Below are 230,686 nucleotides of genomic sequence, written 5' to 3'. Positions count from 1 at the left end.
GTTCGTAATGATGGTGTGATTATTCCGTTGGATAACTTCTGGTTAACCCAATGTACACTACATGATAATGCGGATCCTGTTTATGAAAATAAGTTACATGTTATCGATAAATTTGAATCTATACATAGTGCTATCTACACCGTTTATTGGGAAATCAATAAAAATAATGCGGTGAGGGTAGAGGCTATTACTCATGTTCCTGAAAAAACTATCTTTGAAAGCTTGAATTATGTAGATGTTAAATTCAATACTCCTATTAATCCTGCAACTTTTACTTACAAAGATCTTTATTTGTCTTGCCAGGGTGGTAAAAATTTAATCGACTCAAGCATTACAATAAATAAAATCGATGAAAGAAACTATCGCGTGTATATTGGATCTAAAACTATGAAGTTTGGGTATTACAGATTCCGTGTATTAACCAATAATATTGAAGATGCTAACGGAAATAAAGGGACAACAGGAAAAGAAGCCAGTTGGACTCAATCTCCCAAAATTAATGTAATTAACGTTTCAGGTATTCTTAATGACGGACAGCCTGTGGATAAAGTAACTATTCAATTTAATATGCCGGTGAATTTTACTAAGGAGGCCATTTATCTTAGAAAAGGTAATTCTGAAACAATACTTTTAGATAATGTAACTATATCCTATAGTGAAGATAAAACTATTTTTACTGTTCAAGGCTTAAAACAATATAATTATATGGATGGTAACTATTCATTAGTTATAGACCTGTCTAAAGTTACGGATACTAACGGCAACAAAGGTAAGGATAATCATTCTGAAAAATGGATGGTATATCCTGCTAATGCTAGCATTAAATTATATCCTAATCCTGTATTATATAACCTTACCCTTGAATCTAATATTCCTTTTAAGTGGTATCATATTGTCTCTCTTTTTGGTAAATCTGAATTTTACCAAACTTTACCGGATCATACTTACAAGGCTATTATTGAAACCAATAATTCTTGGAATAAAGGAATTTATTTGATTTTCATTTATGACAGTAACAATAAATTAATTGCAGTTAAAAGATTTATTAAAATTTAACTCTTTTAATTTATTTTAAGTATTTTATTTTTTTATTATATTTTAAATCACGGGGAGAATTATCGTTTTCCTCGTGATATTTATTACTCTATCTAATTTATAATATGTTTTGAATTTTTATCTATGAAGAGAAAGATATATAAAATATACAATTTGACAATTTATTAATATGCTACGTTAATTTTAAAAGCAACTATTATAGTTATTAAAAAAACAAATGCCAAAAAAAATACATTTTTGGCATTTGAAATTTATTTACTCATTGAATAAGTAAATCGTTATAGAATTTTAGTGTTAATAAACCCTGATTACGAATTTATTTACTTCAAATGTAAGAAATTTAACCTTTGGCTGTTACCGTAATTTCATAATTAAAATAATTATCATATAATAGATAAATTATTCACAATATATATCTCATATTATTTTTTATCTCTTAAAAAATAAGTAGAAAAAATATTAAGTATCAATAAGTATAAAATTTAAATTATTTATATTAAATAAAGATTATGTTAAAATTTATTATCTTAAAAATAAAGCCAACATTTTATCCTTCATTTTATTGAAAATCATTGTTTTATCCACCAATACAAGTTGAAACATGAGATTTTTAGCTTACTATTTCTTATATTTTTATGAAAATATATATTAATAAAATTTGTTAAAACTAAAATAAACTTAAATGAAAATTTGAGTTAATTTTAGTTTTTATCTTAAATTAGCTATCATGTTTATAAGTAATAATTAGTTTTCATTAAATATTAATTTTATGCTATTATAATAGAATGATAAAAGTAACAAAACAAGAAAAAGATATAGCTCTTGAAATATTACATAGTGCTTTCTTTAATGTACTTATTCCAAATTCAATTAACTTCACGATAAAAAAAGACCATAAGAGGCATGAAAGATTAATGGCTCTAATGGATTATCAATTTAAAATGTCAATGAAATATGGAGAAGTTTTTATTAGTGATGACAAAAATGGTTGTGTATTATATGTTGATAAAATATATTCCAGTTTACAAAAGATTAATTGGGAAATTAAACTTCTTTTTAAATGTATAGGCATTGAGAATACTTTTAAAACCCTGAAAAGGGAAAATCTTTTAAAAAAGTATCATCCTAAAGAACCTTTTAAGCATTTATGGTTAATGGGAGTTCGACCCAAATTTCAAGGCAAAGGGATAGGAAGTAAATTAATCAATGAAACCCTTAAAAGATATAAAGGAGATTTAATTTATGTGGAAACAACTATTCCCGAAAATATAAAATTTTATAAAAATTTAGGATTTACCGTTTTCCATGAAACACATGAGCTCAATTATCCTCTTTATTTCCTCAAATTAAGAAATGTTTAATACTGAAATTTATTTTAGTACATTCATATACATTTTAGTTTTATTAATATTGATAATACAAGTTTTATTTAATACTATAACTAGAGAAAATATTAGTTATAAGATTAGATTATTGCTTCTTCTATTATTTGGATTAATTTATAACATTATAGAAGGATTATTACCAGACAGACATTTTCCTATTGACTTATTAACTCAAAACATTATTGCATGGTCAGTAGGAATTATTGTAGCATTTTACACATTCTTTTATATTAAAATAGAATTTAATATAAATATTATCCGACCCCTTACAATAACTAGTTTAAGCTATATAATCAGCATAAGTTTTATATTTTTATTTATAGTACCTTACAATTACACCAAAAGCTTAGATACAGCTAGAAAATTATTTTTAGAAATCCCTTTACTAACATTAATTTTGTCAATATTTTCTACATGTTATAAGCAATATAAGGAATTTGAAAATTATAATAATTTATATCTTAAAATACATACAGCTTGTGGTATAGGGGGACTTTTAGGTGTAACTTCTCTTCCAATAACAATCTTACTGTTTGGTGATAATCAACTAATTGAACAGACCTTTTTTTCTTTAGGTATATTTATTATGTATATTGATTATCTTTTCCTAAATCAAAGGAATAAAGTTTATGAAAATAAAATTAATCTTGGCACTCTCACAAAAAGAGAGAAAGATGTTTTAGATTTAATTTTAAATAATCCAGATAAAAAGCATTTAGAATTAAGTAAAAAAATTTTTATTTCAGAAAAGACTTTTTCTTCTCACATGTCTAATATTTATAAAAAATTAGATGTTAAAGGAAAAAAGGAACTATTAGATAAATATTCTTAATGGATTAAATTTTTGTAAATTTACTTAAAATAAACTAAATACATAAGAACTAAATTTTTTTAAACATTTAAATTAAGTTAAAATTTATTTTTTAATAAAGTATATTTTTAACATATGTAATATAAATTAAAATAAAAAAATTATGTGTAATATTAAATGATTAATAAATACAAAATGTTTTATTTATTTTCAAAAACTTTTATTATATCTTATTTAGTAGATATTTTGCACAATTTTTTGAAGATTATATCCGTTCCGATAGAAAATCAGATTTAAGTGAAAAAGTAAAATCCAAAACGCAAATTTTGTTTATTGAAATTATAAATAAATTATAAAATTTATAATATTTTAAAACTAACTAATATAAAAATTATAATTATAAATACCTTTTTTTTTAATACTAAACTACTTAATGAGCTAATTTAAATCATCTTAATAAAAAACAATTTAGTGTTAAAAATTAATTATTTTATTATTAACTAATAAAGGAAGAGTAGACCCTACTTCAATATATTTCTGATTATAAGATAGGGCTGTGGTAGATTCAGAAACCTCCACTAATATTATTGTTTTGAGAAAGAATTGTATGATTCAAAAGAGAAGGTAAAAACCTGTTTCTGATGTGGATTATGCAGGGATAAATTCTAAATTCCAAAATTTAAAAACCTATATTCTTGATGTTTATAATAAAGATAATATTGAAGGTCAAAATGGTAAGAGATACATAGGTATCTCTATACTCATAACTTTAAAAATATTAACTTCTTTAGAATTTTACTAAATCCCAATAATAAACTTATTAATAAAAATAAAATTCAAATAAAATAAAATTTATCTTAAATTAGCCTCTTATATTATTCTTATCATTAATAAATTTGATTTATGAAAAAAGCAGTAAGTGAAAATTATACTAAAATTAACCACATACTAACAAAAGCTTTTGTAAATAATAAATCTGTAAATTTTGTTTTAAAACAAAAAAATGAAAAATATATTTCAAGTTTGATGGATTATTCTATATATATGGGTGAAAAATTCGGAGATATATTTTTAAATGAAAAAGAAACTGCCTGTGCAATACTCATAGATCACAAAAAAAAGAAAACTACATTAGGAACCCTTATACGGGATATTAAATTTGCTTGTTGTGTGAGTGGATTAAAAAATGCCTATAAAGTAGTGAAAAAAGAAAGGATTACTCATGAAACACTGCCCAAAAACATTGATTTTATTCAACTATGGTTTCTGGGAGTTGATGTTTTACAGCAGGGAAAAGGGAAAGGTACTGATTTTCTACAAGAGCTTATAGAATATTATAAAGGAAAAAAAGAAGCTATTGTATTAGAGACATCAACAGTAAAAAATATTCAATTTTATAAAAAAAATGGGTTTGAAATATATTGTGTGAATAAAGAAGATTTTGGATTTGATTTTTATTTTTTTATATATAGATATTAATAATGTTCGGAACTGAAATTCATTTTTGTACATTCATTTATATATGTATCGCTTTTATTAATTTAATTCCTGTATTACTAAAAAAAAAATATAAGAAATATCATATAAAATTTTTTATACTATCAGTATGTATCCTATTAAATAATTTATCATCTGGACTTCTGCCAGATAATAATTTGAAAATAAATATCCTTTCCCAGAATATATTGGCATATGTTATAGGATTAAGCACAACAATATATTATTTTTATTATATATACACTGAATATGATATTAAAGTCATTGAGTTTATAAATTTCTATTTTATACTAATAGTTTCAAGTCTTAGTTTAATACTTCTTTTTATACTTCCCTATACTATTACAAATAATCTTGTTTTATCCAGGAAAATATTTTTGATAATTCCACTAACTATTATTACAATAATTTTCTTCAATACCAGTCATCAGGAATTAAAAAAATGGAAAGTTACTTATGATAAAAAAAGTAGATTTAGAATTATTTCAGGAATAATAGGGTTATTCAGTATATATTCATTACCTATTGTTATGTTCATATTAGGAGACAATCAGGATGTAGAACAGAGTTTATACACTTTTGGATTTTTATTTTTAATGATTTCTTATTATTTATATGATAAAGATTTATCTTCTAATGGTAAAATTCTGAATTTAACCCCTAGAGAAAAAGAAATTTTTACAATTGTCGTTGAAAATCCTGATATAAAATATGTAGACTTAAGCGAACAATTGCATATTTCAGAAAAAACTTTTTCAGCTCATATGTCAAATATTTATAAAAAATTAAATATAAGAGGTAAAAAAGAACTATTGAAAAAATTTACAACAAGGTAATATTTTTTTTAGTTTATCTTCTTTAAATTCAGGATTTTAAAAAAACCTTAGATTAAACCCTTAGACCATTTAAAGCCTTTTTAAATGCTTATTTCTTTTTTTATTTTAGCTTATTACTAATCTTTGAACATTTTTAGGTTTAAAGATTATGGATAATTTAAAATATCAGATTTTTACTAAATATAAAAAAGTTCTATTCTTATTTCAGTCCTTTTATTATATCTCATTCAGTAGAAAGTTTTCAATATTTTTTAAAAGCTATATCCAAACTAATACAAAATTACATTTTGATAAAAGGCATATATCCAAAGAAGAGATTTTGTTTATTGAAATTATAGATAAAATTACAAAAACAAAATGAATTTTATCTTAAATTAGACTTATTGTTTCCAATATGGAATACAAAATACATACTGTAAATGGAGAAGAAAAACTTTTTTCTATTGCTGAAAATATAATGATTAATTTGGAAACTGATACTATTAAACTATTTCGGGGGATATATGGGGAATATTAATAATAAAAAAACCGCTAATATTTTGAACTTCAAAATGATTAACGGTCCTTGAGTACCCCAGACGGGACTTGAACCCGTACAGCCTAATGGCCACAGGATTTTAAGTCCTGCGTGTCTACCAATTCCACCACCGGGGCATTAGTATTTTTAGTATTTTAATTATCAAACCTGAGCGAAAAACGGGACTCGAACCCGCGACCCCGACCTTGGCAAGGTCGTGCTCTACCAGCTGAGCTATTTTCGCGCTTCAATTAACGTCTTTCTTGTAAATTGGTTTGCAAATATAGAATTGATTTTTCTTATCTGCAAACTTTTTTTTCATTTTTTAAACTATTTTTAATCTCAAATTATTTATACCATTAATACTCAATCTATTAAAAAATTACTAATTTAGTAATGCTTAGGCTAAAAAGGTTTCAAAACTTCTATTTATATCTGATTTATGCATCTTCAACTTAAAAAAAAGAATAGAATTTTTATTAATTGTTTATATTTGTCGAAAAGTTATTCAAAATTTAAAAGTGAAAGCAAGAAAGGAATTTACAGCGGGTATAATAGTAATTGTAACTTTATTAGCCTTTTGGTGGTTGTTTAAATTTTTAAAAGCGCAAAACGTTTTTACAAATCAAAACACCTATTATGTAAAATATAATAAAGTAGAAGGCTTATCTAAATCCAAAAATGTAAATATAAACGGCTTAAAAGTCGGAATGGTGGAATCTATAATTCCTGTACCTACCAAAACAAAAAATATAAGCTTTATTGTAGCAATAAATGTTGACAAAGATTATCAATTTTCTAAAAACTCAGTTGCTCAAATAGTTACCAGTTTTATGAACGGTGCAGAAATTAACTTGGTTTTGGCTGAAGATCAAGCAGAAATAGCAAAAACAGGAGATACTTTGAAAGGAAGTTTATTGCCGGGCTTAATGGATTTAGCCGAAGAAAAGATAAAACCAATTAGTGATAATGCCAATAAAGTTTTATTAAGACTGGATTCTACTCTAGCTTCAACTAATAAACTTCTTAATGAAAAAAATCGACAAAATATAGAATCTTCTTTAGCAAATTTAAATCAAGCTATAGCAGAATTCAATAAATTAGGTAAAGGGACGAACCAATTACTGGCTAATAATTCTTCAAAAATTAATTTAGCTATAGATAATGCTAATAAAATGTTAGTCACAACCAATACTACGGTTGAAAAATATGGAATGATGGCTGATAAAATCAATAAAGCAGATTTAGATGTTGCCGTTAAAAAATTAGAATCAACGTTAAATAATCTTAACGAAATATCCGGTAAAATAAATTCGGGAGAAGGCTCAATGGGCAAACTAATGAATGATCCCGGTTTATATACTAACTTAACTCAAGCTTCTAAAAATTTAAGTGTTTTATTGGATGATTTAAAAACCAATCCAAAAAGATACGTTCACTTTTCAATTTTCGGAGGTGGCGGAAAAAAGAGTAAACAAGAAGGAACAGCCAAATAATATAGTATATTATAAGGGTTGAATATCCACTAATACACAATTTATGGATTACATACAGAGCATCATATTCTTACTTCTTGCATTTGCAGGAATTGGATTGTTTGTTCGTAATATCCTTAAAATAAAAAGAAATATATTATTAGGTAAAGCAGAAAACCGTTCGGATAATCCCATCAAAAGATGGAAATTAGTTTTACGTATAGCCGTTGGGCAAGGGAAAATGTTAGCCCGTCCGGTTGCCGGAATTTTACATCTTGTTGTATATATAGGATTTGTCATCATAAATATAGAATTAATTGAAATATTTGTTGATGGTATTTGCGGAACCCATCGGTATTTCGGAAAAATTCTCCCCTCTCCTCTTTATAATTTGACAACCGGAACGGTAGATATTCTATCATTTTCTGTTTTAATTGCGGTAACCCTATTTTTTATACGTAGAAACATACTCAAAGTTCCAAGGCTTAATTCCAAAGATTTGCTGGGTTGGCCGCATATGGACGGAAATCTTATTTTGATTATTGAGTTCTTAATGATGCTTTCTTTGCTCATTATGAATGCTGCCGATTTTACTCTTCAAAAAAAAGGTATTTTATATCCATGCGGATTTTTTCCTGTAAGCAATTGCATTTTTAATAACGTATTTTCGACTTTTTCAGTTGAAAGTTTGTATATAATGCAAAAATCAGCCTGGTGGTTTCATTACATCGGGGTTCTCTTTTTTTTAAATTACTTATATTTTTCCAAACACTTACATATCCTATTTGCTTTTCCAAATACTTATTTTGCTAACCTTCACAAACAAGGTCAACTTAATGATTTGGACTCTGTAACTAAAGAAGTAAAATTATTATTAGATCCCAATGCTGATCCTTATCAAGCATCAACGGAAGAATCAGTACCTGAAAAATTCGGAGTCAGTGACGCTACTGATTTATCTTGGATTCAATTATTGAATGCATATACCTGCACTGAGTGTGGAAGGTGTACATCAAGTTGTCCGGCAAACTTAACCGGAAAAAAATTATCTCCAAGAAAAATCATGATGGATGTTCGAGATCGTATCGAGGAAATCGGTAGAAATATTGATAAGAACGGGAATTTTTTAGATGACGGAAAACAACTTTTAGGTAATTATATTACTCCTGAAGAGATTTGGGCTTGTACAACTTGTAATGCTTGTGTGGAGGCTTGTCCATTATTGATAAACCCACTTTCCATACTAATCGATTTGCGCAGATATTTAGTAATGGAGAAAACAGCTGCTCCTAGCGAATTAAATTCTATGATGAGCAATATTGAAAATAATAATGCCCCTTGGCAATTCAGTCAAAATGATAGAGCCAATTGGACTAAAGAATAATTTTAATTTATTTATATAAATAAACGTAAAATATGGATCGACCTATTAAAACTATGGCAGAATTTAAGGCAGAAGGAAAATCCCCTGAAATACTTTTTTGGGTGGGATGTGCCGGAAGTTTTGATGATCGAGCCAAAAAAATAACAAAATCATTTGCTTCTTTACTTCAAAAGGCCAATATTGAATTTGCTATTTTAGGGCAGGAAGAAGGTTGTACCGGAGATCCGGCCAAAAGAGCCGGAAATGAATTTCTATTTCAAATGCAGGCCTTGATGAATATTGAAGTTTTAAATTCATATGAAATAAAAAAAATTGTTACCGCTTGTCCTCATTGTTTTAATACTCTAAAAAATGAATATCCTCAATTAGGAGGAACATATGAAATTTTACATCATACACAGTTTTTACTTTCTCTTTTAAATGAAGGAAGAATAAAAGTTAAGGGAGGAATTTATAAAGGAAAAAAGATAACTTTCCATGATCCCTGTTATTTGGGAAGAGCTAATGATGTGTACGAAGCTCCTCGTGAATTGTTAGCCCATTTGGAAGTTAATTTGTTAGAGATGAAAAGATGTAAACAAAACGGTTTATGTTGCGGTGCGGGTGGAGCACAAATGTTTAAAGAACCGGAACCCGGTATCAAAGATATCAATGTTGAGCGAACAGAAGAGGCTTTACAACTTAATCCCGATATAATAGCAACGGGATGCCCTTTCTGCAATACGATGCTTACAGACGGTCTTCAATCAAAAAATAAAAACTCTCAAATCTATGTTAAAGATTTAGCAGAGTTGTTGAATGAAAATTTAAGCTAATCTTATGAAAATTTAAGTTAATCTTATCCACCTCTCCTACTTATTAATCTTTTTTTATTATAACTGTATCTTATTCAGTTAAATATATCATAATCTGTCTTAAATATTTATTTTTTATTTTGAAATATTATTAGTTTATTTGCTTTAAAATAAAATATTTATTCCATTTATTACTATTTATATTATATATCAAATTAGAAAAAAACTATTATATTGTATTAAAATTATAGTTCTTAAATAGTAATCTTTAGTAGATCAATTTCTTTAAATTTATCATAAATCATTTAAAAATTAATTACGTACACCAAGCCAATAAAAACCACCTCATGAGAAAAACTAACCGAAAAATATATTTTGTTATCCTATATTTATTTACAGCGATAGGTATATATGCTCAACATATTAATGAAAAGAATAACATACACGAAGATTCCCTATTATCCAAAGAAAAAAAAGATTCGCTTAAGATTCAAGAACTTAAAATGCAAGTTCAGGAATTAAAATTAAGTCAAATTGCCCTTCTAAATGAAAAGAAAAATATGGGAAAAACCGATTCCCTAAAAAAAGCATTACAAAAAAAACAAATTGATTCATTACGGGCGATCACCAAAGGGTATCCTGTTGTAATAGATAATGATACTTTATTCAATTTATATGCTCGGAGAGGCGGCGTAATGCCCGCAGACCGGGCAAGTAAGGTAAAGGAAGTGATAATAGCGGAAGGAAAAAAACTAAAGCTTAAACCCGATTCCATATACATGTATGAAACCGAATACGTTACAGATATTATGTCCGGAGACAAGGTTATAATTACTTTATCGGATCAAGATGGTTTATGGCAAAATACTACTCGTCAAGATCTTGCCAAAAAATATACAGTAATTATTTCCAAAAAAATATCTGAATTACACTCCAAATATGGTCTTCAACAAAAAATTAAGTCATTTTTAATTTTATTTTTAGTCATTATTGCTCAAATAATTGCCATATACTTTACCCAAAAATTATTTATAAAAATTAAAAGTCGCCTCAAGAAAATAATTAATGAGAAATTCAAAGCAAATAAATTTCTTACGAATGATCGACAGGAAGTTTTATTGGTTTCTATAACAAAAGTTACCAAATATTCATTTATCATTGTCCAATTAATTATATCTATTTTTATCATATTTTCGATTTTCCCTGAAACAGAAAAATATGTATATCACATGTTTACTTTTATGGGAAATCTTGCTAAAGATATGGGAAATACCATTATACATTATATTCCCAATTTAGTCAAGATAATTTTTATATACTTAATTTTCAAATACATAATAAAAATATTGAAATATTTTTCAGGAGAAATAGCTGAGGAAAGAATTAAAATCAAAGGTTTCTATCCGGATTGGGCGCATTCAACGTTCAACATACTTCGATTCTTACTTTATTCTTTTATGTTTATTATGATTTGGCCTCTACTTCCTAATTCTAATTCTCCCGCCTTTCAAGGAATTTCCGTATTTATCGGTCTTATTATATCATTAGGATCTACTACCGTAATAGGAAACTTAATGTCCGGATTGGTTATTACTTATATGCGTGCATTTAAAATCGGAGATCAAATTAAGCTAAATGATACGATTGGTAATGTCGTAGAAAAAACACCTTTTGTAACGAGAGTTAGAACTTCAAAAAATGAATTGATTACTATTCCTAATTCTTTTATTCTTTCTTCTCAAACAGTTAATTATAGCGCTTCGGCAAGAAATTACGGAATTATAATATATTCAGATATTACGGTGGGTTATGATATTCCCCGCAAACAAGTGGAAGATTTACTTATTGAAGCGGCTACTAATGCAGAAGGAGTGTTAAAAAATCCTGCTCCATTTGTATTGGTGAAAGAATTAGAAGATTTCTATTGCTGTTATCAGATTAACGCCTATACGGATCGGGATTTGGCTATGCCTAAAGTTTATTCAAATCTTCATAAAAATATTATGGATCGTTTTCATGAAGAAGGAATTGAAATTTTATCGCCTCATTTTTATGCAGAACGCGATGGTAATGAAATTGTAATGCCCTCCCAATACAAACACCAATCCAATGATTGAACTGACACAACACAATAAAAAAGGCCTTAAAAAGGCCTTTTCTTCTTTTATATTTATAGTTTAAACTGGGAATCGTCTAATTTAGGATTTATTTTATAGCTGGTTATCGTTTGAACCGCTGTTTGACCAGGTACTTTGGTTTTTATTTTGGTGGAGAACTTATATCCTTCAAAATCTTTGTAATCTGAATATTCTTTTGATACAACTTCATTTTCTTTTAAAGTTTCTTCTTTTACTTTAAATCCCGTTTCTACATCGAAATAAAGAATAGTTTTAATGGTTCCTTCTGTAACCGTGATTTTATATACTTCTTTACCGTCTAAATTTTTCTTACCGTCTAACACCGCATTATCTTTGGTAATATACAATTCTGAAAAAATCCCTTTCTTAACTTTCATTTCATTTAATTCATCTTTTTCACCGGTTGCAGGTAAATTTGAAAATAATTTTTTCCCGTCAAAACCTTTAATAATGGTTTGACCCATGATTGATATTTTAGATACAAATTTATTAGGTGCTTTATATTTAATTTCTAAGTCAGCAGGTTCCGGCAACTGAGCAAATGTTATTTTGCCCTCAGAAATCAAAGTGGTTATTTGTTGTAATTTTTCTTTACTGCCGGCCACAGCAACGTAATAATGATTTAAAACGGATTCCAACGTTGGTTCTTTTTCAATCTCTTCGGATAAAACTGTACAATGGGTACCGATTACTACATTTGCTTTCGCTATAAAAGAAATAACCAGTAATAAGGTAAGTATTTTTCTTTTCATTTTATTTAATTATTTAAAAAATTAATATGTATTATTAAAAATTGATAATTTAGAGTTACTAATAAAACAACTATTGAATTCGATCGGTATATTCAACTGTTTTCTTATTCATAATTTCTTTTCAGAATTATTATTAAATAACGATCCTATTTCCAAATATTCGGAACATTTAGAGACTTAGGCTTCTATATATTATCTTTCCCTTTGCGCTATTACTTCCTTTAAAATATTTAAAACCCCATCTTCATCATTGGAATCTGTTTTAAATTTGGATATTTCTTGTAATTTAGGATGTGCATTTTTCATTGCGTAACTAAAATAGCTTTCCTGCATCATTCCTATATCATTTAAAAAATCTCCAAAAGCCATAGTTTCTGCTTTAGATATGTTTAATATTTCTTGAACTTCTTTTAAAGCAAATCCTTTATCGGCATTTTTAACGGAAATATCCAGCCAAAATTTACCTGATACAACTACTTGGTAATTTTCGCTAAGGTGTTTCACATAAGGCAAAATATTTTCTTCCGAACCTACACTGTTGTATATCGCCATTTTGACTATCTGATCATCAATAGGCTCCTGAAAGCTCGGAATAATTTTCCTTTTAGGATAATAGGGAGCTATTTGTTTTTCAAATTCCGAAAATCCTTCTTCAATATATGCACTTTTTATACCGCATAAAAGCATCTGAGTATCGGGTAAGGGACGTATCAGTTGGGCTACTTCATGGATAACATTTTGATCCAATTCATGGATAAATAACTGCTTTCCTCTATGTACTACGTTTCCTCCATTTTCAGCAATAAAATATATTTCATTCTTAATTTTTTCAAAAACCCCTAAGAGACTTTCATACTGTCTTCCACTTGCTACTACAAATTTTATATCCAACTTTTTCAGTTTTTCATATATTGTAAAGAACTCTTGATTGAGTGTATAATCTGAATGAAGCAGTGTTCCATCCATATCTGTAACTACCAGTTTTAACTTACTATAATCCATATATTATTTTAGTTAGCTTTTAAATTATGTTTTATTGTTAATCCGTTTATAAAATCTGAAATCCCCATTCTTTTCTTTCCTTCTAATTGAACTTCAGTTAAAAAATAGAATCCATCGGCGGCTGCAATTTTAAATGTTTTTTTGCCTTCAATACATACAGTTCCAATATCTAGAATATGTTTTTCAATTTTATAATGCCCCTTATAAATTTTTAATATTTTAGAATCTCCATTTATCGACAAATGGGTAAAAGCAGCAGGATAAGGACTTAAACCTCTTATTAAATTGTGTATATTTTCTAAAGGTGCATCCCAATGTATTTGACAATCTTCTTTAAATAATTTAGGAGCGTATTTATATTCAACCCCCTCTTTTAAAATTTGTTTTTGAGGTTTTAATGTTCCTTCAGAAAGGCCTTCAAGAGTTTTTACTACTAATTGTTTTCCTAAATTTTTTAGTTTATCATGTAAAATTCCGGCGTCATCGGAATCATTAATTTCTATCTTAGCTTGCAACAAAATTTCACCGGTATCAATTTTATCATCAATAAAAAATGTGGTAACCCCCGATTCTTTATCTCCATTGATAATAGCAAAGTTAATAGGTGAAGCTCCTCTGTATTGAGGCAATAAGGATGCATGTAAATTAAAAGTTCCTAATTTTGGAATAGACCAAACTTCTTTAGGCAATAAACGAAAAGCTACAATAACGATTACATCCGGATTTAATTGTTGAAGCTGATTTATAAATTCGGGATCTTTCATTTTTGCGGGTTGGAACAAAGTCAAATCTTGACTTACTGCATATTTTTTAACGGCTGATTCAGCCATTTTTTGTCCTCTTCCTGCCGGTTTATCAGGAGTAGTTACTACTCCTACTACTTCATATCCGGATTTTATTATTTCTTCTAAAGGAGCTACAGCAAACTCCGGAGTTCCCATGTAGACTATTCTTAGAGCTTTTCTTGTCATGTAAAATACGCGTATAAATTTTGTATAATACAAAGGTAAACATTGTATTTTTTGTATTGTACATTTATCACTTTTTTATATTTATACATTTTACATTTTTGTTCTGAAAAAAATCATTATATTTGCAGTTCAAAAAAACGAAAATTTTATGTATGCAATTGTAGAGATAGCAGGGCTTCAATACAAAGTTGAGCAAGACCAAAAATTGTTCGTAAACCGTTTAAAAGCAAATATTGACGACGAAGTAACTTTTGACAAAGTATTGCTTACCGATAACGGTTCTGTAACAGTTGGCGCCCCGGTTATTAATGGAGTGACAGTAGTCGCTAAAGTTTTAGATCAAGTAAAAGGAGACAAAGTAATTGTTTTCAAAAAGAAAAGAAGAAAAGGTTACAAAGTAAAAAACGGTCACAGACAACAATTTACTCAAATTCAAATTGTTTCCATAGGTGGTGCAGAAGCTCCTAAAAAGGCTGCAAAAAAAGCAGCTCCTAAAAAAGAAAAAGAAGCGGAAGTTAAAGAAGTAAAAGCAGAAGATTAATTTAATAAAGTAATTAAAGCATGGCACACAAGAAAGGAGTTGGTAGCTCCAAAAACGGTAGAGAATCACATTCCAAAAGATTAGGAGTAAAGATTTTCGGTGGTCAAGACGCCAAAGCAGGTAACATCTTAGTGAGACAAAGAGGAACAACTCATCACCCAGGTGATAATGTTGGAATGGGAAAAGACCATACTTTGTTTGCTCTTACAGATGGTGTAGTAGTTTTTAGAAAAAAACAAAATAATCGTTCTTATGTTTCAATACAACCTAGTACTGAAGCTCAAGCATAAAATTTAATACGATTATATTAAAAATATGAAAATCCGGTAACAACTACCGGATTTTTTTTTATTTATTGATATTTAAATAAAAATCGAATTTATTGGTTTAACTTTAAATCAACAACAACCAAAAATTATGAATAAATAACCCTTAGGATTGATTTTTTAATTAGTTATCAATTTACTATGATTTTTTTAAATAATCTAATGGGGACATTATAAATTTAACAATTTTAAATGTTGCCAAATATAAACAAGTAATAACAATTATAGCTGTAACACCTAAATTTAATAGTATGTCAGGGTTAAAATTCAATAGAGGAAATAATCCAACATATAAAAAATTTAAAATAATGTGATGCATCAAGTAAATTTCCAAAGTTTTAGAACCATATTTACCCAGGGTATCCGGTATTATATTTATAATTCCAATTGAAACCGTTATTGCTAAAACATACGCTAAGATCCTATATAAGAACCCTTCATATCGGGTATTATAATTTTTTATGTAGGGATCTTCCCCAAATAAAGAAATCAAAAATTCTCTATTTACAATGAAGTAAATACTAATAAGTATTATAACCAAAAAAATTATTGTATATAATTTATTGATATTTCTTATCCTTACAATACTGACTTCCTTACAAAAGGCGCCGAGTAAAAAATAAGGAAAAAAGGTAAGTATTCTGAACATGAATATTTCGGAATCTAAGAATCCTATGCCCAAAGGGAATAAAAAAGAGATTAGTAAAAAAGAACCTTTTGAAACCTTATCTTTTCCAATTAAAAATAAAAAACGCCATACTAATAATCCAATGATATACCATCCTTTGGGTTTAATAAAAAAAATTATCCAATTTTTAAATCCTGTAAAAATTATAGGAAATGAATAAATAAATTGGAATATGGTAAAAGTAATTATTAATGATATAAAAGATTTTTTATATTTTTCCCAAGTAATATTTTTTGAAAAATAACCGGATATAAAAATAAATAATGGCATATGAAAGGTATAAATAAAACCAAAGATCGTATCCGCCATATGCCCGCTATTATATTGCAAGGTATGTCCATAAACCATTAAGAAAATTAATACGAATTTTAATGAATCAAAGAGCTTATTTCTTTTCATAAGAACTATATTTCATTTCCGAAGAATGTTATTATCTTTTAGTAACCATAGCAGTTATATTAATAGAGTTTTATTTATTGTTATAATTTAAAAATTTTTCTGGCATTTTCAGAGGTTATAGTTCCTATTTTTTCAGGCAACATCTCATAGATATCTGAAAGTTTATCGGCAATAATTTTTAAATAAGATGATTCATTCCTTTTGCCACGAAAAGGAGAAGGTGCCAAATATGGAGAATCTGTTTCCAAAACAATCTTTTCTATAGGAATTTCTTTTAAAAACTGATCTATTTTTCCGTTTTTAAAAGTAACAACTCCTCCGATTCCTAAATAAAAGCCTAAATCTACAAACTCTTTTGCCTGTTCTAAGTTACCCGTAAAACAATGAATTATCCCATACAAATTTGCATCTTTTTCTTTTCTTACGATTTCCAATACTTCATTAAAAGCTTCTCTAACATGAATAACGATCGGAAGTTTATATTGTTTAGCTAATTGAATTTGTTTTATAAAAGCATACTTTTGAATTTCCAAAGTCGAAGTATCCCAAAATAAATCCAATCCTATTTCTCCAATAGCCGCAAATTTTTCCTCGGAAAGTTTATTTTCAATAAAGGCTAACTCCTTTTCGAATGAATCTAATTTTACATCGCAAGGATGAAGCCCCATCATTAAAAACATGTTTTCAGGATATTTATTTTTAAGTTCTTCCATCTTAGGGTAATAAGATGAATTTATTGAAGGTAAGTAAAAACGTTGTACTCCATGATACAGGGCTCTTTGAATCACTTCTTCTCTATCGTGATCAAACTGTTCAGAATATAAATGGGTATGACTATCTATCAATAGCATTGTTTAATTTGGATATTTTTTAATTTATCTTAATAAGAATCATTCATTTTTTTTCTTAATTCTTGATATTCTTCTTTAAAAGCACCCGGTGGTAAAAGAGGCTCTAAATTCTGAATATTTTTTACGATGCTATATAAAAATTTTTTATAGGCTATCGTGTGAGTATTTTGAATTTTGTGTTGTAAAGAAGTGTTTACTTTTTTCACCATTTGCATGGTTGAAAATTCATCAGGTGAAATATGGGCATTTTTAAATTTCTCCCATATATATTTTATAGCTACATCATTTGGATGTATTAAATCTTCTTTATAAAAACGATAATCCCGTAAATCATCCATCATAAATTCATACGATGGGAAATATTCACAATTATCGTATGATTCGACCACTGAATGGATGGCACATAAAAGTTTGGATTTACTTATATTATTTTCAACCATACCATCTTTACTATGTCTTACCGGACTTAATGTAAAAAAAATCTTCATGTTTTTCTTTCCCATATCCGTCAACATTTCAATGATGTTTTTCAAAGAAGTTTTTATTTGATGTTCTGCCAATAATAATTTAGAAAAATGCGTATTAGGAATTTTATGACAATTAGCTACTATTATATCAAATTGATTTAATTTGTATACAAATGAAGTTCCTAAAGTAATTATAACCATATCGGTCTCTTGAAGAAACTTATTAGCTAAATTTATATTCTGATTGATATGAGATAACACCCTATCTTTTGATATATCATTAAAAGAAGAATGATGATCCCAACTTAAATATAATTCTTCATATTTGAAAAGTTCAGATGATTGATATTCTTCCTGGGAATAAATTCTCATGATTGCATTTTCAACAGCTAAAGGATGAAATATAACACCAAAAGGATTATGAAACACTGAAAACTTATACTGAGATAATTTATTGGAAATTTCGGTGGCGAAACAGGAACCTATAGTAAAAATTTTACTTTTGTAATCAAGTTTAATTGAATTAGGATTATATGGTAATTCTGTTCTAAATATCATCTTTATTAACTTTCCCTAACTAATAAATAATCGATCAGTTTATAAAAAGACTGTTTTTTGGTAGCATCTGCTTTAACTTTATCTAAATAGTTTTTTGATTGATCTGAATAGGTTTTAATTAATTCTAAACATGAATCCCCTACATTCAAATCATTAAAAATAGCTAAAACTTCATTTACTTTGTTTATATTTTCTCCTTTAATAGTATACCAACCATTTAATTTTTGTCTCAGTTCTTCATTTGCTTTTTGTCGAGCTAAGATGTATAAGATCGTTTTCTTATTTTCAACAATATCTCCTGCATGTTTTTTTCCTACGGATTCTTGATTTCCAAATACATCCAAATAATCATCCATTAATTGAAAAGCAATTCCCAACGATTTGCCAAATTCATACATATTTTTTGAGTCCTCTTCATCTGCTTCTGCTAATAATGCGCCCATTTGAAAAGCACAAGCACATAATACAGCCGTTTTTCCGGTAATCATGTTAATGTATTCTTCATATGACACATCCGATTGTTTTTCAAAATTCATATCATACTGCTGTCCTTCACAAACTTCTAAAGCAGTTTGAGAAAACAAATGAAAACATTTTTTAAATAATTGAGGCTCTAAGTCCTCTAACATTTGAAAAGACTTAACCATCAACGCATCACCCGATAGAATTGCAACATTTTCATCATATTTAACATGAACGGTTTCTTTGCCTCTGCGCAAAGTGGCTTTATCCATAATATCGTCATGCATCAAAGAGAAATTGTGAAAATACTCTATCCCTAAAGCAGGTTTTACGGCTCTTTCAATATTTCCTTTAAATAGATCACACGACATTAATAAAAATATAGGACGTAATTGTTTTCCGCCTATTGATAAAATATAATTGATGGGGTCATAAAGTTGATGGGGAGGATTTGTTAATTTATGTTTATTTATAGCATTTCTAATGATTGATCTATATTTATCTAAAAAAGGCATTTTTTCGTATTTTCCTATATATATTGTTACAAAGATAAGGTTTTGTAAAATATTCTTCCTACCCTTGTGAATAAATTTACTGTCAATATTTTACATTTGATAGGAATAATTATTTTTTTATAGATTATAAATATAAATAAAAAGGTATTTTTAAAATGAACACTATGGTAGAATTGGATAACATAATCCCACAAAAAGAATTTGCTAAATTTTCTACTCCTATAAATTGGAAAATAACACCTGCCCAACATTGGGCTGTCATTGGGCCAAATGGAGCAGGAAAATCATTATTAATTGATATTTTATTAGGTAAATATGCTTTACAAGAAGGTAAAATTAGTTATACTAAAAAATTTAATCATCTCTCTGATTTTATAAAAATAGTTGCTTTTAAGAATATTCATGCTCTATCCAAGACTCAAAACAGCTACTACCAACAAAGGTGGAACAAAGGGTTAAAAGATGAAACGTCTAAAGTTAAGGATATATTATTCAAGAATACTGATTTACAATGGATGGAATACCTCATTTCCTTAGTAGGAATTGAAGACTTAATCGAAAAAAATATTGATCTCCTCTCCAGCGGAGAACTTAGAAAATTTTTAATTATTCAATCTTTATCCACTAAACCCGAGATTCTCATATTAGACAACCCGTATATTGGCTTAGATACTAAAGCCAGACAAGTTTTAGATCAGGTTTTACTCGACCTTAAATATTTACAAAACTTACAGGTGATAGTACTCATCTCAAACATTGCAGATATTTCTCCAATTATTACTCACGTTTTACCCATTAACAACAAAACATTATTCCCAAGTAAAACCTCTCAAGAATTTTTTGAAGATAAAAAACTGCAAAATGAATTGTTTCCTCATTTTAATTATGAATTAAAAAAACTTCCATACCCCTCTAATCAACCAAAGGAAATTAGTTATAACTATGCTTTACAATTAAATAATATAAATATCCGATATGGCAACCGAACCATTTTGAAAAACATATCTTGGAAAGTTAAAAAAGGTGAAAAATGGGCTTTATCCGGTCCTAATGGCTCCGGAAAATCAACTTTATTGAGTGTAATTGCTGCCGATAATCCTCAAGCGTATGCCAATGACATTCTCCTTTTTGATAAAAAAAGAGGAACAGGAGAAAGTATTTGGGATATTAAAAAGCATATAGGATATATATCACCGGAAATGCATTTATATTATCAAAAAAATGTAACATGCTTGGAAGTAGTTGGATCAGGATTTTTTGATACTATTGGTTTATACAGAAAATGTGATCAAGAGCAAATAAAAGTATCCTTGCAATGGATGGAAATTTTGGGAATTGAAAAACTTAAAAATTCTTCTTTTCTCTCTATTTCGACAGGAGAACAACGTTTAATTTTATTAGCTCGTGTATTTGTTAAAAATCCTTCGCTTGTTATTCTTGATGAACCCCTTCATGGACTGGATATGAATAATAAATTTCGTGTTCTGCAAATTATCGGAAAATTTTGCGATTCAAGCAAAGCTTTGATCTATGTTACCCATTATAAAGATGAACTACCCTCTTTAATAAATCACGAACTCTCCCTAACTAAAATACAATAAAATTCTATTTCCAAAATCAAAAAGGTATTTTATAGGCATAGTATATATAAACTGTGTTGGGGACCAGCTGCCCCCTAAGGGCAACCCAATAAATAAGATAATATATTTATTAGCAGAATATATCCTATTCGGCAATTCAAAATTTATTCTTGTAAAAAAACTGTTAGATGATTTCACATAAATTAATGTAAATATAGTTATCATATTGGATAACCAAAACCATCTAACATAATCAATAGCAATCAAGCTTATTAAAAGAATAGCTATATATTGACATATTAAAAATGAAAATATATTATTTGATTTAAATCGAAAATTTTTTTTCAAATAAATAAACATACATAAAAAAATTAAACATGCATTTAAAAAAAAGCCTAAGAGATAAATTGGATGTTTTTTAAAAATTGGAATTTTCCACATAATTATTTCATCAGTTGATTTATATACCCAATACATATCACTTATAGTTTTCATATGTTCTGTTCCAAATTCTTTCCAACTATTAATAATAATATTTATATCCATATTACGCCCATTAAAACATATCCCTACTATTATAAATACTATAAAAGAGGGTAGAATTAATACTATTTTTTTCAAATTTTTGGCTTTCAAACTACTTATATTAAGCAAATAAAGCAAAGGGAAAAATGTAAAAACAAAGTATGCCTCATGAATAAGTATCATGAAAATACACATCAAATTACATATCAAAATTTTTAATCTAAAAGTTTTTATTTTGCTAATAACATATAATTGGAAAAGAAAATAAACAATCAACAAAACATCTAATGTAAAAAACATTCTACGAGCAATAATATTTATAAGCATAAAGCTACCAAATAAAATATAAGGTTCTAACTTATTTTTGTAAAATTCCTTTATTATAAAATATACTAAAAGAATTATTAATATAATTTCAAAAATAATTTGAAATTTAAATGGATTAATAGGTGTGTTATTAGCTAAAAAAAATAAAATACTCCCAAATAATCCTCTTCTAATAAAACCTGCTTCATAATTTATATAAAACCCTTTAATAATCAACCACTCATTTGTATAATAGCCTATAAATCTTAGTATAACTTCAATTAAAATAATTAAATATACTAATAAAAGAATTTTCTTTATCATATTCATATATTTAAATTAATTATATAAATGAACAAAAAAAACTATAAATATAATTTATTTAAAGTAAAAATACAATATATATATATTGTATTGTTCGCTAAATTTAAATAACTAATTAAAAATATTATACGATTATTAGTTTAATAATGTTTTGAATAATGGATAAAACAATAAGATATGAACTCGTTTTTTATTACATTTTGATAAATTTCAGATTTATAATTTCACAAACCCAAAGAGTAATGCCTTAAAAAATTACACAAATCAATATAAAGTAAAAATATTTTTTATTAAATTTATTTTGGCAATTAAAAAAATTATCATAATTTAGCGCCCAATTATAATTAATACAAAGAATGTCATTGTTTACTAACATAATTAGCATTGTTCTGATTCTGGGTCAAGCTCAGGGTGAGTAATGCTTGTGTTGTAAATTATACAAAATATAAAAAGCCTTTCTCACTCTAAGGAGAAAGGCTTTTTAATGTTTTTTAATCACAAAAAGAAAACGATACCAAGGATGGATAAATTATTCATTTTCGACACTACTTTAAGGGATGGAGAACAGGTCCCGGGGTGTCAATTAAATACAATTGAAAAAATTGAAATTGCTAAAGCATTAGAAGAATTAGGAGTGGATGTTATAGAAGCCGGTTTTCCCATTTCAAGTCCGGGAGATTTCACTTCTGTAGAAGCTATTTCCAAAGCTGTAACAAACCCTACCATCTGCGCTCTAACCCGTGCTGTAGAAAAAGATATAGAAGTAGCTGCCGATGCTCTCAAATATGCCAAGAAAAAAAGAATACATACAGGAATCGGAACTTCTGATTTCCACATTAAATATAAATTTAACTCTACCAGAGAAGAAATCATAAAAAGAGCCGTTGCCGCAACTGCATATGCAAAAAAATTCGTTGAAGATGTTGAGTTCTATGCTGAAGATGCGGGAAGAACTGACAATGAATACTTAGCCCAAGTGGTCCAGGCAGTTGTAAATGCAGGAGCAACAGTTATCAATATCCCTGATACCACTGGATACTGTTTACCTACAGAATATGGCGAAAAAATAAAATACTTAATTGACCATGTAGATATGAAAAATGCCATCTTATCTACTCATTGCCATCAAGATTTAGGAATGGCAACAGCCAACTCACTTATGGGAGTTATCAATGGTGCCAGACAAGTAGAGGTAACCATTAACGGAATTGGTGAGAGAGCAGGAAATACATCACTTGAAGAAGTTGTTATGGCTATAAAAAGTCATAAAGAATTATCTATTGACACAAATATTAATACAAAGAAAATATACCCGGTAAGCAAAATGGTTTCCAGCTTAATGAATATGCCTGTTCAACCTAATAAAGCAATAGTAGGTAGAAATGCTTTTGCCCATTCTTCCGGAATTCATCAAGACGGAGTATTAAAAAATCTCTCAACTTACGAAATCATTGATCCTAAAGAGGTTGGAATAGATGACAATGCTATAGTACTTACCGCCCGTAGTGGTCGTCATGCCCTTAAAAGCAGACTGAACTTACTAGGAATTAAAGTAGAAGCGAACGAATTAGCCAATATCTACGAACGATTTTTAGAACTCGCTGATAAAAAGAAAGATATTAATGATGATGATCTTTTAATATTAGTAGGAAAAGAACCTAATGAAAGTAACCGTATAAGGCTCGATTACTTACAAGTTACTTCCGGAAAAGGTATTAAAAATGTTGCAATTGTTACCCTAAATATAGCCGGTGAAAAATTCACTTCGACTTCTTTCGGAAACGGACCTGTAGATGCAGCAATTAACACCGTAAGAGACATTCTTAAAAAACAAATGACTATTCATGAGTTTTTAATTCAAGCAATTAACAAAGGAAGTGACGACTTAGGAAAAGTTCACATGCAAGTTGAATATAAGGGTAAAAATTATTACGGATTTTCAGCAAATACCGATATTGTGACTGCTTCCGTTGAAGCTTATCTTGATGCAATAAATAAATTTACCGTTTAACACTATATACAAAACCAATTAAAAAAGAGAATATACCATGAAAACACTTTTTGACAAAATTTGGGATGCTCATACGGTTACGTCTATACAAGATGGGCCCACCCAATTATATATAGATAGGCATTTTTGCCATGAAGTTACCAGTCCCCAAGCCTTTAACGGACTAAGAGAAAGAGGATTAAAAGTTTTTAGACCCTCTCAAACAACGTTAACTGCCGACCACAATACACCCACTTGTAATCAAGATCAACCGGTAAAAGATCCTGTATCCAAAAAACAATTAGATACTCTTTCTAAAAATGCGGAAGAATTTGGTCTTACCCTTTATGCTCTTGGAAATGAGAGAAACGGAGTAGTTCACATTATTGGTCCTGAAAACGGCTATACCCAACCGGGGATGACCATCGTTTGTGGAGATAGTCACACTTCTACACACGGTGCCTTCGGAGCTATTGCATTTGGAATCGGAACCAGTGAGGTTGAAATGGTTTTGGCTACTCAATGTATTCTTCAAAGCAGACCCAAAACAATGAGAATAAATTTTAACGGAGCCCTAAGTGAAGGAGTAACGGCTAAAGATTTAGCATTATATATGATATCAACCCTTACCACAGGAGGAGCTACCGGTTATTTTGTTGAATATGCAGGAGAAGCTATTCGAAATCTAAATATGGAACAACGTATGACTCTTTGTAATTTAAGTATTGAAATGGGTGCACGAGGCGGATTAATTGCACCGGATGAAACTACATTTGAATATCTTAAAGGTAAAGACTTTGCTCCTAAAGGAGATAAATGGAAGGAAGCAGTTGAATACTGGAAAACGTTGAAAACCGACGAAGGAGCCCAATTCGATAAAGAATATACTTTTGACGCTACTAAGATTGAACCTATGGTTACCTACGGTACTAACCCGGGTATGGGAGTATCTATAACCGGATCCATACCTACTTTAGACGGATTGGATGAAACCGGTAAAATATCTTTCAAAAAATCATTGGATTATATGGGCTTTAATCCGGGAGAAAAAATGGAAGGAAAACCCATTGACTATGTATTTATTGGAAGTTGTACCAACGGAAGAATTGAAGATTTTAGAACTTTTGCAAATTTTGTAAAAGGCAAGAAAAAAGCAGAAAATGTAACCGCTTGGTTAGTTCCCGGAAGTCATCGTGTAGCTCAACAACTTATCGACGAAGGATTATATAAAATATTAGAAGAAGCAGGATTCGAAATTCGTCAACCCGGTTGTTCTGCTTGTCTTGCTATGAACGATGATAAAGTTCCGGCCGGAAAATATGCCGTTTCCACCACTAACCGAAACTTTGAAGGAAGACAAGGTCCCGGAGCCAGAACAATTTTGGCCAGCCCTTTGGTAGCTGCTGCTGCTGCTGTAACCGGAAAAATAACCGATCCTAGAAAACTAAACTAATCCTCTAAAAAAACAAAATGGAAAAATTTAAAACAATAACATCAACCTATGTTCCACTACCAATTGAAAATGTGGATACAGACCAAATCATACCTGCACGTTTCTTAAAAGCTACTAATAAAGAAGGTTTCGGAGATAATTTATTCGCTGATTGGAGATATGATAAAACCGGAAATCCAAAACCGGATTTTGTATTAAATAATCCAACATACGGCGGGAACATATTAGTTGCAGGAAAGAATTTCGGAAGCGGTTCCAGTAGAGAACATGCTGCTTGGGCAGTTTCCGGATATGGCTTCCGCGCAGTGGTTTCCAGCTATTTTGCTGATATTTTTAAAAATAATTCCCTTAACAATGGTTTACTTCCGGTAGTAGTAAGTCCTGAATTTTTATCGGATCTTTTCGAAAATGTCCATTCAGATCCTAACAATACTATTACAATTGATCTGGAAAAGCAAACAATTACCAATAACAAGACGGGAAAAACGGAAATTTTTGACATTAACTCTTATAAAAAAGAGTGCCTTCTTCAAGGGCTTGATGATATAGATTACTTATTATCTAAAAAAGATAAAATTGAAGAATATGAAAAAAACCGTGTTTTTCAATATTAAATTAGATACGATTTTATCATCTCATTTTTCTAAGTAAAGGTCCCATTGGGTCTATCACGTATCATTAATAAAAACAACAGTATGATAGAAATTATGGATACCACTCTCCGCGATGGGGAGCAAACTTCCGGGGTTTCATTTTCCATGCAGGAAAAGCTAAGCGTTGCCCGTCTACTCATAGATATGGGATTAAATAGATTGGAAATTGCTTCTGCTAAAGTTTCTGAAGGAGAATTTTTAACTGTTAAGAAAATAGCCTCCTGGACAGAGAACGCCGGACACTTAGATAAGTTAGAAATATTGGGATTTGTTGACAAGGGGGTGTCCTTAGATTGGATAAAAAGAGCCGGGTGCAAAACAATCAATTTATTAACCAAAGGCTCTCTTAAACATGTAACAGAACAATTACGTAAAACACCCGAACAACATGTAAAAGATATTAAGCATGATATTTCACTTGCTGAATCCATGGGGATTTCGGTGAATATATATTTGGAAGATTGGTCTAATGGTATGATTCATTCAAAAGACTATGTTTTTTTTATGATAGATCAATTGAAAGAACTTCCTATCCAACGTTTTATGCTTCCTGATACTTTAGGAATTCTTAACCCCCTTAACACAAAACTTTTTTGTACGGAAATAGTTCATCGTTACCCAAATATTCACTTTGATTTTCATGCGCACAATGATTATGATTTGGCTGTTGCCAATGTAATGGCCGCAGTAGATTCCGGTATTCAAGGAATTCATGTTACCATGAACGGATTAGGAGAAAGAGCCGGAAATGCTCCATTACCCAGTGTAATTGCTGTTCTCCATGATCAGATGAAGATAAAGACTTCCGTAAAAGAATACATGTTAAATAAAGTAAGTCGTGTGGTAGAAACCTACTCAGGACTAAATATTTCATCCAATCAACCGGTAATCGGAGAAAATGTTTTTACCCAAACAGCCGGAATACATGCCGACGGGGACAACAAAAACAATTTGTATTACAATGATTTACACCCGGATCGATTCGGTAGAGTTCGAGAATATGCCCTGGGTAAATTATCCGGAAAAGCTAATATTAAAAAAAATATTGAAGCTTTAGGAATCGAATTGGATGAAAAAGATATGGTTAAAGTAACCAACCGAGTTATTGAATTAGGAGATAGAAAAGAAATTATTACACAAGAAGACCTCCCATTCATCATTTCGGATGTTTTAAATACTAATGAAAATGAAAAGAAAGTAAAAATTCTTTCTTATGCTTTAGTTTTAAGTAAAGGTTTGCATCCAACAGCATCCATCCGTATGGAAATTGACGGAAAAATGTATGAACAAACAGCTTCAGGTGATGGACAATACGATGCATTCTCTGAAGCTATCAGTCTCATTTATGAAAAATTGAACAAGGCTAAACCTATCCTTACTAACTATAAAGTAATTATTCCACCCGGGGGACAAACAGATGCGCTTGTACAAACGGTTATATCTTGGAAGTTAAATGATTACGAATTTAAAACCAGAGGACTGGATGCTGACCAAACAGAAGCTGCTATAAAAGCGACTGAAAAAATGCTGAATATAATTGAAAACCTACATTAAAATTGGTAATTATTTAAGGAAATTAGGTTTTTAACTTATATAATTTAAAAATTTTAATCGTTTATATAATTTTGATGCGGAAATTATTTCCAAACTAAAATGTACTAACGCTTTAAATTTAGGTATGATGAAAATTTTTTAAACCTAAACCGGTATAAGGTTTAAAAATGCATAACAAATAAAGAATATAAATATAAAGAATATATAAAATGAAATTAAATATAGCCGTATTACCCGGAGACGGGATAGGCCCTGAAATCATAGCTCAAGCCTTAGAAGTAACTAAAGCTATATGCGCAAAATTTAATCATGAGCTTACTTATAAAGAAGCTTTAGTTGGAGCAATAGCTATAGACAAAACCGGAAATCCATATCCGCAGGAAACCCATGATTTATGTATGGATTCAGATGCCGTCTTATTTGGAGCTATTGGAGACCCTAAATATGATAACAATCCATCTGCTAAAGTTCGTCCGGAACAAGGTCTATTAAAAATGAGAAAAGAACTTGGGTTATACGCAAACCTTCGTCCTATTAATACCTTTCCATCCTTAGTACATAAATCTCCGCTTCGTCCTGATCTTGTAGATGGTGCAGATTTTATGTGCGTAAGAGAATTAACCGGAGGTTTATATTTTGGTCGTCCTCAAGGAAGAAGTGAAGATGGTAATACCGCTTACGACACTTGTGTATATACCAGAGAAGAAATTGAAAGAATTGTTAGGCTAGCTTATAAACTTGCAGGACAAAGAAATAAAAAACTGACTATAGTTGATAAAGCAAATGTACTTTGCTCTTCTCGTTTATGGAGACAGGTATCTCAAGAGATTGAAAAAGAATTTCCCGATATCGAAACAGAATATATGTTTGTTGATAATGCTGCGATGCAAATTATTCAATGGCCTAAGCGTTTTGATGTTTTAGTTACAGAAAATCTTTTCGGAGATATCCTCACCGATGAAGCTTCCGTTATAACCGGATCTTTAGGAATGTTACCTTCTGCCTCAATCGGTATTCATACTTCCGTTTTTGAACCCATACATGGTTCCTACCCGCAAGCTGCCGGAAAAAATATAGCAAATCCACTAGCTACCATACTTTCTGCGGCATTAATGTTTGAATATGCTTTTGATTTAAAAGATGAAGGAGCTCTAATCAGAAAAGCGGTGGATGCTTCAATGGAACAAAAAATAGTTACCGAGGATATCGCATTCGATGGTAAAGCTTATTCAACTTCTGAAGTTGGTAATTGGATTGTAGAATATATTAAAAATTCATAGTTTAGTTAATAAAAGGGCTTTCATATAATGAAGTCCTTTTATTTCTTATTTGATTTATAAAACTTTAAAATCTAATTATAAGCAAAAGAAATTCTACTTTAAAGAATAACTGTCTTTTTCAATTAATAAATTAACTGTTTACCTTACTAATTAGATAAATAATATTATTTAGGTTACTTGTTTTTTAATTAATTATTATAAAAAGATTCATAAATTTCAGAGTATATCCAAAATACAAAAAAAATCACCATTGAATAAATCAATACAATATAAATAGCAAACTTTAATTTATGTTTTTAACATTAAATTATAATTTAATTTCATCAAATATTATTTTATTTACAAATAATATTTGGACATAACAAAAAACAATCTTAATTTTGTCCCATTATTATAAAATTTATACTTAAAACCAATGTATCAACATAACTACATACTATTACTTCTTCTCGTTCTGGTCAATATATATTAATCAGAGAAAGGGATATACGTAAAATCAATTGTAGTTATTAAAAATATTCATAAGCCCTTTCTCTTATTAAGGAAAGGGCTTAAATTTTATAAAAAATAAAATAAACTAAAAAAATGAAATACCAGTTAAGAAGTCACACCAGTACACATGGTCGAAGAATGGCTGGAGCCCGAGCTCTATGGAGAGCTAACGGTATGCGCGAGGAACAAATGGGGAAGCCTTTAATCGCAATTGTCAATTCATTTACTCAATTTGTACCCGGACACGTGCACTTGCATCAAATAGGTCAATTTGTAAAATCAGAAATAGAAGCTTTAGGCTGTTTTGCTGCCGAATTCAATACCATTGCTATAGACGACGGTATAGCCATGGGACACGATGGAATGCTATATTCTCTTCCTTCCAGGGATTTAATTGCCGATAGTGTTGAATATATGGTAAATGCGCATAAAGCAGATGCCATGATTTGCATAAGTAATTGTGATAAAATTACTCCGGGTATGCTTATGGCCTCCATGCGCCTCAACATACCGACTATATTTGTTTCCGGCGGTCCTATGGAAGCCGGAGAATTAAATAATCAACATTTAGATTTAATCGATGCCATGATTAAATCTGCAGACTCAACGGTTTCAGATAAAGAAGTGAATGCCATTGAACGATCTGCCTGTCCAACTTGCGGTTCATGTTCCGGTATGTTTACGGCTAATTCCATGAATTGTTTAAACGAAGCAATTGGATTAGCACTTCCCGGAAACGGAACTATAGTAGCCACTCACGCAAACAGAAAAAAATTATTTAAGGATGCAGCTGCCCTAATTGTTAAAAACGCTTATAGATATTATCAAGAGGGAGACGAATCGGTTTTACCCAGAAATATTGCAACGAAACAAGCTTTTTTAAATTCAATGGCGCTAGATATAGCAATGGGAGGTTCTACAAACACTATCCTTCATTTATTAGCTATTGCCAATGAAGCTGAAGTAGATTTCACAATGGATGATATCGATGCATTATCAAGAAAAACGCCATGTCTTTGTAAAGTTGCTCCTAATACAACAAAATATCATATACAAGACGTAAATAGAGCGGGAGGAATTATGGGTATTTTAGGAGAATTGGCTAAAGCTGATTTAATAGATACATCTACCCACCGTATCGATGGTTATACTTTAAAAGAAGCAATAGATATATACGATATTACTAAACCAAACCCTACTCAAGAAGCATTGGATTTATACCGATCGGCACCGGGGAATAAATTTAACTTAGTAATGGGATCACAAAAATCAACCTATTCTACTCTGGATACCGATCGTTCTGAAGGATGTATTCGAGATTGGAATCATGCCTATACTAAGGATGGTGGTTTAGCAATATTAAAAGGAAATATTGCCCTAAACGGCTGTGTAGTTAAAACCGCAGGTGTAGACGAAAGTATATTTAAGTTTACAGGAACTGCTAAAGTATTTCAATCTCAAGATGCCGCTTGTGAGGGTATTTTATCGGGAAAAGTTCAATCGGGTGATGTAGTAATTATTACTTATGAAGGACCTAAAGGAGGACCCGGCATGCAAGAAATGCTCTATCCTACTTCATACATAAAATCTAAGCACTTAGGAAAAGAATGCGCCTTAATTACAGATGGTAGATTTTCGGGAGGAACTTCCGGTTTATCTATAGGGCACGTTTCTCCCGAAGCTGCAGCCGGAGGAGCCATTGGTTTGGTTGAAGATGGAGACATCATTGAAATCGATATTCCTAATCGAACCATTAATGTTAAAATATCCGATGAAGAATTGAAATTTCGAAGAGAACAAGAAATTTCCAAAGGATCAAATGCATTTAAACCGCAAAGAGATCGAAAAATTTCGAAAGCTTTAAAAGCTTATGCTAGTATGGTTAGCTCTGCTGATTTAGGGGCAGTAAGAATAATATAATAAATGACTAAACAATAAGAATAAAGACTATGAATACTAATATTTCAGGAAGTGAGGCTTTAATACAATCCTTACTTAAAGAAGGGGTAGATACCATATTCGGATATCCGGGAGGCGCTATTATGCCGGTATTCGATGCTTTATACGATTATAAAGATAAAATCAATCATATTCTTGTACGTCATGAACAGGCTGCGGCGCATGCTGCGCAAGGCTATGCCCGTGCAAAAGGCAAACCCGGAATCGTTTTGGTAACTTCCGGTCCGGGTGCCACTAACACAGTAACCGGGATAGCAGATGCCATGATTGACAGTACTCCCCTGGTAGTAATTTCGGGACAAGTGTTTTCCGGTTTACTGGGAAGTGATGCTTTTCAAGAAGCTGATGTGGTAGGAATAACCAAGCCGATCAGCAAATGGACGTATCAGATACGAAACGCAGAAGATATTCCTTGGGCTGTAGCCAGAGCTTTTTATATAGCCGGTAATGGTCGTAAAGGTCCGGTAGTTTTAGACATAACCAAAGATGCTTTGCAAGGACAAATCGAATATGCCCCTGCAAAAATCAATTTTATAAGAAGTTATCAACCCATTCCGGATTTAAAACCGGAAGAAATCCGTGAAGCAGCCAAACTTATCAATGAAGCTAAAAAACCGTTGGCGTTAATCGGTCAAGGAGTTATCTTAAGCGGAGCGGAAGAAGAACTTAAAAAGTTTTTGGAAAAAGCTGATATTCCCGCCGCATCCACGATGTTAGGTTTATCAGCCATTCCTACTGACCACCCTTTAAATGTGGGACTTTTAGGTATGCATGGTAATGTAGCCCCAAATGTGAAAACTAATGAATGTGATGTTTTAATAGCTATAGGTATGCGATTTGATGATCGGGTAACCGGTGATTTAAAAACGTATGCTAAACAGGCAAAAATTATTCATTTTGATATTGATCCTTCCGAAATTGATAAAAACGTAAAAACTCATGTAAAAGTTTTAGGTGATGCTAAAGCAACTTTAGCTGAGGTAACCCAATTAGTAAATGAAAATAAACACACCGAATGGTTAGACAGTTTTAAAGAATATTACGAGAAAGAATACGATGCTGTAATTGAAAAAGAATTGTATCCTGAATCCGGGAGCTTAAAAATGGGAGAAGTCGTAAGAAAAGTATCTGAAGCTACCCATCATGAAGGTATTTTAGTTACCGATGTTGGACAAAACCAAATGATGGGCGTTCGGTATTTTAAATATAAACAAAGCCGAAGTGTTATTACTTCCGGAGGACTTGGTACTATGGGATTTGGTTTGCCGGCTGCCATTGGTGCAAAAATTGGTGCTCCTGATCGAACCGTTTGTTTATTTGTGGGCGATGGCGGAATTCAAATGACGATTCAAGAATTGGGAACGATCATGCAATATGACATTGATGTAAAAATTATCATATTAAACAACCATTTTCTAGGTATGGTGCGTCAATGGCAAGAATTGTTTTTTGATAAAAGATATTCTGAAACTCTTATGAAAAACCCGAATTTTGAAGCTATTGCAAAGGCCTACAATATTAAATCTAAAACCATAAGCAAAAGAGAAGAGTTGGATCAGGCAATTGAAGAAATGATTAATCATAAGGGATCTTACTTGTTAGATGTTCAGGTTGAAATTCAGGGTATGGTATATCCGATGATTCCGGCCGGTTCGTGTGTTACTAACATTTTATTAGGAGAAACTAACCAAATATAAATCTATGTTATGGAAACTATTGAAACTCAATTTAACTCTGTCGCCCAACAATACGATAAACAGCGAAGAAAATTAATTCCCTGTTTTCAAGATTTTTATAAAATAGCGGTTGAAAATATAAACCTTTCATCATCTTCTCCTAAAATTTTAGATTTAGGGGCCGGTACCGGATTATTATCCGAATTTGTTCTTCAAAAATATCCAAATGCTCAAATTACTTTGGTTGATCTGTCAGAAAAAATGTTAGAAGTTGCTAAAAATAGGTTTGAAACTAATACTTCTATCCATATAATTCGACAAGATTTTACCACTTATACATCGACACAACCATTTGATGCCATCGTGTCCTCATTGGCTATTCATCACTTGGAAGACTCGGATAAAATTAAACTATATAATTCCATTTATTCTTATCTTAAAGAAGAGGGAACATTTATAAATGCAGAGCAAGTTTGCGGTGAAGATGATTATTTTTCAAAATTTTATGATACTCGTTGGAGATATCAAATTGAAAACAGCGGACTTACCGCTGATGAAATTAATGCTTCGTATGAAAGAATTAAATTAGACAAAAGAAGTCCCATACTTGCCCAATTAAAATGGCTGAAAGAGGCGGGCTTTAAACATGTTGATTGTCTTTATAAATATTATGACTTTGCTGTTTTATATGCTAAAAAGTAGAAATAACCATGAAAAATAAAACGTTATATACTGTAACTATATTTTCTGAAAACACTGTAGGGCTTTTAGGTCAAGTCACCAGTGTTTTTACCAGAAGATTTTTAAATATTGAAACTTTATCGGTATCGCCGTCAGCTATTGAAGGCATACATAAATTTACCATTACGGTACTTTGTGATAAAGAAATGATTGAAAAAGTAGTAAAACAAATCGACAAATGCGTGGATGTGTTGAAATCTTACTATAATACCGACGATGAATTAATTCATCAGGAAATTGCTTTGTATAAATTACCCACTCCTGAATTTTTAAAAATTGGTTCGGTGGAAAATTTAATTAGAAAATATAATGCTCAGATACTTGAAATTAACGAGATTTGTGTTGTCATTCAAAAAACAGGGCATTACACCGATACGCAAGCTTTGTTTCAAGAATTGAGTGAAAATATTAAAGTATTGCAATTTATTCGTTCTGGAAGAATAGCGGTAAATACTTCAAAAATAGAACGCTTAAGTGATATGTTAAGTGAATTAAAAATAAAAGAATCTTTAATAAAAAATTAAAAATACTAACAAGATGGCACAAATGAATTTTGGTGGAGTAATTGAAAATGTAATTACTCGTGATGAGTTTCCTTTAGAAAAAGCTAGGGAAACATTAAAAGATGAAACCATTGCTGTTATTGGATATGGAGTACAAGGTCCCGGACAAGCATTAAATTTAAGAGATAACGGCTTCAATGTAATCGTTGGACAACGTAAAGGAGGTAAAACTTGGGATAAGGCTATTGCAGACGGTTGGGTTCCGGGTGAAACTTTATTTGATATAGAAGAAGCAGCATCAAAAGGAACTATTATTCAATATTTATTGTCAGATGCCGCACAAATTGAGGTTTGGCCTAAATTAAAACCTCACTTAACTGCCGGTAAAGCTTTATATTTTTCTCATGGTTTCGGTATTACTTTTAACGACCGCACCGGAATTATACCTCCTAAAGATATTGATGTAATTTTAGTTGCACCTAAAGGATCAGGAACCAGCCTTAGACGTATGTTCTTAGAAGGAAGAGGGTTAAACTCCAGTTATGCAATTTTCCAGGATGCTACCGGTAAAGCTAAAGACAGAACTATCGCTTTAGGTATTGGTGTTGGCTCCGGATATTTATTTGAAACTGACTTTAAACGTGAAGTTTATTCTGATCTAACAGGGGAAAGAGGTACTTTAATGGGTGCTATTCAAGGAATTTTATTAGCTCAATATGAAGTGTTACGTGAAAACGGACATACTCCATCTGAAGCTTTCAATGAAACAGTAGAAGAACTTACACAATCTTTAATGCCTCTTTTTGCTGAAAAAGGTATGGACTGGATGTATGCAAACTGTTCTACTACTGCACAAAGAGGTGCATTAGACTGGATGACCCCTTTTCATGATGCCACTAAACCTGTATTTGCTAAGTTATATGCAGAAGTAGCTTCAGGAAATGAAGCACAAAGATCAATCGATACCAACTCTAAGCCTGACTATCGCGAAAAATTAGAAGAAGAACTTAAGGCTCTTCGTGAAAGCGAAATGTGGAAGGCTGGAGCTGTTGTTAGAGAATTACGACCGGAAAATAACTAATTAGTATTATATAAAAAAAGGAATATGCAAAATACATATTCCTTTTTTTATATTTACAAATTAAAATTACATTTAAATGTTTATAATTACTAAAAAATCTACTCTTCTAAATTCATCCGCATTAATTTTTCTTTTACTATCTCCCCTTTTCATAACATTATTTTTATCAAATCTATTATTTATATGTAAAATCAGCCTCTCTGGATCTACAATACTTTTTTCGTTTATATTATCTTATTTCATCCTTTTTTTCTTAACAAGAAAAACTCATCGGTACGAATGGTTTTTAACTCTTTTATTTTACCTTATATCATATTCACTTAGTATATTTTTCTATGATCTATCTGCCGATGGTCAATGGTATCATTTAGAAAGTATTATAAATCTAAAGAATGGATGGAATCCAATCTATGAAATATCAAAAACTAATGTTGCACAAATATATGTTCAATCCTATCCAAAAGGATATGAAATTATAGCCGCTTCTATTTACTCTTTTACTCAAAAAGTAGAATCAGGAAAGCTTATCAATATAATTGTTCTGATAGCTTCTCTAATATATGTTTTTAAATTGCTTAAACAAACTCAGTTAAGCAAGTTGAAGAGATATCTATATACTTTTCTTATCTGTATAAATCCAATAGTAGTTACTGAACTATTTACCCATTATTTAGACGGTTTCATGTATTCTTGCTTAATCATACTAATTTGTTCTTTTTGTTGCCTATTGAAAAGATATAACAAAATTGATTTAGCGACTTTTATATTTACATTATCAATTTTCTCATCACTGAAATTTACTTCTATTTTATCAGTTTTTATATTTGTATTATTTTCTTTTATATATTTATGGAAAGATCATAAATTTAAATTTAAGTACCTATTTCCATTTTTAATATCCGGAATAATCATCTTTCCATTAACCAATATAAATCCCTATTTCACCAATTTAAAAAATAATCATCACGTTTTTCATCCCGCATTTGGTAAAGAAAAAATAGAAAACTTACTATCCTCTCATGTAAATTATGATTTTTACAAGAAAAACAGAATTGAAAAAGCCTTTATATCATATTTTTCTTATACCGGTGGCAGCAAAAAAACAACAAATTTAAAAATGCCTTTTTCATTAAAACTATCCGAAATTAAAGTTCTTAGTGATGTAACCATTACTTATGGGGGATTTGGACCTTTCTTTGGAGGAATTGTTATCCTATCGACCCTTCTTTTCATTATTTCATTTTTTATTCCTTCCAAAGCTCCTTCTGGATTGTACTATCTAATCTTAGGAGTTATTGCAAGTATTTTATCATTTCCGGATTTTTGGTTCGCTAGAATGGTTCCGCAACTTTATTTATGCCCTGTTTTAATTCTTTTACTAATGGAATATAAATCAATAAATTCTAAATATCTTAAATTCGGAACTCTTATAACTCTATCATTTATTAGCATTAATACGTTAATGTTCATCATAATTTCGCTTACCTTAAATTTTTATCTTAGTCTAAATACCCATTATCAAATTTCTCAAATGAAAAAGCTTGGGAACAAATCACCTATTCTTATCGATTATTTTTTTAAATCAAACGTAACTAGATTGGAAGAAAATAATATTACTTATAAAGTGACCGAGATTCCTTATTCTGAAGATGATAAAAATCTTCAATTTTTTGGTGCTAAAGGAAAAAATACAACCCGATTTATAGCCGAATTTAATGAAAAAGATAAAAGTAATTTATTACGATATTTAGATAATCAATATAATAAGATTTTCAATTACTATCAATCTTATAAAAAAATTAAGTGAAATTTAAGTTTCAATTCTCTATAATATATATTTTTTCTTTGTTACTTTTGCGTAGAAAAATATAGAAAATGTCAGAAATCAGAGTTCGATTTGCACCCAGTCCTACCGGATATTTACATATTGGAGGAGTAAGAACTGCTTTATATAATTATCTCTTTGCCAAAAAAAATAAGGGAAAATTTATCTTGCGCATTGAAGATACCGATCAAAACCGCTATGTTGAAGATGCCGAAAAATACATAAGAGAATCGCTGAAATGGTGTGGCTTAGAATTGGATGAAAGTCCAGAAAAAGGAGGACCCTATGCTCCATATAAACAATCTGAAAGAAAAGACATCTATAAAAAATACATCGAAGAAATACTTAAAACAGATTTCGCTTACCTGGCTTTTGACACGCCAGAAGAATTAGAAAAGTTACGAAAAGAATATGAGGAACAAGGCAAAGTATTTTCTTACAACCATGAAGTCAGAAATCAACTCAATAATAGTCTCTCTCTAACGCCCGATGAAGTTCAAAAAAAATTAAACGAGGGAGTTCCTTATGTGATCCGATTTAAAATACCACCACATAGAACTTTGGTTTTAAAAGATATTATTCGAGGCAACTTTTCCATCGATACATCTATTTTAGATGATAAAGTTTTAGTTAAGACTGACGGAATGCCTACCTATCATTTTGCCAATATAGTAGATGACCATACCATGGAAATTACCCATGTGATAAGAGGAGAGGAATGGCTTCCTTCTCTGGCTTTACATGTATTGCTCTACGAAGCACTGGGATGGAAATCACCGGAATTTGCCCATTTGCCTTTAATATTAAAACCGGAAGGTAAGGGTAAATTGAGCAAACGAGATGGAGATAAATACGGATTTCCTGTATTTCCTCTTGCTTGGAAAAATGAAAAAGAAGGTACTTCTTCCATAGGATACAGAGAAGAGGGTTATCTACCTGAAGCTTTTATAAATATGTTGGCATTATTAGGATGGTCACCTTCCGATGACAAGGAAATACTATCTCTAAACGAAATGATTCAAGAGTTTGAATTGGAGAAAGTCCACAAAGCAGGAGCTCGTTTCAATCCTGATAAAGCAAAATGGTTTAATCATGAATATATTATTAAATCCAAAGCCTCTGACTTACTCCCTGAATTTCAAAAAATTTTGAAAGAAAAAGGTATTAAGACTGAAGAGACTAAGGATATTAGAATTATCGAACTATTAAAAGAAAGAGTTAATTTTGTAAAAGAAATATGGGAAGTAGGTTCTTTTTTCTGGATTGCGCCTTCATCTTACCAAGAAAAAAGTTATAAAAAGGTTGTCAAAGACGATACAAAAGCAATACTTACTCAATTAATTTCTAATTTGGAGTCAGTTTCTTTCACCGAAAAAGAATTACATGACAAGATTCATGAATTTGTGGAAAACTCAGGATTGGGATTTGGAAAAGTAATGCAACCCTTACGTTTAGCTCTAGTTGGTGATCTTAAAGGACCGGATATTCCGGTTATTATGGAAATAATAGGAAAAACAGAAAGCTTACAACGTTTAAAAAATTTAGAATCAAAAATTTAAAAATAAGAGGTTATGAAAATCGCATTAGCTTCAGATCATGCAGGATTTGAATATAAAAATTTTATATTTAAATATCTCACTGAAAAAGGAAACCAGGTACATGATTTTGGAACCTATTCGGGAGAAAGTGTAGACTATCCGGATTTTGTACATCCTTTAGCTATTGCTGTTGAGAAAAATGAATTTGATTTCGGCATACTTTTCTGTGGCAGCGGCGAAGGGGTATCCATAACCGCAAATAAACATTCCGGAATACGTTGTGCCCTTTGTTGGCAAACAGATATTGCCCGTTTAGCCAGACAACATAATAATGCGAATGTGCTTTCCATTCCTGCGCGTTTTATTGCAAAAGAATTAGCTCAGGATATAATTGATACTTTTTTATCCACTCAATTTGAAGGGGGAAGACATCAAATGCGTGTAGATAAGATATCCGAATGGTAAAGCGAATTTTATAAATATGACAAAATTTCATAAATAATTTTTGGAATAGATATTGACTTTTTATGTAATACAAAATATTGTATATTTGAAATAATAAATAACTAAGCAAATGGATTATAAAGATTACGGAAACACACTTGAACCATCGTTTCAAAAAAATGCCATAGCTAAACAGCAAGCTACATTTATATCTAAAGTATATATGTGGATGAGCTTGGCTCTATTTATAAGTGGTTTTACTGCTTATTTCACTGCAAATTCTCCAGGATTATTAAGCTTAATGTTTGGTACTACCGGCCCTACTTTCTTATATTATGCTTTAATTTTAGGCGAATTAGGATTAGTATTTGCTTTAAGTGGAGCAATCCATAAAATGACTTTAGGATTAGCATCGGCAGTCTTTTTGTTTTATTCTTTTTTAAACGGAATGACTTTGGCTATGATTTTCTTGGCTTATACCTTTTCATCTATAGCTACCACATTTTTTATTACTGCCGGTACATTTGCTATAATGAGTTTATATGGTTATTTTACCAAAACAGATCTTACAAAATTTGGAAGAATTCTATCCATGGCTTTATTAGGTGTACTATTAGCCATAGTTGTCAATATTTTCTTAAATAACTCCATGTTGGATTTAATTATTTCAGTGGTTGGAGTTTTAATATTTGTGGGATTAATTGCTTATGATACTCAAACTCTGAAAAATATAGGATCACAAATAAACTCTGAAGATGGAGAAAGTTATTCTAAAATTGCGATTCAAGGTGCCTTGTCTCTCTATTTAGATTTTATTAACCTTTTCTTATTTTTACTTAGATTTCTTGGTTCAAGAAGATAAATTTACTTTTTGAAAACGTTAAAATAGTTTATAGGTGAATAAAGTTTTTATTCACCTATTTATATATAATAAAATACCATTATTAAAACAAAATATAAATCTAACAGAAACTATAAAATTTGTAATTTTAAATTTATTTATAAATAAATATGGAGAACAATCCACAAGATAATAAAAATAATAAAAAAAAGCCCTTATTAAAAACAATCCTTGGTTTAGTTTTATTTAGCTTTTCCATCATCTTATTTATTTCATTCCTCTCATTTTACTTTAATTGGAAAGAAGATCAAAGCCAATTAACTTCTTATCTAAATAAAAATGTTACAGCGCAAAATATAATCGGTAAAACGGGCGCTTACTTAGGGGAAATATTTATTTTTGATGGTGTAGGGGTTATCGCATTTTTTATTCCGTTCTTCTTATTTATTTTATCTTTTAAAGTATTATTTAATAAAGAAATTCTAAAAATATGGAAACTCCTCTCTCATGGAATTTTCTTTATTATTTGGACTCCTATATTTCTAGCTATGATTTTCGGATCTAAATGGTTGCTTTCCGGTTTGATAGGCTATGAAGTATATGACTATTTAAAATCATTATTGGGCAGTGTAGGTACAGGTATTATATTATTGCTGACCCTGTCGATATATTTTATCCTTGAATTTAATTTGAGCGTGGATCATGTAAAATCTAAGTTGCATTCAACACCCCCTTTCAACCCGTCTAAAAAAGAAAAAGAAGAGGATGTTTTAAAAGAACGTTTTGAAGAAGATCAAATTTATGAGAAAATAAAAGACCCTAAAACCGTTCAATCTGAGACTGTTATCGCAAAAGTTCCAACAAAAAATGAAATTCAAGAAGAAAATTTAACAGGTATACAACAAGTCGAGTCACTAATAGAAGAGGAAAGTAATCCTATAAATTTATCCAATACCAATATTCTGATAGAAGAATCTTCCCATCCTGACACAACCACTCATTCTACAGAATTAGAAATTGATATTCCTACTACAGAAGAAACGGTTGAAGATGATATTTCTCTGACTATAGAAGAAACTAAAAAAGAAGAAATTTTATCTGAAAATGAGCCTAATAAAAATATTTATGACCAATTTGGACCTTATGATCCTAAATTAGATTTACCTAAATATAAATATCCTACTCTTGATCTTTTAACTAATTATAATACGAACAATAATATTACGATAAACAGTGAAGAGTTAGAAGAAAATAAAAATAAAATTGTAACAACACTTGCAAATTATGGCATTGGAATTTCAAGTATCAAAGCAACGGTCGGTCCAACAGTAACTTTATATGAAATTATTCCTGAAGCAGGTATCCGTATTTCCAAAATTAAAAATTTGGAAGATGATATAGCCCTTAGTCTTGCAGCTTTAGGAATTCGTATTATTGCTCCGATACCCGGAAAAGGAACTATTGGTATTGAAGTACCCAATAGTACCGCAACGATGGTTTCCATGCGTTCGGTTATCGCTTCACAAAAATTTCAAAAAATCGATATGGAACTACCTATTGTTTTTGGAAAAACCATATCTAATGAAACTTTCGTTACAGATTTAGCTAAAATGCCTCATATGCTCATGGCCGGGGCTACAGGACAGGGGAAATCGGTGGGATTAAACGCCATTATAACTTCTCTGTTATACAAAAAACACCCTAGTGAATTAAAATTCGTGTTTGTAGACCCTAAAAAGGTGGAACTTACCTTATACAACAAAATTGAACGTCATTTTCTTGCAAAATTACCGGATACGGATGAAGCCATTATTACCGATACGACTAAAGTGATTAATACTTTGAATTCACTTTGTGTGGAAATGGATAATCGTTACAAGCTTCTCCAATCAGCTTATGTAAGAACCATCAAAGAATATAACCAAAAATTTAAGGAACGTAAATTAAATCCTGAAAAAGGTCATCGATTCTTACCGTATATTGTTTTGGTTATTGATGAATTTGCTGATTTAATTATGACCGCCGGAAAAGAAGTAGAGCTCCCTATTGCCAGATTAGCTCAGTTGGCCAGAGCCATAGGAATTCATCTAATTATAGCTACACAAAGGCCTTCCGTAAATGTTATTACCGGAATGATTAAAGCCAACTTCCCCGCTCGTGTTGCATTCCGCGTAACTTCAAAAATAGATTCAAGAACTATTTTAGACGGAAATGGTGCCGATCAATTAATCGGGAAAGGAGATATGTTGTTTACCACCGGTAATGAACTGATACGTATGCAATGTGCCTTTGTTGATACACCCGAAGTTGATAAAATAACAGAATATATTGGTTCTCAACAAGGATATCCGGATGCATATTTATTGCCGGAATTTTATGAAGAAAATTCAAGTGTAAGCTCAAACGATGCGGTTGAAGCAAAAAGAGATGAGCTTTTTAATGATGCTGCTCGAGTAATTGTAACCGCTCAACAAGGATCCACCTCTTTGATTCAACGTAAATTATCATTGGGTTATAATAGAGCCGGAAGAATTATGGACCAACTTGAAGCGTTCGGCATTGTTGGGGCTTTCGAAGGAAGTAAGGCACGTAAAGTTCTGGTTTCTGACCTGGTTAGTTTGGAACAATTATTGGAAAATTTAAACCCCTAAAAAAACATTACCTAATAATATGAAAAAGATATTTGCATTCTTATTTATTTGTTCTTCATTTTTAATATGGGCTCAAAAAATTGATCCGGAAGCAAAAAGACTTTTAGATACAGCTAGTGCGAAACTCAGCCAAAATTCAACATTTTACGTAAAATTCAATTATTTATATTCTATACCCGGACATAAAAGTATATCTGAAATTGGACAGGTTTATGCCGCTAAAGAAAAGTATCATTTAATTCTGCCCAGTATTACCCAAATTTATGACGGAAATAAGATTTACTCTATTTCCAAGGAAGATAAAGAAATCACTTCTTCTGACAAAGAAGACGGTGAAAGCCTATCTCCTACCAATATTTTAAGTCTTTATAAAAGCGGTTTTAATATTACTTTTGAAGGAAATACAACTATTAATAATGTTAAATGTTCCGTTATTAAATTGGTTCCTATTGATACCAAAAAATCCAAATCTATACTTCTTGCTCTTTCTAATAATAAGATATTAAGAGTATCTGAAAATTATAATGACGGAAGTTCTTTAATTTTAATGATTATTGATTTTAAAGAAAATTTAATTGTAAATAAATCTTTACTTACATTTGATAAAAATAACTATAAAGATTACACACTAACAGAGTTATAAAAGATGATTAAAAAGTTAGACTGGTATATTATCCGCACTTTTTTTGGTCCTTTTTTATTTATATTTAGCGTTTTAATGTTCATCTTTGTAGTTCAGTTTGCCTTTAACCAAATGGATAAATTTTTAGGTAAAGGACTGAACTTATGGGATATATCTAAATTATTGTATTATCTGGGCTTGGATGTGATTCGTCTCGTTTTACCTTTAACTATCTTGTTGTCATCAATTATGACATTTGGTGGTTTCGGAGAGCGTTATGAACTAGCTGCAATGAAATCAGCTGGAATTTCATTAGCCCGAATAATGTATCCTCTTTTTAGTCTTGTAGTATTACTGGCCATCTGGTTATTTTATTTCTGTAACACCACACTTCCCGAAAACCAACGAAGAGCGCGTAATATGCTCATCAATATTGCACAAACAAGACCTGCGCTGAATTTTGAAGAAGGACGATTTATTAAAGAAATGAATCCTTTAAGCATTAAAATTGGCAGGAAAAGTGGTGAAAATGATAGTGAATGGGATCAAGTATTTATTCATAAAAATGCTTCCCCTTTTGAAGATCAACAAACCATAATAGCCGATAAAGGAAATATAATTTCCAAAGATAACCATTACTTAAAAATTGAATTATATAATGGATATATATATCAAGATAATATTAAAGGTAAGAATTTAAATGAACTAAAAAAACAACCGGGTAATTCCATTAAGTTTGATACCTTAACTCAATATTACGATATTTCAGATATAATTAAAAAGTCACTAGATAAACAATCCGAAGGGGATAATTTCAGATATAAATCAGTATCGGAATTAAGCACTTATATAGATTCCATCAAGACTTCCAATACTGTGTACTTTAAAGGGCTTGGAGAAAATGGCATGAAACTTTTATTAGGAGAAACAAATTCGTTGGATTCCCTAGATTATAGTCATTATAATGAAGATTTTCCGTTTGAATGGTCCAACTTAGATGATAACACTAAATATAATTTAGTTAAAGCCGCCATAAATCAGGTTACTCTGTCTAAGTATGAATTAGGTTCAAAAGCCACCGAAATGAAAGCGGTAGAAAAATTTATAGCTAAAATGATTTTATGGCAGCAAAAAAATATCATTTCATATTCCGTTACCTGTATAGTATTTTTCTTGATAGGAGCTCCGCTAGGATCTATCATTAGAAAAGGGGGAGTCGGTTTACCTGTAGTTGTTGCCATAATAATATTTATCATTTTTTATATTTTAGGGCTTTATATGGAAAATTTAGCAAAAAATCAGGTAATCAATGCCTATTGGGCTTCTTGGATTCCTAATGCAATATTTCTACCTGTTGGAATTTTTCTAACTATAAAATCCATGAGAGATTCTGAACTATTTGACGTGGATAATTATTTAAAACCTTTTAAAAGATTTATTAGTAAATTTATCAAACAAAAAAAATTAGAACACAGTAGATACCAATGATTATTACAGACTTAAAAATGAATACCATATCAGAAGCTCTTGAAGAATTAAGACAGGGAAAGGTAATTATAGTTGTTGATGATGAAGATCGTGAAAACGAGGGTGATTTTGTTGCTGCAGCTTCAACTATGACACCTGAAACTATAAATTTTATGACTAAGTACGGAAGGGGGTTGATTTGCACGCCTTTAACTCAAAAAAGAGCTGAAGAACTGGACTTGGAATACATGGTCGGAAAAAATACTGATCCTAAGCAAACGGCTTTCACTGTTTCAGTAGATTTACTTGGACATGGGATTACTACAGGTATTTCCGCTTCTGATCGATCCAAAACCGTTAAGGCTCTTGTCGATGAAAATATCAAGCCAAGTGATTTTGCACGTCCGGGTCATATTTTTCCTTTAGTTGCAAAAAAAGGAGGAGTACTTAAAAGAGACGGACATACTGAAGCTACAGTCGATTTATTACAATTAGCGGGACTTCCTTCTACCGGAGTTTTAGTTGAAATCATGAATGAGGATGGAACAATGGCTCGTTTACCTCAATTAATGGAAGTTGCTAAGAAATTAGATTTAAAAATTATAACTATTAAAGACTTAATTTCATATCGACTTAAAAATGATTCTTTGATTGAAAAAATCGACGATGAAATAATTAAAACCTATTATGGAGAATTACGATTTGTAACGTATAAAGATAAAACCAACGATCAAATTCATTTTGCCTTAGTGAAGGGAGAAATTAATGAAGATGAAATCATACCTGTAAAAGTTTGTGCTAATAATATATATTTGGATCTTTTCAAAACCCTTGCTCAAGGAGAAGAAACCATTGTAAATAAAGCTATTAATTTTATTAATGAAAATGGCAAAGGAGTAATTATTTTTATAAACAATCCTTCCAATACAGAAGTAATTGAAAATCATCTGAGCGAACTCAAAAAATATATATCGGGAGAAATAGCTGATTTTGGCATACAATCAGACGAAAGAGATTTAGGAATCGGTGCACAAATAATTAAAAATTTAGGAATTAAAAATATCAATGTCTTAACAACCAATCCTAACAAAAATTTCCCTTTAAGTAGTGGATATGGAATTAAGATTGTAAATGAAATTAAAATTTAAATTTCATTCTCATAAATTATAAATAAAGAAGCTATATAGTAGCTTCTTTATTTAACCAAGTATTGAATTATAAAATGATATTTTGGATCTGATTCGGTAATGACACGTAAAGGATCTTTCTTCTTATTTCTTGCTTCTATAATTTTATTTTTATACTTCCTTAAATAAATATGTTTGTGTAAATCTTCTTCTGAGGCTGTTTGTAAATTTATTTTAAGAACTTGGTATGGATTTAAGACGAAAGAATCAAAAATTCTTGAGACCATTTCAGAAGTTATATCATAAACATCTTTAATTTGTTCCATCGACACAAAACCACCTAATCCTTTTCTAAAACTCAATATTCTTTTAGTTATGATTTCATTTTCAATTACGGAATTTATATCGTTAAAAGATGCTGTATTAATATCCTTTTTTTCATTGGAAATTTGAAGTACTTTTATATTTGATGTATTTTCAATATTTTGAGAAGGAAGCTTAATGTACGATTCCAATTCATGATATTTTACAGTTGATATAATATAACATTTTTTTAAATCCTCTTTGGATTTGAATTTTCCACCGATAGAATTTTTATATCTTATAATGCTTTCCGCTTGTTTTTCTGAAAAACCTATACGCATCCAATCGTTTACATTATATGTATTCGGGTCAAATGTTAATAACCGATTCTTCTTTACTTTACTAGAATTAGTAGTTGTTTCATTAAAGCCGTTCTCCGGTAATAACAGAAATGGAGATATTTTAGCATACATTTCTTCGGAGATTACATAGCAAGATTTAAGCTGTTCTTTAGAAGTAAATTTACCTCCAAGCATAGCCTTATAGTTAATAATTACCTGTGCTTGTTTTTTAGAGAAACCTAAACTCTGCCATTCTTCTGTATTATAATCAGTTGGATTAAAAGGTTCTATAAATTTATCTTTTTTATCCTTTACCTTAAAATTCTGTTCATTAATTTCTTCAACAAATTGAAAAGGAGTAGCATTATTATTCTCAAATATCGAAGAAATTAAAGCATTCCTATGAATTAATAATTCTAAAATACATATAATTATGAGCAACAAAAGAACACCTATACGTTGCTCTTTTATCATTTTAAGGCGTAAATTCATAAAAATTAATATAAATATATAATTACAAGAGCTTAATTTTTAAAATGTTACCATTTATTATGGTAACGTAAAAAAATTATATTTTTATATTAAAAAAATGAAATACTATTTCTTTTAAATCGCTGTAAAATAATAACCTAAGATTCAAAATAGCTTAGAGGAAGTTAGCAATCCCTTTAAAATTGCGAACTCAATGGATACTTTACAAAACTATTATGTGAAAATTTAATTCAAAAATATTTAGCTATTTTTTCCTTTTTCTGCATAGCTCATATCATTAACCGATTCGATGATATATTTTCCATCTTCAAATACAACTTTACATACTGAAGCGTTTTCCAAATCCTTAACAAATAACCTTTTACCTCCCAGATTATGAAGCATTAGAGTTATACTTAATCCGTGAGATACGATCAGAACGTTTTTATTTTCCTTATTCTTACTTTCGATCTGTACAATATCCGATAAAGCTTTATGCGTTCTTTTTTCAACTGTATTAAAATCTTCTGCCATTTTCATAGGATCTAAAACACTTATGGTATTTACCGCTTCTTTATAAGTAATTTCTTTATTCTTGTCAAAGATATCATTGAATAAATCCTGAGCATTAGTGTAATGAAGATATAAAGCAACATCCTTAAACATTTCGGTAGCTAAGGCAGTTTCATACGCTCCAAAACAGATTTCTCTTAATTCAGGTTTTTCTGTAACCGGAAGTTCTTTTTGATCTGAATTTTTTAAAATTATATTGATAGTCTCTCTGGTTCTCCTTAAATCACTGCAAAAAGCTGAAGAAAATTTAACATCTTTCAATCCTTTACCCAAATTTTCTGCCACCTCAATCCCTTCTTTTGTTAACGGTGTATCACTCCAACCTTGAACTTTGTTTAATGTATTTAAAATTGTCTTACCATGACGTACTATGTAAAATGTAATCTTAGATCCCATATAAAAAATATTAGCATTTTAAATACAAAATTAGAAAATTTTGTTTGTTATAAGTATAGAATAATCATTATAGTTCACTAGTATTTCATACTGTTGATTTAATTAAACTTAAAATTAAAAAACAAAATATATCTGAAAAATAATTATTTTTAATCGTATAATTTTTAAAAAATTTTATTCGTATAAAAAAATAATTATTATTTTTGTTATGTTAATTTAGATTTTAAAAGTTAAAAATCTTAGTTATGTTATTACGCAATTTAACATTGCCGGTTAATAAAATTACCCTTTTATCTTACCCTATCTACTTCAGTAGGCAGGTTAGGCTTTGATTTTCAATTTTTCCAAAGCCGACACTTCCGTTTTTTATACAGTAATTTATCTACTACTGTTTTTTCAATTTATCCATTTACTATATTATTTATACATAAGATGAATATTAATATTGTTGTTGCAACAGAAGAACATTATCAATACGCTGAAGAAATATGCGAAACTATTTACCAATCGGCTATTATAAGGGGTACAGGTATTGCTAAAAGAACACCTGAATACATCCAAAAAAAAATGGATCAAAGACAAGCGATTTTAGCTCTTGATAACACAAAATTTGCAGGTTTTTGTTATATCGAAAAATGGCAGAACGGAGAATTCGTCGTCCATTCAGGATTAATTGTTCATCCTGACTACAGAGGAATAGGTTTAGCCAAAAAAATAAAACATTTTATTTTTGATTATACCCGCAAAAAATTTCCGGAAGCTAAAATTTTCGGTATAACTACCGGTTTGGCTGTAATGAAAATTAATTCGGAATTAGGATATAAGCCGGTACCCTTTTCTGAACTAACTGAAGATCCTGACTTTTGGAATGGCTGTAAAACGTGTACGAATTTTAATATTCTACAAAGTAAACAAAATAAAATGTGCTTATGTACCGGAATGTTATTCGATCCTAAAGATCAAAAAAAAGATAAGAATATCTCCCATAAAAATAGTTTCGATAAAAAGGTCATTACTCATCTCAATAAAATAAAAGAAGTATTTCACTTAAAATCTAAAAAGGATTGTAATAATTCCCAAATTAAAACCATCTAAAAAAATCTTGATTATGAAAAAAGCAGTTTTAGCATATAGTGGAGGACTAGATACTTCCTATTCTTTGGTTAAACTAACTAAAGAACACGATATGGAAGTACATACCGTTATAGTAAACAGCGGAGGATTTTCTGAAGAAGAATTAAAACAAATTGAAAAACGAGCATATGAGTTGGGTTCCAATCATCATATAACCATTGATATTACTGAAAAATTTTATAGAAATTGTTTACGCTTTCTCATTTATGGAAACATTTTAAAAAACAATATTTATCCCTTATCAGTTAGTGCAGAAAGAATATTTCAGTCACTGGCTATAGCGGAATACGCAAAAAAAATAAATGCGGAATATATAGTTCATGGAAGCACGGGAGCCGGTAATGATCAAATCCGATTTGATGTAGCCTTTGAAGTCATCTCCCCTAAATCAAAAATAATTACACCTATTCGTGATGAAAATATTTCTCGTCAAGAAGAAGTTGACTACTTACAAAAAAACGGAATAAACATGAATTGGGAAAAAGCAAAATATTCCATCAATAAAGGAATATGGGGAACTTCTGTAGGAGGTGTTGAAACACTTTCCTCTGATCTCCCTTTACCGGACGAGGCCTTCCCTACTCCCCTCTCTGAAACCACTCCTTCCATAATTGAACTTGAATTTTCTAAAGGAGAACCTATCGGATTAAATGGAGAAAAAATGAATCCGGTGGCATTAATTCAAAAACTGAATGAAATAGGAGGGAAATATGCCATTGGACGAGATATACATGTAGGAGATACCATTTTAGGAATTAAAGGAAGAGTAGGTTTTGAAGCTCCTGCTCCTATGTTACTAATTAAAGCGCATCATCTGCTGGAAAAACATACCCTATCCCGTTGGCAACTCTTACATAAAGATTCATTGGCCAATTGGTACGGTACTTTATTGCATGAAGCTCAGTATTTAGACCCTGTAATGCGCGACATTGAAGCATTTCTTACGTCCTCTCAAAAACGGGTTAGTGGAACCGTAAAGATTCAGTTGTATCCCTATTATTTCCGCATGATCGGTATAAAATCTCCTTACGATATGATGCAATCAAAAGTTGCTACTTACGGTGAAGAAAATGAAGCTTGGGACAGTAGAGATGCCCGAGGTTTCATTAAAATTTTTGGAAATCAATTAAAAATTCATCATAGTTTCAATGATTTAGAATAATTTACGAACTTTATCTTGAATTAAAGTAAATAAAAATTGAAAGTATAGTTTAGTTTAAAAAACCAATGAACAAAATAAAAGCCAGTATTGTGGGAGGGGCAGGATATACTGCGGGCGAATTGCTGCGAATCCTCATTAATCATCCAAAAATAGAACTCACATCCGTTTACAGCACTTCCAATGCAGGAAATCCTGTCACAACGGTTCATGAAGACCTTATAGGTGAAACCGATTTAATTTTTTCTGAACGCATTGATAAAGAGGCAGATGTTGTTTTTTTGTGTTTGGGACATGGTAAATCCAGGGATTTTTTGACAGAAAATGTGTATTCTAAAAACACAAAAATTATAGATTTAAGTAATGATTTCAGGGTTAAACCTCATCATGTATTTCAAGACAGAACATATATTTACGGTCTTCCCGAATTACAAAAAGAAGAAATAAAAAAGGCAAAAAATATTGCCAATCCCGGATGTTTCGCCACCGCCATACAATTAGCTTTACTACCCTTAGCAAAGAAAAGTTTATTGTCCCAAGATATTCATATCCACGCAGTAACCGGCTCTACCGGTGCAGGGCAATCACTTTCAGCAACTGCTCATTTCAGTTGGAGAAATAATAATGTTTCCTTTTATAAAGAATTTAGTCATCAGCATGAGGCAGAAATTTCACAAAGTATTGATCAGTTAGGAACCAACCGACATCAACTCTATTTTTTACCTATGCGGGGAAATTTTACTCGAGGGATTCTTGCCGGCATATATTTAAAATGTGAAATTACAAAGGAGGATGCTTTTTCTTTATATCGTGAATACTATCAGGATCATCCATTTACCTTTGTTTCGAACACTCCTTTATCTGTAAAGCAAGTAGTCAACACAAATAAATGTATATTAGAAATACAAAAACATAAAGACACCTTATTAATTACTTCGGTGATTGATAATTTAAGTAAAGGTGCTTCGGGTCAAGCCGTACAAAACATGAACCTTATTTTCGGATTTGAGGAATCGGAAGGTTTACATTTAAAACCGGTGGCATTTTGATAAAATTAGAGTTATGAATTCACTATTTCCTCTTAAAATGATTAACCAGAAAAACTCAAAATACAATATCAGTTTCCTTAGTTTATTTAGAAAGTTCTTATGATTCTTTTAGAGATGTTAACTAAAAAAAGGATAAATTACTGATTTTAATGAATAATAAAATTATTTAATTAGTACAAAATTATAATATGAAAATAGCAATTATTGGAGCCGGAAATTTAGGACTGGCAATCGCAAAAGGAATTATTAACAGCAATTTTGCTGAATCATTATACATTACTAAGCGAAATATTAAAACCTTACATGAACTGGAAAATAAACAAAATATAGTTCTTACCTCAGACAATAAAGAGGCAATTAAAAATTCAGAGATTATATTGTTTGCGGTACAGCCTAATGTTTTAACCAATGTTTTACAAGAATGCCGGCATTTATTTACGGAACATCATACTTTACTATCAGTAGTTGCCGGATTTGATTTAAGTAAACTAGAAGAAATCATAGGCAATCATTTTCCAATTATTAAGGCCATGCCTAATACTGCTATATCGGTGAAAAAATCCATGACCTGTCTTTGTTCCAATAAAAAAGGAAAGGATCGAATCAATATCGCGTTGGAAATCTTTAATCAATTGGGACATGCTGTAGAAATTCCTGAAGAGCAAATGCAAGCGGCAACAATTATTTGTTCCAGCGGTATAGCTTTTTGGCTGAGGATCATTCGTGCACATATGTTGGGAGCTATAGAGATGGGACTGGAGCCGCAAGAAGCCCTATCCATGATTACTCAAACTTGTATGGGAGCGGCACAATTAATTGAGTCTAAAAAAAGTCATCCCGAGCAAGAAATTGATAAGGTCACAACTCCGGGCGGGTGCACCATAGCCGGAATTAATGAAATGGATCATCAAGGAGTTAACTCTGCCATTATTAAAGGGCTTTTAGCTTCCTATACTAAAATCAATCAGCTGACTAAGAAATAAATAGTAAAGTATCACATGAATACCACAAAAAAACAATAATAAAAATTTATAAAGGATACTAATATGAGTCTATTCAATGTATATCCTATTTACTCTGTAACCCCTGTTAAAGCATCAGGTTGTACCGTATGGGATGAAAAAGGAGATGCCTACCTTGACTTTTATGGTGGGCATGGGGTTATTTCCATCGGTCATTCGCATCCGACGTATATCAAACATGTAACTGAACAAATCAATTCCATCGGATTTTATTCCAATTCAATTATCAATCCTGTTCAGGAAAAACTGGGTAATTTATTACCTCAAATTTGCGGATATCCCGACTATTCGTTATTCCTCTGCAATTCAGGAGCTGAAGCTAATGAAAATGCTTTAAAATTAGCCTCCTTTCATACCGGAAAATCAAAAGTTTTAGCCTTTAAAAACAGTTTCCACGGGCGTACTTCCGCAGCGGTTGCCGTGACCGATAATCCAAAAATTATTGCTCCTATCAACGCGCAACAGGAAGTGGTATTTTGCGAATTAAACGACATTAAAAGTGTTAAAAAAGAGATTGCTAAAGGGGAGGTATCTTCCGTAATTATCGAAGCTATTCAAGGAGTGGGTGGATTGGATGAAGGAAGTACTGAATTTTTTCGGGAATTGGAAAAGGTTTGTAAAAATAATAAGGTAGTTCTAATTCTGGATGAAATTCAATGTGGATATGGACGATCCGGTAAATTTTTTGCCCATCAACATCACGGAATCAAAGCAGATATTATATCGGTAGCGAAAGGGATGGGAAACGGATTTCCTATCGGGGGGATCTTAATTTCTCCTGAATTTACTTCTTCTTTTGGATTATTAGGAACTACTTTTGGCGGAAACCATCTCGCTTGTGCCGCAGCATTAGCAGTTTTAGAAGTAATGGAGGATGAAGAAATTTTAAACAATGTTCAAAAACAATATGAATATTTCATTAAAAAATTTTCTTCTCTATCGCAAATTAAGAAAATTAAGGGTAAAGGATTAATGCTGGGATTAGAATTTGATTTCGAAGTCGCAGATCTCCGTAAAAAATTAATCTATGAAAAAAAGATTTTTACGGGTAATTCCAATAATAAAAATCTACTGCGTGTGCTTCCGCCGTTAACTATTTCCAAAAATGAAATTGATATGCTTTATGACAGTTTACAGTCTTGTCTTTAACAACCTTATAAAATAAGAAATAATGAAAAAGTATACTTCTGTCGATGATATTACAGACCTAAACGAGATGTTAAATTTGGCTAAGAAGATTAAAGCTGCTCCTTTAGCCAACCAAGTTTTGGGAAAAAATAAAATTTTAGGGCTTTTATTTTTTAATCCGAGCTTAAGAACGCGATTAAGCACACAAAAAGCAGCTCGCAATCTGGGTATGGATTGTATGGTTATGAATTTAAACACAGAAGGCTGGACATTAGAATTTGAAGATGGAACGGTAATGGATGGTTCTGCTTCCGAGCATATAAAAGAAGCTGCTAAAGTTATATCAGTTTATTGTGATATAATAGCCATTCGAAGCTTTCCTACTTTAAAAGATAAGGAAAAAGACGAAGCGGAAACAGTCATTTCTTCTTTCGTTAAATACGCCACCGTTCCGATCATCAGTTTAGAAGGGGCTACAGAACATCCTCTACAAGCTTTGGCTGATGCGTTGACCATTGAAGAATACAAAAAAACGGAACGTCCTAAAGTGGTATTGAGTTGGGCTCCACACCCAAAAGCCCTTCCTCAATCTGTTTCCAATTCATTCGTGAAAATGATGAAAAAAATGGAGGTGGATTTTGTTATTACTCATCCGGAAGGATACGAGTTGAACCCTGAAATTACTAAAGGTGTTCCCATTGAATATAATCAAGAAAAAGCATTTATAAATGCTGATTTTATATATGCTAAAAATTGGAGTAATTACAACGATTATGGTAAAATATTAAATGAGGACCCTCATTGGACCATCGGAAAAAGACAAATGGAATTGACAAATCACGCTAAATTCATGCATTGTTTACCGGTACGAAGAAATATGATTGTAACTGATGACATATTGGACAGCGATGCCTCGATAGTTATACCTGAAGCAAATAATCGAACGTATTCTGCTCAAACCATTCTTACTCGAATTCTGGAAGGGCTCACATAAATATTAATTATTTGATTTTTGGTAAAAAAACAGGTATTTAACTAATTACTAACAAACAACCCAATAAGTTGAATATGGAAAAGAAAAAATTAACCGTTATAAAAATAGGAGGAAATGTAATTGATAATCAAAAAGTCCTTACTCAATTTTTACAAGATTTTTCTAAGTTGGAAACTCCGAAAATTTTAGTCCATGGAGGGGGAAAAGCAGCTACAAGATTAGCGGGTAAATTGGGGGTTGAATCGATCATGATTGAAGGACGAAGAGTAACTAACGAAGAAATGCTAGATGTGGCAATAATGACGTATGCAGGACTTTGCAATAAAAAAATTGTAGCTCAACTTCAAAGTTTACAAACCTCTGCTATCGGGCTAACCGGTGCTGATGGAAATTCTATTGTTTCGAAAAGGAGAGAAAATAGCACCTATGATTATGGATATGTTGGGGATATCATTGAAATTAACTCTGAATGGATTAAATGTTTACTCGATACCGATACGATTCCTGTATTCTGTGCAATTACCCACGATAAAAAAGGACAGCTGCTTAACACGAATGCTGATTCCATTGCTCAATTTTTGGCTGTGGGCCTATCCTCTTTTTATGAAACCACTTTATTGTATTGTTTTGAAAAAAAGGGTGTTTTACAAGATATTGAAGACGAAAATAGTATTATTGAAACGATAAATTACAGTTCCTATCAACAATTAAAAAAGGATAATATTATTCACTCGGGTATGATCCCAAAACTTGATAATTGTTTTGAAGCGCTGAAACAGGGAGTTAAAAATATTATTATTTCTAACCCTGAAATAATTAACAACTTTAATCATTCTCATACTTGTATTACCTTATAATTAAGTCTTATGAAAACCATTGAACAACTAACTTATGAAGCAATTGACTTGTTAAAAAAATTAATTGCAACTCCCTCTTTTTCCGGAGAAGAACATCATACCGCTTTATTGATTGAAGCTTGGTTCAGACATCATTCAATTCCTTATGAAAGAGAGAATAATAATATATGGGCATATAATAAATATGTGGATGAAAACAAACCTTATTTATTGCTGAATTCTCATCAAGATACTGTTTTTCCTAACAAAGACTATACTCATAATCCTTTTGATGCCATTGAAAAAGAGGGTAAAATATTCGGTTTAGGTTCCAATGATGCCGGAGGATGTTTGGTGTCTCTTCTAGCCACATTTACTTATTTTTATTTACATAAGAATATGAAATATAATTTAATTATGGTGGCTTCCGCTGAAGAAGAAAACAGTGGAAAAAAAGGTCTAAACAGTGTGTTGGCTCACTTGCCACCATTGGAATGTGCTATTATAGGAGAACCTACTCAAATGCAACTTGCCATTGCTGAAAAAGGCTTGCTTGTTTTAGACGTTCTCGTAAAAGGAACTGCCAGTCATGCAGCTCATAATAATCCTGATAATTCCATTTATAATGCTTTTGAGGTAATTGAATGGTTTAAAAATTTCTCATTTGAAAAAATATCAGAAGTTTTAGGACCTATGAAAATGACAGTTTCTCAAATTGAAGCAGGTAAACAACACAATCTTGTACCTGAAGAATGTCGCTTGGTGGTAGATATCCGTGTGAATGATTGTTATACAAACGAAGAAATACTATCAATAGTAAAGAAAAATTTATCATCTGAAAGGGTGATAATTACTCCCCGATCATTGAAACTTAAATCTTCTTCCATTCCCAAAACTCATCCGTTAGTTATATCCGGAATTGCTCTGGGGAGAGAAACTTATGGGTCTCCTACTCTTTCAGATCAAGCCGTCTTACAATGTCCTTCTTTAAAAATGGGGCCGGGAAATTCTTTACGATCTCACACTGCCGATGAATATATTTTTAGGGAGGAAATTGTAGAAGCAATTCCTCTGTATATAGAATTATTAAATCAAACGATCTTATAAAAGATAATTGAAACTATTAAATTTTAAAAAATGAAGCTTTGGGAAAAAGGTATACCGACTGATCAGAGAATTGATTTATTTACCGTAGGTAATGATCGGGAATTAGATATTGTTTTAGCTAAATATGACGTGTTAGGTTCATTAGCTCAAACTAAGATGTTGTATCAAGTAGGGCTTATTACGGAAAATGAAAAAAAAGATTTACTTCAAGCATTAAATGAAATTCTCACAGATATAGAAAATCATACGTTTAAAATTGAAGAAAATTTTGAAGATGTACATTCTAAAATAGAATTTTTACTAACTGAAAAAGTGGGCGATGCCGGTAAAAAGATTCATACGGCTCGTTCCCGCAATGATCAGGTTTTAGTTGATATGAACTTATATCTGAAAGATGAATTAAAAGTGATTAAAGATCAAAGTCGTAAACTTTTTGATCTTCTACTGATTCTTGCAGAAAAAAATAAAAACATTTTATTGCCCGGATATACGCATTTTCAAATAGCTATGCCCTCTTCCTTCGGAATGTGGTTTTCTGCATATGCTGAAAGTTTGATTGATGATGTAATTTTACTTAATGCAGCTTTAAAAATAGTCGATCAAAATCCTTTAGGATCAGCAGCGGGATATGGTAGTTCTTTTCCTATAGATCGAACGTTTACTACTCGAGAATTGGATTTTAAAACATTAAAATTTAATTCCGTTGCCGCACAAATGAGTCGAGGTAAATCGGAAAAAAGCACGGCATATGCTCTTAGCAGCTTGGCCGGTACTTTATCCAAGTTAGCAATGGATGTAACTTTATATTTAAGTCAAAATTTTAACTTTCTTTCACTTCCCATTCATTTGACAACGGGTTCCAGCATTATGCCTCATAAAAAAAATCCCGATGTTTTTGAATTGATACGAGGAAAATGCAATAAAATACAAGCTTTGCCTTATGAGTTGACTTTGATAACCAATAATCTTCCTAGTGGATATCATAGAGATTTACAGTTATTAAAAGAAGGAATTATTCCGGGAATACAAAATTGTAAGGCATGTTTAGAAATGGCTCATTATTCTCTTCAAGATATACAAGTTAATAAAAATATCCTCGATGATCCTAAATACGATTATTTATTTACCGTAGATGCTCTCAATGAATTGGTAGCTGAGGGAATTCCGTTTCGTGACGCTTATAAAATAATCGGTCAAAAGGTGGAACAGGGAACGTTTCAATCTCCTAAAAAAACTACTCATACGCATGAAGGAAGCATAAACAATTTGTGTTTAGAGGAAATTAAAAAGAAAATGGATGATTATTGGATGGATTAATTCATCCTATATACGAGTAAAATCAAAGTTAAAAAAGATACACTTGTCCATAAGATAACGCCCAAAAGTAAAGGTTTTATACCGATTTTTTTTAAGGTTTGCAAACTTAATCCTGCTCCTATTAAAAATAAGGTTACGGTTAGTTCTCGTTTAGCTGCCATAACCAACCCATGGTCAATAATCTTAAATACAGGAAAGTATTGGGGTAAATAGGTATTACTTATCATGGCCGCAATAAATAAAAATATAAAGTAAGGTAGTTTTATTTTCTTATGTATATTTTCCTTATCTTCTTTAAAAGTCAATATAATCAGAAAAGATAAGGGAATGATCCATAAGGCTCTTTCCAGCTTAACCGTCGTCGCAATTTCTAAGGCTCTTGAACCATAGTGCTGTGCAGCACCAACAACAGAACTTGTATCATGTATAGCCAATGCAGACCAATATCCGAATTGTTCTTGTGAAAAATGTATTAGATGTCCTATTGCCGGAAATATAAATAAAGCAATGGAATTTAAAATAAAAATAGTCGCTAAAGACAGGCTGGTTTCTTCTTCATCTGCATGGATAAGCGGGGCAATGGCAGCTATAGCACTTCCACCACATATAGCAGTTCCTGATGATATCAACAAAGTTATTTTCCTGTCAATTTTAAAAAATTTTCCTATCAATATTCCCAAGAATAAGGTCAGAAAAATTGATCCAACCGTTAATAACAATCCTTCTTTACCAACTTGAATTGCTGTATTTAAATTCATCCCAAATCCCAATCCTATAACAGAAAGTTGAAGAAGATAGCGCGTTATTTTTTTAGTAAAGGCGGGATAAGGATTACCGAAACTAAAGGAAAATAACATTCCCAACAATAACGCTAGAGGGGTGTCTATAGATACAACCAGGCAAAGTAAACCTAAAAGAATAAAAATTATTTTTTTTACCCGATCATTGGAGACTAATTTTTTCTTGGTTGTTGCTTGATTCATAAGACAAATATCCTTTAATGAATACAAATCTGCCAATGAAAAAATGTTATTCCTTATAAGGATGGGTTATAATGTGAAGTAGCAAATTTTATAAAAAGATCTGAATTTCCTTCGGGAACTCCTTGCTTATAAACAAAATAAAACCAGCGTTTTATATCTATTCCTTCTATATCAATTACTTGAAATTCTCCTTTTTTTATATCTTTAGTTACTGCTGCAATGGATATAAAACCTATACTGTTGGTATGGGTAAGGTAGGACTTGATGCCTTCTGTACTTCCTAAATGCATAGCAATGTTCAGATCTTTAAGCTGTATATTGACAGCTTGGAAAGCATCTCGTATAATATCCAAACTTCCTGAGCCTAATTCTCTCAAAACTAGAGGTACTTTTTTCAATTCATCTAAAGTCAAAATTTCTTTTTTTGAAATTTCCTGTGAGGTGTGTGCAATGGCAACAATTTCATCTTTTAAAAAAGGAAGGTATTTAAGTTGCTTATTTTTGGGTTTGCCTTCAACCATTCCTAACTCAATTTTTTTCTCAATCAGATATTTTTCAATTTCTTCTGTATTTGCGGTTATAAGAGACATTTTAATTTTCGGATGCTTGGAATGAAATTGAGACATTAAAGCAGGAAGTAAATATTGGCCTAAAGTAGTGCTTGCTCCTAGTTGAAAAGTTCCTGAAAAATTTTCTTTCAGTAAATCAAAATCATATTGTATTTGTTTATAGATATTCATGATTTTTTCTGAATGGATCAATAATATTTTACCGGCATCGGTAAGCTCTATTTTATTTCCTTTTCGAAGAAAAAGGGTTAAATCATATTCGGATTCCAACTCCTTTATATTTTTAGTCACAGCAGGTTGTGAAATATATAATTCCTCGGCAGCTTTGGTAAAACTTAAATTTTTAGCTACAGCATAAAATATTTTCAATCGGAAATCAGACATTATAATTTTTATTATTTCTTGCTAAGTAAATTACTATAAATATTTTATTAAATCATACAATTATTGATTTATGAAAAAAATTGAACCTATTCAAATTAACTTTTATCCTTCGATCCTTTTTTCAACACAAGTGTAAATGTATATATATGGAATAATTTTTGTTTTGGATGGGTATTAAACAATGTTAATTTTAAATAGACCTAAAAAACCAAATTATGAAACAATTAAAAAAAATTTTATGGGCTTTTGCATTAATGGGTACGCTGAGCTTTTCTTTGACATCATGTAAAAATGAGCCTAAAGATTCAGATTTAGTTACCAAGGCAAAATCCGTTATTCCTGAAGGAGTTACTATTGATGTTAAAAAAGGGGTGGCTACACTTACCGGAGAGTATAACGATAATGACGCTAAACAATCAACTGAAAATGCTGTTAAAGCAATACCGGGTATAAAATCTGTTGAAGATAATGCAACGGTTAAATCAGAATCAGGTGATGTAGTGGTTTCTGTGGATTCCGTATTAAAATCTAAAGTAAATGATATTTTAAAAGGGTATACCGGTGTTACAGCGGATATAAATGATGGTGTGGTAACTCTTAATGGTGAATTAAATAGGAGCGAATTGCCTCGACTTATGCAAGCAATTAATACGCTGCAACCAAAAAAAATTGAACAAAAATTATTACTAAAATAGAAGTATGGCTTTACAAGATAAATACGCAGATTTAATAAATAAGGCGAAAAGTCTGGGAACAACAAATCTTTCTGTTAAAGAACAAAATAATGTTCTTTATATTGATGGAGAGGTTCCGAATGGAGAGTCTAAAGATCAGTTGTGGGCCACATATAATAAAATTGATCCTGATTTTAGATCCGCTGATTTAATTTTAAATATTAATGTATCACCCAATGCTCCTTCTTCTAAATATAAAGTAACCACTCAAAGTTCTAATTTAAACATTAGAAAAGGACCGGGTACGGATCAACCTATTTTAGGAAAAGCCGCACATCAATCTACGGTAACTTTTCTGAGCAAATATAACGATGATTGGTATTTAATACGATCTGAAGATGGAACCGAAGGATATTGTAATACTGAATATTTAACGGCTATATAAAATTATTATACTTAAATATTTTTTGAGAGGGCTGGAATTAATTTTCTTGCCCTTTTTTTATCCAATTAAATATACCGGAATTATATTTATATCTTTTTAAGATTGCTTTACCTGTTGATACTATGACTTTTAAAAAACATTTAAATATTCTGTTTGTTGGTGCATCTATTAAAATTAAGATTGAATTATAGATTCTTAGGATTGATTTTTGCTAGTATTTTATCTAAAATTTTTATTTAGACGGTTTTTATTTATTTTGTGCTTAATTATATTTTAAATTTACAATTATCTAAAAATTTTTATCAATAGAGAACTAGTATTATTTTAATACCAATATTTAAATGAATTTATTCGAAAAGCAATTCCAAGATATTGTACAATTTTTACAGTTTGATGATTACTCTTTAGTTTTAAAAAGAATTATTGATTTAACGCTAGATACGGAAGAAGTTTCTTTTTATAAGAAAACGAGTGATTTACTTCAATGGGTTGATTATAATGAATCCAATGAAAAAGGAAAAAAGGAAAAATATTCTGTCATCTTAAATGAACTTTATCAATTTCTTTCTAAAAAAGAAATTCATGAACCGAAAAGACTTCTTGAAGCCGAAAAAGTTAAAAAATCATACAGTAAATCTGCTTTTTCTTTAGGCCCTATAAGCTTAAAAATTTCCGAAGGAGAAATTATTGGTTTAGTGGGAGAAAATGGAAACGGTAAAACTTCTTTGCTTAGACTTTTATGTGGAGAATTGGAAGCGACTGAGGGAAGTATATCTTATACACTGGATTTTAAAGATCGATATGAATTAAGAACTAAGTTGATTTATATTCCTCAAAGGCCGAATATATGGTACGGTTCTATATTAGATAATCTTCAATTTACTGCATCTTCTTATAATATTAAGGGAGAAGAAAACGAATTAATGGTTGATTTGATTACCTCCAGAATGGGATTGCGAAATTATCGAAAAATGAATTGGGCTAATCTTTCTTCAGGATATAAAATGAGGTTTGAATTAGCCCGAATGTTACTTAGAAAACCTAAACTTTTACTGATTGATGAGCCTTTAGCTAATTTAGATATTCTTTCTCAACAAACGGTATTGGAAGATTTTAAAGCAATAGCAAAATCTCCATTCAGACCTTTGGGTATCGTTGTCAGCTCCCAACAATTGTATGAAGTGGAAAAAAATTCCGATCAAGTGCTATTCTTAAAACATGGGGAACAAAAAAATATAATAAGTAAGAGTTCTGATAAAAAGGAATTGCCTGAATTGATTATTGAGTTTGAATCGGAATGGCCTCAGGAAAAACTTTATGCTTCTTTATCTAAAATCTCTTTACTAAAATTACAATATAATGGAGGTTCTTATATTGCGCATTTTCCTGATACTACGTCGGTGAATAATTTTTTAACTCTTTGTATTGAGGATCAGATGCCTATTAAGTATTTTAGAAATATATCTGATTCAACTCGTAGATTTTTTATTTAATTCTTTTAAAAATCCGTGATCATGTTTACAAAAACACAAAAACGTTTGCTAGAAAATTACCCTATTTTATGGAACACAAAATTTGTTCCGATGGGTATAACAGTTCTATTTATTAATATTTTTTTCTTTATTGCGGGTTATTTTTCCGGAGCTATTAATTTTTATGAAACGGATTATGATTTAAATAGTACCACTGTCATCTATCTTATTTCAATTTTAGCTAGTTTATTAATTCTCATTATATGGCTATTATTTTATATAAAGAACAACGGCTTTAAATCCTTTTACCCTAAAAAATCCAATGCTTTATATTTGGAATGGTTGCTAACTTTTATCTTACTCGCAGGCAATCTATCATATCCTTTCAGTTACTCCCAGGGTATCAAATATAAAGTGAGAACTTATGCTTCAAAACAGGAAATTTATGAAGCTAAAAAAATAGTGGATCAAATTCAAATATTAATACCTGATTCGTATAATTATTATCAATTCAGTCCTATCGAGAATACTATTGATTCTTTAGAAAAAGATCCTGATTCAACTTCCATGCATTTATCTCTTCTGAATTTTTATCCATATAATAAGGAAATTGAAAAAGTTAAAGATTGGTTAATTAACGAACAAAAAGATAGCATACGAAATTTAATTCGGGAATATTTATATCTTCAAAAAAAACATAATCTTTCTACCAATCTTACTGTAGATAGCTGGATGAAATTAGTTTATAATCCTCCCAAATATATTGTGACTCAATCAAATTATATTAGCAATTCGAAAATTCAAAATGATGATAACATAAAAAATTACGTAGAATTTAAAAAACTCGATTTTGCTTATCAAAAAATGTATGATGCATATAATAATGGGAATTTTTACAATGAATTTATTTTAATCATTTTATATATTGCTTTAAGTTTATCTATTGCAATAGTATCCTTTCGTACAACAAGTGGAAAAGCCTGGCTAATCGCATTTATAACATTTGGATTACTTATTTTTATTAACGGAATTATTTCTGTTATATTCCTTCTATTTCCCTTTAACGTTGAGGAGTCTAATATCATTTATTTAATAGATATTTATTGGACATTTATATTTTTATATATGTGCATATACGTCATATTTAAACTTTATAAAAAAAGCGCAAAGAATAAATCAACTATACTGATAAATTTGATTTTATGGATTTTACCCTATATGCCTATACTTTATTATACAACTTTTATGACGTCAATAAGTGAATCCGTATATAGTAAATATTTGAACCATTATATTAGTACTATATACCTTTACTTTTATAATCATTCAACCGCCTTTTTCTGGATTAATCTTATATTTGTAATTATCATTTTATTCTTTATAGCTAAAATAATAAAAAACTGGAAAGCTTTGCCTGAAGAATAGATGAAATTAACCCTATTTTTTATTTTAAATGTACAAAAGATTCCCATTATCCTTGCGAATTTTTTTAGTGATGATCCTCGTTGTGGTCAGCACTATATTTGCCATGGGATTGATAACTTTTTATCAATATATAAGAATTGCGGAGGAATATAACAATAAAAGGCTAGAAAGAAAGGAACAATTAATTATAGAAACTTTCGATTATCTCATTTCTAATCGAAATACAAAACCGGAGGAGGTTAAAAATAAAATTGGCAATAAAATTTATGAAATTTCAGATATAAATAATATCGATATAAATTTTTATTCCCTGGATGGAAAATATATTTTAGGAAATAAATTACCTAATCCAAAGACTGAATTTGTCCCTAAAGAAATCTTAAAAAACCTGAATGTAAATAACGACCGTATAGAGGTTATAAACAAGCTTCCCAATTCAGAAGAAAGTTTTACGTCCGTATACAGATATATTTACAACAATGATTATCAACCTATTACAATTATAAATTTTCCATTTTTACACGATGAAGCATTTCTAAAAAAAGATTTTTATTCCTTATTATATAGATATCTTGTTATCATGCTTATCGTATTAATTGTAAGTGGCATTTTTTCTTGGTTCTTTTCACTTACTTTAACCAGAAAAATTAAAGATATTGCTTATCGGCTTAGGGATACCGGCGCACTTACTCATAATAGACCCCTTTTATATAATTATATTGATGAAGTGAGTCCATTGGTTAAAGCTTACAATATTATGCTGAATAAATTTAGAGAGCAAACTGATGCACTGGTTAAAAAGGAAAAAGATAATGCTTGGCAGGAAATGGCGAGACAGGTGGCTCACGAAATCAAAAATCCGCTTACCCCTATGCGGCTCGAAATTCAAAGTTTTCAATTAAGATTTAATCCTGAAGATCCACAAATTCATGAAAAGTTAGATTCATTAACCCGTTCATTAATACAACAAATAGATACTATTGCCTCGATTGCCGGTGCATTTTCAGACTTTGCAAAAATGCCTGTAAAAAAGGATGAAAAATTAAACGTAATTGAAGTTGCTAAAATTTCGTTAGAAATATTTCCATCTCAACAAATTTCACTGGATACAATTGATGAATTGGTCATTTTAAATATCGATCCTAATTTATTGAACCGCATATTAACCAATTTAATAAAAAACGCTTTTCAATCGATACCGGAAGGAAGAACTCCCCATATTATTGTAAAAATCAGACAAGACATACGAATGGTTTATTTTTCTGTTATTGATAACGGAAATGGAATTCCGGAAGAAATAAAAAGCAAAATTTTTACTCCTCAATTTTCAACTAAAACCAGTGGAAGTGGTTTAGGTTTAGCTATCATAAAAAAGCTTATCGAAGAATATAATGGGTCTATAACCTTTATGTCTGAAGAAGGGAAAGGAACAATTTTCAAATTTGAAATTCCTAAAGGTGAATAATATTTTTAAGTTTAAAAAATTTAATATACTTCAAAATAATTCCGTATTTAAAGTAGGCACGGATAGTGTATTATTGGGTTGTTTTGCTGATATACATAATGCCTCCCGTATTCTTGATATCGGTACCGGTACAGGGATTCTTTCGTTAATGTGCGCGCAAAGAAATCCCACTTCTTATATTACAGCCATTGATTCTGAAATCAATGCGTATTCTTTGGCCTTGGAAAATTTTAAAAATTCTCCTTTTTCTCAAAAGATCACAAGTATCCATTGCGATTTAGACCTTTTCTTTAGTGATATATTATTTGAATATATTATTTGTAATCCTCCTTATTTTAAAATTTCCGAAATATTACATCGCAAACATCCTGTCGCCAGGCATCAAATAAAACTGAATTATCATCTTCTTATTAAAAAATCAGCATCATTACTATCTCAAAATGGAAAAATCGGATACATTTTTCCCATAGAAAATGAGCAAGAAATACTTGAACTATCAAATAGATATAATTTATTTCCCAATCGCATTATATATATATCAGGAATAAGAAATGGAAAAATTAAAAGAATTTTCCTTGAACTTAGCAGAGAAGATAAAAATCCTATAATTGAAAACTTTGTTATCGAAGAAAAAAGTCGTATTTGGTCTGAAGAATATAAAAAATTAACATCAGAGTTCTATTTATAATATCATAGAAAAAGCGTCTTTTATATGTTCAATTTTCCATATGTAATCTTTTTTTATGATGGAAATAATATCGAACCTTACATTGACATCCATTTCTTTACAAAGCACATATTCATTTGCTGCTTTAATCAATAATTTTCTTTTTGATCTGGTTACCGCCTCTATGGGATCGATGATAGTTGTATAGTTTCTAGCCTTAACTTCTACTATTACCAACTCGGAACCATTTTTAGCAATAATATCAATTTCCGCCTTATCATATTTCCAATTTCTATCTAATATTTCATATCCTATATCTAAAAGATAATGAAATGCTTTCATTTCCGCTTCTTTTCCAAATTCATTATGATAAGCCACACTATATTTTTTAGTTTATTAATTAAAATTATATTTATATGAAATACAAATATATTATATTTGAAAAAAAATCCTGTATGAGGTATACGAACCTATTAATATTTAGTTTTTTTAGTTTCTTCATTTTTTTCTCCTGTGGAGATGAAAATTTTGAACCCTATCCTAATCATGAATTTGATAATCATAAAGGATTATTACCTTCAGAATATATAAAAACTGAAATAGATAAAAATACGGGGAATAAAGTAACTGTAACTACTTCGATGCAATACGATAATTTGAATAGATTAATAAATATTAAATCGTCTATCTCAGATTCGATAACTAATATCCATATGATCTCTTATAATGAAAGTAATGGAAAAGTTTATACCGTTACTACCGAAAACGCCCAAGGGACTTATTTTTATTCTTATGAATATACCAAACCCGGTATTATACTAGAGCATAGAAGTTTTAAAACAAATCCTCCTCCCGGATATCCTGAAATTGAACCTTATACAAGAACGTTAACTGTTTCAGGCGATAAACTATTAAAAATAGAAGATCCAAAAGATGTACAAACCCATCTTTTCAAATACGATAAATACGGAAATTTAATTCAATTTGACACTACTATTTATACTTATGATATCTTAAAAGGCTTGATGAACAATGTAAAAACTCCTCATTGGTTATTTGCAGCATTTGAAGGAAATTTTCCATTCACTTACAATCTAGTTAATAATATTACCGGTGATAATAAGGGAACTGTTTATAATTATGAATATAATAAAGAGTTACATCCTGATTATCCTTCAAAAATTATTCTTAATAATACAGATGAAATAATTATTAATTACATAATTGCTAAATAAATCAAGATTTACCCTTTTAAATATATATCCTCTTAAATCTTAATTTTATGAAATTTATTATTGAAAGTAATAAAAATAAAATATTATTCTCAAATTTATTGCATTAACTAACACTAAAAATGATTATATAATTACTTATGAGCTACATTTATAATGTAGCTTTTTGCTTTATATATCTACCTTTTCAAGTTATCTTATTTAAAAATCTAGAGCCATTACGATATTTAATTTTAATAGTTTTTACAAGCATATTCAAAGCTGGATATAATAGTTAATATTTTTTGTTATAAGTTAAACATAAAGATTAATAAATAAGTTAAAATAAGTAATCGATGAGATCGTAATATTATTACAAAATCCCCCCTTGATTTAACCATTAAAGCTAGAAGATTCTTTTTGAACATGACCACTGTACCCTTTATTAATCAAATATCTACAAAATAAGTCTCAGAATTTTTTATTACAATTTAAACAAACTTTTTCTACTTTTCCATTTTTAGTAAAACCTAAAAATATTAATGGCCAAAAGATAATAGCTAGAAGACAACCTCTTCCCCATCCAAATTGTTTTTTAGTATGAACGTAAATATTACTACTCCCACAATTAGGGCATTTAATGTTTAGATCAGATTTTATATTCTCCATAAAAATATAAATTTTAAATTTCTACCCAATATAATAATATAACATAAAAAAACTAATATATACTAATAAATATTTGTTCAATACTAATAAAAATCATGTTAAAAATATAAAAAAACTTTTTTATTTTACTGACTCTATAAATCCTTTCTATATGTATTCTACTTTATACGGTCTACCCAATGACAATTTAATTTATCTGAGTGCTTTGACAAATTATTATTGTAATATTCTTACTACGGCATTCGATGAAATATGTGATAGTTACTTAATAAGTATTTCATAGTTGATTTCATAAAAAAGTTGAATTAGTTTTTAAAAAAATTATTTCAATTAATGTAATATGAAATAAACTTTTGTTAAAGATCAAACATATATCACTTCCACATCATCTGAAGAAATATAAACCAATAATTTACTTGCAACTTTTTTATTCATTCCAACTAAGGCTTTTTCATATAACGAAATTTGTTTTTTATGACCGGTTAATTTTTCACCCGTTTTGAAATCAATAAGTGTTAATGAATCTTGCTTTTCTATGATTCGATCGGGGCGGTAAATTTTTCCTTCATATATTATTTCCCGTTCTTGATATACAGTGATCCCTTTTGAAAAATAATCTTTTATTTGAGGATTGGATATAACTTTTTGTATTATATTTTCAATTTCTGCTTCCTGACCGATTGGAATCAATCCCGTCAAAGTTAATTTTTTAATTACCAATGGCAGATCTTTCGGCGTATTAATTTCTGCTAAAATAGCATGTATACTATTACCGTATTGAATGTCTTCGTTCTCCTCACTATAAAATTTATGAGCCTCGGAACTTACTTTTATTTTAGAATTCCATCTTTCAGAAGTCCATTGTATTTTTTCTTCTTGAACAATATTTTTTGCGCTTTTTTCATTATTTTTCTTAAAATCGGGAGCAGGATAAAGTTCAACTATTCCTTCTGAAGATTTCCCTTGCTGAATTAAAAATTCACCCAACGAACTTAATTTATCTTTTCTTTCTTCCAATAAAAATAATTGTTGTGACGCCCGTGTGGTTGCAACATATTGTATACATAATTCATCTATCTTATTTTCAAATTCTCGGATAGTTACCACCTCCTTTATACTATCAGCGGTATCATCTAAGCCTGATTTTGAAGATGTGTAAAACTTATCAAACCCATTATATAAGTCTTTATCAAGTGGAAACCAATATTCCTCTTTTCTAGAATTGCTATCGATCATAGGATATATTACAATTGGAAATTCCAATCCTTTAGATTTATGTATAGTCATGATCTGGATGGCATTTCGATTATCGGGAAATCGTATGGATAATCCCGGGCTTTTTAATTCCCAATATTCTAAAAATTCTTGTAAACTTATAACTCCGTTCTTTTCCAACTGAACTATCATATCCAATAAGGCAGAAATATATAAATCTTCTTTCTCTCCAAACCCTAAAGAATTAGTAAATTCTTCTACATAATCATAAAAGCTCAAATTATATATTTGTTGATAAGGCAAAGAAATATTCAATTTTTCTTTAAACCAATTAATAATATCGTCAAAATCCAAATCTTTTATTTTACGAATTTCTTCTGTAAAATCTTCAAATTCCGCTCTACCTATGGTAAAAAGAAGATGAAGCATTCTCACCAAATTTTCTTTGTCTTCAGGATTGGAAATCCATTGTAAAGCATAAATAAGAGCTTGGATTTCAGGGGACGATACAACTAATAACGCTTCTTCTGTTAAAATAGGATAACTTTTTTCTGCAATTTTATCTACAATGGAAACACTATGCTTTTTATTTCTGACTAAAATAGTTATATCTTTAAAATCAAAACCATTCTGTAATGACTCTTCAATTATTTCAACAATTCTTTCTTCTAAGAGATTTTCTTCTTTTGGAGATATAAATGATACCTGTACCCTTCCCCCTTTGGGTAAGTGGGAGATTTGCTGTGCATGGACTCCAAACAATGAAGAATATTCGGGATTATTTACTAAATAAGTAGATAAAAATTGATAATAGGTATTATTAAAATCAACAATATTGGGCAAACTTCTGAAATTATTCTGCAAAGTTTTTACATGAATACCCTTGTCTTCTGCATTAGCTATAAGATCAATTAATATTTCAGGATTTCCCGAACGAAATCTGTAAATGGCTTGCTTGGGATCACCAACCAAAGTAATTGTATTTCCATCTGAGACTTTTGCATTATCTAACAAAGGAATTATATTATTCCATTGAAGTTGTGAGGTGTCTTGAAATTCATCTATAAAGTAGTGATTATATCTCCCCCCTAATTTTTCATATATAAAGGCTACCGGTTCCTCTTTTAAATGAGTTCCTATAATAGGATTTACATCTGATAGAAATACTACATCATTTTCTGTTTTTCGTCTGTGTAAAAATCGATTAATTTCAGATTGTAATTCAATCGTAATTAGATTTTTACGAACAGATTCATCTACTTTAATTCTAATGATTGCTTGTTTTATTTTATAAAATGCCTCAATAATTTGCGGTGCAATACCCTTTATATCTTCTTCATGAATCGATTTTGATTTTGCATATTTTTCTTTTTCACAAAAAGCTTTATAATACGAAGAAGATAAGTTTATACTAAGTATTTTGCTCGAATCCTGCATTTTATAAAAAAATCCGGCCATACCTCTCGCTCCTTGATAAAAATCTCCTACTTCTAAACCGTTGGATTCAAATAACGCTATAATTTCATCGGCTGTTTTTTGTATTAAGGTATAATTTTCCTGTACTCGCCTACTTATCAACTGATTCAATTTTCTAAAATCTTCAATCTCTTTAGAAGTCAAAGAATTAATCTGTTCCAGATTCTTTTCTTTTAAAAAATTTTGTGAGGAAGTCAATAATTCCTTTCTAATATCTGTAGATGATTCGTTCTCGAATTTCCAAAATATATAATTTAAAATGACCTCAGCAAAAGGATTATCTGTTCCTAATTCATCTACTAATTCATCAATTGACTGTTTGAGATATTCCGAAGAATCCAGTTCCACCGCAAACGAATACGACAACCCCAATTCTTTGGTAAATGCCTTCATCAATCGTAAATTAAATTTGTCAATGGTGCTGATGGAAAATAAAGAATAATGGTGTAATATGTAGGATAAGGCCTTTTTCGATCGCTGATGTAAAAGAGATATATCTATATTCAGTTCTTGAGATATCTGCTGTAAAACTATATTCGTTTGATAATTTTTTTCATCTGAAAAATCTTTTAACCATGAAAGTATGCGCGTTTTCATTTCATTAGCTGCTTTATTGGTAAAAGTTACTGCTACTATGGAACGCACAGACTCTACGGAATCATTTTGCAATAGGATACAAAGGAAATTTTTCACTAAAGTAAACGTTTTCCCTGCACCTGCAGATGCATTGTATATCGTATAGCTTGAACTCATTCAGATGAAAATTAAAAAAGGATTTAACAAAATTAGTTAAATCCTTAATAGTATGGAATTTTATAACTTAATAAAGCTTTTCTCTATCTTCTTTTTTGAAATGAATAAATCAAATGGAATACTCCCGGAAGTATAAAAATACTTCCTAACATTAGTGCCCATGCTAGCATTGCAATAGTTTTATGTATATATTGGTCTTCAATCAAAGATAGACTCCCCTGTTTTAATATAACTAAATTAGGATAATGTTGGTAGGTTACCGCAAACAATATAGTCAATACCTGAAACCCTGCTAATACTCTTATCCAAGAATATTTCTTTTCTTTCAATGCATATAAAGTTACAAAAACAGATACGGTTGCTAAAATTACCGCAATCCATCCGACTGTTTCTCCAAATATCCATCGAATTAAAGGAACATGTGAAAAATAAGCACATACAAATACCAAACCTCCGGTAACTATCACTACAAATAAAAATATAGTAAGTTTTTTAGATAAATATTCACGATCATCAAAATTTTTAACTTGAGACAATGAATAGGAAACAGCCAAATATCCACAAATACTGCAAGTAAAAACACCTAGCGCACATCCAAACGGAGTAAGCCAACTCCAAATATAAGCATTCATAAAATCGGTAGGTTCTACATCAATAGTTCCGGAAACCGTTGCTGCTGCTATTATACCTAAGAAAAAAGGTGTGATTACACTGGAATATCTAAATATTTTATTATAAACAAATTGCCAATGATCTTTAACCGCATCGTAATTTCGAAAAGAAAAGGCAGTTCCCCTAGCAATTATACCTATAAGCATTAATAGTAAAGGTATATGTAAATAGGTTGATAGTACCGAATAAATATCAGGAAACCCTACAAAAAGAATTACAATTACAATGATCAACCACATATGGTTAGCTTCCCATACGGGACCCATTTCTTCATACATGATTTTTTCAATCCTTTTTTCATTTTTGTGTTTGCTGAATAATTCTAAAATTCCAACTCCAAAATCTGCACCTCCTAATAGTAAATACAAAGCGATCGCTGTCCAGAGGAAAAAGATTACTACATATAAATAAAACATACTCTACTTCTTATTAGGTTTATAATTCTTATCCGTTGCGTCATATAATATAGGAACCATTTTCATTTGCCTATATAAAAGGAAAATTACAATGGCTGATAATGAAATAAAAATAGCTGTGAATAAATAGAATGAATATGCTATTCCGGGCATAGGTGTTACGGCATCAGCTGTCCTCATTACTTTATAAATAATCCACGGTTGACGTCCAACTTCAGTTACGGTCCATCCTGCCTCCAGCGCTATATATCCCAAGGGGGTAGCTATTACAAATAATTTATAAATCCATTTTTTTGTAAGCCACTTTTTAGTTTTGAATCGTGCCAATAAATATATAACCGCCAATATCATTAATGCCACACCTAATATAATCATGATTTGAAAGGAATAATGCGTAATTGCCATGGGCGGTCTATCGTCTTTGGGAAAATCAGTGATTCCTTTAACCGGATCTTTTACATTTCCATAAGCTAAAAAACTTAATAAACCGGGTATTTTTATAGCGTAATCAACTCTTTCTTCCTTCTCATTAACAATACCTCCTAAAATAAATGAGGCCGGGGCTTCTGTATGGAAGTGCGCTTCCATGGCTGCCAACTTTTCCGGCTGTCTTCTACTTACATCTTTCGCAGAGATATCTCCACTTAAAGGTTGAATCAAAGCTGCAATACATGCACAAGTGGCAGCAATTTTAAATGCTTTACTATGAAATTCGATATTCTTTTTCTTTAAGATCATGAATGCATGCATACCGGCTACGGCAAATCCGGTAGCCACAAATGCAGCTATTATCATATGTAATGCCTGTGAAAACCAAGCGTCATTAAACATTGCCTTTACAGGGTCTATGTTTATATAGTTTCCGTTAACATAGTCGAACCCTGCAGGACTATTCATCCATGCATTAGCTGCTAAAACCAGTATACCTGATGACAATCCGCTAATTCCAACTAATAATCCTGTTAACCAGTGAAACCAAGGGTTGAATTTATTCCAACCGTAAAGAAAGAATCCTATAGCTATAGCTTCTACGAAAAAGGCAGTACCTTCTAAAGAAAAAGGCATTCCAAAAATTGGACCTGCATGTTTCATGAATTCAGGCCAAAGCAATCCTAATTCAAATGAAAGCATGGTACCTGAAACCGCTCCGGTTGCAAATAATATTGCGATTCCTTTACTCCAAGCCTTTGTTAGACCTTTGTATACTTCATCTCCGGTCTTTAAATATTTATAATGTGAAATTGCCATAAAGAAAGGCATAACCATACCTATACATGAAAATATGATATGGAATCCTAATGAAACTGCCATCTGCGATCGAGCAGCAATAAAATCATTCATCGAAAAAACAAATTAAAGGGTGCAAATTTATAATAATTCTTAACTTTTAAAATCATTTAATAAAAAGTTTTACTATAAGTCATGATTTATTTTATCATTATATAACAATAATTTAATTAAGATAGTTATATAATTATGTTTTTTTAGCATAATTATTATAGTTGCTTTCACTTATTATAAAAAACAACACATATTCATTATTGTTAAACAAATTATTATTTTTTATTAAAAAATTATGCCGAAAATTTAGAATTATTAATTAAAATCTTATTTTTTGAGGTCAAACTTCAAAAAATAGAATTTTTAACATCAATATTTAGTTGTAACTAGATTTTAATTATTGAGGTTCAATTAATTTAAAATTTACCTTAAGTACGCATGGTTTTAATTCATTAAATTAAATGAGCTAAGCGCTAAAAAGAAGGAGGAGTTTACTTATTATTTAATTTATATTTACAATGAGCTAAAATTAAGAGCTTTTAAAAGAATTAAACCCATTCAGTTATGAAACTTTATTTAGATTAATAAAGTTTCCAATTATATGTTACTAACATTATTATTTTTCGAATGTCAAAATAATTTACTCATTTTTAGATAAATATTTTTCCGGATTTTTTTTGAATTCTTCCTTACAATGTGAACTGCAAAAACCATATAATTTACCTTGATAATTTAAGGTATCTTTTAAATTTTCATGGGTAGACATACTACATACAGGATCTACTTCATTCACAACTTTTACGTTGGGGAGTATTTCTTCCTTGCTAGTATCCTTATTATTCTTAAACTCACAAGATGCCATCAACATCATTACAATTATATTGAGTGCGATAAATTTTATATTTTTTTTCATTAGTTATGAATTTTAATTTTAAAATATGAAGTTTTAATTTGAACTCCATAATCGAGCTAAATGCATGAAATCTTCTACAGATAATTGTTCGGCGCGTAGATTTAAAAATTCATGGGATTCAAGATGTTGAGGAATGTTTAAAACTTTTAATGCATTTTTCAGTGTTTTTCGTCTTTGATTAAATCCTGCCTTTACTATTTTAAAAAAGAATTCATCATCTATTCCCTCTATTTTATCTCTATATCGTTTTAAGCGTATAACTGCCGATTTAACTTTGGGAGGTGGTGTAAATACATTTTCATGAACAGTAAATAGGTAGTCTACGTTATAATATGCTTGGGTTAAAACGGACAATATACCATAAATTTTATTTCCTTTTTGAGCGGCAATTCTTTCTGCTACTTCTTTTTGAAACATTCCAACCATTTCAGGTATTTTATGTTTATTTTCTAAAATCTTAAAAACAATTTGTGAAGAAATGTTGTAGGGAAAATTACCAATTACAGCAAAATTATCTGAAAATAATTCCTCAAATTCTAACTTTAGAAAATCACCTACGATATTGTTTTCCAGTTGAGGATAATTTATTTTTAAATAATCTACAGATTCCTTATCAATTTCAGCAACATATACTTTCACCTGTTTTTGAAGTAAAAACTGAGTCAGAACTCCCATACCCGGACCAACTTCCAACACTAAGTCATACGGATGATAGCTTAATGAATCTACTATTTTTGAGGCGATGTTCTGATCATTTAGAAAATGTTGCCCTAAATGCTTTTTAGGTTTAACTTTCAATTGTATCTTTATTTTAACAATAATTTATATCCAAAATTACACTAAAATAAATGAAGTTTTTATATTTTAGCGAATATTTTATAAAAATATGGCCAATAAAACAGACAAGCTAAATAAGGGAAGATTGCGTTCTTCTAACATTACTGTAGTCATCAGTATTTCTTTAGTCTTATTTTTAATTGGAATCATTGGCATGATTGTAATTAATGCCAATTCTTATATTGATTATTTGAAAGAACAAATGGTGATTGAAGTTTTCTTTAAAAACGACAGAAACAAAAATAATCTAATAAAAAATGAAAAAGCCCAACTAAATTATCTTGACAGTATACAAGTAAATCCTTACGTAAAAAAGGCTAAGTATATATCTAAAGAACAAGCAACTTACACCGCAAAAAAAGATTTAGGAGTTGACTCTCAATCTCTTTTCGAAGAAGATATATTTCCGGCTTCCATTACTATCGCTTTAAAACCGGAATATACTGATTCTGTACATATTGAAACTATAAAAAAGCAAATTCAAAAAAATGTTTTAGTTGATGAGGTTAAATCCGACAGTAATTTATTAACTCAGATGAATAAAGGAGTTCGAAAAATTACGTTAGGTATTTCCATACTTGCCGGTATTATCTTATTAATTGCCATTTCATTAATTAATAATTCCATTCGATTGAAAATTTACGCTAAAAGATTTATAATCAAAACCATGCAATTAGTGGGTGCAAAGCGTTTATTCATTATGAAACCTTTTTTAATTCAATCGGTAATTTTAGGAGCCATAGGATCTGCAATAGCCTTAGTTCTTTTATTCGCCGTAAATTATATGCTTATCCGTTATAATATTCTTCCGCCAATTGTAGATTATTCTAACCATATTATCTTGTCTTTATTTATTTTGCTTATTGGAATTTTGATTACAACGGTTAGTACATGGTTTGCAACTTGGAGATATTTAAAACTTAAAATTGATGATCTATATTATTCATAATTCTTAAATTGGCTGAAAATTTAATTTTATGAAAGATCAACCATCAAAAAATATATATTCTGAATCTGATAAACCTTTTTTATTTGGAAAAAGAAATTATACATTTATGTTTATCGGTTTGGGGTTAATTGCTCTAGGTCTTATTTTGATGACAGGACCGGATGCGAATACTGTAAATGGAGTTTATGATAAGAATAACTGGAACGAAGATATTTTTAGTTTCAGAAGAATTCGACTGGCCCCAATTCTTATTGTTCTTGGGTTTTTAGTCGAAATTTATTCAATCATGACTTATTCTAATCCAAAAAAGAACTCTAAATGAATACGTTAGAAGCGATCATTATTGCTATTGTTGAAGGTCTTACAGAATATTTACCTGTTTCCTCAACTGCCCATATGATTTTTACCAGTTCCATTTTAGGAATACAAGAAAATAACTTTGTAAAAATGTTTGAATATTGTATTCAACTGGGCGCAATCTTAGCTGTTGTTGTTTTATACTGGAAAAAATTTTTCGATTTTAAAAGATTAAATTTTTATTTGAAATTAATATGTGCTGTAATTCCTGCTTTAATTTTAGGCAAATTATTTAATGAAAAAATTGATGCTATTTTAGAAAAACCCATTCCTATTGCCATCGTTTTAGTTGTTGGCGGATTTATACTTCTGTTTGTAGATCGTTTTTTTAAAAATCCTACTATACTTAAAGAAGAGGATATTTCAATTAAACAAGCTGTAATTATAGGTTTTTGGCAATGTTTAGCAATGATGCCGGGTACCAGCCGATCTGCAGCCTCAATTATTGGCGGAATGCAACAAAAATTAAGCCGGGAGGTTGCCGCTGAATTTTCTTTTTTTCTGGCAGTTCCAACTATGCTGGCGGTTACTGTATATTCTCTTACATTAAAAACATGGGAAGAAAATGGAATCAGCATGAAAGGGTATGAACTATTGGCTTCAAATAGTAATCAAATGTGGCTTTTTATTTTAGGAAACCTTGTTGCCTTTGTAGTAGCAATTTTTGCTATTAAATTTTTTGTTGGAGTGATTAAAAAATACGGATTTAAAATTTGGGGCTGGTACAGAATTATTATAGGTTCTTTATTATTGATATATTTTATTTACTTCCAAAAAGCTTAAAATTTTGAGTTTTATTTATTAAATATTTTCTTACAATTTAAAAAAGTTGAATTTAAGATTTTATGTTTATTTAAATACTATATAGTTCTACTACTTCGCATTAATATTTAACTGTTTTTATTTTTCTATATTTTAATAGTAAATTAAATATTTTGTATGGGATAAACACAATTGCTTATTTTAGTTTAAATTTATACCTTATTAAAAACCAAATTATATAATCTTCAAAAATTACCTGACGTTCGATATTCTCAATATTCACACTTTATTATTATTTATTTTTCAGTTAAGGAATGTAATTTGCATTCATAAATTTAACAGATGTTATATATTTTTAGAGTTTATAAATATCTTATAATATAATAAACTATATACAAGATAAAGCTTAAAAAATACTTTTTAATTAATATTATCATAAATTTACCAAAAACTAATAATAATGTCAATACACTTGGAATTTAAAAAGATAACTACTGAAACTTTCAAAAAAATGAAAGTTTCGGGAGAAAAAATATCTATGTTAACTGCTTATGATTACACTATGGCAAGTCTTGCAGATGAAGCCGGAATAGATGCTATTTTAGTTGGCGATTCTGCAGCCAATGTAATGGCTGGATATGAAACTACATTACCTATAACGTTGGATCAAATGATTTATCATGCCCAATGTGTATCAAGAGGAATTAAAAGAGCTTTATTAGTTGTAGATTTACCTTTCGGTACCTACCAATCCGATCCTTTACAAGCTTATCATTCTGCCGTTCGAATTATGAAAGAAACCGGTGCTTCCGCAATAAAAATGGAGGGTGGAATTGAAATAAAAGATTCTATAGAAGCCATTGTTAAAGCCGGAATTCCTGTTATGGGACATTTAGGTTTAACTCCTCAATCCATTCATCAATTTGGATCTTTCAAGTTAAGAGCGAAAGAAGATGCCGAAGCGAATAAACTAATTTCCGATGCTAAATTATTAGAGGAAATAGGATGTTTTTCACTAGTATTAGAAAAAATACCGGCTCAATTAGCAGAAAAGGTAACCAATGAATTAGATATTATTACCATTGGTATCGGTGCAGGAAATGTTACTGATGGTCAAGTTTTAGTTATTCATGATTTACTAGGCTTAAATAAAAATTTCAAACCTAAATTCGCCAGAAAATATTTACATCTTCATGAACAAATTGTTGAAGCCGTTTCAAATTATGTTCAAGATATAAAAAGCAAAGAATTTCCCAGTAAAGAAGAAAGCTTTTAAATTTTTCACCTATTAAGGATATAAAATTTTAGTGTCTTAAATTATTGGAATTATTTTTTTAAAAATATGCTTACTGAAAATCAAATACTTTTTGAAGATAATCATATCATCATTATAAACAAAAAAGCCGGTCAGCTCGTTCAAGGAGACAAGACCGGTGATATTTCATTATTAGATGAGGTAAAATCTTATATTAAGCAAAAGTATTCCAAACCCGGAAATGTTTTTGCCGGACTTGTTCATCGCATTGATCGTCCTACTTCCGGCATTGTTATATTTGCTAAAACGAGTAAAGCCCTTACTCGATTGACGGAAATGATCAAGAAAAGAGAAATTAAAAAAACATATTGGGCGGTAGTAAAAAAAAATGAAATTCCTGAAACACAAAGGTTAGTTCACTATTTAAAGAAGAATGAAAAAAATAATAAGGCAATTATTTTTAATTCATCGAGTGCTCAAAGCGGTTCCAAAGAGGCCATTCTAACTTATAAAATAATAAAAAAATCTGACCATTACCTATTATTGGAAATCGATTTGGAAACAGGAAGACATCATCAAATACGAGCACAACTCAGTGCAATTAAATGTCCAATCAAAGGAGATCTAAAATACGGTGCTGATCGTTCCAACTCTGATGGCAGCATTCATCTATTAGCCAGAAAAATTGAATTTATTCATCCCATTAAGAAGGAAAAAATTGTACTGGAAGCTCCGGTTCCGGAAAATGATAATTTATGGAAAAGCTTTGAAAATTAGAGTTTTTTGAAATATAAATATACAGTACTCATATTGTAAAATCCTGAAAATATATACGCTAAACCGGTTGCCATAGCTGCTCCTGTTATTCCATAGTGAGGAATCAATAATAATCCTACAATTAGCTGAATAATAATAGCTCCTACGGAAGCAAAAATATTGTTTTTTAGTAACCCTAATGCTGCTGAAATATTTCCAAAAGGAATCAATACGAGTAAAGAAAAAACCGAAGCAATCATAAGTATATAAAAGGCCGTATTTACCTGATAATTACTTCCAAATAATAATTTAATTATAAAATCTCCAAATAAAAAAAATATCGATATAAGAACACTTCCCAAACTAAAAAAAATTATAAAATAATTTTTCATATAGGTTTGAAAATACTTTTTGTTGTTAAAGTTCTTTACAAATTTAGGATAATCTGTTACTATAAACATTTGAGCAATAAAGAATAAATTAAAAGGAATGATAGATGAAATTCTATATTCTGCAATACTAACTGCCGAAAGAAAATATCCTACCATAAAAGTATCTATCGATGAAATAGAAGAATGTAAAAAATTAGCTACGGAACTACCTATTGAATACTTCCAAAATTCTTTTTTAGATACGGGAAGTTTTGCATTTTCTTTAAACCTATTATATTTCTTAAGGAAGCAATAAAAAAAAATAAATGAAATGGATAATGAAACAACATATCCATAAACTCCAAATATTAAGCTGAACAATAAAGAAACTACTAATGTGCTAACATTAAAGACCATATCCGTAATTGCATATCCATAATTATTATCTCGTATTTGAAAATCTATGCGTATTTGATAAAAAAAGGAAAGACTGACGAAACGTAAGCTCAATAGTAATGAAATTATTGTTAGATAATTATATTTTGTAGCAAACAACAAGCAAATAATTAGAAATAAAAATATGGTGATACTATTGAGCTTATTACCTACTTTAAAATTATAAATACTTAATATATCCTTTTCCTTATTATCGGAGACTAATGAGCCATAGCGAAGTAATGCATTTTGACTTCCCATATTTATAAAGGGCATAAGAAATGATAAAATGGACAAGGCTAATGTAACCGATCCAAATTCCTCTTTGGTAAGAATTCTAACTATAAAAAACGAATTACTTACCATAGCCAATTTACTTACTACTTGAGATATAGCAATATATCCTCCCTTATTTTTTTGGAATTCAAGTAAAAAAGATGATAAACTTTTTATCATTGGTAGTATCTATTTAGTGTATTTGAACATAACATTCATATATATTTGATCCATTTTTTTGGCTATACTTTTTATACTAAAATGCTTATCAGAAAATTGATGCATAACATCAGCTTCAGCAAATTCTACTTTACCCGTAATACATTTTTCCATTGCTTTATACAATTGATCCTCATTACCTTTTTCTATAAGAATCCCAAAATTTTCAGGAAACAACTCAGAAATTCCTCCTACATTAGTCGAAATTACCGGTAAACCGCACGAAAAAGCTTCATTAATTACACACGGTTGACTTTCAGTATTACTAAACATAACTAATAGATCCGCATTCTTCATTTTATCCGAAACCTCAACTTCAGATAAAGAGTCAAAAGTAAAAATGTATTCTTCCAGCTTATTATTTTTTATAAATTCTTTTATATGAGTATTATCTCCATCCCCTCCTATTTGAAGTGTAAATCTATATCCCGAATCAGCTAATCTTTTAGTTACATTCAAAATACCTGTAATATTCTTGTATTCATTGTTTAAATTCGAAATATGAAGAAATTCATTTTTTTTCTTTTTTTTCTCTAATGGTTTAAAAATCTCCGTATTTACCACATTTGGAACAATACTAAATTTCCCCTTAATTCCTTTATTTTTCATGTTTAACTCCAAATCTTTAGTTACAGGTATCAAACAACTTGCTTTAGAACAAATTAGTTTCATTAGTAGATAATAAAGTTTGAGAGACAGACTAGAATTGTTTGTGAGCCAACGCGACCAGTGTTCTGTAACTACAAAATTTATGTTCTTCCTCATCTTAAAATAATAAGCAAGAATAGCATAATAATGTAAGACATGAATATGAAGTAAATCTACTTTTTCTATTATCCGTAAACCTTTTATATAGGCTTGACATTTTTTTACGTAGTTAATAAGTTTATAAGAACTTCCTTTATAATAAATTTTTAAAATAAATAAATTTTGTTCTTTATCCGTAATAAATTTAAATTCATTTTTTAACCGTTCATCTCTTTCAACATAAAGAATACTTACCTTATGTATTGTTGCAACCGCTTGAGCATGTCGTAAGATAAAATTACCATTTTTAGGATTTTTTTTGGAAGGAAACCAATAAGGTAAAAAAAGAATATGTAATTTTTGTCGCATCAGTAAAAGAGAACAAACTACAAATATATTATTTTTATCCAGATAATTAATTTATTATTTTTGTTAGTTAAAATGACTCAACGAAAAAAAGTATTAGTTTCTGTAATTAATAATATAGCTACGGATCAAAGAGTAGAAAAGGTTTGCAATTCCTTATATAAAAATGGTTACGAAATTTCAATTATCGGTACTAATTTATATGGAAAGCCCCCATTAAATAGACCCTATTCTTTTCACCGTTTCCATCTTGCCTTTCAAAGAAAATTTTTATTATTTGCGGAATTTAATTTTAAATTATTTTGGAAACTATTATTTCAATCCGATAAACACACCATATTATTAGCTAACGATCTGGATTCTCTTTTACCTAATTATTTAGTTTCAAAATTTAAAAAAATTCCTTTAGTCTTTGATAGTCATGAAATATACTCTGAGCTGCCGTCCATACAGGGAAGATATGCACAAAAATTTTGGAGAAAACTGGAAAAATATCTTATACCCAAAATTGAATATTTTTATACCGTTAGTGAAGGATATGCAGATTTTTTTGAAGAAAGATACAGCAACCGCCCTATTATAATTAAAAATGTTCCAATCATCGCCACTGTATCCGACAAGAATAAAAATATTCATACTAAATTACCTGAAACCCCATGTAATAAGAAAATTATAGTATATCAAGGAGCCATTAATTTCAGCAGAGGGATTGATAAAATGATAGAAGCCATGAAATACATTGAAAATGCACAATTATGGATTATTGGTAATGGCCCATTAAAAAACACATTCGAAAATTTATGTAAGGAACTACGTTTAGATCAAAAAATTTATTTCTTAGGAGAAATTTCACCTGAACAACTAAAATTAATTACTCCTAAAGCAGAGTTAGGTATAAGTCTGGAAGAAGACGCGGGCCTAAGTTATCGTTATGCTCTCCCCAATAAAATATTTGATTATGTGCATGCTAAAATACCCGTTCTAGGAACCTATCTTCCGGAAATAAAAAACATGATAAATGAAAATCAAATTGGCGAAGTTATTACCAATCATTCAGCAAATGAAATTTCAGAAAAAATAAAATTATTACTTTCTAAAGGAAAAAAACATTATGAAAATAACTTGGAAAAAACTTCAATAATATACAATTGGGAAGCGCAGGAATCTACTTTATTAAATATTTTCAATCAGGCGAGTAAATAACACAAATACCCTATTTTGTATAACTGAAAAATTTTTAAATCAGCATTTTCGGACAATAAATTCTTTTTCATTAAACCACGATTTTTTTTAAATAAGTAGGAAATGAATTTAACGCCGTTCACCTTTTTTATTTGAAAATATACTTTGGCAAGTCTGATTTTTTTACATAGTATTTCATTATGTTGTATTAAACTTGATAAATTTTTAATTGCTTCTTCTGTTTTGTTTAAAAATATATGGTTTGGTTCAATCCCCTCATGATAAACAGGGTTTTCCATTAAATCAAGTTTAATAGTATTTGCTTCTAAGGTTAATCCAAACATTGTATCTTCATATCCATAATTGCTTTCTAAAACAGGAAAAGGAATGGAATAAAAAATACTTTTTCTAACTAACAGATTAGCTGTTTTTAAACAGAGATAATTTGAGTTACCAGAATTTTTTTTTAGAGAAGTTTCTTCATAAGTTACTCCGTATTTCCAACGTAAACACTTCTGATTAGTTTCATTCAAATTCCTCCTATATATTATAGTTCCGCTTAAAACCTGACTTTCAGAATGAATAGATGAAACAAAAGTTTTAAGATACGATGAAGTAGCTGGCATAACATCGGAATCCATGAATAGTAACCATTCATAATTAGCTTTTTTAGCTAATAAATTCCGAGCTTTAGCTCTTCCTACATTTTCTTGAGAAATGATATAGGTAAGATTGTTTTTTGCACAAAATAATTGATTACTTTTAGTGATTTCATGATTGATAGAGGCATCATCAAGAAAAAGTACCTCATAGGGTACATTTAATTCTGCCCCTTGTTTTACCAATTCTTTACCTAAATTTATAATGGAATAATTATAAACCGGAACAAGAATTGAAATCATAGGAGGTTAAACATTACAATTTCAATTAAAATTAATATAATTTAAATAAAAAGATCATTGGAATCACCATGATAAATCTTTCCATTTTCACATTTAATAGTTTTTGCAGGAAAGTTCTTAATCATCGAATAATCATGTGTAGCCATTAATATGGTACAATGATTTTGTTGTGCAATACCTTTAAGCAAGAGCATAATCTCGTTAGAAGTTTCAGGATCCAAGTTTCCGGTCGGTTCATCTGCCAAAATTAAGGACGGATGATTTAATAAGGCTCTTGCGATAGCTACCCGTTGCTGTTCACCTCCGGAAAGTTCATGGGGCATTTTATGTTTTTTTGTTGCCATCCCAACACTTTGTAAAACCTCCTCGATTCTTTCATTGATTGCAAACGAATCTTTCCATCCGGTCGCTTTTAAAACAAACAATAAATTCTTTTCTACACTCCTATCCGTTAATAATTGAAAATCTTGAAATACAATACCTAACTTCCTTCTTAATGTAGGAATTTCACTATCTTTCAAGGAAACCAAATCAATATCAACTACTTTCCCCTGTCCCTCAAGCAAAGGAATATCTCCATATAAAATTTTTAATAATGAGCTTTTCCCACTACCTGTTTTACCAATAAGATAATAAAATTCACCCTTTTCTAAGCTCATGTTAACATGACTTAGAACTAAAAAGTTTTTTTGATAAATATTAGCATTTCTTAAGTACAAAATAGGCTCACTCATTAGTAAAAGTTATAAGTATTTATAAAAGAGAATTAATTTTCACAAAAATAACAATTTAAAATATATTGCTTATTTTACTTCATTTTAAAGTTTTGTTAAAAATAGCTTATATGACTATTTTTAACTATTTTTGATTGAGAATTAATTTTTAATAATGAAAAATTTAATATTATTTATTGCAACTGCGCTGCTGCCTTTTACCGGAGTATTTGCTCAAAAACATGCAATTAATGAAGAGTACATGGATAAGAAAGTAAGACCGCAAGACGATTTTTATAACTATGTTAACGGAAATTGGATGAAAACTACTCAAATTCCTCCTGACCGTTCCAGATGGGGAAGCTTCGACCAATTACGTGAATTTACCGATTCCGTATCACTTACGATTTTAAAAAAATCAAATAATAAAAATTATCCTAAAGGTTCTGAAGGACAAAAAATTAAAGATTTGTTTAGTTCATTCATGGATATGGATGCTAGAAACAAACAAGGCATAGCTCCTATTCAACCTTATTTATCAAAAGTTGACCGGGTTAAAAACCTCACGGACTTACAAAATTTACTTATCGAGTTCACTCCGTTAGAAATGAATCCTTTTTATGAATACGGTGTTCAATCCGATTTAAATAACAGCAACAAAAATGCGGTATATTTAGGAGATGTAAGTTTAGGTTTGGGAAGAGATTATTATCAAAAAAATGATGAAAAATCCTTAAAAACATTGCAGGATTATACAATCTATTTATCAAAATTATTAAAGGTAATCGGACACAAACAACCGGATAAAACCGCTTCTGCTATTGTTGCTTTCGAGAAACAATTAGCTTCTAATCTCTTAACAGTAGAGCAAATTAGAAACGCACAACTTCAAAATAATCCTTATGCATTTACAAGTTTATCCGAATTATCCAAAAATATAAATTTAACGGATTATTTGACAAAACTGGGAGTACGTGTAGATACAGTTATTATTCCCGAAAAAAAATATTTTGAAAACCTAGATAATAATATTACTCCACAAAACCTTTCATTAGTAAAAGATTATATAAAAATAAATATTGTAAGATCTGCTGCCAATAGCTTAACCAAAGAATTGGATGATATAAACTTTGATTTTTACAATAAAACATTGGGAGGGCAATCAGAGCAAAGATCAATGGAAAAACGCGCTCTTACAAGTATTAATTCTTTAGTTGGTGAAGCATTTGGTAAACTTTACGTAGCTGAAGTATTTCCGGAAGAAGCTAAGAGAAACGCTAATGAATTGATTGAATATTTAAAAAAATCGTTTGCCATCCATATTAATAATTTAACTTGGATGTCACATCCTACCAAACAAAAAGCCTTAGATAAGCTAAGCAAGTTTACGGTTAAGATTGGATATCCGGATAAATGGAAAGACTATTCTAAGTTAGAAATAAAATCTGTAAAAGATGGTGGATCTTATTTTCAAAATAAATTAAATGCTATTGTATTTAATTATGAGAGAGATAAAGACAAAATAGGTAAACCGGTAGATAAAACCGAATGGCTGATGTCTCCTCAAACAGTAAATGCCTATTATAATCCTTCTTATAATGAAATTGTATTTCCGGCAGCTATTTTACAGCCTCCATTTTATAATTATAAAGCAGATGCAGCAATAAATTTTGGTGGAATCGGAGCCGTAATAGGTCATGAAATATCTCACGGATTTGATGATAGTGGTTCTCAATTTGATGGAGATGGAAATTTAAAAGATTGGTGGACACCCGAAGATAAAGAAAAATTTGAGAAAGCTACTCAAGCACTTGAAAAACAATATAACTCTTATGAACCCATTCCGGGTCTACATATAAACGGAAAATTAACATTAGGTGAAAATATAGCAGATTTAGGCGGAGTTGCCATTGCATATGATGCCTTAGAAATTTATTTAAAAGAAAAAGGTAATCCCGGTAAAATTGATAATTTTACACCGCAACAAAGATATTTTATATCTTGGGCAACAATATGGAGAACCAAATCCAAGGAAGAAGCTTTAGTTAACCAAATTAAAACTGATCCACATGCTCCGGGTTATTATAGAGCGATTGCGCCTCTAGAAAATGTTGAAGGCTTTTATAAAGCATTTAATGTACAAAAAGGAGATAAAATGTTTAAACCTAAAAAAGAAAGAATTATTATTTGGTAATTATGGATCTAAAAGAACTTTTGAAAAAAAGCTCGGCAACCCTTCTGGATGTAAGAGAAAAAGAAGAATTAATTAAAGAAGGAGAAGTAGAGGGAGCTATTTTAATCCCCATGAATGAGATACCATCTAAAATAGAAGAAATTCGCAACTTTTCTACCCCACTTATAGTTTTTTGCAGATCAGGAATACGATCCGAAAAAATAGTTAACTACCTCAAAAAAGAAGGATTTAATGATATATATAATGGTGGTGGATTTAAAGAAATTAATCAATTGTTAAATTCCTAATTTATCCTGAATTTATACTTTGGCAAAATATTTGAGATAACGCTTTAAAAGTTAAAAAAGGCTTATAAAAGCTTAAAAATTTAATTTAATATAATATATGAAAAATTTAATTAAAATTAGTATTACCAGTTTATTCTTATTATTTTTAGGTACTACATTTCAAAGTTGTAATTCTACCAAAAATGTTGCACAAAAAGTGGATGATAAAGAATTACAAATTAAACTAAGAGGTACATGGTATCTAACTTCTATAGACGGTACGTTGGCAACAAATTCATTTAAAGGAGAAATTCCTACTTTAAATTTTGACTTTGATAAAAACAGAACCAATGGTAATGCAGGATGCAATCAATATAACGGTTCATTTGCTCTAATTGGTAATGTCTATAATCCTAGTCCAATGGTTTCAACTCTTATGGCTTGTCCTGAATACAACCAAGAGCCTAGATTTTTAGAATTAATGGGTAAAAGAAGTACGTTAGTATTTACCAATTACACTTTACAATTTGTTCAAGATGGTAAAGTAGTACTTGAATTTGCTCCGTTAACAAAATAAGTAAATACTAGTAAGATACAGCAAACTATATAAATAAGAGTGTATTTTTCACAAAAGCACTCTTATTTTCTTTACATCTAAAAAAAAGTTATATATTTGCTGCTCAATACATAATAATCATTAAAATAATATTGGCATGTATCTAACATCAGATGTAAAAAAAGAAATTTTCGCTAAACACGGTAAAGATGAAAAAAATACCGGTAGCGCTGAAGGACAGGTAGCTTTGTTTACCTTTAGAATTAACCATTTAACACAGCATCTTAAAAGAAATCATAAAGATTTCAATACTGAAAGAGCTTTAGTGGCATTAGTGGGAAAAAGAAAAAAATTACTTGATTATCTAAAGAAAAAAGATATCAACAGATATAGAGCAATTATTGCAGAATTAGGTATTCGTAAGTAAAAGAAATTATAAAGAGGCAATTTATCAATTGCCTCTTTTATTATCTTTTGAAAAAAGCACGAAAAGAAAAAAGTTTAATTTAATAAGTTATTCATTTTATATATTTTAACACACTGAGCACTGAATTCCATTAATCTTCATTATTTTAATGGACTTGAGTGTTCTCTGGTGTTTTCCTATTTAAGATAAGTAGCTAAATATTTTATCAACACTACCTTTTCTTTTTGCTTTATTATATATTTATTAACAAATTTTTTATTTTTTATGGAGATTCCAAAAGCAATTACAGAAAAAATTGTCTTGGATGATGGAAGAGAAATCATCTTAGAAACCGGAAAACTTGCTAAACAAGCAGATGGCTCTGTGGTAGTTACATGTGGTGGAACCATGTTATTAGCAACAGTAGTGGCTGCAAAAGAGGCTAATCCCGGAGTAGATTTTCTACCTCTTACAGTGGATTACAGGGATAAATTCTCAGCCGGAGGACGTATTCCGGGTGGATTTATGAAAAGAGAGGGAAGACCAACGGATGAGGAAATACTAACCATGCGATTGGTAGACCGTGTTCTACGCCCTTTATTTCCCGACGACTTTCATGCCGAAATACAGGTAATGATTCAACTTATTTCGTACGATGGCTCCATACTTCCCGATTCATTAGCAGGACTAGCTGCTTCAGCAGCTATAAGCATCACTGATATTCCTTTTAACGGACCAATTTCTGAAGTTCGAATTATTCGCCATAATGGAAAGTACATCATTAATCCGAACCTTGATCAAATGGATGAAGGATTTGATCTTGATATAATGGTGGGTGCTTCCAAAGATTCAATTGTTATGATTGAAGGAGAAATGAGCGAAATTTCTGAAAAAGATATGATCGATGCAATTTCAGTAGCTCATGAAGCCATTAAAAAACAAATTGATGCTGAAGAAAGATTAGCCGCTAAGGTTGGAAAATCTCAGCCTAAAAGGGAATATTGCCATGAAACTCATGATGAAGAATTAAGAAGTGCTATTACAGAATTTTCCTATCAAAAAATTTATGATATAGCCAAAACACCTTCTGAAAAACATGAGAGAAGCGAAAAATTTGATGCTGTTTTAGAAGAATTTTTATCAAGATACACTGAAGAAGAATTAGAAGAAAAAAAATCTTTAGCCGCTACTTATTTTCATGATGTACAAAAAGACGCTGTTAGACAACTTATATTAAATGAAGGAATTCGTTTAGATGGTAGAGACACAAAAACTATCCGACCTATTTGGTGTGAAGTTAATTACCTTCCGGGATCTCACGGATCAGCCATTTTTACACGCGGTGAAACTCAATCATTGACTACTGTTACCCTAGGTTCTTCATTGGATGCTAATCGAGTGGACAATGTAATATCTCAACACGAAGAAAAATTCTATTTACATTATAATTTCCCGCCGTTTTCAACCGGTGAAGTTAGACCGGTAAGAGGGGTTTCTCGTAGAGAAATAGGTCATGGAAATTTAGCTCAAAGAGCCTTAAAATATGTTATTCCAAAAGATTCTCCTTATACTATACGTGTTGTTTCCGACATTTTAGAATCTAACGGTTCTTCTTCAATGGCAACTGTTTGCGCCGGAACATTAGCATTAATGGATGCGGGTATTAAAATAAAGAAACCTGTATCCGGTATAGCCATGGGGTTAATCACTGATAAAGAATCAGGCAAATGGAGCGTTCTCTCTGATATACTTGGAGATGAAGACCATTTAGGAGATATGGACTTTAAAGTAACCGGTACTGCCGACGGTATTACCGCTTGCCAAATGGATATTAAAATTCAAGGGTTATCTTTTGAAATTATGGAAAAAGCTTTGAATCAAGCGAAGGAAGGACGTTTACATATTTTAGGTAAAATATTGGAAACTATCTCCGCTCCTAATGATCATTTGAAACCCAATGCACCTAAATTGGTATCTTTGGAAATTCCTAAAGACTTTATTGGCGCTGTTATCGGACCCGGAGGAAAAATCATTCAACAACTTCAAAAAGATACAGACACTGTAATTACGATTGAAGAGAGTAATGATGTAGGAAAAGTTGAAATATCGGGAGTTGATCAAGCCAAAATTGATGAAGCAATTGAAAAAATTAAACAAATAGCTTTCGTTCCTGAAGTTGGAGCTACTTACAAAGCTAAAGTGGTTTCAATAAAACCTTTTGGAGCATTTGTTGAGATTTCTAAAGGTGTTGAAGGATTGGTTCATATTTCCGAGTTAGAATGGAGACGTTTGGAAAAAGTTGAAGATTCCGTTAAGCTTGGAGATATCATCGAAGTGAAATATTTAGGTGTAGACGATAAGAAAAAGATTAAACTTTCAAGAAAAGTCTTATTACCTAAACCTGAAAAAAAGGATTCTGAAAGTAAAAAATAATACTTTATAATAAAAAAAGGTTGAAATGATTTTCAACCTTTTTTTATTTAGTTCATTGAATGAAATATATTTTATAAAAATCAGATTTTACATACTTTTTTACGCATATTGGTAAAGTCCTTATTTTCAACTACTTATTATTTCAATAAAATATTTAAAACTATAATATTACCAAAAAATTGAAATAATCCGACTAATTCTCATCTTAATTCTATATCTTGAAACTTATAATTAAAGTATAAGATATTTAGTAATTGCACTACTTATAATTATAATAATTTATATTTTTATATTTTAGTTTCTTTTTCATGAAAGAATATAGGCCCATATTTATAAGTTTACTTAAATTTTTCTCTGTTTATTTAATTTTAACAGCACTCTATTATTGGTATCTTACTTATTATCAAAATGAGCTGGCGACCTGTGATATTTATACTTTTGATGTTGCTAAACAATCGTCTTGTTTACTTCAATGGATTGGCATTACTAGCCGGGCGATTCATGTAGATCATGAAAATTACATGCGTTTTTATATCAATAATAAATTTGTCAGCATTGTAAATGAAGGTTGCAATGCTTTGTCGGTAATTATTCTTTACCTATCGTTTATAATAGCTTTTGCTAATTCTTTCAAAAAAAGCTGTATTTATCTGGTTATCACTATCTTATTTATATACTTAATAAACATTGTAAGAATAAGTTTTATTAATTATATATTTTATTATTATCCGCAATATGGAAAATTCAGCCATGACTATTTATTTCCATCAATTATATACGGATTGATAATTATTTTATGGATTGTATGGATTAAATATTTCATATTTAAAAAGAAATAAAAATATGAAAAAAACAGGTAAAATTATTGGAATTCTACTAAGCATACTTGCTTTAATTATGGTACGAAAATTTGAAACCTCTTTGTTTTATGATCCTCTACTCTCATTTTTTAAACAAAAAGATTTTAATCATCAAATTCCCCCTGAATTTAATCTCATAAAACTTACGACGTCTCTTATCTTTCGATACGGATTAAATTCTATTATAACGCTTGTGATTATATATTTATGGTACAATGATAAAAAAATAACGAAAGTATGCTCCTATATTTTAGGTATTGGATTCCTTATTTTTATATCCCTTTATTTATTTTCCTTACTAACAAATTTTAGTTTGGGTTACATGCCAACATTTTATATAAGAAGAGTTTTAATTCAGCCTATATTTTTACTGTTGCTTATACCCGCAATATATTATTATAAGAATTTACCCACTAATTCCCGCTAGGAGTATCGTTATTGGTTGTTGTTTCTTGATTTTGTAGCTTGTTTCTCATAACTTCTCTTTCGGCTTCTCTAGCTTTTCTCTTTATACTTTGCGTTTTACTGCTATAACCGCCAATAGCACCTAATATGAGACCTAATCCGGAACCGGCCAATAAACCAATAACTAATGTAATTGTTAAAAAGGGTTCTTTTGATCCATTACATTGGATGTACCCTAAGGCTATTCCCAGGATTAAAAATAGAATACCAATAATTATTGAACTTTTCATTATTATAATATATTTTAGATAATAAATTTATGAAAATTTATTTATTTGAGTTTAAATTCTGCCTTACCACTTCGTATAAAAAGGCGCCACAAGCTACAGATACATTTAAAGAATCCGTTTTACCGTAAATAGGCAGCTTTAATTTTGCATCAGAATTTTTAAGCAGATCCCTTGAAATTCCTTTTTCTTCATTTCCTACAATAACAGCTAACGGAAGTTCCAACACTTCATCATATAAATAGGTATCTGTTTTCTCAGTAGCACTAACAACTTTTATACCACTTAGCTTTAAAAACTCCAATACTTTTAATAAATTCTTCTCCTTGCAAATTTTTAAATTGTAAATAGCTCCTGCAGATGTTTTAATAGAATCAGAATTGATTGGAGCCGAACCTTCATCAGGAATAACTATGACGTCAACACCAACAATTTCTGCAGTTCTGCAAATTGCTCCAAAATTTCTAACGTCTGTTAAATGATCTAAAATAAGGACCAATGGCATTTTCCCGTCTTCAAACAATTGAGGTATAACTTCCTCAATTGAAAATAATTGTACCGGTGAAAGAAAAGCACATACACCTTGATGATTTTTACGGGTCAATCGATTCAATTTTTCAATCGGAACATACTTAACACGAATTCCCGCTTGTGAAAATTTCATCTTCAAGACTTTAATATTATCTCCTAATAAACCATTTTGAATAAATACCTTATCAAAAGTTTTTCCTGCCTCCAAAGCCTCCATAACAGGCCGTATTCCGAATATAAAATCTTTTTCCATATTTTTTAATTGAGGGTAATTTATAAATATTTAGTCAAGCTTCTACTAATTATTTGGTTAGATTATTAATCCCCAAAATAAACTTTATTTCTTGCCAAATATTTATTGGTATCTTCAATAAAAGAAAGTATCTCTTCTTTTCCAATCTTCTTTTCTGATGAAGATTTAAACATTTCAGGAAGATCATCCCAAGTTTTACGTAATTCTTGAGAATACTTTTTAAAATTAAAAGAAAACTCTTTTTGAGTGACTTTATCCAACTTGGTAAAAATTAATGAAAAAGGGATACCTGATTCTCCCAGCCAGTTGATAAAATCTATATCAATTTTAAGAGGTAAATGACGAGCGTCTATTAATACAAAAAGGTTTACTAAATTTTTTCTAGACAACACATATTTTTCAATCATCTTAGAAAATGCAGCCCTATTCGTTTTAGAAGCTTTCGCATATCCATATCCCGGCAAATCTGTTAAATACCAGTTGTCATTAATTAAAAAATGATTAATCAATTGAGTCTTTCCTGGAGTGGATGAAGTTTTAGCTAACCCCTTTTTATTGGTAAGCATATTAATTAAAGATGATTTACCTACGTTAGATCTGCCTATGAAAGCATATTCAGGCTTATTGCCTTCCGGACAATCTTCAATTAATTTACTGCTTTTTATAAATTCTGCTGAATATATATTCATGGTTTGATTTTCTACAATTTCATCTCTTTCAGCCAATTAAAAAGAATTTCATTAAACTCAATCGGTTTTTCCATCATTGGCGAATGGCCGCATTGATCTACCCAAAATAATTGAGAATTAGGAATTCCTTCATGAAATTCTTCCGCTACTTCCGGTGGAGTTACATTGTCTTGTTTTCCCCAAATCAGACATGTCGGTTGATGAATATTTTTTAACTCTTTAGATAAATTATGCTTGATGGCACTTCTTGCAATGTGAATTGTTTTTAAAACTTTGCTCCTGTCAGACAATGTTTCGTATACTTCTTCAACTAATTCTTTAGTGGCAATCTTAGGATCATAAAAAACCTCTTCCGATTTCTTTTTTATATAATCATAGCTGCCTCTTTTAGGATAGGATTCTCCAAAACTTCTCTCATACAATCCTGAACTACCGGTTAAAACCAAAGAATCAACATATTGAGGTTTTTTCAAAGAAATCATTAATCCTAAATGTCCGCCTAAAGAATTCCCCAAAATAATGGATGGCTCATCAACAACCTTTTGTAGAAAGCTAATCACATAATTAGTTAATCCCATTACGTTAGTCCTCAAAGTAGGAAGAGAATATAAAGGAAGTTCAATAGAATACACCTTGTAGCCATTTTTGGAAAAAAAATTAACCTGATCCGAAAAATTGCTTAAACTACCCATTAAACCATGCAATAAAACTATTGGTTTGCCTTCTCCCTCTACCGTATATGCAAATTTTTTTTCTTTACGAAGATTAAAAATCATTAGTCAATCTTATTGCTGTGCAGATGCAAAAATACATCATTTATTACTAAATAAAAACATTATTTACTAATAACTTTCCTTCTTTATGTATTTAAATATCCTTTTTTTACCGAATTATTTAGCCCACAAAAGTTATCAACAAAAGTGGGTAAAAGTGGAGCAAAGTGGAAAATAATTTCTAATTTTGAAGACTAATATGGTAAATCTTATTGGAACATATGAATGTACCCTTGATTCAAAAGGAAGAATGTTGCTCCCTTCAGGTTTGAAGAAGCAAATGGACACCCTTTTGCAAGAAGGTTTTGTCCTAAAAAGATCCGTATTTCAACCCTGTTTAGAGCTTCACCCCATGTCTGAATGGAATCAGGTAATGGGCAAAATAAATAAATTAAACCGTTTTGTGAAAAAAAATAATGATTTTATCCGCCAATTTACAGCCGGTTTAAAAAATGTGGAAATAGATACCAGCGGACGTTTACAGATAAATAAAGATTTGATACAATTTGCTAAGCTTGAAAAAAATATTGTAGTAGCAGCAGCTATTAATGTTATAGAAATATGGGATAAGAACCTTTATGAAGATTCTGTTAATGTAAATGATTTAGACTTTGCCAATTTAGCAGAGGAAGTAATGGGTAATATATCTGAAGATGAATTATCATAAGCCTGTATTATTACATCCAAGCGTAGATGCTTTAATTACAAACCCCAAAGGTATTTATGTAGACTGCACTTTTGGCGGCGGAGGGCACTCTCGTTTAATTTTGGAAAAATTATCTCCTGAAGGAAAGCTGTTTGCTTTTGATCAAGATTATGATGCAATTGCCAACCTTATTCAAGATAGTCGCTTTACATTCATTCAACAGAATTTTCGTTATTTGAAAAATTCGTTGCGATTTTATAAAGTAGACGCTGTTGATGGTATACTTGCCGATTTAGGGGTTTCATCCCATCAATTTGATATGCCGTTAAGAGGTTTTTCCACCCGTTTTGACGGTCCACTAGACATGAGGATGAATAATAAACAATCCCTTAGTGCAAAAGATATTATTAACAACTATACAGAAGATCAATTAGCTGAAATTTTTTATTTATACGGAGAATTAAAACAATCCAGAAAAATTTCGAGAGAAATTATAGAAGCAAGAAAAGAAAAACATATAGAAACAACCTCAGATCTTAAAGTAATATTTGAAAAGAGTATTCCCTCTTTTAAACAAAATAAATTTTTCGCTCAATTATTTCAAGCACTTAGAATTGAAGTAAATGACGAATTAAATGCTTTGAAAGAACTATTAACTCAAAGCTATGAAATGCTTAAACCGGGGGGAACATTGGTGTTTATCTCCTACCATTCGCTTGAAGATCGATTGGTTAAAAAATTTTTAAAAACAGGATTATTTAAAGGAGAGCCGGAAAGAGATATTTACGGGAACTGGGACAAACCTTATGATATTCCTTATTCAAAAGCTATAATCCCGAATCAGGAAGAAATTTTAGATAATACAAGAGCACGTAGTGCAAAAATGCGAATAGCAACAAAACGGTAAAATGGCTAAAAGAAGAGCTAAAAATAAAAAAGGTAGAACTATTTTAGATATACTAAAAGGAAAATTTTTAGTAGAGGGAGATGCTTTTTCCGTTTGGAAGTTTATTTTATTTATGATGATTTTGTCTTTAATTTCAATTTCTTCTTCTCATATAGTTGACGAAAAAGTAGTTGAAATTTCAGAATTAAAAGAAAAATCAGAAGAATATAAAGCCCGATATGCTTTAATACATAATAAACTAATGAAATTGAAAGTAGAATCGGAATTAGAAGACATGGTTATCTCTGATTCACTTCATGCATTAGATAAACAACCTTATAAAATTTTGGTACCTAAAGTTAAAGATGAATAATGAGCGAAAAAAAATATTAGCACGTACCTACTTGGTTGCCGCACTTATTTTATTATTTGCGGTATCCGTGTTTGCTCGCCTTATTTATATTCAAACTCATGATACCGAAAAATATAAAAATCTTGCTCAAACCACCAATTTCCGAAATGTAGAGGTTGTAGCCGCAAGAGGTAATTTATATGCTTCGGACGGTATCTTACTTGCCACCACGATTACTAAATATGATATATATATGGATATGAAAACTATCCGTAACGAATTGTATCAAAATAATATTGGAGCATTATGCGATTCTTTGCAAAAAATGTTTAAAAAGCCAAGCTTTTATTTTTATTCAAAATTAAACGAAGCAAGAAAAAAAGAAAATCAATACTTAAAACTAGCCAAAGGCCTTGATTACGAACAATTTGCCAGACTTAAAAATTTCCCAATCTTAAACAAAGGAAAAAACAAAGGAGGCTTTATAGTTGAAAGAAGAACCGAGAGAATAAAAACCATTTCAGGATTTGGAATCAGAACCCTAGGATTTGATGATGAAAGAGGAAAATCAGGGTTAGAAGGTGCATTTTCTTGTTATTTAAAAGGTAAAAACGGGAGAGAAATCCAACAAAGAATTAATCAAAAACAGTGGAAACCCATTAATATAGAGTTAGAACCTCAAGATGGTAATGATGTTTATACAACTATAGACATGAGGATTCAAGACATTGCTTATTCTGCTTTGCAAGAACAACTTGAAAAATCTGAAGCGGATCATGGTTGTGCTATAGTTATGGAAGTTGCCACCGGTAAAATTGTTGCCCTTACCAATCTTCAACGAACTAAAGACGGCGGATATGACGATTTACGGAATTTTGCAGTGTGGGAGGCAGCAGAACCTGGATCAACATTTAAATCAATATCTATGTTGGCTCTTCTGGATGATGGATATGTAGAACCAAATACCACGGTTGATATTGGTCCCGGGTATTGGAAATACTATAAACATACCATACGAGATGATCACGGTAGCGGTATTATCACTTTATCACAGGTTCTTTCTCAATCGAGCAATGTGGGAATTTCTAAAACGGTAGATAAATATTTTTCTAAAAATCCGCAAGATTTTTTAAATAAAATAAATTCATGGGGCATTAATAAAAAAACAGACATTGATATACCCGGAGAAAGCGCTCCTTACATACCTAAATACGGTAAAAAATGGAGTCCGGTTACCCTTGCTTGGATGTCATTCGGTTATGGCGTAAAACTTACTCCGCTGCAAATTCTTACTTTTTACAATGGAGTAGCTAACAACGGCAAATTAATGAAACCTCAACTTCTGTATAAAATTGAATCAAAAGGTATCGTTACCGAAAAATTTACGCCTATAGTAATAAATCAAAAAATGGCTTCCCAAAAAGCAATTAACGATTTAAAGAAAATGTTAACCTATGCCGTGGAAACAGGAACGTCAAAAAGTATTTATACACCTAATTTATCAATGGCCGGTAAAACAGGAACTGCTCAGGTGGAATACTGGAATAAAGGAAAAGGCAGATTATATCAAGCTTCTTTCTGCGGATTTTTTCCCGCAGATCATCCTGAATATTCGTGTATAGTAGTTATTAACAAACCAAAAAAAGGATTTTATGGATCTCAGGTTGCGGCTCCTGTTTTTAAAGAAATAGCAGGTAAAGTATATCTTAAAAAACCATTAAATCTTCCCAAAGAAGATAAATCTAAAGAGTCACAAAATATAAATGTATTATTAACTAAAAACCAAAAGCTAACTATTAGCCCATCTACTGCCTTGGTTCCAAACGTAATTGGCTATTATGGAAAAGATGCTATTCCCGCTTTGGAAAATCTGGGATTAAAAGTAGTTTATTCAGGAAATGGAAAAGTCATTGAACAATCCATAATTGGCTATCCTATAAAAAAAGGTATGACTGTATATTTAAAATTAAGCGCATGAAAAAGCTTTCAGACCTATTATATAAAGTATCCATTGAAAAACTAATTGGTAATGTTGGTTCTTCAATTAAAAATATTTCTTTTGATTCAAGAAAAATTGAATCGGGATATATTTTCTTTGCTATAAAAGGATACGATTTAGACGGTCATAAATATATACCTCAAGCAATAACCCAAGGGGCAACTGTTGTCGTATGCGAAGAACTTCCTGAAGAGTTATTAGATTACGTAACTTATGTTCAGGTTAAAAATTCAAGCATAGCTTTAGGTATAGTCGCTTCAAACTTTTATGACAATCCTTCCGAGAAATTGACACTTGCAGGGATTACAGGAACTAATGGTAAGACCACCACAACAACTTTACTCTATAATTTATTTACACAATTAGGTTTTCGTTGTGCTTTACTTTCAACAATTGAAAACAGAATTTCAGATAAAGTTTTAAATTCAAATCATACGACTCCTGATCCTATTACCATAAACCAATTACTAGCTCAAGCAGTAGACGAAGGTTGTCAATATGCATTCATGGAAGTCAGTTCCCACGGAATTCATCAAAATAGGTTAGCAGGGTTAACTTTTAAAATTGGAGCTTTTACAAATATCACGCATGACCATTTGGATTATCACCAAACGTTTTCCAATTATATTGCTGCTAAAAAGAAATTTTTTGATGAATTACCAAAGACCGCGATTGCGATCACTAATATGGATGATAAAAATGGTCTTATAATGCTTCAAAATACGAACGCTAAAAAAGTAACCTACTCCTTAAAATCAAATTCAGAGTATAAGGGAAAAATTATTGAGAATAGATTAGACGGAATGTTGTTACAATTTAATAATCAAGAATTTTGGACAGTTTTAGCAGGAAAATTCAATGCATACAATGAACTTTTAGCTTATACTATTGCTTCTGAATTAGGCTTTGATTCTTTAGGTATTGTAACGGCATTAAGTAAATTACAACGAGTGAAAGGACGATTTGAAACCTACGTGAGCGATGACAAAAAATACATTATTGTGGATTATGCCCATACTCCCGATGCGTTACAAAATATTTTGGAAGCCATCAATCAATCTCGTACCAGAAATGAAAAATTAATTACTGTTTTTGGTTGTGGAGGACATAGAGATAAAGAGAAAAGACCCAAAATGGGAAATATTGCCACTCGATTATCTGATTTAGCAATTATTACATCCGATAATCCCAGAGATGAAAATCCGGATGAAATAATACAGGAAATTGAAACAGGAATTGAACCTCAAAATACCAATAAATATTTATCCATAAATGATAGAAAACAAGCCATACGAATAGCCATTAAAATGGCAGCACCTAAAGATATAATCCTGATTGCAGGAAAAGGACATGAAAATTATCAAGAAATTAATGGAAAGCATTTTCCATTTGATGATATGAAAATAGCTAAAGAATTATTAAAAAACACATAAAAAAGGATGCTTTACCACTTATTTGATTATTTAAATGTAAATTATTATATACCCGGAAGCGGTTTATATAGATATATTACATTCCGAGCCTTAGCAGCGGTATTTACATCTCTATTTATCTCTTTAATTATTGGTAAAAAAATTATCAATTTCCTTCGTAAAAAACAATTAGGTGAAACAGTAAGAGAACTGGGACTTAGCGGACAAAAAGAAAAAGAAGGTACTCCGACTATGGGAGGAATTATTATCATCTTAGCAACGTTGATTCCGGTACTTTTATTTTGTAAATTAAACAACATCTATATTATTATATTGGTAATATCAACCATTTGGATGGGAATTATAGGCTTTTTAGACGACTTTTTAAAAATTCATAAAAAAAATAAAGTCGGATTAAAAGGTAAATTCAAAGTTTTAGGTCAGATAAGTCTCGGTATTTTTGTGGGAGTAGTTTTATATACAAATAAAGATATAGTAATCAAAGAAAAAATTGAAGGCTCTCATAATATAGAATTCGCAAAAGATTTCTATCCCAGAGAAAAAACATTTAAAACTACTATTCCATTTTTTAAAAACAATCAATTTGATTACGGAAAGGTTCTCAAATGGATAGGAATGGATGAGAAAGAATCAGAAGATTTAGTATGGATCATTTTAATTCCGGTAGTTATAACTATTGTTACTGCAGTTTCTAACGGAGCCAACCTCACCGACGGGATTGACGGACTAGCAGCAGGAAGCTCAGCAATTATTGTTACCACACTAGCTTTATTTGCCTATGTATCCGGTAATATAATGATGGCAGATTACTTAAATCTGATGTATATCCCTAATTCGGGCGAAATAGTAATATTTTCGGCAGCCTTTGCCGGTGCTTTGATCGGCTTTTTATGGTATAACACGTATCCGGCTCAAATATTTATGGGAGATACGGGAAGTCTTACGATCGGAGGCGTTATCGCAGTTTTAGCTATAGTTTTAAGAAAAGAACTACTAATTCCTGTATTATGCGGAATATTTTTAATTGAAAATCTTTCTGTAATACTCCAGGTAATTTATTTTAAATATACTAAGAAAAAATACGGAGAAGGAAAAAGAATATTTTTAATGTCTCCCCTTCATCACCATTTTCAAAAATTAGGATATCACGAAAGTAAAATAGTAACCCGTTTTTGGATTATTGGAATTATGTTGGCCATATTCTGTATCATAACCCTAAAAGTAAGATAAAAAGAAATGAAAAGGCTAGTTATATTAGGAGGTGGAGAAAGTGGCGTAGGTGCAGCCATATTAGGAAAAAAAGTTGGATTTGACGTTTTTCTTTCCGATATGGGTTCTATAAAAGAAGAATATAAAGCAATTTTATCTGAAAAGGGAATCCCATTTGAAGAAAAACAACATACAGAGGCATTAATACTCAATGCTGATTGGATCATAAAAAGCCCGGGGATCCCTAAAAAATCATCCATAATTCAAAAAATTTGTGAAAGACAAATTCTTATTTCATCAGAAATTGAATTTGCCTCGCAATATACCGATGCAACACTTATTGCTATTACCGGTTCAAATGGTAAAACAACCACTACCTCATTAACCTACCATATGTTTAAAAAAGCAGGTTATTCTGTTGGATTGGCAGGAAATATCGGTAAAAGTTTTGCTTGGCAGGTAGCCGAAGAAAATTTTGATTATTATATACTTGAAATTAGCAGTTTTCAGTTAGATGACATTCAAAACTTCAAACCTCATATAGCTATGGTCTTGAATTTAAGTCCTGACCATCTCGATCGATATGAATACACCTATCAAAAGTATATCGATGCAAAATTTACAATAACTAAAAATCAAGATACTAAGGATTATTTTATATATAATGAGGATGATCCAATGACTACTAATTGGTTTCAAAATCACAATACCAAAGCGCAAAAGCTTCCTTTTTCTTTACATAAGAAAATAGAAAACGGAGCTTTTAGCGATCATGAAAATATAAACTTCCACATTAACTCAGACACTTTTAAAATGAAAATCAACGAATTAGCACTTACAGGAAAACACAATATTGCCAATTCCATGGCAGCAGGAATTGCCGGAAAACTATCTAAAATTAAAAATGATTTCATAAAACAAAGTTTAATGGATTTTGAAGCGGTAGAACACCGTTTGGAATTTGTTTTAAAAATTAATGGAATTAATTTTATCAACGACAGTAAGGCGACCAATGTAAATTCTGTTTATTATGCTTTAGAAAGTATGAAAACACCGGTGATATGGATTGTGGGAGGAACTGACAAAGGAAATGACTACAGTGAACTGATTCCATTTGTTCAAAGAAAAGTCAAAGCCATAGTTTGTTTAGGTGTTGATAATAAAAAAATAATTGATACTTTTCAGGAAATAGTTTCAAACATTGTTGAAACTAAATGTATGAAAGATGCCGTAAATGCAGCCTATAGTTTAGGCTCAAAAGGAGATTCTGTTCTTCTTTCACCTGCATGTGCAAGTTTCGATCTATTTAAAAATTATGAAGATCGAGGAAATCAGTTTAAGGAGGAAGTTAGAAAACTTTAATAAATGAGAAAATTAAAACAATACTTTAAGGGAGATATAACTCTTTGGGCAGCGATATTACTGATTTCGTTAGCTTCCTTCTTACCCGTATATTCTGCCAGTTCGAATTTGCAGTATGTAGTCGGACAAGGATCTGTTTTGGGACATTTTGCCAAACATGCCGGGTTTATCATAGTCGGAATAGGTATTGTTTTTATTTTTCAAAAAATTGATTATAAATATTTTGGCGGATTTTCCAAATTATTATTACCGGTAGTTATTTTTTTATTGATACTTACTTTAATGCAAGGAAAAAGTATTGATGGAGCGAATGCTTCTCGTTGGTTGAAACTTCCGGGGGTTCCATTTGCCTTTCAAACCTCTGTTTTTGCAGCATTAGTATTAAATATATATGTTGCCCGATATCTTGATAGAATTAAAGATAAAGAAATAACTTTCAATAATAGTTTTGTACCTATTTTACTACCTATTTTTATGGTAGTCGGACTTATATTTCCTGCAAACGGATCAACGGGAATTTTAATTTTTTTGATGGTTTTAGCTTTATTGTTTATCGGGGGATATCCTATCAAAATATTACTTTCAATTATCGGGGTTGGTATAATTGTGGCTATTCTTTTTATAACAATCGTTTTGGAATATCCGGATATGTTTCCCGGCCACAGGGTTCATACTTGGAAGAGCAGAATTGAAAACTTTGCAGGAGAAGATGGAGAAGAAAGTTACCAGGTACAGCAAGCTAAAGCAGCTATAGTTCAGGGCGGTATTATACCCAGAGGACCGGGAAAAAGCGCTTTTAAGCAATCTTTACCTCAATCTTCTTCGGATTTTATATTTGCTATTATAGTAGAGGAATACGGTTATGCAGGAGTGTTTTTATGTTTTTTCCTTTATTTACTTATACTCTGGAGAATCATTGTTATAGCCACTAAGGTAGAAAATATATTCGGTACTTTATTAGTGGTGGGTATTGGTCTACCGGTTATATTTCAGGCATTTTCCAATATGGCTGTAGCCGTAAATTTAATTCCGGTTACCGGACAGCCTCTACCCATATTAAGTTACGGAGGAACTTCCATGTGGGTAACTTATATGGCTTTAGGGATTATTATTAGTGTAAGTCGTGATATTGTTTCAAATGAAAACACAGTTAAAGAAAATAATAAAGGAGATATAAATTATGAGATCGCCTAGATTTATAATAAGCGGAGGTGGAACCGGTGGACATATATTTCCTGCAATTGCCATTGCAGATGAAATAAAACATCGTATTCCTAATGCAGAATTTCTGTTTATTGGTTCGGAAAATAAAATGGAAATGGAAAAAGTACCTCAAGCCGGTTATGCTATTGAAGGATTATGGATCTCAGGAATTTCACGATCGTCCATGCTATCTAATTTTAAATTTCCTTTTAAAATTATTTCGAGCCTGGTAAAATCACGGAAAATTATTAAATCTTTCCAACCAAATGCAGCGATAGGTACCGGCGGATATGCATCCGGGCCTGCTTTATATGTTGCGGCTCAAGCAAACATTCCCACTTTTATACAGGAACAAAATTCGTTTCCCGGTATTACCAATAGAAAACTTGGAAATAAAGCCAAAGGAATTTTTGTTGCTTATGAAGGCATGGAAAACTATTTCCCAAAAGATAACTTATATGTTACGGGAAATCCTGTAAGGAAATCTTTATTTGGAACTATAACTCAAGAACAAGCCAAAAAAGAATTAGGACTCGATCCATCGAAATTGGCAATTTTATCTATAGGAGGGTCTTTAGGCTCGAGAACTATCAATAATTTTTGGAAAGAAAATTCCAAGATAATTGCTGATACCAATATTCAAATCATATGGCAAACCGGAAAATTGGATTATTCAGACATTAAAGCCAATAACAACTTAAAACACAACAATATATTTATTTTTGAGTTTATAAAAGATATGTCCGTTGCTTACGCTGCCGCTGATATCATTATATCTAGAGCCGGAGCAATAGCCATATCGGAATTAACCTTAGCCGGAAAGCCAACAATACTTATACCTTTCCCCTATGCCGCAGAAGATCATCAAACTAAAAATGCCCAGCAATTAGTTAACGCAAACGCTGCAAAAATGGTAAAGGATTCAGAGGTTTCTCAAAAATTATTAAGCGAGATACAAAATCTTTGTAACGATAAAAAAGAAAGAGAACTATTGTCTGAAAATATTGTTAAATTGGCTAAGCCTAATGCAACTGAAGAAATTGTAACTCATATATTAAATGAATTGAAAATTTACTAGTCTATGAAAGATATTCATACATATAAAAATTATTACTTTATAGGAATTGGAGGAATAGGAATGAGTGCTTTGGCTCGTTATTTCAAATTTTCCAATGCAACTGTGTATGGATATGATAAGACTCCCACTAAACTGACTCATAACCTGGAAAAGGAAAATATATCCATTATTTATGAGGATACGATATCATTACTTCCGAAAAATATTTCCAAAGAGGATACGGTAGTGATTTATACACCAGCTATACCTGAAAATTTAAAAATTAAACACTATTTTATTGAAAAAGGATTTACACTTTTCAAACGATCCCAAGTTTTAGGTGAAATCACTAAAAGTACTCTGTGTTTAGCTATTGCAGGAACTCATGGAAAGACGACAACTTCGACCTTATTAGGTCATATTTGTAAGTATGCAAATTTACCTGCTACTGCTTTTTTAGGCGGTATTTCTGCCAATTATAATTCTAACTTCATTTACAATGGGTCTAAGATTTCCATTGTTGAAGCTGATGAATTTGATCGGTCCTTCTTGTCTCTTTCTCCAAACATGGCAGCTATAACATCTACAGATTCAGATCACTTGGATATTTATGGAAATCAAGAAAATATTATTGAATCTTTTAATCAATTTGCGGACTTAATTCCCGAAAACGGATTTTTAATTGTTAAAAAAGGGTTACCCATCAATGCAAAACACCTTACTTATTCAGCTTATGAAAAGGCAGATTATTATGCTGAAAATATACAGATAATCAATGGGCAATTCCATTTTGATTTAGTAACGCCTCATCAAATTATAAAAGATTTTATTGTACCCATACCCGGAAAACACAATGTAGAAAATGCAATAGCCGCTTTAGCAATCAGCTTACAACTAGGTATTGAAGCCGATATACTACGTAAGGCTTTAATTGATTTTAAAGGGGTTTTACGAAGATTTAATAAACATGTATTTGAAAATAATAAAATTTACATCGATGATTATGCCCATCATCCAACTGAAATCAATGCTGTAATCGATACAATTAGAAATTTGTATCCTACCAAAAAATTACTGACAGTATTTCAGCCTCACTTATATTCAAGGACCGCTGACTTTGCAGAGGATTTTGCTAAAAGTCTCAGCAAAACAGATACGCTTATTTTATTGGACATCTACCCGGCCAGAGAAACTCCTATCGAAGGAATAACTTCGGAATGGTTGGCGGATAAAATACAACTTGACGACAAGGAAGTATGCTCGATTGATAATGTTTTAAAAAGTATTAAGACAAAAGATTTTGATGTGCTCTTAACCATAGGAGCCGGTAATATTGATACCTTATATGATCCCATTATAAATTGGCTTAATGAAATTAAAATATAGATTAATTAAAATTTTTTTATTACTAATAGTACTAGGATTTTTGATGAACTTTGCAGTTCGAAGACATAATGATAAAAGTATAGATAACGTCAGTATTCTAATTGATAATTCTGATTATATACATTTTATTACCAATGCCATGGTTTATGACATTGTCAACCGATCTTCAAAAAATGAAAAGAAAGCAAGTAAAATAAAAGATATAGATATTTCAAAAACAGAAGAAAATTTGGATACCATACCGTTTATTTCAAACAGTAATGTTTATATAGACTTAAATGGTTCCCTAAATATACATGTGTGTCAAAAAATTCCAATTGTTCGAATTAAGACTCCTAATGATGAATTTTATTTGGATCAATACGGTACGAAATTTCCTTTGTCCCAAAACTTTTCATTGCCATGTTTACTTGTAAGTGGTGATATTAAAGCAGAGGAATATAAAAAATTAGTGAAATTATCTCAATTAATAAGTGAAGATAAGATATTAAAAAATCACATTATAAGCATTGATAAAGACAAAAAAAATAGTTATAATTTACTTTTAAATGTAGCCGGAGTATATATAGAATATGGTGATCTTAAAAACAATCATCAGAAACTTACAAATCTAAAAGAATTTTACAAACAATATCTAGATTATGTAGGTTTTGGCGTTTATAAGAAAATAAGTTTAAAATATGACAATCAAATAGTTGCAACAAAGAGATAAATATGGACAACAACAACAATATTGCAGTAGGTTTGGATATAGGCACAACAAAGATTGTTGCTATAGTTGGGCAAAGGAATGAACATGGAAAATTGGTTATTCTGGGAATGGGAAGAGCTAAAAGTTTAGGCGTTCATCGGGGTGTAGTAAATAATATTACTCAGACTATTGATTCAATAAAAAAAGCAATTTCTGAGGCTGAAAAAGCAGCAAATTACAAAATTACCGATGTTACTGTTGGAATTGCAGGACAACATATTAGAAGTCTTCAACACAGCGATTATATTTCCAGACCTAATTTTGAAGATGTTATTGACGATACGGATATTGAAAAGTTAAAAGAACAAGTACATAAACTAGTCATGCTTCCGGGAGAAGAAATTATACATGTTCTTCCTCAAGAATACAAGGTTGATTCTCAATCTGAAATTATTGAACCGAGAGGTTTCCACGGTAGCAGATTGGAAGCTAATTTTCATGTAGTAGTTGGTCAAATTTCTTTAATTAGAAATATTGCCAGATGTGTTAAAGAAGCAGGGTTAAATTTAGTAGGTATAACATTGGAACCCCTTGCCTCTTCGGATGCGGTTTTGAGTCAGGAAGAAAAAGAAGCCGGAGTTGCTTTGATCGATGTAGGAGGAGGTACAACGGATATTGCCGTTTTTAAAGATAATATTATCCGTCATACAGCGGTAATACCTTTCGGTGGAAATGTGATTACTGATGATATCAAATCAGGTTGTTCAATTATTGAAAGACAAGCAGAGATTTTAAAAGTTAAATATGGTTCTGCCTGGCCTTCTGAAAATAAAGAGATTGAAGTCATCAGTATACCCGGATTGCACGGAAGAGAACCCAAAGAAATTACCGTTAAGAAATTATCTCAAATTATACATGCAAGGGTTGAAGAAATTATTTCCTTAGCTTACTTAGAATTAAAAAATTACGGATGTGAGGAGCAAAAGAAAAAGTTGATTGCAGGAATCGTAATGACGGGAGGAGGCTCTAAGTTAAAACATTTAAGGCAATTAACTGAATACACCACAGGTATGGATGTTCGCATTGGTTATTGTAATGAACATTTAGCCGGAGGACAGCCCGAAGAATTAGCCAGTCCTGAATATGCTACTGCCATAGGATTATTAATGACAGGGCTCAATAATCTTGAACTAAAGAAAAATAAAATTCAACAGGAAACTAAAAATATAAAGAAACCTGAAGTTTCTTCAGATATTCCGACTGAAAATTCTAATACAACTACCCTAAATATTGAGCAAAAAACTTTGAAAGAAGAAAAGAAGAAAAGTAAAGAAAAGAAAAAATCTATATTCGCTTCTTTTCAAGAAAAATTTATTAAATATATTAACGATACAGAATAAACAGATAGAATACAATGGATAATACAGAGAACAATAAGCTATTTTTTGAGCTGCCCAAAAATAAAACTTCAGCCATCAAGGTAATTGGTGTCGGAGGTGGAGGAAATAATGCTGTTGGTTATATGTATGATCAAGGCATTACCGGTGTAGATTTTATAATTTGCAATACGGATGCACAGGCATTAATCAATAATCCTATCCCGAATAAAATTCAGTTGGGAAATACCATTACGGAAGGTTTAGGAGCCGGAGCCAATCCTGAAATCGGAGAACAGGCTGCTCTTGAGAGTATAGATGACATTAAAAATGCTTTAGGTGATCAAACTAAAATGGTTTTCATTACCGCAGGAATGGGAGGAGGAACCGGTACAGGAGCGGCGCCTATTATTTCGGGTATTGCAAAAGAAATGGGTATTCTAACTGTTGGTATTGTCACTATTCCTTTTTCTTTTGAAGGTAAATCGCGATTGGAACAAGCAGAAAAAGGTCTTGAAAAAATCAGGAAAAACGTTGACTCTTTAATTGTCGTAAAAAACGATAAGTTGAGAGAATTGTATGGAAACTTGGGTTATAAATCCGGATTCTCAAAATCCAATGAGGTGCTAAGCACAGCTGCTAAAGGAATTGCTGAAGTTATTACCAAAAATTACTCCATCAATATAGATTTACGTGATGCTAAAACCGTTCTGGCAGATAGCGGAACTGCCATCATGGGATCTGCTGTTTCTTCCGGACCTAACAAAGCCCAGGATGCTATCATGGCTGCCTTGGATTCTCCTTTGCTTAATGATAATAAAATTACCGGAGCTAAGAATGTATTATTGTTAATCGTATCCGGCGATGATGAGATAACAGTAGACGAAATAGGTATTATTAACGATTACATTCAATCTGAGGCCGGTAACAGTACAAATATTATTATGGGTATCGGCGAAGATGAAAGTTTAGGAGATAGTATCAGAGTAACTGTCATTGCAACCGGTTTTCCTGTAGACGATGAAAGAAACAGCGGTAAAGAAAAAGAGAAGATTGTACATACGTTAACTGATGATTTTCCAACTTCCAATCCCTTGAATTTAGGAAATGCAAAAGCTGCAAATTTCAATAGTCAAAAAGATAATAGATCTGATGAACCACAAATAATTTCTTCAATTAATAAAGGAAATTATGTTCAGGAAAAAAACGAAGAAAAAACGATTCAAAAAATAATAACTCTAGAAGATGAAGAAGAGGTAACCACTTTCGGAATATCTAACAGAAAAGATCCGATTGTTCCTTCTTTTCCCATTGATGAGGAAATAAATATTATTAAAAAGGATGTATATCCTCCCCAAAATAATGAAACAACTTTATTTTCTAATACAGAAAATACATTTAAGGAAATCAAAGAAGATAGACTTCCCGACAACCCTGTAAACCAATCGACTATATTCACTTTAGATGAAGCTGAGGATTTTACTCAAAAAGTAAATTTTCAAACAGAAACCGAAGAATTGAGTTCTTATCATAACAAGTTTCAGCTTCCTGAAGAAAAAAAGGAAATTTTCACAGAAGATCAAACCGTTTCTGAAGATAAAAATTATTCTTCAGAATCTTTAAATGAGCTTATGGAGAAAAAAATCCAAGAAAGAAGAGAACGATTGAAAAAAATGAACAGCAAATTTCAAGGATTATCTAAACAAAATGTTGATGAAGTGGAAAAAGTTCCGGCTTATAAAAGACAAGGCATTAATTTAGATGAAAATATAGATTCTAATAAAAGTTCGGATATGTACTTTAACAAAAATTCTAATGAAGTTCAAATCCGACCGAATAATTTTTTCCATGATAATGTTGATTAGTCCCTAACTAAAACAAATAATTATGAGCTTAGAAACTAAAATAATGGATGCGATGAAAGTCGCCATGAAAGATAAAGATAAAGTAGCATTGGAATCATTACGAGCTATTAAATCTCAATTGTTATTACTTAAAACGGATGGTAAGACGGAAGATATTTCTCCGGACCAGGAAATTGCTTTATTACAAAGATTGGTTAAGCAAAGAAAAGAGGCTTATGAACAATTTTTAGCCAACAACAGGAATGAATTGGCTGAAAATGAATTAGCACAAGCAAAAGTCATTGAGCAATTCCTTCCGACACAACTTACTCCTGAAGAATTAGAAAAAGAACTTCGAGAGATTATAGCCGAAACCGGTGCTCAAGATATCAAAGATATGGGAAAGGTTATGGGCATAGCTTCAAAAAAATTACAAGGAAAATCCGAAGGAAAAACAATATCAGAAACTGTTAGGAAGTTGTTGTCCTAATTTATCTTTTGTATGTAAGCCGATGATCAATCGGCTTTTTTTAATTAAAAAAAAGACATTCGTAAATGAATGTCTTTTCTATTTTGTATTGTTTATAAGCAAACTGTTTATCGATCTGATTCATTGTAATTCCTTAACATAATCCAACCGGTAAATTCTCTTCCGTCGGCAATAGTAATTATGTACCAATAGGAAGATGTCGGCAGATTTCTGCCTAAGTGTTTTCCGTCCCATACAAAACATGTATTAGAGGTTTCTTCAAAAACTTGTTTACCGTATCGGTCAAAGATTTTAACTTGAGAATATTCGCCTTTAAACAAATCTAATCCGCATACTCTCCATGCATCGTTATAATTATCACCGTTGGGAGTTATCACATTATTAATTCCGAAAATTATTCCTTTGGAAGTTATAGCATCACATGAATTGGCAACGGAACGTACATAGAATGTATAAATTCCTTGTTTTAAATTAGTAAATGTGTTACTTCTTTGCCAATTTATCTTATCGATGGAATATTCCAACGGAGCCGGTCCATTTGCTATTACGGTTATATAATCCTTTCCTTGCTGTAATTCAACAATAATCGGTTCTTCCAATAATTTAACTTCTATTTGATGCGTAGTAGTACAGCTGATATTATAATTTAAAATTTTAGTATGTTCAACCGTATAAATACCTATGTCTCTAACATTTTCCAGATATTGACCGGTTCCAACTAATTTTCCTTTGAAATACCATCGGATTTGATCGTATCCATCATCTCCTGCGTCTAGTGTTGCAGCATATCTTGGACAGATATAAACTATTTCATTAGGAGGCGTTGGAGAAACATAAGGAATCAATTCTACTTTTGCTACCGATGGACAAAAATCATCATCTATATTATCCACACGAACATATACATATCCTTTTTTACTTTTATAGTTAGATAATTCGGGTTCTTGTATTTGTTTGGAAGGTTTACCCATTGCTTCATCTTTCAAGGCATTATTTGCATCCTTTTCGGTTCTATAAAAACGAATTGTTGAATTGGGTTGATTTTTAAATAAATGTTCAACTAACGGAAGTTGAAAATAGGCATATCCGTCTTGATCTTCATCACAAGCATATAGGGTAGCATCATTAAGTTCTACAGGATCATTGGTTTCAAATTCTATTTTTGTAATGCCGATACATTCGGTTTGAATATTTTTAATTCTACAATAAATTGAATCGGAGAAATTAAAATATTTGTTTTTATCTAATACCCCTGTTCCGTTCAATGCTTTTTTATATCCTTCATGATAAGTTATTTCATATACGCGTTGATCTAAATAATTATGTCCTGATTTATCTTTAATTTTAGGATCAAGGTCTTTGAGTAACAGGTCATCATATTTTCCATTATTGTCTCCATCACACACAAATTGAGGTATCAGTTGTGGACGTGGAGTTTCTTTTTGGGTGATTATTATTGTTCCTTCATTTCCACATCCGTTCTCTTTGTTTTCGAATTTGACTTTTATTTCTACTTTGTTTTCTCCTACAGGGGGTTCGTAATTGGTTAAAGTATTAGGTATTTGCCCTGTTGTGTCTTCTACTCTGCCAATCTCTACTCCTTTGCTGTCTTGGAAAATTACTCGCATATCTTGTAAGAAGCTTTTTATTCTTGCTTCTTCTCCATTGGATGACAACATTGGATAAATCGAACTCCATAAATCTATTCGGGTTTTACTGCCTTGCGGTTCGTATTCACAGATAATCGGTTCGTCTTTTGCTACTTTTAAATATGGATATACGTAGAGTTTCACTTTCGATACTTCATCACAATAGTTACCTTCTTCGTCTTGTACTCTTACATAGATTTCATCTACTAGGTATAATCCTTCTTTATATAATTCTCTATTGGTATAGTTACTTATTTCCGGTTCGGTCAGGTGTGTATAAATCCCTTTTGCTTCATTTTTAAAGGCTTCTTTGGCATCTGATTCATTTCTGTAATAACGATAATTGCTTGTCGGATAATTGCCCAGTAATTGCTCTGATTCATGTAGATTAAATATTTCTTTTGAATCGTCTTGGGAATCATCGCATTTTATTGATAAGCGTATTTCTTTTGGGATCGGTACATGGTTGGGATTTTTCTTAAACCATACTTCATTTATGCCTATACAACCACTCTCTTGATTCTGTACTCGTACGTATAAAGGGTTTAGGAAGTCCACAGTAAAGTACGTTTGTTTGTCTATCGGAATAATGGTCGGGTCATTTACTGCTAAGGCTTCGGACTGAGTGCGGTAATAGGTAATTTCTTGTTTCGCTGACGGGGTAATTACCAGGTTATCTAAATCTTTTAGTAATACGTCATTATACTCTCCGTCTAAGTCTTCATCACATAGGGTATAGGTCACTTTATTAGGGCGTGGCGTTTCTTTTTGGGTAATTGTTATTATTCCTTCATTTCCACATCCGTTCTCTTTGTTTTCGAATAGGACTTTTATTTCTACTTTGTTTTCTCCTACAGGGGGTTCGTAATCGGTTAAAGCATTAGGTATTGGTCCTGATGTGTCTTCTACTTTGCCAATCTCTACTCCTTTGCTGTCTAGGTAGATAATTCGTAAAGAATTGATCATTCTATTTAAACGTGTTGGATCAGGAATGCCATTTGATTCAAGCATTGACCGGGATAATTCCCAAAGATTAATTTTTGATTTTGTAGCATCCGGTTCGTATTCGCAAATTTCAACGGATTGATTTTCTACTTTTATATAAGGATATACTTTTATTTTAATTTTTGCTATACTATCGCACTGAATTCCTTTGCTATCCTTTACTCTGACAAATACTTCATCATATGTATAAAATCCATCTGTAGTTATCACTTCGGTTTGGTAAGCATTTGGATTTGCAACAGCATTACTGATCTCTCCTTTTCGTGCTTGATTTTCATCTTTATAATATTCAAAATGAACATAGGAAGAACTACTAATAAGGTTGGAAACAGAAGTAAGATCAACGAAGGATTTATCCTGACCGTCCATACATCCTATTATTTCAACTACCTGTTTATCCAACGATAGGCGTGGATTTACATTTACCGAAATAGCGGTAATGGTCGGACAAGTTTTATCTTTCTTATCTATTCTGACATAGATTGTATAAAACGGATTGTCAGGAGGAACACTGGTAAATTCATTATGTTTAATGGTAAAATTTACAGGCAATACCTCATTTTTATGTTCTTCTGCATCTTGTTTTGTTCTAAAGTAGGTAAAATCATACTCCGAATTGATAAAAGATAGAGATTCTCCGGTAATAATATTAGTTTTGTAATCATCTAAATTCCTGATTACATACTTGCCGTCTATGGTTCCATCGGTTTCATCACAAATATCTATAAAGTGGACATTGGCTTTAGGAACTAAAGAAATTAAAAATTCTACTTTACGGATTATATAGCACCCCGTTTTTTTGTAAATAAACTTAACCCAAACTTCATCTCCACCAAAAACTTCATATTCTTCTAAATTTGCCTCAGGTATAACGATACCATTAATTGCATTGTATCTACTAGCATAATAGGAAACAGTAAAATCACTTGTTTTATAAGAACTTCCTATCATTTGGGGTGGATAATCCTTTAAGTTAACTTTTACCTTTTTTTCTTCATTACATAATAAGGTAGCAAAATGATTTACCTCTAATTCAGGATATGCTTCAACTACTATAGGTGCAATTGAAAAACAGTTACTTTTTATATTTCTTACTCTAACCCAAAAAGTGGTTGGAAATCGGGTAACCGCAGCACTTCCATATATACGATTTTGATTTTTAAGTGCATCATCCTCTCTAGTAAAATAAATAAATTCAAAATCCTTATTATCTATGTTGGAATCAAGAAAAAGGCTATTATAATATCCCAAATTAATAGTTTCATAAATGCTGTCTTGATCATTTTTCGTGTTATTATTGCATATGGTAACAGTTACATTTTGCTTTAAAATGGGAGATTCAATTAATGAAAAATTTAACATATAATAATCCGAACAATCTTTGGTTTTAATCTTCACCCAAATTTTTGAGGAGTTGGTTACATCAAATTCACTTACCGGATTAGTTCCATTTTTTGCATCATTTTCTGTTACATAATATTCATAACCCATTTGATTCGTCAACTTTGAATTATTTGATATAAGTGGGGCCGTTACCAGTTGATATAAATTTGATGAATTGATTTTTTCTGTTCCGTTATTTCCAAAATCACATATATAGATGTTTGGATTACTAACTGTCGGTACAGGAATTAAGTTTATTGTAACTCGAACAATCTTAAAACACTTAGTTACCGGATCCTCCACTCTCATGCATATCTCATTATTGGTAATATTTGTTGTCGTATTTACCAGATACTTTATTGGAGTATTGCTGTCCGTATACGTTCCTAACAATTCACCGGGAGCATCTATTTCATATTCTGCATCGTATATCAAACGATAAAATTGAATGGTTGTCCCTTTTGAATCAAGTATGATTTTAGACAAATCTACTTCTTCTTTATAGTCATCCCCAATGTCACAGACCTCTAAGTCTGTATATTCCGGCAATTGTACGGATGGAACTAAATTAAATTTAATCTCAACAATAATGGGACATTGGTTTTTAAATTCTAATTTGACAAATGCCGAAAAAATACCATGTCCAATTTGAAATTTAGCAGGATTTGTAATCGTTGCTTTACCCCCTTCGTGTGCTTCATTTTTGGTTTTATAATACCTTAAATTTTTTATATCTTTTATAGGAGTTTTTAAACTTGATAACTGATCTTGAGTAAGAAGTTCTTCCAGTTTGTTTGGATCAGTCTTTTTAGAACCTTTTATAAATTCTAATATATTAACAACCTCGATTCCATCATCATTAAAATCACAAATAGTATGGGGACCCAATACTTTTTCTTCAATTGTTATCAAATTGAATTTCAAATCATAAGCATAGCTGCATCGGTTATATCGGACTGCAGGATATATTATTTTTGGATTTTCAGCCGAAGTTAAATCAAAACTCTTTTTAATCATTCCTTTTTCATGTTTAGGATCTGCCAAATACATATCCCGATCGTGCTGATTGTCAAAAAATACAATTTTATCATCTGAATCATTTCCAAAGGATGGATGTGAATATGAATAAGTATAAAGATCTTTAAGTAAATCTTCGTAATCTTTTAAGTATATTTTCTCGATACCATCATTGTATGTGTCGCATATATCAAATTCCCTCTTATATAATGTTTGATTTTTAGATACGAAGATAGTTATAGAGCTTACTGCTATAATTCCGCTTTTTTTAATCTTATATTTTAAATAAATAGTAGATTTAGCCGGTGCCTCTACACTATAGATATAACCGGGTGATGATTCCTTTAATTTAAGTTTATCCGTACATGCCAAATCTTTATAAAAACCTTCAATCTCAATATCTTGTGGAGTTAATGAAGTACCGGACAAAAAGTTAGGAAGATATGATTCCAAATTTACTTCTTCTGTATCATTGGCATCACATATAGTTGGATATGGCAATCCATCTCCGATGCCGCCACCACCGCCTCCGCCACCATCGCTACAATCTCCGATGGCTTTTAAAATCAATTTTGTTTTTACTTCTCCACAAAAATCCGGATGAGTCGCTTTGATGTAAATAGTGTTATTTAATCTCAACATACAATTATCCGGATTTAAAATTTCGTTGCTGTAATAGGAATCTTTATAGTATTTCCATTTTACTGTAGTATGGGAAGGATTGATCGGAGAATTTGATAATAAATTGGAGGTATATTTGGTTAAATCCATCATCACGGATTGCCCTTCTCTAACATCACAGATTTCAGCTAAATACTCTTCTAACTCTAATTTTTTAACCAATTTTACAGTGAATGCGATTAAGGTATAACACGACTTATCCCTTATGGATTTATTCCATGCTTTAAGGTAAAACTTTACGTTATCATCGCTAGTTCCTGATAAATCAATCGGATAATTACGTATAACAACATCGGGCAATTCTCTCATTTGATCATCCAGTATAATATACTCTGTAGTCCGTTTATTTATTCCGTAATTAAAATTATTCAGGTTCACATTCTCTATGTCGTCATTGCCTTCATCGCAAACAATGAATTGCTGATTATTTTTTAAATCAGGCCTCTTATTTAATTTAAGATTTATCTCTGTAGAAACAAAGCAAACTCCGCTTTTCAATACTTTTACATAGACCGTCATATCATCAGAAAAAGTAAAGGATTTTGCTTCTTCATCTGAAATCTGATTGGTTAAATTCTTATACCTGTAATAGGTAAATTTTAAATTTGGATCCGGGTTTATCAGTTGTTGATATGAGGTTAAATCAACTGTATAACTATCTCCATTATTGATACAAAAAGGTGCAGGTGATTGTTTTACTGCCGTTGGAAATTCTTTGCTGAACTTCACCTGTAAGGTATCAGTAAGTGAAAAACCATTACATCCATTATAAGTAACCTTTGCTCTAAAATAAGTGTTAGAAGTGGGAGTAACTACCCAAGTATCACCCCAATTATTTGGATTTGAAGAATTTCCTTCATACCAAGTAACGGAAATATCCGTAATTCCATTCGGTGTAAATCTCCATGCTTCTTTTTTTGCTTCCCAATCTCCCCTATTTCTTCCCGGGGGAGAAATTCCTATGTATCCATTGGAATTGATGATCCCTATTAAAGCGTTTTTATCTTTAGTGGTGTTGGGGTTTTTACTTTTATTTCCAACATATATATCTATGATATTAAAAGTTTCATACAAAACAATTTGTGAAGATGAATAAATCCGATCCGGTCCGTACTGTTTTAAATTATCAAAATTAATAATGAATTTCCTATAGGGAGCTTTCCCTTCATAAGCAACTTTAACCTTGCTCGGCGTGGTATTATTCATGTCATGATAAACACCAAATATTGAATTTTTAGGTAATCCGGAATTTGGATTATTACCTGAAATAATATACGGGCATTCTTTATTTTTTTGTGACAGGTCAAAGCTGACTACTCCATTATCACTGACAATGATTTGATTATAACTTTTTCCATAAAAACAAAATTTAAAACCTATATCGATGATATCGTTACCAAAAACATCATCGTTTTTACCATTGGAGTTACCGGTTGATACCGGAGTACCTTTGGTAAAATCTACGTTTGAAGGATATTGAATGGAAGAAACTTCATATTTATCTGTTTGTTTGATTATAGGATAATCTACACTTAGTTTAATATTTTTATTTCTAAAAAACTTATAATCACAGTCAACAAACACAGTATCTGAATTTCCATTATGATCTTTGATCAAGATCTTGGGTTCTTTAAAATCCTGTGAAAAAATTTTACCAATAAAAAGTATTAAAATAACGAACGAATAAAAGTTTTTCATTTTTTAATTTTATTTATATTATTTAACTAAATAATACCCTATTAAATCAGATTTTATGATAAATACGGATAATGAATGGATAAAGATATTAATTCTTATTTTTTTTTACTACTATTAGAGGAATAATTATATAATTTAAAAGTTTTTAGGTCTTTTATATTTTTATATATTTTTTATTTTATGAAATAAAAAATAAAGTATTTGTATTCTAAATATTTAAAATAATTATACATTCTGTAATAGAACACTTATTTTTTTAAATATTATTTTATTATTTTTTTAATCAATCATAGATAATTGAATTCTCTTTCGTTCCTTATCTATATCGATTATTTTTACTTCAACATGCTGATGAAGATGCACGACTGTGCTAATGTCTGTTATGAATTCATTACATACTTTAGAAAGATGTACTAATCCATTCTCTTTAATTCCTATATCTACAAAACAACCGAAATTGGTGATGTTATTGATTATTCCGGGAACTTTCATTCCTGGTTTTAAATCATCTATGGTTTTTAAAGAAGGATCGAAAGTAAACATTTTTACCTGTGTTCTTGGATCTAATCCGGGTTTTTCCAATTCTTTACAAATATCTTCCAAAGTTAAAATCCCTACATCCTCGTTTACGTAATTGTTTAAATTTATTTTTTGAATTAATTCTTTATTTCGGATTAAATCTCCCATTTTTACTCCTAAATCTTTCGCCATTTTCTTAACTAGAGAATAGCTTTCGGGATGAACAGCGGAATTGTCTAAAGGATTTACAGACGTTGGAATTCTTAAGAATCCGGATGCTTGTTGGAATACTTTTTCACCAAGTCTGGGAACTTTTTTCAGGTCTTGCCTGGTTGAAAACGCTCCCATTTCCGAACGGTACTGAACAATATTTTCAGCCATCTTTTCTCCTATACCCGAAACATAAGACAATAAGGATTTACTGGCTGTATTAAGGTTTACTCCTACACTGTTTACGCAAGATATAACAACTGCATCCAGTTCTTTTTTCAATAATGTTTGATCTACATCGTGTTGATATTGTCCCACTCCTATGGCTTTAGGTTCTATTTTTACCAATTCGGCAAGTGGATCTGACAACCTTCTTCCTATGGAAACTGCTCCTCTTACCGTAACATCATAGGATGGAAATTCTTCCCGAGCCAATTTAGATGCAGAATATACGGACGCCCCGGCTTCATTTACAACAAAAACTTTTAGAGGACGATTAAAAGCTATGGATTGTATTAATCGTTCTGTTTCTCGGGAGGCTGTACCATTACCTATGGATATGGCTTCAATTTTATAGGCATTAATTAAAGATTTAATTTTTTTAATTGATTCTTTAGTTTCTTTTTGGGGAGGATGAGGATATAGGGTATCATTATGTAATAAATTACCATTTTCATTTAAACAAACCAACTTACAACCTGATTTATATCCGGGATCAATTGCCAGAATTCTTTTTTCCCCCAAAGGAGATTGCAGTAACAATTGTTTTAAATTGGATGAAAACACTTGAATGGCTATTTGGTCGGCTGACTCTTTGGCTTTCTGGAAAACTTCATTACTTAGCGCCGGTTCTAATAAGCGTGAAAAAGAATCTTTTATTGCTAAAAGTAGTTGATCTTTAATTATTTTTTCATCGGTTTTAATTATATGTTTGCTTATTATATGTAAGGCTTCCTCTGAGTCAACTTTAACTTTAACGCGTAGAATTCCTTCTTTTTCCCCTCGTAATATTGCTAAAAACCGATGAGATGGCGAACGTTTTAAATTTTCAGAAAATTCGAAATAATTTGAAAATTTTTGTGCTTCTTTTTCCTCCTCTTTTCCTTTAATCAGCTTAGATTCCAATACGGCAGTTTGTTGAAAAAAACGTCTTAAATTTGAACGTACATAATTATTTTCGTTAATCCATTCCGCAATAATATATCTGGCACCTTGAAGAGCATCATCTACTGACAATACCTCATCTTTGGTGTATTTTGAAGCTAATAGAGTTAAATCTGAAATCGGTTTTTGCGCCATTAAGATTTTTGCTAAAGGTTCTAAACCGTTTTCAATTGCAACAGACGCCTTTGTTTTTCTTTTCTTTTTATAGGGTAAGTAATAATCTTCTAAAAGAGTAAGTTCGAAACAATTTTCTATTCTTTGCTTAAATTCTTCGGTTAATGCTCCTTGCTCGTCAATGCTTTTTATAATAAACTCCTTACGTTTTTGAATTTCTTCAAAATCTGTTTTTAACTTAGATATATTGAATAATTGAACTTCATCCAGATTTCCGGTCATCTCCTTTCTATAACGGGCAATAAAGGGTATGGTATGATCTTCGTTTAATAATTTTACCGTATTTTCTATGCTTTTTTGAGAGATATCAATTCGTTTCTGAATGAAGGAAATCATATTTATAGTAATTATTTTATATTTAAGTAGTGTAGGCTCGTTTTTTATTTTATAAAAATAGGTAATATAAATTAATTGTCGAATCAAAAATAACTTGCTTTCAAAATAAATTATAATTTATATTAATAGCATTCCAATTAAATTTTATCTTTACCATCTGATCTTTATAAATTTTGTTAAATGACTTTAAAAAGTCTTCTACATACTCTTAAACCCTTATTTTTGTTGTAATAAAAACAAATGTCTATTATAAAATAGAGTCTTATATTATTAAAACTTATATTTTTGTATATCTATTAATACCCATGACAAACTTAATACAAAAGTATTTTCCGGAGATAACTGAAAAACAATTGCATAGTTTCGAAAAACTCCCTGATTTGTATTCAAATTGGAATGAAAAAATCAATGTTATATCAAGGAAAGATATAGATTCTTTACTTGAAAAACATGTGCTTCATTCTTTGGGAATAGCAAAAGTAATGCAGTTCGCTCCTTCTACCAAAGTTTTGGATATTGGTACAGGTGGCGGATTTCCGGGTATACCATTAGCTATACTTTTTCCGGAATCTCAATTTACTTTGGCCGACTCCATTGGAAAAAAAATTAGGGTTGTTAATGAAATTGCACAAGAATTACAGTTAGATAATGTCATTGGTATTCATACTCGCGCCGAAAAAATTAAAGAGAAGTTTGACTTCGTAGTAAGCCGGGCGGTAACCCAAATGCCTGTTTTTATGTCTTGGGTTAAAGAAAAATTTACATCTAAGAATATCAATAGTTTACAAAATGGCGTTTTATATTTAAAAGGAGGAGATCTAACTGAAGAATTGAAAAATTTTCCCGAGGCTACACTCTATGAGTTAAAAGATTATTTTGACGAGGAATTTTTTAAAACTAAAAAAGTCGTTTATATTAAAAATATGCACTAAAGTTATGCGAAAAAAAATCCAATGGCTTATCCCATTATTAGGAGCTAATTTATTTGTGAATGCTCAACTATCTGAAATTTATTATAACAATTACCAGATAAGCAACGCAAAGGAATTATATGAAAATGAAGCCTATAGAGGAACTCAATATATAATTAATGATTTAATTAACTTTTCTAATCTGAGATCTTATCAATTGGAAATTGCCAATTTTTACGATGCTCTGATAAGCCTTATCTTACAAGATGAAGAAGCAGAAAAGAAATTTGATGCTTTTACCAATAAATATCCGCAAAGCGTATTAACTGAAAGAGCACACCTCCAATTGGGAAATTACTATTTAATACATCAGGATTATTTTCGTGCAGCAGAAGAACTCTCTAAAGTAGCTATAGATAAACTTCCTCCTAATAAAAGAGCCAATCAATACATCAAACTCGGGTATGCTCAATTTATGAATCAGGATTTTGAAAATGCTGAAAAAAACTTAGAAAAAGGATCCTATAGCAACCAATACAAAAATCAAATAGACTTTTTGTTAGGTCATATAGCTTATGCTAACGGTGAGCATATTGAAGCTAAGAAAAAATTTACTTCCTTATTAAATCAACCGGAATTTACCGAAAAAATCAAGCCTTATATGGTTCAGATTTATTTTAATGATGGTGAATATGATTTTGCCATATCTACCGGTAAAACTTTATTAGCCTCTAATCAATATCCTGAGTTAAAAAATGAGATAATAAAAATTATAGGAGAAAGCTATTTCAAATTAAAAAAGTATGCCGAAGCCGAACCCTATCTTTCATCTTATATAAAAAATAGTGCTTCTCCAACTTTGAGCGATTATTATCAAATGGGATATGTTTTGTATCAAGCCAAGAAATATGAAGAAGCAGTTACTTATTTTAATAAAATAACTGTTGGAGATATTTCTCCCATTTCACAAAATGCATATTACCAATTGGGGAATTCCTACCTGAAAACAAATAAAAAGAAAGAAGCTTTAACTGCTTTCAAAGCTGCTTCTGAAATGGATTTTGACAAAAAAATTCAAGAAAATGCCTATTTAAATTATGCGAAATTGAGTTATGAAGTAGGTAATCCTTATGAGCCTGTTTCCAAAGTTTTAAATACCTATTTAAAAAGATATCCCGCTTCCAAGCATCAATCGGAAATCAATGAATTGCTGGTTAAATCATATATTAATTCCGGAAATTTCTCAGAAGCCTCTCAACTTCTATCTTCCATACCCAATAAATCTTCGGAGTTGAAACTTAAAGAGCAAGAAGTTGCTTATGCCTACGGAGTACAATTATACAATCAGGGCAAAATAGAATCGGCTTCTCAAGAATTTGAAAAAGCCATACTTTTTAAAAATAATTCCCAATTTTATGCTCGTTCACTCTATTGGTATAGCGACTGTCAATACCAATTAGGAAATTATCAAAATGCTATTGATAAATTACAACTTCTGCAAAATTCCGGAATTACCATACCGGAAAGTTCGCAAGTGATGTATCAAAAAGGATATTCTTATTTAAAATTGAAGAATTTCGATTTGGCAGCAGTTTCATTTCAAGAATATCTTAAAAATCCAAAGCAAGAATTTAAAGCAGATGCAGAGTTACGTCTTGCCGATGCATTATTAGGCAGCAATCAGCTTAACCAAGCAATTCAAATGTATGATCAAGCGTATACCTCTTCTATCGAAGACAGGGAATATTCTCAATATCAAAAAGCTATTGTATATGGTCTGCAAAAAGATTATAAAAATAAAATTGTTGAACTTGAAAAGTTAATTAAAGCATATCCAAAATCGGAAAAAATTAGCGATGCATATTTTGAATTAGGTACAGCGTACGCTGAAACTGAAAATTATCAGAATTCAAATAACTATTTTCAGAAAGTTATCAGTTCTTCCAAAAATAATGACTTAGTGGTTATGTCATATCTTGGTATTGCTGATAATTTGACCAGTTTAAAAGAATATCAAAAAGCTATTGTAAATTATGGAACTATTGCCGATAATTATCCTAAAACCGATTATGCCTTACAAGCTATAACCGGAGCTAAAACTGCATTTATTGAAAGCGGTAAAGAAAATGAATATATTGACTGGGCAAATAGAAAAGGCTATAATATGGACCGTGCGGAAGCTGAGGAATTGTCTTTTATGTCTGCTCAAAAGAAATTTTTATCTAAAGATTACTCTGAGGCCTCTCAAGAATTTGCGACTTTTTTAACTAAGTTTCCAACTACAAGTCGTAAAATAACCTCTCTCTATTATTTAGGAGAAAGTTATTTTCAGCTGGCTAATTATAATCAAGCGTTAGAGGCATTAAAAGAAGTTTCAGAATCATCCAATGAATTTCAGGAAGATGCTTTGGTTAGACTTTCTCAAATTTATATAAAACAAGAAAAAGACGAAGCTGCTCAAAATTCGCTAGAATCTTTGTATAAAATTACTTCCAATCAGAATTATAAATCTTTCGCCGAATTAGAATTGATGTATATCTATTCCGATCATAAAGAATATACTAAGGCTAATGAAATGGCTGTTAAAGTACTTAATAATTCAAAAAATCCTTCTACTGTAAAAGAACAAGCCACTTTGATAAAAGCGCGCAGTTTATACAATTCGGGAAAAACCAATGAAGCAAAATCAGTATTTACAACTCTTGAACAATCTAAAAACAATGCAGTAAAAGCTGAGGCTTTATACTATAATGCATTATTAAAAAATAAAGATAAAAAATACGATGCCAGTAATTCCGTAATATTTAATTTAACATCTAAATATTCTGATCAGCAGTATTGGGGAGCTAAAGCTCTTCTTATAATGAGCAACAATTATCTAAACCTTAAAGATAATTATCAGGCTACTTATATATTGGAGCAAATTATAGAAAATTATAAAGAGTTTCCGGATGTTGTTCAAGATGCCCAAACTCAACTTAACCATATTAAATAATTATATCTCGTTTTGAAGTTTATGAATACTCAATATAAAATACTGATTTTAATTTTAATAGCAACTATTTCAACCACATCAGGATATTCTCAAATTAAAGAAGAAATATTAACCATTGGAAAAAAGAAAAATCCGAATGTTAATGTAAAAAATATTGAGAAAAAGAAAACAGACCCGGATAAATATCCACCGTCTAACGAAAGTAACTCAGTAAAAAAAGATTCACTGAATTATACGATTATTGATGTTCCTGCTGTTTCTGAATTTCAAACGTCTCAACTGCCTCCTCAATCCTTAAACACTGATTTTACTAATTCATATTATGATAATCATGCTAAGTTAGGTTATGGAACCAGAAATACGGTACTGGGGGATTTATATTTTAATTATCCGATAAATAATAATTTGACCGGTATCAAACTATCTGCACTTTCTACCGATGGTCCTAAAAACAAATACGATTGGAAAACTTCTTCTTCAACAATTGATGCAGAAGCTTTTTACATTTTTAAATTAAAAACGGGCAAATTACATTTTGCGGGAAATTATACCTATAACGGAACTAATTATTACGGTCTCAACACACCGGAAATACATGCAACTCCCCACATGAATTTAAGGCAAAATACCAATCAACTTACTTTTAAATCCGATTATGACATGTATAGTAATAATTATTTGGACAAAGCTTCTTTAAAAGCCGGATATATGTGGGACAAATTTGATTCAAATGAAACTTTTGTAGACTTAAAAGCAAAGCTGGCTAAGAGTTCCGAAAATGCAAATCTTATGCTTCCCGGTTTAAATTTTGGCGTGGAAGCAGATGTTTTGTTTAATTATACTTATACGCATTTTGGATTGGACACAAAAGATAAATATTCATTTTTAACAGCCGGATTTTCTCCTGTGTTACGAATTTCAAGTCAAGGTTCTTATTTGAAAGTGGGTGCTAATATTGCCTATAATGGCGAATTGGAAGGTAATAATACAAAAATTTTCTTCCATCCTAAGGCTGAATTTTTATTCAATGCTGCCAGAGAAATTAATGTATATGCCGGTATTGATGGCGGTTTAAAACTTAATAATATGTCCGACTTATTTTCGGAAAATCCGTATTTATACTCCAATCAATTGTTAAGACCTACCAATATATTATATAAAGTTTATGGAGGGGTTAAAGGGGATATAGATGAAAGCATTAAGTACGAAGCGGAAGGGTCATTCAGTAAAGCCGAAAACCTTTATTTTTTCATGAGAAATCCTTATGACCTTACCTTGCCTTCTGTATTAAATGCCTATAACCGATTAAATACCTTTAATGCTGTGTACGATGATGGTAATATTATTACTTTTAAAGGTGCTTTACAATATTTTTGGACCGGAGACTTGTCTATTGGATTGGAAGGAGAATATCATAATTACAATCTGGATGAGCTTAAACATGCTTATAATTTACCAAATTTTAAAGTAGGTTTAGATAGTAATTATAAAACTTTAGAAGATAAATTAAAATTAGAAGCAAAATTATTTTTTACCGGTGAGCGTAAGAGTAATTATTTTTATTACGATCCTGCCTCTTCATCTGTTAGGGAGGGAATAACTACTTTAGACAGTTATGTAGACCTTAATCTTTCGGCTTCATATAAATTATATAAGAATTTTTCACTATTTGTTAATGGAACCAATTTATTCAGTAAAAATTACGAACGCTTTCAAGGTTATAAAGTCTTAGGAGCTCAAGTATTGGGAGGTATTTTGGTTCAATTTTAGCGAATTGATGTTTGTAAATAAAAAATTGTAATTTTTTACCTTATATGTATTAACTTAAAATATACTTTTTTATGATAGAAAAATTACGCACCCTATTTGAAGCAAACGGATTTGAAGTAATTTCACGTGTATCGGAAAAATTCGGAGTACGGGCGTCTAAATTAAGACTTTTATTTATCTACTTGTCATTTATTACTTTAGGTGGAATTTTTGCTTTATATCTTACCGGAGCATTTTTTCTATGGATTAAAGACAGCATTATCACTAAACGACCTTCCGTTTTTGACCTATAGATTCTCTTGATTTTTCAATGAATCTTTTTCATCTTAGTAATGAACATTGTCAGTTTTATTTATCTCCGTAGTCCAATCAAATTTCGAAGGATCTTCTTCATGAAAATATTCAGGATATTCCAATTGTTGTTTTTCCCAAAGTTTTTCATCATCAGAATGATCATATTCATCCATATCCCATTGATGTTCCTCTCTTTTTTCCCCTACTTTTTTTCCTCAACATATAAGCTAATATAAACCCGGTTACTGCTCCCGACAAATGACTTTCCCAGGAAACTGGGTGATTATCGTATATGCCTAAAAGTTCTCTGGGAAATATTCCCCAAACCAAACTTCCATATAAAAAAACAACAATAAAAGATACCGCTATTGAAGCAATTTCACGTCTGAAAATTCCACTAAAAAAAAGAAATGAAGCCAAAACATAGATAATTCCGCTGGCACCTATATGGCAAGATAAAACGTAGGAATTTAGTAAAGAGAAATTGGGTAATAACCAAACCACAAAACCTGATATAATCCAACCATTTAGTAAAATGAAACATGCCAATTTTTCATAAAACTGAAAAGTAAAAAATGTTAAAACAAATAAAGGAATAGAATTACTGAGTATGTGGGTAAGGTTTCCATGAAATAGCGGAGCGAGCAGGATTCCTCTTAAACCTTTTTGGTTAAGAGGTATAATTCCATAACATTCTTTGAAAACCAATAAATTTTGCAAGAGAAATACCAACCATATGAACCCAACAAATACAATTGGAACAATAATAGCTTTTTTATGAATCGGAACTTTATACATTTACCTTATTTATAAATACAAATTTGAATAGATAATAAAATCCAAAAAATTTATCTACTGTTAACTACAAATACTACTGAAAACGGTAAGAAATCTCTTACCGTTCTGTTTTTTTATTTTTAAATCAATAATTTATAATATTTTTTTCCATTCTTTAATAGATTCGGTGTTTAATCTAATATAATCTTTATTACCTTCTTTTTGGGCTCCATATAAAGATTTCTCAGCTGAATCTATTGCCCCTTTTATATCTCCTAACTTAGATTGAATTTGCGATTTAACTCTGTAATACCAATAAGGGGATTCTCCTTGCTTTAAATCAATGGCTCTATTGATCCAATTTAAAGCTTTCTTCATATCTCCATTAGACTGTAAATAATAATTGGCTGAAGCATAATAGGCGTTAGCATCTGCTCTTGGGTTAGATAATATACCGTCAATACTTGCATTTGCTATTTTTTGTGTCGGTACATGGAAAGTTACATCTACCAAAACCTGATCCCACATAAATTGTAAATGTGCGGAATTATCTGAAAGATTATTTATTCCTATAGTAAATGATTCCACTGATTCTGCCAATTTTTTAACCGGTGCCGTTGTTTTTAAAACCACTTTTTTATCGTCCCATTTTTCAGGTGTCCCCCAATTTTCTGAATCGGAATAAAAAATTACATCCCAGGTATCTTCATGGGGAATTGTATAAATTGCATATTTACCTTTAGGAATAGTTTTTCCATCAATCTCAACATCATCCCCAAACTTAATGGTTGTATTTTCATTAGCCCCTGTTCTCCAAACTTGGCCGTAAGGTACCAATCCGCCAAAAATTACCCTTCCTTTTTTATTAGGTCGAGAATATTCATATTCAACATCTGTTAAACCTACCATTTGTTCAACCTCTGCTTTTAAACTTGCTGCCGGAGTTTTTACTTGTTGAGCTTCACTGAAAAGTGAAAAAGAAGAAAGAGCAATTAGAAAGATTATTTTTTTCATAATTTAAAACTTTATTTATTAGCGATTTTCGCCCAGGTATCTTTTAATGTTACAGTTCTGTTAAAAATTAGATGATTTTCTGTTGAATCGTCATCGACTGCAAAATACCCAAGTCTTTGGAATTGATATTTTGTTCCAATTTTTGTACCATTTAAGCCGGGTTCTGCAAAACCATGAATAGTTTTTAAAGAATCCGGATTTAAAAAATTTAAAAAGTCACCTTCTTGCGTATCCGGAGATTCTTCTTTAAATAATCGATCATAAATTCTCACTTCTATAGGTAATGCGTGTTTAACGGATACCCAATGCAAAGTACCTTTCACTTTTCGCATGCTTTCTTCTGTTCCGCTTCCGCTTTTACTTTTATCGTCATACGTGCAATAAATGGTTTGAATTACACCGTTTTCGTCTTTTTCAACAGATTCTGCTTTAATTATATAAGCTCCTTTTAATCGGACTTCTCCTCCTAAGGTCAATCGGAAAAATTTCTTAGGAGCTTCTTCCATAAAATCTTCTCTTTCTATATATATTTCTCTTGAAAAAGGAACTTCTCTTTCTCCTGCCTCACTATTTTCCGGATTGTTTTCAATGCAAACATTTTCTTCTGAATTTTCCGGATAATTAGTGATTACAACTTTCACCGGATTGACCACAGCCATGACCCTTGGCGCAATCTTATTAAGGTGATCTCTTACCGTGAATTCTAATAAAGCAAAATCAATAATGTTATCTCTTTTAGCCACTCCTACTCGTTCCATAAAATCTTTGATAGCTTCAGGAGTATATCCTCTTCTTCTCATACCCGATACGGTAGGCATTCGCGGGTCATCCCAACCGGATACGTAATTTCCTTCTACTAAACGCAATAATTTTCGTTTGCTGGTAATCGTATAACTTAAATTTAATCTAGCAAATTCACGTTGCTTACTTTTAACTTTTGATGGATCGTATACTTGATCCAAAAACCATTCATATAAAGGTCGGTGATTTTCAAATTCCAGAGAACATAAAGAATGAGAAACTTGCTCTATGTAATCTGATTCTCCATGTGTCCAATCGTATAAAGGATATATACACCATTCGTTACCGGTTCTTTGATGATGTTTTTTTAAAATACGATACATTACCGGGTCCCTCATATTCATATTCGGAGATTTCATGTCTATTTTTGCGCGAAGTACACAACTTCCTTCCTCAAATTCTCCTTCTTTCATTCTTTGGAAAAGATCAAGGTTTTCCTCTATGCTCCTGTTTCTATAAGGACTTTCGACACCTTCTTCAAAAGGATTTTTTTTCTGCTCATTCATCTCTTCTGAAGTCTGATTATCAACATATGCTTTTCCTTCTCTAATTAATTTTATAGCCCACTCATATAACTGTTGAAAATAATCAGAAGCATAACATTCCTTATCCCAAGTATATCCCAGCCATTCTACATCCTTTCTAATCGCATCAACATATTCTTGATCTTCTTTAACCGGATTAGTGTCATCAAATCGTAAATTAACGGGTACATTATATTTCTGCCCCAATCCGAAATTTATCCATATGGCTTTAATATGGCCTACATGAAGATAGCCGTTAGGCTCAGGTGGAAATCTAAATCTTAATTTCTCTTTAGGAAAACCGTTTTCTAAATCTTCTTCAATTATCTGCTCTAAAAAATTTAAAGATTTTTTTTCTTCTTGGTGCATAATATAATATAGTTATAGACGTACAAATTTAAATCATTTTTAAAATTATTCTCCATATAATATTTTAAACGTAATAAATATTTCTTTAGCTTTATTTTTAATCAGATAAGATTTTAAAAATATTGAAAATTTTCGATATGTCGTAAATTTCATCGTTTAAAATGATTAATTTTGTACTATGAAGGAACGTTTCATCCCTATTTTATCGGGATTAATGACCATTTCCCTTATAGTTTTTGTGGGATTGCAGATTTTTTGGCTGAAACAAGCTATAGATGCAGGAGAACAGGATTTTTCATCTCGTGTATACAAAGCACTAAATAATTCTTCCAAAAAAATTAATACTATAGAGATTAATAAGTTTTACAAACCGTTTACTAATTTCTATCAAGACATCAATAATCAAAAAGATTCCAGCACTATCCAAACAGCTATGAGTGTTATTGACTCTCAGTCTGTTAAATACATCATTTATAAAAAAACAATCGTCAATAAAAAACCTCTTGTCATTCCTTTTTCAAAAAAAGATACTTTAAAAATCACCAATTTACTAACGGATGAAGGCGTATTAAAAATTAAAAAAGATTCCCTCCAAACCAATATTAAACCGATTGAAAAAAATATTGAAAATAGTTTTGTAAGCCCTAAATTTACCTTGGACGAATTTGCAAGATTGAGTGTAAACCAGATGAGCTTGGAATCCAGGATTAACATGCAGCTAATAGATTCAGTGGTTAGCTTAGAACTTAAAAAGCACAATATTAATACTGAATTTAAATGCGGAGTACTCAACAATAAACTTAAATTAACTAAAATCCATAGTGATGATTTTATCTTAAGTAATAAGTTTACTCAAAATTACAATGTAGTTTTATTTTCTGACGGAAAAGATAACACCCAATATTATTTATCCGTTTATTTCCCTTCTAAACAATATTCCGTACTAAATCCTATTTTGGGAGCTATTGGAGTAACCATAGCCTCTACTTTGGTTATTATTGCTATATATATTGCTTCCATATATTATATGTCCCAGCAAAAAAAGATTTCTGAAATAAAAACTGATTTCATAAACAATATGTCTCATGAATTTAAAACTCCTATAGCAACCATTAATATTGCCACGGATGCGCTAAATTCGGAGAAAGTTCAATCAGAACCGGAAAAGATGAGATTCTATACTTCTTTAATTAAGCAGGAAAATGATAGAATGAAAAAACAAGTGGAGATGGTTTTGAGAATGTCTAAACTTGAACGAAATGCACTTCAACTGATCCGAAAAGAAACAGATATTCGTCAAATCCTGAAAAACAGCATTAAAACTGTTCGGGTACAAGTGGAACAACGGGGGGGAACAATCAAAGAAGAGTATTTAGCAGATAAATATGTTGGAAATGTAGATGGATTTCATCTCACCAATGCTTTTGTTAACATATTAGACAACGCGAACAAATATTCATTAGAAAAACCTGAAATCTCGGTAAAAACTTACAACGATAAAAATGATTACGTAGTTGAAATTTCAGATAAAGGAAAAGGTATGTCTGAAAACGTTATAAAAAAAATATTTGAAAAATTTTATCGGGAAGAAACCGGAAACATACATAATGTAAAAGGTCACGGATTAGGCTTGACCTACGTAAAAAATATTATTAAGTTACATAATGGTGGTATTAAAGTTGTTAGTAAATTACATAAAGGAACCACTTTTATTGTACGTATTCCTCTAAATTAAAAATATCATGGATAAAAAAGTAAAGCTATTATTGGTAGAAGATGATCCAAGTTTTGGTGCTGTTTTAAAAGATTACCTCTCTATTCACGATTACGATGTAACCCTATCTGTTGATGGTGAGGATGGGTTAGAAAAATTTAAAGCAGACAATTTTGATATTTGTCTCTCCGATGTAATGATGCCGAAAAAAGACGGCTTTACATTAGCTAAAGAAATTATTGACATTAATCCGGATGTTCCGATTATCTTTTTAACAGCTAAAAATATGCGTGAGGATATTCTTACCGGATATAAACTTGGCGCTAATGATTATATAACTAAACCGTTTGATTCTGAAGTTTTATTGTATAAAATTAATGCCGTTCTTCAAAGGAATTCCAATTCTTCCGTTAATTCTGAAAATGAAGACAAAGAAATTTATGAAATTTCCAATTTTAAATTTAATACCAAATTACGACAATTAGAGGTTAACGGTAAAATGCATAAATTATCTCCTAAAGAGAATGAGCTGTTAAAACTTCTTTGCAAGTATAAAAATGATCTTATGCCAAGAGAAGAAGCCCTAACTAAAATTTGGCATAATGACAATTATTTCACTTCTCGAAGTATGGATGTGTACATTGCTAAAATCAGAAAATTACTTAAAGATGACGACAATGTAGAAATCGTAAATATCCATGGAGAAGGTTTTCGCTTATTAGTAAAAGATTAACCTTTCTCAAAAACTATATGGAATAGATTATTAATCTTCATAAAAAGATTAATAACCTATTCTTGTCCTTTACTTAACTAACTATTTATTAAAAAAAATAGACGATCTTATTATTACGAATGGAAGCTATAGATAAATCTCAAAACATTTCAGAGCTGGAGAATGAAAAACCCGGCAAACTTATTTGGAAATATGCCGTTCCGGCTATTATAGGAACTATAGTAATTGCTTTATACAATATCATTGACAGTATTTATATAGGTCATGGAGAAAATTTGGGAGACCATGCTATAGGAGGACTGGGAGTTCTTCTTCCCATAATGAACCTTATCTCAGGAATAGGTATGCTGGTTGGAGCCGGAGCGTCTACACGTACCTCAATTTTTCTAGGCCAAAAAGATATGAAATCTGCCAATATTGTATTGGGAAATTCCATCTTATTAGCTACCGTATTAACTTTCTTGTTAATCATAGGCATGTATACCTACATGGATTCGATACTTATTGGTATTGGAGCTACTCCTCAAACATTCCCATTTGCAAAAGAATTTTTACTCTATTATCTACCGGGAAATATATTTTTAACCGTTAATTATGCTCTCAACAGTATCATGCGAGCATCAGGATATCCTAAAAAAGCCATGTATATGATGCTTATAGGAGTTGTCGCCAATATTATTTTAGCTCCCATCTTTATATTTGTATTGAAATGGGGAATGAAAGGTGCTGCCATAGCAACCAATATTTCTATGGCGATAGGCTTGTGCGTTTTATTGAAACATTTTTTTAATTCTAATTCCATTGTATATTTTCACTGGAAAAGTTTAAAACCCAATTACAAGATCATATGGTCCATAATTAATGTGGGGTTTGCTCCTTTTTTCATGTTACTTGCTGCATCTGTTGTCGTTTTTTTCATAAATAACAGGCTGAATGTTTACGGAGGCAGCACGGCCATAGAAGCTTATACCATAGCCAATCGCCTGATCATGATATTTATAATGGTAATAGTAGGTTTAACCCAAGGAATGCAGCCTATTATAGGGTATAATTTTGGAGCTAAAAATATGAATAGGGTTAAGGACACATTAACTTACAGCCTTAAAACCGGATTTTTTATTGGATGTCTAGGTTTTTTATTCGGTTTTTTATTCCCTGAACTTGTTGTTAAACCTTTTAATCCTTCCCCAAAATTAGCTAAAGAAGCATCTTTAGCTTTACAAATAATGACCATTACTTTACCATTAAGCGGTATACAAATGGTTATTTCCAATTTTTTTCAATGTATTGGAAAAGCTGTTATTGCTTTTATATTAAGTATGAGCAGACAATTCTTACTACTTGTACCCTCATTATTTATTCTACCTAACTACTTAAAATTAAACGGGGTGTGGTACTCTATCCCTTTATCCGATACAATCTCTACTATTTTAGCTATAATTATCTTTATTTGGCAGGTTCGCAAGATCAAAAACTTAATATAAATTAATATTAACAAAATGTTAAAATTATTTTTTTTTGATTATATTTGCGATTCGATTTCTCCTTTTAATAATATGGGGAATATGTTTAGTTAATACTATATGATCCTAGATTATCTTAAGTAGTAAAAAACATTGATAAGTTAAATATTTACTAAATACAATTTTTTTAAGCCATGCAAGAAAAAAAAGAGTTATTTGTTCTTTCTCCTTTTGAATTACCTGACGTTGATCTAGCCTTAAAAACTATTAAAACCGGGGCTTTTCCAATCCTACATTTAGGAAGAGATAAAAACAAAGCTATTCAAAGTTTAAATGAACTTTCTGAAAAAACAAGAGAATCATTTGGTGTATGTTTTGTGTCGGAATCAATGGCTGACCTTACACTTCCTGAAAATGTAACAAAAATATTTATTCCTTTTAATTTTAAAATTTCTGTTAAAAAAAATATAGAAATTTTTCATCAAGTTCACTCCCTGGATGAAGCAGAAGAAGCCATCAAAAAAGGGGTAGAATCTATTATATTAAAAGGAAATGAAGGAGCAGGGAAAGTGGCTTATGAATCCTCATACGTTCTTTTTCAAGGAATTAAAAACAAGCACAAAAAATTAAAAGCTAAAATTTACATACAAGGTGGAATGGGTATTCATACCTCTGCTGCTGCCTTAGCAATGGGGGCACAAGGTATTATACTTGATAGTCAAATCGCTCTTTTTCCAGAATGTAGTATATCTAAAGATTTAAAAAATATTTTTAACAAGCTGAGTGGAAGCGAAACTGTTATTATCGACAATTTCAGAATCTTACTTAGAAAAAATTCACCGGAATTACCAATACAAGCAAAATATGAAGATATTTTACCTTTTCTAGGCGGACTGGATCTTTCTCAAAATATAATTCCTATGGGGCAAGATATTTGCTTATCCGTGGATTTTGTAGAACGATACAAAAAGCTTGAAAATTTAATTATAGCTTTCCAAGAAGCCGCCTATGGGCATTTATTGCAAGCTAAAAATTTAAATATAATCGGAGAGAATAGCCCTCTTGCGAAAGAATTAGGAACCAGATTTCCAATCGCTCAAGGTCCTATGGCCCGAGTTAGTGACGTACCTGAATTTGCTGAAAAAATTGCCAATGAAGGTGGGGTTCCATTTATAGCAATGAGCTTGATGATTGGACAAGCAGCTAAAGATGCTGTTGAAAAAACACATGCTCTATTAAAAGATAAAGCTTGGGGAGTAGGTATCTTAGGTTTTGCTCCGGCACCATTGCGCGAAGAGCAAATGAAATACATCCTCGAAAATAAACCTCCTTTTATTATCATTGCAGGTGGAAGACCTTCATTAGCTAAACCCTATGAAAAAGAAGGTATCAAAGCATTTTTACATGTACCATCTGTATCATTACTGGACATGTTCTTAAAAGAAGGTGCCAGAAATTTCATTTTTGAAGGAAGAGAAAGCGGTGGACATGTTGGTCCTTTACCAAGTATGGTTCTTTGGGAAAAACAAATCTATCGTTTATTAAAAGACGACCAACCAAGTACATTAAATATATTCTTTGCAGGAGGAATTCATGATGCATTTTCTTCCGCATTTATCTCTATTATGTCTGCATCCCTAGCAGCTAAAGGAGCTAAAATTGGTATATTAATGGGAACTTCTTACTTATTTACAAAAGAAGCTGTGGAAACGGGTGCTATTTCAGATGAATATCAAAAACAATCCGTAGCACATGATAAAACTGTTTTACTAGAAGCGGCTCCAGGTCAAGAAACCAGAGCTCTACCAACCCCTTTTACCAAATTATTCGATCAAGAAAAACAACGATTATTTGCGGAAGGTTTAGATTCTAAAGAAGTTTGGTTGAAACTTGAAGAAATGAACTTGGGACGTCAAAGAATTGCTGCAAAAGGAATTGAAAGACAGGGTAAAGAACTTATCAAACTATCCAATGAGGATCAGTTAAATAAAGGGGTATTTATGATTGGACAGGTTGGTGCTTTAAGAGGCAATTCAACTACCATAAAAGAACTCCACAAAGACGTAGCAATAGAAAATAATAAAGTTCTTTCAAAATTAGAAAACCTTACAGAACCAACTAAAGAACCTAGTGGTTCTAAATTGGCAATTGTAGGTATGGCAGGTATTTTTCCTCAAGCCCAAACGTTAGAGGAATACTGGAAAAATATTTTATCCGGCAAAGATTGTGTTACCGAAGTTCCTGATGACCGATGGAATAAAGAACTTTTCTATAATCCTGACACCAGAGACACTGATTTCGTTTCCTCTAAGTGGGGTGGTTTTATACCAACCATAGATTTTGATCCGTTAGAATTTGGTATCCCTCCTCAATCATTAGCTTCTATAGAACCGGTGCAGTTATTAAGCCTTTTAGTAGCTAAAAGAGCATTGGAAGATGCCGGTTATGACATGAAAACTTTCGATGGAGAAAATACATCTGTTATTATCGGTGCAGAAGGAGCAACCGAATTAGCTTCAAGTTATGGATTTAGAGGATATGCTAAACAAGTTTTCGGAGATCTTCCTGAGGAACTTAAAAATATGCTTCCTAAACTTAATGAAGATTCCTTCCCGGGGGTTTTATCCAATGTGGTGGCCGGTAGAATTACCAACAGGTTAAATTTAGGAGGTACCAACTATACTGTTGATGCTGCCTGTGGTGCATCTCTTGCAGCAGTAGATATAGGATGCCAAGAATTACAAAATTATAGAACAGACATTGCCATCATAGGGGGAGCAGATTTACATAATGGTTTAAATGACTTTTTAATGTTCTCTGCAACACATGCCTTATCAAGAAAAGGAAAATGTGCTTCCTTCGATGCTAATTCTGATGGAATTGCTTTAGGAGAAGGAATTGGAATGATTGTGGTTAAAAGATTGGAAGATGCAGAACGCGATGGAGACAGAATCTATGCCGTAATAAGAGGAACAGGTGCCAGCAGTGACGGTAAAAGCTTAGGTATGACCGCTCCAAATAAAAGAGGTCAGATGAAAGCTCTACAAAGAGCCTATAAACATGCAGGTGTTTTACCTTCAGAAGTTGAATTAATTGAAGCTCATGGAACAGGAACTGTTGTAGGTGATAAAACAGAATTAAGCGCATTGACTGAAATGTTTTTAGAGTCCGGAGCCTTAGTGGGACAAACTCATTTAGGGTCTGTAAAAACTCAAATCGGACATACTAAATGTGCTGCCGGTATGGCCGGATTGATTAAAACGGCTTTAGCAACCTATTACGGTATTCAACCGCCGACTATCAATTTAACTAATCCGAATTCTTTTTATAACAAAGAAAGTAGTCCGTTTAAATTCAATACTAAAGCGGGAATCTGGAGCAGTGAAAGAAGAATTTCCGGAGTTAGTGCGTTTGGTTTTGGTGGAACCAATTTCCATGTTGTTATGGAAAATTATAAATCAGAAATTCCTACGACAAGCAGCTTAACTTCTTGGCCTTCCGAATTATTTGTTTTCAAAGGGGATAACTTACAAGAAGCCAAACAAATTGCTCAAAAAGTTAAAAATTTAATTGAAATAAACAGTTCTCTAAACTTAAAAGATATAGCTTATAGTTTAGCAACTGATAACAATAAAGATATTCAAGCTTCTATAGTAGCTTCCAATACTATTGAATTAAAAGATAAAATTGAATCTCTTCTTTCTAATAAAGAAGAATCGGGAATTTATCTAAGGGATCCTAAGGAAGGTAAAGTTGTCTTTTTGTTTTCAGGACAAGGAAGTCAAAGAATTAATATGGCTCGTGATCTTTTTGTGGCATTTCCTGCTATGAGATCCTTATTAATTCAAAATAAAGAGGTTGAAAAAATATTATTCCCTCATGCAGTTTTTGATGATGAAAGTAAGAAATTACAGCAAACTACGATTACAAAAACTCAAAATGCCCAGCCATCATTAGGTATTGTTGATTATGCGATCGCTAGTTTTTTACGATCTTTAGAAATTGAACCGGATATGGTTGCGGGACACAGCTATGGAGAACTTCCTGCGCTTTGTTTTGCAGGAGTATTCAAACCTGAAGAATTAGTTTCTTTAAGTAGAAAAAGAGCCCTTGCAATTTTAGATGCTGTTGGACAAGATAAGGGTAAAATGATTGCATTAAATCTACCGGAAGTAGAAATAAAATCATTACTTGAAGGAGAAAAAGAAGTTTGGGCCGTGAACTTCAATTCTAACAAACAAACCATTCTTGCCGGTTCTACTGCTGCAATGACTGAGTTTATGAAGAAACTTACGGATAAGAAAATCACTTACAGAGAATTGGCCGTAGATTGTGCTTTTCACAGTCCACTATTGAATAAATCTAAAGATTTATATTTGAAAGAGCTTTCTTCTGTTGATTTTACTTCTCCAACGTTGTCCATATGGTCTAATACAACTGCAGAATTATACCCTTCCAAACCTGAAGAAATTAAAAATCGTTTAGCTGAGCATTTAATTAATCCAGTATACTTTACCAAAGAGGTTACGAATATGTATGCAGAAGGTGCGCGAGTATTCATTGAAACCGGTCCGGGCAAAGTTCTTATAAATCTTGTTCAATCTACTTTAGGTGCTCAAGAAATTACTACAATTCAAACCGAAGAAAAAGAAAAAGAAGGGATTACCTTTTTACTTAATGCATTAGCTAAATATATAGCTACCGGAAGAAATATAAATCTTGAGAAATTATTTGAAGGTAGAAAAGTTACTACAATAAATTTTGATGATCCGGAAAAATATAAAAAGAGAGCTACAAACTGGCTTATCAATGGCCATTATGCTATTCCTTCCGTAGGAAGTCTTCCTCCCAACGGAGCACTTCCAATTAGCAAACCGATAAATTTAAATTTTGGAGCTATTTCCGATACTTATACCATGAATAACAATCTTACTCAAGCGGATCATGTTATCCTTGAATATTTAGGAAACATGAGATCTATGATACAAAACCAAAGAGACGTCATGTTAGGATACTTTGGTCAAAATCCAACAACTATTGCTGCTCCTCAAGCAACAACAACTATTCAAGTGCCTACTCAAAGCAATCAAATTGCTACTCCTCAACCAACGGTAGTTGTTCCGGCTCAAGTCGCCGTACCGGTACATACGGTTGCTCAAAGTTCAGCTCCTGCTTTATCAATTCAAGTAATCAAAGACACTTTGCTTGATACAGTAAGTGAAAAAACAGGATATCCTATTGATATGCTAGGTTTAGACATGGATCTGGAAGCTGACTTAAGTATAGATTCCATTAAAAGAATGGAAATAATTGGAGCTTTAAAAGAAAAATTAAAAATCAATGCTGATTTTGAAGAATCTGAAGATGCTATCGAAAAAATGGCTTCTATTAAGACACTTAGCGGGGTTATCGGATGGGTTGAAGAATTAGTAAAATCAGATCAACCCGTATCTCAAGAAGTTACTGTAGCTACAAATATATTACCTGCAGCAACTCCAAGTGCTAAGAAAGAATCCCTTTCTTTGGAAGTGATTAAAGATGCTCTCCTTAATACCGTAAGTGAAAAAACCGGATATCCAATTGATATGTTAGGTTTGGATTTAGATTTAGAAGCTGATTTAAGTATCGATTCCATTAAAAGAATGGAAATAATTGGAGCATTACGAGAAAGATTAAATATTACTTCTGATTTTGAGGAATCTGAAGATGCTATCGAAAAAATGGCCTCTATAAAAACATTAAACGGGGTTATCGGATGGATTGAAGATTTAGCAAATGGGGATTCTTCAGAAAAAACAGACAAGCAAATTGCAGCTTCACCGGCTGTAAATGAAATATCTTTTGATGCAGAATCAATTTCAGAATTAGAAAAAAACCTTGATTCAGCTAAAGACGAACCTCTTTTAAGAACTCGTTTTGAACTTGAAAAATATCCAATTAATGGATCAGATAAAATAGAAATAGAAGGCAAAAAATTTGCAATTACTGATGATGGAAAATCTATGGCTAAAGATATTAAAAAAGCTTTAGAAGCAAAAGGAGCTACAGTAGATATCATTTCAGACAGTAACACAAATCTTTCAAACTACGACGGTCTTCTTATTCTAGAGGTTTCAGAATCATCTAAGCATTATACTATTAAAGATGCTTTTACTCTTATAAAAAGTGCTGATATGGATCGTATTCAATGGATCTATAGCTTCAGTGACCTGATGGGTGATTTAGAAGGTAAAAAAGATATCAAAGAATTAAAGAAAATTCAAGGTTTTCCGGGATTAATCAAAAGTTTAGCTCGTGAATATTCTAAAATAAATTGTAGAGCCATTATATCTAATACTGTATTTACTTCTAAAAATTTAACGGAAATTGTTTTAAATGAAATACAAGCAAAAGACATTTCTGCTGAAGTCATTTATAAAGATACCGAACGTTTTCGTCTTAATTTAGTACCTGAAGCTCTTGCTGTAAATGGAAGCTCTAAATTAGACCTGGATAAAGAATCTGTAGTACTTGTTTTAGGAGGTGCTCAAGGAATTACCGCTGAATTAACTAATCAACTTTCAGCTGAATATCCTTGTCATTATATTTTGGTAGGACGTTCCGCTAAACCTACGGAGGAAGATAAAAAATACATTTCATTAAAAGATAAAAATGAAATCCGTAAATATCTTATCAATGAAGAGCAAATGAAAACTCCTACTGATATAGAGAAGAAAGCTCAAAAAATTGATAAAACCAATCAAATTATACAAACCATAGCCCAAATTGAAAAATCAGGCTCTAAAGTGACGTATGTTTCTTTAGATGTAACAGATGAAAAAGGACTAAGGAAATTTATAAAAGATACGTACAAACAATACGGTAGAATTGACGGATGCATTCATGCAGCAGGTCTTTTAGTTGATAAATTATTTACACATAAAACCCTTGAAGCATTCGAACAAGTTTATTCTACTAAAATAAATCCTTTACACGTACTGTTAGACGAACTTCATAGTGATATTAAATTCATTATTTTCTTCAGCAGCATCGCTTCTGTATACGGTAACAGAGGACAAACTGATTATGCCGCAGCCAACAGCGTATTTGACATGACTTCGTGGGCTATCCAGGGAAAAACCAACGCCAGAGTTTTAGCTATTAATTGGGGGCCTTGGAAAGGAGCAGGAATGGTCTCCAGCTCTTTGGAAAATGAATTTAATAAAAGAGGTGTTGCTATGATTCCTTTAAAACAAGGAGCTCGTGAATTCGTTAACGAATTAAAATATGGTCATGATAACCAAGTTTTAATTATGGGAGGAAGTGATCAAGGAGTTAAACAATTTTTCGGAATCTGAGTATAACTATGAAAGATACAGATATTGCAATTGTAGGAATGTCTTGTTTCCTTCCAGGAGCAAATAATATCAATGATTTTTGGAACAATTTATTGAAAGGAACTTCTTCCATAACCGATGTTCCTGAAGAAAAAATTGATTCAATCTACTTTAAAAATAATTTAAATAAATTAGATCATATTTATTGTAATAAAGGAGGATTTATTCCTCCTATTACAATTGATCCATCTAAAATAGGAATAACATCGGAACAGGTACAGCATTTAGACCCTACTCAGCTTTTAGTAATAAAATTAGTCTATCAAGCATTAGAGGATGCTTCTGTATTTGAAAAAAATATTTCATTAAAGAAATCTTCGATTATAATCGGAAAAGAAAATTACATTAGTTCCAATGACTTAAAATGGATCGATATTGTTCGTACGAGTGAGCAACTTGCTTTAGCCGTTAAAAATATACTTCCGTCCATTTCCGATCAAGACATTGAAAAAGTAAAAGAGGCTTTTCAAAAGGATAAAGGGGCTCAAGAAAACAAATTGCAACTTGAACATACGACAAAGTCAATTGCGGGAATAGTTTCCTCTCATTTTAATACTGAAGGTACTGCCTATACCATCGATGCATCTGAAGTAAGCTCATTACTTGCTGTTGAACAATCAATACAGCAATTACTTGCTAATAAGGTCGAAATTGCAATCGCAGGAGGTATGCAATTTAGCCAAAACTCTCCTTATTGGAGTATGTTTTCAAAATCGGGTTTATTATCTCATAAACAAGAGATTAAACCTTTTAATGAAGATGCTGACGGTATTTTATTAAGTGAAGGAGCCGGATTTATTGTACTAAAAAAATTAAGTAAAGCTCTTTCCGATAATGATCGTATCTATGCTGTAATTAAAGGGGTGGGAATTGCTTCCAATAGAAATAATTTTACAAACGGACAAAAAACTGCTATTCAGGAGGCTTGGAAAAATGCAAAAGTTAAATCTGAAAATATCGGATATATAGAGGCTAACGGCACAGCTATTAAAAGCAATGATAAAATTGAGATTGATGTGCTTTCTGAACTATTCAAAGATGGAAAAGTTTTAATCGGATCAGTAAAATCCAATATCGGACATACTCTTTCTGCGTCAGGTATGGCCGGTTTAATTAAAACTGCACTTTCTTTATATAATAAGAAAATTCCTGTAACTCTGAATTGTGAAAATCCTAATAATTCACTAAAAAATACACAAATTACACCCGTTACTGAAATAATCGATTGGAATGAAAAAGAAATTCCGTTGCATGCAGGGGTTAGCGCATTTGGTATTGACGGTATGAGTGCACACGTTGTTTTACAGGCACATAGTCATGCCGAGGAAAACAACTCTTCAATTCCGGTTTTTGACAACGAAGCGATTGCTATTTCCGCTTCATCTAAAGAGGCGTTAATTGAAGCTTTAGATAAAAGAGATTTTTCCTTATCTGATCCAAACGGTACTTATCGATTAGTTCTTTTTAATCCGACATCGGATCGTATTGAAAAAGCTAAAAAATTAATTTCAAAAGATAAGCCCTGGAAAGGAAGACAAGATATTTGGTTCTCAAACAAACCTCTTTTAAGAAAAAATGAAAAAATAGCTTTCTTATTTCCGGGATTCGATCCTTCATCTAATCCGGAAGTAGAAAGTATTGCAAAATATTTTGGGTATAAAATACCTAAAGAAAGAATTACAGGTAATTTATTACTTGACCAGTCTTTTAAACAATTTCACGGAGGTGAAATTATAGACGGAGCGTTAAAAAAAATGGGTATAATACCCGATTTAAATGCAGGGCATAGTTTAGGAGAATGGTTCGCTGCAAAATCAGGTGGTCTGGTTTCTGATGAATCTGTTGAAAATTTATTAAATTCAATGGATCCGGAAAAATACAATATGGACGATGTGTATTTTATCGCCGTAGGCGCCGGTACAGAAACAGTAAATCCCATTTTAGATGGAATCCAGGATCTTTACCTGTCTAATGATAATTGTCCCAACCAAGTTCTTTTGTGTGGAACAGAAACAGCAAAAGATCAATTAATACAAATCTTAAAATCTAAAAGTATATTTTATCAAGTTTTAGATTTTAAATCCGGCTTTCATTCACCATTCCTAAAAAAGAAGCTTTATTTACTGGACGATCTTAATTATATTAAGATTGAAAAAAATGACATTCCGGTTTGGTCGGCCACTACCCTAGATGTTTACCCGCATGATTTTGAATCTTTCAAAGAATTAACCATGCAACATCTAACTCAAGCCGTTCTTTTTCGTGAATTAATTGAAAAATTATATGAAAAAGAAAATGTTAGATTTTTTATACAAATAGGAAGTGGAAGTTTAATTGGTTTTGTGGATGATATTCTTAAAAATAAAGAATATGCTGCAATATCAGCTACAGTTCCTAAACTTTCAACTCTGGAACAATTGAGAAGGGTACTTTCTTTATTATTCATTGAAGGTAAAGAAATTAATACTTCTTTCATAGGTCTTAAAAATAAGGAAACTTCTTCTATCAAAGAAATTCAAGTTACTGAAAACCAATCTTTAGTAAAAAAATTTCCTTTATTACAGGAATTATCCAATAAATATAAAATTCATACTACCGAATCAGATTCTATAAATTCTCTTTTCATTAAATCCAATCATCCGGTTATTCAAGCGATGAATGAATACACCCAAGAACTTATTCTCATGCAGAAGGAATTTACTGAAATGGTTGAAACAAGAAAAGCATTTGCATCAAATTCTGATTATCTAGTTACTGATTTTGTACCCTTAAAAGAATATGCTCCTCAACCAATTATTCCTAATACGGTTACTCAAGAGATAAAAGTTGGAAGTTCTTTTGAAGAAAAATTAGATATCGACTTAAAGAATTATCCTTATATAATAGATCATTCTTTATTCAGACAACCTAAAAATTGGAAAGTTGTTGAAGATATGTGTCCGGTTATACCTATGACCATGACTTTTGAGTTGTTAATTGAAGCGGCCCATAAACAAAACTTAAATAAAAAAGTTCTTCGTTTGGGACCTGTAAGTGTTTTCCAATGGATGAAAGTATATAAACCTTTCCAACATACCATTGAAGGAACTTGGAAAACTGAAAATGTAGTTTCTTTGAAAATCAAAAATTTCGCAAATGGAGATGTAACTTTAGGCGATGCATATCCAAGTGTAGACCCTGCTTATCTTGAAAATATTGATTTTGGAGAAAATGCGGTAGCTCTCCCTACTCCGGAAATTATTTATAAAGATCATATGTTCCATGGTCCGGGATATCAAGGCATTTTAGAAGTTACAAACATTTCTAAAAAAGGATTAAGAGCCATTGTTAAGAAATCCTTTGGTAAAGGTTCTTTAATGGATACTATTGGTCAACTTTATGGCTTATATCTTCAATTGATGTTAGAGGGAGAATCTAAAGTTAGTTTTCCGGTAAAAATTGAAGAAATTAATTTCTATCAAGATGTAGAAGATCAAGAAGGAATTTTTGAATGTATTTGTCTTCCTACCTCCTATGTAGATAAATTGGCAACTGCCGATATTATCATGAAACGCGACGGAAAAATTTGGTGTATAATTAAAAATTGGAAAAATCAAATATTTGAAGGTTTTGACACCAGGCTATGGAATACGAATATGAGTCCGGCGGATCATATTTTGGCAAATGAAATAGCACCGAATGTTTATTTCTTCGATGACCGATATAAAAAAGCTGTTAATCAAGATTTCTTGATGCATATATATTTAAACACTGAAGAAAAACGTCGATATGATTCTTTAATGTTAAATAAGAAAAAAGATTTCTTAATCAGTCGTGTATGTGTAAAGGATAGTGTTAGAGATTACATCAATAAACAAAATGGTATAAAATATTTCCCTATTGAATTTTCTATTCAGCACGACGAAAAAAATAAGCCATCCATACACGGCGTTCCGGAAACTGAGTCATTAGAAATTTCAATTGCTCATAAAGGAAGCAATACGGTAAGTATGGTATCTAATAAGCCGGTAGGGATTGATATAGAAACCATCGAGAAACGTGACAAAGGCTTTTTAGATATTGCATTCACAGATAAAGAACTTACTCTTATTAAATCAAAAGAAAATATTGCAGAATGGAGCACTCGTTTTTGGGTGGCTAAAGAAGCCTATGGAAAAATGCTTGGTGTTGGATTAAACGGAAATCCTAAGCAATATGAAGTAACATCTATTGATGGTGAAAATTTAACTATCAATGAAACTATAATAAAAACAATTAAACATAATAATAAATTCATAATCGGATGGACTCTATAGAAAAACAAAAAGAAACTATTTTTGAATCACTTAAAAAATTTATTACTGAAGTAATTGGCGAAGACGTAGCGGAAGAATTAACTATTGAACCGGAAAGTGTTTTTACCAGAGATTTGGAAATGGACAGTATTGAAATTGTTTCATTTGCGGAGAAAGTAAAAGCTACCTATGGTGACAATATAGATTTTAATGGATGGTTATCAGGTATGGATATGGATCAATTAATCAATTTATCAATCAACGATGTTGTTAATTATATTGTAGATGCCAATAATTCAGATAAATAATAGAAAAACTCACATCTTAGAACTCAATCCGGAAGCTTCCGAAACGATTGTAATGGTTCATGGTATGTTTACCAATTTATCCATATTTTATTTTAATATAGCTCCGGAACTTGCTAAAAAAAATCACGTGGTTATGTATGATTTACGTAGCCACGGCCTTAGCGGCAAAATTGATAATGGATATGATTTAGAAACTCTTTCTAATGATTTGTTGGATCTTTTGAATCATTTAAATTTATCGAAAGTTGATCTTGTAGGCTATAGTTTTGGTGGTTTAATAGCTTTATATACTGCAATTCACCATCAGGATAAAATAAAAAAACTTGCTATTATCGATTCTCCTATTACAGATAAAAATGGAGATACAGAGCAAATTCTTGAAAAATATGGTAATGAGTATATCGAACACTATATGAAAAATTATAGTATTTCAACAAATATTACTCCTAATAACAAACAGCTTGAAAAAAGTAAAAAATTATTTGATTTTCTACTTCATGAAACTTCGATGCCTCAAGATTTAATAAAGGATAAGAATTTTTCAACAGAAAAAAATATGAGTCTCATAAAAAATAAAACGTTATTACTTTATGGGAATGAATCGGATTGTTTACCGGATGGGAAGTTATTAAATACCTATATTCCTGATTCAACCTTATTTTCTGGAACAGGAGATCATAACATTCCAATTCAAAACCCTGAATGGATTAACGAAAAACTGAGTGAATTTTTTACTTAATAAATTAATTACTAGATGGCAAAATTTACTTTCATAGTTCCTCCCCTTACTGGTCATATTAATCCAACATTAAGCCTTGGCAATGAACTTTTAAAAAGAAACCATGAAGTTACCTGGTATAGTTTAGATGCTAATTTAAAAGCTCAATTGCCTGAAAAAGGCCAATTAGTTGTTCTTCCTTTAGAAATGAATGAAATAGCAAAAAAAAAGCTTTTTGAACATGCTCAAGAGCTTCAAAAAAAGAAAGTATACGGAATAGACAGTCTTAAATTTTTATATGAAGAAGTTCTCACTCCCATGAATTCATTAATGATGAATGGGATTGAAAATGCATTAGATGAATATAAACCGGATGTGGTGATTTCCGATCATCAAATTTTTGCCGGGGCTGTTGCTTCATTCAAAAAAAATATTCCTTATGCTACTTCCGTTACTGCTCCGGCATCAATTAAAGTTAATCCTTCGTTTCCAAAAATTCATGAATGGGAAGGTGAACAAGTTATAGCTTTTCAAAATAAATACGGTGTTTCCGGATATAATCGCCTTGATTGTTCTCAATTATTAACTTTGGTATACACCTCAAGAGAATTTTTCGGTAAAACCGATTTGCCATCCAATTACAAATTTATAGGACCTGTACTATCACCACGCGCTCAAAAAATTGATTTTGATTGGGAAAAGCTGGAAAAAATGGGTCAAGATCGTCCCAAGATTTTAGTAAGTATAGGAACCACATTTGATCATACACAAAAGAAACAATTTTTCAGTAAAGTTGTTGAGGCTTTTGGGGGAGAAAATATTACTGTTATTGTGGTATCCGATCCTGATTTATTTGAAAATATTCCAGATAATTTTATTATTCAAAAGAACATACCCCAACTTGAAATAATTCAACAGATGCAAGCAGTGGTATGTCATGGTGGAAATAATACGGTCTGTGAATCTCTGTCTTACGGTATTCCTTTAGTTGTTATTCCCATTGCTTATGACCAATCTTTTGTATCCAGTTGCGTTACAGATAGTGGTTCAGGTATACGTTTAAATTTTAATCGTTTTAAAACTTCTCATCTAAAAGAAGCTGTTGAATCATTATTAAATCAGAAATCATTTAGTGAAAATGCAAAAATGATTCAAAGTTCATTTGAAAAAGCAGGAGGAGTGAGTAAAGGAGCAGACTATTTACAAACATTAGTAAAAAATTAAACATTATGTCAAAATTCTTATTTGTTGTCCCTCCTTTTTTTGGACATATCAATCCCAGTCTAAGTATAGGCAGAACTTTATTAGAAAACGGTCATGAAGTCGCATGGGCCGGATTAACCGAAATAAAACCAGAAACTATACCGGCAGGCGGTACTTTTTTTATATTAAAAGAATCATATCAAGAAAATAAAGAAGAAATACAAGATATTATTAAACTACAAGACAGAGGGGCTAAATTACCTGCTTTGGAAGCTTTAAAATTGGGTCTTCAGGGCACTTATATTCCTTTTGCCAGAATAATGTATGCCGAGCTTTCTAAGTTAGTAGATACTTATAAACCGAATGTTATTATCAATGACTGTATTACATTTGCGGGAGCATTTGTAGCTCATGTTAAAAAAATTCCATTGGCTACGATCACTCCTGTTACTCCAAATACACTTCATGATCCGGGAACAGCACCAAAAGTAACTCAATGGGTGCATGATTCTATCATAAATTTGCAAAAATCTTTAGGTATATCGGGTGATGAAGAATTAATTTCTTCTAAAGAAGTTAATATGTTTTATACCTCTCAAAAATTTGCAGGATATAATGATGGAGAATATCCTTCTTATATGAAATTTATCGGAGCTTTAACCGGTCGCCCGGATAATACTCCTTTTGATTGGGACAGATTAAATAAAGATAATAATCCTAAAATATATATATCTTTAGGTACTGTCTTAGTAGATATCAGAAAAGAGTTTTTCACTAAAATGATTGAGGCTCTTAAAGATAAAAACGTAACTGTTGTTGCGGCAACAGACCCTTCTATTATAGAAAAATGGCCGGATAATTTTATTGTACAAAGTTATGTGCCACAGCTTGAGCTTTTAAAGCATATTGATGTAGTAATTGGTCATGGAGGATTGAATACCGTTTGTGATACTTATATGAATGGTATTCCAATGCTCATAATACCTATAGCTTTTGACCAATCTCATACCGCCACTTTAATTGAACAATACGGATGCGGTATACGGTTAAAATACAAACGCATGAGAATTATGGATATAGATCATGCGGTTGACGAATTATTATATAATGATAAATATAAAAAAGCAGCAAAAGAAATTCAAGAATCTTTCATTGAAGCCGGAGGAAATAAAAAAGCTGCAGAGCTCATTGAAAATCTAGTTATTAAGAATAAGGTTTAAATAAAATATTTAATTTTTATAAAATGGAAAAAACTTCTGAAAGAAATATTTACTTTTTACTATTTATATATGTATTAAGTGTTTTATTCATTTGCTCAAAGATGTCCCCTCTTTATATTACTAATGAATGGGCAGATCCTAACATATATTTTAATGTTGCAAAGGGAATGGTAAATGGTAGGGCATTATATACAGAAATTTTTGATCATAAGGGACCTTTTATATTTTTTATTTATGCAGCCGGATATATAATTTCCAATGAAAATTTCTTCGGAATGTTTTTAATTGAATTAGTCTCCTGGTTTATTTTAGCATTATCTTTATATTCAAGTGCTAGATTATTTTTAGGTAAATTCATTTCTTTTGTTATTACCACCGCATTCTTTATTTTTTTAATTAAGATTATGAAAGCGGGAGGATCTGCTGAAGAATTTATTTTATGTATGGAAGGGGTTACCTTATATTTATTTTTAAAATATTTTAAATCAGGCAATCCTATTCACAAACCCTTATATATGTTTATTAATGGTCTGTTAATAACAGCTGTTTTATTTACAAAATTAAATCTTATAGCATTTTGGATTTTTCCTCTTTCAGCGATATTTATTAATATTTTATATCATAAGGAATACAAAAACCTTTTACATAATATTTTAGCTTTTATTTTAGGGTCTTTATTCATTAGTATACCAATTATAGGATATCTTTATACACATAATTGCTTAGAAGAAGCATATAAAATATACATTGAGTTAAATGGTGCTTATGCAAAATTAGGAACTCCAAAGGATATTGTTTTAAGGTTATTGGCAAGAATACTTTATTTATTTTTAGAACCCACGTGTTTATTTTTACTTGCTTTTATGGGAATATTTTTATTTCCATTTAAATATCTTAAAAATATATTTGCTAAAGTAGGTATAGTATTTTCCGGAATTATTTTATATACAGCTATATTTATGGGAAAATTTCAATATTATTATCCTATACCTTTTTTAATTTTCGGATTTATAGGATTTATATATGTTGGAACTATATTCCAAAGATATTTTGGCTCATTTTATTTAAATTCAAGTAAAACATTATTTTTTACTATGTTGATATTCGTATTTACCTGTGCGGGGATTTCAGGACTTGATAATACGCGCGTAGAAGAATGGATATTAACGGATCAAAATTATGACCGAAAAGCTTTAATGACCATGAGGTTAAAAAAGGAAATTATGAAAGAAAATAATCCTACTTTATTAAACTTAGGATTTGGTCTGGCTAATAATCTTTTTACTACGTGTAATATAGTGCCTAATATTAAGTATTTTGTTACTCCTAATCTTTCTCATAAATTTTATCCTCAATTAAGAGACGAACAATTACAATATTTAAAAGATAAAAAAACGGATTTTGTTATCATACAGCAATACATACCTAGTAATGGGTATTATGATAAAATGGATCCTATTGATACGCCGTATAGTTTAAAAAGAAATCCTTTTTTATTGGAAAATTATAAATTAATTCTTACTGATACGATCATTAATACAATTGATGAAAGATCAGTTGATATTTATTTTCTATATAAGAAAAAACCATAAATATTTATTTAGGGTACCATAAAAAAAGAGTTCAGTTTATAACTGAACTCTTTTTTTATGGTAAAAATTTAAATATATTAAATTTGGGTAAGGCGTAATGTGTTTGTTAAACTATTCGCAAAAGAAGGCATTGCATTTAGATTGATTACAAAATCACCTGATTTTATATACCCTTTTTGCTTAATATTATTGTTAACCTCAACAACTGTTTCATCAGTACTGTTCGCTCCTTCATACAAGTATGCTTTAACGCCCCATAGTAAGCTTAGCATATTGATTATTCGTTTATTGGATGTATAAACAATAATATTAGCTAGTGGACGATGGGATGATATTTGAAATGCTGTATATCCTGATTGAGTTAAAGTAATAATAGCTTTCGCTCCTACTTGTCCAACCATAACAGCAGCATTGTAGCAAATCATATCAGTTATATAACGCTCACTGCCTTTTTTTGGATAGTGTAAAGGTATTTGAATACGGTGATCATCTTCTACGCTTAAAATAATTTTAGACATGTTCTCAATTACTTCAACCGGATGCTTACCTACTGAGGTTTCTCCACTTAACATAACCGCGTCAGCGCCGTCTAATACAGAATTAGCCACGTCATTAACTTCCGCTCTGGTAGGGGTTAACCCGTCAATCATGCTTTCCATCATTTGAGTTGCTATGATCACAGGTTTACAGTGAGTTTTACATATGCTAACCAAATTCTTTTGAATTAAAGGAACTTTTTCCATTGGAATTTCAATTCCTAAATCTCCTCTGGCCACCATAATTCCATCTACAACATGAACGATTTCTTCAATGTTAGTTATTGCTTCCGGTTTTTCAATTTTTGCTATAATTGGGATTTTAAGATCACAGTGTTTCTTAATTAAATTTTGTAAATCTATAACATCCTCTTTATGTCTAACAAAAGAAAGCGCAATCCAATCAAATTCGTATTTTATTGCAGTTATCGCATCTTTAATATCTTTTTCCGTTAAAGCTGGTAAAGAAATTTGAGTATTTGGTAAGTTAACTCCTTTTTTAGATTTTAACGGGCCTCCTTGAATAACTTTTGCTACTACTTTATCTGTTAAATTAGTTTCTAAAACTTCAAAAATTAATTTTCCGTCATCCAATAATATTCTTTCTCCCACTTTGACATCTTTAGCAAATTGGGGGTAACTCATATAAACCTGTTTTGCGTCTCCTTCTATATTTTCATTGGTAAACGTAATTGTATCTCCAGCATTAACAATTGTTCCTTCTTTAACAATACCTACTCTAAGTTTAGGCCCTTGTAAATCGGCTAATAAGGCTACGCTAAAGCCATGTTCTTCATTAAGGTCCCTAACTGTACGTACCCATTTTTCAACAACTTCTTCTTCTGCATGAGAGAAATTCACTCTAATTACATTTACACCTGCTTGGAACATCTTTAATAATGTATTCTTATCTTCAGATGCAGGACCAATAGTAGCTACTATCTTCGTTTTTTTTCTAAATCCACTCATTATGTAGGTAATATCAAATTTTCTAAATTTTTTATTTTAATTTTATCTATATTTATTTCACTAAATTTATAAATATTTTTAAGATTTCCCAAATTTATATAGAATTCTTCATCTAATATGACATCTGATTTTAAGAAATAATTGTAATATTTATATTCGGGGATTAAAATTTTAACTTTTTCGATCTGGTCAAAAAAACTATCATTTTCATGTATGGTTTGAGGAAAAGAGAAGTTACTTATTAATTCTAATTTTTGTTTAGTTTTTTCATGGAAAAACCTATAAATTGAGAAAATATAAGTAATCCCATCTTCTATTATTTGTTGGTCATTGACTCGCTTAAAATTAAGGTTGCAATTCTTATTTAAATAGAATACAAAATCATAATCTTTATTAATACAGGTTTTAAATCCTAATAAATTAAAATCAAATATTGGATCATTTACTTCCCAATCTAAAGAATATGTTTTTAATATACTCATTTATTTTGCAGAGAATTATAATACTTGCTAAGACTGTGATAGGCTCTCCTGGAAGCGCTCTCTTCGGCTTTTTTCTTAGAAGTAGCTCTTCCTTTAGCAATAATCTTATTATCCAGTTGAATTATAGAATTGAAGATTAATGATTCTTCTGCATTTTCTTCTTGAAATGTATTAAAAATAATTTCGAGTTTATTTTTTTGAGCCCATTCAATAATCAGACTTTTGTAACTTGCAATTCTTTTTTCAAGCTGTTCAAAGTTTTCTTGCTTAATGAGTGTTTCTTTTATAAAATTTCGACAAAATTCAAATCCACTATCTATATAAATTGCACCAACCAACGCTTCATATAAATTTCCATTTATATTTTCGCCCAAACTTGTATTTTGCCTCTTTTGAAGAAAAGAGGTTAATTTTAAATCTGCTCCTAAAACATTTAAGGATTTTCGACTTACCAGTTTGGATCGCATCTGAGTAAGATAACCTTCTTTTTTATCAGGTGCTTGATGGTATAAATAGTCAGATACTATACTTGATAATATGGAATCTCCTAGAAATTCTAATCTTTCGAAATTCTTATTATCATTTGTATTAATTGAGGAATGAGTAAAGCACTCATAGAAAATCGACAGGTTGGATGGTTTATATCCAATAAGATTTTCAATTTTCTTATTAAAAGTTGTTTCCTCTTTTTTTTTAGAATTTTGTTTAAATAAATATGAACATAAAAGTATTTTTTTCCAAATACTCATTTGTTAGTAATCTCTTATTTTAAAATTTCTTTAAAATAACACATGCATTATGACCTCCAAAACCAAAAGTATTACTCATTGCATAATTTACTTGTTTTTCTTTTGCTACATTAAAAGTAAAATCTAATCTTTTATCAAACTCTTCATCGTCAGTAAAGTGATTGATTGTAGGCGGAACTTTATTTTCTCTGATAGCCACAATACAAGCCAAGGCTTCAATAGCACCTGCAGCACCCAATAAATGTCCGGTCATTGATTTGGTTGAATTGATCTGGATGTTGTATGCATGTTCACCAAATAATTTTAGGATAGCTTTTGATTCAGCTAAATCTCCTAATGGTGTAGAAGTCCCATGGACATTAATATGGTTGATATCTGTTAATTCTATTCCGGCATCCTCAATAGCATTTTTCATAACATTATATGCTCCTAATCCTTCAGGATGCGGGGCTGTCATATGATAGGCGTCGGAACTTAATCCTCCCCCAACTACTTCGGCATAAATAGTAGCTCCTCTTTTTACTGCATGTTCATATTCTTCTAGAATAAGGGTTCCTGCTCCTTCTCCAAGAACAAATCCATCTCTATCCTTATCAAAAGGTCTAGAGGCAGTTTTAGGATCATCATTACGAGTAGACATAGCGTGTAAAGCGTTAAAACCACCAACACCACTCGCTACTATCCCGGCTTCAGAACCTCCTGTTATAATTACATCTGCTTTACCTAATCTTAATAGCATTAAAGCATCAATTATAGAATTGGAAGAAGAAGCACAAGCTGAAACAGTTGCATAATTTGGCCCTCTAAATCCATATTCGATTGAAATAAGACCTGCGGTCATATCTGCAATCATTTTTGGAATGAAGAATGGATTAAATCTAGGGGTTCCATTTCCTAAAGCATAAGCGGTAATTTCTTGCTCAAATGTGTTTAAACCTCCTATTCCGGATCCCCATACAACTCCTACTCTATCTTTATTTAAATCAGAATATTCTAATATTTTACTGTCGATTACCGCTTCTTTGGTAGAAATTAATCCAAATTGAGCACATCGATCATATTTGCGAATATCTTTTTTTTCAAAATAATCCTCTGGATTATAATTCTTTACTTCGCAAGCGAATTTTGTTTTAAAATTTGTTGCGTCAAATAGAGTAATTGGACTAGCCCCACTAACTCCGCTTAATAAAGCTTTACAGTATTCTTTAAAATTATTCCCGATTGGAGTTATTGCACCCAGTCCAGTTACTACTACTCGTTTTAAAGCCATACTTGAATGTGTCTTTGTGTAAATTATTGTTTGTTTACTTCTTCAATATAAGAAATGGCTTGACCAACTGTTGAAATCTTTTCTGCTTGATCATCAGGTATTTGAATATCAAATTCCTTTTCAAACTCCATGATTAATTCTACTGTGTCTAATGAATCTGCCCCCAAGTCATTTGTAAAACTTGCTTCTGGTGTAACTTCGCTTTCATCTACTCCTAGTTTATCTACGATGATAGCTTTTACTCTTGATGTAATGTCAGACATAACCTTTTATTTTTTTTATTATAGTTCAGTCGGCAAATATAAAAATTTTTTTACTATAATAATATTTTTTAATACTTTTTGATTGAAATGCTCATTCTTCAAAGAATTTATTGCAATTTTATTAACCTTAAAATCAACGCATTAAAATGCATTTAAATAGGACTATAAATTATTAATAATTTTTATGTTTTTCTGTCATATTTTATTAAATTATAGTTAACAATTACAATAAAGTATCATTTAAAAAATTTTCTTTCAATGTAATTTAGCGAATCATAAACTCCTTTTCCATACTTATATGAAGAAATATAATTTGCTTTTTCTTGTAAAGATTTTACCGCATTGTTTACTGCACATCCAAAAAAAGAATTTGTAATCATTTCCAAATCATTATAGGAATCGCCAAATGAAAAAATTCTACTTTCCGTATTTTTTACTACCTCTTCTACTGCTAAATATTTATTTATATTTGAAGAAAATATTTCTATGTAAGAATTTGATGAAGCAGTTATGTGAACTCCTTTAAGATTGTTTTTTAAATCTTCGGTTACTTCTTTTAATTTTTTTTCTTCAACAATTACTATTTTTAACACTTCTTGAAAATTATAATCTTTCAAAGGCAATGCCTGATGATTAACTCCTTTTACTTCTTTGCAGTAAGCTTCTGTTTCTAAAGATGAAGCATACCAAGCTTCTTCTGTGTAAAACCATAAGTTTAAATATTTCTGCTTGACTTGCAAAAAATATTTTATGATATCAAGAGATATGGGATAGGTTTTAAATGTCTTGTTTTTATATAAAATATGTGCTCCGTTTAATGCAATTATATAATCAACGATTAGATCTTCCGGTGAATACATACTTATAATTCCTTGAAAAGGGCGGCCGGATGCTAATATAACTTCACCTAATTTTAAAGCTTTTTGTAAAGCTTTAATTCCATAAGCATCTAAGCTAGGTTTGCATGGATCAGTTAATGTTCCGTCAATATCTGTAACAAATATATTTTTCATAATATTTTACTATTTCTTAAATTTAATCAATATTATCTGAATTATAAGTTTTGATTACCTTTGAGATATTAAATATTTAGTATGTTATCTTCTATACCCTTAAAACAAATTTTATTTCTTGATTTGGAAACTGTTCCTCAACATGAAAATTGGAACGAATTATCTGAAAGAACTAAAGTTTTATGGGAGAAAAAAACTCAATTTCAAAGGAAAGAAAATGTTTCCCCGGAAGAGTATTATTATGAAAGAGCAGGAATACTTTCTGAATTTGGTAAAATTATATGTTTATCTTGTGGATTAATTATCGAGGATAAAAAAATTCGTATTAAAAGTTTTTATGGTGATCACGAAGAAAAAATATTAATAGAATTTAATGAATTATTAAAATCAAATTATTTTAAATCCAATTTGATTTTATGTGCTCATAACGGTAAAGAATTTGATTTTCCTTATCTCGCCCGGCGAATGATGATTCATCAAATAGAGCTGCCTAAAATTTTAAGATTTCACGGTAAAAAACCATGGGAAATTCAACATCTTGATACTATGGATTTGTGGAAATTCGGAGATTATAAACACTATACATCCCTGGATTTATTATCTCATGTTTTTGGATTGCCTTCTCCTAAAGATGACATGAATGGCAGTGAGGTATCTGATGTATATTATAAAGATAAAAATTTAGAACGTATAAAAACATACTGTGAAAATGATGTGATAACGCTTATAAATGTATTTCGTAAAATGAGATATGAATCCGTTCTTAAAAGAGAATAAATTTGTTTATTTATTTTCAACCCGCAATTTATTGTTTTCCAAAAAATAGAAACATGTCTGATAATTCGCTATTGCTTCATCAGCTATAGAAGTATCAATGGATTTTGATTTTTTCATTTGAGTTCCTTCTATCACATTATATTGTTCAATTTTTTGGTTGGGTGATAAAACAATTAATTTATTATCTTTTAAATATCCTAATTTCTGATAGGTTGCAATTAATGCCCGTGGTTGATAAGAAGAGTCAAATACATCTTGCCCATAAAAACGTGATGAATAGGAAAAATGTAATTTACCAAAAAGTGTAGGCATAAGATCAATTTGGGATACCAGTTTAGAAAACTTTTCCGGTTTTATAAATCCCGGAGAATATATAATTGCAGGTATTTTGTATTTATCCAAAGGAATATCTTCTTTACCGGCACTTGAGGCACAGTGATCTGCTACAAACACGAATACTGTATTAGGGAACCAAGGACGTTTTTTTGCTTCTTCGATAAATCTACCAATAGCATAATCCGTATATTTTACTCCTCCTTCTCTGGATTTACTGGTATTAGATATATCTATTTTCCCTGAGGGATAGGTAAATGGCCTATGATTACTTACTGTCATAATATGTCCGAAAAAGGGAGACTTATGTTTACTATTTTCATCAAACACATGGATGGCTTTCATAAACATATCTTCGTCACAAACTCCCCATATATTAGCAAAAGTTATTTCATCTTTTTTAAAAGAACTTCTATCTATAATATTATACCCATTTCCTTCAAAAAAAGTATTCATATTATCAAAATATCCATATCCACCATAAAAATATTGAACGGTATATCCTCTACGTTTGAATAAATACCCCGTAGAAAACATATGATCATTGTTATTTCTTTTTATTAAACTTTCACCGGGTGATGGCGGGATACATAGGGTGACAGATTCTAAACCTCTAACGGTTCTATTACCGGTAGCATACATATCAGTAAAAAAAAGTCCTTCTTTTGCCAACTTATCTAAGTTAGGTGTCAAATTTTGAGTATTTCCAAATTCCTTTAGAAAAGCGGCACTCATACTTTCTATGGTTACAAGAATAACATTTTTATGAAGTTCCGGAAGAGTATCCTTTATGATTTTGGTATTTTTATTTGCAGACCATTGATTATCATAAATTTTATTAATTAGTGAAAATGCTTTTTGTAAGGGCAATTTTGCATAAAATTTATCATAATTTAAGGAACTGTCGCTATATGCATTACAAAATCGAACTAATCCATTTGCTTGTAATTCATTTACAAAGGCATTATCTGAATTTTCATACTTTTCATTTACTTTTAAAAGAAAAATCGCACCGATAAATAGTACTATATAAACTATACTGTTTATTAATTTTGTTTTAAAATTAGGTAAATCTTCAAAATAATTTTTGGATTTTTTGAGATAAAATATGGTAATCAATACTGAGATTACTATTAATGCAGAAAACATGGGAATAATAGGATAGGATTCTAAAATATTCCCGATTACCTCATTGGTATATATTAAATAGTCAACAGCTATAAAATTATATCTTACCCCGAATTCATTCCAGAATAAAAATTCACTGATTACATTGAAATTAATTAAAAAAATGTATAAAAAGAAAATAAAAAAGTATATGCAATAACGCCATGTTTGCCTTATTTTAGGGATCAACAGCAATATTATATATGATGAAGCTTTTATTAGTACAAATGTTTTTATTATTTTAGGAACAGCACTTCCATAATCATCAAAAACCGTTTTGAAAAGAAACAAATAACCAATTAAAATCAAAAAAAGACATAATATAATGTATTTAAAAGGTGATTTAAATTTTGAATCGGTAATGAAGATTAGATGGATCCAAAAAAAAACAAAAATTAAAATTGATACACAAAAATCATTAAGTAAACCAACAGAAAATATTTTTAAATAATCAATAAATGAAAAATTTGAATCAGTAACAGGTGAAAAGAGAAGAACAATTCTTAAGATTAAACCAACTATTATGTAAAAACTTGAAATCTTTATAAATGGCGCTAATAATTTTCTCATTAATTATTTATTATATTTTCTATTAATTTTTTGTTATTTATAAAATGAAAAATATTATTTTTTTTTATACTAATTAAAACAAATAATTTAATTTAACAATATTATAATCATTATTTCTACTAATATAATTCTTTTCAGTTATAATATATGATCAAACATAAAAAATATTTTAATTCACATTTTGTATAAATAAATTTAGCAATATTTTCATTTTTTATTCCTGTTACGTAAATAAATATTAACTTAAATTAATATTTACATTTATAAATTCTTAATTTGAAAAAATTTAAATTATTTACAATTTAACATCTTGTTGAATTAATTAATATTTTTAGCATTATATAATAAAAGTTACAATTTTTTATCAATTATATGATATAAAAAAGGGTAAATTAATTTACCCTTTTTTATCTATTGAATTTATCCATTATAAGGATTAGTAAAAGATTTATTCATCTATTCAAATAAGAAATCTAGAGAATGAAAAAAATTTAATTCTAATCATATTTAAATTTATTTAGCATATATCCACTAAAATTTTCTTTTACTTCCAATAATTCCATTGTAAACCATCAAAAATCGCTATACATTGACTTGCTGTATCATAACAAATCATTCCCGGATGTGGACTTTTTACATTTAAATGAGGATCGGAAATTTTTGGTAAAATTAAAGCTTTATCGGCCGCCTCTAAGACTAATACTCCTTCGGGTGTTGAACTCGTATAATCTCCAATAACAACCCCATTTCCTTTTTCAACAGAATTATTAAACTCTACATTGGAAACACTGCCCGTTCCGGATAAATCCATCCAACTTTCATTTACTTTCACTTTAACTACCGCATCTTCTTTATCCATTAGAAAAGTTCCATCAACCGCATTCTCCGGTAACATTTCAACGATTGGCAATAGTATACCTTTAGTAGTCCCTTGACTAAAATCTAAAATCCCACCTTTATCCACTTTCTTTTTACCAATAGCAACTTGCGCATTTGAAGTTACTGTTAGGAGCAATATAAATAAGATCAATATTTTATTTTTCATATCATTTTTCATTTTTTGAGTTATTTTCAATTTTGCTCGTCAAAAAATTATTGAGGACAAGTTCTTTCTATACAATGCCATTCCTCACCGTTATACAATTTAATACATTTATCTGTAGTATCATATATAACCATTCCTTCAACTAGTTTTTCCTGAGGAATTAAATCAGAACTTGTTCTTGTAATTACAAAACCTTTATTTTTTGATTCCAAAACTATAAATCCATTGTATGTATTAAAAGGCCACCCTTTCAACTCTTTTTCAAGAGTGGTAATTCCTATTTTAGAAACTTCAGTTGAAGGTTCCAGGTTAGGATCTAATGTACAAAATGGAACAGGTGTACAGAATGAAACCAAAACAAAGTTATTACCGTCTATATCAATAGAAGCACAATCAATTTCGGAAGATGTCGTCATATCTATATTTATTTCCATTTCCGTAAAATTATTAGGCAAAATTTCAGGCGCTTTAATTTTAAAGCTTAACGTATGATTTCCATTCGGTAAACTAAAGTCTTCTATTTCGAACTCATTATCTTCAATATCTTCTGTGTTAATTGTACCGTCCGTCATTTTAAAAGAAGTTTTTAAACTTCCTTTTACATATTTAAATCCTTCACTAAATGATGCATTTAAGGTTACATTATCCAATAAAGAATTAGGATTATTTATATCCATTGTAACTAAAATGGCATCATCTTCTGCAATACAAGTTTTATCCACTCTAAGATCGCTTATTATAACCGGACTTGGTAAACCTGCTGCAACAGCATTTACAGTGGTATTACCACAACCATCTATAACATCACAACTTTCATAAGTTACATTTTCATCATTACGATTTAAATATTGTATAGAAGCCCTTGTAAAATAGGATGCTGTTTTATCTTCTGTAAATTTTGCTCTAGCCGTAATAATAGTTGTAGTTCCACCGGGAACTTTTATTCCTTTTATAGAAAGCAAATCACTGTCTCCATATTCTTTAGTTTCAGTAGTAAAATCTCCGTCTTCAACATTTAAAGATTCTTTCACCCATTGCATACCTTGCGGTAGTTGGTCTGTCAAATCTATTAATTTGGATTCGCAATTGGTATTCATGATTTTAAATATAAAAGGCACTTCTTCACAGGTAAGGGTGGATTCAGCAACTTTAAGTGTAAAAGCAAGACCATCCTCATTAACTTCCACCGGTTTTGGACAATATAGCTTTATAGCCCCAATACCTATCATTTGTGATCCCGTCGCAGGACGTCTATTATAATGAACTTTATATTCAATAACTATCTTCTCGACAGCTACGGAAAAATCTACTAAAACTTTTCCTCTGGCAGCGGTATATCCTGAAGATCTATAACCACCCGTAGCTTTTGCTGTTGCTATATTCTTATCAATAGTATAAGAACTTTTCTTTTTAGGTGCTACGTGTATAAGCTTTGGTTTAACAATTCCTCCTCCGCAAATTCCGTAAACATTAATTTCATCTGATCTGTACGCCTGGGTATCAATATCAAATATTTCAAACATTGCAGCAGCAGCTCCTCCAGTAAATGAAATGGTAGTAGTGATAGGTTCTTTATCTTTATCAAAATTTCCATATCGGTAAAATTGCAAGGTTTTACCACTTCTTCTCGGGTATTTATATCGTAGAACTTTGCCCGGATCTGAAATATTAATATTGGCAGAGAAATCATCTCCTAAATCAACCGTTTTATCTAGCTGACCATTATTTGCCGCTCCCTTCCAAATTTGAGGTAGATCAATGGTTTTATATCCGCTGAAACTGCAATTTGTACAAACTCCATCTGACTTAACAGCCCCAAAGGTAAAATAGGTAGTATCTTCTGTAAATTTATAATTAAATTGAACTTTGTTATCTACCCATTCGCCGGGTATAGTATAAGCCCAATTTTCATTTTTAATATCATCATCTGAATTGGCTATTAATAAATAAACTCTATAATTCTGATTAAAAACGAATTCATCTGCAGATTCATCAGCTGAAATAATAACCGATTGTTCATCTAAATTGGTTTTATTTACTAACCATATTCGATTCATTCTTCTGTCTAATCCTCCACAAATAGATTGTGAAAGCTCACTTAAATCTGTAGTTCCCGTATCTCCGTTATTTCCCCAAAATAATCCACTTAGATCATTTTTTAAAACAGACTTTTTACCTTGTCCACATTCGGTACTTTCACCGGCTTGAATAGTCACAATTGATTGTACGTCAGTAGATCGAGCTTTATTAACAAATATATTTGAATTATCATCACGTACTAACCCGGCAATATTTCTATGATAGTCAGAATAAGGCTGTGTTGATCCTTTCCAAACTTTAGTTTTAATGTCTGATAATATGTAATCAGTCGGTTGTTTTTGTAATTTTACTATTTCCGTACCCGTATTTATATACTTAGTTGTATACAAAGTAATAGCATATTTCATTGCTAAATAGGTTTGTATACGAACTTTTTCATTCTTACTTAACTTTCTTTCATAAAAAAACAATTCGGAAATTAATCCATCAAAAAGCCCGGAATTTAAACTCGCTGCACCTATAGTTCCTCCACTAGCCATTAAGAAATCCGAACCAAAGTTAGTTTCCGGCCTGGATAATGTATCAACAATACCTCCAAAATCATGTTCGATTAAAGGAAATTTCGGATCTATACCTTTATAAGCTTTACTAAGCCTGGTCATATGCAAGGCTGTAGCTCCAAATTCAAATCCTTTTACTGTACCTTGAGTTATAGCTATGGAAGTTGCTATTCTTCCTGTTCCATAATTAGGATTGAAACCTACCGCCGGGTGTCTGGTTTTCACCGTAACTGGATCCACTCCACCAAAGCCGTGGGTATAGGTTCTAACTGTTGATGGAGACGCGAAGCTATTATAAATGATGAAAGAAGTGGTATGTTCCGGCGCATTAGTACTCATAGGCCCCTTCTTTATAGCAAGTGCGGAATTTTGACTAAAATATATGCTTGGAAAGAAATTCATTTTACTATTACATGAATCATACACCGGCTCCATTTTAAAGTTATTATCCACTAATGAAAAATGATAATCGTTTTCATTAACGGTTTGGTCTTTCCAAATCAATAATTTAGAGCTTTCACCATCAAAGACTAAACTCTTCTTGTCATCTGCTTTTAACCACAATCTTAATCCATTCAATACTCCCCCCGGAGCAAATCCGTATAAAGCATAACTTATATAATCTCCATCATTAATTTCAACATTTCTGGCAACTTTATTTTCTACTAGATAAAATCTGGTGTTTTTGGGCTCAAATTTTCCATCAGGTGAAACTAACAAAATCTTTGCCGTCAAACTTGGTTGTATATTTACTACATAGGAATCGGATCCTGATGTCTGTGCTTTTAAAGTCACCTGATTTCTGTAATCGATTCTAAATGGCAATTTACCGTTCGCATAAGCAGTGCCTTCAAGATAATTATAATCTAGTAAATAATCTTCTAATCCATTAGAACCTAACATCAAATAATCTTTGTTTTTCAAGGTTCCGTTACCTAACTTATTCATATCTGCGATCTCATTACCAACAAAAATGGTCATAAGGTCTCTATCGTAACTTACAGATTGCTTTTGATATAAATCAGAACTATCATCTCTGGCTATACCAAAAATATCATGATTAAATCCTGCATTTATTTTACCATCCCAAACTTTGTTCCCATAAGAGTCATAATAATCCGGTTCAGATTCACTATGTAATGTAATTCCATATTTAATCGCTAAATAAGAATTAATTCTATTAAAGTCTTTGGAATCTATGGGTGTTCCTTTATTTCCAGAAAGAACAATTATTTCCTGAACATTACCTACAAAAGGATTGAAATTATTTAAAGTTTTAGTATAGAGTTGTCGAGCTCCGATAAGACTTATCGCCGGAATTTTATTTTCCATAGCATATCCGTAAAATAAATTGGAAATACCATTGAATATGATTCTTTGTTCAACATATTTATCATTGGTTCGCTCCACTGCTACCACTCCATACGTTTTATTTATACTATTGGAATGCATTTGAACAGTATTAGACGGATTATACCCATTGGTTAATGCGGGATTTCCAAAATACCATCCTTGGTTATTATCATTATTGGTATTACTATAATTACTGTTTAAAGCATATAATACCGATAATCCGCTTGTATTTATTTCAGATACATAGAATATGTAGTAAGATTTATCTGAACTAAAAAAACTTGGTGCAGTTAATACCGGAATTGTAGAATTTGACTGACCGGTATTAGTAAATTGCAAATGTGAATGATAATTCATTAATCCATTTTGATTACGAATAATTGGTCCTTTAAACTCTTTAGCATCAGCAATGACCGAGTGGTCCCGTTTGTATACTGAAATATCTTGCCAAGTACTAATTTCAGTACTATCTCTTTCAGTGCTTGGTATATCATCAGCTCGTAACCAAAGTTCTGTTAGTAAATTTACACCTCCCGGGTTAGGTCGTTCACTGGTAAATGAAACGTAATCATCATTCTCTATTTCAACTCCTTTAACGATTCCTTCATTAACAGGATAAATACGAGTTTTTGACGGATCAAACGTTTCTACAGAACTAACTATAACATATTTAGCATCAACATTTAATTTCATGTTGACAGTTAGACTTTTAGTTCCTGTTACCTTCGTTTTTAAGGTTCTTTTTAATTTAAAAAATATATCTTCACTCAATGTGCTGTTAGCATATTTTTCTCCTTGCAAATGTTCATACCGTTCTACACCAATCTCATCATTAGATCCAAACATTAAAAAAGTGTTATTGTCTAGAATTCCATTATTGTTATCATTTAATTCTATTAATTCATCTCCGACATAAGCGGTTAAAGTTGATAAATCATAGTTAGTAGATTGTTTTTGATATAAACCGTATTGATCATCTCTTCCTAAACCAAACACATGATTTTGATAAGACATAAAATTTTCTCCGTCCCAAATTTTTTCACCTTTTGAATTAACATAATTTGGAAATGATATCTCATCAGCTGACTCTAAAGAAATACCATATTTAACGGATAAGTAAGAATGAACTTTTTGTAAATCCATATCTGTTAAATAGGTATTTTGAGGGGCAGATAATACAATTATCTCTTGTATATCACCTTCAAACGAATTTGCAGGTGCTGTAGTTGAAGCTCCAACCAAACTCTGTCCGTCTCCCAGCCTTATAGAATAAGATCTTAAAGTGTTTTCGGGAATAGAGTTGAAATAAAGCATCTGGGTTAAAGTTGTACTGTTTGGACGAATTATTCCGACTATACCATAATTTTTGCCTTGACTGATTTTACTTCTATAAGTTCCGGCCGCTGTAGTAAAATATGGGATTCCCGAATACCATCCCGAATAATTATATTTTCCGGCATTTAATGTATAAACGTAAGATATCCCTGTTGTTTTTTCTAATTTTGATACATAAAATACATAATACGCTTTATTTGCAGATATTTTCAAATCCGGCCCTGCTAGAAAGGCTCTTGATCTTGGCGCAAAATAAATAGACGGTTGAAAATTCATTAAATCCCCTGTTTTTTTATAGACCGGCAATAAATTATTAAATTTCTTATGATCTCTTCCATTACCGGATACATCCTTCCATAAATCCACCGTTTGATTATCCTCCAATGAGCCGACTCCCCCTTCTTGAGGCCGGTCTGCTTTTAACCATAACTCTACATTGCTATCAAACCCACCGGGACTTTGTCCCATCAAAAGCACGGGTATTACAAAATAAAATAAAAATGAATAATAAGTAATTGATCCATAATTAGCTTTTCTTTTCATATAATTTAGTTTTTTATACAGTTACAATTCTATTGAATTAAATAGATGAATTAAATAGAATTTTAGCCATACATCAATTCATCATAGTAATATATTTTAAAAAATTATTTAGGGCTTAATTTATCTTCTATAATAAACAATGATCTATTATTTATCTGCAAAGAATAAAAATGATGTTAACAATATATTATCTAATCAATTATAATGTATGTTTTTTAACCTGCAAATGTAACAAAGTATTAACAAAGAAAGTAAGCATTATACACATTAAATGTACATTATATCTCATTTAAAATTATAAGTAGTTAATTTTAAATATCTTAGTTTTTAACGCTTATTTAATATTTTTTTTAACTAATTTTAAAACATGAGGTATATAAATTTTTATTCTGCTTTAGAAACATATTTATTTTAAATAAATAAAAATTTAAATTGCACAATCAAAAAAAACAACTTATCTTTGTAGGATTTTAAAAAATCGATTTAATAAAAAAGTTTGTATAATCACACTAATTAAATCTTTTGAATAACTCTGAATCATTACCTAAAACAATAAACAAAAAAGGAAGAATTACTTTTAACAAAAAGTTTATCCCTCTACTATTCCAGATTCAGGGCAAGAAATCATCTTTAGAAGATACCGGAAATATTTTTTTTAAATATTCATTTAAAACATCTTATTATTTAAGATGTTTTTTTTTATTTTTAAAAAGCAATAATAAAAATTACACTATTATAAAACCAATTAAACTAATATATAAATAATGAATCATTTTATCACTTTAGAAAATCTTGATCTAAGTTTGATTGAGGAATTAGTGGATGATGCGATAAGCTTTAAAAAGAAAAAAGCTTTTCCAAATCTGTCTAATCATTATATATCCAACCTTTTTTTCGAGAACAGTACTCGAACCAAACTCAGCTTTGAAATGGCTGAGAAAAAAACAGGAATGGAAATTATATATTTTGATGCAGAAAGTTCAAGTGTTAAAAAAGGTGAAACTCTTTATGATACAGTTAAAACTTTAAATTCCATAGGGGTTGAATGTTTTGTTATAAGACATATGCAAGATAGATTTTATGATGATTTAATTACAAAAATAGAGGTGCCTATCATTAATGCCGGTGATGGTTGCGGAGACCACCCTACCCAATCTTTATTGGATTTAGTAACCATATATGAGGAATTCGGCACTTTTAGATATCTGAATATAGTAATTGTTGGCGATGTGATACATAGCAGAGTAGCTCATTCAGATGCTAAAATTTTAAAAAGACTGGGATCTTCTATAACATTTGCGACTCCGGAATTTTGGAGAGATTCCAGCATGACTATGGGAACCTATGCTTCTCTTGATTCAGTAATACAAGATGCAGACGTTGTGATGTTATTAAGGAATCAAAACGAAAGACATGCGAAACAATATGACGAAAAAAATTTTTTAGAATTATATGGATTAACAAAACAGAGAGCCGATAAAATGAAATCCTCGGCAATCATTATGCATCCGGCACCTATTAACCGTAATGTTGAGATTGATGAGGATCTTATCGAATCTTCAAAATCAAGAATATTTACGCAGATGACGAATGGAGTTTTTGCCAGAATTGCTGTGCTTAACTATGTTTTTAATTCATAACCATATTCAAACCACTATAATAAATTAACAACCCTTGAAAAGAAAATTAGTATTAGAAAACGGATTAGTATTTAATGGCGAAGGCTTTGGGAGTGACCAATTCACAATCGGTGAAGTTGTTTTTACCACAGGAATGACGGGTTACCAAGAAACCTTATCAGATCCTTCCTTCCACAAACAAATTATTGTTTTCACCTATCCATTAATTGGGAATTATGGAATTAATTCCAGCGATTTTGAATCCCTTAATTCTTTTGTAGGTGGAATTATCGTTCATGAATACGCTGAAACAGAATCTCACTGGAAAAGCCAAATGAACATCGATTCTTTTTTGAAAAAACAAAATATTCCCGGTTTAAGCGGTATTGATACCCGCGCCTTGGTAAAAACCATACGAACCAAAGGCAGCATGAAAGGTAAATTCTGTGATGAAAATGAAAACATTGATGAAGTAATTAAATCTCTACAAGAGACCAAGTTAGGACATCATGTTCCCGAAGTTTCTACACCAAGAGCCTATAGTGCTCCAGCAGAAGGACACAGAATTGTATTGATAGATTATGGAATGAAAAAAAGCATTTTAAAAGAATTATGCTTACGAAATTGTGATGTAGTGGTAGTACCTTATAATACAGATTCAAGCTCTATATTAGAATTAAACCCCGATGGAATTATGCTCTCCAATGGTCCCGGTAATCCGGAAGAATTAACCGAATCTATAAACACTATAAAAGAATTGAGCGGAAAAGCCCCGATATTCGGAATTTGCTTAGGTCACCAATTATATGCCCTTGCACATGGAGCTAAAACTTTTAAGATGTTATTCGGACACAGAGGTGCAAATCATCCGGTAAAAGAACTTGCCACTAACAGAGTGTATATCACTTCTCAAAATCACGGATATGTAGTTGATGAAGAATCTTTACAAAACACAACTTTAGAAGTAACGCATCGAGCTTTAAATGACGGAACTATAGAAGGATTACAGGATAAAAAGAATTGGGCATTTACTGTCCAATACCATCCCGAATCCAGTCCGGGGCCTCATGATAACGAATATTTATTTAACCGCTTTATGTCTATGGTAGAAGAATTTAAAAATAAATAATAAAATTCTTTATATCCGAATAGTTAAGCACTATCGAATTATTACTAGGTTAAAAAGGATTAATGTAAAAGAATTAGTAAAAATTCATATAAACTGAAGTCATTACTTCAAACTAAAAATTAAAAAACAACATGCCAAAACGCACAGATATAAATAAAATTCTTGTAATAGGTTCAGGACCTATCATTATCGGACAAGCTGCCGAATTCGATTATGCGGGAACCCAGGCTTGTCTGGCTCTTAAGGAAGAAGGATACAAAGTTGTTCTTGTTAACTCGAATCCTGCAACGATCATGACCGATAAAGAAATTGCCGATAAGGTATACATGGAACCGTTAACATTAGATTTTCTTCAACAAATTATTGCATTAGAGCGTCCCGATGCGTTGTTACCTTCTTTGGGAGGACAGACCGGACTCAATCTTGCCGTAGAATTAGCTAAAGCAGGTACTTTAGCCCAATATGATGTTGAAATCATCGGAACCAAATTATCCTCCATTGAGCAGGCCGAAGATAGAGATTTGTTCAAACAATTAATGGAAAACATTAATGAGCCTATTGCAGAAAGTATAATTGTTAATGACGTGGAGTCATCGGTGGAATTCGCTAATCAAATTGGTTATCCGATAATTGTTAGACCTGCTTTTACTCTGGGAGGCACCGGAGGTGGAATAGCGGAAAATGAAACCGAACTAAGGGAAATTACTGATTCTGGATTAAAATACAGTCCGGTTCATCAATGTCTTATAGAGAAAAGTATTGCCGGATATAAGGAAATTGAGTATGAAGTAATGAGGGATGCCAATGACAATGCCATAGTAGTTTGTAATATGGAAAATTTTGATCCGGTTGGAATACATACCGGAGATTCCATTGTTTTCGCTCCAAGTCAAACTTTAGCAGATCAAGAATATCAATTACTTAGAAATTCTGCATTAAAAATAATCCGCGCTTTAAAAATTGAAGGAGGGTGTAATGTTCAATTTGCTTTAGATCCTTCTAGTAGAGATTATATAGTCATCGAAGTAAACCCAAGAGTTAGCCGTTCATCAGCATTGGCCTCTAAAGCTACTGGATATCCGATTGCAAAATTAGCGGCTAAAATTGCGGTAGGATTAACTCTGGACGAAATGAAAAATCCGGTAACTAATACTACTTATGCTTGTTTTGAACCTTCGCTGGATTATGTTGTTGCCAAAATCCCCCGATGGCCTTTTGATAAATTTCAAAGTGCCAACAGGCATTTAGGAACCCAGATGAAAGCTACCGGTGAAGTTATGGCTATAGGAACTTCAATTGAAGAATCTTTGTTAAAGGCTGTACAATCTTTGGAAATAGGTTGTTTGCATTTAACTAAAAATGATATGACGCCGTATGATCCTTCGACTTTGGAAAAGAGACTTAAAAATGCCGATGATGAACGTCTGTTTTTAATTGCCGAAGCTTTACGTAACGGTGTAAGTATTCAAAAAATACATGAAATAACCAAGATAGACCTATTCTTCCTGGCTAAAATATTACATATTATCAATATTGAAAAAGAAGTTAAAGAAAAACCAAAAGATATTGAGGTTTTAGCAAAAGCCAAAAAATACGGATTTTCTGATTGGGAAATTGCCCAATTATGGAACATGGAAGAAAAGCAAGTGTATTCTTTGAGAAAGGAAAATTCTATTATTCCGGTGTATAAAATGGTCGATACGTGTGCTGCTGAATTTATATCCACAACCCCATATTTTTACAGTACTTACGGTATTGAAAATGAATCGGTACGTTCTGATAAGAAAAAAGTGATTGTATTAGGTTCCGGACCTATACGAATCGGACAAGGGGTGGAATTTGATTATGCTACCGTACACAGTGTTTTAGCCCTTAAAGAATCAGGATATGAAGCTATTATCATCAACAGCAATCCGGAAACCGTTTCTACAGATTTCAGCATTTCTGATAAACTTTATTTTGAACCTCTAACCAGAGAATCCATCACTTCTATTATAGATTTAGAAAAACCGGACGGTGTTTTAGTTCAATTTGGTGGTCAAACAGCCATTAACTTGGCTCAAGCTGCCATAGATGCCGGAGCAAAAATATTGGGTACTACGCTGGAAGATATAGATAGAGCTGAAGATCGTAAAAAATTCGAAGAACAATTAAACGAATTAAATATCGCTCGTCCTAAAGGCGATACGGTGTTTACATTAAAAGAGGCCTTACATGTAGCTAATTCCATTGGATATCCGGTTGTTATTCGTCCTTCTTATGTTTTAGGAGGAAGAGCCATGCAAATTGTTTATCAAGATTCTGAATTGGAAAGATATATGAAAGAAGCGATCAATGTTCATGAGAAACAACCTATTCTAATTGATAAATATTTAATTGGAAAAGAAATTGAAGTGGATGCAATTTCCGATGGCGAAAATGTTTTTGTTCCCGGAATTATGGAACACATTGAAAAAGCCGGAGTTCATTCCGGAGATTCCATTGCTGTATATCCTTCCCAAACTTTAACAAAAGAAGAAAAAGAAGAAATTATTAGACAAACTCAAGCATTAGCCAGAGGATTTAAAATCATTGGATTAATGAATATACAGTTTGTATTAATGAGCGGAAAAATATACGTTCTGGAAGTTAATCCGCGTTCCAGCCGAACCATTCCATTCATGAGCAAAGTAACCGGTATTCCTTTAGCAAAAATAGCAACAAAAGCTGTTTTAGGCCAATCTTTGAAAGAGCAAGGGTATGCTATGGATTGTTATTCGGAACCTCGTAATATATACATTAAAGCCCCTGTTTTTTCATTTGCTAAATTACGTTCTGTAGACATTACGTTAGGCCCTGAAATGAAATCGACCGGTGAGGTTATTGGAAAAGATACCACTTATGAAAGAGCTCTTTATAAAGCTTTAAGAGCGGGTCAAATCAATATACCTATTTTAGGTAATGCCATATTCACAGTAGCAGACAAGGATAAAGCCGAGGCTCTCCCATTAGCGAAGAGATTCTATGATATAGGTTATACAATTATGGCCACCGAAGGAACTGCCAAGTATTTCCGCGACTATAACATTCCTGTTGTTGAAATTAACAAAATTGAAAGTGAAGACAACAATATTGTTAAAATTATGCAACAAGGAAAAGCTCAATTTGTTATTAATACACTTTCTAATGACGGTACGGCTCAAGAAGACGGCTTTTTAATTCGACGAAATGCAGTTGAAAACAGTGTAGCTTGTTTTACTTCTTTGGATACTACCGCAGCCGTAATTCAAGTATTAGAATCAATAGTATTTGATATTAAACCTTTTTAAATTTAAATTTTATAAAATATATTTACAAAAAAGCCCTGTTTTTACAGGGCTTTTTTGTATTTATAGTTTTTCAATGTTTGTTTTTATTTCTATAATATTATCTTTTCATATCTGATTACGACTAATATAAATACACAATATGGTAAAAGTATCGCTTATTCAAGCTTTATTTTTTTCTAGTAAAATACATTTTATACCACTTAATTACGTTTATCGTAAAACTTATTGTAATACATTTTTAACTATAATAAATTTGATTTTATTTACAAAAGATACAGAATTTATGAAATAAAAAATTTATTTTTGATCAAATTTACATTATAATTATGGCTAAAGAATTGAATTCTGATCTTGGAAAACTCCTATTACGTGTTTCAATAGGCGGATTAATGGTCTTCCATGGAATATCAAAATTATATCATGGACACGATTTTATAAAAGGAATGCTTACTTCAAAAAATTTGCCTGAATATCTCTGGCTTGGTGTTCCTTTAGGGGAAGTATTTGCTCCTATTTGTATCTTATTAGGGGTTTTTACAAGGATTTCATCCCTTTTAGTAGCATTTACTATGCTTATGACTTTTTATTTGGTGCATGGGATGGAAGGTTTTTCACTATCGCAAACCGGAGGTTTAAAAGTTGAGCTTAACCTATTTTATTTATTAACCTCATTAGCGCTTTTCTTCTTAGGTTCTGGAAAATATAGCGTATATAAAGGAAACAAAGGAATTATGATATAAATGATTTCTTTCTAATTTTTGTTCATTATTTTTTTACTACTATATTAATCCATACATGAATTTTGAAAAAATATTTGCCCATAATGAAACATGGATAGCAGAAAAGTTATCTATCGATAAGGAGTATTTCCATAAGCTATCAGAAGGACAGAATCCTGAAGTTCTTTATATTGGCTGTTCTGATAGTAGGGTAGCAACAGAAGAATTACTTGGAGCTAAGCCCGGAGAAGTCTTTGTCCATAGAAATTTAGCCAATATGGTTATTAGCACAGATTTTAATGTTCAATCTGTAATAACTTATGCTATCGATCATTTAAAAGTTAAACAAATTATTGTTTGTGGACATTATTATTGTGGCGGAGTTAAAGAGGCTATGGAGGCTAAAGACCTGGGACTTTTAAATCCGTGGTTGCGAAATATCAGGGACGTTTATAGAATTCATAAAGATGAATTAAATTTAATTAGCGATTCAGAGGAAAAATACAATCGGCTTATTGAATTGAATGTGGAAGAACAATGCATTAATTTAATTAAAACCGCTGCTGTACAAAAAGCTATTATAGAAAGTAATCTAAAGGTTCATGGCTGGATTTTCGACATACGATCCGGAAAATTAATTGACATGAAAATTAATTTCAAAAAGATTCTAAAAGAGATTATGGAAATATATAATCTTTATGAAGGGAAAAGTTTATTTTAATATATGAAAAACCAACGGGTCAATTACCTTTCTCTACTAAATTAAAATGTAATTTTATTTCCAATAAAAACATTTATAAAAATAATGGGAGAGTTAACTATTTGCTAATCTCTCCCAAAATAAAAATAATAAAGTAATTGTTTTATATTTTAGTCCATTCGATACCAAAAACTAAATAAGCGATAATTAAGGTAAATACAACATTAAAAGTTTGTGCACCTAAAAATACTAAAGTAGCTTTTCTGTTTTCTTTATTAATTAACGTTTTAAAATTAGTTTCTAAACCTATGGAGGTAAACCCTAAGGCAAACCATAATCCTTGAAATTTCTTCAATACAGCAAGAACCGGTTTGTAGTGCTCAGTTGGAATAACAAATGAGAATAACAAAGAAGCTAAGATAAATCCTATAACAAATTTAGGAAATCGATCCCAAATTACTTTTAGATTAGGTTTATCAGCAAACTCATTCCCTTCTTTTTTAGTATAACTCCAATAAACAGCGATTAAAAAGGCAGCAATGCCTAACAAAACATTTTGTGAAAATTTAACTATTGTACTAATTTTAAGTGCTTCTTCACCATAAACGGCTCCGGTTGCAGCTACTGCTCCGGTAGTATCAATTGTTCCACCAATCCATGCACCGGCCATTACTTCTCCTAATCCTAATAGTTTAGCTAATGCCGGCATAATGATAATCATAGGAACAGCAACTACTAAAACTAGTGAAACTACATAAGATAATTTTTTGGAATCTCCTTTTATTGCTCCTGCCGTTGCTATAGCAGCTGAAACTCCACAAATGGATACCGCACTGGAAAGCATCATAGACATTTCCTTATCTATATTGAATTTTTTGCACAGCCAAAAAGAAAAATACCATACAGAGAAAACTACTACTACTGATTGTATTAATCCCAAAGCACCCGCCTGCATAATATCTTGAAAAATAATGGTTGAGCCTAGAAAGATCAATCCTATTTTCACATACATTTCAGAAGATAAACATCCTTTCATCCACTGAGGAGTACCTATAAAGTTATTGATAACTAATCCTATAAGCAAACAAAATATTACGGTTTCAAATCCCCAATAATTCATTACCGAGTTTCCGCCAATCACCATGGCAACTATAGTAAGAATGAACAGTAAGGGAAACCCTTTTGCTGAACTCATAGGTTTTCCTTGTAATAGATCTGCCAATAGTAATAAAACATAAGAAACAATAAAAATGATAAAAATGTTTATAAAATTTTTACCTGTTAAAACATTGGACAATAAATCGTCACCAGTGCTCCATTTAAATGTAGGCCAACTTAGTGTATACCCGAATGAAGAATATAAAATAATACCTAATACTATGACTAATCCACCAATTATTGTGGCTGTCCAATCCTCTGTTAAACTCAGTTTTTTCATTTCTTATTTTTGATGTTCTTTAAAAAAGTTTTTTAGTTTTATTTTAGATCAAAACTCCGCAAATGTAATAATTCCTATCGAAATAATAGGAATTCAACTAAAATTTTTTACCCAGATTCGCAGTTTGTAGCAAATACACCCTTATATTGTTTATAAAAAATGTATTTTTGCACTATTGTAGAAAATATGAAGAATATAAGAAATTTTTGCATTATTGCCCATATAGATCATGGCAAAAGCACTTTAGCAGACAGACTTTTACAACAAACCAAAACTATTTCTGATCGCGAGCTGCAAGAACAGACCTTAGATGATATGGACTTAGAACGCGAACGGGGTATTACTATAAAGAGTCATGCTATTCAAATGGAGTATGAATATAAAGGGGAAAAATATGTTTTGAATTTGATCGATACTCCCGGGCATGTTGATTTTTCTTATGAAGTTTCTCGTTCTATTGCTGCCTGTGAAGGTGCCTTATTAATTGTTGATGCAGCACAAAGTATTCAGGCACAAACCATATCCAATCTATATTTAGCGTTAGAACACGACTTGGAAATTATTCCAGTTTTAAATAAAATTGACCTACCTTCTGCAAATCCTGAAGAAGTTACCGATGAAATTGTAAATCTTCTCGGTTGCAAACCTGAAGACGTTTTACGCGCAAGTGGCAAGACCGGAGCGGGTGTTGAAGAATTGTTGGAGCAAATTGTGGAAAGAATCCCGGCACCATCCGGAGATCCTAATGCTCCATTACAAGCCTTGATTTTTGATTCTGTTTTTAATCCTTTTCGAGGAATAGAGGCCTTTTTCAAGGTTGTAAACGGCAGCATAACTAAAGGTCAAAAAGTGAAATTTATGGCTACCGGTAAGAGCTATGATGCCGATGAAATAGGAACTTTAAAACTAAATCAAGTCCCAAAAGATGTTATACATTGCGGTGATGTGGGATATATTATAAGTGGTATTAAAGAAGCTCGTGAAGTTAAGGTAGGTGACACCATCACATCGGTTGAACGCCCTGCATCTGAAGCTATTGCCGGATTTGAAGAAGTAAAACCAATGGTGTTTGCCGGAATATATCCGGTGGACACGGAAGAATATGAATTGTTGCGTTCTGCATTGGAAAAGCTTCAACTTAATGATGCTTCTCTTGTTTTTGAACCCGAATCATCCGCTGCTTTAGGATTTGGTTTCCGTTGCGGATTTTTAGGTATGCTTCATATGGAAATCATTCAAGAGCGTTTGGAACGAGAATTTAAAATGACTGTAGTTACTACCGTTCCCAATGTATCTTATAATGCCTATTTAAATAAGGATCCTGAAAAAGCGATTGTAGTACATAATCCTTCGGAACTTCCCGAACCTACGTCATTAAATCGTGTGGAAGAACCTTATATTAAAGCTTCAATAATCACCAAATCAGATTTTATTGGTTCTGTAATGAACCTTTGTATTGATAAAAGGGGTGAACTGACTAACCAATCGTATTTAACTACAGACCGAGTAGAGCTATTTTTTGAAATGCCTTTAGCTGAGGTGGTTTTTGACTTTTATGACAGACTCAAAACTATTTCCAAAGGATACGCTTCTTTTGATTATTCGCCTTGCGGAATGAGAACTTCCAAGCTGGTAAAAGTTGACATCCTTATAAATGGTGAACCTGTGGATGCTTTATCTGCTTTAATTCATCAAGATAATGCCTATACTATAGGTAAAAAAATGTGTGAAAAGTTAAAAGAATTAATTCCAAGACAACAATTTGACATTCCTATTCAAGCAGCACTTGGTGCTAAGATTATCGCTAGAGAAACTATTAAAGCTTTACGAAAAGACGTTACTGCCAAATGTTACGGAGGGGATATATCTCGTAAAAGAAAATTACTGGAAAAACAAAAAGAAGGTAAGAAACGAATGCGACAAATTGGTCGAGTGGAAGTCCCGCAATCTGCATTTTTAGCGGTATTGAAACTGGATTAAGCGTTTGTTACTTATTTATAGATTATAGGCTATAATTTGCAATTATTGTATTATAGGAGTATCATGTTATGATAATTGATTAATTTACCTTCTATAATTATTTTGTACCTTAATAAGTTATAGGATATATACTTGCATATATCTTTTCTAAAAGGTAAATACATTTATTTTATAGCTATTATCTTTTTTATATAAAAAAACTTCTAATTATTGTTATTTTATAAACATTATTTATTATTTTTATCTATAAAATTTATTTGAATATTATTTTTTATGTTTTTATATTTAATAAAAATTTTTTAAATTAATATTTCAATATTTTTTTAAATAATTAAATAAGTATAGTAATCTAAATATGTTTAGTTTTTATGTAAGATTCAAAATCCATTTAATTTTAAATAGATAAACAAATTGTTTATTATTTTTGTGAAAATTTTTTTTATAGATTAATTTTCGTAACCAATCCTAATAATATACTACAAATAGTAAAAAGGGATTCCGTGTTCTTTACCATTTAACTCAGTTAAGACAATGTATTTATAAAATTTTAACAACGGTTATATTATTGTTTTCTATCTCTATTAAAAAAATAGTTAAGAGAATTCTAACCAAGTAGGACAATTTTACAAATAGCATTCTTACAATTATAAATGGATATAGTATTACATATTTAAAAAATTTTACATGGCGATTTAAAAACTCTTATATACTATGATTTTTGAAAAAATATTGGAAGAAATAAACAATGTAGTGCCTATTTCCAGAGAGGAAAAAGAGTATCTAAAGTCTATTTTAAAATTTAAAAAGCTAAACAAAAGAGATTCTCTTTTGCATCAAGAGGAGGTTGAAGATAATTATTATTACGTTCTTTCCGGTTGTTTACGAAGTTATATTAACGACAAAAAAGGATTGGAGCAGGTTCTTCAATTTTCATCTAAAGGTTGGTGGATTGCAGATAATGAAAGTATTATATACAATCAACCTGCTAAATTCAATATTGTTGCAGATTTAGATACTGAAATATTTATTTTATCTAAAAAAGCAAAAGAAGAATCCGTTAAAAGGTTTCCAAAATTAGAACTTTATTATAATGAAAGTTTAATCCGCTCTGTAATTTTCTTACGTAATCGTTTATATGAAATATTAAGTTTATCTGCAGAAGAACGATATAGAAATTTTTGTATTATGTTTCCTGAATTAAAAAATTCAATATCTCAAAAACATATTGCCTCATACATTGGTATTACTCCTGAATTTTTTAGTGCTATGAAAAAAAAATTAAAAGACAGGCAAACATGCGTTGAGGAATTTTAATAATATATTCTTAAGTTATTTAAATTTGTTAAAATATATTTCAGCTTTAAAAAAGGAGATAAAGATAGTTGATAAATAATGTATTTATTTTAAATTTACTTTATGGACCTAATAAAATATTGCATACTATTATTACAAGAAACCAATCAAGTTACTTTACCTTCTTTTGGAAAATTTGAATTAAAATTTAATTCGGTGAGAGAGGATCAGGAAACTAATCAACTACTACCCCCCTCCTATTCCCTATCTTTTACTCAGCAACATAACCTCAATGATATCGCTTTAGCTAGCATAATTGCAGAATTGAATTCAATAGATGTTGAGAGAGCTAAAGATTTTGTTTATCAGACAATTAAGGAGTGGAAAAAAATTCTAAAATCGAAACCATATCTAACCATTGAAAATTTAGGAACATTTAGAGCTGAAAAAGAAAAAATTATTTTCAGTTTGAGTGAAAAGAGTTTTGTTACTTACAAAAATTTTGGTTTACTTCCTTTATAATTGAATTGAAATTCATGAAAGCTAAAACTCCCTCTGATTCAAGAACCATAATGACCACCATTGTGCTAACGAATGAAACCAATGCTTATAATAATATGTTTGGCGGGGATTTACTTTCTTTAATGGATCGAGCATGTGCCATAGCCGCTCAAAGACATGCGGAAGCTAAAGTTGTGACTGCTTCTGTTAATCATGTTTCCTTTTCAACACCTATTCCATTAGGAAGTACTGTTGAGGCCATAGCTAAGGTTTCTAGAGCTTTTGGATCTTCTATGGAAGTATTTGTCGATATATGGATGGATGATGCAATAAATCATACAAAAACCAAAACCAATGAAGGGATATATACTTTTGTAGCTTTAGATGAATTTATGAAACCTAAAAAAATACCTGACTTAGTACCTGAAACTGAAGAAGAAATAGTTAGATATAACTCAGCCCTTCACAGAAGGGAATTATCTTTGCTGCTATCCGGAAGAATTACACCGTCAGAAGCTGTTGAATTAAGAAAAATATTTACGATGGATAAATAAAATTAAACTGTTTCTGTAAAAGTCTGTAAATGCAAATGATCTCCATCGAAAACGGCATAGGTATAATACGAAATCCAATCCCCTAAATTTACATAGTGGCTGTTTTTATCTTCACCAATTAATAAATCCATAGGTAAATGACGATGCCCGTAAATAAAGTAATCATAATGTTTTTCATTCAATTTTTCTTTAGAAAAGACAATCAGCCATTCATTATCTTCTCCTAAGAATTTAATATCTTCCTCCCCACTAATTAATTTATTTTTTCTTGACAAATAAGTACCTAAGGCTACTCCTACATCCGGATGCAACCATCTGAAAAACCATCGAGCAACAGGATTCGTAAAAAGTTTTTTCATTCTTTTATACCCGCGATCTCCCGGTCCCAATCCATCTCCATGAGCAATAAAAAAACTTTTGTTGTTGATAATAAATGTTTGTTCTTCGTTAAAAACTGTTATTGCTAATTCTTTTTGAAGATAATCTCTCATCCATAAATCATGATTTCCGGTAAAAAAATATATTTTAACCCCCGAATCTGAAAGTTCAGCTAATTTTCCTAATATTCGAACAAATCCTTTGGGTACAACGGTTTTATATTCATGCCAAAAATCAAATAAATCCCCTAATAGGAATAATACTTGAACATCATGTTTAATTTGTTCTAAAAATTTTAAGAAAATCTTTTCTCTTTTTCTGGATGAAACTTCATCAGGTGCTCCTAAATGCTGATCTGAGGCAAAATAAACTTTTTTGCCTGCCGTAAGGTTAATTTCTATAGGTCTTCCCTTATCCATTCACCATATGACGTTTCGGTTTCATATAATTTAAGCTTCGCTAATAAAATATTTTCAGGAAGCTCTGATTGTATTTTTTCGGCAAAATCTATCAACATATTCTCACATGTGGGCTGATAATTCATAAAAATAACTTTATGTCCTTGATTTTGCAATTGCTCTCCTAATTGTTTATGTTCTGTTTGAGCGTTTAAAATAATGGCATGATCTAAAGGATTTATAATTAATTTTTTTACAATAGATTTCAACTCTCCAAAATCCATAACCATTCCATTTTTAACATGGTGTATATCATTACACGGCTCTCCTTTAACAGTAACATACAATTTATAAGAATGCCCATGAATGTTTTTACATTTACCATCATATCCCCACAGAGCATGAGCTGTTTCAAATGTAAATATTTTAGTCAGCCTTATCACAATAAATAAATTTGTTTATATTACGCAAAGATAATTGAAAAATACTCATGTGGCAAGAAATACTCTCTACTCTGTTTCCTAATAGATGTGTTGGTTGTGAAACAATTATTTCTTTAGCACAACACTATATATGCGAAAGGTGTAAATCTCATTTACCTTTTACTTATATTCCTTTTAACAACACAAATTCAATTCACAGCCAACTTAACAATTCTGCGAAAATAGAATTTGCATCTTCCTTATTATTTTTCTCAAAAGAAAATATTACACAACAATTAATTCATCATTTAAAATATAAAAATAAACCGGAAATCGGTTCATGGTTAGCTGAGATTTGGTTTATGCAAAATGAGAACAATCCTTGTTTAAAAGAAGTAAAAACAATTGTTCCGGTCCCTATTCATTCGAAAAGATATAAAAAAAGAAACTATAATCAAATTTTGCTCTGTTGCAAAAAATTAGCAACTCTAATGAATTGCAATTTCGACGAGCATGTTCTCCGACGAGTTTCTCATATGAAATCTCAAACCCAGTCCAACAGAGAAGAACGTATAAAAAAAATGGAAAACGCTTTTATAAGAAATTCAAATTGTTCGAGTCATTATTTATTGGTTGATGATGTCTTAACAACGGGTGCAACCTTAATTGCATGTACTCAAGAACTGTTAAAAACCGATGATTCTCAAGTAAGTATATTTACTTTAGCAACAACAATATAAATATAAAATATAGAATAATTCAGAAAAAAGCCCTTAAGACAAAACTATTGAAGATAAGATAATTGAATATTATCTTTATTCCCAAATAAAAATAAAAATAATTTAATAAAAAGTTGTAAAGAATATTTTTTTTTTATAATTTTATACATTAATTTTAAGTACATAAAACTATCATTTTATCAAGGAAATTTTCATAATTTTTAGATATAAATTGCTTATGAAGAAATTTTTATTTTTTATTACGTTGCTTTTTTCAATTAACCTGGTTACTGCAAAAGATTTTCCGGCCAATATTTTAATGAACTTTTATTTACAAGAGCAACCTTATACTAAATCAAAATTATATCCTAATCCGGCAGTAAATTTTATACTTGTTAAGAATTCTAGTTCTTATAAAATTGATAATATTTCTGTTTTATCCATGGTTGGTACCAATTTAATCGATAAAGATATAATTGATTCCAATCTTAATCAGGAAATTAATATTTCAAAACTTCCTACAGGAAGATATTTTGTTAAAGTTACTTATTCCGATGGAAGCAGAGAAATTCTAACCCTTATCAAGTTATAATTCTAAGCTTTAATAGCAATTATAGTAAGTTTTTATTTGGCATATTAATTGACCTTAGTACACGTACAAACTTTGGAGGTTACAACATTTCTTATTAATAATCAATACTATACCCATTTAAGATTTAAAAAAAGTAGTTCTCTTTTTTTAGATATCTGAAAGTTTGTCATTAAATCTTTAATACGAAACATTATGAAGTTCGACATATTGTCATTAGATCAAGTTATGCAAAATGATAGTGAATTTATTCCTTTACTAAGCCAGGATGAAGAAGATAAAATGATGAATGAAACTTTTCCTACAGTTTTACCCTTACTTCCGGTAAAAAATGTAGTTTTATTTCCCGGGGTTGTTATACCAATTACTGCCGGAAGAAATAAATCCATCAATTTATTACAAGATGCTCAGCAAAACGATAAGATTATAGCAGTCATTACACAAAAAGATGTAAATGCAGATAATCCGACTATAAATGATATGTATTCGGTAGGTACTATAGGTAAAATATTAAAATTACTTAAAATGCCTGACGGAAGTACCATGGTAATTATTCAAGGGATACGTAAATTTTCTATTAATAATATACTTGAAGAGGAGCCTTATTTAAAAGCAGAAATTACTTTATTGGAAGACAAAAGAAAGGTTTCCAATAAAAATAAAGAACATTTTAATGTTTTATTGGAAAGCCTTCGTGAAACAGCCATTAAAATTATTAATGAAAATCCGGCTATCCCTTCAGACGCTTCTTTTGCTATTAAAAATATTGAAGGCAGCTCCTTGTTGGTAAATTTTGTTGCTTCTAATCTTGATTTGCCGTTAGTCAAAAAGCAGGAATTATTGGAAGTTAACAGTTTGTTAGATCGTGCTTCCAAAACGTTAAAGTACCTGAACGTTGAGCTTCAAAAAATATCTTTAAAAAATTCTATTCAGGATAAGGTTAACTCCGACCTCAGCAAACAACAACGTGAATATTTCCTACACCAGCAAATGAAAACCATTCAGGAGGAGTTGGGAGGCGTTTCTTATGAAGCTGAAGTTCAAGAAATGAAAGAAAAAGCTTCGAAAAAAAAATGGAGCAAGTCTATAAATGAACATTTTGAAAAAGAACTTAATCGCTTAGTTCGCATGAACCCGCAAACACCTGATTATGGTGTTCAAAGGAATTATTTAGAATTAATGTTGGATTTGCCTTGGGAAAAATATTCTAAGGACAATTTTGATATTAATCATGCTGAAAAAGTTTTAAATAAAGACCATTTTGGTTTAGAAGATGTTAAAGAACGAATCTTAGAGTATCTCGCAGTCCTAAAACTTAAAGGAGATATGAAATCTCCCATCATTTGTTTATATGGTCCTCCCGGTGTCGGTAAAACTTCATTGGGTAAATCCATTGCTTCTGCTTTAGGAAGAAAATACGTTCGTATATCATTGGGAGGGTTGCATGATGAATCGGAAATTAGAGGACATCGTAAAACTTATATTGGAGCTATGCCGGGGAGAATTATTCAATCCATAAAAAAGGTTGGAACATCTAATCCCGTTATTGTTTTAGACGAAATAGACAAAATTAGCACCAGTGGACACGGTGACCCGTCTTCTGCTTTACTTGAAGTATTAGACCCCGAACAAAACAGTACTTTCCATGATAATTTCCTGGATGTAGATTACGACTTATCTAAAGTATTGTTTATTGCTACCGCCAACAATTTAGCTACCATACAACCGGCGTTGTTGGACAGAATGGAAATTATTGATATTTCCGGATATACTATTGAGGAAAAAGTAGAAATAGCTAATAAATATCTTTTACCAAAGCAAATCCTCGAACATGGACTTACCAAAAAAGATATTTCTATAAGTAAGAAAGAATTGGAATTTATTATCCAAGCATATACTCGAGAATCCGGTGTTAGAGGCTTAGAAAGAAAAATATCGAAAATTGTAAGGAATATTGCCTTACAAATTGCTCGCAATACAGAATATAATAAAAAATTGAGTCAAAATAAAATTATCGAAATCCTAGGTCCGCCTATGATGCCTGAAATGTCTGAAACTAATAAAGTTCCCGGAGTTGTTACAGGATTAGCTTGGACTCAAGTAGGAGGAGATATTCTTTTTATTGAAAGTATTCTTTCTAAAGGCAAAGGAAACTTAACCATGACCGGAAATTTAGGTAACGTAATGAAAGAATCGGCTACCATTGCTTTGGAATACATAAAATCTAATTATAAAGAGTTCGGTATCGATCCGCAAAAAATTGAAGAAAGTAATATACACATTCACGTTCCTGAAGGTGCAACTCCTAAAGACGGACCATCTGCAGGTATAGCAATGCTTACTTCTCTCGTTTCCTCTTTTACCGGTAAAAAGGTTAAGTCTAAATGGGCTATGACCGGTGAAATTACTTTACGAGGAAAAGTTCTTCCGGTAGGCGGTATTAAAGAAAAAATATTAGCTGCGAAACGGGCCGGTATTACCGATGTCATATTATGTGAAGAGAATAGAAAAGATATTGAAAAAATCAATCCTGATTATATTAAAGGCTTAAAAATACATTATGTAACTCAAATGTCTGAAGTGATTGATTTAGCTATATAATAAAATTATAAAAACTATAAGCCTGATTTTCATCAGGCTTTTTTATTTATACTTATAATAAATTTAAATCGCAACATTTATCAAATAATAAAATTTAATTTTTTTTATTCCTCTTAAAGTTTGAAAGTAAAATACTAGATATATAGACTTTAAATTAGCTATTTTATTTTGTTTACCTTTGATATCATGAAAATAAAAGATATTGAACATTCATACCGTTCTCTTATTAATAAAGAGATTTCAACGGTACAATCACTTAAAAAAAAGATATTTATTATTGCTGCTTTGAGATTATCAGTAGTTCTTGTTGCTGCTTTACTTTGTATTTTTACTTGGAAAAACAGCTACCTTACCGGCGGTATCATCTTTGTATCTTTTTCGATATTTATCTTGTTATTAAAGTTACATCAAAAACTGTTTTATAAAAAAAATTATTCAGAAGCATTAATAACTTTAGCAGAAAATGAATGTAAAGCTCTTAATTACGATTTTTCATCTTTTGATGGAGGCCCTGAATATATCTCGACTGAACACAGCTTCAGCTACGATTTAGATTTATTTGGCGATCGATCGCTTTTTCAGTCTATTAATCGAACATGCACCTATCAAGGTAAAAATTTTCTTGCCTATCTGTTCCTTACTCCCTATTTAGACAAAAAAACAATTTTGGAAAATCAGGAAAGCATCCAAGAATTAGCTTCAAAACAAGGTTGGGTAAACCATTTCCGAGTTTTAGGGTCTTTAAACGGAAAATTAGAAAATAAAGAAAATTTTGATTCAAATATATTTCCGGAAACATTTTTATTGCATAAAAATAAATTCTGGGAAATAATGATATATATTATTCCCTGCTTGTATTTAATCTTACTTGTATTTACAGCTTTTAATAGGGTATCTGCATTATATTTTATTCCTTTATGGATCATAACTTATGCAATTAATGCCTTTGCGAGTAAGCATGTAAATAATATAGTTAATAACATAGAAAAAAAAACAGATGTTTTATCCACCTATACCTCACTTTTTAGTGCCATAGAAGAGCAAAATTTTGATAGTTATTTGTTAGAAAAATATCGTAAAATCCTTATCAAGAAAACTTCTGCATCAAAAGCTATCTATAAATTGAATAGATATTGTTCTCAATTAAATATGGCTATGGCTTATCCGATGATTTTATTTTTCAATCCGGTTTTATGTTGGAGTGTACGTTATGCTATTAAGATAGAAAAATGGTTGGATACCTATAAAAATTATTTACCGAATTGGTTTGATTCTCTTTCTCATTTTGATGCTTGGTGCTCCCTGTCAATATATGCATATACTCACCCCGGATATTCCTATCCTAAAATAAATACTGAACATTTTATATTTGATGGGAAAGAATTGGGCCACCCTCTACTTAATCGTTCCTCTTGTGTAACCAATGATGTTAAAATTTCAAAAGAAAATTATTTTTTAGTAATAACGGGAGCTAATATGGCAGGTAAAAGTACGTATTTAAGAACTATAGGGGTTAACCACGTGTTAGCCTGTATTGGTGCCCCGGTATACGCTAAGTCATTAGAGATATTCCCGGGAAATTTGGTAACTAATTTAAGAACTACAGATTCCTTAGTTGATCATGAATCTTATTTTTTCTCTGAATTAAAACGATTGAAAATGATTATAGACAGACTTTATTCCGGAGAACATTTATTTATCATTTTAGACGAGATTTTAAAAGGTACCAACTCTGAAGATAAGCAAAAAGGATCTTTAGCGCTTATGAAACAACTTATTTCGTTAAGAGGTAATGGCATTATAGCTACACATGATTTAGTACTAGGCACCTTGGAAGCAAACTATCCCGAAAATATAAAGAACTACCGTTTTGAAGCAGAAATTGCTCAGGATGAATTAGTGTTTGATTATAAATTAAAAGAAGGTGTAGCTCAAAATATGAATGCCACTTTTTTAATGAAGAAAATGGGAATTACTGGTATTGAATAAAAATACCTGCCTATTCGGCAGGTATTATATAAATACTAAGTATATAACTTAATTTTTAAAATTTATAGAGATGATTCATCTATATCTAAACGAATAGCAAAGAAATAAACACCAACCGGGAGATCTCCACCATTATCACCCGCTCCAGGTATTGAAGATCTGGTTTCCAATACTTGTTGACGTTTTAAACTGGTACTAAAAGTTAAAGCAATTTCATGCTCATATCCTTCATCACCCGGATTTTTATCTGGAGATTGTATTACTGCAATATAATTTACATATGGAGTAGTATACCCTTGGCTTTTAGCTTCCGGATAGGTTCCAACCATAGTCATTGCATGCTCAGATGGATTTCCATTTACAAAACTATTTTGACTTGCTAAATACCAATTTCTATTATATTTCCCGTTATCGCAAAGATTACCCCCTTGATCAAAAGGTAGAGGTGAGCTAGCAGGATTCATACAAGGAGATCGTTTATTTTTAATGTGAAATTCATCGACTTTTAATTTGCTTAAATCATCTAAATCATGAAGATATGTCCAGAATAAAAATCCCCCATCGTCTCCATTATTATAAATCATATATTTAGCCATTATCATCCAAACACCCGGAGGTAATTTTAATCCTTTACCAGGTTGTGAAATTTCTACATGATCCCCCTCATCTCTATTATTCATTACAAAGTCTGTTCTAAGATCTTTTGTTTCAACTTGTCTTATACTAAATGGTTTGGGCACCCAATTAACTACACCCGTATTATCTTGAAACATTAACATGCTTCCTGCAGCTTCTGATTGATCACTGATACGAATTCCTGGTACGGTCCCATCCGTATAGATATGGACTTTAGCTTGAGGTGTTAGGGTACCAATACCCAGATTACCATTACTATCAACTATCACATCATCGGAAGTATTAGAATTTCCTTGAGTATTACCTTTTGCATCAACATGAAAAACCCCTTTAGGCTCTGTTGTATTTATACCTACTTGTGCAAAAGCAGAGGAAATTCCTACACTTCCTCCTAACATATATAATAAAAATAATTTTCTCATATAATAAATTTAAAATTCGTATAATTTATTAATCAATAAGATCCGCATCTAATCGAACAGCATAAAAGAAAGAACCTTGAAATTTTGTATTTGATGTTACATATCCGAATTTAACATTACTTGTGCTTCCAAATATTCTAAATTCATGATTTTCCCCTTTAGGAATATTAACCAAAGCTGCTAATTGCGGAGTTCCTGTAAGCCCATCTAGACCTCCATCTTGTTCTAAAGGAACACCTAAAATAGTATTATAAACCTTTTTATTTATATCAGGATATTTAGTAACATTTTTTAAATAAATCCACACATTATTTCTTGGCTTTTCATTAGGAGGAGATACTGTAGGTTTAATTACGAATTTAGAAAGAATCAGCCATCTTCCCTGAGATAGTATTACGGGCTGCTCTGTTAAATCTGCGGCACTTTCATCTAATGGTAAAGGTATATTATCCCCTATTTTACCAGTTTTAATTAAAGGTCTCGATGGCACTACCCATTTGGAATTTCCTAAAGAGTCTATGCTGACCAATATGTTTGCATTAGTTTCATGACCATCTTCCAAACGAATATTTCCGTTTATATCCAGACTAACATCAGGATTAATTTTACCTACCCCTACCTTTCCATAATAAGGAATATTATCTTCTGTTGTAAATACCACATCATCAGAAGTATTTACCGGATTTGGTATATCACCATTATCCTTTTTTGCATCAATATGAAATATCGCTTGAGGATGATCGGTATTGATTCCTACTCCTATTGCCTTCTTTTGCGAAATACCTATACCTGTTGCTAACAACAAAATGCATATAGTTAAATATATTTTATTCATGATTTTTTTATATAAAAATTATTATTATAATTAATAATTATCTTATTTAAATTGATCTATTCGTACAGCTCTAAAATAAGGTTTACCTGTTGAAAATCCAGTATAATCTCCATCTACATATACGATTGTATTATGATCTATACTGGTACTGGCATAAGCGCTAACCTTCATAGTTTGCCCATTGTTTATTTTAACCACATGAGTTAGCTGAGGCGTACAGGCACAAGCTCCACCCCGTTCTGTTGCAAAACCAACAGTTGTTAATACTCCTTTATCGGGTGACTGATTTTCGTCATAAAGTAGGGTCCAGATATATTGATCAAAACCATACATTTTTCCACAACCTCCACCAAATCCTGTTGAACTATTTGAAGTTCGTGTAGTGTATTTGAGTTGAATTAGCCATGTACCTTCTGTTAGCTCTAATGGCTTATCTGAAATTTTTACGGCAGGCTTATAACCACTAGGCATATTGGGATCACCGGGTATATATGGAGATGTATTTACAAAATTAGGTGCTGATGTTGATGTTGCATCAAGTCTTGTTTTAATTTGAATAATAGAACCTTCCTTGATCTCCGGCATAGGCCTCGTTTCAGCTACAAAATTACCTTCTGCATCAGAAGCAATAATTTCACCTTTAGACTGTACACCGGCCGGTTTTACTCGTAATGCTTGCCCTTTTGTCCCTATAATTTCGAGCTTTGCTTTCGGAGTTCTGGTACCAATACCTACATTTCCTTCTGAATCTACTATAAATTCATCAAATTCTTGATTTAAATTGCCTTCTTTTCCACTTACAATGTGGAAAACTCCTTGAGGATCTTCTGTGTTTATTCCCACATTTTTGGTTTGAGAGAAAGAACAAACGGAAATCACTCCGAGTAATGAACATAATAAAACTCTCTTTTTCATAATGAATTATTAATTAACATATTACTTATTAATTGATTTTCTACTTTTTAATTTAAAAAATCTATCCTATTTTTAATGATCATCTTTCTTTTTTCATTATAAAAATATAGTACCTACAAGGGCATTAAAAATAGATGAACGCTTAATTTTTTAAACTTTATAACACTTTAACACTAACTTTATGGCGGTAAAGATAAACAAAAAAAATATACAATCACAAAGTTTATATAACATATATATTTTTTATATATTTAAATCAAATAAAGTGATTTTAATTTATTTTTTAAGTATACAGCTAACTCATATTAATAATTTTTAAAATATAAATCTTTTAAATTATATTGATTAAATATTTACTTTATATAAATTTAAATTTTAAAAGTATGCATATAATAGCATTTATATCTTAAAAGATCCATTCTTTTTATATCAATTCATGTCATTATTAAAAGGCGTAAAGATATTTTAACACTCCTAAAAATTTATAAATCGATTATTTAAGTAAATGTTTATACATATACAGAATTGATAGATTATTTAATATAAATTTTAACAAATATTAAGTAGCATAATTCATAAGTTTATTTCATTCCATTCGTGCCGATAAAGTAGTTATTTACATTGATTATTGCTTTCTTATATTAGAAGTAACTGCATTTAATCCTAAATTAATTTGAAATTTTCTTATGATAATTTTTAATAAACTTTTCTCTATTACTAATAATTGCTTCTAAAGCCTCTAATACATCATTTTTTTCACGGGAAAAACGAGCTCTTACGTTTTCAGGAGTTATATTCAATAATTTAGATGCCAAAATATAATCTCCCACTTCAATTTTTCTTTTTATTTGTTCTACTGTCATAACAATAATATATTTTTTGATATCTTTGTTTTATCTCAACACAAATATATATACATTTTGTTTATCTTAAAATTTTTTTACACGAAATGTATATTTTTATACATGCTATGGATAAAGTTATTATTTTAAATGAAATTAAAAAACACTATGGATACACTAAAGATTCTCAGTTAGTAAAACATTTGGGAATAACTTCTCAAATTTTGTATAACTGGAAAAAACGTAATTCATATAACATTAAATTAATTTATACAAAATGTGAAATTTTCAACTATGAATGGCTATTAACAGGAAAACCTCCTATGTTGAAAAAAGATAATACCATTACAAATAATAATAATTCTATAGCTGAAGAATCAAAAAATATTTTTCTTAAAGGCCAAAAAAATTATATTCCTTTATATAATTTGGACCGTAATGGGGGTTTAAAAAATATTTTTGTAAAAAAATTTGATCAAAATTTAATTATAGAATTTATCAAAATACCGGATTTAGCTGATTGTGATGGGGCAACATATGTTAAAGGCAATTCCATGCTACCAACAATCCAAAACGGTGACATTGTTATTTTTAAGACTATTTCCCTTAATGATTTATTTTGGGGAGAACTTTATTTAGTCGAAATATGCATGGATGACGATTCATTTTATTTATTAATTAAGTATATACAAAAATCTGAAAAAGGAGATAAATTTATTAAACTTACAGGGCAAGATAATAAAAGTAGTTACCATGATATTCCTATTTCTAAAATCAATGCAATAGCCCTTATCCGTGGAAGCTTACGAATATTCTAAATGCGCCTCCCTACATTATTTATCTCAATATAATTTATATATAATTTTTTTATACTAATTGTGTTAGATTATTGTAATGTTGTTGTGACAATTTAATAATTTTTAGTATATTTGTCTAGCAACCAAACACTTATATAAACATTCTGTTTATTTTGATCATTTATTTATTTAAATTAATAAGCTATGAAAAAATCTGTCCTATTAAGTAAAATAAAATTATTTTATGGATTTAAAAAAGATTCTGAATTGGCTAAATATCTTAATATTTCACCTCAAACTTTTTCAAATTGGAAAAAACGAAATAGCTTTAATCCTTTATTAATCCACGCTAAATGCCCTGAAATTAACCTTGAATGGATATTAACCGGAGAAGGTCCTATGTTAAAATCACCAATTTTAGATAATGATTTTTCTTTACCATTATTAGAAGAACCATTAGTTAGATTTGAAGATAAAAGTAATTTTAATATACCACTATATAACTTAGACACCAATGGTGGATTAAAAAATATTGTTCATAAAAAATCTGAAAATACATTCATTTCAGAATTTATAAAAATACCTAGTTTATCTGACTGTGACGGAGCTATTCATATAAAAGGAGAATCTATGCTTCCACTTTTAAAAAATGGTGACATTGTTATTTTCAAAAATGCTTCCATAGATAATATATTTTGGGGAGAATTATATATAATTGAAATCGCCTTATCGGAAGATTCCAATCTTACCTTCGTTAAACATATTCAGAAATCCAGTTTAGGTAACAATTACATAAAATTAGTCAGTACCAATCCTATGTTTGAACCTAAAGATGTTTCCTTAGATACCATAAATGCTATCGGCATGATACGTGCAAGTATTCGATATCATTAAATATTATATAAAGTCTATAATTTATTTATAACAATTATATATCTGTAATTTTTAAATTATATATGAATTTCATGTAATTTATTTTTGAAGATGTAGTAATCAAAAAAACAATCCAATCTTTAAGACCTCAAAAAAATGTCATTGTGTCATTAATTTTAGTTTTAAAAACACAAATTATGCCATGTTGTCTCGTTTTATTCATTTATTCTCTTACATATTGATTATAAAAACCTATCCATGATTTTGGTTTATATTTTGCTTAGAAAAAATGTAAGAGATTAAATAAAATGGATTTTAATAAATTAACCATCAAATCACAAGAAGCCTTGCAACAATCCCAAGTGCTTGCACAAGGTTTAGAAAATCAGGCCATTGAACCTGCGCATTTGCTTAAAGCTTTATTGGAAAGCGAAGCCAGTGTGATTACTTTCATATTAAAAAAACAAAACTCAAATTTAGCATATATTAACTCCGAACTTGAATCTATACTAAATTCTTTACCTAAAGTTAGAGGCGGACAAATTTATTTGTCCCAAAATTCTAATAAAGCTTTAAATGAAGCCCAATTAGAATCAACTAAGATGAAAGATGAATTTATAAGTTTAGAGCATATTTTCTTAGGACTGCTTTCCGTAAACGACAAAACCTCCCAATTATTAAAAAATCAAGGAGTCACCAAAGAAGGCGTACTTAAAGCAATCGAAGAAATTAGAAAGGGAGAACGAGTAACCTCTCAATCAGCAGAAGATACCTATAATTCATTAAACAAATATGCCAAAAACCTTAATGAATTAGCTCAAAACGGTAAACTAGACCCTGTAATAGGAAGAGATGACGAAATCAGAAGAGTTTTGCAAATTCTTTCTCGAAGAACAAAAAACAATCCCATATTAATTGGAGAGCCCGGTGTCGGAAAAACTGCAATTGCCGAAGGAATAGCTCATCGAATCATTAACGGGGATGTTCCTGAAAATTTAAAGGATAAAACTATTTTTTCTTTAGATATGGGAGCTTTGATTGCAGGAGCAAAATATAAGGGTGAATTTGAAGAACGTCTAAAAGCAGTTGTTAAAGAAGTTACCGCTTCCAACGGAAATATTATTTTGTTTATTGATGAAATTCACACATTAGTTGGTGCCGGAGGAGGAGAAGGAGCCATGGATGCAGCGAACATTTTAAAACCGGCATTGGCACGAGGTGAACTTCGTTCCATTGGAGCAACAACATTAAATGAATATCAAAAATATTTTGAAAAGGATAAAGCGTTGGAAAGACGTTTTCAAAAGGTGATGGTTGAAGAACCCGATGTGGATGATGCCATAGCTATATTACGTGGAATTAGAGAGAAATATGAAGCCCATCACAAAGTACGTATTAAAGATGAAGCCGTGATTGCATCTGTGGAACTTTCCAATCGATATATTTCCGACCGATTTTTACCAGACAAAGCCATAGACTTAATGGATGAAGCATCGGCAAAACTTCGTATGGAAATGAATTCCAAACCTGAAGAATTGGATGCCTTAGACCGTAAAAAAATGCAGCTTGAAATTGAATTAGAAGCGGTTAAACGAGAAGCGGAAAGTCCTACTTCCAATGAAAGCATTAAACAAGCTAATGAGAAAAGGTTAGAAAATGTTAAAGAAGAATTAGCACAACTTAATGAAAAAAGAAATGAGCTAAGCGCTTCCTGGAAAGCAGAAAAAGAAAGGGCGGATAAAGTTCAAGAAATCCGTAAAAATATTGAAGAATTTAAAATTGAAGCTGAAAAAGCAGAAAGATCCGGTGATTATGGTAAAGTTGCTGAATTACGTTACGGAAAAATAAAAGAACAAGAGGCTGAACTTGCTAAAGCTGAAGCTGAACTTTCTGATGATCGACCTAAATTAATCAAGGAAGAAGTTGATTCTGAAGACATTGCTGATGTAGTAGCCAAATGGACCGGTATTCCGGTTACTAAACTGGTACAAAGTGAACGTGAAAAATTATTAAATCTGGAATCTGTTCTTCACAAAAGGGTTGTCGGACAAGAAGAAGCAATTGAGGCAGTAGCTGATGCTATACGCAGAAACCGCGCGGGATTAAACGATGAAAGAAAACCTATCGGATCATTTTTATTCTTAGGAACAACCGGTGTCGGTAAAACCGAATTGGCAAAGGCCTTAGCCGAATTTTTATTTGATGATGAAAATTCAATGACCCGAATTGACATGAGTGAATATCAAGAAAAACATTCTGTTAGCAGACTGGTTGGTGCGCCTCCGGGATATGTGGGTTACGAGGAGGGTGGTCAGTTAACCGAAGCCGTTAGAAGAAGACCTTATTCTGTTATCTTATTGGATGAAATCGAAAAAGCTCATCCGGATGTTTTTAATATTTTATTACAAGTATTGGATGATGGTAGGCTAACAGATAATAAAGGAAGAACCGTTAATTTTAAAAATGCGATTATAGTTATGACTTCCAATTTGGGATCTCATTTAATTCAAGAAAATTTTGAAAAACTGGAAGGAAATAATTACAAAGAAATTTTAGAATTGACCAAAGAGCAGGTTATGGAACTGTTAAGGAAAACCCTTCGCCCTGAGTTTTTAAACCGCATCGATGAAACTATTGTATTTAAACCTTTAAATAAGAATGAAATAAGAAGTATAATAGATATCCAATTAGATTCTCTTAATAAAATATTAGATAAAAAAGGAATTCGCATGAGCATGACCGATGAGGCTAAAGATTATATAATGAGCAAAGGCTATGATCCTACTTTTGGCGCCAGACCTTTAAAAAGATTGATTCAACATGAAATTTTAAATCAATTATCTAAGGAAATTTTAGGTGGAAAAATTAATGATAATGATACCATCGTTGCAGATTATTTTCCTGAAACCGGTCTAGTTTTTAGAAAAGAAAATTAATAAGAATACATAAATCATAATACATTATTAAATTAAAAAAAGGGTATATTATTTATACCCTTTTTTGGTTTCAATTAATAAAAGTACTTCATATTATTTTTATTTTATATTTACTCCTTATATTTAGTATTCAACACTTACTATCTTAATTTATAATACATATATTTAAAGATGATGATATCATTTAAAATTAATTAGTTTATTATCATATTAGACGATAGATCTATAAATAAAACCTGATAAAAAATGTTTTTAGATAAGTTTGTAACAAAATAAATAATTATTCTACTTATAATACTGAAAATTCATTTACATAAGAATGAAACTAAACAACAGTATAATCGCTTTTTTCATAGTCGGATTTATTTCAGCGCAAAAAGTATGGTCTTTCAATGATTGTTTATCTTACGCCAGAGAAAACAATTTGCAAGTACTTGCTTCTAAACTAAATGAACAAGTTCAAGAAAGTAATTTAAAAATTGCTAAAAAAGAAAAACTACCCGATCTGAAAGGTACTATAACTAACGGTATAACTTTTGGTCCATTGGCTACACAAAAGGTTACCCAAGATGGTGTAACAGATTTTACCATAGACTCCTATTATAAATATACAGAAGGATATCAAAACAATCTTGCTCTTGAATCCTCCATGATACTTTATAACAACAGACGTTTACGATTAACAGAGGAAAAAAACGCTTTCTTGGTTCAACAAAATCAATATACCACTGAAAAAATCAAAAATGATATCTCACTACAATTAGTAGGAAATTATTTAACCGTTCTATTGAATAAAGAGCTTTTAGGAGTTCAATTAAATTCCATGGATACTCAAGCAAAAGATAAAGACAGGAATGAAAAATTATATAATGCCGGTAGTATACCTCTCAGCACTTTATATGAATCAAAATCCAATCTTGCGAACGCTAAACAAACGTATGAAAATGCTAAAATTGAAGTAGATCGTTCACTAATGGTTTTAGCCATGTTACTTCAAAAAGATTATCGAGATTTTCAGATAGAGGATGTTAAAGTTTCCGATGATATAGGAATGCCTCTTATCAATTTGGATGATATCATCAATTATGCTTTTAATAATCAACCGGTTATTAAATCTGCCGAATTAGGGGTTGAATCAGCAAAGAAAGATATTGATATTGCTAAAACCGCTTTTTATCCTTCAATTACCGGCGGATATAAAGTAAGTACTTTTTATCAGGATTATTTCGATCGTTCCAGTAAATCTATAGACGACCAATGGTATGACAATCACTCTCAAATGGTATCAGTAGGGGTTAACATTCCCATATTTAGTAAAGGAACAAATAAAATAAAAGTTCAGCAATCCCGAATTAATCAATTGATCCAAGAAAATCAGCTGGACCAAGAAAAATTAAATTTAAAGCAAAATATACAAACTTCTTATTTTGACGTAAATTCAGCTTATCAAACATTTACTTCAGCAAAAGAATTGGTAGCATCCACCGAATTATCCTATGAATTTGCACAAAAGAGTTTCACTGCAGGAAAAATTAATATTTACGATTTAAATACTGCAAGAAATAATTATTTCAATGCATTATCTCAAATGCTTCAAGCTAAATATTCATTTTTATTCAGATTAAAAATTCTTGATTTCTATATTGGTAAACCGTTAGAAATTTCATCTGATGAAAATACTAATTATAATAATTTAACTCCTGGTAAAGAAACGGTACAGGCAATAAATGATTTAACTTCAACTGATGTGGAAATTAAAAAACCGGAAGTTATAAAATCAAATAATATTATTCAGGAAAGAAAAAATGCAAATCTTTCAACCCCAAAAACAACCGTTATAAAACCTGAAAATATTAGCAATGCTAAACCTAAGCCTTCTGTAAAATCTAAAGATGAAGTAAAAACTAGTTCCGTTCCTGTTACGGCTCCTGTTAAAAATAATAATTCATCTCAACCCATAAAAACAGAAACGGTGATTAGTAAAAATATTCCGGTTAAATCATCAAATGAAAATTCGACAGTAAAACCATCAACTAAAAATGATGCAGATGCTAAACGGGAAGCATTAATTAAAGAAAGAAGATTAAAATATAGTCAAGGCGCCAAACCTAAATTCCAGAATGATGCTCAAAGAGAAGCCTTAATTAAGGAAAGACGAGCTAAGCTGAGTAAAGGAATATATGACTAACTACTATGAAATAAAAAGGCCTTTACCAATTGGTAAAGGCCTTTTATTTTGAATTAAGTTTATTATTTACTTATATAAACCATACAACTTCTGTATATACTTACCTATAATATCAAATTCTAAATTTACTTTATCTCCAATTTTCAGATATTTAAAATTTGTATGATCCCATGTATACGGAATAATTGCAACTGAAAACTCATTGTCCTTACTATCTACCACTGTTAAGCTTACTCCATTTACAGTGATTGAACCTTTTTCCACGGTGATTTGTTTACCTGTATAGGTAAAAGTCAATAAAAAACTTCCTTCTTGATTTTCTATCGATTTCAATTCCCCTACTTGATCTACATGCCCCTGTACAATATGCCCGTCTAGTCTATCTGATACTTTAACACATCTTTCCAGATTAATATGATCACCAATGGCAAGAGTTGAAAAATGCGTTTTTTTTAATGTTTCAGCAATAGCTGTTACCGTATAAAATTCCGGATTTATATCTACAACTGTTAGACATGTTCCATTATGAGCTATACTTTGATCTATTTTTAATTCATCAATAAATGAAGCGGATATTGATATGGAAAGATTTTCATCTATTTTTTCCATATTTACTATCTTTCCCGTTTCTTCTACAATACCTGTAAACATATTCAATTTTTATTCAAAAATACTATTTTATAATTTTTTTTAAATAATCAATTGACAATTGACAATATTTAAACTCTCTAATATTTTGTTTTTAATTTATAATTATTGTTGATTTATAAATTAAAAAGCTTTATTTAATATAGCAATATTTCTATTTTATTAAATTATTATAAATTAAGTATATATTTTTTTCTACTTTTGTTATAATAAATTTCACAGTTCATATATGAGCGTTAAAAATAATAAGCTAAAAATAGGAATTAGTATAGGAGACCCTAACGGTATAGGAATTGAAGTAATATTGAAAACCCTTCAAAATAAAGAAATCTTGGATTTCTTTACACCGGTAATTTTTGCTTCTACTAAATTATTATCCTATCAAAAAAATATTTTCGGATTAAATTCTATCTATTTTCAAGGAATATTCAAAGCTGAAGAAGCTATTTCCGGAAAAATAAACGTTGTGAATTTATGGAAAGAAAATGTTTCTATTAGTTTTGGCAATTCAACCGAAGAAGGTGCCAAAATAGCTAAAACTTCTTTATTAGCTGCTGTTGACGCTTTAAAACAAGGTTCGGTGGATGTTTTGGTTACAGCTCCTCTAAATTGGGAAAGCATGCAAACCCAAGTATTAAATTTTTTAAATCATACAGAATATCTTGAAAATACTCTTAAGGAGAAAGCCCATTTACTTTTAGAAAACAACGATTTAAGGATTGCGTTTGCCACGTTTAATACTCCAATATCCAAAGTCTCTGAACTATTAAGTAAAGAGTTAATTAAAAAACAAATTAAAGCTTTACATACTACTTTAATTCAAGACTTCTGTATTGAAAAACCTAAAATTGCGGTTTTAGGATTAAATCCACATGCAGGAGAAAATGGTCTATTGGGAAAGGAAGAAATTAATTGTATTGAGCCGGCGGTTAAAGAATCTTTTGATCGAGGCATTCTCTCCTTTGGTCCTTACTCTGCTGATAGTTTTTTCTCGCCTAGTATTTATACTTCGTTTGATGGAATATTAGCAATGTATCACGATCAAGGGCTTATTCCTTTTAAAACTCTAGCTTATGAATACGGTGTAAATTTTACCGGTGGATTATCTGTTGTTCATACTGAGCCCAATCATGGAACAGCTTATTCGATAGCCGGACAAGGAATTGCGGATGCAAAATCATTTGAACAGGCAATTTTTGATGCGATAAAAATTTATAAAACTAGAAGAGAATATGTGAAATTAAAATCAAATGCCCTTCAAAAAACAAAAATTGAGGGTATTGATATTACTGTTGATGAAGATCTTCCCGAAGAAGGAGAAGTATAATCGGATTGAAGTATAAATTTGAATATTGTTATAAACTAAAATAAAAAAACTTTAAAATTAATTTTAAAGTTTTTTTTATTTTTATGTATTAAGTAAACTGTCTACCTGGCAATATTAACAGCTCTCGTTTCTCGAATAACAGTTACTTTAACCTGTCCCGGATACGTTAATTCATTTTGAATTTTTTCACTTATTTCAAAAGACAATTGTGACGCTTTCTGATCATCTATTTTTTCACTTTGAACCATTACGCGTAATTCTCTACCGGCTTGAATTGCATAAGCTGTATTAACGCCATCAAAACTTAATGCTACATTTTCTAGGTCTCTCAGTCTTTGAATATATGATTCTACTACTTGTCTCCTTGCTCCCGGTCTTGCGCCGCTAATTGCATCAGCTACTTGAATAATAGGCGCAATCAAACTTTTCATTTCAATTTCATCATGGTGGGCACCGATGGCATTAATAACGGTTTGATTTTCTCCATATTTTTCCGCCCATTGCATCCCTAATATTGCATGAGGATATTCGGATTCTTCTTCAGGAACTTTTCCAATATCGTGCAATAATCCGGCACGTTTTGCGATTTTTGGATTAAGCCCTAGTTCGGAAGCTAAAATTCCTGCTATATTAGCAACCTCTCTTGAGTGCTGCAAAAGGTTTTGTCCGTAGGAAGAACGATATTTCATTCTACCGACCATTTTTACTAATTCAGGATGTAATCCATGAATTCCTAAGTCGATAATGGTCTTTTTACCGATCTCTATAATTTCTTCTTCTATCTGTTGCTGGGTTTTAGCTACAATTTCTTCAATTCTTGCCGGATGGATTCTTCCATCGGTTACCAGTCTATGTAAAGATAATCTGGCTACTTCTCTCCTAACCGGATCAAAACAAGAAAGTAATATTGCTTCGGGAGTATCATCAACAATAATTTCAACCCCTGTAACTGCTTCTAAAGCCCGAATATTACGCCCTTCTCTTCCTATAATCCTACCTTTTATTTCATCTGATTCTATATTAAAAACAGATACCGAGTTTTCAATTGCTTGTTCAGTACCTACCCTCTGAATGGTTTGTACTATAATTTTTTTGGCTTCTGCCTTTGCATTCAGCTGCGCTTCTTCAACAATGGCTTGAATTTGAGCTTGAGCTCTGGATCTTGCTTCCTGCTTTAGCGCTTCCACCAATTCAGCTTTTGCATCTTCAGCAGAATATCCTGAAATTTTTTCTAATATTTCTACCTGCTGTTCATGCATTTGATTTAATTCAGCTTGTTTTTTAGTTAGCGTTTCCGCTTTAATCTGATTATCATTTATGGCTTGATCTAATTGCTTTTTTTGAATATTATTCTGATGCAATTCGTCATTCAGCTTCGTTTCTTTGTCTTTAATTCTTTTTTCCACTTCAAGCATTTTCTTTTCTCTTTGATTAATTTGCTCTTCGTGTTGTAATTTTAATTCTAAGAATTTTTCTTTTGCTTGAAGCATTTTTTCCTGCTTAATGTTTTCGGCCTTAAGCTCTCCTTCCTTTAAGATCGCAGCAGCTTTGTCTTCTGCTTCTTTTAATTTATTTTCTCTATATTTATTTAGAGAACTTTTCGATAAGAAGTATCCTATAAATCCCCCAATAAAAAGGGTGGCGATTAACTCAAATATTATCGTTACATTCATACAATTAATTTATATAAAAAAACCTACATCAATCCTATTAAACTTTGATTTAAGTAAACTCCAATAAACAGGATTCAAGCTATGCTTTTTTCTCTGTAATCTGCTGTTGATATTTCTATCAAATCATCTGAAAAGATGAGAGGCAGCCCGCCATTAAAAAAAACAATCACTCAGTCAGTCAATTCGTGTTGAGTTTACTAAATTGAGTTAGAATCAATGTAGGTTATATCTTTGTTCTACATTTAATTTTAAATTCTATGATCTATTTGGAAATGCGTTACTTTATCTATAACAATTTTTTTATTTTTTTTATTTTAAGCAAAATTTCATTTTGTTCTTGAGATTTTTCCCTTAAAATGTTTTCTAATTCTGAAGCTAGTTGTAAAGCCGCCATAGCTAAAGCATCTTGTTTTTCAGAAATGTTATAGTTTTTTTCAAAAGTACTAATGTATTTTTCTATTTTTTTTGCAGCAATTCGTAATATCTCTTCTTCCTCACTTTGTACTACTAGGGGGTAATTTCTTCCCGCTACTCGTATATTTACTTTTTGAGACATTTTTATTTATGAATTCTGCAATTCTGAAATACATGCATCTATTTCTTTAATCATTCTATTCATCTGCAATTTCATCAACTTCTTATATTCTCCACTTCCCGAAATTGCATTAATAACTTTCAATCTTTTATTAAGCTCTTCAAGTTCTTTATATTGTTTTTCTTTCTGAATAAATTTATCTTCATTTTTTAAAAGAGAATTTTCTAGATATTCATTTTTTCTTTTCAATTCTTCATTTTCCTTCTTTAATTCGAGAATCTTATTTTCCAAATCATTAATTCCCTGAATAATCTCTTCCATATTAGAACGAAAAATTTACTATTCTAACTCTCTTGCAAATATATGAAATTCTTTTTTAAAAAAGTTAATATCCTAATATAATAGTTTATCCAACAAAATTTCACCTACATTGTTTTAAATAACAAATCCCTGCAGTAAAATTTAAAATTTTATATGATGTTTTTAAGTTAATTATACTGAATTATTTCAACAAGTTGTTAATAAATTGAAATAACTCCATTTTAACTTTTAGTTTATTATATGCCGATAAATTAGCAGAAAAAAAAGATTTAGCAGACCAAAAATAACTAAAAATTTAAATTATTTACTATAATAAAAAGTAGTAATAAAAAGATTTAAAAATGATTATTCGAATTTAATTGAAAAGACGACAGCTCTGGTATGTATCGACTTTAATGCACCTGCCCAGTACGGAGGAGTTCCCGGATTATCTGCTACTAATTCATTATTGAAAAAGAATATCCCCCTTACTGACGGAGTCATTTTAAATCGCTTAAAGTAAAGCTCTATACCGGCTTCTAATTGATAAGAAAAGTTATTAGTTTTCATTCGGAAGATTTGATCGGTATTATCCTTTTCTTTTTTCTCATTACTTTGTAAGTTTATTAACCAACTTAAACCGGCCTGTACATAAGGTCTGGAATTATACCATCGGTCCCCGTGAAAATTTAAAAATAACGGAAAATCTAAATATGTAGATTTTACATTTCGTTTAACATCTTGTTCTGTGTAAGTAGTTTCCAGACCATTGGCAATTTCTTCATCGATGATCTTTTGAACGTTGTTAAAAATTAAATCGCGTTGTGTGAAGTGCATTGCCGGTTCCAACCTCAAATCAACGTAGTCATGAACTTTCATTTTACCAATTAAGCCTACAGTAAATCCTCCTTTAGAATCCACATCAACTAAATATCTGCCGGTATGTTCTAAACCTTCTTTGTTGGGATGAATTTTTAAATCAAAATAATTCATTGCTAAATAATACCCCCAGGAAAATTCCTGATCATCAAAATCAGTATACCTTTCCATAACGTCTCTTGAACGGAACTGCGCATTAACTCCACAATGTATTACTATTAATAATAAAACTATGACTAATTTCTTCATAGTAGAGAAAACGTTTTTTTTATTTATTTATTTTATTCCCTCATAGACAGTGGCTACTCCAAATGTCAATCTTCTAAAGCTTGCCTCCTTAAATCCATTTTTAAGGATCAAGTTTTTCATATTTTCCCCATAGGGCATAGCATCAACGGAATTGGGTAAATATGTATACGCTCGTGAATCTCCTGAAATTATTTTTCCTATGCCGGGTAATATATTTTTAAAATAGAACATAAAGAAAGGAGCAAACAAACCACCGGGTTTTGAAAATTCTAAGATTAACAATTTTCCTCCCTTTTTAAGCACTCTTCCCATTTCAGAAATACCTTTTTCTAAATTTTCGAAATTACGAACTCCGAAGGAAACTGTTACAATATCAAATTCTCCTTCTTGAAAAGGTAAATTTTCAGCATCTCCTTTAACTAATTTTATTCTGTCTTTCAGCCCTTTTTTATTTATTTTAGCTTGACCGTAATCCAACATTTTTTGGGACAAGTCTAAACCGGTAATTGAAGCTTTTGTTTTTTTAGCATGTTCAATTGCCAAATCAGCCGTTCCTGTAGCAACATCTAATATTTTTTCGGGGTTATATGCCACCACTTTTTTTTCTAATTGATTCCGCCAATAAATATCAATGTTAAAAGATAACAATCTGTTTAAGAAGTCATAATTTTCAGATATATTATCAAACATCTGTTCAACCTGTTTCTTTTTACTTTCTGTTTCGTTATATGGCTTTACAATATTTGGCATATTATTAATTTGCTGTTCTCAACTTACAAAAGTAACTGTTTTATTCAAATGTAGACCGATAAAACTCTAAAAATTGGTTTTTTCTGAATAATTTAATCCTTGATTCTATGGAATCTACTTTATTAATTATTTTAGGAAAATTTTGATTAATATTATAATAGAAATCTTGTATTACTAATTGGTTGTATTCGCCAATTTCACCTATAAACTCTTTTCCATTGATATTTTTACGATGGGCTCGATATATGGAGTCCCTGTTTTTTATATGACCGTAATATCTTTTAAAAGTGAAATAGGTTGCTAAAGAAGGATTAATAAGACCTCTTTTATTTTTAGTTATTACAAAAAAAGTATCTTTTAAAATAATATTCCCCTGTTTATTTTGACATGAAATTGTATTCTTACCCGAATTAACAGGAATTGACAGAGATTTTCCTCCCGCGAGTGAATAACTTTTTCCATTTACAAGTACTTTAATTTCTTCCTTGTTGGGATTATCCAACAAAAATTCATCATTCTTTTCAATATAAAACTTGTATATAAAAAATGAAATTAATCCTATAAATAACGCTATCAATAATCCTTGTAAGGAATTTTTATTCAGCATATAACCTTACTTTGATGCACAAAGGTAACAATATAATAGATTTTTTAGTAATTATTACATAAATTTGTCAAATTATTATCAAGAATAATATCACAAATTTAATATGTTGCAAAGTATTATAACTGGCTCTGGATCGTACTTACCTAAGAAAGTCGTTCCAAATAGCAATTTTGAAGGAATTACTTTTTATGATGAAAATAGGGAACCCATAACGAAACCGACTCCAGAAATTATTAAAAAATTTGCAGATATCACTGAAATAACTGAAAGACGTTACGTTGACGACAACAATGTGATGAATTCTGATCTGGCAGCAGAAGTAGGTAGATTAGCAATTGAAAATGCAGGAATAGATAAGGAAGAACTCGATTATGTTATCGTAGCTCACAATTTTGGAGATATCGATGCTAATGAAAGACAAGTAAGAATTATGCCTTCCATAGCTGCTTTAACCAAGAATAAAATTGGTATCAAAAATATTTTGTGTAAGCCCTATGATATGAACTTTGGATGTCCGGGATGGAATGAAGGGATGATTTTAGCCGACCAATTATTAAAAGCTAAAGTGGCTAAGAAAATATTGGTTATAGGTTCTGAAACTCTTTCCAGAACTGTTGATCCTTATGACAGAAATTGTATGATTTTTTCTGATGGTGCAGCAGGTGTAATACTTGAATCCAGAGAAACCGATAAACCGGTAGGTATTCTTCATCATTATACCAGAAGCGATAATGGAGAAGAAGTATCTTATATTGCCACAGACTCCTCTTTAAATCCTAATTATGTCGGATCGAAAGCTAACATCCGAATGAAAGGAAGAAAAGTATATGAATATGCCCTAACTTACGTTCCTCAAGTCGTAAAAAAAGTGATCGATGATGCCGGATACACCATATCCGATATAAATAAGGTTCTTATCCATCAAGCGAATGCAAAAATGGATCATGCTATATTAGAAAGAGTTTTTAAATTATATAAATTAAAGGTAACCGATATTCCGGAAGGAATAGCACCCATGACTATTCAAAAATTCGGTAATTCTTCTGTAGCAACCATACCCACGATGTACGACATGATGGTTAAAGGTAATTTTTTAAACCAAACTTTAAAATCCAATGATTTGGTCATATTTGCCTCGGTAGGTGCAGGGATGAATATCAATGCAATTTTGTATAGAATGCCATAAAATTTAATTACTGAAAATTCAAAAATACATTGGGCTCTATAATAGGAATATTATTTATTGTATCATTAATTGTTGAATATTATTGCTATCAAGCTATTAAAGTATTGACAACTAATAAACTTTTTAGAAAATACTGGTTAGGTTTTTCAATTAGTGCTTTATTGATTATTCTTATTTGGTCCATTTTTATTGATAGAAATAACAAAGGGCAAGTTCATTTTTTATTAGGTTTTTTTATGATTGTTTTCGTTCCGAAATTTGTTTTGGCAATAACGATCATTTTTGAGGACCTCATAAGAATGCTGACCTTTTTAGTTAGAAAAGTTACATCAAAACCTTCTGCAAATGACGCATATTTACCTGAAAGAAGAAAGGCTATAAGTGCTATTGGTTTAGGACTTGCAAGTATTCCTTTTTTATCCATTATTGAAGGTATTGTTTGGGGTAAATTCGATTTTAGATTAAGGAAAGTTACTATAAAATTTCCTGATCTACCCGATAATTTTGACGGGTATAGAATTGCTCAACTTTCAGACATTCATTTGGGAAGTTTTAACACTAAGGATTATGATAAGGTTGCCAGAGGAATAAAACTTCTAAATGACCAAAATGCAGATTTGTTTGTCTTTACCGGGGATTCTGTTAATAATCTGGCGGATGAAATGGAACCGTGGCTTCCTTTGTTAAAAACCATAAAAGCAAAAGACGGCAAATACTCTATTTTGGGTAATCATGATTATGGAGTTTATGTTTTTGGAAAGAATGAAATTGCTCAACAAAAAAATATTGATCAATTAAACGAATATCATAAATCCATTGATTGGAAATTATTAAGAAATGAATCTATAAGACTTTATAAAGATAACCAATTCATCAACATTGTGGGAGTTAAAAATTGGGGAGCAGGACATTTTCCTAAAGATGGAGATATAGAAATTGCTTCTCAAAACATTAAAGATGGTGAATTCAATATTTTATTATCACATGATCCCTCCCATTTTGATGCTATTGTAAAAAATTTCTCAAAGAAAATGCATCTTACCTTATCAGGCCATACTCACGGAATGCAGTTTGGAATAGAAATTCCCGGTGTTATAAAATGGTCTCCTATCAAATATAGATACCCTAAATGGGCGGATTTATATCAAGAAAAGGATAAATACCTTTATGTAAACCGTGGATTTGGTTTTATAGGATTTCCGGGAAGAGTAGGAATTTGGCCGGAAATAACTATAATTGAATTAAAAAAAGGTTAATTTTGCAGTTCTTTTAATTGCAAACTACATTTAAATTAACTACGCTTAGTTATAACCATATTTTTATTAACTATGTTACAATCAATGACTGGCTATGGTAAGTCAGAAGTCAATACAGAAAATTTAAAAATTTCAATTGAAATTAAAACCCTTAACAGTAAATCTCTTGATTTATTTGTAAGGATATCGCCTAGATATAGAAATAAAGAGCTGGAATTAAGAAAAATTATCGGAAATAAATTAGTAAGAGGAAAAATAGATTTTTCTATAGTTATTGAAAATTTAGGTGCAGAAAATAATTCTCGAATCAATGTAAATGCTGTTAAAAATTATATTTCCAATTTGGAAGAATTACAAATAGAAGGCACACCCTTGGATTTCCTTAAGATGGCTATAAGAATGCCTGAAGTATTTACTAATCAAGAAATTGAAATTAGTGATGATGAATGGATTTTGGTTTTAGAATGTCTAAACGCTTCTATTGAAAAAGTAAACGATTTTAGAGCTGAAGAAGGAAAGTCTTTAGAAAACGTTTTAAAAAAATACACTCAAAATATTCTCATTTCATTATCTGAAATTGAAAAATACGAACAAGAAAGAGTGGAATCCGTAAGGCAGAAATTAGAAAAACAATTATCTGAATTGAAAGTCCAATTTGATGAACAGCGTTTTCACCAAGAACTTGTATATTATATTGAGAAATTAGATATTAATGAAGAAAAAGTACGCTTAAAACAACATTGTGAATATTTTTTTAAAGTAATTGAAGAAGAAGATCAAGCCGGAAAAAAATTAGGTTTTATTGCCCAAGAAATGGGAAGAGAGATCAATACCATTGGTTCTAAAGCCAATCATTCTGAAATTCAAAAATTAGTCGTACTAATGAAAGACGAACTTGAAAAAATAAAAGAACAAACTAATAACGTTTTATAATTAATTCATGGGGTTAATCTATCAAAAACCGGGAAATGATACGTTTCAACTTAAAGAATTGCTTCCGGGAAAGCCTATGGAAGGCAAATTAATTATTTTTTCAGCTCCTTCCGGTGCCGGAAAAACAACCATTGTTCAATATCTTTTATCCATATTTCCTGAAATTTCATTTTCTATTTCTTGTACTACACGTCCTAAAAGAGAAAATGAAGTTGATGGAAAAGATTATTATTTTCTTACTGAAGAACAATTTCAGGAAAAAATAAAAAATAATGAATTTATTGAATATGAAGAGGTTTATAAAGGACGATATTACGGAACTCTTCATTCAGAGATAGAAAGATTATGGAACCAAGGGAAGCATGTTATTTTCGATATTGATGTAAGGGGTGGACTTAATCTTAAAAAACAATTTAAAGATAGAGCATTGGCAATTTTTATAGCGCCTCCTTCTTTAAAAGATCTTGAAGAACGTTTGAAAAATAGAAATACTGAAAATTTAGAATCGCTATTAACCAGAATTCAAAAAGCGGATGAAGAGCTTTCTTTTGCCAAAGATTTTGACGCTGTTATTATTAATGATAATTTGGAAAAAGCTCAAAATAAAGCTAAAGCCTTAGTAAAGAATTTTCTCGATATAAAAGAATAAACTAATTACTTTCTTCTACCTCGAAAAATAATGCCTTTATCATTCCGCTAAAATATACATATTGTTTAAAAAATAGTATCATAAAAACTATAGGATTTAAAAATATGAATTTTTAAGAGCTTAATTTGCTTAAAAAATCATTCGGGAAAGCACAATTTACCTAAACATTTTTTAAATTCATGTAGCATTACATTATTCAATGGCTTAAATAATAACTAAGTCTTCATTGGTATTTATAGTTTTTTTAAATTTGAATAATCTTATTTGAAATGAACTAAATTATTCATAATTAACCAACTACTATTTTTTTATATTTTCATGAAAGGAAGGATAAACAAGAAAAACAGTAAAAAGGAAATTCCTTATAAGCTCTATTATTGGCTAACGGGTATTATTATTTTTTTATCTGTGCTTTTCTTTTTTAGAACTTCACTCATTATGTATTATTACATTATAAAAGAAAAATTAGCTATTGGTGAGTTCGGAAATGCAAATTTTCAAAAGAGAATTAAAACTTCAGAAGCCGAAAAGATTCAGGCTGTTTTTAAAAAATATAAAAATTATGCTTTCGGGTTGGATATAAGTCAACATCAAGGTAAAATACTTTGGGATAGCGTTCAAGACATTCATAAAGATATTCCTGTTTCCTTTGTTTTTGTTAGAGCAACCCGAGGGGCTTTTACTCAGGATGCTTTTTTCAAAAAAAATTGGAAAAATCTTACGAAAAAAAAAATACTCAAAGGCGCATATCATTATTATGATGTGAACAGAAATTCAACCCTACAAGCAGAAAACTTTATTAAAACCGTAACTTTGGATAAAGGTGATTTGCCTCCCGTACTTGACGTGGAAGATCTGCCCAAAAATCAATCGTTGGAATTATTGAAATCGGGACTTATCAATTGGTTGAACATAGTAGAAAAAAACTATAATGTAAAGCCCATTATTTATTCCAATGACTCATATTTTATCTATCATATTTCGGATCTTGATTTAAGTGAATACATTATATGGACGGCAAACTATAACCCTATAGAAAGTCCTTTGCACCAAAAATGGATTTTTTGGCAATTTACGGAAAAGGGGATTGTCAAAGGATTTACACAAAATTTTGTAGACATCAATGTATTTAATGGAAGCATAGAAGAGTTACAAAGACTTACTCTTTAAAAAAATAAGGGTAGAAATATTTCCACCCTTATTGCTCTAACTAAGTATAAATTTATTTGAAAGAAATTTACTTTAAAAAAAATTAATTTACTTTTAAATTATATGCTACCAATAAAAATCTAGAAATATTATTTGATCATGACTAAATAATTAACATTTACTATTTTATCAATAAAACTTATAATTTAAGTTAATATTTTCAAAAAACTTGCCAAAAAGTCCTTTAGATAAAGAGCATACATTAATAAATACTTGACTTTAGGGGTATGCTTATTGTATATTTGTAATCTAAACATAATTTTAATAATGAAAACTTCAGATTTTGATTTTAAATTACCTCCTGAACTTCTTGCGGATAGACCTTCCAAAAACAGAGATGAGGCAAGACTAATGGTGGTACATAAAAATACAGGAGAAATAGAACATAAATTATTTAAAGATGTCATTGATTATTTTGATGAAGGAGATGTATTTATTTTAAATAATACAAAAGTATTTCCGGCTCGTTTATATGGTAACAAAGAAAAAACAGGAGCTCAAATAGAAGTTTTTTTATTAAGAGAGCTGGATGCTGAGTCAAGAATTTGGGATGTATTGGTAGATCCTGCACGAAAAATAAGAATTGGAAATAAATTATTTTTTACGGAAGATGACAGTCTAGTGGCTGAAGTTGTAGATAATACTACTTCCCGAGGCAGAACCTTACGTTTTTTATTTGACGGATCTTATGAAGAATTCAGAAGAAAATTAAAAGAATTAGGAGAAACTCCTCTTCCAAAATATATTAAAAGAAAACCTGATTCAGAAGATGCTGAAAGATATCAAACCATCTATGCAAAAGAAGAAGGTGCAGTTGCAGCTCCAACGGCAGGACTACATTTTTCAAAACATCTGTTAAAAAGATTGGAAATTAAAGGTATTGAATTTGCTGAAATTACTTTACATGTAGGATTAGGTACTTTTGCTTCAGTAGAAGTTGAAGATCTTTCCAAACATAAAATGGAAAGTGAACAAATTTCCATTTCAGAAAAAACTTGTAAAATAGTAAATCATGCCATTGAGACCAAACACCGTGTATGTGCTGTGGGTACAACTTCCATGAGGGCTATTGAAACCTCAGTTTCTGCTAATAAACGATTAAATCCATACGAAGGATGGACCAATAAATTTATTTTCCCTTCTTACGATTTTGGTATTGCCGATTCCATGATTACCAACTTTCACACTCCTAAATCAACTTTAATGATGATGGTTTCTGCTTTTGCCGGATATGATTTAATTATGAAAGCTTACAAAGAAGCTATTAAAGAAAATTATAAATTTTACTCCTATGGAGATGCCATGTTAATCATTTAATAATAGCATTATAGTAACTTTGAATCAAAATAAGAAAGATATAAGAGCCTTAAGTTTACAAGAACTTGAGGCTTATTTTTCCTCGATAGGAGAAAAACCTTTTCGAGCCAAACAGGTTTATGAATGGCTATGGAATAAAAATGCTCATTCTCTTTCAGAGATGACCAATCTTTCCAAATCTTTACGTGAAAATTTAGAAAATCATTTCTCGATTAAGCCGGCAGAAATCCACGTCATGCAAAGATCTATCGACGGGACAATTAAAAATGCCGTAAAATTACACGACGGAAATGTCGTGGAATCGGTTCTGATTCCTACCGCTAAACGGACTACAGCTTGTGTTTCTTCGCAAGTTGGATGCAGTTTGGATTGCACTTTTTGCGCTACGGCACAATTAACACGAATGAGAAATTTAACTGCCGCAGAAATCGTAGATCAAGTAACTTTAATTGATAAACAAAGCAGAGAATATTATCAAAAGCCTCTTTCCAATATAGTGTTTATGGGAATGGGGGAACCTTTACTCAATTATTCTTCCGTAACGGATGCTATCCGAAAGATCACGGAGGACAAAGGATTAGGCATATCTCCCAGAAGGATTACCGTTTCTACTTCCGGAATTCCTAAACTGATTGAAAAATTAGCAGATGAAAATTTGAAAGTTAAATTAGCCTTATCCTTACATTCAGCCATTGAGGAAAAACGCAATCAATTAATGCCATTTAGTGTTAAATTTCCTCTTACAAGTATAATGGAATCTCTATCCTATTGGTATCGGAAAACTAAAAGTAGAATAACACTGGAATACATTATTTGGAAAGGAATTAATGACGGCAATGAAGATATAAAAGCATTAATAAAATTCTGTAAATCAATACCGTCAAAAGTTAATTTAATACAATACAATTCCATAGAAGGAGGAAAATACACTCAAGCCAATTCAAACATAATTCAAAACTATGTTAACGCTTTGGAACAAGAAAATATCATTGTTAAAATAAGAAAAAGCAGAGGGGATGATATTGATGCAGCCTGTGGACAACTCGCTAATAAGCATTAATATATAATTAAGGTTTGAAGAAAGTTTAACTTAAATTCTAAGTTTACTTACCTAAATAATTATTTTTTTAATCTGTTGGCTTAGTTATCAGAATCGGTATACCATTTATATATGCCTACGAGCGCATTTATTTCATATAATATGGATTGAACAGCAAAAATATAATTATGTGATATCAGATTCAATGATAACCAAACTAAATTACTAACACTCCACAAAACCCAGGAAAATGGTTGTCTCATGATCATAGTAAATTGAGCGGACACTCCTATCATAAAAGCAATACAATTAAGTAAAAGTATGTAAGGAGAAGAATCTTTTTTAAAAAAATAATCCCCAAAGAAAAACATAAGAATTATTCCTATTATACAGAATAAGATCGTATATAGTAAGGCTTTTTGATCCATTTTTGATACTTTGATTTTTCCTTCTTGATCTTGATTTTTTTTCTTAGTCCATAGAATCAGCCCGAAAACATGAGTTATAAAATAATATAGATTACTACACGCCATACCTACATTTCCAAATAACAGATGGGTATATATTTCGCCAATATTTGCTGACATTCCCAATAAATTGGATACTATCGGCGATCTATATACCAACACGTTAACACAAACATAACCAAGCAAAGCGGTTACGGTAAAAATTAGTATATGGGAAAGTGTTTCGGCATTGTCTTTCCACATAGCATATCCCAAGTATATGGTTAAAAAAAACGCAACAATAAACCAGGTAATTCTAAGTATTTTTTCAAATTTCTTTGTAAACATTTTACTTAATTATTATATTTTAATTTTGTTTTCTTTTAATTGTTACTCCGTTCTCTGATACATACACCCCCGATAAAATACATATGGTACCTAGAAAAGTAATCATTGTTATACTTTCCTTTAAAATAATTGATGCCGAAATGATTGCTATCAACGGTACTAAGTAGATATAATTGGTTGTTTTTATAATTCCTATTTTCTTTATTGATAAATTCCAGGTAAAAAAACATACCATAGATGCTATAATGCCTAAAAATAAAAGATTAAAAATTACCGTAGGTGTTAGCAATACATCTTTATGAAATTTGAAAGGTGCTATTAAAATAAAAGGTATTATAGTTACTATTCCATAAAAAAATAATTTACGGGTTATAAAAAGTATGGAATAGGTATTACTGAGTTTATTTAAAATTAAGGTATAGATTGTCCAAGAAAGTACTGCCGTTAAAGCCAATAGATCACCCCAAAAGTTTATCTCGAGTATGAAATTACCATTAAATATTACTAAAAAAACTCCTAATAAAGCTAATAAAGAACCATACACTAAATTTTTAGTTACTTTTTCTTTTTTATTTATTACTATAGTAAAAAAAGCGGTTACTATAGGATTAGTAGACAATATTAACGATACATTAGAAGTTAAAGATAACTTCAAAGCTATATTTTCTGTTATAAAGTATATTGTTCCTCCAAATAACCCGATTAACAAGAACAGAAATTCATCTTTATAATTTTTTGAAAAAATTACCTTAGGTGAAAAAAACCATATACATATATAAGCTAATAAAAAACGGTATAAAAAGATCTCTACCGGACTTAATCCGTCATTCATTAATACTTTGGTTGAAATAAAGGTAGTACCCCATATACAAATCGTTATTATAGCTAAAATATGATATTTTAAATTTTTGTTTTTCATACATTTAGTTAGTATTACAATAAAAAAGAACTGATAGTTTTATAAAACTATCAGCTTATTCCAAGATTAAAAAATATACTAGTTCCTTAGGAATTCATCTATATGCCTAGCCGTTTTTCTTCCGGAAGCGATGCTTGTTACCACCAAAGATTGACCGCTCACACAATCACCTGCTGCAAAAATTTTATCCACATTGGTTTTTCTAGTTTCATCGGTATGAATATTTTTTCTTTCATTCATGATGATCTCCATTTCTTCTAAAAAGCCTTCTTGAATGGGATTGACAAATCCAAGGGCCAAAAAAGCCAAGTCAATTTTTAATATTTCGGGTTCTCCCACTTCTTTCAAAGTAAATTTTCCTGATGAATCTTTTTCCCATTCAACTTCTACTAATTCCACTCCGGTTAATTTCCCCTCTTCTCCGATAAATCTTTTGGTATGTAACGACCATCTTCGCTCACATCCTTCTAAATGTGAAGAAGAAGTTTTTAAATAGACCGGAAAAGGAACGGGCCATCGGTTTTCAACTTCTTTTAACTCTTTAGGCTTAGATAGTATTTCAATTTGTATAATATTAGCAGCTCCTTGACGATTAGCCGTTCCTATACAATCGGAACCGGTGTCTCCTCCTCCGATTACCAAAACATTTTTTCCTTTTGCGTTAATAAATTCTTCTTCTGAAATGGTTTCTTTAGCAACAATCTTATTTTGCATTTTTAAATATTCCATTGCGTAATGAACTCCTTTGAGCTCCCTTCCCTCAACTTTCAAATCTCTGGGCATCTGAGACCCGATGGCGATACAAACGGCATCGTAATTTTTTAAAATCTCTCTTCCTTTTATATCTTTGCCCACTTCTGTGTTGACTATAAATTCAATGCCCTCCTCTTTCATCAAATCAACACGTCTTTGAACTACATTTTTGTTTAATTTAAAATCGGGAATACCATAACGAAGCAATCCGCCTATGCTCGTATCTTTTTCATAAACTGTTACAGTATGTCCTTTTTTATTGAGTTGATTGGCTACTGCCATTCCTGCAGGACCGGATCCAATAACTGCTACTTTTTTTCCTGTTCGTGCAGTTGGAAATTGTGGCTTCATGAATCCCTCGGAATAGGCGTGTTCCATTACGGCCGCCTCATTTTCTCTAATGGTAACAGGCGAATCTTCAATCGCCAATACACAAGTTTTTTCGCAAGGGGCCGGACATACTCTGCCTGTAAATTCAGGAAAATCGTTGGTAGATTGTAAACTTCGAGCAGCTCTTTTCCAATTTCTTTTATAAATTAGATCTTGCCATTCGGGCATTTTATTTCCTAATGGACAACCGTATTGACAAAATGGAACTCCGCAGTCCATACATCTAGATGCTTGTAAGAATCTATCTTCTGTATTTAATGTCTGCTCTACTTCTCCATAATCCGAAATTCTTTCATGTCTAGGGCGATACCCTGCCTCTTTTCTGTTTATTGTTAAAAATGCTTTAGGATTTCCCATTTTATACTTTATAATATCTTAATAATCGTATTCTAGTTTTGAAATTTTCTCATTTATTGCGCGAATTTTTTCTTCTTGCAAGACTCTTTTATATTCTATTGGAGTAACTTTAATAAAAGAATTTACTTCGTTTATCCAATTATCCAATAACCTTTTAGCTAATGGGCTTGAAGTGTGTTTGTAATGATTGCTAATAAGATCATTTAATTCACGTATATCGCTAATATCTTCAATTAAGGAAAGTTCAACCATTTCCATATTGCAATAGTAATCGAAATCGCCATCCGGATTGTATACATATGCTATACCGCCACTCATGCCGGCAGCAAAATTTCTTCCTGTTTTACCCAGCACTACCGTTCTTCCTCCGGTCATATATTCACAACAATGATCTCCTGCTCCTTCAACTACCGCAAGAGCTCCACTATTTCTTACACAAAAACGCTCTCCTACCTGACCGTTAATATATACTTCGCCTGAGGTCGCACCATATAAAAGTGTATTTCCCGCTATAATGTTGTTTTCAGGCATAAAGTTAGATGAATCGGGAGGCAACAAAACAATCTTACCGCCTGACAATCCTTTTCCCAAATAGTCATTTGCATCCCCTTTTAATGTAAAAGTGATTCCTTTGGATAAAAAAGCTGCGAAACTTTGACCTGCCGATCCTTTAAATGTGCAATGAATGGTATTATCCGGTAATCCGTCGTTACCGTATTTTTTTGCCACTTCTCCTGACAGCATCGCTCCCACTGCTCTATCCGTATTTTGAATCGTACGTTTCAATGATACGGGCATGGATTGATCTATGGCATTGCGACAAGTGTTTATTAATTCTCTATCTAAAACTTTATCTATTTTATGATCTTGAAGTTTATTGTGTTTTAAAGAATTTTTATTTTTTTCGGGATAATATAATATTCTGTTTAAATCTAATTTTTCAAATCTAGGATTTTGAAGAGAGGATTTGGACTTTAACAAATCTGTTCTTCCCACAATATCGTCTAATTTGGTAAATCCCAGTGAGGCTAAATGTTCTCGAACTTCCTCTGCTAAGAAGGTAAAGAAATTTATTAGATAATCACTTTTGCCGCTAAATTTTCCCCTTAATTGCTCATTTTGGGTTGCTACTCCTACCGGACAAGTATTTAAATGACATTTTCTCATCATAACGCAACCCAAAATAATCAAAGCACTGGTTGCAAAACCAAATTCTTCGGCTCCCAGCATTGCGGCTATGACAATATCCCTGCCTGTTTTTAATTGTCCGTCTGTTTGAAGGCGGATGTTACCTCTAAGATTATTTAACACCAATGTTTGTTGGGTTTCAGCTAAACCGATTTCCAGTGGTAATCCGGCATGTTTAATTGAACTTAACGGACTGGCACCCGTTCCTCCGTCGCACCCGCTGATTAAAATTAAATCTGCCTTTGCTTTTGCCACTCCGGCAGCTATAGTTCCTACACCACTTTCTGATACCAATTTTACGCTAATTATAGCTTTCGGATTTACATTTTTTAAATCATAGATTAATTGTGCCAAATCTTCAATAGAATATATATCGTGATGAGGAGGCGGTGAAATCAATGAGATACCGGGTATGGAATGTCTTGTTTTGGCTATAATCGTGTCAACTTTAAATCCGGGCAATTGTCCTCCTTCGCCCGGCTTCGCTCCTTGAGCTACTTTAATTTGAATTTCATCTGCATTCACTAAATATTCAGTTGTAACTCCAAATCTTCCTGATGCTACTTGTTTGATTGCTGATCTCGCATTAGTTGAAAAACGTTCTTTTAGTTCTCCTCCTTCTCCTGTATTACTTTTTCCCCCGATCGTATTCATAGCAACCGCTATGGCTTCATGTGCTTCTTTACTTATGGATCCGAACGACATAGCTCCTGTAACAAAACGTTTCATTATTTCAGATGCAGGCTCGACTAAATCTATATCAATGGGTTGAGATGTATAATCGATAAAATCTCTTATAAATATTTTATCCTCTTTGTTGTCTACTTCTTGTGTAAATTCTTTAAATTTATTGTAATCTCCGGTTCGTGTGGCAATTTGAAGTTTTGCTATGGTTTCCGGATTCCAAGCATGGGCTTCTCTTCCTTTTCTCCATGCATACATTCCTAAATTGTCGTATATGGTTGAATCATGTACCCCTTCGAATGCTTCTTTAAACGATTGGATGGTATCGTATGCTATGTCTTCTAAGTCTATACCTTCAATTTTTGAAATGGTGTGACCAAAATAATCGGACAATACTTTTGAGCTTATTCCGATCGCCTCAAATACTTGAGCTCCTATATAACTTTTAAGGGTTGATATTCCCATTTTTGAAAGAACTTTCAATAATCCTTTATGTATGGATTTCATGTAATTTCTTTCTGCTGTTGAAAATACCATTTGTATTTCTCCTTTTTCAACCAAATCATTCAACATGGCAAATGACAGGTATGGATTTACCGCATTGGCTCCGTATCCAAATAATAAGGCAAAATGCATAACCTCTCTCGGTTCTGCTGATTCTACCACCAAATCAATTTGCATACGTTTTCTCTTTTTAATCAAATAATGATGGACAGAAGAAACTGCTAATAATGAGGGAATGGCGATATGGTCCAGATCAGCTTTTCTATCACTTAAAATAATATAATTGCTTCCTTTGTCCACTGCTTCTTCCGCTGTTTTACAAAGTTCTTCAATACCTTTTTTCAACCCGTAAGCATATTCATCCGGTTGATACGTAAAGGTTATAGGAATTACTGTCGATTTAAATCCCTTATAGTCTAAATTTTCAAGCAAATCCAATTCTTTATTAGTTATAATGGGATAGGCCAGTCCGACCATTTTACAATGTTCGGGCATGGGCTCTAATATATTTTTATGTAAAGAGCCTATATATCCCGCTAGGGACATTACTAATTCTTCTCTTATAGGATCAATGGGTGGATTGGTTACCTGCGCAAAATGTTGCCTGAAATAGGAAAATAAACGATTGGGTTCTTTGGATAATATGGCCAAAGGGGTATCGTTTCCCATAGAGCCCACCGGTTCTTTACCGTCTATAACCATCGGAATTAAGAGTTTCTCTATATCTTCACGATAATATCCATATGCTGATAACATGACATCCAAATTCGGAACTTCATATTTCACGCTTCTTCCCGAAGATATATCATCTAAAGAAATTCTGTTTTTATCTAACCATTGTTTATACGGATAAGCATTTGCCAATTCTTCTTTCAATTCTTTGTCATACTGAACAGTACCATTCATAGTATCAATTAATACCATTTTTCCTGGTTTTAATCTTCCTTTTTCCCTGATTTCTGAGGGATCAAAGGTAACTACTCCTGTTTCTGAAGCTACTACCATCATATCATGATGGGTAATGAGATATCGTGCGGGACGTAATCCATTTCTATCCAACAATCCCCCGGCATATCGTCCGTCACTGAATAAAATGGTCGCCGGTCCGTCCCACGGTTCCATAAGAATGCTGTGGTATTCATAGAAAGCTTTCAGTTCGGATGAGATCGGGTTTTTATCATTCCATGATTCCGGAACCATCATGGCCAATGCATGGGGCAAGGACTTGCCCGACATTACTAAAAATTCTAATACATTATCAAAAGATGAACTGTCGCTCATTCCCTGCTGCACAATCGGCCATATATCTTCTATATTTCCTATTTTTTCTGATTTTAAAACGCTTTCACGTGCTTCCATCCACAACCTGTTTCCTTTGATGGTGTTGATTTCACCGTTATGCCCGACTAAACGAAAAGGCTGAGCTAAATCCCAGGTTGGAAAAGTATTGGTGCTGAACCTTGAATGAACTAAAGCAATGGCACTGGTAAAATTAGGATGTAATAAATCAGGAAAATAATGTCTTAGTTGTAAAGATGTCAACATTCCTTTATATACAATGGTTTTGGTTGACAAACTTACTATGTAGCACCCGCACTTATTTTTTATATCTGATTCTAATAGTGCTTTTTCAAATTTTTTTCTAAGTAAATACAGTTTTAATTCTAATACTTCTTGTGAATATTCTTCTCCTTTTATGAATATCTGCTTTATAATCGGCTCATTTGCCATTGATATTTCTCCAAGTATATCACTATTAACAGGTACATCCCTCAAGGCTAGAAAACTTAATCCTTCTTTTTTGATTAATTCGGACAGTAATTCAAAGGCCTTTTTTTCTTCTTCTTTTTCCTTAGGGAAAAATAACAACCCGCTCCCATATCTGCCCCTTTCCGGAACTGCTATTCCTTGAAGAAGAACAAATTCATGAGGTATTTGCACCATAATTCCGGCTCCATCTCCGGTTTTATTATCGGCGCTTTCAGCTCCTCTGTGGGTCATATTTTCTAAAACTTGAAGTCCGTTTTCAACAATTGAATGGGATCTGACACCTTTGGTGTGGACTATCATACCTACTCCACACGCGTCATGCTCAAATTCCGGATCATATAATCCTTTTTTACAGTATTCACTTTTCCACATAATTTTTACTCAGAATTTTTTAAGTTATAAAAGTAATAATTATAAATATAAATTATTGCATAAATTGCATTATAATTTGTTATTAATAAATTATAAACATAAATTATCTAGTATTTTATACCTTAAAACGCATAGGAAGATTCGATATTATCAATTGATTTTTGAAAAATTAATATCTATCGGAGATTTAACTGAAAATAAGATATATTAATATTTTTATATTTTACAATTAATTTAACATTAATTTAAAAATAAGACAACTTTCATGTACTATATTTGCGTTATAAATTCAATTAACACAATTTTATTAAGATAATCGTAAAACAATCACTATGTCATTTAAAGCGAAATTAGAAGTAGAAGGGAAATCATATAATGTTTTGAATATTAATTACTCTTTAGCTCAAGAAACAGATCCGACCGGTCGCCCGTCTTCCCAAACCAGAGGGGGAAGGATTGAAGTTTCAATTGAATCTACCGGTGAAACTGATATTTTTGAGTGGATGACAAATAGCTTTGAAAGAAAAGATGGTAAAATAGTATTCATTAAAAGAGACAACAATTCTACTTTAAAAGAATTATATTTTTTTGATGGATATGTTGTGAAATATAAAGAAAATTTTGATTCTTACGGTAAATCTCCTCTAACGGAAACTTTTACTATTTCTGCTAAGAGTATTAAAATGGGAACCGGAGAGCATATTAATGAATGGATTTAAGATTAAAAATCTTTTAATCGGAATTAATAACTGAATTATCGGTTTAAATTAAATTTACACATATTGTATGGTATTTTTATTTAATTAAGAAATTCTATTATCCGTTTTGGTAAGATTTATAAAGTGGTTTCGGATATTAAGTTTCTAATTTTTAAAAATATTTATTTCTTATAAAAAAATAAAACGATGAATTTCAAGAAATTCATCGTTTTTTTATGAGTGTTATAATTAATAACTATTTTACATATTATTGTTCCGCCAATTTTTCTTTAATGCGGGTTTCAATTTCCTCTAATAGTTCCGGATTATCTTTTAATAACTGCTTAACAGAATCTCTTCCTTGTCCAAGTTTCGTATCTTGATAGCTGAACCAGGATCCGGATTTTCCGACAATTCCCATTTCAACTCCTAAATCCAGGACTTCTCCAACTTTGGAAATTCCTTCTCCGTACATAATATCGAATTCTGTTTGACGGAATGGTGGGGCTACTTTATTCTTAACTACTTTTACTTTCACTCTGCTTCCTATTGCATTATCACCATCCTTGATCGGTGAGCCTGATTTACGTATATCAATTCGGACTGAAGCATAGAATTTTAATGCATTTCCTCCGGTAGTTGTTTCCGGGTTTCCAAACATTACTCCAATTTTTTCTCTAAGCTGATTGATAAATATTACGGTACATTTAGTTTTACTAATGGTAGCGGTTAGTTTTCTAAGAGCCTGAGACATTAGTCGTGCATGAAGACCCATTTTAGAATCTCCCATTTCTCCTTCTATTTCTGCTCGAGGAGTTAATGCTGCTACTGAATCGATAACTACAATGTCAATAGCACCTGATCGAATCAGATTATCGGCGATTTCCAATGCTTGTTCTCCATCGTCCGGCTGAGAAATAATCAGATCGTCCAAATTGATGCCCAGACGTTGAGCATAGGTTGGATCGAATGCGTGTTCTGCATCAATGAATGCTGCTATTCCTCCTTTTTTCTGAGCTTCTGCTATTGCGTGTAACGTAAGTGTTGTTTTACCCGATGATTCAGGACCAAATATTTCAATAATTCTTCCTCGTGGATAACCTCCGACCCCTAAAGCCAAATCCAAACCGAAAGATCCGGTAGGAATGGTGTCTACTTCTTCAACAGGCTTATCTCCCATTCGCATGACTGATCCTTTACCATAGGTCTTGTCTAATTTGTCTAAAATTAGATTCAACGCCTTCTTCTTTGCTTCTGAATTGTTTGCGTCTTTGCTTTCTTTTTCTGCCATTATTTGTTTTACTTTTTATATATATTTAATTTTTCAATTGTTTTTAATCCTTTAAAATATTCGTCGTTTAAGAATATCTAAGTTAACTAATGTTTATCTTACAGATTCATAGTTTTAAGGATTTGTTCTGCATGATTCTTTGTTTTTACTTTGGTAATAATATTTTTAATTATTCCATTTTCATCAATTATATAGGTATATCGTAAGATGCCTTCGTATTCTTTTCCCAAAAATTTTTTCTTACCCCATGCTCCAAATGATTCTATTATTTTTTTATCAACGTCTGCTATAAGCGGAAAAGGAAATGAATATTTATCATGAAATGATTTTTGTTTATCTACTGAATCTTTACTTATTCCTATGATTTGATAGCCTTCTTTTTGAAGAGTTGCATAATTATCTCTAAGATTACATCCTTCAGCTGAACAACCCGGAGTATTTGCTTTGGGATAAAAATATATGATAAGTTTTTTTCCTTTAAAATCTGAATATTTAATTATTTTTCCTTCTTGGTCAAGTCCTTCAAAATCAGGAATCTTATCCCCTATTTTTAACATTGTTTTGGGTTTAAACTTTTGGTTATGTAAAGATATTCATAAAAAATATAAGTATCAATTTTTTCAAAACTCTAAATTATATATCCTTACCAACTACCAACCTAAGCAATTATATATCAAACCATTAAGCACCCAAATAATTCTCAGCTATAAATTTTCCATTTCTTTCAATTAAGTGTAAGTAAATATCATGAAATACTGAAATTTTAAATGCTATAGTATAAGATCCTTGTAATTTTTGATTACTTCATATCCTTTGTTTTTGAAATAGGTTTCCGAACATTCTAATTTTTCAGCCATAATAAAATCTCCTCCCCAAGCTCCCAGACTCTTAACAAATCCCGGATAATCACTGAATAAAACTTTTTTTACTGTATCTATATTGATAAATTCTGAAATCAATTGTTCATGTTCTGAAATAAGAATCCTAAATTGATTAAAGGTAATTTTTGGGTCAATAATTTCTCGGGTTATATTTGAAATGGCATCTATGAGATGTTCCGACTTCGATTTTTGTTTATAATGTTGTATTCCTTCTCTTGAATTTTGTTTTTGATTCAAATAAATAAATAAAAGATTTTCCGTTATTGCGGAAGATATTTCTACCTTTTCAATTTTCTTTACTTCATTTTCTTTTAGTTGATAGGTAATAGGCGTATGGGCTTCGGCACAGGCTATATCATAACCGCTTCCTCCAAAAGTTTTTTCTAATAATTTATAGGAATTTACTTTTGTCCATTGCGCTATATTATTGATTAAGGTTGAACTAGTTCCCAAGCCCCAATTTTCGGGAAAGTCCAACCGAGTTACACATTCGTATCCAACTTTATTTTCAAATTTCGTGCTTCCTAATTTTTGTACTTCTTGGAAAATATGGAGTAATTGTTTTGAAAAATTTAAATTCGTCGTTTCATCGATTTTATTGCTGTTAATATCTAAAACGGTTTTAAACCATAATTTTCCATCACTTTTATAGGCAGTCCATACCAATTTATTAGAAAATTCTTGAGTTTGGTGTATTTGAAGAGATTGTCCTAATCGAGTGGGTATGGCTAAACTTACGGCACCATCCAGTACCGTATATTCTCCGGTTAAAAGTAATTTACCGTTACTTTTAAATTTTTGTAAAATACTCAAATTATGAGAGTTAATTCTGTTTATTTTTGAAGGTATTTAGCAAATGATTCATCTAATAGTGCCGGCATACTTACACGTCCATTGACTACACTTACTACTTCTGCTTTTGCTTCAGAACATACTTTGTTGTCGGACTTGCGTATAATTTTTTGATTAAATATATAACGGATTCCTTCTTTTTCCAATGAATCTATGGTACATAAAAATTTTTCTCCTCCTTTTAGTGAACTCATATAGCGTACATGAATGCTTATTAATACTAAATCGATTCCTTTTTGGTGCAAATCATAGAAATCTAGCCCATTATGTTCTAGAAATTCATGACGGCCTACTTCATAATAGTGTTGATAATTTGCATTGTTTACGATGCCTTGTGCATCACATTCATAATCTCGTACTTTTAAATCGATTTCAAAAAGAGGAGTATTCATAATTTAATTTTTTATACGTAATAGTAAACTCTAATTTATGAAAAATTTCGCTTATAAAAAAGGAATTGTAAGATTTTTATTCATGGTTTTTAGGTGAATATATACCAGAGTATTCCTATATTTAAACGAAAATCTGTATATGGATTGAGTGGTGAACTGTAGAATTTGTAACCACTAAAACTGGAGTTGAAATGTTGTCCTTCTAGTATAATCAACATTCTTTTGACTTTAAAATGCAGAAATAAATCTAATACGGGATATTCTCCGATATTATAATTTTCTGTTTTTGATTGTAATCTAAACTCGTTGGTTACCGGTAAAAAGAGTCTGGATTGAAATTTATTAAAGTAATAAGCATTTAATCCTAATTGGAATTCTGCATTATTTTTAAATGCTTTTGACTGGTAATAAATAGTTGCTCTACCAATGAAATCCGGTAAGGGTAAGAGTTGTTTATTACTGGTAACATTTTGATATGCTAAATTAGTTTCCAAATGGAATTTTTTATATTGAAAACTGTTTTTCAAACCTACTTGTACTATATCAACCGAAGAACCGGCTTGTTTAGGAAGATAATCACTATCTAAATAGGTATAATTTTTTATATTATAAAATTGTGTAAAAACTCTTGTATTATAAGGTTTTATATGTAGTTCTCCTCCCGCTTGAACTGTTCTTTCTTTTTTCGGGTCATCCATAAAATAATTCATGGATTTATAAAAACTTTGATTATACAGCAAGTTTAATGACGGTATCTGGGATTTAACTCCTACATTAGCTTCTAAATAATAATCTTTTAAAGGACTGACTATTAAATGATTGTCTAAGTAATACGAATTTTTAAATTCATCTCCCGTCATTGCCTCTCCTTGTGATTTTAAAACAATTTCTTTCTTCCAGTTAAATGTAAGTTTTCCGGCTATTCCCACTCGATTGTCTTTGAGATTTTTAGGAAAGGAAATACTTGGATCTACTATTCGGTCAAAATTAAATTCTAAATGTTCATATTTAAGTCCTGTTTCCAAATGTAATTTATCGCTCCAATCAAAAACTGCCATGGATTGATTGGTAATCTTTCTAAGTTTTTTGGTGTTGTAATGACTTTTCAAATTGTCTACTTCAAAAATACCTTGTTTATCTGAAAAATAGGAATTTAGATTTTTAAATTCTTCATAGGTAAAGTGGGAAGATTCTGCCGAAAAAATATTTTTTATAGATAAAGGATAGGTGTTATGTCCCGAATTAAGTATTCCTAATTGTTGACCGACATAAAATCTTCTTCTTCCATATTTTGATTGAGCTCCTGTAAGGTTTACTTCCATTCGGTCCCGATCTTTAAATCGGCTGTCTCCATCTTCGAAATTTTTTGGAAATTGAATTCCTCCGTTTTCTTCATCGTCTACATTAGCTGTTATATAGTGAGTCCACAAATTATATTTTTGATTTTTGGTATGATAGGCAAGTGTGAATAAAAGTGAATTATTGGAAGCTAATTGTTCTAAATATTTTCCTTCTGAACGTAATCCTCTGTATTGTATGGAATAATTTAGCCTTGAATTGATATTATGTGTAAATAAACTTGATAATGAATGGCCTTGTTTATATCCATTGTTGTATTGAAATTCGGTCATCGGGGTCTGAACATCGAAATATCTTACTTCATCAGCTTCTATTAGGTTAAAAGATTTTCCCGTAGGAATTAAATCTATTCCCGAGTTAATTTTAGTTGAAAATAATAAAGGATTAAAAGTATGTCCTATATTCGAAAACGGCATGGCGCCAAAACTATCTTTGTGATTGTACATTCTATTGCTATAGTATTTATCTATAGTTAAAATGGTATCAAAGATTTTTTTCGCATGATCTTCCGTCCAATATTTATAGGATTGAATGGTTGGGTTATAAATTTTAATTGAATCAGAAGAGATAGGTTTACTGTTTGTTACAGGCATTTCGTTTGTGTTCCCTTCTGAAACCTGAGCAAAAGAAAATATTGAAACTATGCTTGAAAATAAACAGATAAAATATATTCTAATTCTACTCATGTACGTAAACAATATGCAAATATAAAAATAAAAAAACGGCAAAAAAACCGACTGTTTACTCTATATGTTATATTATTCTTAATATCTGTTAAAATAATGCCGAATATCATTATTTACATTCTGTATTTAAAATTATTTTAGTGTTTAATAAAAAGCTATCTATAAAAAAACCACCTTAAATAAGGTGGTTTTTTGTGTATATAATCTCTTAATACCCTTTATTTTGTTGATCTTTATTCATTCCGGCATTATTATCTATTTCGGATTGCGGTATCGGAAAAGCTAATCTGAAGTCTCCAACTGGGAAAGTAATATCTTGTTCTCCTGTTAAGTCTATTCTTGTTAAGGTTTTATTCCATCTTAACAAATCCCAAACCCTGAATCCTTCTCCTACTAATTCTTTTCTTCTCTCTTCTTTTACATCATTCATGGTTATTGTTGTTAATGGAGTAATTCCTCTTTGAGCTCTAATGCCGTTTACTAATTCTAAGGCTTCAGCAGTAGAACCTCCTCCTCCCATTAATATGGCTTCTGCCTGATTTAAGGCTATTTCTTCATATCTAACTAACTTTTGATTTGATTCTCCTGTTAATAACGGATATTTACCTTCAATATAGGTTGCATTTTTGGATGAATTTTGACGCAACATTCCGGTTTTGTCTTTACTATCTTTTTTGATTTTAGCTCTGATATCTTCAGGGTCGTATGCTGCAACTAAACTTGGATTTAAGCGGGTATTGGCGTATCCTTCTGATGAAAAAATATAACCTACACTTGAAGTACCAATAGCCCCTGCAACGCCATAAGCTAATTCAAATATTGAGTTAAGCCCTTCTATTCTCCAACTGGTTATATATAAACCTTTGTCAATTGGTGCATATTGAGCCGTAACTTCACCGGCATATTTATAGACATTGTTATACTCTTCTTTGTATAAATAGTATCTCGACATTAATCCGGCTATCGCTCCTTTAGTTAATTTTTGTTTAACATCAATGTTATAAACTGATTTTTCATAGGCTTGTTGAAAATCAGATTCGATTTGAGCATAACATTCATCTAAGGTTGCTCTTGATACAGCGAATGTTGCCGGATTGGTTGTATTGTCTAAAATTAAGGGAACACCTAAATTTTTATCTTGTGTATATTTTTGTCCAAACAATTTTATGAGATCGAAATATGCCCAAGCTCGGATTGCATAGGCTTGTGATTTAATTTCGTCAATTTTTTCTTCCGAAGTTCCATCTGTTATAGTTGCGTTTATGACAATATTTGCATTGGATATTACTCGATAGATTCTTTTCCATGTATCACTTGCATAACTGTCGGTTGCATTCATGGTAAATTGAGAAACTGTCTGATATCTTCCGGAAGAACCTGTTGAGAACATTTCATCACTTCCTCTAACTTCTCCGAAAACTACATAATTACATCCGTAATAATATTGGGATCTCATTAAGGCATAAGTTCCGTTCATAAATGTTTCCAGCTGACCCAAAGTAGTAATGGGCGTTTCATCTATTACATCGGTTTGTTGCAATTGCGGGTCTGTAAAATCATCTGAGCATGATACGGTTGAAATTAATGATGATAAAACAGTTGCTAATAATATTATCTTTTTCATGGTTATCTTCTTAATTTTTAAAATCCAACATTAACTCCAACAGTAAATGTTTTTAATATAGGTTGTTCAAAGTTACTTCCTCCTCCATTGACATTTTGTTCAGGTTCTATTTTCAGATGCCTTACTTTACTGTCAAAACAATAGGTCCAAATATTGGTTCCTCGTAGATATATTTTAAGGTTAGTTAATCCTATATCATCTAATACTGATTTTGAAAAAGTATATCCGATGGTTAAGTCTCTTAATCTGATGAAATCGCCATCATATAAAAATCTGGTTGATGAATAGTTGGATTTTGAAGAATTGGTAAGTATTGGTTTTGGATTTGAAGCATGAGGATTATCCGGCGTCCAGAAATCGCCTTGTTCTTCATATCCTCCATATATATGTATATATTGTCCGTCACTGGTAGTGTAATTTCTCCATCCATCATATATTTTATGTCCGAAATTACCACTGAAGGTTGCAGATAAAGATATTCTTTTATAAGATAGATCTGTTGAAATCCCTGCCATGTATTTTGGAAGTGTAGTTCCTTGAACGGCTCTTTCTGCTTTATTATAATCGGTAGTTACTTCTCCTCCTTTTCCATTTACATACCATTGTCCTTCTCCTGTAGTAGGGTTAACTCCCGCCCATTTCCTCATATACCAACTTTTTACGGCTTCTCCTTTTCTAACAATATTTACCCCTGTAATAGATTCACCTAACGGAAGATTTGTTACTTCATTTTTTACGTAAGTGAAATTACCGGATAGATACCAGTTGAACCCGTCAGGAGTATCTGATTTGATTATTGTTCCTCCTAAATCTAATTCAATCCCTTTGTTTACCATATCTCCGGCATTAACTAATACGGTAGAGAAACCTGTGGTTAATGATATACCTTTAGGGAATATTAAATCTTTTGTCTTTTTGTGAAAGTATGAAGCTGAAAAATTCAATCTGTGATTAAAAAATTCAGTTTCGAAACCTGCATCAAACTGTCTGATTTTTTCCCAAGTGAAATCTTTATATCCTAATTGATAGATATATCCTCCCGCAGCATCATTATAGTTTAAATCATATCCATATTGTGCAAATGAATTTAAATCGTCATATAGTAATTGATTTCCTAATTCTCCATATGATGCTTTGATTTTTAATAAATCAATGGATGATCCGATTAAAAATCTTTCATTGGAAATATCATAAGCTGCTCCTACAGACCAGAATGTCCCCCATTTATTACCTGAACCAAAGTTATTTAATGCTTCTCTTCTTATCGTTCCGTCCAGAAAATACTTTTTGCTGTAATCGTAACTTACATTCGCTGCATATGCATTTCTTGTAGCGATATATCCATTTCCGGTGGTTTCTTCATTTTTAACAAAATTATCTGTAGAATATAACCCCAGTCTTCCTAATGTAGTATTTGAAGTGCTTAAGTATTTATAGTCTTTTTTATAAGCTTCTTGTATAATTCGTGTATCAAAGTGATGGTTTTCTCCTACTGTGAAAAAGTAATTTAAAATATTCTGAACATTCCAGTTAAAATATCGTACTCTTTCATTAGTCATTCTTCCGTTTGTATTTGCTCCGTCTCCATGAATTGGATTATCATATTTATCTCTTTCCATGTTTATATACTCCGGTGCAAAATTTATCACATATCTTAAATTATTAATAATCTTGTATTCACCTTGTATATTAGCAAAAACTCTGGCTGTTTTAGTGGTTATGTAGTTATTTTCCAATAAATACGCGGCATTAAACATACCGTTAAACATTCTTCCGCCTTCTCCTAAATTATAACTTCCATCCGGATTTTTAGCAGGGTCAGTTGGCAGCATAAAGTATTTAGTTAATAACGGATTTGAAAAATATCCTCCATTTAAAACACTATTTTGTTTGGTATAAGCCGCATTGATATCTGTACGGATGGTTAATTGATCTGTAGCTTTATAATCAGTTGCTAATCTCCCACTTACTCTATCAAAGTCTGTACTTCTTACAGTACCTTCTTGTGAGAAATAATTAAGAGACGAAGCATATTTTAATTTATCTGAACCTCCGGTTACTCCAATATTTAGACTGTTTTGAGAGGTATAATCTCTTTCCACAAGTTTAGTCCAATCAGGAACCTCAGTTTTACCATCCCATAACGGCAAAGTGGTTTCTTTTGGAGCCAATTCATTATTTATATAATCGATGGCTTCTTGTTCTGTTAAATTTCTTTTATTTTTAACCGCTTCTGTTAAAACTCTGTTCCATGTTCCCGGAGTGATTGATTTTGGGCCTTTTACCGCTTTTTTTCCAAAACCTCTTTCCAAGTCAACTGAAAATTTAGCTTTCCCGTTTTTTCCTTTTTTGGTAGTTATCACAATAACCCCCGCTCCTGCATCAGCACCATACAGAGAGGTAGCTGCTGCATCTTTTAAGACCGTATAGGATTCAATATCATTGGGATTTATGGTTGCTAAAACATTTGTTGAGGGGTCTGTTTCGGATTTGTTACGATTATTGGTTAAATTACCTGAAGAAAATCTTACCCCGTCAATAATGTAAATCGGATTGTTATTTCCGTTTACAGAGGTAACTCCTCTCAATCTTATTTGTGCAAGTCCTCCCGGCTGACCTGTGGAGGAGTTTACTGACAAACCTGAAACTCTTCCTGCTAAGGCTTTATCAAATGATGCAATCGGGGCATTTGATATATCTGATCCTTTTACCACAGATGCTGTTCCTACCACATCTTTAGCATCTCTTATTCTACCGAATCCTAAAACAACTACTTCTTCAATTTCCTTTTCGTCTTTTTTCTCGATTTTTTTAGAAAATTTAAATGCTAAATCATCTTTTGCTATTACTTCTTCAGATTCTTCTTCTAAATTCGTAATTACTAAAACATCCCCAACTTTTCCTGCTGATAATTCAAAATTACCGTCATCATCGGTTCTTGTAAAAGTATTCGTTCCCTTAATTTCGACCTTTGCTCCTATGGCAGGTTCACCATCAGCCTCTTGTACATTTCCTTTAATTTGCCCAAAAACAAATTGACCGGATAAGCACAATCCTAGCACACTTAAAATTTTAAGTTCTTTCCTCATACAATAATATATACTTAGTTAAACAACAAAATTCTAACATTTTTTTAATATATCCAAAAATAATATTAAATTATCTTAAAATAATAGCTATTTGTTATAAATATAGTTAAATTATTATGTAAATATTAAATAATAAAAAAATTAGACGTAATTCATTGAAAGAACACTATAATATAAGATGGTTGGAAATAAAAAAAGCTGTATGAAATTTCATACAGCTTTTATATTAGTTATGTATAATTTTAAAATTTAAATCTTCAATTTTTTCTTAACTTCTACTTCTTCGTATACTTCCAATAAATCTCCTATCTGAATATCATTATAATTCTTAATATTCAATCCACATTCGTATCCTTTGCTTACTTCTTTTACATCATCTTTAAATCTTTTTAAGCTTTCAAGCTCACCGGTATATACTACTATACCTTCTCTAATGATACGTATTTTAGAATTTCTGTTAATAGTTCCATCTAAAACCATACATCCTGCAATAGTACCCACTTTGGAAATTTTAAAGGTTTCTCTGATTTCAACATTTCCAATAATTTGTTCTCTGATTTCAGGAGAAAGCATACCTTCCATAGCTTCTTTAACATCGTTAATTACGTCATAGATAATGGAATAGGTTCTAATTTCGATTTCTTCTCTTTCTGCTAATTCTCTGGCACTTTGGTTTGGACGAATGTTAAATCCAATTAATATGGCATCTGAAGCTGCTGCTAATAAAATATCAGACTCTGTAATCTGTCCAACTCCTTTATGGATGATATTGATTTGAATCTGATCATTAGATAATTTTTGTAAAGAATCTGTTAGTGCTTCTACTGAACCATCTACATCTCCTTTTAGGATAATGTTTAATTCTTTAAAATCACCTAAGGCAATTCTTCTTCCAATTTCATCTAAGGTGATATGTTTTTGAGTTCTTATGGATTGTTCTCTGATTAATTGCTCTCGTTTGTTAGCTATTTGTTTGGCTTCTTTCTCATCCTCAAATACCCTAAATTTATCCCCTGCAGTTGGCGCTCCATCTAAACCTAAAACCGTAACGGGAACTGATGGACCGGCCTCTTTCATCGGTTTTCCTCTTTCATCCATCATGGCTCTTACTTTACCGTGATTTTTCCCCGCCAAAATGTAGTCTCCAACTCGTAAAGTCCCATTTTGTACTAATATGGTTGATACATAACCTCTTCCTTTATCTAAGGCTGCTTCAATAACCACTCCATTAGATAATCGGTTAGGATTGGCTTTTAAATCCAATATTTCAGCTTCTAATAATACTTTTTCAAGCAGAATATCAACATTGGTTCCAAACTTAGCGGAAATTTCTTGGGATTGAATATTACCTCCCCAATCTTCTACTAATAAGTTCATTTGGGATAATTCTTCCTTGATTTTATCAGGGTTGGAATTAGGCTTATCAATTTTATTAATTGCAAATATCATAGGAACACCCGCTGCTTGAGCGTGACTGATCGCTTCTTTGGTTTGAGGCATCACATTATCATCTGCTGCAACTACGATAATTGCTAAATCGGTTACTTGAGCACCCCT

General features: G+C 31.0%; 180 protein-coding genes and 2 tRNA genes (2 of these 182 only partly in view). 114 read left to right on the top strand and 68 right to left on the bottom strand.

Translation table 11 applies throughout. The annotated features are described in order from the left end of the window. The 5 genes from GFV00_RS07320 to GFV00_RS07300 all read left to right on the top strand — a co-directional run. Positions 1-1,056 carry part of the coding region annotated (locus GFV00_RS07320) for a leucine-rich repeat protein (RefSeq protein ID WP_160562697.1) on the top strand (this coding region is incomplete at its 5' end). 4,592 nt of the annotated region lie to the left of the window's left edge, so 1,056 of the 5,648 annotated nt are shown. Positions 1,057-1,841: 785 nt separating this feature from the next. Further along, on the top strand, positions 1,842-2,417 hold the full coding sequence (locus GFV00_RS07315; protein WP_160557463.1) for a GNAT family N-acetyltransferase: 576 nt from the start codon (positions 1,842-1,844) through the stop codon (positions 2,415-2,417). 112 nt (positions 2,418-2,529) lie between these two features. Then, a complete protein-coding gene (locus GFV00_RS07310) occupies positions 2,530-3,273 on the top strand; it encodes a LuxR C-terminal-related transcriptional regulator (protein ID WP_160557464.1) in 744 nt (247 codons plus the stop codon). A gap of 882 nt (positions 3,274-4,155) precedes the next feature. Continuing rightward, positions 4,156-4,731 carry a GNAT family N-acetyltransferase gene (locus GFV00_RS07305; protein WP_160557465.1) on the top strand — a complete coding sequence of 192 codons (576 nt, stop codon included), beginning with the start codon at positions 4,156-4,158 and terminating at the stop codon, positions 4,729-4,731. A gap of 395 nt (positions 4,732-5,126) precedes the next feature. After that, a complete protein-coding gene (locus GFV00_RS07300; protein WP_160557466.1) occupies positions 5,127-5,585 on the top strand; it encodes a helix-turn-helix transcriptional regulator in 459 nt (152 codons plus the stop codon). 570 nt (positions 5,586-6,155) lie between these two features. On the opposite strand, the gene GFV00_RS07295 is transcribed toward GFV00_RS07300, so the two are convergent. Both GFV00_RS07295 and GFV00_RS07290 read right to left on the bottom strand, forming a co-directional pair. Next, positions 6,156-6,239 (bottom strand) — tRNA-Leu (locus tag GFV00_RS07295). A 34-nt stretch (positions 6,240-6,273) separates the two neighbouring features. Beyond that, positions 6,274-6,346, bottom strand: a tRNA-Gly gene (locus GFV00_RS07290). 277 nt (positions 6,347-6,623) lie between these two features. Between GFV00_RS07290 and GFV00_RS07285 the strand changes: the two genes are divergently transcribed. From GFV00_RS07285 to GFV00_RS07270, 4 genes are all read left to right on the top strand, one after another. Beyond that, complete coding sequence (locus tag GFV00_RS07285) at positions 6,624-7,598, top strand: MlaD family protein (protein ID WP_160557467.1); 975 nt, start codon at positions 6,624-6,626, stop codon at positions 7,596-7,598. A gap of 43 nt (positions 7,599-7,641) precedes the next feature. Beyond that, complete coding sequence (locus GFV00_RS07280; RefSeq protein WP_160557468.1) at positions 7,642-8,961, top strand: (Fe-S)-binding protein; 1,320 nt, start codon at positions 7,642-7,644, stop codon at positions 8,959-8,961. Positions 8,962-8,993: 32 nt separating this feature from the next. Beyond that, a complete protein-coding gene (locus GFV00_RS07275; RefSeq protein ID WP_160557469.1) occupies positions 8,994-9,776 on the top strand; it encodes a (Fe-S)-binding protein in 783 nt (260 codons plus the stop codon). 326 nt (positions 9,777-10,102) lie between these two features. Beyond that, the gene (locus tag GFV00_RS07270; RefSeq protein WP_160557470.1) at positions 10,103-11,872 is read left to right on the top strand and encodes a mechanosensitive ion channel family protein; all 1,770 of its coding nucleotides are present in this window, start codon (positions 10,103-10,105) and stop codon (positions 11,870-11,872) included. Positions 11,873-11,925: 53 nt separating this feature from the next. On the opposite strand, the gene GFV00_RS07265 is transcribed toward GFV00_RS07270, so the two are convergent. The 3 genes from GFV00_RS07265 to fmt all read right to left on the bottom strand — a co-directional run bounded on the left by GFV00_RS07265 (position 11,926) and on the right by fmt (position 14,618). After that, positions 11,926-12,645 carry a hypothetical protein gene (locus GFV00_RS07265; RefSeq protein WP_160557471.1) on the bottom strand — a complete coding sequence of 240 codons (720 nt, stop codon included), beginning with the start codon at positions 12,643-12,645 and terminating at the stop codon, positions 11,926-11,928. 192 nt (positions 12,646-12,837) lie between these two features. Then, positions 12,838-13,647 (bottom strand): HAD family hydrolase, encoded by an 810-nt coding sequence (locus GFV00_RS07260; protein ID WP_160557472.1) that lies wholly within the window; start codon positions 13,645-13,647, stop codon positions 12,838-12,840. A gap of 8 nt (positions 13,648-13,655) precedes the next feature. After that, positions 13,656-14,618, bottom strand: a complete 963-nt coding sequence (fmt, locus tag GFV00_RS07255) for a methionyl-tRNA formyltransferase (RefSeq protein ID WP_160557473.1) — start codon at positions 14,616-14,618, stop codon at positions 13,656-13,658. 148 nt (positions 14,619-14,766) lie between these two features. On the opposite strand from fmt, the gene rplU reads away from it, so the two are divergent. Both rplU and rpmA read left to right on the top strand, forming a co-directional pair. Continuing rightward, positions 14,767-15,159 carry a 50S ribosomal protein L21 gene (gene rplU / locus GFV00_RS07250; protein ID WP_105297179.1) on the top strand — a complete coding sequence of 131 codons (393 nt, stop codon included), beginning with the start codon at positions 14,767-14,769 and terminating at the stop codon, positions 15,157-15,159. 20 nt (positions 15,160-15,179) lie between these two features. Then, positions 15,180-15,449 carry a 50S ribosomal protein L27 gene (gene rpmA, locus GFV00_RS07245; RefSeq protein WP_160542760.1) on the top strand — a complete coding sequence of 90 codons (270 nt, stop codon included), beginning with the start codon at positions 15,180-15,182 and terminating at the stop codon, positions 15,447-15,449. 175 nt (positions 15,450-15,624) lie between these two features. Here rpmA and GFV00_RS07240 read toward each other — a convergent pair whose 3' ends face one another. The 4 genes from GFV00_RS07240 to GFV00_RS07225 form a co-directional block, all read right to left on the bottom strand. After that, positions 15,625-16,572: an acyltransferase family protein gene (locus tag GFV00_RS07240; protein ID WP_160557474.1), complete on the bottom strand. Its 948-nt coding sequence runs from the start codon at positions 16,570-16,572 to the stop codon at positions 15,625-15,627. Between the two features lie 80 nt (positions 16,573-16,652). Beyond that, positions 16,653-17,423: a TatD family hydrolase gene (locus tag GFV00_RS07235; RefSeq protein ID WP_160557475.1), complete on the bottom strand. Its 771-nt coding sequence runs from the start codon at positions 17,421-17,423 to the stop codon at positions 16,653-16,655. A gap of 29 nt (positions 17,424-17,452) precedes the next feature. Then, positions 17,453-18,448 carry a GSCFA domain-containing protein gene (locus GFV00_RS07230; protein ID WP_160557476.1) on the bottom strand — a complete coding sequence of 332 codons (996 nt, stop codon included), beginning with the start codon at positions 18,446-18,448 and terminating at the stop codon, positions 17,453-17,455. Between the two features lie 5 nt (positions 18,449-18,453). Continuing rightward, positions 18,454-19,425: a polyprenyl synthetase family protein gene (locus tag GFV00_RS07225; RefSeq protein ID WP_160557477.1), complete on the bottom strand. Its 972-nt coding sequence runs from the start codon at positions 19,423-19,425 to the stop codon at positions 18,454-18,456. Positions 19,426-19,580: 155 nt separating this feature from the next. Between GFV00_RS07225 and GFV00_RS07220 the strand changes: the two genes are divergently transcribed. From GFV00_RS07220 to ribB, 19 genes are all read left to right on the top strand, one after another. Further along, entirely contained in the window at positions 19,581-21,026 is a 1,446-nt protein-coding gene (locus GFV00_RS07220) for an ATP-binding cassette domain-containing protein (protein ID WP_160557478.1), read from the top strand. Positions 21,027-22,680: 1,654 nt separating this feature from the next. Then, the gene (locus GFV00_RS07215) at positions 22,681-24,171 is read left to right on the top strand and encodes a 2-isopropylmalate synthase (protein WP_160557479.1); all 1,491 of its coding nucleotides are present in this window, start codon (positions 22,681-22,683) and stop codon (positions 24,169-24,171) included. 37 nt (positions 24,172-24,208) lie between these two features. Next, positions 24,209-25,603, top strand: coding sequence for a 3-isopropylmalate dehydratase large subunit (gene leuC, locus GFV00_RS07210; protein WP_105297170.1), 1,395 nt, complete (start codon positions 24,209-24,211; stop codon positions 25,601-25,603). A gap of 17 nt (positions 25,604-25,620) precedes the next feature. Next, positions 25,621-26,217 carry a 3-isopropylmalate dehydratase small subunit gene (leuD, locus tag GFV00_RS07205; RefSeq protein ID WP_160557480.1) on the top strand — a complete coding sequence of 199 codons (597 nt, stop codon included), beginning with the start codon at positions 25,621-25,623 and terminating at the stop codon, positions 26,215-26,217. An 81-nt stretch (positions 26,218-26,298) separates the two neighbouring features. Continuing rightward, positions 26,299-27,810 carry an alpha-isopropylmalate synthase regulatory domain-containing protein gene (locus GFV00_RS07200; RefSeq protein ID WP_160557481.1) on the top strand — a complete coding sequence of 504 codons (1,512 nt, stop codon included), beginning with the start codon at positions 26,299-26,301 and terminating at the stop codon, positions 27,808-27,810. Positions 27,811-28,019: 209 nt separating this feature from the next. Next, positions 28,020-29,090: a 3-isopropylmalate dehydrogenase gene (leuB, locus tag GFV00_RS07195; protein WP_160557482.1), complete on the top strand. Its 1,071-nt coding sequence runs from the start codon at positions 28,020-28,022 to the stop codon at positions 29,088-29,090. A gap of 585 nt (positions 29,091-29,675) precedes the next feature. Beyond that, positions 29,676-31,502 carry a dihydroxy-acid dehydratase gene (gene ilvD, locus GFV00_RS07190; protein WP_160557483.1) on the top strand — a complete coding sequence of 609 codons (1,827 nt, stop codon included), beginning with the start codon at positions 29,676-29,678 and terminating at the stop codon, positions 31,500-31,502. 29 nt (positions 31,503-31,531) lie between these two features. After that, positions 31,532-33,238 carry a biosynthetic-type acetolactate synthase large subunit gene (ilvB, locus tag GFV00_RS07185; RefSeq protein WP_160557484.1) on the top strand — a complete coding sequence of 569 codons (1,707 nt, stop codon included), beginning with the start codon at positions 31,532-31,534 and terminating at the stop codon, positions 33,236-33,238. Between the two features lie 9 nt (positions 33,239-33,247). Next, positions 33,248-33,919: a class I SAM-dependent methyltransferase gene (locus tag GFV00_RS07180; protein WP_160557485.1), complete on the top strand. Its 672-nt coding sequence runs from the start codon at positions 33,248-33,250 to the stop codon at positions 33,917-33,919. 8 nt (positions 33,920-33,927) lie between these two features. Further along, positions 33,928-34,482 carry an acetolactate synthase small subunit gene (ilvN, locus tag GFV00_RS07175; RefSeq protein ID WP_105297163.1) on the top strand — a complete coding sequence of 185 codons (555 nt, stop codon included), beginning with the start codon at positions 33,928-33,930 and terminating at the stop codon, positions 34,480-34,482. A gap of 13 nt (positions 34,483-34,495) precedes the next feature. After that, positions 34,496-35,542, top strand: a complete 1,047-nt coding sequence (gene ilvC, locus GFV00_RS07170; protein WP_105297162.1) for a ketol-acid reductoisomerase — start codon at positions 34,496-34,498, stop codon at positions 35,540-35,542. A gap of 76 nt (positions 35,543-35,618) precedes the next feature. Further along, the gene (locus GFV00_RS07165; protein ID WP_160557486.1) at positions 35,619-37,349 is read left to right on the top strand and encodes a hypothetical protein; all 1,731 of its coding nucleotides are present in this window, start codon (positions 35,619-35,621) and stop codon (positions 37,347-37,349) included. Positions 37,350-37,417: 68 nt separating this feature from the next. Next, on the top strand, positions 37,418-38,926 hold the full coding sequence (gene gltX / locus GFV00_RS07160; RefSeq protein ID WP_160557487.1) for a glutamate--tRNA ligase: 1,509 nt from the start codon (positions 37,418-37,420) through the stop codon (positions 38,924-38,926). A gap of 12 nt (positions 38,927-38,938) precedes the next feature. Then, the gene (gene rpiB / locus GFV00_RS07155) at positions 38,939-39,370 is read left to right on the top strand and encodes a ribose 5-phosphate isomerase B (RefSeq protein WP_160557488.1); all 432 of its coding nucleotides are present in this window, start codon (positions 38,939-38,941) and stop codon (positions 39,368-39,370) included. A gap of 109 nt (positions 39,371-39,479) precedes the next feature. Beyond that, positions 39,480-40,211, top strand: a complete 732-nt coding sequence (locus tag GFV00_RS07150) for a Bax inhibitor-1/YccA family protein (RefSeq protein ID WP_105297158.1) — start codon at positions 39,480-39,482, stop codon at positions 40,209-40,211. 149 nt (positions 40,212-40,360) lie between these two features. Next, positions 40,361-42,841, top strand: a complete 2,481-nt coding sequence (locus GFV00_RS07145; protein WP_160557489.1) for a DNA translocase FtsK — start codon at positions 40,361-40,363, stop codon at positions 42,839-42,841. Between the two features lie 19 nt (positions 42,842-42,860). Beyond that, on the top strand, positions 42,861-43,484 hold the full coding sequence (locus GFV00_RS07140; RefSeq protein WP_160557490.1) for an outer membrane lipoprotein carrier protein LolA: 624 nt from the start codon (positions 42,861-42,863) through the stop codon (positions 43,482-43,484). 3 nt (positions 43,485-43,487) lie between these two features. Further along, positions 43,488-44,951: an LptF/LptG family permease gene (locus tag GFV00_RS07135; RefSeq protein WP_160557491.1), complete on the top strand. Its 1,464-nt coding sequence runs from the start codon at positions 43,488-43,490 to the stop codon at positions 44,949-44,951. A gap of 2 nt (positions 44,952-44,953) precedes the next feature. Further along, a complete protein-coding gene (gene ribB / locus GFV00_RS07130; RefSeq protein WP_160557667.1) occupies positions 44,954-46,078 on the top strand; it encodes a 3,4-dihydroxy-2-butanone-4-phosphate synthase in 1,125 nt (374 codons plus the stop codon). Positions 46,079-46,125: 47 nt separating this feature from the next. Here ribB and GFV00_RS07125 read toward each other — a convergent pair whose 3' ends face one another. Continuing rightward, positions 46,126-47,193 (bottom strand): helix-hairpin-helix domain-containing protein, encoded by a 1,068-nt coding sequence (locus GFV00_RS07125; protein WP_160557492.1) that lies wholly within the window; start codon positions 47,191-47,193, stop codon positions 46,126-46,128. Between the two features lie 240 nt (positions 47,194-47,433). Then, entirely contained in the window at positions 47,434-48,141 is a 708-nt protein-coding gene (locus GFV00_RS07120) for a histidine phosphatase family protein (protein WP_160557493.1), read from the bottom strand. 432 nt (positions 48,142-48,573) lie between these two features. Here GFV00_RS07120 and GFV00_RS07115 point away from each other — a divergent pair, with 432 nt between their 5' ends. The 9 genes from GFV00_RS07115 to argH all read left to right on the top strand — a co-directional run bounded on the left by GFV00_RS07115 (position 48,574) and on the right by argH (position 57,887). Next, positions 48,574-49,236, top strand: a complete 663-nt coding sequence (locus GFV00_RS07115) for a GNAT family N-acetyltransferase (protein WP_160557494.1) — start codon at positions 48,574-48,576, stop codon at positions 49,234-49,236. Positions 49,237-49,249: 13 nt separating this feature from the next. Next, positions 49,250-50,437, top strand: a complete 1,188-nt coding sequence (gene argG / locus GFV00_RS07110; RefSeq protein ID WP_185150000.1) for an argininosuccinate synthase — start codon at positions 49,250-49,252, stop codon at positions 50,435-50,437. A gap of 65 nt (positions 50,438-50,502) precedes the next feature. After that, on the top strand, positions 50,503-51,483 hold the full coding sequence (argC, locus tag GFV00_RS07105; protein ID WP_160557495.1) for an N-acetyl-gamma-glutamyl-phosphate reductase: 981 nt from the start codon (positions 50,503-50,505) through the stop codon (positions 51,481-51,483). A gap of 188 nt (positions 51,484-51,671) precedes the next feature. After that, positions 51,672-52,466 carry a pyrroline-5-carboxylate reductase gene (gene proC, locus GFV00_RS07100; protein ID WP_160557496.1) on the top strand — a complete coding sequence of 265 codons (795 nt, stop codon included), beginning with the start codon at positions 51,672-51,674 and terminating at the stop codon, positions 52,464-52,466. A 63-nt stretch (positions 52,467-52,529) separates the two neighbouring features. Next, on the top strand, positions 52,530-53,654 hold the full coding sequence (locus tag GFV00_RS07095; RefSeq protein WP_160557497.1) for an aspartate aminotransferase family protein: 1,125 nt from the start codon (positions 52,530-52,532) through the stop codon (positions 53,652-53,654). Positions 53,655-53,676: 22 nt separating this feature from the next. Then, a complete protein-coding gene (locus tag GFV00_RS07090; protein ID WP_160557498.1) occupies positions 53,677-54,627 on the top strand; it encodes an N-acetylornithine carbamoyltransferase in 951 nt (316 codons plus the stop codon). 74 nt (positions 54,628-54,701) lie between these two features. After that, entirely contained in the window at positions 54,702-55,484 is a 783-nt protein-coding gene (gene argB, locus GFV00_RS07085; protein ID WP_160557499.1) for an acetylglutamate kinase, read from the top strand. A gap of 9 nt (positions 55,485-55,493) precedes the next feature. Then, positions 55,494-56,570 carry a M20 family metallo-hydrolase gene (locus GFV00_RS07080; protein ID WP_160542805.1) on the top strand — a complete coding sequence of 359 codons (1,077 nt, stop codon included), beginning with the start codon at positions 55,494-55,496 and terminating at the stop codon, positions 56,568-56,570. Positions 56,571-56,600: 30 nt separating this feature from the next. Beyond that, complete coding sequence (gene argH / locus GFV00_RS07075) at positions 56,601-57,887, top strand: argininosuccinate lyase (RefSeq protein WP_160557500.1); 1,287 nt, start codon at positions 56,601-56,603, stop codon at positions 57,885-57,887. Here the strand turns inward: argH and GFV00_RS07070 are convergent. Together GFV00_RS07070 and GFV00_RS07065 are read right to left on the bottom strand one after the other, a co-directional pair. After that, entirely contained in the window at positions 57,884-58,870 is a 987-nt protein-coding gene (locus GFV00_RS07070; protein WP_160557501.1) for a YeiH family protein, read from the bottom strand. The two genes, argH and GFV00_RS07070, sit on opposite strands and share 4 nt — an antisense overlap. A gap of 53 nt (positions 58,871-58,923) precedes the next feature. Then, the gene (locus tag GFV00_RS07065; RefSeq protein ID WP_160557502.1) at positions 58,924-59,823 is read right to left on the bottom strand and encodes a LysR family transcriptional regulator; all 900 of its coding nucleotides are present in this window, start codon (positions 59,821-59,823) and stop codon (positions 58,924-58,926) included. Between the two features lie 215 nt (positions 59,824-60,038). Here GFV00_RS07065 and GFV00_RS07060 point away from each other — a divergent pair, with 215 nt between their 5' ends. The 6 genes from GFV00_RS07060 (at position 60,039) to GFV00_RS07035 (ending at position 65,992) form a co-directional block, all read left to right on the top strand. Then, entirely contained in the window at positions 60,039-60,518 is a 480-nt protein-coding gene (locus tag GFV00_RS07060) for a BON domain-containing protein (RefSeq protein ID WP_105297142.1), read from the top strand. 4 nt (positions 60,519-60,522) lie between these two features. Continuing rightward, positions 60,523-60,942: an SH3 domain-containing protein gene (locus tag GFV00_RS07055; RefSeq protein ID WP_160557503.1), complete on the top strand. Its 420-nt coding sequence runs from the start codon at positions 60,523-60,525 to the stop codon at positions 60,940-60,942. Between the two features lie 341 nt (positions 60,943-61,283). Continuing rightward, entirely contained in the window at positions 61,284-62,435 is a 1,152-nt protein-coding gene (locus GFV00_RS07050) for an ATP-binding cassette domain-containing protein (protein WP_160557504.1), read from the top strand. Positions 62,436-62,456: 21 nt separating this feature from the next. Continuing rightward, on the top strand, positions 62,457-63,839 hold the full coding sequence (locus GFV00_RS07045; protein WP_160557505.1) for a hypothetical protein: 1,383 nt from the start codon (positions 62,457-62,459) through the stop codon (positions 63,837-63,839). Between the two features lie 70 nt (positions 63,840-63,909). Then, on the top strand, positions 63,910-65,304 hold the full coding sequence (locus GFV00_RS07040) for a HAMP domain-containing sensor histidine kinase (protein ID WP_160557506.1): 1,395 nt from the start codon (positions 63,910-63,912) through the stop codon (positions 65,302-65,304). Further along, complete coding sequence (locus GFV00_RS07035; RefSeq protein ID WP_160557507.1) at positions 65,297-65,992, top strand: methyltransferase; 696 nt, start codon at positions 65,297-65,299, stop codon at positions 65,990-65,992. Before GFV00_RS07040 ends, GFV00_RS07035 begins: the two co-directional genes overlap by 8 nt. Here the strand turns inward: GFV00_RS07035 and GFV00_RS07030 are convergent. Beyond that, on the bottom strand, positions 65,987-66,349 hold the full coding sequence (locus GFV00_RS07030) for a YraN family protein (RefSeq protein ID WP_160557508.1): 363 nt from the start codon (positions 66,347-66,349) through the stop codon (positions 65,987-65,989). The two genes, GFV00_RS07035 and GFV00_RS07030, sit on opposite strands and share 6 nt — an antisense overlap. 38 nt (positions 66,350-66,387) lie before the next feature. Here GFV00_RS07030 and GFV00_RS07025 point away from each other — a divergent pair, with 38 nt between their 5' ends. Beyond that, positions 66,388-67,206, top strand: a complete 819-nt coding sequence (locus tag GFV00_RS07025; RefSeq protein WP_160557509.1) for a hypothetical protein — start codon at positions 66,388-66,390, stop codon at positions 67,204-67,206. 1,008 nt (positions 67,207-68,214) lie between these two features. Here GFV00_RS07025 and GFV00_RS07020 read toward each other — a convergent pair. The 5 genes from GFV00_RS07020 to rsmA all read right to left on the bottom strand — a co-directional run bounded on the left by GFV00_RS07020 (position 68,215) and on the right by rsmA (position 75,375). Beyond that, complete coding sequence (locus GFV00_RS07020; protein ID WP_160557510.1) at positions 68,215-71,295, bottom strand: exodeoxyribonuclease V subunit beta; 3,081 nt, start codon at positions 71,293-71,295, stop codon at positions 68,215-68,217. An 83-nt stretch (positions 71,296-71,378) separates the two neighbouring features. Then, entirely contained in the window at positions 71,379-72,383 is a 1,005-nt protein-coding gene (locus GFV00_RS07015; RefSeq protein WP_160557511.1) for a cytochrome d ubiquinol oxidase subunit II, read from the bottom strand. A gap of 3 nt (positions 72,384-72,386) precedes the next feature. Then, positions 72,387-73,724, bottom strand: a complete 1,338-nt coding sequence (locus GFV00_RS07010) for a cytochrome ubiquinol oxidase subunit I (protein WP_160557512.1) — start codon at positions 73,722-73,724, stop codon at positions 72,387-72,389. A 580-nt stretch (positions 73,725-74,304) separates the two neighbouring features. Then, the gene (locus GFV00_RS07005) at positions 74,305-74,526 is read right to left on the bottom strand and encodes a YHS domain-containing protein (protein WP_255449742.1); all 222 of its coding nucleotides are present in this window, start codon (positions 74,524-74,526) and stop codon (positions 74,305-74,307) included. Between the two features lie 84 nt (positions 74,527-74,610). Then, a complete protein-coding gene (rsmA, locus tag GFV00_RS07000) occupies positions 74,611-75,375 on the bottom strand; it encodes a 16S rRNA (adenine(1518)-N(6)/adenine(1519)-N(6))-dimethyltransferase RsmA (RefSeq protein ID WP_160557514.1) in 765 nt (254 codons plus the stop codon). Between the two features lie 88 nt (positions 75,376-75,463). Here rsmA and GFV00_RS06995 point away from each other — a divergent pair, with 88 nt between their 5' ends. The 5 genes from GFV00_RS06995 (at position 75,464) to GFV00_RS06975 (ending at position 79,514) form a co-directional block, all read left to right on the top strand. Then, positions 75,464-76,363: an ABC transporter permease gene (locus GFV00_RS06995; protein ID WP_105297125.1), complete on the top strand. Its 900-nt coding sequence runs from the start codon at positions 75,464-75,466 to the stop codon at positions 76,361-76,363. Between the two features lie 28 nt (positions 76,364-76,391). Next, positions 76,392-76,685: a DUF3098 domain-containing protein gene (locus GFV00_RS06990; RefSeq protein WP_105297124.1), complete on the top strand. Its 294-nt coding sequence runs from the start codon at positions 76,392-76,394 to the stop codon at positions 76,683-76,685. Continuing rightward, entirely contained in the window at positions 76,682-77,503 is an 822-nt protein-coding gene (locus GFV00_RS06985; protein ID WP_160542423.1) for an undecaprenyl-diphosphate phosphatase, read from the top strand. The genes GFV00_RS06990 and GFV00_RS06985 overlap by 4 nt, the downstream gene beginning before the upstream one ends. 439 nt (positions 77,504-77,942) lie before the next feature. Continuing rightward, on the top strand, positions 77,943-78,758 hold the full coding sequence (gene panB, locus GFV00_RS06980) for a 3-methyl-2-oxobutanoate hydroxymethyltransferase (protein ID WP_160557515.1): 816 nt from the start codon (positions 77,943-77,945) through the stop codon (positions 78,756-78,758). A 66-nt stretch (positions 78,759-78,824) separates the two neighbouring features. Beyond that, positions 78,825-79,514, top strand: a complete 690-nt coding sequence (locus GFV00_RS06975) for an RluA family pseudouridine synthase (protein WP_105297121.1) — start codon at positions 78,825-78,827, stop codon at positions 79,512-79,514. On the opposite strand, the gene GFV00_RS06970 is transcribed toward GFV00_RS06975, so the two are convergent. Beyond that, positions 79,511-80,755 carry an oligosaccharide flippase family protein gene (locus tag GFV00_RS06970; RefSeq protein WP_160557516.1) on the bottom strand — a complete coding sequence of 415 codons (1,245 nt, stop codon included), beginning with the start codon at positions 80,753-80,755 and terminating at the stop codon, positions 79,511-79,513. The genes GFV00_RS06975 and GFV00_RS06970 overlap by 4 nt on opposite strands. Positions 80,756-80,764: 9 nt before the next feature. Continuing rightward, entirely contained in the window at positions 80,765-81,910 is a 1,146-nt protein-coding gene (locus tag GFV00_RS06965; protein ID WP_160557517.1) for a glycosyltransferase, read from the bottom strand. Between the two features lie 72 nt (positions 81,911-81,982). On the opposite strand from GFV00_RS06965, the gene GFV00_RS06960 reads away from it, so the two are divergent. After that, a complete protein-coding gene (locus tag GFV00_RS06960; protein ID WP_160557518.1) occupies positions 81,983-83,110 on the top strand; it encodes a glycosyltransferase in 1,128 nt (375 codons plus the stop codon). Here the strand turns inward: GFV00_RS06960 and GFV00_RS06955 are convergent. Both GFV00_RS06955 and GFV00_RS06950 read right to left on the bottom strand, forming a co-directional pair. Continuing rightward, positions 83,095-83,991 (bottom strand): glycosyltransferase family 2 protein, encoded by an 897-nt coding sequence (locus GFV00_RS06955; RefSeq protein ID WP_160557519.1) that lies wholly within the window; start codon positions 83,989-83,991, stop codon positions 83,095-83,097. The two genes, GFV00_RS06960 and GFV00_RS06955, sit on opposite strands and share 16 nt — an antisense overlap. A 41-nt stretch (positions 83,992-84,032) precedes the next feature. After that, positions 84,033-84,725, bottom strand: coding sequence for a cell division ATP-binding protein FtsE (locus GFV00_RS06950; RefSeq protein WP_160557520.1), 693 nt, complete (start codon positions 84,723-84,725; stop codon positions 84,033-84,035). 154 nt (positions 84,726-84,879) lie between these two features. Here GFV00_RS06950 and GFV00_RS06945 point away from each other — a divergent pair, with 154 nt between their 5' ends. The 7 genes from GFV00_RS06945 to GFV00_RS09890 all read left to right on the top strand — a co-directional run bounded on the left by GFV00_RS06945 (position 84,880) and on the right by GFV00_RS09890 (position 91,846). After that, complete coding sequence (locus tag GFV00_RS06945) at positions 84,880-86,898, top strand: M13 family metallopeptidase (RefSeq protein WP_160557521.1); 2,019 nt, start codon at positions 84,880-84,882, stop codon at positions 86,896-86,898. Between the two features lie 2 nt (positions 86,899-86,900). Continuing rightward, positions 86,901-87,185 (top strand): rhodanese-like domain-containing protein, encoded by a 285-nt coding sequence (locus GFV00_RS06940; protein ID WP_160557522.1) that lies wholly within the window; start codon positions 86,901-86,903, stop codon positions 87,183-87,185. A 97-nt stretch (positions 87,186-87,282) separates the two neighbouring features. Continuing rightward, positions 87,283-87,741: an META domain-containing protein gene (locus GFV00_RS06935; RefSeq protein ID WP_105297113.1), complete on the top strand. Its 459-nt coding sequence runs from the start codon at positions 87,283-87,285 to the stop codon at positions 87,739-87,741. A gap of 136 nt (positions 87,742-87,877) precedes the next feature. Then, positions 87,878-88,147, top strand: coding sequence for a 30S ribosomal protein S15 (gene rpsO, locus GFV00_RS06930; RefSeq protein WP_105297112.1), 270 nt, complete (start codon positions 87,878-87,880; stop codon positions 88,145-88,147). A gap of 264 nt (positions 88,148-88,411) precedes the next feature. Next, positions 88,412-90,559 (top strand): polyribonucleotide nucleotidyltransferase, encoded by a 2,148-nt coding sequence (pnp, locus tag GFV00_RS06925; protein WP_160557523.1) that lies wholly within the window; start codon positions 88,412-88,414, stop codon positions 90,557-90,559. Positions 90,560-90,867: 308 nt separating this feature from the next. Then, complete coding sequence (gene xrtF / locus GFV00_RS06920; RefSeq protein WP_160557524.1) at positions 90,868-91,398, top strand: exosortase family protein XrtF; 531 nt, start codon at positions 90,868-90,870, stop codon at positions 91,396-91,398. A gap of 4 nt (positions 91,399-91,402) precedes the next feature. Then, the gene (locus GFV00_RS09890; protein WP_160557525.1) at positions 91,403-91,846 is read left to right on the top strand and encodes an exosortase F system-associated protein; all 444 of its coding nucleotides are present in this window, start codon (positions 91,403-91,405) and stop codon (positions 91,844-91,846) included. Here GFV00_RS09890 and GFV00_RS06910 read toward each other — a convergent pair. From GFV00_RS06910 to GFV00_RS06895, 4 genes are all read right to left on the bottom strand, one after another. Then, a complete protein-coding gene (locus GFV00_RS06910; RefSeq protein ID WP_160557526.1) occupies positions 91,833-92,114 on the bottom strand; it encodes a hypothetical protein in 282 nt (93 codons plus the stop codon). The two genes, GFV00_RS09890 and GFV00_RS06910, sit on opposite strands and share 14 nt — an antisense overlap. 37 nt (positions 92,115-92,151) lie before the next feature. After that, positions 92,152-92,895, bottom strand: coding sequence for a 23S rRNA (guanosine(2251)-2'-O)-methyltransferase RlmB (gene rlmB / locus GFV00_RS06905; protein ID WP_160557527.1), 744 nt, complete (start codon positions 92,893-92,895; stop codon positions 92,152-92,154). A 65-nt stretch (positions 92,896-92,960) separates the two neighbouring features. Continuing rightward, the gene (yihA, locus tag GFV00_RS06900) at positions 92,961-93,584 is read right to left on the bottom strand and encodes a ribosome biogenesis GTP-binding protein YihA/YsxC (protein ID WP_160557669.1); all 624 of its coding nucleotides are present in this window, start codon (positions 93,582-93,584) and stop codon (positions 92,961-92,963) included. A gap of 11 nt (positions 93,585-93,595) precedes the next feature. Beyond that, on the bottom strand, positions 93,596-94,360 hold the full coding sequence (locus tag GFV00_RS06895; protein ID WP_105297106.1) for an alpha/beta fold hydrolase: 765 nt from the start codon (positions 94,358-94,360) through the stop codon (positions 93,596-93,598). Between the two features lie 196 nt (positions 94,361-94,556). Here GFV00_RS06895 and mraZ point away from each other — a divergent pair, with 196 nt between their 5' ends. From mraZ to GFV00_RS06825, 14 genes are read left to right on the top strand one after another with little or no spacing between them, the layout of a single operon-like run. Next, entirely contained in the window at positions 94,557-95,024 is a 468-nt protein-coding gene (gene mraZ, locus GFV00_RS06890; protein WP_160557670.1) for a division/cell wall cluster transcriptional repressor MraZ, read from the top strand. Then, positions 95,011-95,910, top strand: a complete 900-nt coding sequence (gene rsmH, locus GFV00_RS06885) for a 16S rRNA (cytosine(1402)-N(4))-methyltransferase RsmH (RefSeq protein ID WP_160557528.1) — start codon at positions 95,011-95,013, stop codon at positions 95,908-95,910. Before mraZ ends, rsmH begins: the two co-directional genes overlap by 14 nt. A 1-nt stretch (position 95,911) precedes the next feature. Next, positions 95,912-96,262 carry an FtsL-like putative cell division protein gene (locus GFV00_RS06880; RefSeq protein ID WP_160557529.1) on the top strand — a complete coding sequence of 117 codons (351 nt, stop codon included), beginning with the start codon at positions 95,912-95,914 and terminating at the stop codon, positions 96,260-96,262. Next, positions 96,255-98,219, top strand: coding sequence for a penicillin-binding protein (locus tag GFV00_RS06875; RefSeq protein WP_160542439.1), 1,965 nt, complete (start codon positions 96,255-96,257; stop codon positions 98,217-98,219). The genes GFV00_RS06880 and GFV00_RS06875 overlap by 8 nt, the downstream gene beginning before the upstream one ends. After that, complete coding sequence (locus tag GFV00_RS06870; protein ID WP_160557530.1) at positions 98,216-99,673, top strand: UDP-N-acetylmuramoyl-L-alanyl-D-glutamate--2,6-diaminopimelate ligase; 1,458 nt, start codon at positions 98,216-98,218, stop codon at positions 99,671-99,673. The genes GFV00_RS06875 and GFV00_RS06870 overlap by 4 nt, the downstream gene beginning before the upstream one ends. Before the next feature lie 6 nt (positions 99,674-99,679). Then, positions 99,680-100,903, top strand: a complete 1,224-nt coding sequence (gene mraY / locus GFV00_RS06865; RefSeq protein ID WP_160557531.1) for a phospho-N-acetylmuramoyl-pentapeptide-transferase — start codon at positions 99,680-99,682, stop codon at positions 100,901-100,903. A 6-nt stretch (positions 100,904-100,909) separates the two neighbouring features. Further along, entirely contained in the window at positions 100,910-102,244 is a 1,335-nt protein-coding gene (murD, locus tag GFV00_RS06860) for a UDP-N-acetylmuramoyl-L-alanine--D-glutamate ligase (RefSeq protein ID WP_160557532.1), read from the top strand. 3 nt (positions 102,245-102,247) lie between these two features. Next, positions 102,248-103,438, top strand: a complete 1,191-nt coding sequence (locus GFV00_RS06855) for an FtsW/RodA/SpoVE family cell cycle protein (protein WP_160542442.1) — start codon at positions 102,248-102,250, stop codon at positions 103,436-103,438. Continuing rightward, positions 103,425-104,525: an undecaprenyldiphospho-muramoylpentapeptide beta-N-acetylglucosaminyltransferase gene (gene murG / locus GFV00_RS06850; RefSeq protein WP_160557533.1), complete on the top strand. Its 1,101-nt coding sequence runs from the start codon at positions 103,425-103,427 to the stop codon at positions 104,523-104,525. The genes GFV00_RS06855 and murG overlap by 14 nt, the downstream gene beginning before the upstream one ends. A gap of 3 nt (positions 104,526-104,528) precedes the next feature. Further along, positions 104,529-105,890, top strand: coding sequence for a UDP-N-acetylmuramate--L-alanine ligase (gene murC, locus GFV00_RS06845; RefSeq protein WP_160557534.1), 1,362 nt, complete (start codon positions 104,529-104,531; stop codon positions 105,888-105,890). A gap of 43 nt (positions 105,891-105,933) precedes the next feature. Then, entirely contained in the window at positions 105,934-106,602 is a 669-nt protein-coding gene (locus tag GFV00_RS06840) for a cell division protein FtsQ/DivIB (RefSeq protein WP_160587944.1), read from the top strand. A 2-nt stretch (positions 106,603-106,604) separates the two neighbouring features. Next, positions 106,605-107,981, top strand: coding sequence for a cell division protein FtsA (gene ftsA / locus GFV00_RS06835; protein ID WP_160557536.1), 1,377 nt, complete (start codon positions 106,605-106,607; stop codon positions 107,979-107,981). Between the two features lie 14 nt (positions 107,982-107,995). Further along, entirely contained in the window at positions 107,996-109,822 is a 1,827-nt protein-coding gene (gene ftsZ, locus GFV00_RS06830; protein ID WP_160557537.1) for a cell division protein FtsZ, read from the top strand. A 22-nt stretch (positions 109,823-109,844) separates the two neighbouring features. Then, entirely contained in the window at positions 109,845-110,291 is a 447-nt protein-coding gene (locus GFV00_RS06825; protein WP_160557538.1) for a GatB/YqeY domain-containing protein, read from the top strand. Positions 110,292-110,398: 107 nt separating this feature from the next. On the opposite strand, the gene GFV00_RS06820 is transcribed toward GFV00_RS06825, so the two are convergent. Continuing rightward, entirely contained in the window at positions 110,399-117,724 is a 7,326-nt protein-coding gene (locus GFV00_RS06820; RefSeq protein ID WP_160557539.1) for a T9SS type B sorting domain-containing protein, read from the bottom strand. Positions 117,725-118,003: 279 nt separating this feature from the next. Next, positions 118,004-120,127: a Tex family protein gene (locus tag GFV00_RS06815; protein ID WP_160557540.1), complete on the bottom strand. Its 2,124-nt coding sequence runs from the start codon at positions 120,125-120,127 to the stop codon at positions 118,004-118,006. A gap of 305 nt (positions 120,128-120,432) precedes the next feature. Between GFV00_RS06815 and rsmG the strand changes: the two genes are divergently transcribed. The 4 genes from rsmG (at position 120,433) to GFV00_RS06795 (ending at position 126,096) form a co-directional block, all read left to right on the top strand. Beyond that, positions 120,433-121,059 (top strand): 16S rRNA (guanine(527)-N(7))-methyltransferase RsmG, encoded by a 627-nt coding sequence (gene rsmG, locus GFV00_RS06810; protein WP_160557541.1) that lies wholly within the window; start codon positions 120,433-120,435, stop codon positions 121,057-121,059. A 4-nt stretch (positions 121,060-121,063) separates the two neighbouring features. After that, positions 121,064-124,033 (top strand): tetratricopeptide repeat protein, encoded by a 2,970-nt coding sequence (locus GFV00_RS06805; RefSeq protein WP_160557542.1) that lies wholly within the window; start codon positions 121,064-121,066, stop codon positions 124,031-124,033. 21 nt (positions 124,034-124,054) lie between these two features. After that, the gene (locus GFV00_RS06800; RefSeq protein ID WP_160557543.1) at positions 124,055-125,803 is read left to right on the top strand and encodes a hypothetical protein; all 1,749 of its coding nucleotides are present in this window, start codon (positions 124,055-124,057) and stop codon (positions 125,801-125,803) included. Between the two features lie 71 nt (positions 125,804-125,874). Beyond that, positions 125,875-126,096 (top strand): PspC family transcriptional regulator, encoded by a 222-nt coding sequence (locus tag GFV00_RS06795; RefSeq protein WP_105296274.1) that lies wholly within the window; start codon positions 125,875-125,877, stop codon positions 126,094-126,096. Between the two features lie 33 nt (positions 126,097-126,129). Here GFV00_RS06795 and GFV00_RS06790 read toward each other — a convergent pair whose 3' ends face one another. The 4 genes from GFV00_RS06790 to GFV00_RS06775 form a co-directional block, all read right to left on the bottom strand. Next, positions 126,130-126,270, bottom strand: a complete 141-nt coding sequence (locus GFV00_RS06790; protein WP_160557544.1) for a hypothetical protein — start codon at positions 126,268-126,270, stop codon at positions 126,130-126,132. Further along, positions 126,263-126,895: a rhomboid family intramembrane serine protease gene (locus GFV00_RS06785; RefSeq protein ID WP_160557545.1), complete on the bottom strand. Its 633-nt coding sequence runs from the start codon at positions 126,893-126,895 to the stop codon at positions 126,263-126,265. Before GFV00_RS06785 ends, GFV00_RS06790 begins: the two co-directional genes overlap by 8 nt. 132 nt (positions 126,896-127,027) lie before the next feature. Then, on the bottom strand, positions 127,028-127,888 hold the full coding sequence (locus GFV00_RS06780) for a DUF2911 domain-containing protein (RefSeq protein WP_160557546.1): 861 nt from the start codon (positions 127,886-127,888) through the stop codon (positions 127,028-127,030). Positions 127,889-127,899: 11 nt separating this feature from the next. Further along, positions 127,900-129,582 carry a glutamine--tRNA ligase/YqeY domain fusion protein gene (locus tag GFV00_RS06775; RefSeq protein WP_160557547.1) on the bottom strand — a complete coding sequence of 561 codons (1,683 nt, stop codon included), beginning with the start codon at positions 129,580-129,582 and terminating at the stop codon, positions 127,900-127,902. Positions 129,583-129,760: 178 nt separating this feature from the next. Between GFV00_RS06775 and GFV00_RS06770 the strand changes: the two genes are divergently transcribed. The 10 genes from GFV00_RS06770 (at position 129,761) to GFV00_RS06725 (ending at position 150,183) form a co-directional block, all read left to right on the top strand. Next, complete coding sequence (locus GFV00_RS06770) at positions 129,761-131,317, top strand: sensor histidine kinase KdpD (protein WP_160557548.1); 1,557 nt, start codon at positions 129,761-129,763, stop codon at positions 131,315-131,317. Positions 131,318-131,324: 7 nt separating this feature from the next. Continuing rightward, complete coding sequence (locus GFV00_RS06765) at positions 131,325-132,029, top strand: response regulator transcription factor (RefSeq protein WP_105296279.1); 705 nt, start codon at positions 131,325-131,327, stop codon at positions 132,027-132,029. Positions 132,030-132,148: 119 nt separating this feature from the next. Further along, positions 132,149-133,513 carry an MATE family efflux transporter gene (locus GFV00_RS06760; RefSeq protein ID WP_185149999.1) on the top strand — a complete coding sequence of 455 codons (1,365 nt, stop codon included), beginning with the start codon at positions 132,149-132,151 and terminating at the stop codon, positions 133,511-133,513. A 173-nt stretch (positions 133,514-133,686) separates the two neighbouring features. Next, entirely contained in the window at positions 133,687-140,829 is a 7,143-nt protein-coding gene (locus GFV00_RS06755) for a type I polyketide synthase (RefSeq protein ID WP_160557549.1), read from the top strand. A gap of 8 nt (positions 140,830-140,837) precedes the next feature. Continuing rightward, positions 140,838-145,163 (top strand): type I polyketide synthase, encoded by a 4,326-nt coding sequence (locus GFV00_RS06750; RefSeq protein WP_160557550.1) that lies wholly within the window; start codon positions 140,838-140,840, stop codon positions 145,161-145,163. Next, positions 145,151-145,450, top strand: a complete 300-nt coding sequence (locus tag GFV00_RS06745; RefSeq protein ID WP_105296282.1) for an acyl carrier protein — start codon at positions 145,151-145,153, stop codon at positions 145,448-145,450. The genes GFV00_RS06750 and GFV00_RS06745 overlap by 13 nt, the downstream gene beginning before the upstream one ends. Then, a complete protein-coding gene (locus GFV00_RS06740) occupies positions 145,428-146,189 on the top strand; it encodes an alpha/beta fold hydrolase (protein WP_160557551.1) in 762 nt (253 codons plus the stop codon). The genes GFV00_RS06745 and GFV00_RS06740 overlap by 23 nt, the downstream gene beginning before the upstream one ends. A gap of 15 nt (positions 146,190-146,204) precedes the next feature. Continuing rightward, positions 146,205-147,392 (top strand): glycosyltransferase, encoded by a 1,188-nt coding sequence (locus tag GFV00_RS09810; RefSeq protein ID WP_160557552.1) that lies wholly within the window; start codon positions 146,205-146,207, stop codon positions 147,390-147,392. Between the two features lie 5 nt (positions 147,393-147,397). Further along, on the top strand, positions 147,398-148,591 hold the full coding sequence (locus GFV00_RS09805) for a glycosyltransferase (RefSeq protein ID WP_160557553.1): 1,194 nt from the start codon (positions 147,398-147,400) through the stop codon (positions 148,589-148,591). Between the two features lie 23 nt (positions 148,592-148,614). After that, positions 148,615-150,183 (top strand): hypothetical protein, encoded by a 1,569-nt coding sequence (locus GFV00_RS06725; protein ID WP_160557554.1) that lies wholly within the window; start codon positions 148,615-148,617, stop codon positions 150,181-150,183. A 77-nt stretch (positions 150,184-150,260) separates the two neighbouring features. On the opposite strand, the gene pyk is transcribed toward GFV00_RS06725, so the two are convergent. The 6 genes from pyk to GFV00_RS06695 form a co-directional block, all read right to left on the bottom strand. Next, positions 150,261-151,688 carry a pyruvate kinase gene (gene pyk, locus GFV00_RS06720; protein WP_160557555.1) on the bottom strand — a complete coding sequence of 476 codons (1,428 nt, stop codon included), beginning with the start codon at positions 151,686-151,688 and terminating at the stop codon, positions 150,261-150,263. After that, positions 151,688-152,170: an IPExxxVDY family protein gene (locus GFV00_RS06715; RefSeq protein ID WP_160542464.1), complete on the bottom strand. Its 483-nt coding sequence runs from the start codon at positions 152,168-152,170 to the stop codon at positions 151,688-151,690. The genes pyk and GFV00_RS06715 overlap by 1 nt, the downstream gene beginning before the upstream one ends. After that, on the bottom strand, positions 152,167-152,919 hold the full coding sequence (gene rnc / locus GFV00_RS06710; protein ID WP_160542465.1) for a ribonuclease III: 753 nt from the start codon (positions 152,917-152,919) through the stop codon (positions 152,167-152,169). The genes GFV00_RS06715 and rnc overlap by 4 nt, the downstream gene beginning before the upstream one ends. A gap of 19 nt (positions 152,920-152,938) precedes the next feature. Continuing rightward, entirely contained in the window at positions 152,939-154,189 is a 1,251-nt protein-coding gene (fabF, locus tag GFV00_RS06705) for a beta-ketoacyl-ACP synthase II (protein ID WP_105296290.1), read from the bottom strand. A gap of 23 nt (positions 154,190-154,212) precedes the next feature. After that, positions 154,213-154,452: an acyl carrier protein gene (locus tag GFV00_RS06700; protein WP_055424989.1), complete on the bottom strand. Its 240-nt coding sequence runs from the start codon at positions 154,450-154,452 to the stop codon at positions 154,213-154,215. Positions 154,453-154,688: 236 nt separating this feature from the next. Next, the gene (locus GFV00_RS06695; protein ID WP_160557556.1) at positions 154,689-155,465 is read right to left on the bottom strand and encodes an HAD-IIB family hydrolase; all 777 of its coding nucleotides are present in this window, start codon (positions 155,463-155,465) and stop codon (positions 154,689-154,691) included. Between the two features lie 81 nt (positions 155,466-155,546). Here GFV00_RS06695 and GFV00_RS06690 point away from each other — a divergent pair, with 81 nt between their 5' ends. Beyond that, on the top strand, positions 155,547-156,242 hold the full coding sequence (locus GFV00_RS06690; protein ID WP_160557557.1) for a 3'-5' exonuclease: 696 nt from the start codon (positions 155,547-155,549) through the stop codon (positions 156,240-156,242). A 6-nt stretch (positions 156,243-156,248) separates the two neighbouring features. On the opposite strand, the gene GFV00_RS06685 is transcribed toward GFV00_RS06690, so the two are convergent. From GFV00_RS06685 to GFV00_RS06675, 3 genes are all read right to left on the bottom strand, one after another. Further along, entirely contained in the window at positions 156,249-158,033 is a 1,785-nt protein-coding gene (locus GFV00_RS06685) for an LTA synthase family protein (RefSeq protein ID WP_255448827.1), read from the bottom strand. An 823-nt stretch (positions 158,034-158,856) separates the two neighbouring features. Then, entirely contained in the window at positions 158,857-159,357 is a 501-nt protein-coding gene (locus tag GFV00_RS06680) for a hypothetical protein (RefSeq protein ID WP_160557559.1), read from the bottom strand. 47 nt (positions 159,358-159,404) lie between these two features. Further along, positions 159,405-165,188 (bottom strand): hypothetical protein, encoded by a 5,784-nt coding sequence (locus tag GFV00_RS06675; protein WP_160557560.1) that lies wholly within the window; start codon positions 165,186-165,188, stop codon positions 159,405-159,407. A gap of 764 nt (positions 165,189-165,952) precedes the next feature. On the opposite strand from GFV00_RS06675, the gene GFV00_RS06670 reads away from it, so the two are divergent. The 5 genes from GFV00_RS06670 to GFV00_RS06650 all read left to right on the top strand — a co-directional run bounded on the left by GFV00_RS06670 (position 165,953) and on the right by GFV00_RS06650 (position 172,684). Continuing rightward, complete coding sequence (locus tag GFV00_RS06670; protein WP_160557561.1) at positions 165,953-166,828, top strand: aspartate carbamoyltransferase catalytic subunit; 876 nt, start codon at positions 165,953-165,955, stop codon at positions 166,826-166,828. A 34-nt stretch (positions 166,829-166,862) separates the two neighbouring features. Next, positions 166,863-167,936 (top strand): carbamoyl phosphate synthase small subunit, encoded by a 1,074-nt coding sequence (locus GFV00_RS06665; RefSeq protein ID WP_160557562.1) that lies wholly within the window; start codon positions 166,863-166,865, stop codon positions 167,934-167,936. Positions 167,937-168,067: 131 nt separating this feature from the next. Next, entirely contained in the window at positions 168,068-171,244 is a 3,177-nt protein-coding gene (gene carB, locus GFV00_RS06660; protein ID WP_160557563.1) for a carbamoyl-phosphate synthase large subunit, read from the top strand. Between the two features lie 326 nt (positions 171,245-171,570). Then, entirely contained in the window at positions 171,571-171,984 is a 414-nt protein-coding gene (locus tag GFV00_RS06655; protein WP_185116728.1) for a DoxX family protein, read from the top strand. A 55-nt stretch (positions 171,985-172,039) separates the two neighbouring features. Next, a complete protein-coding gene (locus GFV00_RS06650; RefSeq protein ID WP_160557564.1) occupies positions 172,040-172,684 on the top strand; it encodes a carbonic anhydrase in 645 nt (214 codons plus the stop codon). Positions 172,685-172,826: 142 nt separating this feature from the next. Here the strand turns inward: GFV00_RS06650 and GFV00_RS06645 are convergent, their stop codons facing one another. Continuing rightward, the gene (locus tag GFV00_RS06645; RefSeq protein WP_160542476.1) at positions 172,827-174,101 is read right to left on the bottom strand and encodes a YeiH family protein; all 1,275 of its coding nucleotides are present in this window, start codon (positions 174,099-174,101) and stop codon (positions 172,827-172,829) included. Positions 174,102-174,287: 186 nt separating this feature from the next. On the opposite strand from GFV00_RS06645, the gene lepA reads away from it, so the two are divergent. The 4 genes from lepA to GFV00_RS06625 all read left to right on the top strand — a co-directional run bounded on the left by lepA (position 174,288) and on the right by GFV00_RS06625 (position 178,429). Next, complete coding sequence (lepA, locus tag GFV00_RS06640) at positions 174,288-176,081, top strand: translation elongation factor 4 (RefSeq protein WP_160542477.1); 1,794 nt, start codon at positions 174,288-174,290, stop codon at positions 176,079-176,081. 711 nt (positions 176,082-176,792) lie between these two features. Next, positions 176,793-177,395, top strand: a complete 603-nt coding sequence (locus GFV00_RS06635) for a Crp/Fnr family transcriptional regulator (protein ID WP_160542478.1) — start codon at positions 176,793-176,795, stop codon at positions 177,393-177,395. 102 nt (positions 177,396-177,497) lie between these two features. Next, a complete protein-coding gene (locus GFV00_RS06630; RefSeq protein ID WP_160557565.1) occupies positions 177,498-177,896 on the top strand; it encodes a hypothetical protein in 399 nt (132 codons plus the stop codon). A 14-nt stretch (positions 177,897-177,910) separates the two neighbouring features. Continuing rightward, the gene (locus GFV00_RS06625) at positions 177,911-178,429 is read left to right on the top strand and encodes an acyl-CoA thioesterase (protein ID WP_160557566.1); all 519 of its coding nucleotides are present in this window, start codon (positions 177,911-177,913) and stop codon (positions 178,427-178,429) included. A 2-nt stretch (positions 178,430-178,431) separates the two neighbouring features. On the opposite strand, the gene GFV00_RS06620 is transcribed toward GFV00_RS06625, so the two are convergent. Together GFV00_RS06620 and GFV00_RS06615 are read right to left on the bottom strand one after the other, a co-directional pair. Beyond that, the gene (locus GFV00_RS06620; protein ID WP_160557567.1) at positions 178,432-179,226 is read right to left on the bottom strand and encodes a UDP-2,3-diacylglucosamine diphosphatase; all 795 of its coding nucleotides are present in this window, start codon (positions 179,224-179,226) and stop codon (positions 178,432-178,434) included. Then, on the bottom strand, positions 179,205-179,648 hold the full coding sequence (locus tag GFV00_RS06615; protein WP_160557568.1) for a 6-carboxytetrahydropterin synthase: 444 nt from the start codon (positions 179,646-179,648) through the stop codon (positions 179,205-179,207). The genes GFV00_RS06620 and GFV00_RS06615 overlap by 22 nt, the downstream gene beginning before the upstream one ends. Before the next feature lie 47 nt (positions 179,649-179,695). On the opposite strand from GFV00_RS06615, the gene GFV00_RS06610 reads away from it, so the two are divergent. The 4 genes from GFV00_RS06610 (at position 179,696) to GFV00_RS06595 (ending at position 185,525) form a co-directional block, all read left to right on the top strand. Beyond that, on the top strand, positions 179,696-180,367 hold the full coding sequence (locus GFV00_RS06610; protein ID WP_160557569.1) for a ComF family protein: 672 nt from the start codon (positions 179,696-179,698) through the stop codon (positions 180,365-180,367). 217 nt (positions 180,368-180,584) lie between these two features. Then, complete coding sequence (locus tag GFV00_RS06605; protein ID WP_105296307.1) at positions 180,585-180,938, top strand: T9SS type A sorting domain-containing protein; 354 nt, start codon at positions 180,585-180,587, stop codon at positions 180,936-180,938. A 192-nt stretch (positions 180,939-181,130) separates the two neighbouring features. Continuing rightward, positions 181,131-183,536, top strand: coding sequence for an endopeptidase La (gene lon / locus GFV00_RS06600; RefSeq protein WP_160557570.1), 2,406 nt, complete (start codon positions 181,131-181,133; stop codon positions 183,534-183,536). Between the two features lie 186 nt (positions 183,537-183,722). Further along, positions 183,723-185,525 (top strand): hypothetical protein, encoded by a 1,803-nt coding sequence (locus tag GFV00_RS06595; RefSeq protein ID WP_160557571.1) that lies wholly within the window; start codon positions 183,723-183,725, stop codon positions 185,523-185,525. 62 nt (positions 185,526-185,587) lie between these two features. Here the strand turns inward: GFV00_RS06595 and GFV00_RS06590 are convergent, their stop codons facing one another. The 4 genes from GFV00_RS06590 to GFV00_RS06575 form a co-directional block, all read right to left on the bottom strand. Continuing rightward, complete coding sequence (locus tag GFV00_RS06590) at positions 185,588-186,583, bottom strand: hypothetical protein (RefSeq protein WP_160557572.1); 996 nt, start codon at positions 186,581-186,583, stop codon at positions 185,588-185,590. A gap of 28 nt (positions 186,584-186,611) precedes the next feature. Next, the gene (locus tag GFV00_RS06585; protein WP_160557573.1) at positions 186,612-187,418 is read right to left on the bottom strand and encodes a hypothetical protein; all 807 of its coding nucleotides are present in this window, start codon (positions 187,416-187,418) and stop codon (positions 186,612-186,614) included. A gap of 42 nt (positions 187,419-187,460) precedes the next feature. Next, positions 187,461-188,333, bottom strand: coding sequence for a hypothetical protein (locus GFV00_RS06580; protein ID WP_160557574.1), 873 nt, complete (start codon positions 188,331-188,333; stop codon positions 187,461-187,463). Between the two features lie 668 nt (positions 188,334-189,001). Then, on the bottom strand, positions 189,002-189,196 hold the full coding sequence (locus GFV00_RS06575) for a hypothetical protein (protein ID WP_160557575.1): 195 nt from the start codon (positions 189,194-189,196) through the stop codon (positions 189,002-189,004). Between the two features lie 86 nt (positions 189,197-189,282). Between GFV00_RS06575 and GFV00_RS06570 the strand changes: the two genes are divergently transcribed. From GFV00_RS06570 to GFV00_RS06555, 4 genes are all read left to right on the top strand, one after another. Further along, a complete protein-coding gene (locus tag GFV00_RS06570) occupies positions 189,283-189,993 on the top strand; it encodes a S24 family peptidase (RefSeq protein WP_160557576.1) in 711 nt (236 codons plus the stop codon). Between the two features lie 183 nt (positions 189,994-190,176). After that, entirely contained in the window at positions 190,177-190,866 is a 690-nt protein-coding gene (locus GFV00_RS06565) for a LexA family transcriptional regulator (RefSeq protein ID WP_160557577.1), read from the top strand. Between the two features lie 287 nt (positions 190,867-191,153). Continuing rightward, the gene (gene clpB, locus GFV00_RS06560; protein WP_160557578.1) at positions 191,154-193,781 is read left to right on the top strand and encodes an ATP-dependent chaperone ClpB; all 2,628 of its coding nucleotides are present in this window, start codon (positions 191,154-191,156) and stop codon (positions 193,779-193,781) included. 319 nt (positions 193,782-194,100) lie between these two features. Continuing rightward, complete coding sequence (locus tag GFV00_RS06555; RefSeq protein ID WP_160557579.1) at positions 194,101-195,969, top strand: TolC family protein; 1,869 nt, start codon at positions 194,101-194,103, stop codon at positions 195,967-195,969. Positions 195,970-196,035: 66 nt separating this feature from the next. Here the strand turns inward: GFV00_RS06555 and GFV00_RS06550 are convergent, their stop codons facing one another. Then, positions 196,036-196,620 carry a riboflavin synthase gene (locus tag GFV00_RS06550; protein ID WP_160557580.1) on the bottom strand — a complete coding sequence of 195 codons (585 nt, stop codon included), beginning with the start codon at positions 196,618-196,620 and terminating at the stop codon, positions 196,036-196,038. Positions 196,621-196,846: 226 nt separating this feature from the next. On the opposite strand from GFV00_RS06550, the gene pdxA reads away from it, so the two are divergent. After that, positions 196,847-197,944 (top strand): 4-hydroxythreonine-4-phosphate dehydrogenase PdxA, encoded by a 1,098-nt coding sequence (gene pdxA / locus GFV00_RS06545; protein WP_160557581.1) that lies wholly within the window; start codon positions 196,847-196,849, stop codon positions 197,942-197,944. Between the two features lie 101 nt (positions 197,945-198,045). Here the strand turns inward: pdxA and rny are convergent, their stop codons facing one another. The 6 genes from rny to GFV00_RS06515 form a co-directional block, all read right to left on the bottom strand. Further along, positions 198,046-199,617: a ribonuclease Y gene (rny, locus tag GFV00_RS06540; RefSeq protein ID WP_160557582.1), complete on the bottom strand. Its 1,572-nt coding sequence runs from the start codon at positions 199,615-199,617 to the stop codon at positions 198,046-198,048. 286 nt (positions 199,618-199,903) lie between these two features. Continuing rightward, positions 199,904-200,173, bottom strand: coding sequence for a cell division protein ZapA (locus GFV00_RS06535; RefSeq protein ID WP_160557583.1), 270 nt, complete (start codon positions 200,171-200,173; stop codon positions 199,904-199,906). 6 nt (positions 200,174-200,179) lie between these two features. Then, on the bottom strand, positions 200,180-200,473 hold the full coding sequence (locus GFV00_RS06530) for a hypothetical protein (protein ID WP_105296322.1): 294 nt from the start codon (positions 200,471-200,473) through the stop codon (positions 200,180-200,182). A gap of 345 nt (positions 200,474-200,818) precedes the next feature. Continuing rightward, positions 200,819-201,580, bottom strand: a complete 762-nt coding sequence (locus GFV00_RS06525; RefSeq protein WP_160542495.1) for a porin family protein — start codon at positions 201,578-201,580, stop codon at positions 200,819-200,821. A 27-nt stretch (positions 201,581-201,607) separates the two neighbouring features. Next, on the bottom strand, positions 201,608-202,330 hold the full coding sequence (gene ubiE, locus GFV00_RS06520) for a bifunctional demethylmenaquinone methyltransferase/2-methoxy-6-polyprenyl-1,4-benzoquinol methylase UbiE (protein ID WP_160557584.1): 723 nt from the start codon (positions 202,328-202,330) through the stop codon (positions 201,608-201,610). Between the two features lie 40 nt (positions 202,331-202,370). Then, positions 202,371-202,937, bottom strand: coding sequence for a hypothetical protein (locus tag GFV00_RS06515; protein ID WP_160557585.1), 567 nt, complete (start codon positions 202,935-202,937; stop codon positions 202,371-202,373). A gap of 103 nt (positions 202,938-203,040) precedes the next feature. Here GFV00_RS06515 and GFV00_RS06510 point away from each other — a divergent pair, with 103 nt between their 5' ends. From GFV00_RS06510 to rlmN, 7 genes are all read left to right on the top strand, one after another. Further along, positions 203,041-204,123, top strand: a complete 1,083-nt coding sequence (locus GFV00_RS06510) for a 3-oxoacyl-ACP synthase III family protein (protein WP_160557586.1) — start codon at positions 203,041-203,043, stop codon at positions 204,121-204,123. Positions 204,124-204,152: 29 nt separating this feature from the next. After that, positions 204,153-205,379: a metallophosphoesterase gene (locus GFV00_RS06505; protein WP_160557587.1), complete on the top strand. Its 1,227-nt coding sequence runs from the start codon at positions 204,153-204,155 to the stop codon at positions 205,377-205,379. Positions 205,380-205,451: 72 nt separating this feature from the next. Next, positions 205,452-206,312 carry a YicC family protein gene (locus GFV00_RS06500; RefSeq protein WP_160557588.1) on the top strand — a complete coding sequence of 287 codons (861 nt, stop codon included), beginning with the start codon at positions 205,452-205,454 and terminating at the stop codon, positions 206,310-206,312. A 7-nt stretch (positions 206,313-206,319) separates the two neighbouring features. Continuing rightward, positions 206,320-206,961, top strand: coding sequence for a guanylate kinase (gmk, locus tag GFV00_RS06495; protein WP_306434002.1), 642 nt, complete (start codon positions 206,320-206,322; stop codon positions 206,959-206,961). Positions 206,962-207,279: 318 nt separating this feature from the next. Next, positions 207,280-208,131: a glycoside hydrolase family 25 protein gene (locus GFV00_RS06490; RefSeq protein WP_160557589.1), complete on the top strand. Its 852-nt coding sequence runs from the start codon at positions 207,280-207,282 to the stop codon at positions 208,129-208,131. 306 nt (positions 208,132-208,437) lie between these two features. Then, positions 208,438-209,487, top strand: coding sequence for a tRNA preQ1(34) S-adenosylmethionine ribosyltransferase-isomerase QueA (gene queA, locus GFV00_RS06485; protein ID WP_105296330.1), 1,050 nt, complete (start codon positions 208,438-208,440; stop codon positions 209,485-209,487). A 19-nt stretch (positions 209,488-209,506) separates the two neighbouring features. Further along, positions 209,507-210,547: a 23S rRNA (adenine(2503)-C(2))-methyltransferase RlmN gene (gene rlmN / locus GFV00_RS06480; protein WP_160557590.1), complete on the top strand. Its 1,041-nt coding sequence runs from the start codon at positions 209,507-209,509 to the stop codon at positions 210,545-210,547. 80 nt (positions 210,548-210,627) lie between these two features. On the opposite strand, the gene pnuC is transcribed toward rlmN, so the two are convergent. From pnuC to gltB, 4 genes are all read right to left on the bottom strand, one after another. Further along, positions 210,628-211,320 carry a nicotinamide riboside transporter PnuC gene (pnuC, locus tag GFV00_RS06475; protein ID WP_160557591.1) on the bottom strand — a complete coding sequence of 231 codons (693 nt, stop codon included), beginning with the start codon at positions 211,318-211,320 and terminating at the stop codon, positions 210,628-210,630. A 19-nt stretch (positions 211,321-211,339) separates the two neighbouring features. Beyond that, a complete protein-coding gene (locus GFV00_RS06470) occupies positions 211,340-212,239 on the bottom strand; it encodes a DMT family transporter (protein WP_160557592.1) in 900 nt (299 codons plus the stop codon). A gap of 78 nt (positions 212,240-212,317) precedes the next feature. Then, the gene (locus GFV00_RS06465) at positions 212,318-213,739 is read right to left on the bottom strand and encodes a glutamate synthase subunit beta (RefSeq protein ID WP_160557593.1); all 1,422 of its coding nucleotides are present in this window, start codon (positions 213,737-213,739) and stop codon (positions 212,318-212,320) included. Between the two features lie 18 nt (positions 213,740-213,757). Further along, the gene (gene gltB / locus GFV00_RS06460; protein ID WP_160557594.1) at positions 213,758-218,257 is read right to left on the bottom strand and encodes a glutamate synthase large subunit; all 4,500 of its coding nucleotides are present in this window, start codon (positions 218,255-218,257) and stop codon (positions 213,758-213,760) included. A gap of 332 nt (positions 218,258-218,589) precedes the next feature. Between gltB and tssD the strand changes: the two genes are divergently transcribed. Next, entirely contained in the window at positions 218,590-218,976 is a 387-nt protein-coding gene (gene tssD, locus GFV00_RS06455) for a type VI secretion system tube protein TssD (RefSeq protein ID WP_105296336.1), read from the top strand. Between the two features lie 247 nt (positions 218,977-219,223). Here tssD and recA read toward each other — a convergent pair whose 3' ends face one another. The 8 genes from recA to infB form a co-directional block, all read right to left on the bottom strand. After that, positions 219,224-220,246, bottom strand: coding sequence for a recombinase RecA (recA, locus tag GFV00_RS06450; protein WP_160542507.1), 1,023 nt, complete (start codon positions 220,244-220,246; stop codon positions 219,224-219,226). Positions 220,247-220,344: 98 nt separating this feature from the next. Continuing rightward, entirely contained in the window at positions 220,345-220,803 is a 459-nt protein-coding gene (bcp, locus tag GFV00_RS06445) for a thioredoxin-dependent thiol peroxidase (protein ID WP_160557595.1), read from the bottom strand. 213 nt (positions 220,804-221,016) lie between these two features. Next, positions 221,017-221,940: a GYDIA family GHMP kinase gene (locus GFV00_RS06440; protein ID WP_160557596.1), complete on the bottom strand. Its 924-nt coding sequence runs from the start codon at positions 221,938-221,940 to the stop codon at positions 221,017-221,019. A gap of 20 nt (positions 221,941-221,960) precedes the next feature. Next, entirely contained in the window at positions 221,961-222,371 is a 411-nt protein-coding gene (locus GFV00_RS06435; protein WP_105296340.1) for a thioesterase family protein, read from the bottom strand. Between the two features lie 89 nt (positions 222,372-222,460). Beyond that, complete coding sequence (locus GFV00_RS06430) at positions 222,461-224,416, bottom strand: putative porin (protein WP_160557597.1); 1,956 nt, start codon at positions 224,414-224,416, stop codon at positions 222,461-222,463. A 208-nt stretch (positions 224,417-224,624) separates the two neighbouring features. Further along, a complete protein-coding gene (locus GFV00_RS06425; protein ID WP_160557598.1) occupies positions 224,625-226,040 on the bottom strand; it encodes a RagB/SusD family nutrient uptake outer membrane protein in 1,416 nt (471 codons plus the stop codon). 17 nt (positions 226,041-226,057) lie between these two features. Further along, positions 226,058-229,129: a SusC/RagA family TonB-linked outer membrane protein gene (locus GFV00_RS06420; protein ID WP_160557599.1), complete on the bottom strand. Its 3,072-nt coding sequence runs from the start codon at positions 229,127-229,129 to the stop codon at positions 226,058-226,060. Between the two features lie 249 nt (positions 229,130-229,378). After that, positions 229,379-230,686, bottom strand: the final stretch of a protein-coding gene (gene infB, locus GFV00_RS06415; RefSeq protein WP_105296344.1) for a translation initiation factor IF-2. Its footprint extends 1,539 nt past the window's final position; 1,308 of the gene's 2,847 nt are visible here — the last part of the coding sequence; its start codon lies off the right edge, out of view — the gene reads right to left on this strand; the stop codon is at positions 229,379-229,381.

The sequence above is a fragment of the Apibacter sp. B3935 genome (assembly GCF_009827705.1).
Lineage (GTDB): Bacteria > Bacteroidota > Bacteroidia > Flavobacteriales > Weeksellaceae > Apibacter.
The sequence above is the reverse complement of the archived record's forward strand: the minus strand, read 5'-3'. Positions and strand labels throughout refer to the sequence as shown.

Coding starts and splice junctions, on each gene's coding strand:
- GFV00_RS07315 (WP_160557463.1), top strand. CDS start 1,842: ATGATAAAAGTAACAAAACAAGAAAAAGATATAGCTCTTGAAATATTA.
- GFV00_RS07305 (WP_160557465.1), top strand. CDS start 4,156: ATGAAAAAAGCAGTAAGTGAAAATTATACTAAAATTAACCACATACTA.
- GFV00_RS07280 (WP_160557468.1), top strand. CDS start 7,642: ATGGATTACATACAGAGCATCATATTCTTACTTCTTGCATTTGCAGGA.
- GFV00_RS07275 (WP_160557469.1), top strand. CDS start 8,994: ATGGATCGACCTATTAAAACTATGGCAGAATTTAAGGCAGAAGGAAAA.
- GFV00_RS07270 (WP_160557470.1), top strand. CDS start 10,103: ATGAGAAAAACTAACCGAAAAATATATTTTGTTATCCTATATTTATTT.
- GFV00_RS07265 (WP_160557471.1), bottom strand. CDS start 12,645: ATGAAAAGAAAAATACTTACCTTATTACTGGTTATTTCTTTTATAGCG.
- GFV00_RS07260 (WP_160557472.1), bottom strand. CDS start 13,647: ATGGATTATAGTAAGTTAAAACTGGTAGTTACAGATATGGATGGAACA.
- fmt (WP_160557473.1), bottom strand. CDS start 14,618: ATGACAAGAAAAGCTCTAAGAATAGTCTACATGGGAACTCCGGAGTTT.
- rplU (WP_105297179.1), top strand. CDS start 14,767: ATGTATGCAATTGTAGAGATAGCAGGGCTTCAATACAAAGTTGAGCAA.
- rpmA (WP_160542760.1), top strand. CDS start 15,180: ATGGCACACAAGAAAGGAGTTGGTAGCTCCAAAAACGGTAGAGAATCA.
- GFV00_RS07240 (WP_160557474.1), bottom strand. CDS start 16,572: ATGAAAAGAAATAAGCTCTTTGATTCATTAAAATTCGTATTAATTTTC.
- GFV00_RS07235 (WP_160557475.1), bottom strand. CDS start 17,423: ATGCTATTGATAGATAGTCATACCCATTTATATTCTGAACAGTTTGAT.
- GFV00_RS07230 (WP_160557476.1), bottom strand. CDS start 18,448: ATGATATTTAGAACAGAATTACCATATAATCCTAATTCAATTAAACTT.
- GFV00_RS07225 (WP_160557477.1), bottom strand. CDS start 19,425: ATGCCTTTTTTAGATAAATATAGATCAATCATTAGAAATGCTATAAAT.
- GFV00_RS07220 (WP_160557478.1), top strand. CDS start 19,581: ATGAACACTATGGTAGAATTGGATAACATAATCCCACAAAAAGAATTT.
- GFV00_RS07215 (WP_160557479.1), top strand. CDS start 22,681: ATGGATAAATTATTCATTTTCGACACTACTTTAAGGGATGGAGAACAG.
- leuC (WP_105297170.1), top strand. CDS start 24,209: ATGAAAACACTTTTTGACAAAATTTGGGATGCTCATACGGTTACGTCT.
- leuD (WP_160557480.1), top strand. CDS start 25,621: ATGGAAAAATTTAAAACAATAACATCAACCTATGTTCCACTACCAATT.
- GFV00_RS07200 (WP_160557481.1), top strand. CDS start 26,299: ATGATAGAAATTATGGATACCACTCTCCGCGATGGGGAGCAAACTTCC.
- leuB (WP_160557482.1), top strand. CDS start 28,020: ATGAAATTAAATATAGCCGTATTACCCGGAGACGGGATAGGCCCTGAA.
- ilvD (WP_160557483.1), top strand. CDS start 29,676: ATGAAATACCAGTTAAGAAGTCACACCAGTACACATGGTCGAAGAATG.
- ilvB (WP_160557484.1), top strand. CDS start 31,532: ATGAATACTAATATTTCAGGAAGTGAGGCTTTAATACAATCCTTACTT.
- GFV00_RS07180 (WP_160557485.1), top strand. CDS start 33,248: ATGGAAACTATTGAAACTCAATTTAACTCTGTCGCCCAACAATACGAT.
- ilvN (WP_105297163.1), top strand. CDS start 33,928: ATGAAAAATAAAACGTTATATACTGTAACTATATTTTCTGAAAACACT.
- ilvC (WP_105297162.1), top strand. CDS start 34,496: ATGGCACAAATGAATTTTGGTGGAGTAATTGAAAATGTAATTACTCGT.
- GFV00_RS07165 (WP_160557486.1), top strand. CDS start 35,619: ATGTTTATAATTACTAAAAAATCTACTCTTCTAAATTCATCCGCATTA.
- gltX (WP_160557487.1), top strand. CDS start 37,418: ATGTCAGAAATCAGAGTTCGATTTGCACCCAGTCCTACCGGATATTTA.
- rpiB (WP_160557488.1), top strand. CDS start 38,939: ATGAAAATCGCATTAGCTTCAGATCATGCAGGATTTGAATATAAAAAT.
- GFV00_RS07150 (WP_105297158.1), top strand. CDS start 39,480: ATGGATTATAAAGATTACGGAAACACACTTGAACCATCGTTTCAAAAA.
- GFV00_RS07145 (WP_160557489.1), top strand. CDS start 40,361: ATGGAGAACAATCCACAAGATAATAAAAATAATAAAAAAAAGCCCTTA.
- GFV00_RS07140 (WP_160557490.1), top strand. CDS start 42,861: ATGAAAAAGATATTTGCATTCTTATTTATTTGTTCTTCATTTTTAATA.
- GFV00_RS07135 (WP_160557491.1), top strand. CDS start 43,488: ATGATTAAAAAGTTAGACTGGTATATTATCCGCACTTTTTTTGGTCCT.
- GFV00_RS07125 (WP_160557492.1), bottom strand. CDS start 47,193: ATGAATTTACGCCTTAAAATGATAAAAGAGCAACGTATAGGTGTTCTT.
- GFV00_RS07120 (WP_160557493.1), bottom strand. CDS start 48,141: ATGGGATCTAAGATTACATTTTACATAGTACGTCATGGTAAGACAATT.
- GFV00_RS07115 (WP_160557494.1), top strand. CDS start 48,574: ATGAATATTAATATTGTTGTTGCAACAGAAGAACATTATCAATACGCT.
- argG (WP_185150000.1), top strand. CDS start 49,250: ATGAAAAAAGCAGTTTTAGCATATAGTGGAGGACTAGATACTTCCTAT.
- argC (WP_160557495.1), top strand. CDS start 50,503: ATGAACAAAATAAAAGCCAGTATTGTGGGAGGGGCAGGATATACTGCG.
- proC (WP_160557496.1), top strand. CDS start 51,672: ATGAAAATAGCAATTATTGGAGCCGGAAATTTAGGACTGGCAATCGCA.
- GFV00_RS07095 (WP_160557497.1), top strand. CDS start 52,530: ATGAGTCTATTCAATGTATATCCTATTTACTCTGTAACCCCTGTTAAA.
- GFV00_RS07090 (WP_160557498.1), top strand. CDS start 53,677: ATGAAAAAGTATACTTCTGTCGATGATATTACAGACCTAAACGAGATG.
- argB (WP_160557499.1), top strand. CDS start 54,702: ATGGAAAAGAAAAAATTAACCGTTATAAAAATAGGAGGAAATGTAATT.
- GFV00_RS07080 (WP_160542805.1), top strand. CDS start 55,494: ATGAAAACCATTGAACAACTAACTTATGAAGCAATTGACTTGTTAAAA.
- argH (WP_160557500.1), top strand. CDS start 56,601: ATGAAGCTTTGGGAAAAAGGTATACCGACTGATCAGAGAATTGATTTA.
- GFV00_RS07070 (WP_160557501.1), bottom strand. CDS start 58,870: ATGAATCAAGCAACAACCAAGAAAAAATTAGTCTCCAATGATCGGGTA.
- GFV00_RS07065 (WP_160557502.1), bottom strand. CDS start 59,823: ATGTCTGATTTCCGATTGAAAATATTTTATGCTGTAGCTAAAAATTTA.
- GFV00_RS07060 (WP_105297142.1), top strand. CDS start 60,039: ATGAAACAATTAAAAAAAATTTTATGGGCTTTTGCATTAATGGGTACG.
- GFV00_RS07055 (WP_160557503.1), top strand. CDS start 60,523: ATGGCTTTACAAGATAAATACGCAGATTTAATAAATAAGGCGAAAAGT.
- GFV00_RS07050 (WP_160557504.1), top strand. CDS start 61,284: ATGAATTTATTCGAAAAGCAATTCCAAGATATTGTACAATTTTTACAG.
- GFV00_RS07045 (WP_160557505.1), top strand. CDS start 62,457: ATGTTTACAAAAACACAAAAACGTTTGCTAGAAAATTACCCTATTTTA.
- GFV00_RS07040 (WP_160557506.1), top strand. CDS start 63,910: ATGATCCTCGTTGTGGTCAGCACTATATTTGCCATGGGATTGATAACT.
- GFV00_RS07025 (WP_160557509.1), top strand. CDS start 66,388: ATGAAATACAAATATATTATATTTGAAAAAAAATCCTGTATGAGGTAT.
- GFV00_RS07020 (WP_160557510.1), bottom strand. CDS start 71,295: ATGAGTTCAAGCTATACGATATACAATGCATCTGCAGGTGCAGGGAAA.
- GFV00_RS07015 (WP_160557511.1), bottom strand. CDS start 72,383: ATGTTTTATTTATATGTAGTAATCTTTTTCCTCTGGACAGCGATCGCT.
- GFV00_RS07010 (WP_160557512.1), bottom strand. CDS start 73,724: ATGAATGATTTTATTGCTGCTCGATCGCAGATGGCAGTTTCATTAGGA.
- GFV00_RS07005 (WP_255449742.1), bottom strand. CDS start 74,526: ATGGCATCTTGTGAGTTTAAGAATAATAAGGATACTAGCAAGGAAGAA.
- GFV00_RS06995 (WP_105297125.1), top strand. CDS start 75,464: ATGGCCAATAAAACAGACAAGCTAAATAAGGGAAGATTGCGTTCTTCT.
- GFV00_RS06990 (WP_105297124.1), top strand. CDS start 76,392: ATGAAAGATCAACCATCAAAAAATATATATTCTGAATCTGATAAACCT.
- GFV00_RS06985 (WP_160542423.1), top strand. CDS start 76,682: ATGAATACGTTAGAAGCGATCATTATTGCTATTGTTGAAGGTCTTACA.
- panB (WP_160557515.1), top strand. CDS start 77,943: ATGTCAATACACTTGGAATTTAAAAAGATAACTACTGAAACTTTCAAA.
- GFV00_RS06975 (WP_105297121.1), top strand. CDS start 78,825: ATGCTTACTGAAAATCAAATACTTTTTGAAGATAATCATATCATCATT.
- GFV00_RS06970 (WP_160557516.1), bottom strand. CDS start 80,755: ATGATAAAAAGTTTATCATCTTTTTTACTTGAATTCCAAAAAAATAAG.
- GFV00_RS06965 (WP_160557517.1), bottom strand. CDS start 81,910: ATGCGACAAAAATTACATATTCTTTTTTTACCTTATTGGTTTCCTTCC.
- GFV00_RS06960 (WP_160557518.1), top strand. CDS start 81,983: ATGACTCAACGAAAAAAAGTATTAGTTTCTGTAATTAATAATATAGCT.
- GFV00_RS06955 (WP_160557519.1), bottom strand. CDS start 83,991: ATGATTTCAATTCTTGTTCCGGTTTATAATTATTCCATTATAAATTTA.
- GFV00_RS06950 (WP_160557520.1), bottom strand. CDS start 84,725: ATGAGTGAGCCTATTTTGTACTTAAGAAATGCTAATATTTATCAAAAA.
- GFV00_RS06945 (WP_160557521.1), top strand. CDS start 84,880: ATGAAAAATTTAATATTATTTATTGCAACTGCGCTGCTGCCTTTTACC.
- GFV00_RS06940 (WP_160557522.1), top strand. CDS start 86,901: ATGGATCTAAAAGAACTTTTGAAAAAAAGCTCGGCAACCCTTCTGGAT.
- GFV00_RS06935 (WP_105297113.1), top strand. CDS start 87,283: ATGAAAAATTTAATTAAAATTAGTATTACCAGTTTATTCTTATTATTT.
- rpsO (WP_105297112.1), top strand. CDS start 87,878: ATGTATCTAACATCAGATGTAAAAAAAGAAATTTTCGCTAAACACGGT.
- pnp (WP_160557523.1), top strand. CDS start 88,412: ATGGAGATTCCAAAAGCAATTACAGAAAAAATTGTCTTGGATGATGGA.
- xrtF (WP_160557524.1), top strand. CDS start 90,868: ATGAAAGAATATAGGCCCATATTTATAAGTTTACTTAAATTTTTCTCT.
- GFV00_RS09890 (WP_160557525.1), top strand. CDS start 91,403: ATGAAAAAAACAGGTAAAATTATTGGAATTCTACTAAGCATACTTGCT.
- GFV00_RS06910 (WP_160557526.1), bottom strand. CDS start 92,114: ATGAAAAGTTCAATAATTATTGGTATTCTATTTTTAATCCTGGGAATA.
- rlmB (WP_160557527.1), bottom strand. CDS start 92,895: ATGGAAAAAGATTTTATATTCGGAATACGGCCTGTTATGGAGGCTTTG.
- yihA (WP_160557669.1), bottom strand. CDS start 93,584: ATGAATATATATTCAGCAGAATTTATAAAAAGCAGTAAATTAATTGAA.
- GFV00_RS06895 (WP_105297106.1), bottom strand. CDS start 94,360: ATGATTTTTAATCTTCGTAAAGAAAAAAAATTTGCATATACGGTAGAG.
- mraZ (WP_160557670.1), top strand. CDS start 94,557: ATGGTAAATCTTATTGGAACATATGAATGTACCCTTGATTCAAAAGGA.
- rsmH (WP_160557528.1), top strand. CDS start 95,011: ATGAATTATCATAAGCCTGTATTATTACATCCAAGCGTAGATGCTTTA.
- GFV00_RS06880 (WP_160557529.1), top strand. CDS start 95,912: ATGGCTAAAAGAAGAGCTAAAAATAAAAAAGGTAGAACTATTTTAGAT.
- GFV00_RS06875 (WP_160542439.1), top strand. CDS start 96,255: ATGAATAATGAGCGAAAAAAAATATTAGCACGTACCTACTTGGTTGCC.
- GFV00_RS06870 (WP_160557530.1), top strand. CDS start 98,216: ATGAAAAAGCTTTCAGACCTATTATATAAAGTATCCATTGAAAAACTA.
- mraY (WP_160557531.1), top strand. CDS start 99,680: ATGCTTTACCACTTATTTGATTATTTAAATGTAAATTATTATATACCC.
- murD (WP_160557532.1), top strand. CDS start 100,910: ATGAAAAGGCTAGTTATATTAGGAGGTGGAGAAAGTGGCGTAGGTGCA.
- GFV00_RS06855 (WP_160542442.1), top strand. CDS start 102,248: ATGAGAAAATTAAAACAATACTTTAAGGGAGATATAACTCTTTGGGCA.
- murG (WP_160557533.1), top strand. CDS start 103,425: ATGAGATCGCCTAGATTTATAATAAGCGGAGGTGGAACCGGTGGACAT.
- murC (WP_160557534.1), top strand. CDS start 104,529: ATGAAAGATATTCATACATATAAAAATTATTACTTTATAGGAATTGGA.
- GFV00_RS06840 (WP_160587944.1), top strand. CDS start 105,934: ATGAACTTTGCAGTTCGAAGACATAATGATAAAAGTATAGATAACGTC.
- ftsA (WP_160557536.1), top strand. CDS start 106,605: ATGGACAACAACAACAATATTGCAGTAGGTTTGGATATAGGCACAACA.
- ftsZ (WP_160557537.1), top strand. CDS start 107,996: ATGGATAATACAGAGAACAATAAGCTATTTTTTGAGCTGCCCAAAAAT.
- GFV00_RS06825 (WP_160557538.1), top strand. CDS start 109,845: ATGAGCTTAGAAACTAAAATAATGGATGCGATGAAAGTCGCCATGAAA.
- GFV00_RS06820 (WP_160557539.1), bottom strand. CDS start 117,724: ATGAAAAACTTTTATTCGTTCGTTATTTTAATACTTTTTATTGGTAAA.
- GFV00_RS06815 (WP_160557540.1), bottom strand. CDS start 120,127: ATGATTTCCTTCATTCAGAAACGAATTGATATCTCTCAAAAAAGCATA.
- rsmG (WP_160557541.1), top strand. CDS start 120,433: ATGACAAACTTAATACAAAAGTATTTTCCGGAGATAACTGAAAAACAA.
- GFV00_RS06805 (WP_160557542.1), top strand. CDS start 121,064: ATGCGAAAAAAAATCCAATGGCTTATCCCATTATTAGGAGCTAATTTA.
- GFV00_RS06800 (WP_160557543.1), top strand. CDS start 124,055: ATGAATACTCAATATAAAATACTGATTTTAATTTTAATAGCAACTATT.
- GFV00_RS06795 (WP_105296274.1), top strand. CDS start 125,875: ATGATAGAAAAATTACGCACCCTATTTGAAGCAAACGGATTTGAAGTA.
- GFV00_RS06790 (WP_160557544.1), bottom strand. CDS start 126,270: ATGGATGAATATGATCATTCTGATGATGAAAAACTTTGGGAAAAACAA.
- GFV00_RS06785 (WP_160557545.1), bottom strand. CDS start 126,895: ATGTATAAAGTTCCGATTCATAAAAAAGCTATTATTGTTCCAATTGTA.
- GFV00_RS06780 (WP_160557546.1), bottom strand. CDS start 127,888: ATGAAAAAAATAATCTTTCTAATTGCTCTTTCTTCTTTTTCACTTTTC.
- GFV00_RS06775 (WP_160557547.1), bottom strand. CDS start 129,582: ATGCACCAAGAAGAAAAAAAATCTTTAAATTTTTTAGAGCAGATAATT.
- GFV00_RS06770 (WP_160557548.1), top strand. CDS start 129,761: ATGAAGGAACGTTTCATCCCTATTTTATCGGGATTAATGACCATTTCC.
- GFV00_RS06765 (WP_105296279.1), top strand. CDS start 131,325: ATGGATAAAAAAGTAAAGCTATTATTGGTAGAAGATGATCCAAGTTTT.
- GFV00_RS06760 (WP_185149999.1), top strand. CDS start 132,149: ATGGAAGCTATAGATAAATCTCAAAACATTTCAGAGCTGGAGAATGAA.
- GFV00_RS06755 (WP_160557549.1), top strand. CDS start 133,687: ATGCAAGAAAAAAAAGAGTTATTTGTTCTTTCTCCTTTTGAATTACCT.
- GFV00_RS06750 (WP_160557550.1), top strand. CDS start 140,838: ATGAAAGATACAGATATTGCAATTGTAGGAATGTCTTGTTTCCTTCCA.
- GFV00_RS06745 (WP_105296282.1), top strand. CDS start 145,151: ATGGACTCTATAGAAAAACAAAAAGAAACTATTTTTGAATCACTTAAA.
- GFV00_RS06740 (WP_160557551.1), top strand. CDS start 145,428: ATGCCAATAATTCAGATAAATAATAGAAAAACTCACATCTTAGAACTC.
- GFV00_RS09810 (WP_160557552.1), top strand. CDS start 146,205: ATGGCAAAATTTACTTTCATAGTTCCTCCCCTTACTGGTCATATTAAT.
- GFV00_RS09805 (WP_160557553.1), top strand. CDS start 147,398: ATGTCAAAATTCTTATTTGTTGTCCCTCCTTTTTTTGGACATATCAAT.
- GFV00_RS06725 (WP_160557554.1), top strand. CDS start 148,615: ATGGAAAAAACTTCTGAAAGAAATATTTACTTTTTACTATTTATATAT.
- pyk (WP_160557555.1), bottom strand. CDS start 151,688: ATGAGTGGATTTAGAAAAAAAACGAAGATAGTAGCTACTATTGGTCCT.
- GFV00_RS06715 (WP_160542464.1), bottom strand. CDS start 152,170: ATGAGTATATTAAAAACATATTCTTTAGATTGGGAAGTAAATGATCCA.
- rnc (WP_160542465.1), bottom strand. CDS start 152,919: ATGAGTATTTGGAAAAAAATACTTTTATGTTCATATTTATTTAAACAA.
- fabF (WP_105296290.1), bottom strand. CDS start 154,189: ATGGCTTTAAAACGAGTAGTAGTAACTGGACTGGGTGCAATAACTCCA.
- GFV00_RS06700 (WP_055424989.1), bottom strand. CDS start 154,452: ATGTCTGACATTACATCAAGAGTAAAAGCTATCATCGTAGATAAACTA.
- GFV00_RS06695 (WP_160557556.1), bottom strand. CDS start 155,465: ATGAAAAATATATTTGTTACAGATATTGACGGAACATTAACTGATCCA.
- GFV00_RS06690 (WP_160557557.1), top strand. CDS start 155,547: ATGTTATCTTCTATACCCTTAAAACAAATTTTATTTCTTGATTTGGAA.
- GFV00_RS06680 (WP_160557559.1), bottom strand. CDS start 159,357: ATGAAAAATAAAATATTGATCTTATTTATATTGCTCCTAACAGTAACT.
- GFV00_RS06675 (WP_160557560.1), bottom strand. CDS start 165,188: ATGAAAAGAAAAGCTAATTATGGATCAATTACTTATTATTCATTTTTA.
- GFV00_RS06670 (WP_160557561.1), top strand. CDS start 165,953: ATGAATCATTTTATCACTTTAGAAAATCTTGATCTAAGTTTGATTGAG.
- carB (WP_160557563.1), top strand. CDS start 168,068: ATGCCAAAACGCACAGATATAAATAAAATTCTTGTAATAGGTTCAGGA.
- GFV00_RS06655 (WP_185116728.1), top strand. CDS start 171,571: ATGGCTAAAGAATTGAATTCTGATCTTGGAAAACTCCTATTACGTGTT.
- GFV00_RS06650 (WP_160557564.1), top strand. CDS start 172,040: ATGAATTTTGAAAAAATATTTGCCCATAATGAAACATGGATAGCAGAA.
- GFV00_RS06645 (WP_160542476.1), bottom strand. CDS start 174,101: ATGAAAAAACTGAGTTTAACAGAGGATTGGACAGCCACAATAATTGGT.
- lepA (WP_160542477.1), top strand. CDS start 174,288: ATGAAGAATATAAGAAATTTTTGCATTATTGCCCATATAGATCATGGC.
- GFV00_RS06635 (WP_160542478.1), top strand. CDS start 176,793: ATGATTTTTGAAAAAATATTGGAAGAAATAAACAATGTAGTGCCTATT.
- GFV00_RS06630 (WP_160557565.1), top strand. CDS start 177,498: ATGGACCTAATAAAATATTGCATACTATTATTACAAGAAACCAATCAA.
- GFV00_RS06625 (WP_160557566.1), top strand. CDS start 177,911: ATGAAAGCTAAAACTCCCTCTGATTCAAGAACCATAATGACCACCATT.
- GFV00_RS06620 (WP_160557567.1), bottom strand. CDS start 179,226: ATGGATAAGGGAAGACCTATAGAAATTAACCTTACGGCAGGCAAAAAA.
- GFV00_RS06610 (WP_160557569.1), top strand. CDS start 179,696: ATGTGGCAAGAAATACTCTCTACTCTGTTTCCTAATAGATGTGTTGGT.
- GFV00_RS06605 (WP_105296307.1), top strand. CDS start 180,585: ATGAAGAAATTTTTATTTTTTATTACGTTGCTTTTTTCAATTAACCTG.
- lon (WP_160557570.1), top strand. CDS start 181,131: ATGAAGTTCGACATATTGTCATTAGATCAAGTTATGCAAAATGATAGT.
- GFV00_RS06595 (WP_160557571.1), top strand. CDS start 183,723: ATGAAAATAAAAGATATTGAACATTCATACCGTTCTCTTATTAATAAA.
- GFV00_RS06590 (WP_160557572.1), bottom strand. CDS start 186,583: ATGAGAAAATTATTTTTATTATATATGTTAGGAGGAAGTGTAGGAATT.
- GFV00_RS06585 (WP_160557573.1), bottom strand. CDS start 187,418: ATGAATAAAATATATTTAACTATATGCATTTTGTTGTTAGCAACAGGT.
- GFV00_RS06580 (WP_160557574.1), bottom strand. CDS start 188,333: ATGAAAAAGAGAGTTTTATTATGTTCATTACTCGGAGTGATTTCCGTT.
- GFV00_RS06575 (WP_160557575.1), bottom strand. CDS start 189,196: ATGACAGTAGAACAAATAAAAAGAAAAATTGAAGTGGGAGATTATATT.
- GFV00_RS06570 (WP_160557576.1), top strand. CDS start 189,283: ATGTATATTTTTATACATGCTATGGATAAAGTTATTATTTTAAATGAA.
- GFV00_RS06565 (WP_160557577.1), top strand. CDS start 190,177: ATGAAAAAATCTGTCCTATTAAGTAAAATAAAATTATTTTATGGATTT.
- clpB (WP_160557578.1), top strand. CDS start 191,154: ATGGATTTTAATAAATTAACCATCAAATCACAAGAAGCCTTGCAACAA.
- GFV00_RS06555 (WP_160557579.1), top strand. CDS start 194,101: ATGAAACTAAACAACAGTATAATCGCTTTTTTCATAGTCGGATTTATT.
- GFV00_RS06550 (WP_160557580.1), bottom strand. CDS start 196,620: ATGTTTACAGGTATTGTAGAAGAAACGGGAAAGATAGTAAATATGGAA.
- pdxA (WP_160557581.1), top strand. CDS start 196,847: ATGAGCGTTAAAAATAATAAGCTAAAAATAGGAATTAGTATAGGAGAC.
- rny (WP_160557582.1), bottom strand. CDS start 199,617: ATGAATGTAACGATAATATTTGAGTTAATCGCCACCCTTTTTATTGGG.
- GFV00_RS06535 (WP_160557583.1), bottom strand. CDS start 200,173: ATGTCTCAAAAAGTAAATATACGAGTAGCGGGAAGAAATTACCCCCTA.
- GFV00_RS06530 (WP_105296322.1), bottom strand. CDS start 200,473: ATGGAAGAGATTATTCAGGGAATTAATGATTTGGAAAATAAGATTCTC.
- GFV00_RS06525 (WP_160542495.1), bottom strand. CDS start 201,580: ATGAAGAAATTAGTCATAGTTTTATTATTAATAGTAATACATTGTGGA.
- ubiE (WP_160557584.1), bottom strand. CDS start 202,330: ATGCCAAATATTGTAAAGCCATATAACGAAACAGAAAGTAAAAAGAAA.
- GFV00_RS06515 (WP_160557585.1), bottom strand. CDS start 202,937: ATGCTGAATAAAAATTCCTTACAAGGATTATTGATAGCGTTATTTATA.
- GFV00_RS06510 (WP_160557586.1), top strand. CDS start 203,041: ATGTTGCAAAGTATTATAACTGGCTCTGGATCGTACTTACCTAAGAAA.
- GFV00_RS06500 (WP_160557588.1), top strand. CDS start 205,452: ATGTTACAATCAATGACTGGCTATGGTAAGTCAGAAGTCAATACAGAA.
- gmk (WP_306434002.1), top strand. CDS start 206,320: ATGGGGTTAATCTATCAAAAACCGGGAAATGATACGTTTCAACTTAAA.
- GFV00_RS06490 (WP_160557589.1), top strand. CDS start 207,280: ATGAAAGGAAGGATAAACAAGAAAAACAGTAAAAAGGAAATTCCTTAT.
- queA (WP_105296330.1), top strand. CDS start 208,438: ATGAAAACTTCAGATTTTGATTTTAAATTACCTCCTGAACTTCTTGCG.
- pnuC (WP_160557591.1), bottom strand. CDS start 211,320: ATGTTTACAAAGAAATTTGAAAAAATACTTAGAATTACCTGGTTTATT.
- GFV00_RS06470 (WP_160557592.1), bottom strand. CDS start 212,239: ATGAAAAACAAAAATTTAAAATATCATATTTTAGCTATAATAACGATT.
- GFV00_RS06465 (WP_160557593.1), bottom strand. CDS start 213,739: ATGGGAAATCCTAAAGCATTTTTAACAATAAACAGAAAAGAGGCAGGG.
- gltB (WP_160557594.1), bottom strand. CDS start 218,257: ATGTGGAAAAGTGAATACTGTAAAAAAGGATTATATGATCCGGAATTT.
- tssD (WP_105296336.1), top strand. CDS start 218,590: ATGTCATTTAAAGCGAAATTAGAAGTAGAAGGGAAATCATATAATGTT.
- recA (WP_160542507.1), bottom strand. CDS start 220,246: ATGGCAGAAAAAGAAAGCAAAGACGCAAACAATTCAGAAGCAAAGAAG.
- bcp (WP_160557595.1), bottom strand. CDS start 220,803: ATGTTAAAAATAGGGGATAAGATTCCTGATTTTGAAGGACTTGACCAA.
- GFV00_RS06435 (WP_105296340.1), bottom strand. CDS start 222,371: ATGAATACTCCTCTTTTTGAAATCGATTTAAAAGTACGAGATTATGAA.
- GFV00_RS06430 (WP_160557597.1), bottom strand. CDS start 224,416: ATGAGTAGAATTAGAATATATTTTATCTGTTTATTTTCAAGCATAGTT.
- GFV00_RS06425 (WP_160557598.1), bottom strand. CDS start 226,040: ATGAAAAAGATAATATTATTAGCAACTGTTTTATCATCATTAATTTCA.
- GFV00_RS06420 (WP_160557599.1), bottom strand. CDS start 229,129: ATGAGGAAAGAACTTAAAATTTTAAGTGTGCTAGGATTGTGCTTATCC.